This is a genomic window from Gardnerella swidsinskii, assembly GCF_023277705.1.
Lineage (GTDB): Bacteria > Actinomycetota > Actinomycetes > Actinomycetales > Bifidobacteriaceae > Bifidobacterium > Bifidobacterium swidsinskii.
On the sequence record NZ_CP083176.1, the window covers coordinates 115,343 to 346,028 of the forward strand.

General features: G+C 42.0%; 179 protein-coding genes, 9 tRNA genes, 3 pseudogenes, 1 CRISPR repeat array and 4 riboswitches (2 of these 196 cut by a window edge). Of the genes and pseudogenes, 62 read left to right on the forward strand and 129 right to left on the reverse strand.

What is annotated here, in order from left to right; all coding sequences use genetic code 11:
- The 22 genes from K9E37_RS00475 to K9E37_RS00580 all read left to right on the forward strand — a co-directional run.
- Positions 1-1,311, forward strand: partial view of a CRISPR-associated helicase/endonuclease Cas3 gene (locus tag K9E37_RS00475; protein WP_033888432.1) — the end only. It extends 1,545 nt beyond the left edge of the window; the window shows 1,311 of its 2,856 coding nt (coding positions 1,546-2,856); its start codon lies beyond the left edge, outside the window; it ends in the stop codon at positions 1,309-1,311.
- Positions 1,298-2,959, forward strand: a complete 1,662-nt coding sequence (locus K9E37_RS00480; RefSeq protein WP_004109011.1) for a type I-E CRISPR-associated protein Cse1/CasA — start codon at positions 1,298-1,300, stop codon at positions 2,957-2,959. The genes K9E37_RS00475 and K9E37_RS00480 overlap by 14 nt, the downstream gene beginning before the upstream one ends.
- Positions 2,960-2,982: 23 nt before the next feature.
- The gene (gene casB / locus K9E37_RS00485) at positions 2,983-3,603 is read left to right on the forward strand and encodes a type I-E CRISPR-associated protein Cse2/CasB (protein ID WP_004109007.1); all 621 of its coding nucleotides are present in this window, start codon (positions 2,983-2,985) and stop codon (positions 3,601-3,603) included.
- An 88-nt stretch (positions 3,604-3,691) separates the two neighbouring features.
- Positions 3,692-4,780 carry a type I-E CRISPR-associated protein Cas7/Cse4/CasC gene (cas7e, locus tag K9E37_RS00490; protein WP_248893358.1) on the forward strand — a complete coding sequence of 363 codons (1,089 nt, stop codon included), beginning with the start codon at positions 3,692-3,694 and terminating at the stop codon, positions 4,778-4,780.
- A gap of 57 nt (positions 4,781-4,837) precedes the next feature.
- The gene (gene cas5e / locus K9E37_RS00495; RefSeq protein ID WP_004109000.1) at positions 4,838-5,713 is read left to right on the forward strand and encodes a type I-E CRISPR-associated protein Cas5/CasD; all 876 of its coding nucleotides are present in this window, start codon (positions 4,838-4,840) and stop codon (positions 5,711-5,713) included.
- Positions 5,714-6,361, forward strand: coding sequence for a type I-E CRISPR-associated protein Cas6/Cse3/CasE (gene cas6e / locus K9E37_RS00500; RefSeq protein WP_004108997.1), 648 nt, complete (start codon positions 5,714-5,716; stop codon positions 6,359-6,361). It abuts the gene before it with no gap.
- A 36-nt stretch (positions 6,362-6,397) separates the two neighbouring features.
- Positions 6,398-7,339, forward strand: a complete 942-nt coding sequence (cas1e, locus tag K9E37_RS00505) for a type I-E CRISPR-associated endonuclease Cas1e (protein ID WP_004106692.1) — start codon at positions 6,398-6,400, stop codon at positions 7,337-7,339.
- Position 7,340: 1 nt separating this feature from the next.
- A complete protein-coding gene (gene cas2e / locus K9E37_RS00510; protein WP_033888433.1) occupies positions 7,341-8,420 on the forward strand; it encodes a type I-E CRISPR-associated endoribonuclease Cas2e in 1,080 nt (359 codons plus the stop codon).
- A 107-nt stretch (positions 8,421-8,527) separates the two neighbouring features.
- Positions 8,528-9,079: direct repeats of the CRISPR family, unit length 28 nt; unit sequence GTCTTTCCCGCATACGCGGGGGTGATCC.
- A gap of 425 nt (positions 9,080-9,504) precedes the next feature.
- A tRNA-Gly gene (locus K9E37_RS00515) sits at positions 9,505-9,577 on the forward strand.
- A 28-nt stretch (positions 9,578-9,605) separates the two neighbouring features.
- A tRNA-Cys gene (locus tag K9E37_RS00520) sits at positions 9,606-9,676 on the forward strand.
- Positions 9,677-9,706: 30 nt separating this feature from the next.
- Positions 9,707-9,778: transfer RNA gene (locus tag K9E37_RS00525), tRNA-Val, on the forward strand.
- Positions 9,779-9,818: 40 nt separating this feature from the next.
- Positions 9,819-9,891: transfer RNA gene (locus K9E37_RS00530), tRNA-Val, on the forward strand.
- A gap of 242 nt (positions 9,892-10,133) precedes the next feature.
- Positions 10,134-10,223: riboswitch (TPP riboswitch) on the forward strand.
- 194 nt (positions 10,224-10,417) lie between these two features.
- Entirely contained in the window at positions 10,418-11,659 is a 1,242-nt protein-coding gene (locus K9E37_RS00535; RefSeq protein ID WP_004108971.1) for a hydantoinase/carbamoylase family amidase, read from the forward strand.
- Positions 11,660-11,976: 317 nt separating this feature from the next.
- Positions 11,977-13,461: an allantoin permease gene (gene allW, locus K9E37_RS00540; protein ID WP_102155157.1), complete on the forward strand. Its 1,485-nt coding sequence runs from the start codon at positions 11,977-11,979 to the stop codon at positions 13,459-13,461.
- Between the two features lies 1 nt (position 13,462).
- A complete protein-coding gene (gene allB / locus K9E37_RS00545; protein ID WP_248893360.1) occupies positions 13,463-14,839 on the forward strand; it encodes an allantoinase AllB in 1,377 nt (458 codons plus the stop codon).
- A 73-nt stretch (positions 14,840-14,912) separates the two neighbouring features.
- Positions 14,913-15,110, forward strand: coding sequence for a sulfur carrier protein ThiS (thiS, locus tag K9E37_RS00550; RefSeq protein ID WP_248893363.1), 198 nt, complete (start codon positions 14,913-14,915; stop codon positions 15,108-15,110).
- Positions 15,111-15,734: a sulfur carrier protein ThiS adenylyltransferase ThiF gene (gene thiF, locus K9E37_RS00555; protein WP_102155153.1), complete on the forward strand. Its 624-nt coding sequence runs from the start codon at positions 15,111-15,113 to the stop codon at positions 15,732-15,734.
- Positions 15,724-16,491 carry a thiazole synthase gene (locus tag K9E37_RS00560; RefSeq protein ID WP_004108959.1) on the forward strand — a complete coding sequence of 256 codons (768 nt, stop codon included), beginning with the start codon at positions 15,724-15,726 and terminating at the stop codon, positions 16,489-16,491. The genes thiF and K9E37_RS00560 overlap by 11 nt, the downstream gene beginning before the upstream one ends.
- A gap of 143 nt (positions 16,492-16,634) precedes the next feature.
- A tRNA-Gly gene (locus K9E37_RS00565) sits at positions 16,635-16,710 on the forward strand.
- A gap of 201 nt (positions 16,711-16,911) precedes the next feature.
- A complete protein-coding gene (locus K9E37_RS00570) occupies positions 16,912-20,355 on the forward strand; it encodes a tetratricopeptide repeat protein (protein ID WP_248893365.1) in 3,444 nt (1,147 codons plus the stop codon).
- A 133-nt stretch (positions 20,356-20,488) separates the two neighbouring features.
- On the forward strand, positions 20,489-23,377 hold the full coding sequence (gene ligA, locus K9E37_RS00575; RefSeq protein ID WP_102155152.1) for an NAD-dependent DNA ligase LigA: 2,889 nt from the start codon (positions 20,489-20,491) through the stop codon (positions 23,375-23,377).
- 3 nt (positions 23,378-23,380) lie between these two features.
- Entirely contained in the window at positions 23,381-24,508 is a 1,128-nt protein-coding gene (locus K9E37_RS00580) for an Mrp/NBP35 family ATP-binding protein (protein WP_064621697.1), read from the forward strand.
- Between the two features lie 93 nt (positions 24,509-24,601).
- On the opposite strand, the gene K9E37_RS00585 is transcribed toward K9E37_RS00580, so the two are convergent.
- Positions 24,602-25,972 carry a DUF349 domain-containing protein gene (locus tag K9E37_RS00585; RefSeq protein WP_064621586.1) on the reverse strand — a complete coding sequence of 457 codons (1,371 nt, stop codon included), beginning with the start codon at positions 25,970-25,972 and terminating at the stop codon, positions 24,602-24,604.
- A gap of 96 nt (positions 25,973-26,068) precedes the next feature.
- On the opposite strand from K9E37_RS00585, the gene hisS reads away from it, so the two are divergent.
- The 12 genes from hisS to K9E37_RS00645 all read left to right on the forward strand — a co-directional run bounded on the left by hisS (position 26,069) and on the right by K9E37_RS00645 (position 41,039).
- On the forward strand, positions 26,069-27,469 hold the full coding sequence (gene hisS / locus K9E37_RS00590) for a histidine--tRNA ligase (RefSeq protein WP_248893577.1): 1,401 nt from the start codon (positions 26,069-26,071) through the stop codon (positions 27,467-27,469).
- Positions 27,470-27,559: 90 nt separating this feature from the next.
- Positions 27,560-29,356 (forward strand): aspartate--tRNA ligase, encoded by a 1,797-nt coding sequence (gene aspS, locus K9E37_RS00595; protein WP_116431675.1) that lies wholly within the window; start codon positions 27,560-27,562, stop codon positions 29,354-29,356.
- A 146-nt stretch (positions 29,357-29,502) separates the two neighbouring features.
- Positions 29,503-30,315 (forward strand): amino acid ABC transporter ATP-binding protein, encoded by an 813-nt coding sequence (locus tag K9E37_RS00600; RefSeq protein ID WP_012914189.1) that lies wholly within the window; start codon positions 29,503-29,505, stop codon positions 30,313-30,315.
- 70 nt (positions 30,316-30,385) lie between these two features.
- The gene (locus K9E37_RS00605; RefSeq protein ID WP_033888434.1) at positions 30,386-31,219 is read left to right on the forward strand and encodes a glutamate ABC transporter substrate-binding protein; all 834 of its coding nucleotides are present in this window, start codon (positions 30,386-30,388) and stop codon (positions 31,217-31,219) included.
- A gap of 1 nt (position 31,220) precedes the next feature.
- Entirely contained in the window at positions 31,221-31,898 is a 678-nt protein-coding gene (locus K9E37_RS00610) for an ABC transporter permease subunit (RefSeq protein ID WP_004108938.1), read from the forward strand.
- Positions 31,899-31,903: 5 nt separating this feature from the next.
- A complete protein-coding gene (locus tag K9E37_RS00615; protein ID WP_004108936.1) occupies positions 31,904-32,989 on the forward strand; it encodes an amino acid ABC transporter permease in 1,086 nt (361 codons plus the stop codon).
- Between the two features lie 209 nt (positions 32,990-33,198).
- A complete protein-coding gene (locus tag K9E37_RS00620) occupies positions 33,199-34,638 on the forward strand; it encodes a UTP--glucose-1-phosphate uridylyltransferase (RefSeq protein WP_064621583.1) in 1,440 nt (479 codons plus the stop codon).
- Positions 34,639-34,930: 292 nt separating this feature from the next.
- Positions 34,931-36,850, forward strand: a complete 1,920-nt coding sequence (locus tag K9E37_RS00625) for a helix-turn-helix transcriptional regulator (RefSeq protein ID WP_248893367.1) — start codon at positions 34,931-34,933, stop codon at positions 36,848-36,850.
- A 2-nt stretch (positions 36,851-36,852) separates the two neighbouring features.
- Positions 36,853-37,194 carry a hypothetical protein gene (locus K9E37_RS00630; protein ID WP_064622067.1) on the forward strand — a complete coding sequence of 114 codons (342 nt, stop codon included), beginning with the start codon at positions 36,853-36,855 and terminating at the stop codon, positions 37,192-37,194.
- A 27-nt stretch (positions 37,195-37,221) separates the two neighbouring features.
- Positions 37,222-39,855 (forward strand): DEAD/DEAH box helicase, encoded by a 2,634-nt coding sequence (locus tag K9E37_RS00635; RefSeq protein ID WP_076002880.1) that lies wholly within the window; start codon positions 37,222-37,224, stop codon positions 39,853-39,855.
- Between the two features lie 109 nt (positions 39,856-39,964).
- Positions 39,965-40,312, forward strand: coding sequence for an RNA polymerase-binding protein RbpA (locus K9E37_RS00640; RefSeq protein ID WP_004106625.1), 348 nt, complete (start codon positions 39,965-39,967; stop codon positions 40,310-40,312).
- Entirely contained in the window at positions 40,305-41,039 is a 735-nt protein-coding gene (locus tag K9E37_RS00645) for an HAD hydrolase-like protein (protein WP_012914194.1), read from the forward strand. The genes K9E37_RS00640 and K9E37_RS00645 overlap by 8 nt, the downstream gene beginning before the upstream one ends.
- Before the next feature lie 257 nt (positions 41,040-41,296).
- Here the strand turns inward: K9E37_RS00645 and K9E37_RS00650 are convergent, their stop codons facing one another.
- From K9E37_RS00650 to uvrA, 20 genes are all read right to left on the reverse strand, one after another.
- Positions 41,297-41,566 carry a hypothetical protein gene (locus K9E37_RS00650; protein ID WP_231130938.1) on the reverse strand — a complete coding sequence of 90 codons (270 nt, stop codon included), beginning with the start codon at positions 41,564-41,566 and terminating at the stop codon, positions 41,297-41,299.
- A 118-nt stretch (positions 41,567-41,684) separates the two neighbouring features.
- Positions 41,685-42,290, reverse strand: coding sequence for a MerR family transcriptional regulator (locus K9E37_RS00655; RefSeq protein ID WP_033888435.1), 606 nt, complete (start codon positions 42,288-42,290; stop codon positions 41,685-41,687).
- Positions 42,268-42,708 (reverse strand): FHA domain-containing protein, encoded by a 441-nt coding sequence (locus K9E37_RS00660; protein WP_004108920.1) that lies wholly within the window; start codon positions 42,706-42,708, stop codon positions 42,268-42,270. Before K9E37_RS00660 ends, K9E37_RS00655 begins: the two co-directional genes overlap by 23 nt.
- Positions 42,709-42,726: 18 nt before the next feature.
- Complete coding sequence (locus K9E37_RS00665) at positions 42,727-43,563, reverse strand: DUF881 domain-containing protein (RefSeq protein ID WP_004108919.1); 837 nt, start codon at positions 43,561-43,563, stop codon at positions 42,727-42,729.
- A 3-nt stretch (positions 43,564-43,566) separates the two neighbouring features.
- Positions 43,567-43,899, reverse strand: coding sequence for a small basic family protein (locus K9E37_RS00670; protein WP_004106615.1), 333 nt, complete (start codon positions 43,897-43,899; stop codon positions 43,567-43,569).
- Positions 43,900-43,901: 2 nt separating this feature from the next.
- The gene (locus K9E37_RS00675; RefSeq protein ID WP_081378935.1) at positions 43,902-44,951 is read right to left on the reverse strand and encodes a DUF881 domain-containing protein; all 1,050 of its coding nucleotides are present in this window, start codon (positions 44,949-44,951) and stop codon (positions 43,902-43,904) included.
- A 15-nt stretch (positions 44,952-44,966) separates the two neighbouring features.
- On the reverse strand, positions 44,967-45,575 hold the full coding sequence (locus tag K9E37_RS00680; protein ID WP_248893369.1) for a CDP-alcohol phosphatidyltransferase family protein: 609 nt from the start codon (positions 45,573-45,575) through the stop codon (positions 44,967-44,969).
- A gap of 124 nt (positions 45,576-45,699) precedes the next feature.
- Entirely contained in the window at positions 45,700-46,365 is a 666-nt protein-coding gene (gene rpe, locus K9E37_RS00685; protein WP_004108916.1) for a ribulose-phosphate 3-epimerase, read from the reverse strand.
- A 79-nt stretch (positions 46,366-46,444) separates the two neighbouring features.
- Positions 46,445-47,362, reverse strand: a complete 918-nt coding sequence (lgt, locus tag K9E37_RS00690; RefSeq protein ID WP_076002883.1) for a prolipoprotein diacylglyceryl transferase — start codon at positions 47,360-47,362, stop codon at positions 46,445-46,447.
- A gap of 42 nt (positions 47,363-47,404) precedes the next feature.
- The gene (locus K9E37_RS00695; RefSeq protein WP_082915460.1) at positions 47,405-48,436 is read right to left on the reverse strand and encodes a phosphatidate cytidylyltransferase; all 1,032 of its coding nucleotides are present in this window, start codon (positions 48,434-48,436) and stop codon (positions 47,405-47,407) included.
- A 33-nt stretch (positions 48,437-48,469) separates the two neighbouring features.
- On the reverse strand, positions 48,470-49,024 hold the full coding sequence (gene frr, locus K9E37_RS00700) for a ribosome recycling factor (RefSeq protein ID WP_004106603.1): 555 nt from the start codon (positions 49,022-49,024) through the stop codon (positions 48,470-48,472).
- A 19-nt stretch (positions 49,025-49,043) separates the two neighbouring features.
- On the reverse strand, positions 49,044-49,793 hold the full coding sequence (gene pyrH / locus K9E37_RS00705; protein WP_004108906.1) for a UMP kinase: 750 nt from the start codon (positions 49,791-49,793) through the stop codon (positions 49,044-49,046).
- 174 nt (positions 49,794-49,967) lie between these two features.
- On the reverse strand, positions 49,968-50,819 hold the full coding sequence (tsf, locus tag K9E37_RS00710) for a translation elongation factor Ts (protein WP_004106601.1): 852 nt from the start codon (positions 50,817-50,819) through the stop codon (positions 49,968-49,970).
- Positions 50,820-50,919: 100 nt separating this feature from the next.
- Positions 50,920-51,738 carry a 30S ribosomal protein S2 gene (rpsB, locus tag K9E37_RS00715; protein ID WP_032842488.1) on the reverse strand — a complete coding sequence of 273 codons (819 nt, stop codon included), beginning with the start codon at positions 51,736-51,738 and terminating at the stop codon, positions 50,920-50,922.
- Positions 51,739-52,047: 309 nt separating this feature from the next.
- A complete protein-coding gene (locus K9E37_RS00720) occupies positions 52,048-52,536 on the reverse strand; it encodes a peptide deformylase (protein ID WP_004108893.1) in 489 nt (162 codons plus the stop codon).
- A 63-nt stretch (positions 52,537-52,599) separates the two neighbouring features.
- Complete coding sequence (locus tag K9E37_RS00725; protein WP_033888437.1) at positions 52,600-54,639, reverse strand: AMP-dependent synthetase/ligase; 2,040 nt, start codon at positions 54,637-54,639, stop codon at positions 52,600-52,602.
- 287 nt (positions 54,640-54,926) lie between these two features.
- Positions 54,927-55,517, reverse strand: coding sequence for a hypothetical protein (locus tag K9E37_RS00730; protein WP_004108888.1), 591 nt, complete (start codon positions 55,515-55,517; stop codon positions 54,927-54,929).
- Positions 55,518-55,882: 365 nt separating this feature from the next.
- A complete protein-coding gene (locus K9E37_RS00735) occupies positions 55,883-57,013 on the reverse strand; it encodes a GuaB3 family IMP dehydrogenase-related protein (protein ID WP_064622111.1) in 1,131 nt (376 codons plus the stop codon).
- 38 nt (positions 57,014-57,051) lie between these two features.
- The gene (uvrC, locus tag K9E37_RS00740) at positions 57,052-59,391 is read right to left on the reverse strand and encodes an excinuclease ABC subunit UvrC (RefSeq protein WP_102155127.1); all 2,340 of its coding nucleotides are present in this window, start codon (positions 59,389-59,391) and stop codon (positions 57,052-57,054) included.
- A gap of 102 nt (positions 59,392-59,493) precedes the next feature.
- Complete coding sequence (uvrA, locus tag K9E37_RS00745; RefSeq protein ID WP_219705518.1) at positions 59,494-62,385, reverse strand: excinuclease ABC subunit UvrA; 2,892 nt, start codon at positions 62,383-62,385, stop codon at positions 59,494-59,496.
- 285 nt (positions 62,386-62,670) lie between these two features.
- On the opposite strand from uvrA, the gene K9E37_RS00750 reads away from it, so the two are divergent.
- Entirely contained in the window at positions 62,671-64,272 is a 1,602-nt protein-coding gene (locus tag K9E37_RS00750; RefSeq protein WP_004108881.1) for an ABC-F family ATP-binding cassette domain-containing protein, read from the forward strand.
- Positions 64,273-64,318: 46 nt separating this feature from the next.
- A complete protein-coding gene (locus tag K9E37_RS00755; RefSeq protein ID WP_064621656.1) occupies positions 64,319-66,535 on the forward strand; it encodes a hypothetical protein in 2,217 nt (738 codons plus the stop codon).
- Positions 66,536-66,554: 19 nt separating this feature from the next.
- On the opposite strand, the gene K9E37_RS00760 is transcribed toward K9E37_RS00755, so the two are convergent.
- The 3 genes from K9E37_RS00760 to K9E37_RS00770 all read right to left on the reverse strand — a co-directional run bounded on the left by K9E37_RS00760 (position 66,555) and on the right by K9E37_RS00770 (position 69,737).
- The gene (locus tag K9E37_RS00760) at positions 66,555-67,742 is read right to left on the reverse strand and encodes a pyridoxal phosphate-dependent aminotransferase (RefSeq protein ID WP_064621655.1); all 1,188 of its coding nucleotides are present in this window, start codon (positions 67,740-67,742) and stop codon (positions 66,555-66,557) included.
- A 93-nt stretch (positions 67,743-67,835) separates the two neighbouring features.
- Positions 67,836-68,609 (reverse strand): polyphosphate--glucose phosphotransferase, encoded by a 774-nt coding sequence (gene ppgK / locus K9E37_RS00765; protein WP_004108876.1) that lies wholly within the window; start codon positions 68,607-68,609, stop codon positions 67,836-67,838.
- Between the two features lie 93 nt (positions 68,610-68,702).
- Positions 68,703-69,737 (reverse strand): glycosyltransferase family 2 protein, encoded by a 1,035-nt coding sequence (locus tag K9E37_RS00770; RefSeq protein WP_064621409.1) that lies wholly within the window; start codon positions 69,735-69,737, stop codon positions 68,703-68,705.
- 72 nt (positions 69,738-69,809) lie between these two features.
- A riboswitch (FMN riboswitch) is annotated at positions 69,810-69,956 on the forward strand.
- 6 nt (positions 69,957-69,962) lie between these two features.
- Here K9E37_RS00770 and K9E37_RS00775 point away from each other — a divergent pair.
- The 3 genes from K9E37_RS00775 to K9E37_RS00785 all read left to right on the forward strand — a co-directional run bounded on the left by K9E37_RS00775 (position 69,963) and on the right by K9E37_RS00785 (position 73,400).
- A complete protein-coding gene (locus K9E37_RS00775) occupies positions 69,963-70,532 on the forward strand; it encodes an ECF transporter S component (protein ID WP_064621408.1) in 570 nt (189 codons plus the stop codon).
- Between the two features lie 47 nt (positions 70,533-70,579).
- Positions 70,580-72,904, forward strand: coding sequence for an energy-coupling factor transporter ATPase (locus K9E37_RS00780; RefSeq protein WP_119504446.1), 2,325 nt, complete (start codon positions 70,580-70,582; stop codon positions 72,902-72,904).
- Positions 72,905-73,094: 190 nt separating this feature from the next.
- Entirely contained in the window at positions 73,095-73,400 is a 306-nt protein-coding gene (locus K9E37_RS00785) for a YhbY family RNA-binding protein (protein ID WP_004108863.1), read from the forward strand.
- Between the two features lie 13 nt (positions 73,401-73,413).
- On the opposite strand, the gene K9E37_RS00790 is transcribed toward K9E37_RS00785, so the two are convergent.
- From K9E37_RS00790 to K9E37_RS00805, 4 genes are all read right to left on the reverse strand, one after another.
- Entirely contained in the window at positions 73,414-74,802 is a 1,389-nt protein-coding gene (locus K9E37_RS00790; protein ID WP_012914206.1) for a replication-associated recombination protein A, read from the reverse strand.
- Between the two features lie 87 nt (positions 74,803-74,889).
- Positions 74,890-77,418, reverse strand: coding sequence for a DEAD/DEAH box helicase (locus tag K9E37_RS00795; protein WP_012914207.1), 2,529 nt, complete (start codon positions 77,416-77,418; stop codon positions 74,890-74,892).
- Between the two features lie 50 nt (positions 77,419-77,468).
- Positions 77,469-79,673 carry a bifunctional cytidylate kinase/GTPase Der gene (gene der / locus K9E37_RS00800; RefSeq protein ID WP_248893371.1) on the reverse strand — a complete coding sequence of 735 codons (2,205 nt, stop codon included), beginning with the start codon at positions 79,671-79,673 and terminating at the stop codon, positions 77,469-77,471.
- Entirely contained in the window at positions 79,670-80,443 is a 774-nt protein-coding gene (locus K9E37_RS00805) for a pseudouridine synthase (RefSeq protein WP_041160499.1), read from the reverse strand. The genes der and K9E37_RS00805 overlap by 4 nt, the downstream gene beginning before the upstream one ends.
- 246 nt (positions 80,444-80,689) lie before the next feature.
- On the opposite strand from K9E37_RS00805, the gene K9E37_RS00810 reads away from it, so the two are divergent.
- On the forward strand, positions 80,690-81,661 hold the full coding sequence (locus K9E37_RS00810) for an MIP/aquaporin family protein (protein WP_004108851.1): 972 nt from the start codon (positions 80,690-80,692) through the stop codon (positions 81,659-81,661).
- An 8-nt stretch (positions 81,662-81,669) separates the two neighbouring features.
- Here the strand turns inward: K9E37_RS00810 and K9E37_RS00815 are convergent, their stop codons facing one another.
- The 15 genes from K9E37_RS00815 to K9E37_RS00885 form a co-directional block, all read right to left on the reverse strand.
- Positions 81,670-81,987 (reverse strand): hypothetical protein, encoded by a 318-nt coding sequence (locus K9E37_RS00815; RefSeq protein ID WP_012914210.1) that lies wholly within the window; start codon positions 81,985-81,987, stop codon positions 81,670-81,672.
- 141 nt (positions 81,988-82,128) lie between these two features.
- Positions 82,129-83,799 carry a bifunctional phosphoribosylaminoimidazolecarboxamide formyltransferase/IMP cyclohydrolase gene (gene purH, locus K9E37_RS00820; protein WP_248893373.1) on the reverse strand — a complete coding sequence of 557 codons (1,671 nt, stop codon included), beginning with the start codon at positions 83,797-83,799 and terminating at the stop codon, positions 82,129-82,131.
- A 33-nt stretch (positions 83,800-83,832) separates the two neighbouring features.
- On the reverse strand, positions 83,833-85,206 hold the full coding sequence (locus tag K9E37_RS00825) for a cell division protein PerM (protein ID WP_012914212.1): 1,374 nt from the start codon (positions 85,204-85,206) through the stop codon (positions 83,833-83,835).
- Between the two features lie 89 nt (positions 85,207-85,295).
- Positions 85,296-85,877, reverse strand: coding sequence for an adenine phosphoribosyltransferase (locus K9E37_RS00830; protein ID WP_012914213.1), 582 nt, complete (start codon positions 85,875-85,877; stop codon positions 85,296-85,298).
- A gap of 140 nt (positions 85,878-86,017) precedes the next feature.
- A complete protein-coding gene (yajC, locus tag K9E37_RS00835) occupies positions 86,018-86,419 on the reverse strand; it encodes a preprotein translocase subunit YajC (protein WP_064621375.1) in 402 nt (133 codons plus the stop codon).
- Positions 86,420-86,478: 59 nt separating this feature from the next.
- Positions 86,479-87,483: a Holliday junction branch migration DNA helicase RuvB gene (ruvB, locus tag K9E37_RS00840; RefSeq protein ID WP_217431467.1), complete on the reverse strand. Its 1,005-nt coding sequence runs from the start codon at positions 87,481-87,483 to the stop codon at positions 86,479-86,481.
- A gap of 94 nt (positions 87,484-87,577) precedes the next feature.
- Positions 87,578-88,207, reverse strand: a complete 630-nt coding sequence (gene ruvA / locus K9E37_RS00845; RefSeq protein WP_248893375.1) for a Holliday junction branch migration protein RuvA — start codon at positions 88,205-88,207, stop codon at positions 87,578-87,580.
- 87 nt (positions 88,208-88,294) lie between these two features.
- Entirely contained in the window at positions 88,295-88,876 is a 582-nt protein-coding gene (gene ruvC / locus K9E37_RS00850) for a crossover junction endodeoxyribonuclease RuvC (RefSeq protein WP_012914216.1), read from the reverse strand.
- Positions 88,877-88,882: 6 nt separating this feature from the next.
- Positions 88,883-89,641, reverse strand: a complete 759-nt coding sequence (locus K9E37_RS00855) for a YebC/PmpR family DNA-binding transcriptional regulator (protein WP_004106544.1) — start codon at positions 89,639-89,641, stop codon at positions 88,883-88,885.
- A gap of 62 nt (positions 89,642-89,703) precedes the next feature.
- Complete coding sequence (locus K9E37_RS00860; RefSeq protein WP_248893377.1) at positions 89,704-90,360, reverse strand: CDP-alcohol phosphatidyltransferase family protein; 657 nt, start codon at positions 90,358-90,360, stop codon at positions 89,704-89,706.
- A 215-nt stretch (positions 90,361-90,575) separates the two neighbouring features.
- Positions 90,576-92,606 carry a threonine--tRNA ligase gene (thrS, locus tag K9E37_RS00865; RefSeq protein ID WP_102703141.1) on the reverse strand — a complete coding sequence of 677 codons (2,031 nt, stop codon included), beginning with the start codon at positions 92,604-92,606 and terminating at the stop codon, positions 90,576-90,578.
- Between the two features lie 182 nt (positions 92,607-92,788).
- Positions 92,789-93,682: a metal ABC transporter permease gene (locus tag K9E37_RS00870; RefSeq protein WP_248893379.1), complete on the reverse strand. Its 894-nt coding sequence runs from the start codon at positions 93,680-93,682 to the stop codon at positions 92,789-92,791.
- Entirely contained in the window at positions 93,683-94,639 is a 957-nt protein-coding gene (locus K9E37_RS00875) for a metal ABC transporter permease (RefSeq protein ID WP_248893381.1), read from the reverse strand. It lies immediately after the preceding gene.
- A gap of 6 nt (positions 94,640-94,645) precedes the next feature.
- Positions 94,646-95,368, reverse strand: coding sequence for a metal ABC transporter ATP-binding protein (locus K9E37_RS00880; protein ID WP_041160582.1), 723 nt, complete (start codon positions 95,366-95,368; stop codon positions 94,646-94,648).
- Between the two features lie 144 nt (positions 95,369-95,512).
- Complete coding sequence (locus K9E37_RS00885; RefSeq protein WP_004108796.1) at positions 95,513-96,694, reverse strand: metal ABC transporter substrate-binding protein; 1,182 nt, start codon at positions 96,692-96,694, stop codon at positions 95,513-95,515.
- A 472-nt stretch (positions 96,695-97,166) separates the two neighbouring features.
- On the opposite strand from K9E37_RS00885, the gene K9E37_RS00890 reads away from it, so the two are divergent.
- The 4 genes from K9E37_RS00890 (at position 97,167) to K9E37_RS00905 (ending at position 100,833) form a co-directional block, all read left to right on the forward strand.
- Positions 97,167-98,306 carry an ADP-dependent NAD(P)H-hydrate dehydratase gene (locus K9E37_RS00890; protein WP_081378937.1) on the forward strand — a complete coding sequence of 380 codons (1,140 nt, stop codon included), beginning with the start codon at positions 97,167-97,169 and terminating at the stop codon, positions 98,304-98,306.
- A gap of 98 nt (positions 98,307-98,404) precedes the next feature.
- On the forward strand, positions 98,405-99,055 hold the full coding sequence (locus K9E37_RS00895; RefSeq protein ID WP_248893383.1) for an HAD family hydrolase: 651 nt from the start codon (positions 98,405-98,407) through the stop codon (positions 99,053-99,055).
- 180 nt (positions 99,056-99,235) lie between these two features.
- Positions 99,236-100,168 (forward strand): LysR family transcriptional regulator, encoded by a 933-nt coding sequence (locus K9E37_RS00900; RefSeq protein WP_012914223.1) that lies wholly within the window; start codon positions 99,236-99,238, stop codon positions 100,166-100,168.
- 215 nt (positions 100,169-100,383) lie between these two features.
- The gene (locus tag K9E37_RS00905; protein ID WP_004108773.1) at positions 100,384-100,833 is read left to right on the forward strand and encodes a Panacea domain-containing protein; all 450 of its coding nucleotides are present in this window, start codon (positions 100,384-100,386) and stop codon (positions 100,831-100,833) included.
- Between the two features lie 381 nt (positions 100,834-101,214).
- Here the strand turns inward: K9E37_RS00905 and K9E37_RS00910 are convergent, their stop codons facing one another.
- From K9E37_RS00910 to lepA, 3 genes are read right to left on the reverse strand one after another with little or no spacing between them, the layout of a single operon-like run.
- A complete protein-coding gene (locus K9E37_RS00910; protein ID WP_012914225.1) occupies positions 101,215-101,670 on the reverse strand; it encodes a hypothetical protein in 456 nt (151 codons plus the stop codon).
- 57 nt (positions 101,671-101,727) lie between these two features.
- Entirely contained in the window at positions 101,728-103,050 is a 1,323-nt protein-coding gene (hemW, locus tag K9E37_RS00915) for a radical SAM family heme chaperone HemW (RefSeq protein ID WP_004108768.1), read from the reverse strand.
- Entirely contained in the window at positions 103,047-104,927 is a 1,881-nt protein-coding gene (gene lepA / locus K9E37_RS00920) for a translation elongation factor 4 (protein WP_012914227.1), read from the reverse strand. Before lepA ends, hemW begins: the two co-directional genes overlap by 4 nt.
- Positions 104,928-105,189: 262 nt before the next feature.
- On the opposite strand from lepA, the gene rpsT reads away from it, so the two are divergent.
- Positions 105,190-105,450, forward strand: a complete 261-nt coding sequence (gene rpsT, locus K9E37_RS00925; protein ID WP_004106518.1) for a 30S ribosomal protein S20 — start codon at positions 105,190-105,192, stop codon at positions 105,448-105,450.
- A 97-nt stretch (positions 105,451-105,547) separates the two neighbouring features.
- On the opposite strand, the gene K9E37_RS00930 is transcribed toward rpsT, so the two are convergent.
- The 6 genes and pseudogenes from K9E37_RS00930 to K9E37_RS00955 all read right to left on the reverse strand — a co-directional run bounded on the left by K9E37_RS00930 (position 105,548) and on the right by K9E37_RS00955 (position 110,137).
- Positions 105,548-105,826, reverse strand: coding sequence for a hypothetical protein (locus K9E37_RS00930; RefSeq protein ID WP_033888441.1), 279 nt, complete (start codon positions 105,824-105,826; stop codon positions 105,548-105,550).
- 1 nt (position 105,827) lies between these two features.
- A complete protein-coding gene (locus tag K9E37_RS00935) occupies positions 105,828-106,385 on the reverse strand; it encodes a hypothetical protein (RefSeq protein ID WP_012914229.1) in 558 nt (185 codons plus the stop codon).
- A 309-nt stretch (positions 106,386-106,694) separates the two neighbouring features.
- Positions 106,695-107,090, reverse strand: a pseudogene (locus K9E37_RS00940) (transposase-like zinc-binding domain-containing protein); the annotation flags it as partial.
- Between the two features lie 154 nt (positions 107,091-107,244).
- A complete protein-coding gene (locus K9E37_RS00945; RefSeq protein ID WP_041160500.1) occupies positions 107,245-107,958 on the reverse strand; it encodes a trimeric intracellular cation channel family protein in 714 nt (237 codons plus the stop codon).
- 140 nt (positions 107,959-108,098) lie between these two features.
- Entirely contained in the window at positions 108,099-109,268 is a 1,170-nt protein-coding gene (locus K9E37_RS00950) for a branched-chain amino acid aminotransferase (protein ID WP_004108753.1), read from the reverse strand.
- Positions 109,269-109,513: 245 nt separating this feature from the next.
- Positions 109,514-110,137: a 50S ribosomal protein L25/general stress protein Ctc gene (locus K9E37_RS00955; RefSeq protein WP_012914231.1), complete on the reverse strand. Its 624-nt coding sequence runs from the start codon at positions 110,135-110,137 to the stop codon at positions 109,514-109,516.
- 326 nt (positions 110,138-110,463) lie between these two features.
- On the opposite strand from K9E37_RS00955, the gene K9E37_RS00960 reads away from it, so the two are divergent.
- A complete protein-coding gene (locus K9E37_RS00960; protein ID WP_248893385.1) occupies positions 110,464-112,512 on the forward strand; it encodes an AMP-dependent synthetase/ligase in 2,049 nt (682 codons plus the stop codon).
- A 180-nt stretch (positions 112,513-112,692) separates the two neighbouring features.
- Here the strand turns inward: K9E37_RS00960 and era are convergent, their stop codons facing one another.
- From era to K9E37_RS00990, 6 genes are all read right to left on the reverse strand, one after another.
- Positions 112,693-113,688, reverse strand: coding sequence for a GTPase Era (gene era, locus K9E37_RS00965; protein ID WP_248893580.1), 996 nt, complete (start codon positions 113,686-113,688; stop codon positions 112,693-112,695).
- Positions 113,689-113,758: 70 nt separating this feature from the next.
- Entirely contained in the window at positions 113,759-115,258 is a 1,500-nt protein-coding gene (locus K9E37_RS00970; RefSeq protein WP_248893388.1) for a hemolysin family protein, read from the reverse strand.
- A gap of 20 nt (positions 115,259-115,278) precedes the next feature.
- Complete coding sequence (ybeY, locus tag K9E37_RS00975; protein WP_004108739.1) at positions 115,279-115,845, reverse strand: rRNA maturation RNase YbeY; 567 nt, start codon at positions 115,843-115,845, stop codon at positions 115,279-115,281.
- Between the two features lie 3 nt (positions 115,846-115,848).
- Positions 115,849-117,042, reverse strand: a complete 1,194-nt coding sequence (locus K9E37_RS00980; RefSeq protein ID WP_004108736.1) for a PhoH family protein — start codon at positions 117,040-117,042, stop codon at positions 115,849-115,851.
- A 3-nt stretch (positions 117,043-117,045) separates the two neighbouring features.
- Entirely contained in the window at positions 117,046-117,408 is a 363-nt protein-coding gene (locus tag K9E37_RS00985; RefSeq protein WP_004106318.1) for a histidine triad nucleotide-binding protein, read from the reverse strand.
- A 113-nt stretch (positions 117,409-117,521) separates the two neighbouring features.
- A complete protein-coding gene (locus K9E37_RS00990) occupies positions 117,522-118,319 on the reverse strand; it encodes a 16S rRNA (uracil(1498)-N(3))-methyltransferase (RefSeq protein ID WP_076002905.1) in 798 nt (265 codons plus the stop codon).
- A gap of 94 nt (positions 118,320-118,413) precedes the next feature.
- Between K9E37_RS00990 and K9E37_RS00995 the strand changes: the two genes are divergently transcribed.
- The gene (locus K9E37_RS00995) at positions 118,414-119,499 is read left to right on the forward strand and encodes a succinate dehydrogenase/fumarate reductase iron-sulfur subunit (protein WP_248893390.1); all 1,086 of its coding nucleotides are present in this window, start codon (positions 118,414-118,416) and stop codon (positions 119,497-119,499) included.
- A 1-nt stretch (position 119,500) separates the two neighbouring features.
- On the opposite strand, the gene K9E37_RS01000 is transcribed toward K9E37_RS00995, so the two are convergent.
- From K9E37_RS01000 to K9E37_RS01020, 5 genes and pseudogenes are all read right to left on the reverse strand, one after another.
- The gene (locus K9E37_RS01000; RefSeq protein WP_102703147.1) at positions 119,501-120,304 is read right to left on the reverse strand and encodes an LOG family protein; all 804 of its coding nucleotides are present in this window, start codon (positions 120,302-120,304) and stop codon (positions 119,501-119,503) included.
- 73 nt (positions 120,305-120,377) lie between these two features.
- Positions 120,378-121,616 (reverse strand): annotated as a pseudogene (locus tag K9E37_RS01005) (Na+/H+ antiporter NhaA); the annotation flags it as partial.
- Between the two features lie 178 nt (positions 121,617-121,794).
- A tRNA-Arg gene (locus K9E37_RS01010) sits at positions 121,795-121,868 on the reverse strand.
- 152 nt (positions 121,869-122,020) lie between these two features.
- Complete coding sequence (locus K9E37_RS01015; protein WP_004108705.1) at positions 122,021-122,695, reverse strand: ATP-dependent Clp protease proteolytic subunit; 675 nt, start codon at positions 122,693-122,695, stop codon at positions 122,021-122,023.
- Positions 122,696-122,697: 2 nt separating this feature from the next.
- Positions 122,698-123,309 (reverse strand): ATP-dependent Clp protease proteolytic subunit, encoded by a 612-nt coding sequence (locus K9E37_RS01020; RefSeq protein ID WP_004108703.1) that lies wholly within the window; start codon positions 123,307-123,309, stop codon positions 122,698-122,700.
- Positions 123,310-123,523: 214 nt separating this feature from the next.
- Here K9E37_RS01020 and K9E37_RS01025 point away from each other — a divergent pair, with 214 nt between their 5' ends.
- Positions 123,524-124,312 carry a hypothetical protein gene (locus tag K9E37_RS01025; RefSeq protein ID WP_004108702.1) on the forward strand — a complete coding sequence of 263 codons (789 nt, stop codon included), beginning with the start codon at positions 123,524-123,526 and terminating at the stop codon, positions 124,310-124,312.
- Positions 124,313-124,441: 129 nt separating this feature from the next.
- Here the strand turns inward: K9E37_RS01025 and K9E37_RS01030 are convergent, their stop codons facing one another.
- The 7 genes from K9E37_RS01030 to K9E37_RS01060 all read right to left on the reverse strand — a co-directional run bounded on the left by K9E37_RS01030 (position 124,442) and on the right by K9E37_RS01060 (position 134,743).
- The gene (locus K9E37_RS01030) at positions 124,442-125,845 is read right to left on the reverse strand and encodes a chloride channel protein (RefSeq protein WP_102703148.1); all 1,404 of its coding nucleotides are present in this window, start codon (positions 125,843-125,845) and stop codon (positions 124,442-124,444) included.
- Between the two features lie 149 nt (positions 125,846-125,994).
- Positions 125,995-127,344, reverse strand: a complete 1,350-nt coding sequence (tig, locus tag K9E37_RS01035; RefSeq protein ID WP_012914242.1) for a trigger factor — start codon at positions 127,342-127,344, stop codon at positions 125,995-125,997.
- Positions 127,345-127,397: 53 nt separating this feature from the next.
- Entirely contained in the window at positions 127,398-128,828 is a 1,431-nt protein-coding gene (locus K9E37_RS01040; RefSeq protein ID WP_102703149.1) for an HRDC domain-containing protein, read from the reverse strand.
- A 191-nt stretch (positions 128,829-129,019) separates the two neighbouring features.
- A complete protein-coding gene (locus K9E37_RS01045) occupies positions 129,020-129,400 on the reverse strand; it encodes a hypothetical protein (protein ID WP_012914244.1) in 381 nt (126 codons plus the stop codon).
- Between the two features lie 145 nt (positions 129,401-129,545).
- The gene (gene pflA / locus K9E37_RS01050; protein ID WP_004108692.1) at positions 129,546-130,427 is read right to left on the reverse strand and encodes a pyruvate formate-lyase-activating protein; all 882 of its coding nucleotides are present in this window, start codon (positions 130,425-130,427) and stop codon (positions 129,546-129,548) included.
- A gap of 110 nt (positions 130,428-130,537) precedes the next feature.
- Positions 130,538-132,913 (reverse strand): formate C-acetyltransferase, encoded by a 2,376-nt coding sequence (gene pflB, locus K9E37_RS01055; RefSeq protein ID WP_004108690.1) that lies wholly within the window; start codon positions 132,911-132,913, stop codon positions 130,538-130,540.
- 117 nt (positions 132,914-133,030) lie between these two features.
- Entirely contained in the window at positions 133,031-134,743 is a 1,713-nt protein-coding gene (locus K9E37_RS01060) for an NAD+ synthase (RefSeq protein WP_004108689.1), read from the reverse strand.
- Between the two features lie 221 nt (positions 134,744-134,964).
- On the opposite strand from K9E37_RS01060, the gene K9E37_RS01065 reads away from it, so the two are divergent.
- The 4 genes from K9E37_RS01065 (at position 134,965) to thiC (ending at position 140,360) form a co-directional block, all read left to right on the forward strand.
- On the forward strand, positions 134,965-135,798 hold the full coding sequence (locus tag K9E37_RS01065; RefSeq protein ID WP_004106340.1) for a MetQ/NlpA family ABC transporter substrate-binding protein: 834 nt from the start codon (positions 134,965-134,967) through the stop codon (positions 135,796-135,798).
- Between the two features lie 205 nt (positions 135,799-136,003).
- A complete protein-coding gene (locus K9E37_RS01070; protein WP_004108686.1) occupies positions 136,004-136,852 on the forward strand; it encodes a methionine ABC transporter ATP-binding protein in 849 nt (282 codons plus the stop codon).
- A 2-nt stretch (positions 136,853-136,854) separates the two neighbouring features.
- Positions 136,855-137,535, forward strand: coding sequence for a methionine ABC transporter permease (locus tag K9E37_RS01075; RefSeq protein WP_004108684.1), 681 nt, complete (start codon positions 136,855-136,857; stop codon positions 137,533-137,535).
- 64 nt (positions 137,536-137,599) lie between these two features.
- A riboswitch (TPP riboswitch) is annotated at positions 137,600-137,705 on the forward strand.
- Positions 137,703-140,360, forward strand: coding sequence for a phosphomethylpyrimidine synthase ThiC (gene thiC, locus K9E37_RS01080; protein ID WP_248893392.1), 2,658 nt, complete (start codon positions 137,703-137,705; stop codon positions 140,358-140,360). Its footprint overlaps the riboswitch before it by 3 nt.
- 330 nt (positions 140,361-140,690) lie before the next feature.
- On the opposite strand, the gene K9E37_RS01085 is transcribed toward thiC, so the two are convergent.
- From K9E37_RS01085 to hrcA, 8 genes are all read right to left on the reverse strand, one after another.
- Entirely contained in the window at positions 140,691-141,227 is a 537-nt protein-coding gene (locus K9E37_RS01085) for a peptidylprolyl isomerase (protein WP_004108678.1), read from the reverse strand.
- 235 nt (positions 141,228-141,462) lie between these two features.
- Positions 141,463-147,120 carry a MiiA motif-containing surface protein gene (locus K9E37_RS01090; RefSeq protein ID WP_338085948.1) on the reverse strand — a complete coding sequence of 1,886 codons (5,658 nt, stop codon included), beginning with the start codon at positions 147,118-147,120 and terminating at the stop codon, positions 141,463-141,465.
- Complete coding sequence (locus K9E37_RS06455) at positions 147,039-147,221, reverse strand: hypothetical protein (RefSeq protein ID WP_285089559.1); 183 nt, start codon at positions 147,219-147,221, stop codon at positions 147,039-147,041. The genes K9E37_RS01090 and K9E37_RS06455 overlap by 82 nt, the downstream gene beginning before the upstream one ends.
- Positions 147,222-147,684: 463 nt before the next feature.
- Positions 147,685-148,515: an inositol monophosphatase family protein gene (locus K9E37_RS01095; protein WP_004108666.1), complete on the reverse strand. Its 831-nt coding sequence runs from the start codon at positions 148,513-148,515 to the stop codon at positions 147,685-147,687.
- A 226-nt stretch (positions 148,516-148,741) separates the two neighbouring features.
- Positions 148,742-149,416 (reverse strand): phosphoserine phosphatase SerB, encoded by a 675-nt coding sequence (serB, locus tag K9E37_RS01100; RefSeq protein WP_174182566.1) that lies wholly within the window; start codon positions 149,414-149,416, stop codon positions 148,742-148,744.
- 4 nt (positions 149,417-149,420) lie between these two features.
- The gene (gene fmt / locus K9E37_RS01105; protein WP_064621923.1) at positions 149,421-150,404 is read right to left on the reverse strand and encodes a methionyl-tRNA formyltransferase; all 984 of its coding nucleotides are present in this window, start codon (positions 150,402-150,404) and stop codon (positions 149,421-149,423) included.
- 46 nt (positions 150,405-150,450) lie between these two features.
- Entirely contained in the window at positions 150,451-151,602 is a 1,152-nt protein-coding gene (gene dnaJ, locus K9E37_RS01110; RefSeq protein WP_004108655.1) for a molecular chaperone DnaJ, read from the reverse strand.
- 90 nt (positions 151,603-151,692) lie between these two features.
- Positions 151,693-152,709 carry a heat-inducible transcriptional repressor HrcA gene (gene hrcA, locus K9E37_RS01115; protein ID WP_248893582.1) on the reverse strand — a complete coding sequence of 339 codons (1,017 nt, stop codon included), beginning with the start codon at positions 152,707-152,709 and terminating at the stop codon, positions 151,693-151,695.
- A gap of 219 nt (positions 152,710-152,928) precedes the next feature.
- On the opposite strand from hrcA, the gene tkt reads away from it, so the two are divergent.
- Both tkt and tal read left to right on the forward strand, forming a co-directional pair.
- Positions 152,929-155,028, forward strand: coding sequence for a transketolase (tkt, locus tag K9E37_RS01120; RefSeq protein WP_248893393.1), 2,100 nt, complete (start codon positions 152,929-152,931; stop codon positions 155,026-155,028).
- Positions 155,029-155,296: 268 nt separating this feature from the next.
- Entirely contained in the window at positions 155,297-156,400 is a 1,104-nt protein-coding gene (gene tal / locus K9E37_RS01125) for a transaldolase (RefSeq protein WP_012914254.1), read from the forward strand.
- Between the two features lie 259 nt (positions 156,401-156,659).
- Here the strand turns inward: tal and K9E37_RS01130 are convergent, their stop codons facing one another.
- The 17 genes from K9E37_RS01130 to efp all read right to left on the reverse strand — a co-directional run bounded on the left by K9E37_RS01130 (position 156,660) and on the right by efp (position 177,800).
- Positions 156,660-158,291, reverse strand: a complete 1,632-nt coding sequence (locus K9E37_RS01130; protein WP_012914255.1) for an RNA-binding domain-containing protein — start codon at positions 158,289-158,291, stop codon at positions 156,660-156,662.
- Positions 158,292-158,551: 260 nt separating this feature from the next.
- Complete coding sequence (locus K9E37_RS01135; RefSeq protein ID WP_076002913.1) at positions 158,552-159,379, reverse strand: HAD hydrolase family protein; 828 nt, start codon at positions 159,377-159,379, stop codon at positions 158,552-158,554.
- A gap of 147 nt (positions 159,380-159,526) precedes the next feature.
- On the reverse strand, positions 159,527-159,775 hold the full coding sequence (gene secG / locus K9E37_RS01140; RefSeq protein ID WP_004119067.1) for a preprotein translocase subunit SecG: 249 nt from the start codon (positions 159,773-159,775) through the stop codon (positions 159,527-159,529).
- Positions 159,776-159,836: 61 nt separating this feature from the next.
- Positions 159,837-160,643 (reverse strand): triose-phosphate isomerase, encoded by an 807-nt coding sequence (gene tpiA / locus K9E37_RS01145; protein ID WP_064340411.1) that lies wholly within the window; start codon positions 160,641-160,643, stop codon positions 159,837-159,839.
- Between the two features lie 163 nt (positions 160,644-160,806).
- Positions 160,807-162,012 carry a phosphoglycerate kinase gene (locus tag K9E37_RS01150; RefSeq protein ID WP_248893395.1) on the reverse strand — a complete coding sequence of 402 codons (1,206 nt, stop codon included), beginning with the start codon at positions 162,010-162,012 and terminating at the stop codon, positions 160,807-160,809.
- A gap of 683 nt (positions 162,013-162,695) precedes the next feature.
- Positions 162,696-163,643 (reverse strand): DNA-binding protein WhiA, encoded by a 948-nt coding sequence (gene whiA, locus K9E37_RS01155; protein ID WP_012914259.1) that lies wholly within the window; start codon positions 163,641-163,643, stop codon positions 162,696-162,698.
- Between the two features lie 289 nt (positions 163,644-163,932).
- Entirely contained in the window at positions 163,933-164,808 is an 876-nt protein-coding gene (gene rapZ, locus K9E37_RS01160) for an RNase adapter RapZ (RefSeq protein ID WP_100066708.1), read from the reverse strand.
- 80 nt (positions 164,809-164,888) lie between these two features.
- The gene (locus K9E37_RS01165) at positions 164,889-166,082 is read right to left on the reverse strand and encodes a shikimate dehydrogenase family protein (protein WP_076002916.1); all 1,194 of its coding nucleotides are present in this window, start codon (positions 166,080-166,082) and stop codon (positions 164,889-164,891) included.
- A 22-nt stretch (positions 166,083-166,104) separates the two neighbouring features.
- On the reverse strand, positions 166,105-168,525 hold the full coding sequence (locus tag K9E37_RS01170; protein ID WP_116440456.1) for a primosomal protein N': 2,421 nt from the start codon (positions 168,523-168,525) through the stop codon (positions 166,105-166,107).
- A 72-nt stretch (positions 168,526-168,597) separates the two neighbouring features.
- Positions 168,598-169,815, reverse strand: a complete 1,218-nt coding sequence (gene metK, locus K9E37_RS01175; protein WP_012914262.1) for a methionine adenosyltransferase — start codon at positions 169,813-169,815, stop codon at positions 168,598-168,600.
- A gap of 138 nt (positions 169,816-169,953) precedes the next feature.
- On the reverse strand, positions 169,954-170,238 hold the full coding sequence (gene rpoZ, locus K9E37_RS01180; protein WP_004108619.1) for a DNA-directed RNA polymerase subunit omega: 285 nt from the start codon (positions 170,236-170,238) through the stop codon (positions 169,954-169,956).
- Positions 170,239-170,320: 82 nt separating this feature from the next.
- Entirely contained in the window at positions 170,321-170,929 is a 609-nt protein-coding gene (gene gmk / locus K9E37_RS01185; protein WP_012914263.1) for a guanylate kinase, read from the reverse strand.
- A 15-nt stretch (positions 170,930-170,944) separates the two neighbouring features.
- Positions 170,945-171,856, reverse strand: coding sequence for an orotidine-5'-phosphate decarboxylase (gene pyrF / locus K9E37_RS01190; RefSeq protein ID WP_004106386.1), 912 nt, complete (start codon positions 171,854-171,856; stop codon positions 170,945-170,947).
- Between the two features lie 3 nt (positions 171,857-171,859).
- Positions 171,860-175,255, reverse strand: coding sequence for a carbamoyl-phosphate synthase large subunit (carB, locus tag K9E37_RS01195; RefSeq protein ID WP_076002918.1), 3,396 nt, complete (start codon positions 175,253-175,255; stop codon positions 171,860-171,862).
- Between the two features lie 32 nt (positions 175,256-175,287).
- Entirely contained in the window at positions 175,288-176,499 is a 1,212-nt protein-coding gene (gene carA / locus K9E37_RS01200; protein WP_004108613.1) for a glutamine-hydrolyzing carbamoyl-phosphate synthase small subunit, read from the reverse strand.
- 86 nt (positions 176,500-176,585) lie between these two features.
- Positions 176,586-177,068 (reverse strand): transcription antitermination factor NusB, encoded by a 483-nt coding sequence (gene nusB / locus K9E37_RS01205; protein ID WP_004106395.1) that lies wholly within the window; start codon positions 177,066-177,068, stop codon positions 176,586-176,588.
- A gap of 168 nt (positions 177,069-177,236) precedes the next feature.
- Positions 177,237-177,800, reverse strand: a complete 564-nt coding sequence (gene efp, locus K9E37_RS01210; RefSeq protein ID WP_116440461.1) for an elongation factor P — start codon at positions 177,798-177,800, stop codon at positions 177,237-177,239.
- Between the two features lie 129 nt (positions 177,801-177,929).
- On the opposite strand from efp, the gene K9E37_RS01215 reads away from it, so the two are divergent.
- Positions 177,930-178,319, forward strand: a complete 390-nt coding sequence (locus K9E37_RS01215; RefSeq protein WP_248893397.1) for a YccF domain-containing protein — start codon at positions 177,930-177,932, stop codon at positions 178,317-178,319.
- On the opposite strand, the gene pyrE is transcribed toward K9E37_RS01215, so the two are convergent.
- From pyrE to leuS, 22 genes and pseudogenes are all read right to left on the reverse strand, one after another.
- Positions 178,295-178,987 (reverse strand): orotate phosphoribosyltransferase, encoded by a 693-nt coding sequence (pyrE, locus tag K9E37_RS01220; RefSeq protein ID WP_116440463.1) that lies wholly within the window; start codon positions 178,985-178,987, stop codon positions 178,295-178,297. The two genes, K9E37_RS01215 and pyrE, sit on opposite strands and share 25 nt — an antisense overlap.
- Before the next feature lie 62 nt (positions 178,988-179,049).
- Positions 179,050-180,051, reverse strand: a complete 1,002-nt coding sequence (locus K9E37_RS01225) for a dihydroorotate dehydrogenase (RefSeq protein ID WP_119522732.1) — start codon at positions 180,049-180,051, stop codon at positions 179,050-179,052.
- A 5-nt stretch (positions 180,052-180,056) separates the two neighbouring features.
- Positions 180,057-180,953 carry a dihydroorotate dehydrogenase electron transfer subunit gene (locus tag K9E37_RS01230; RefSeq protein ID WP_248893399.1) on the reverse strand — a complete coding sequence of 299 codons (897 nt, stop codon included), beginning with the start codon at positions 180,951-180,953 and terminating at the stop codon, positions 180,057-180,059.
- A gap of 94 nt (positions 180,954-181,047) precedes the next feature.
- Positions 181,048-182,091 (reverse strand): orotidine-5'-phosphate decarboxylase, encoded by a 1,044-nt coding sequence (gene pyrF / locus K9E37_RS01235; RefSeq protein ID WP_004108594.1) that lies wholly within the window; start codon positions 182,089-182,091, stop codon positions 181,048-181,050.
- A gap of 34 nt (positions 182,092-182,125) precedes the next feature.
- Positions 182,126-183,538 carry a dihydroorotase gene (locus tag K9E37_RS01240; RefSeq protein ID WP_116440465.1) on the reverse strand — a complete coding sequence of 471 codons (1,413 nt, stop codon included), beginning with the start codon at positions 183,536-183,538 and terminating at the stop codon, positions 182,126-182,128.
- Positions 183,539-183,593: 55 nt separating this feature from the next.
- Entirely contained in the window at positions 183,594-184,829 is a 1,236-nt protein-coding gene (pyrB, locus tag K9E37_RS01245) for an aspartate carbamoyltransferase (protein WP_116994676.1), read from the reverse strand.
- Between the two features lie 144 nt (positions 184,830-184,973).
- A complete protein-coding gene (locus K9E37_RS01250) occupies positions 184,974-185,201 on the reverse strand; it encodes a type II toxin-antitoxin system RelE/ParE family toxin (RefSeq protein ID WP_318255951.1) in 228 nt (75 codons plus the stop codon).
- A gap of 105 nt (positions 185,202-185,306) precedes the next feature.
- A complete protein-coding gene (locus K9E37_RS01255) occupies positions 185,307-185,540 on the reverse strand; it encodes a hypothetical protein (protein WP_004108587.1) in 234 nt (77 codons plus the stop codon).
- An 80-nt stretch (positions 185,541-185,620) separates the two neighbouring features.
- Positions 185,621-188,809: a bifunctional [glutamine synthetase] adenylyltransferase/[glutamine synthetase]-adenylyl-L-tyrosine phosphorylase gene (locus tag K9E37_RS01260; protein ID WP_102703165.1), complete on the reverse strand. Its 3,189-nt coding sequence runs from the start codon at positions 188,807-188,809 to the stop codon at positions 185,621-185,623.
- Between the two features lie 724 nt (positions 188,810-189,533).
- Positions 189,534-196,455 (reverse strand): annotated as a pseudogene (locus tag K9E37_RS01265) (peptidase).
- Positions 196,456-197,324: 869 nt separating this feature from the next.
- The gene (gene metF, locus K9E37_RS01270) at positions 197,325-198,179 is read right to left on the reverse strand and encodes a methylenetetrahydrofolate reductase [NAD(P)H] (protein WP_004108239.1); all 855 of its coding nucleotides are present in this window, start codon (positions 198,177-198,179) and stop codon (positions 197,325-197,327) included.
- A 3-nt stretch (positions 198,180-198,182) separates the two neighbouring features.
- Complete coding sequence (gene metE / locus K9E37_RS01275) at positions 198,183-200,537, reverse strand: 5-methyltetrahydropteroyltriglutamate--homocysteine S-methyltransferase (RefSeq protein ID WP_248893401.1); 2,355 nt, start codon at positions 200,535-200,537, stop codon at positions 198,183-198,185.
- A 457-nt stretch (positions 200,538-200,994) separates the two neighbouring features.
- Positions 200,995-201,552 (reverse strand): SixA phosphatase family protein, encoded by a 558-nt coding sequence (locus tag K9E37_RS01280; RefSeq protein ID WP_004108244.1) that lies wholly within the window; start codon positions 201,550-201,552, stop codon positions 200,995-200,997.
- Between the two features lie 9 nt (positions 201,553-201,561).
- A complete protein-coding gene (locus K9E37_RS01285; RefSeq protein ID WP_248893403.1) occupies positions 201,562-202,698 on the reverse strand; it encodes a tRNA (adenine-N1)-methyltransferase in 1,137 nt (378 codons plus the stop codon).
- A 60-nt stretch (positions 202,699-202,758) separates the two neighbouring features.
- Positions 202,759-203,802: a tRNA (adenosine(37)-N6)-threonylcarbamoyltransferase complex transferase subunit TsaD gene (gene tsaD / locus K9E37_RS01290; RefSeq protein ID WP_076002926.1), complete on the reverse strand. Its 1,044-nt coding sequence runs from the start codon at positions 203,800-203,802 to the stop codon at positions 202,759-202,761.
- Positions 203,803-203,823: 21 nt separating this feature from the next.
- The gene (rimI, locus tag K9E37_RS01295; RefSeq protein WP_248893404.1) at positions 203,824-204,354 is read right to left on the reverse strand and encodes a ribosomal protein S18-alanine N-acetyltransferase; all 531 of its coding nucleotides are present in this window, start codon (positions 204,352-204,354) and stop codon (positions 203,824-203,826) included.
- A 25-nt stretch (positions 204,355-204,379) separates the two neighbouring features.
- Positions 204,380-205,207: a tRNA (adenosine(37)-N6)-threonylcarbamoyltransferase complex dimerization subunit type 1 TsaB gene (gene tsaB, locus K9E37_RS01300; protein ID WP_012914281.1), complete on the reverse strand. Its 828-nt coding sequence runs from the start codon at positions 205,205-205,207 to the stop codon at positions 204,380-204,382.
- Positions 205,208-205,320: 113 nt separating this feature from the next.
- Positions 205,321-205,893, reverse strand: a complete 573-nt coding sequence (tsaE, locus tag K9E37_RS01305; RefSeq protein ID WP_248893406.1) for a tRNA (adenosine(37)-N6)-threonylcarbamoyltransferase complex ATPase subunit type 1 TsaE — start codon at positions 205,891-205,893, stop codon at positions 205,321-205,323.
- A gap of 111 nt (positions 205,894-206,004) precedes the next feature.
- Positions 206,005-207,003, reverse strand: a complete 999-nt coding sequence (holA, locus tag K9E37_RS01310) for a DNA polymerase III subunit delta (RefSeq protein ID WP_248893407.1) — start codon at positions 207,001-207,003, stop codon at positions 206,005-206,007.
- Positions 207,004-207,069: 66 nt separating this feature from the next.
- On the reverse strand, positions 207,070-208,761 hold the full coding sequence (locus K9E37_RS01315) for a ComEC/Rec2 family competence protein (RefSeq protein ID WP_248893409.1): 1,692 nt from the start codon (positions 208,759-208,761) through the stop codon (positions 207,070-207,072).
- Between the two features lie 7 nt (positions 208,762-208,768).
- Entirely contained in the window at positions 208,769-209,584 is an 816-nt protein-coding gene (locus K9E37_RS01320; protein ID WP_248893411.1) for a ComEA family DNA-binding protein, read from the reverse strand.
- Positions 209,585-210,278: 694 nt separating this feature from the next.
- Positions 210,279-213,263 (reverse strand): leucine--tRNA ligase, encoded by a 2,985-nt coding sequence (gene leuS, locus K9E37_RS01325; protein ID WP_248893413.1) that lies wholly within the window; start codon positions 213,261-213,263, stop codon positions 210,279-210,281.
- Between the two features lie 209 nt (positions 213,264-213,472).
- On the opposite strand from leuS, the gene K9E37_RS01330 reads away from it, so the two are divergent.
- The 4 genes from K9E37_RS01330 to K9E37_RS01345 all read left to right on the forward strand — a co-directional run bounded on the left by K9E37_RS01330 (position 213,473) and on the right by K9E37_RS01345 (position 217,162).
- A complete protein-coding gene (locus K9E37_RS01330) occupies positions 213,473-213,913 on the forward strand; it encodes a hypothetical protein (RefSeq protein ID WP_004108264.1) in 441 nt (146 codons plus the stop codon).
- A gap of 74 nt (positions 213,914-213,987) precedes the next feature.
- Positions 213,988-214,431, forward strand: coding sequence for a DUF2871 domain-containing protein (locus K9E37_RS01335; protein ID WP_080551015.1), 444 nt, complete (start codon positions 213,988-213,990; stop codon positions 214,429-214,431).
- 82 nt (positions 214,432-214,513) lie between these two features.
- Entirely contained in the window at positions 214,514-215,329 is an 816-nt protein-coding gene (locus K9E37_RS01340) for a fructosamine kinase family protein (protein WP_116431622.1), read from the forward strand.
- A 123-nt stretch (positions 215,330-215,452) separates the two neighbouring features.
- The gene (locus K9E37_RS01345) at positions 215,453-217,162 is read left to right on the forward strand and encodes a substrate-binding domain-containing protein (protein WP_248893415.1); all 1,710 of its coding nucleotides are present in this window, start codon (positions 215,453-215,455) and stop codon (positions 217,160-217,162) included.
- A gap of 113 nt (positions 217,163-217,275) precedes the next feature.
- Here K9E37_RS01345 and K9E37_RS01350 read toward each other — a convergent pair whose 3' ends face one another.
- Positions 217,276-219,087: an AMP-dependent synthetase/ligase gene (locus K9E37_RS01350; protein WP_116994664.1), complete on the reverse strand. Its 1,812-nt coding sequence runs from the start codon at positions 219,085-219,087 to the stop codon at positions 217,276-217,278.
- A gap of 142 nt (positions 219,088-219,229) precedes the next feature.
- The gene (locus K9E37_RS01355; RefSeq protein WP_012914292.1) at positions 219,230-219,847 is read right to left on the reverse strand and encodes a M23 family metallopeptidase; all 618 of its coding nucleotides are present in this window, start codon (positions 219,845-219,847) and stop codon (positions 219,230-219,232) included.
- A 206-nt stretch (positions 219,848-220,053) separates the two neighbouring features.
- Between K9E37_RS01355 and K9E37_RS01360 the strand changes: the two genes are divergently transcribed.
- Together K9E37_RS01360 and K9E37_RS01365 are read left to right on the forward strand one after the other, a co-directional pair.
- Positions 220,054-220,129: transfer RNA gene (locus K9E37_RS01360), tRNA-Asn, on the forward strand.
- A gap of 181 nt (positions 220,130-220,310) precedes the next feature.
- Positions 220,311-221,156 (forward strand): flagellar basal body-associated FliL family protein, encoded by an 846-nt coding sequence (locus K9E37_RS01365; RefSeq protein WP_248893417.1) that lies wholly within the window; start codon positions 220,311-220,313, stop codon positions 221,154-221,156.
- 115 nt (positions 221,157-221,271) lie between these two features.
- Here K9E37_RS01365 and K9E37_RS01370 read toward each other — a convergent pair whose 3' ends face one another.
- The 4 genes from K9E37_RS01370 to K9E37_RS01385 all read right to left on the reverse strand — a co-directional run bounded on the left by K9E37_RS01370 (position 221,272) and on the right by K9E37_RS01385 (position 225,627).
- Positions 221,272-222,663, reverse strand: coding sequence for an amino acid permease (locus tag K9E37_RS01370; protein ID WP_162861137.1), 1,392 nt, complete (start codon positions 222,661-222,663; stop codon positions 221,272-221,274).
- Positions 222,664-222,812: 149 nt separating this feature from the next.
- A riboswitch (Lysine riboswitch) is annotated at positions 222,813-222,999 on the reverse strand.
- A 114-nt stretch (positions 223,000-223,113) separates the two neighbouring features.
- A tRNA-Ala gene (locus K9E37_RS01375) sits at positions 223,114-223,186 on the reverse strand.
- Positions 223,187-223,352: 166 nt separating this feature from the next.
- Positions 223,353-224,429, reverse strand: coding sequence for an ATPase (locus K9E37_RS01380; RefSeq protein ID WP_248893419.1), 1,077 nt, complete (start codon positions 224,427-224,429; stop codon positions 223,353-223,355).
- 190 nt (positions 224,430-224,619) lie between these two features.
- Positions 224,620-225,627, reverse strand: a complete 1,008-nt coding sequence (locus K9E37_RS01385; protein ID WP_004108292.1) for a DMT family transporter — start codon at positions 225,625-225,627, stop codon at positions 224,620-224,622.
- A 345-nt stretch (positions 225,628-225,972) separates the two neighbouring features.
- Here K9E37_RS01385 and K9E37_RS01390 point away from each other — a divergent pair, with 345 nt between their 5' ends.
- On the forward strand, positions 225,973-226,377 hold the full coding sequence (locus K9E37_RS01390) for a pyridoxamine 5'-phosphate oxidase family protein (protein WP_004106472.1): 405 nt from the start codon (positions 225,973-225,975) through the stop codon (positions 226,375-226,377).
- A gap of 314 nt (positions 226,378-226,691) precedes the next feature.
- On the opposite strand, the gene K9E37_RS01395 is transcribed toward K9E37_RS01390, so the two are convergent.
- From K9E37_RS01395 to K9E37_RS01420, 6 genes are all read right to left on the reverse strand, one after another.
- Positions 226,692-227,141, reverse strand: coding sequence for a DUF3021 family protein (locus K9E37_RS01395; RefSeq protein WP_004108296.1), 450 nt, complete (start codon positions 227,139-227,141; stop codon positions 226,692-226,694).
- A gap of 76 nt (positions 227,142-227,217) precedes the next feature.
- On the reverse strand, positions 227,218-227,727 hold the full coding sequence (locus K9E37_RS01400; protein WP_004108298.1) for a LytTR family DNA-binding domain-containing protein: 510 nt from the start codon (positions 227,725-227,727) through the stop codon (positions 227,218-227,220).
- A gap of 149 nt (positions 227,728-227,876) precedes the next feature.
- The gene (locus K9E37_RS01405; protein WP_248893422.1) at positions 227,877-228,695 is read right to left on the reverse strand and encodes a histidine phosphatase family protein; all 819 of its coding nucleotides are present in this window, start codon (positions 228,693-228,695) and stop codon (positions 227,877-227,879) included.
- Between the two features lie 24 nt (positions 228,696-228,719).
- The gene (gene rsfS / locus K9E37_RS01410; protein ID WP_064621532.1) at positions 228,720-229,124 is read right to left on the reverse strand and encodes a ribosome silencing factor; all 405 of its coding nucleotides are present in this window, start codon (positions 229,122-229,124) and stop codon (positions 228,720-228,722) included.
- 36 nt (positions 229,125-229,160) lie between these two features.
- On the reverse strand, positions 229,161-230,570 hold the full coding sequence (gene glmU, locus K9E37_RS01415) for a bifunctional UDP-N-acetylglucosamine diphosphorylase/glucosamine-1-phosphate N-acetyltransferase GlmU (RefSeq protein ID WP_012914347.1): 1,410 nt from the start codon (positions 230,568-230,570) through the stop codon (positions 229,161-229,163).
- 114 nt (positions 230,571-230,684) lie between these two features.
- Positions 230,685-230,686, reverse strand: a tRNA-Gln gene (locus K9E37_RS01420); it runs 69 nt beyond the window's last position.

A 230,686-nucleotide genomic window follows, 5' to 3' on the forward strand; every position in this document is an offset into this window, starting at 1 on the left:
TTGTTTGGGTTTAATTGGAGAGAATGTGATAAATCTAATGTCGATTTTGAAACAAATAATTATCCTTTAATTACGTACAGTGATAAAAACTGTGTAAAACAAAAATTTATTGAAAATGATACTAGTGAGAATAAATCTATTTCTGTAAGAAAAATAACAGACGATAACTTACATGAATCACTTGTTAATGAGCTTAAATCTTTGTTGAATAATGGTGGTATTGCTGGAATTATAGTAAACACCGTTAAAAGAGCTCAGGAAATTTATAATGTATGCGTTGGTGAGTTTACTGACGAAGAAGTTATAGTTATTCATTCGCAATTTATTGCTACAGATAGAGTTAGAAAAGAACAACAAATTTGCAATATGATAGGCAAGAATGCTCATAGACCTGCTCGTGCAATAATTATCGGTACGCAAGTATTAGAGCAGTCGCTTGATATTGATTTTGATGTTTTGTTTACTGATCTTGCTCCTATAGATTTATTACTTCAGCGTGCTGGTAGATTACACAGGCATACGATAGAACGCCCGGATGTTCTTAAAAAACCAATTTTATATGTGTTGGGAACCAGTGAGTGTTATGAATTTGATAAAGGTTCAGAGTCTATTTACAGCAAATATTTACTTATGAGAACTCAATACTATTTGCCAGATGTTATAAATATGCCTCAAGATATTTCTCGATTAGTGCAAATAGTTTATGGAGATAATCCTTTAGAGTTACAAGAAGATTTGAGATATGTGTATGTTTCTGCAAAAAGGGAACATGATTCATTAAGAAATAGTAATGAAGCTAAAGCTAAAAAGTATCGCGTTGAAAATCCTGTGACAAGAGTTGGTGAAAAGTCTATTGTTGGATTATTGTATAGTTCAATTACAAATGAATCTGATGAATTTGCATGTGCCCAAGTTCGCAATAGCGGTGAATCTATAGAAGTTATTGCTGTGAAAAAAGTTGGATCTGGTTATGGAACTTTCCATGATTGTGAAGATATATCGCAAAATATTGATGATTCAGAAGTTGCAATGAGACTTGCTCAAGAAACAGTAAGACTGCCTTGGATGTTTGTGTCGAGCAGTAATCGCGTTGAAGAAACAATTAAAGAGTTAGAAAAAATACGCAAGCAAGAACAGTTCCAAAACTGGGATAATCATCCTTGGTTGCGAGGTTCTTTAGTACTTCTGTTTGATGAAAATAATAGTTGCATGATATCAAAATATAGAGTTCTATATTCTGAAAAAAGTGGTATTGTATGTATTAAGAGTTCGGAAGAAGATAGAAAGGAATCAAAAGGTGAGCAGATTTAATTTATTAGATGAGCCTTGGATTTCAGTCATTGTAGGCAAAAAAGGCCACAATAAACTCGTATCAATTACAGATGTGTTTAAGCATGCATCTGAATATAAGGCTCTTGCAGGAGATATGAAAACACAGGATTTTGCATTGCTCCGCATTTTGCTTGCTGTCCTTCATACTGTTTTTTCTAGGTACGATATTCAGGGAAATTCTCGTGAATTTGATTCAGCTGAAGATAATGAATACGATTTCAATAAAGAAACAATGAATATTTGGCGCGAAGTTTGGAATTCAAAAAAGTTTCCAGACGCAGTTTTCAAATATTTAGAACAATGGCATGATCGTTTCTATCTTTTTGATGACAAGTATCCATTTTTCCAAGTACTTAAACAGGATATTTATAGCAAAAAGCTTAGTCATAAAAATCCTACTGAATTATTGGGCAAAAATATTAATCGCTTAATTTCTGAAAGTAAAAATAAAATAGCTATATTTTCTCCAAAATGCGGTGAAAATAAATCTATTCTTAATGAATCACAATTAGCTAGATGGCTTATCGCTTTTCAAGCATATTCCAGTGTTCCAGATAAAACTCAATTTGGTAGTGAAAAATATGATTCTTCTAAAGGATGGCTTTTTAATCTTGGTGGTATTTACATAGAAGGGGAAAATCTATTTGAAACTCTTATGCTCAACTGCGTGCTTGTTGGTGAAATGCAATCTCCTGAGAAGAGGCAAAAACCGTGTTGGGAGTATTCTGGAGCGGAAAATATTGAAAATTCGTTTTATGACACATTTATTGACAATATTTCTCAGCTTTACACTCGTTGGAGTAGAGCAATATATATAAATCCTAGTATTAGGATGGATAAAGGAATATCTATTTATACGGTAATTCTTCTAAAGCTAAATAATGAAGATGCATTTATTGAGCCAATGACAGTTTGGTTGCACAACAAAAAAAATAAAGTCGATGATACATATATACCAAGGAAGCATAGTGCAGAAGAATCTATGTGGAGGTCGTTCGGGTTACTTACATCGCAAGAATCAGATGATGAAAGCGTAAAAAATCACAAACCAGGAATTATGGAATGGTTAAACAAAATTAGTAAAAATATTTCGGGTTCTTTTATTTCATTACACGCTATAAGCATGAAAGGTGATAGTAGTTCATCTGATATTCCTATTGATGAAATATATGATAATTTGTATTTTAATGAGGTAGTTTTTACTGATAATACCAACGACGGTTGGGTGCACAGAATTAATAAAGAAGTTGAGTATACAAGATCTGCCATAGAATTTATTTACAGGCAATTTCTTCTTGACATATGTGAAATACGCAATAGAAATAAAGATGATGCAACTACATATGCTGCTAAGTATGTTAATCATGCTTATTTCTTAGTTGATCAACCGTTTAGGCAATGGTTAGCAAATATTAGGCCAAAAGATTCAATGAATGAACGATGTACTCAATGGAGAAATACTTTGTATAACATACTCATAAATGAGGCAGAAGTCATGTTAAAAAATGCTACGTTACGTGATTTTACAGGTCTTGTTGGTGAAAAAAGTAAAAAAAGTCCTGCAAAAAATATAGTTATAGCCTACAACATTTTTATTAGTCGATTAAAAAAATTATCAGAAAAATAAAATACATGAGAAAGGGGGCTATTATGGCTGAAAATCAAAGCAAATCTGTTGAAGTATCAAATGCTGTTAGCAAAATCATAAATCAATTTTTGAATGGCTCAAATATTGCATCAAGACGAGCTATGCTTGCTCAACTGCGTCACACAATTGGTAAGCCATTAAGTCAGTCAGTAGAAATATGGCCATGGATATTAAGCAATGTGCCAGAAAGCTTCATCAATAAATATGGTGAAGTTAGCTACCAATTGCGATCTGTTATAAACACTTTGCAAATATATGCATTGTATGAACAAGGTGTTGTAGAAAAATCAAGTTATAAGTATTTGAACAAATCTGAAGATTCAGAAAATGAAAAATCTTATAACAATATGGGAACAGCTTTAAGAGCACTAAGAAGCGATGAAGGCGTACGCGGAGCCATGGATAGACGCTTTAGTGTTATGATTACTGCAAGCGATTACGAAAGTTTTTACTATTACCTTCGTCAACTAGTTCGACTACTAAAAAGCAGAACGAAAGAAAATCAACAATCGATTGATTATTCTAAACTAGCTCGCGATTTATATTTACTTCAGTTTGAAGATTCAGAAAAAGTAAGACTTTCTTGGGCACAAGAATATTATCGCTTAAGCAAGCAGAAATAACTTTTTATCAACATCACATATTTTGAAATTACATATTTCAAAAACAACGTTATTAAACAATTAAATAAAATTTAGAAAGGTTAAAACAATGAGCTCTCGTTTATTCTTAGATATTCAAGCAATCCAAAGTGTTCCTCCATGCAATATTAATCGTGATGATGCAGGTAGTCCAAAAACTGCTCAATATGGTGGTGTAACTAGAGCTAGAGTAAGCTCTCAATGTTGGAAGCATTCAATGCGTAAATATTTCAAAGAGCACAGCGGAGATTCTAATGTTGGAATACGAAGCAAAAACATTGTTAAGTACGTTGCAGATAAAGTTATTGCATTAAAACCAGAATTATCTGAGCAAGAAGCATTAGATTTAGCAAATAAAACGTTAAATAATGCTGGTATTAAAACTAAAACAGATAAGGGTAAAATAACTCCTGTAGTAAATGTTCTATTTTTCTTAGGTGAAAATCAAGCGAATTCTCTAGCGCAAGCAGCAGTCAACAATATTAAGGACAAGAAGCAGTTGGAAGAAATTTTGAAAGATAATCCACCTATTGATATTGCGCTATTCGGTCGCATGCTTGCAGACAATCAATCTCTTAATGAAGATGCTTCTTCTCAAGTTGCTCACGCAATTTCCACTCATGCTATTCGAACTGAATTTGATTACTATACTGCTGTTGATGACTTATCTACTGAGGATAATTCTGGAGCTGGAATGCTGGGCACAATAGAATATAATTCTTCAACGCTGTATCGTTATGCAAATGTTGCAATACATGAATTTAGTCATCAGTTGAGTGATAACAAAGAATCTACAATTAATGCTCTTAAACTTTTTATTGAAGCTTTCGCTAATGCTATGCCTACTGGAAAAGCAAATACTTTTGCGAATCAAACTTTGCCGCAAATGCTGGTGGTAACTTTAAGAGATGACAGACCAGTGAATTTAGTGAGCGCATTTGAAGATCCAGTAAAAGCAAAAGACGGATATGTTTCAAAATCTATTGAGAAACTATCTAAAGAATACGAAAAAGTTCAAAAATTCGTCAATAAGCCACTTGCATCATTCTATGTAACAATGGATTCCTCAAATGAGGAGATTAAATTAGGCGTAGAAGAGCAAAGTATGCAGCAATTATTGGATGATTTTTCTTCCAAAGTCTCCGAATTGCTTCAGTAAATTTCTTAATAAAAACACTTATTGGTTGATGTTTAGTGTTTAACAGTTAGGAAGCTTATGAAAAGTTTATTACTGAAGTTTGCTGGACCTTTGCAATCATGGGGTACAGATTCTCATTTTGAAACTCGTCACACAGATTACTATCCATCTAAAAGTGCGGTAATAGGTATGATTTCTGCAGCTTTTGGGTATAGAAGAACTACAGATTGTGATGAAGAGATTGCAAAGCTTAATGATTTAGATTTTGCAGTACGAATAGATCAGCAAGGAAATCTACTTAGAGACTATCATATTGCTGCAAAATACAAGCCTAACGGTGATTTTGAAAAAAATTACGTTACAAATCGTTACTATCTAGAAGATGCTATATTCCTAGTTGCAATAGGATCCAACAATGAGCAACTTATTTACAGTATTAACGATGCGTTGCGCTCGCCATATTTTCAATCTAGTTTAGGCAGAAGGTCATTGCCTCCTACTGCTGACTTCATCCTAGGAGTAGAAGATTGTGGAGTAATTCAGGCTCTATTAACGCATGAGTGGCTTGCAAACAAGTGGTCTAAAAAAAGATTTAATACTTCTAAACTATCTGAAGCATCAGAGTCTTCTAATGAATCATGCAATGAAGTATTTATATCCTTATACGCTGATTCTGTTTTAGTAGATAAAGCTGCATCAGAATTAGTTAAAGACGATAATACTACTTATAAAATTCAGGAATCAGTTCGTAGATTGCGCAAAGATTTCGTTAATTCTTTCTCTAACAAGGAAAGAAAATTCGGATTCCGTTACGAGTCAAAAATGGAGATACCTATTAAGAGAATTCTTCACAATAATTCGGATTTGGAAGGTATTTCATCAGATAGTAAGCATGTGAAATCTACTGGAGATTTTATTGCTGAGCATGATGCTTTTTCTGGATTGGAGGCTTAAATGTCTTATTTGAGTAGAGTTGAAATTGATTATAAAAAACCTAAATCGCAGCTAGATCTTAAATCTGTAGGAGCTTTTCATAACTGGGTTGAACAAAGTTTTCCTGACGAATGGGAAAATCATGAAAGAAGCCGAAAACTATGGAGAGTTGATGTTCTGCATGGAAAGCATTACCTGCTTATCGTAAGTGATTCTGAACCAGATTTGCAACGTCTAGAGATGTATGGTGTTATAGGGACGGCGTCAAGTAAGAATTATGATAAGTTCTTAGGCTCACTGATGAATGGCATGAGAATGCAATTTCGTGTGACGCTTAACCCTGTTGTTTCTATTTCTGATACTGCTGAAACTCGCACTACTAGAGGTAGGGTAGTACCACATGTTACTTATGATCAGCAGATGAATTTTTTGCTTAGTCGCGCACAAAAATTAGGTTTTTCGTTGAACGAAAATGAATTCGCTATTGTTGAACGCGGATATAGCTTATTTACAAAGTCAGAAAAACCTATTCGATTAAGTAAAGCTGTTTACCAAGGTATTTTAACAATTAGTGATGCAGACATCATGCGTAAAACACTGCTAGAAGGAATTGGTAAAAAGAAAGCATATGGCTTTGGAATGATGACAGTAATTCCTTTAAACAATTAAATGAATTACGCTATTTTTATTAAAGGCTGTAACAGTATGAAAAAGAAATTCGGTGCCAAAAAAGCTGAAATACCAGAGCTTCCACGTATAAGCGACAGAGTGAGTTTTATATATGTAGAGCATGCGAAAATTAATCGTCTTGATAGTGCTGTTACAGTCTTTGATGCAAATGGAACTATAAGAGTTCCTGCTGCAATGATTGGCGTTTTACTTTTAGGTCCTGGCACTGAGATTACTCACAGAGCTATGGAATTACTTGGAGATGTTGGCGCAAGCATAGTTTGGGTTGGCGAGCATGGTGTTCGCAATTACGCTCATGGTAGAGCATTGTCAAGAAGCTCAAGATTATTGGAAAAACAAGCAAAACTTGTTACTAATAGTAGATCAAGATTGAACGTTGCGAGAAAAATGTATCAAATGCGTTTCCCTAATGAAAATATATCGTCATATACTATGCAACAATTAAGAGGTAGAGAAGGAGCTCGCGTAAGAAGCATATATAGGGAGATGTCTAATAAATACAATGTCCAATGGAATGGTCGCGATTATAAAGTCGATGATTTTGAAAGTGGCACTGTCGTTAATCAAGCATTGTCTGTAGGTAATGTATGCCTTTACGGTTTAGTACATAGCATAATATCTGCTTTAGGTTTAGCACCTGGATTAGGTTTCGTGCATACCGGACATGATCTTTCTCTTGTATACGATATTGCAGACTTATATAAAGCTGAATTAACTATTCCTGCATCTTTTGAAATTGCTGCTCGGTGTGAATCCGACGATGACATTGAACAGTTAATGCGTTTGAAGATGCGCGATTGCTTCGCAAATTGCAACATAATGTCTCGTATCGTTAATGATATACAAAATCTTCTTGAAATCCCGATTGACAACCAAATTACTGTTGATGTAATACATCTTTGGGACGATAAGGAACATCTAGTAGCTTCTGGCGTAAATTACAGTGAGGTGAATTGATATGCCGTTAACTGTGATTACGATGACGAACTGTCCACTATCTTTAAGAGGTGATTTAACTAAGTGGATGCAAGAAATAGCATCAGGAGTTTACGTCGGCAATTTTAATAGTCGAGTTCGAGAAGAATTATGGAAGCGCATAGAAGACTGTGTTGGCAATGGTGCTGTAACAATGAGCTTTTCTTCTAGAAATGAAATTGGCTACGATTTTAAGACTATACATTCGCATCGTGAGGTGGTTTATTCGGATGGATTACCTCTGGTACGTATTCCAACAGTTGATACATTAGAAAACGATATTAAACATGGATTTAGCGATGCAGCACATTTTCATAATGCAAAGAAATTTTCAAATATAAGGCGTAAAAATATTAATACTCCTTCTAGCACAATTGAAAATAATTTTGCTAATGAAAATATTAGTTATCTAAGTTATGATAATGCTTCTCAAACTGCAAAATTTACTACGGATGATGAAGAGATAACTTGTACCGATTACTGGAAGGATTTTATAGATAAAATAGATAAAAATTTTGTTGTAATAGATTGCGAAACTACAGGTTTAAATAGCAAAGTTGATAAAATTATCGAAATTGGAGCCGTTAAGTTCATTGATGGGAAAATTGAAGAATTCCAGAAATTAATAAATATTAATTGCGATAGCGTTAGTAATTTTAACAAAAATAATTTTATTCTTAATGAAATTATTGAGCTAACTGGTATTACATCCAGCATGCTTGAATCTTATGGTGTCAGATTAGATTTAGCATTAAAAGAATTTATTGATTTTGTCGAAAAATTACCTGTACTTGGATATAACGTACAATTTGATATGTCATTTTTAAATTCTGCTTTATCTTCATTAGATGAAAGATTTGATCATTCTCTTTCAATTAACAAAATTTTTGATATTTCTCGTTTTGTAAAGAAAGAAAAGAAATTTTTAAAAAACTACCAATTAAAAACAGTGCTGCACGAATACAACATTGCTGAATCTGTTCCACATAGAGCTCTTCTGGATGCTAGACTAACAGCGCATCTTGTTTTTAATTTGAAAGGATTGCTAAAATTTATTTCATAAAAATAAAATACTGATGTACTACTCTCTGTGATAGGTTGAATCTGAAAAGTAAATGGAATTTGACTATTGCTGTTATAAAAATGGCCATTTTATTGGGATTTTTAAGCGTCTTTCCCGCATACGCGGGGGTGATCCCAAACTGCGGACTGTGGATAGCGCAATACCCTAAGTCTTTCCCGCATACGCGGGGGTGATCCCCTTACTGGCGTGCGTCCTCTTCTTTACGGTAGGTCTTTCCCGCATACGCGGGGGTGATCCTAAGAGGTGATGGTTGAGGACGACCCATAGGCTGTCTTTCCCGCATACGCGGGGGTGATCCCAGTCATAACAGTCTCCTAGTCCGCAAACCAAAGTCTTTCCCGCATACGCGGGGGTGATCCCGTAGCTTATGATCCCAACAACAAGCAATACTAGTCTTTCCCGCATACGCGGGGGTGATCCCTGTGAAGCGTTTACAATGCGTGCTTCTATGAGGTCTTTCCCGCATACGCGGGGGTGATCCCTCTGGAATTACAACCGTACGATATGAAACCTTGTCTTTCCCGCATACGCGGGGGTGATCCTATGAAGATTGACGTCGCATACGCGGGGGTGATCCTTGAAAGCGTACCAACTCCAACAGATGAAGAAAGTCTTTCCCGCATACGCGGGGCTCTGCGACCTGCCTGAGCGCTTAAAGCGTAGCGCGCGAAGGCAGGTCGTCGCACTGCGCTAGTAACGATAAATCGCAATTATTCGTTATTAACGCAGATTAGCTACTGCACCAGTAACATATGACCGTTATTTTCTCAGTCAAGTATCTGAGAAAGTAACGCTAATAAGCAAAACACTGTTAAAAACTCAGTCAAGTATCTGAGAAAGTAACGCAAATAAGCAAAACATCGTTAAAAACTCAGCTAACCAACTGAGAAAGTAACACTTGCGCTCGCAAATGCTCCAATCCATACGCATAACAAACATCCAACCAACACACGCAAACACCACCAAACGACACGCCAAATAGGCGAGGGCTTGCATTTGAGAATATTTCGGGTATAGTAGTTACTCGTGCTTCGGCGCTGACATTGTTCAGTAAAGTTGCATTGCGGACATAGCTTAGTTGGTAAAGCGCAACCTTGCCAAGGTTGAGACCGCGGGTTCGAGTCCCGTTGTCCGCTCTAGGTCCGATGAGTTATTCGACCTTACGGTGGGTTAGCCAAGCGGTTAGGCAGCGGCCTGCAAAGCCGTATAGATGAGTTCGACTCTCGTACCCACCTCGATTAAGCTTCAAGCTTAATAAACAACCTGGGCGGTTGGCGCAGTGGTAGCGCACTTCCCTGACACGGAAGGGGTCACAAGTTCGAACCTTGTATCGCCCACTCGAAAGGATTGCCTTTCACGCATAATTAAAAAAATTTTGGGTGATTGGCGCAGCGGCTAGCGCACTTCCTTCACACGGAAGGGGTCATAGGTTCGATTCCTATATCACCCACAATATGTTCGCAGTGTAGAAGCACTGCGTTTTTTGTTATCTGGCTATTTTTTGTTTCCTAACTTACATATGAAAATTTTTGGCAGCCGAACATACATGCAACCACAAATGGAAGCAATATCTCATATCAACCAGCCAACCAGTCAACCAAGCAAGCAACCAATCATTTCTTCACAGAAACACACATGCAAATGTTCATTTTGAGTTCATTTAATATCGTGCTATACTCATCCGAGTACAAGTGAAAATTGCAGGGGTACTGGAAACAGTTGAGAAACACCCTTTGAACCTGTTTTGTTAAGACATGCGTAGGGAGCAATTACAGTAAGTGATTTCTTTCTATCACGATTTTCGTGATATCTTGCGTTGCCACAAAGTAGTAGCAGTTACACGAGTATCAACTAAACAATTAAAAAGTTTTTTAAAAAAACAACTAAAAAACTAAAAACCAAACACCAAAACCAAAAAATATCCGCCTGAATGTCACTTTTGGGAAAACTTGCACAAGTGAGGAGGAATACTGCACATGATTAATAGCAGCATAAGTGCTGAAACTATAGAATCAGCCATAAGCTGGCTTGCAGGATTCACAGAAAAACCAGGAGAACAAGGAGTTACTCGACCTCTTTACACAAAATCTTGGAAACAGGCTCTTTTTGCTCTTCGTCAACGATTTGAAAAACTCGGTATGACTGTGGAATTCGACCAAGTTGGAAACCTAATTGCAACTGTTGAAGGATGCGAAAAGCCAGAAAGCATAATAGCTTGTGGATCGCATATTGACACAGTTTCAAGAGGAGGTCGTTTTGACGGTCAACTTGGAATAGTTGCAGCCTATTTAGCAATTAAGAATTTACTTACTAGATATGGAAAGCCAAAGAAAAGTCTTCGCATTATCTGCTTAGCAGAAGAGGAAGGCTCACGTTTCCCATACGTATTCTGGGGTTCAAAGAATTTCTTCGGACTAGCCAAAAAAGAGGACGTAGAAAATATTTGCGACAGTGAAGGTGTTCCTTTCGAAACAGCAATGCGTGAAGCTGGGTTCAATTATCAAACAACTCAACCTAAGTTCGCAAATCTTGAAGCCTGGATTGAGCTACACATTGAGCAGGGACCAACGCTTTACAGCAATCACGAAGATTTAGGTATTATCACTAGCATTGCTGGTCAGCATCGTTGGGATATTCATCTTAAAGGCGTACAAAATCACGCTGGCACAACAATGATGTCCTACAGGCACGATGCAGTAGATTGCATGTCTCATATAATCGCCAAGAATCTTGACAAAGCTAAGCAAGCAGGCGACCCACTGGTACTTACTTTCGGTAGAATCAGCGTAGTTCCAAATCAAGTAAATATTGTTCCTGGAGAAGTTACTTTTTCAATGAACTGCCGTCATACAGATAAAGCTTTTCTTGATAAATTCTTGCAGGAACTCGACGAGGACATTCACGAAACTGCCAAGTCTTATGGCATTACAGCGCAGATTGATAAGTGGATGTCTGACGATCCTACACCACTTAGCGACGATATTATTAATCTTTTGAAAGATCAAGCTAATAAGCAAGGTTATGCATACAGGGTCATGCATTCAGGTGCTGGTCAAGATACGCAAATTTTTGCTCCGTTTGTAAAATCCGGAATGATTTTCGTTCCTTCGAAAGATGGTATTAGTCACGCTCCAGAAGAGTACACAGATCCACAAGACGCTGTTCACGGGGTAAAGCTTTTACGAGATGCTCTGCATAGTTTGGCTTATGAGGACTAACGAAAACCAACTAAAAGATAACGAAAACCAAACGAAAACCAAAAAGAAATGGAAATTTAGGAAGGACGCAAAAGGCATATACTATGCAAACTTCACTGCTTAGTTAACCGCAGCGAAGAAAAGTGAATATCGAATGAGAGTACAACGCTTATTCACGAATAAGAGGCTGATACGAAGGGGCGCACCACCACGGGTACGACATCCTTTCGTATCTTTTTTATTTTTGAGCAAAGTTGCGATTATTACTTTCAAAAAACTCAAAACACAAAACACAAAAAAGAATCAAATTTACAAACAAGAAAAGTAAGGAGGTGCGCATGCAAATTAGTAAACTGCTAAAAGATGAGCCAGTAGCTAGTAAAAACTTGGAATGTTACCGCGAGCGCGGCTACACCAACGAAGATTTACTGCCAAAGCCGCAAGAAAAACGCACAATGAGCGCTCTTAATTTCTGCACTTTGTGGATGCAGTCTGTACACAATATTCCTAATTATGCTGCAGTTGGCGCATTCCTTTTAATGGGATACTCTCCAATTTACGTAATGATTGGTATCATGCTTGGCGCAATTCTTACAGCAATTGTCATGGTTGCTAACGGTGTTGTAGGTTCCAAATACGGCATACCGTTTTCTATGCATTTGCGCGCAACATACGGAAAAGCAGGCGCTCAGCTACCAGGATTCCTTAGGGGAGTAGTTGCTGCAATCTGCTGGTATGGCATTCAAACATATATAGGTGCGAAAGCTTTAGAGATTCTAGTTGGCAAAATTTGCCCTGAGTTTCTTACTTTTGGAAACAAAATACCATTCGTAGGTTCGCACATACCTATTATTATTTCCTTCGCAATATTTTGGTTGCTTAACTTGGCGATTGGCTTAGGTGGAGGAAAGACTCTTAATAAGCTAACTGTAGTATTAAGCCCACTTATTTACGTTGTTTTTGGTTGCATGAGCGTATGGGCTATTAGCTGCGCTGGTGGATTATCTGCAATCATGCAGTATCATGCTACTGTTCAAGCGCCAACTAATTATGATCTTGGGCTTTTCATGATGATGGTTGTAAATTCTGTACTGGGCGTTTGGGCTGCTCCTGCCGTTTCTATTGCTGATTTTACGCAAAATGCAAAGTCAACTATGGCTCAACTAAAAGGTCAAATTGCTAGCTTCTTGCTAAGTTACGCGCTTTTTGCCTTTACAAGCGTAGTTATTTTAGTGGGCGGATCGCTTTTTTACCATGAAACTATTACAGATGTTCTTGTTATCATAAACAAGTGGGATAGTCTTCCTGCAATTGCAATAGCTACTGGGTTGCTTCTACTTACTACAGTTTGTACAAATGCTACTGGCAATATTGTTCCTGCAGCATACCAGCTAACTGCTTTAGCTCCGCGATTTGTAAATTATAAGCGTGGCGTAGTTATTGCAGCTCTTGTAAGCACTGTGTTAATGCCGTGGAAGTTTATGGCTAATATTACAGGCTTCTTGAATCTTATTGGTATGCTTTTAGGCCCAATTGCAGGTGTTCTACTTGCTGACTATTACGTAGTAAAGCGCACGCATATTGATCTTGATCAAATTTATTACGATACAAATAGCTCGTCAAAATCTGCTTATTCTGGAACTAACTGGATATCTTACACTTCTACGATACTTGGGCTTTTATTTGCTCTTTCCGGACAGATAATTCCTCTACTTTCACCGCTTACTCAAATCTCATGGATTGTGGGATGCGCTGTAGGTTTCGTGTGTCAAATATTACTATCAAAAGTTTTTCAGCCAACAATGGCTAAAGAAAGGAAATAATATGAACTACGATGTAGTAATCACAAACGGTTTGGTTGTATTCGATAATGAAGCAACTAAAACCGATATAGCAATTAAAGACGGCAAGTTTTCCGCTTTTGGAAGCAACTTTGCAGCAGAAAAAACTATTGACGCGACTGATTTAATAGTTGTTCCTGGAAAAGTTGATTCTCATGTTCATATTAATGCTCCAGGCGGCGGCGTTCGCGACGATTGGGAAGGTTTTGTAACCGCAACTTCTGCCGGCGCAAAAGGCGGTATTACTACAATGCTGCAAATGCCTTGCAATCAAATTCCTGCTACTACTGATGGAAAATCATTTGAGGCAGTTTTAAAAGAGGCTGAAGGAAAACTAAAAGTTGACGTTGGTCAAACTGGTGGTTTGGAGCCACAAAACCTCAATGGCGGAATATGCGAGCAAGATAAGCAAGGTGTTGTTAATTACAAGGCATTCCTTGGAACTACAGGCGACAAGGATTTGCAAGTTGATTTATACAATTGCGACGATTACTCCTTGTACACAGGTATGCAGCAGATTGCAAAAACCGGCAAAATTTTGATTATACATTGCGAAAACGCTCCTATTACAGACCAGCTTGGAAAGAAAGCTCATCAAATGGGAGCTAGAAAGCTTTCTGAGTTCGTAGCAACCAGACCTGTTTTCACTGAAGTTGAAGCTATTGAGCGCGCTTGTCTTTTTGCTAAAGAAACTGGATGCAGAATTCATATTGTTCATGTTTCTTCACCAGAAGGCGCTCAAGCTGTTGCTGACGCTCGTAAGAATGGCGTTGATGTAAGCTGCGAAACTTGCAACCATTACCTGTATTTCGACACTTCTGAGCTTGACGAGATTGGAAATATTGCTAAGTGCACTCCGCCAATTCGTGACAAGGAAAACCAGAATGGCTTGTGGGAAAAGGTTTTTGACGGTTCTATTAACTTCATTGTTTCCGACCATTCGCCAGCTCCTTTGAGTTTGAAGCAAACTGATGATGCTTTCACAGCTTGGGGTGGTATTGGTAGCGTTCAAAACGATGTTGATGTGTTCTTTGATGAAGCTGTGCAAAAGCGCGGAATGTCATTAACTCAATTTGTGGCATTGAATTCTAGCAATTCTGCAAAACGCTTTGATTTGAAAGGAAAAGGCAGCATACGTTTGGGTTATGATGCAGATCTTGCATTCATTAAACCAAATGCTCCTTATGTTCTTAAAGCTGAAGACCTTGAGTATCGCAATAAGTTCAGCCCGTACGTTGGTCGCACTATTGGCTGCCAGGTGGTAAGAACTTTACTTCGCGGTGAAGAAATTTACAGCAAAGAAAATGGCGTTTGCAAAGGCTTCAAGGGCAAGTTTATTCTTCATCCAGCTAAGGATTAGGTAGAATCTTTAAACGTAATATTTAAACGTAATATTCAAAACTTAAAGCATATTCTATAGAAAGGAGGTAAGTGTGCTGAAACTTAATCACGATACTGTGGATTATGTTGAGAACGAGAATTTACTTGAACTACTTAAGCGCGAAGGCTACGACAGTACTTTTGTTGCAATAGAAGTTGATGGTGAATTAGTAAAACGCAAAGATTTTGAAACTTTCATAGTTAAAGATAACGCAAAAATTGAAGTATTTAACATTATGGGAGGAGGATGAATGGAAAGTGACGATATTCGCGCAAAAGTTCTTAAACGTCAGCTAAAGGAAGATAATGATTTGTTTGCTCAACAATCAGTTTCAATACTTGGCTGCGGCGGTTTAGGATCAAATATTGCGTTGATGCTTGCGCGAGCCGGCGTAAAAAAGTTGTACATTTACGATTTTGACAGTATCGAGTATTCGAATTTAAACCGTCAAAATTATACGATTAACGAAATTGGACAACACAAAGTATATGCTACTAAAGCGCGACTTAATGAAACTTTGCCGTACGTTGAAGTAGAAGCTTTCGTACAAAAAGTTACGCCAGAATCGTTAGATGAAATTGCTGAGCGCTCCGACTTGTTTATTGAAGCATTCGACAATCGCGAATCAAAAGCAATGGTTCTTGACTATTTCATGAATCATCCTAACAAATATGTTATTACCGCTTCTGGCTTATCTGGACTAGGAGATATTAAGAACGTAAAAATTAAGCATCTTTCAAACGTGTGCTTAGTAGGTGATTTTAAGTCTTCTCCTGAAGAAGGCTTGTATTTGCCTTATGTTTCGATTATCGCAAGTTTAGAAGCGTTAGAAGCGTTGAAATGGATAAAAAATGGAGGAAATTATGGAGAATGAAGATTATTTAGAATTAGGTGGTAAGAAGTTTACTTCTCGATACATTTTGGGTTCTGGAAAGTATTCTGAGGAGCTTATTGATGCCGCAGTAAATAGTGCTAAAGCTGAAATGATTACTGTAGCAATTCGCTATAGCGAGAAAGCTGCAGGAATTTTAAAGCATATTCCAGAAGGCGTTACCATTTTGCCTAATACTAGCGGATGCGTAACTGTAGAGGAAGCAGTTAACACTGCACATATTGCTCGCGAAATGGGTTGCGGAAACTTCATCAAGCTTGAGATTATTCCTGATCGCAAGTATTTGTTGCCAAACAATGAAGCTACTTTGCAAGCAACAAAGATTTTGGCTGACGAAGGCTTTACTGTTCTTCCTTACATGTATCCAGATTTGTACTTTGCTAAGGCAATGCGCGACGCTGGAGCTGCTGCAATTATGCCTCTCGGCTCTTTGATTGGCTCTAACAAGGGTCTTGAAACTAAGAAGTTTATTCAGCTTATTATCGACGAAATCGATCTTCCTGTTATTGTCGATGCCGGCATTGGCGTTCCAAGCCAGGCTGCTGAAGCAATGGAAATGGGTGCTGCAGCTGTAATGGCAAATACTGGAGTTGCTACTGCAAACGATATTGTGCTTATGGCTAAAGCATTCAAGCTTGGTATTGAAGCAGGCCGCGCAGCTTATCTTGCAGGCCCTGGTCGAGTGCTTGAAAAAGGTGCAACACCATCTTCTCCAAAGCGCGATGACGAAAGCAAGTAAGCAAACAAATAAAATAAGTCTTCAACTTAAAACACTGAAAATCTGAAACAAGTAAGCCTTACAAGTGCAGCCAGTACTTGTAAGGCTTGCGACATACCTAATTTGCACTTTTTATGAAAATGATATAAGGTATTCACTTGTTTGCGGACATAGCTTAGTTGGTAAAGCGCAACCTTGCCAAGGTTGAGACCGCGGGTTCGAGTCCCGTTGTCCGCTCCATTTTTTCTCAATATTCGAAGCCGTCGTATTCTCTTATTAGCAATCTATTGATGAAATAATTTCGATAAATAATGTCGCGCATTTTATAACATGCATAATTTCTTATATACTAAAATAATGTGATTAAACGCCACATTATGTGCGCTAAAAATATAAAACAAAAACTCACATGCCACAAAGCAAAGTGAAAGAATGGGGATTATGACTAACAACATGCAAACTACTGAAAATTCAGAATCTCAGGAAGATAGTATGTTGCAACTACAAGAATCTCTTAACTCGTTGTGGTCAGAAGGCAATCCAATAGATATTTCGTCGCGCGCTAAAAAGTACGTTATTAAAGATTTTCCACAAACAAATATCAACAATCAATTAGGCTGGGTTCAACTTAACAAGAAAAAAGAATACACGTCAATTGGATTATTTAAAGAAGACGGAAGAAAATTCCTTCAACTAGCAGTAGCAGATTCAGAAGGGCGAATATTTCTCGGCAGCAAACTTAGCTACGAAGATATTCAAGACATGAGACCGCAACTTTCATTTGTAGAAAAAAATAATTCTTCACTGAAAGATTTACACCGTTTTTATGGAAAACAATATAAAAAAACAAAAATTACTCTAAAATGTGCATTTTCGGAAGCGTTTGACGAAACATACACCAAACATACAGACTATGATATGGATAATATCGTAGAATCCTATTTAAATGGCGACGCAACCGTAGAAGATTTTCTCGCTTCTTTAGAAAGCAGTAAGTCTAAAAGCGCGTTAAAACCAGAACAACGCTCTAAAACTTTTGCCGGAAAAATAAACCACTTTTCTAAAACTTTTTCAAAAATTAGAAAAGAAAACGTATTTTGCGTATCAAACGGAGACTTAGTTTTACAACTTTCAGAAGATAACGGTTTAATTAAAATCGGTTCGTGGATCTCACACGGGTTCGGAACTAAAAAAACTTATACTCTCGAAGAGTTACGAACTAAACTTCCAGAAAACTTACGATGCAATCTTACATACAGAAATGCAATAACAATAGCATTCTTTGCAGCATTATTCATTCCAGACATGCACAAGTCTTTAACTGGATTTGGTTACAGCAATATACTTCGCAGACTAGAACACGAAGCACCTTTAGGAGCAATACGAAGAAGTGTAGAAGACATAAAAATAGCGAAAAAAGAAAATTTAAGAGTTTCAGGTTTAGAAGAATATTTTGAAAAATTAATGCGCTCAACTGGAGCTTTAGAAACAGAACGCAGCCTGGAAGCAGTGCATGGTGCAGAACGCCTACACATGCAAAAATCTCAGCAAACAGAAGCAAACTACTTACTTTGGGATGATGCTTTGGAACCAAATGCTGCACTCAAAGTACTTAAAATAGAAGGCGCTATTAACCGTTTATATTCAATTTATGATTGTCTGCAAATTAACTCCATTATGGGAGGAAAAACTTGCGAAAATACTATAAAAGAAGAGCAGGCATCACAAATCGACATGGCAATGATTAAAGATGTTGCTTTTGCAGCAAGCGGTTCAATAGGTATGCAATTTTTTGGCAATCCTCTGATGGACGACAAAATAAGACCTATTTTGCACATGTGGAGAAGAGCAAAGCAGGTAAAAAATAACGATAAGTATTTCAATAAGATAGATAACGACAGTGAATGGTCCTATAGGCAGCGTCTTTCTAATCTTATTAGAAGTGTATACTTGCCGTTCCGTTTTGACGCGGAATTCCGATCTAATTTAGAAGATGGTAACGTGGCAATAAACCTTACTACAGCTGGAGCTGCACTTATGCCATCTGTAGCTTACGCTAATGAGGATAAATCTTGGAAAAATCTGAACGACGACGATAAAGAAAAACTAGCTACAAACTACAATCTTCAAGTTGGAATGATAATGTCTACTCTAGCTTTTGGAGCAAGCGGTAAAGTAAAAAATGTTTCTATACGCTTAGATTCAATAGGCTTAGAAGAGATGGTTACAGCACAAAACAATGCTATGAACAATCTTGTAAATCGTACTCTTAATGCGCTTAACGTTATGAATAGTGACGCTGCAAATAATGATTCATCCAAGCCAAAAGGAGATCCAAAAGACGGTGACATTCATGGAGACCCGTCTAAATTGCAAGAAATGCAGCAGACTAATATTAGTAACGCAAACAAGACAAACAATAATGTCATATCAATGCATGCGAGCGCAAGCAGCCAAGAATTAAACTCAGAAACAGACACAAACGCAGATTCTAACGAAAATCAACTGTCCGAAAACAGCATGGATAAGTCTAAAGAAGAAAATTCATTTGCAGCTTTTACTACAGCACCATCCATACGAGCTCTAACTACAGTTACGTTTAGCAGAAACAGATTTATAAAACTTATTCACCAAAACGGATTAAATAATCCTATAAAAACATACGAAAAATTTAATGCCAAATTAAACATTGATTCTCATGGAAAATTAAATACCATCGAACCAGATTTTGATGTTCACAGTAGCCGCTTTTCTCCTCATGGATCACAAGAAGAACCTGAATTTTCTGACAAAATTTTTACAGCAGATCAGGAAAGCATACTGGGAACACAATACGCACAAGGGCTTTCTATACAACGTGAAGATCTTCTGCAACAAGCTGTTGCCGACTTCCATCATATTGCTTCAGAACTTATGCCAACAACTGCACAAAAAGCTCACGAAGCTATGAGTATTATTGAAAGCATTGACGATCCTGAACTTAACGCTCAAGCAGATTCAATAACGCGAGCGCTAATTGACGAAACAGATTTACCTAATCTTTCATTTACTACAGCAAAACGTATAAGAGATATTCGTACAAAAGCTCACGAACAGTTTATGAGTGGGGACCTTAGCGAGGCTTTAAAAGAGTACGAAAATTCTGTAGCACAATTCGATACTATGTTTACTAGCAGCGAAGCTGTACCAAGATACTTTAATTCCTACGCTGAGAGAGTAATTTATAATCATCTATTTGCAACTAAAGAAGAACGAACAAGACTTATTCCTGACGGTCTTTTCTACGCGCATATGGAACTTGCTGATTTACTTTCGCAATTAAACCAACATGACGAAGCTTTACGCCATTTAAATATTATGGTTTCGTACGCTCCTACTTACGCTCTTTCTCATTTAAGATTAGCTGATATACTTGCGCAAAAAGAGGATTGGTCATCTGTTATTGCAGCTTGCATTAACGCTTTGAATGTGTCTCTCGATAGGGATGACGCTGCTTTTGCTTACTATAAGCTCGCTTATGCGGAATGGATGCAGAATAATTTCCTCATTGCTGCATCTTCATATAGAATGGCACAATACTTAGCTCCAGGAAAGATTGAGCCGCTAGAAATGGAACTTGATGAGCTTCTTTCTAGAATGAGATCACAGTGCAAGCTAATACCGAGCAATATACATGAAGCACAGATGGCTCTTCTTTCTGAAGACGTACCAGCTTGGCCTGATATTGAAGCAGAAGAGATTATTGATAAAGCAGCAAAATTAACTGTGAACGATGGAATGTTTGTAATTGCAAGAACTTTATGTGTTGCAAATATTCGAATGACTTCTAACGAAGATCTAAGTAGCACAGTACAAACACAGTTCTTAAGATCTTTAAACGCTTAAGAAATAGAGCAAGCAGTTTTAAAATTTATTAGCTTAATACTCAATACATCATTGAATAGTTTTTACTGTGCTTATACAGTCTTATTAGATACTGTTTATAGGCATTAGTAAAACGTAGCTGAAGGGAATATTCATGAGTGAAAATAGTATTCGCGAAGAGTCAACAGAGAGCGAACAGTTATCGCTTTTTTACGATTTTGACGAGCAAACTATATCTCATGAAGCGCCAAAAAACGAAACTAATAGCATAAGTACAGTTAAAACAGAGACTGTTACTCAGGCTGATAGCAAAACTGATAACAAAACTGACATGCATGAAGCGAATGAGTGGAACTCTACAATAGACACCGAAAAGTGGATTGTAAACTTGAAACCAACAGACACTGATGCGTTGACTCTCGGAAATTTGCAGCCAGCGACGCTTACTATAGAGCAAGCTGCGAAACTTTGGGCGAAATTGGCAGCTTGGGCACAATCTGATCAAATTGCTTATTATGTAGAAGATTCTCCAACTAGTTCAGACGCAGCATACGATGCAAGAATGCGAGCGCTAAGCTCTTTAGAAGCTGCCTTCCCAACTTTAGATACTCCTCAATCTCCAACACATCGCGTAGGTGGAACTTTTTCTAACGATTTTACTTCTGTAAAACATCCGTCTCGAATGATGAGTTTGGATGACGTATTTTCAATTGAAGAATTACATGATTGGTATAACAGCGTAATTCGCGATTTACAATGGGATGAATCTCAACCTCTTCCTATGACTTGCGAAGTAAAAATTGATGGTCTTGCTTTAAATCTTATTTATCGCAACGGTACTCTTGAACAAGGTCTTACTAGAGGCGATGGCGTAACTGGCGAGGATATTACATTAAACGTAAGAACGATTGAAGCAATACCAACACAGCTTCATTCTGACAATACTGACGATATTCCTGAGTTCGTGGAAATTCGTGGCGAAGTTTTTATGAAATGGGAAGACTTTAGAAAATTAAATGATGAACAAGAAAATGCTGGACGAGTTGCTTTTGCAAACCCTCGTAACGCTGCAGCCGGCTCTTTGCGCCAAAAAGATCCACGAATTACAGCCACGCGTCGATTAAGCTTTTTTGCACACGGACTAGGTGAGCTTCGTTGGAAAGAAAATACAAGCCATAACAACAGTGAAACAAAATTTAATCAGTCTGACGCATATAAGTTCTATCAACAGTGGGGAATACCTGTTTCTCCATACACGAGAAAAGTCACAAATTTTTCTGAAATAGAAGAAATGATTGACTATTACAGAGAGCATAGAGCAAATATTTTGCACGCTTTAGACGGCATAGTTGTAAAAGTTGATGACAGAGCATTACAGCATCAACTAGGAGCTACTTCTAGAGCTCCACGATGGGCTATTGCATACAAGTATCCTCCTGAAGAAGTTAATACTTATTTGAAGGATATTATTGTCCAGGTTGGAAGAACTGGAAGAGTAACTCCTGTAGCTGTTCTTGAACCTGTTACTGTAGCAGGATCGACAATTTCGCGTACAACTCTTCATAACGCTTACGAAGTTGAACATAAAGGTGTGCTAATTGGCGATACTGTCGTAGTTCGTAAAGCTGGGGATGTTATTCCGGAATTAGTCGGACCGGTACTTAAAGCTAGGGAAGGGCGAGAAAATGAACTTAGAAAGTTTGTTATGCCAGAATACTGCCCATCTTGTGGAACTAAGCTAGCTCCTGCAAAAGAGGGAGATAAAGATATTCGTTGCCCAAATGTAGAAAACTGTCCAGCTCAACTTACAGAACGAATAATTCACTTGGCTTCCAGACAAGCTTTTGATATTGAAAATTTGGGCGATAACGCTGCGCTAGCTCTCACAAATCCTGAGGATTGCAGGCCTACAACTGCAGAAGTTTACTGCCCAGATATGGATAAAATTATAATTCAGCGAGGCGCAACTCAACAACCATATATACCTTCACCAGATTTAACGCTACCTGAACCACAAACTCCAGTACTTAGAAATGAAGCTGGATTATTTAGTATTACTGCCGACGATTTACAAAATGTAATGGTTTGGAAAGAAATTCCTCTTGTTGAAGAGTGGAAAGAAGTTAGTAAAGACGGTAGCTTTAAAAAGCGTACACGCAAAATAGGCGGATCTGGTCTTTGGCATCAAGTTAGAGCATTTTGGACTCGCACAATCGAAGCAAAGTTATCTACAAATTACGAAGCAGCAGAAACTTCCGAAAAAACTACTTCACTAAACGAACAATGGGATCCTCAATATCCTAAATTCCAGGTTCCAATTGACGCTAAAGTAGTACTTTGGAAAAATAAGCGCATTACTAGAAATGCTAAAACTAGCGACAACACTAAAGAAACAATAAATGTGCCATGGTATACAAGACCTTCTGAAACTACTCGTAGCATGCTTGAAGAAATAGCTCAAAAAGGCAAAAATGCAGCACTGTGGCGAGTTTTGGTTGCTTTATCTATTCGTAGACTAGGTCCACCAACTGCACGTCTTATAGCGGCAAATTTTGGATCTTTAGACAATATTTCCAAAGCATCTATTGAAGAACTTACACAAATTGATGGAGTTGGTCCTGAAATTGCGCAAGCAGTATACAACTGGTTCCAGCAAGCTAAAGACCCTGCTAATTGGCAATTTGAAGTATTAAAATCGTGGCAAGAAGCAGGTGTAGTAGGGAAAGTTGAAACATCATCTTTCGCTCAAACATTAGTAGGTAAAACAATAGTTGTTACAGGATCTTTGCAAGGATTTACACGAGACAGCGCAAAAGAGGCTATAGTCTCAAGAGGCGGCAAAGCATCAGGATCAGTAAGCAAGAACACATATTGCGTTATTCTAGGCGAAAATGCAGGATCCAAGGCAACTAAAGCGCAAGAACTCGGCATTCCTATGCTTAACGAACAACAGTTTAATGCTCTTTTAAAAACTGGGAACTTAGAAGAAATACTACAAATTGCAAATAATACTGTGTCAAATCTCATTGCTGAGGAATCATAACGCATGAATACAAGTGAACTCGAAAAACAAGTTTACGATTTGCTGGGTAGCGTTATTGATCCAGAATTAGGTCGCTCTGTTACCGAATTAAATATGGTAACTGGAGTGCATGTGATAAAAAAAGCTGAAACTATTGATGCAACAAAGTTTGCTTATGATGTAGAAATAAATCTTGAACTTACTGTGCCAAATTGCCCTCTTGCAGAAGTGATTACAGGACGAGTTCAAGAAGTTATATCTAAATATCCTCAAGCAATACTCATACCGCACGTTAACGCTACTGCAATGAGTAAAACTAAATTAGAAAAGTTAGTTGCAGATTTAAAAGCTGAACGCAAAGAAAATCCATTTAATAAAGCTGGCACTCGCACGAGAATTTTTGCTATAGCTTCTGGAAAAGGCGGAGTGGGAAAATCTTCTATAACTGCTAATTTAGCTGCAACTTTTGCAGCATTAGGTTACGATACTGCAGCTATCGACGCCGATATTTACGGCTTTTCTTTACCGCGAATGTTTGGAGTTAATTCTCAACCAACAAATTTAAACGGAATGCTTATGCCTGTAGTTGCTTGGGGAGTAAAGCTTATTTCTATTGGAATGTTTGCTGGAACCGATCGTGCTATTTTGTGGAGAGGACCACGATTACAACGTTCTTTAGAACAGTTTCTTTCCGATGTTTGGTGGGGCAACCCCGATGTTTTACTTCTTGATTTAGCTCCAGGCACAGGAGATATGGCATTAGCTGTAGCACAATCCTTACCAAATGTAGAGCTTGTTGTAGTAACAACTCCACAGCCTAGTGCATCAGATGTGGCAGTTAGATCAGGTCTTATGGCTTTGCAAATTCCTGTAAAAGTTCGCGGAGTTGTTGAGAACATGAGCTGGTTTGAAAATAACGGCGAGCGCTTAGAATTGTTTGGTTCAGGAGGAGGAAAGAGAGTAAGCGAACAACTTTGTAACGCTCTTGACACTAATGTGCCTCTTTTAGCTCAGCTTCCTTTAGATCCTGCGCTTAGAGAAACTGGTGAAGCAGGGCGACCTGCTGTTCTAACCGAAGATGGAAAATTGGCAGATTCTAATTTAGCTAATACTTTTATTCATTTAGCTAAATCTTTAATAAAAAACTCTTAAAAGCAAATAAATCTTAAAATACAGCCGAAAAATAAGTATGGGGTCGCTTGATTTTTAAGCAACCCCATACTTTTAATTAGTTATAAAACTAATTTACTTAACAGCGTTAAGCCACTGCTCTTTAGTAGCCTTTTCAGCTTCCAACTTAGCTTTACGCTTATTATCGGTTTCCTTAGCAATAGCAGCGTTAAGCTCTTCGAGTTGCGCTTCCAACTGTAAAGCAAAACTGGATTTACGAGCATTAGCTTCAGGATCGGCCTCACGCCAAGCAGCGTCTTCAACAGCCTTAATCTTTTTATCAACGTCGTTCAAGCGAGACTCAATACGACGCATATCTTCACGAGGAACGAAACCAATAGCATCCCATTCTTCCTGAATCTGAGACAAAGCCTTACGAGCCTTCTTAGCAGCTTCTTCATTTTCTACTGGCAACAAAGCCTCTGCTTTTACGAGCAAAGCTTCCTTCTTAGCAAGATTTTCGTGTTCTCCAGCATTAACCTTTTCACGGTCATTTTGACGAGCATGATAGAAAGCATCAGCAGCTTCGCGGAACTTAGCCCACAAAGCATCATCGTGCTGACGACCAGCATTGCCAGCTTTCTTCCAACGATCCATCAAAGCATTGAACTTCATAGAAGTTTCACGCCAATCTTTTGAATCTTTTAAGCTTTCAGCTTCTGCAATAATAGCTTCCTTAAGCTGCTTAGCAGTATTACGCACATGCTCACGTTCTTTAACCCAAGAATTGCGAGCCTGAGAGAACGCAGAACGAGCCTTTGAAAAACGCTGCCACAAAGCATCGGCATCAGACTTATTTAAGTGAATAGTAGTACGCTGATGCTCCTGCCATTCGTCAAATAAAGCACGTAACTTATCGTTTAATTCACGCCAGTTTGTAGATTCATTCATTTGTGCTACTAACGATTCTGCACGTTCTACAATATTTGTACGTTCTTTCAAAGCTTTTTCTAGAGCTTCTTTTCGAGCTTTAGAGATTGCTTCCTTCTTTTCATTACCTTTTGCAGCCAATTCGGCGTGTCGCGCACGTAAAGCAGCAATATCGCCTACGGCAGCAGGATTTTCCAATTCAGCTTTCAAAGTATTAAGCGTTTCGTCAATTTCTTTTGCTTTTACATTGGAAGCTTCCAAGCGCTTAGCGAAAAGATCAAGCTTAATCTTCAAATCAAGATAACGATGAATATAGAAAGTCAACGCTTCTTCAGGAGTGCCAGTGGAGTATTGACCAACCTCACGCTCAGCACCGTTTTCAGTAACGTAAACAGTGCCATTTTCATCAACACGGCCAAAGGTTTTTGCGGCTTTAATATCCTCTTCACTATAAGAAATGGTTGGTGCTTGAGCAACAACACGAGTCTTATGCGCGAAGCTTGCTGGAGATGGAGCAACTGGCTTTGGCGCGGTAGTAGTTTTAGTAGTTTCTTCAGGTTTAGTCTGTTCGGTCACGGGACGACTCCTTACAGCAGATGCACGGTAACATTGTTACGAATAAGTATGACGGTAAGCCATGATTTTTCCGCAACACCACCTATTATAGTGGACATGGTACAAGGCTCATCAATATCGGGTTTCCCTGAATGGCTTCCTAGTGAACGCGCTGTTGAACAGCAAGTAATTGACACACTAAGAGAAGTGTTTGAACTCAACGGTTTTATTGGAATTGAAACGCGTGCAGTAGAACAGGGTTCAAGCTTATTAAAAAAAGGCGAAACCAGTAAAGAAATTTATTTATTATCGCGTTTACAAGAAGTTGGTCACGAATCCGACACTCCTGTAGAAGAACGCATTGGCTTACATTTCGATTTAACAGTTCCACTCAGCCGTTACGTCGTTGAGCATACTGGCGATTTGACGTTCCCATTTAAGCGCTGGCAAATGCAAAAAGTTTGGCGAGGGGAGCGTCCACAAGAAGGTCGTTTCCGTGAGTTTGTTCAAGCAGATATCGATGTCGTAGGAAATGGCGAATTACCTTCACACTACGAAGTTGAACTTCCACTTGTTATGGTTGAAGCTCTTGAGCGTTTACGTAAGTTTGGTCTTCCTAAGGCAACTGTTCATGCTAATAATCGAAAGCTTTCTGAAGGTTTTTATCGCGGTATTGGATTAAGCGATATCGAGGGAGTTCTTCGAGAAATCGATAAGCTAGACAAAATTGGCGCTGAAGAAGTATCCAAGCTTTTGGTAAAAGAATGCGGCGCTACGGCTTCTCAAGCTGATGCATGCTTAGAATTAGCTGAACTTACTGCCGAAACAGGAGATGAGTTGAAGTCTCGTTTCAACGAATTATGCGATAAGCATAATATTTCTCGAAGTGATGATAACGAGTCTTACGTTTTAGCTTCTCAAGGTGTTGAAACTCTTGCGATGATTGTAGACGAAGCAGCACGTATTCGCCCAGGCGCTGTTGTTGCTGATTTGAAGATTGCTCGTGGACTTGACTACTATACTGGTTCTGTTTACGAAACTTTCCTTGATAATGCAGCATCTCTTGGTTCAATTTGCTCTGGTGGACGTTACGATAATTTAGTTTCACAGGGCAAGAAGAAGTATCCAGGCGTAGGACTTTCAATTGGCATGTCTCGACTGCTTTCTTATATGCTTCACACTGCAGGAGCTACTGTTTCCCGAGTTTCTCCTGCTGCAGTACTTGTTGCAGTGTGGAATGAAGAAAATCGTCCTGCATGCAATGCTATTGCTAAAACTTTACGAGATCGAGGCATTGCAGCAGATGTTGCTCCTAGCGCAGCAAAGCTTGGTAAGCAAATAAAATATGCTGACAAGCTCGGCATTCCTTATGTGTGGTTCCCTGCTGATAGCACTGAATCAGAGTCATCTCACGATGAAGTAAAAAATATTATTACTGGCGAACAGGAAACCGCGGATGCCACGTCTTGGCAACCGGATACTGTTTATGCCCGGCAGACAGTTTCTTGCGCTAAATAATGTCTTGCAAATTTGCTTGAATATTGTGCGCAAAATCATGTCAATAGAAACAAATGAATATATCAATTAGATTGTAGAGGAAGTGGACTTATGAGCCAGACGGCGTATCGCACACATCATGCCGTTGAAGTGACTGAAGAATTAGTCGGGCAAAAAGTAACCATCGCTGGTTGGGTTGATCGTCGCCGCGATCATGGTGGAGTTGCCTTTGTTGATGTCCGTGATAACACAGGCTTAGTGCAAGTTGTTATTTACGATGAAGAAACTGCACGACCATTGCGTAGTGAATTCGTTGTGCAAGTGACCGGCGAAGTTCGCTTGCGTCCAGATGGCAACGAAAACGATCATTTAGCAACCGGTAAAATTGAGATTGTTGCAGAAACTGTTACTATTCTCGCAAAGTCAGACGCTTTGCCATTCCAGGTTTCAACAGCTTTGGAAAACGAGTCCGAGAACAAGCTTCCAAGCGAAGATGTTCGTTTGAAGTATCGTTACCTTGATTTGCGTCGCCCATCTATGCAGCGCAATTTGAAGCTTCGCTCTGATATGGCTAAGGCTGCCCGCCATGCTTTGGAAGACATGAACTTTACTGAAGTTGAAACACCAACTTTCATTAAGTCAACTCCTGAAGGTGCTCGCGACTTCGTTGTTCCAGCACGATTAGTTCCAGGCTCTTGGTACGCACTTCCACAGTCTCCTCAGCTTCTAAAGCAGTTGCTCATGGTTTCTGGCGTCGAGCGCTACTATCAGCTTGCTCGTTGCTATCGCGACGAAGACTTCCGTGCAGATCGTCAGCCTGAGTTCACTCAGCTTGATATGGAAATGAGCTTTGCAAGCCAGGAAGATGTTATGGCTATGGCAGAGCGCGTTATTGCTGCTATTTGGAAGGAAGCTGGTCACGAGATTACTCTTCCTTTGCCTCGTATTACTTGGCAGGAAGCAATGGATAAGTATGGTTCCGATAAGCCTGATTTGCGTTTTGGAAACCCACTTATTGAGTTGACTGACTACTTTAAGAACACTCCATTCCGCGTGTTCCAAGCTTCATACGTTGGCGCTGTGCTCTTTAAGGGCGGTGCTGCAACTCCTCGTCGCCAATTTGACGCTTGGCAGGATTGGGCTAAGCAGCGTGGAGCTAAGGGATTGGCTTACGTTGTGTTTGGTGAAGATGGCGAGTTAAAGGGTCCTGTTGCTAAGAATCTTAGTGAAGAAGAGCGCGCAGGTCTTAAGGAAGCTGTTGGAGCAGAAGATGGCGATGCAGTGTTCTTCGCAGCAGGTTCTCGCGAGTCTTCGCAGCTTTTGCTCGGCGCAGTGCGCGTTGAACTTGCTAGCCGCGCAGGATTGCTTCACCCAGATGAGTTTGCTTTCACTTGGGTTGTTGACTTCCCACTATTTAAGCGCACTGATGATCCAGATGATGACGACGTCGCCGTTGGCCACTCAAAGTGGACTTCTATGCACCATCCGTTTACAATGCCATCTGCTGATTGGATTGATAAGTTTGATAAAGATCCAGAGCACGCTATGAGCGATTCTTACGATATCGTGTGCAACGGTAATGAAATGGGCGGCGGATCCGTTCGTATCCACCGCGACGATATTCAAGATCGTGTGCTTAATGTTCTTGGAATCGATAAGGCTGAAGCTGACGAAAAGTTCGGCTTCTTGCTTGAAGCTTTCAAGTATGGTGCTCCACCTCACGCCGGTATTGCTTTGGGTTGGGATCGTACTGCTGCAATTTTGGCAGGCGCAAGCTCAATCCGCGACGTAATTGCATTCCCTAAGGCTGGCGGCGGTCGAGATCCTCTAACCGGCGCTCCTGCTCCGATTTCTGACGAGCAGCGTGCTGAAACTGGCGTTGATTACGATCCAGAAGAAAACGAGTAAATAGAAATACTTGTAAAAAATATTATTGATAAGCCGTTGATTGTTGATTTTATAATCACAATCAACGGCTTTTTTGTAACGTAAGAGTTACAAAACGTAACGATAGTGATAAATAGCTGTAACACAGATTAGCTAAACTTCTTGTTATGGATAAGCAAGTATCAAAGTCAAATCCAAACGCCGAGGATATGACTAATCGCACTATTTCAGTGCAAAAAGCGGCAAATCCCCTCGTAGAACTAAGTCATGTCGAAAAGCATTATGGAAAACTTCATGTGCTAAAAGACATCAATCTGACTGTTAACAAAGGCGAAGTACTAGTTATTATCGGTCCATCTGGTTCTGGTAAATCGACAATGTGTCGCACAATTAACCGTCTCGAAACTATTGATTCAGGTGACATACGTATTGACGGTGAGCCACTTCCTCAAGAAGGAAAAGAACTTGCAGCTTTGCGAGCAGAAGTTGGTATGGTATTCCAGTCCTTTAATCTTTTCGCTAACAAGACTATTTTGGAAAATGTTACTCTTGCTCCAATGAAAGTGCGCCATATGGATCAGCAAAGTGCTGAATCTCTTGCTATGGAATTGCTCACTCGAGTCGGAGTTGATAATCAAGCAAACAAAATGCCTTCACAACTTTCCGGCGGCCAGCAGCAGCGTGTTGCAATTGCTCGAGCTCTTGCTATGCAGCCAAAAGTTATGCTTTTTGACGAGCCTACATCTGCACTAGATCCGGAAATGGTTAATGAAGTTCTTGATGTCATGGTTGAGCTTGCAAAAGAAGGCATGACTATGATTTGTGTTACCCACGAAATGGGATTTGCACGCAAGGCAGCTGACAGAATTGTATTTATGGCAGATGGTCAAATTCTTGAACAAGGCACTCCTGAAGAATTCTTTGAACATCCAAAAACTGATCGTGCAAAAGATTTCCTTTCCAAGATTCTTACGCATTAATCTGCTTTTTTGTTTTATCTTTCAGTAAAAATTCTGAAACTTTAAAACAGTTCTTACGAAGGGAAAAGATATGAAAATATTACAAAATCGCATTTTTCGTGCGATACTAGCGATGCTTTGTACCGTATGCTGCGTTATGCCGCTTACAGCTTGCGATCGTAGCGATGGTAAAAAAGTCATACGCATTGGTATTAAATTCGATCAGCCTGGTATGGGTTTCAAAAAATCAGGAACTTACGTTGGATTCGACGTTGATGTTGCTAAGTACGTTGCCAAAAAGCTCGGCTATTCAGAAGATCAAATCGTATGGAAAGAATCACCATCTAAACAGCGTGAAACAATGCTTCAAAACGGTGATGTAGATATGATTGTTGCAACATATTCCATTACTGACGCTCGCAAGAAAATGGTTTCGTTTGCAGGACCTTACTTTATTGCCGGTCAGGATTTGCTAATTCGAAAAGATGAGCATAAAGTAAGCGGTCCAAATGATTTGGACGGAAAGCGTTTATGCTCAGTTTCAGGCTCAACATCTGCAATTGCTATTAAGGAGCGTTACTCTTCAAAGGTACAGCTTATGCAACAGCCTGGTTATGCAGAATGTGCAACTGCATTATTCTCAGGAATTGTAGATGCTGTAACTACCGACGACATTATTCTTGCTGGTTTAGCAACCGCTTCTCGAGGTCGTTTAAAGCTTGTAGGCAAGCCATTTACCGCAGAATATTACGGAATTGGTATTAAAAAAGGAAATACAGGCTTAGCTAAGAAAATTAATGCAGCCTTAAAAGACATGATTCGTAACGGATCATGGAAAAGAGCTCTAGACGACAATTTACGAGGCACTGGCTTTAAGCCGAACGCAAAGTATAATCCGCCAATTCCTCAAGAAGGAGAGAAGTAATATGCAAGATTTTATGCAGCTATTTACCTCCTACAATATTCCAGGAGCATTCTTGGTTAATATTGAAATAACTTTATGGAGTGTACTTTTTTCATCAATTATTGGCGTAATTCTTGTTACTATGCGCATTTGCCCTGTTTCATCATTACGCATGATTGCTACAGTTTATGTTGAATTGTTTAAAAACATGCCACTTACCATCATTATGGTTTTCATGGTTTTAGGCGTTTACGCTCAGCTTAAGATAGGATTCTCCTCAATTTTTGAAGTGAATTTCTTCTGGCTGGCAGTTGCCGGATTGTCGCTTTATACTGCAGCATTTGTTTGCGAATCATTGAGATCTGGTCTTAATACCGTGCCTGTTGGCCAAGCAGAAGCTTGCCGCGCTCTTGGATTAAATTTCTTCCAATCTGCAACACAAGTAATTCTTCCACAAACTTTCTGCGGTTCAGTAGCACCATTAGGTAATACATTTATTGCTTTGCTTAAGAATTCTACAGTTGCTGCTGCTGCATCAGTTGCCACTGAGACTTCAACAATGATGAGCGAAATGATTGAGAAACATGCAGATTTGATTGTTCCAATCTTCTTAATTTTCGCTTGCGGATACATTATGCTCATCATTCCTATCGGCATTTTGACTACTTATTTGTCAAATAAACTTGCTGTGAGAAGGTGATAACAATGGCTAAACAACGTGAACAATCATTATTATTCGATGCTCCAGGTCCAAAAGCTCTTAAGAAAATTCGCATAGCTAATATTATTGCCGGTTGCATTTTTGTTATTTGCATTATTGCTATTCTCGTTCGTTTGAGCAATCCTCCAGAGGGAGAAAACCAACTTTCTTGGACGCTTTGGAATCCTGCACTCGAATCTGAGGCCTGGGTTGATTTTTATCTTCCTGGATTATGGATGACACTAAAAGCATCGTTACTTGCAGTAGTTGGTTCTATTGTATTTGGCTTATTCTTCGGACTTTGCCGTTTACTACCTAATTTTATTATTCGTAGTATTTCCGCAATAGTAGTAGAATTTTGCCGCGCAGTACCAGTATTGATGCTTATGATTTTCTTGTGGAGAGCATTCGCACTTTCTGGTATGAAAGAATCATCATACTGGGCTGTTGTTTTGGCACTGATTATGTATAACGGTTCTGTTGTTGCAGAACTTGTTAGATCAGGTGTTGGCAACTTGCCAAACGGTCAAAGAGAAGCTTCACTTGCATTAGGATTGAGCGAGTACCAATCATTGACACAAATTGAAATGCCTCAAGCAATTATTGCTATGATGCCTGCAGCAGTAACTCAGCTTGTAGTTGTTTTGAAGGATACTGCACTTGGTTCAATTATTATGTACACTGATTTGCTTCAGGAATCGCGCAGACTCGGATCAATGTACTTTAATATTTTGCAAACATTAAGCGTTGCAGCAGTAATATATTTCCTTATTTGCTTGGCATTGTCTTGGTTTGCACAATGGTTGCCATCGCACTTGAAGAATCGAACTGCCGCTCCAACAGAACCAGAGCCTGTTGCTCCAATTGCTATTATGGATCCTTCTAATGTGAACCAAATGGCAGTTGCTAGCGAAGTTAAAGAGCTTCCTTATGGCGGTACTCCACGTAAGTATCACGTACATCATCGCGGTACGAACGCTTCTATTCACCATTGGCGCCACACTCGTTACTTGCAAGGCTACGACGAGCATCATCTAAAAACTGGCGATGAACCGGAAGAAAATGATGACAACAATGCAGAAAATAACTAAATTTCATATTTAGTGGTGTTTAGTAGCAAATTTTCTCATAAGCGCAGTCGGTATTTATTATTGGCTGCGCTTATTATTTTCTATCTTGCAATTTCTAACTTTGGTAGAATCATAATAGTATTTCAAAATAACCGTTAAAAGCAATATTTGCGCAGCAACGCACAAATCGCTAAACTATTAAGGTCACATGCATACGAGGAGGCTTTTACATGGATGACGCGTTTGAGTTGTCCGCTGCAAAGATGCGCGAACAAGGCATGAGCGAAATTGCTATTGAACAATTTAAACACTTATATAATGCTTGGAATTTAGATAAATCAGGGGATAAGTCTGCGGAGTTTATTCGCGAGAGCACGGTTGAGCCTATTAAAAGCGTTCCAACTTTCCACGAAATTTACGAAACTATTGATCACGACAAAGCTGTTAACGCATTCGCAAAAACTGCTTTTATTAAATTAAATGGCGGTTTGGGAACATCTATGGGCTTGTCTTGCGCAAAATCTTTACTACCAGTTCGTAGGCATAAAGCTCGCCAAATGCGCTTTATTGATATTATTATTGGACAAGTTCTTACAGCTCGTCAGCGATTAGGAGTTAATCTTCCGCTTATTTTCATGAATTCTTTCCGCACGTCTCATGATACTTTGCAAGTACTAAAACGCAATCGCAAGTTTGTGCAAGACAATATTCCTGTAGAAATTATTCAACATCAAGAACCAAAATTAGCAGAGGAAACTGGAGAACCGGTTTCTCACAAGGAAGATCGATCTCTTGAATGGTGTCCTCCAGGTCACGGCGATATTTTTTCAACTCTGTGGGAATCTGATTTATTGCATACTCTTAAAGAAAATGGAATTGAGTATTTGTTTATTTCAAATTCTGACAATTTAGGTGCTAGACCGTCGCGCACTCTTGCTCAACATTTTGAAAATACTGGCGCACCTATCATGATTGAGGTTGCGAAGCGAACTCAAGCAGATCGTAAGGGCGGTCACATTGTTAGGGACGCGAAAACAGGAAGACTAATGCTACGAGAAATGACACAGGTTCATCCTGAGGATCGTAGAAGCGCACAAAGCATTAAAAAACATCCATACTTCAACACAAATAATATTTGGGTTCGTGTAGATGCTCTAGAAAAAAAGTTAAAAGAGCACAAAGGGATTTTGCCTTTGCCTGTTATTTTTAATCACAAAACTGTTGACCCAACTGACGAAAGCAGCACTCCGGTAGTGCAATTGGAAACAGCAATGGGAGCAATAGCTTCACTTTTCGATGACGCAATTTGCGTAGAAGTTGATCGCATGCGTTTCTTGCCTGTTAAAACAACCAATGACTTATTTATTATGCGATCAGATAGATTCCATCTTACTGATTCATATGAAATGGAAGATGGTAACTATATATTTCCTGATATTGATTTGGATCCACGTTATTACAAAAACATCAATGATTTCAACGAAAGATTCCCATATTCTGTTCCAGCTTTAGCTGCTGCAAAATCAGTAACTATTAGGGGAGATTGGACATTTGGAAACCAAGTTTCAATGTTTGCTGACGCTGTTTTAGAAGATACAGGAGAACCAAGTTATGTGCCAAATGGAGAATTCGTGGGACCGCAAGGAATTGAACCAGACTCTTGGGTTTAAAGCAGATTTCTTGCAAATATGCGATTTTTATTGATAGTAAATAAAATTATCTATAAAAAATTATATGGCGTGTCGCGAAAAAATGGCGTATTTTCAACGTTGTTGATGTTCGTGTGAATAAAAAATATATAATTATTAGAAGTTTTTTAAAAAAATGTCCACACGTACCGCAAAACACCATTAAAATAGAAAAGGTGTGCGCAATATTGCAACACAAGTTTTGCTGCATTTCGTAGTCGCTTGTATGCAAGGCGCATAAGTAAATTGATACAAACATGATACGTGAGGACTAATGGTAGAAGGAAGCAACGGAAGGCGACGTTTTTCCGACAAATGGGGCAAACACGAGTTAGATGTACTCGCTGTATTGTCTTCCGCATTCCCGCAATGGCTGACTTCGCGTCAAATTGCACAGCGCGTAAAGGCATATGCAGATTCATACGGTGAGCTTGCAGATCAAGCAGCTAAAGCAGCATTCGCAAAACAGTTCCAGCGAGATCGCGCAAAGCTTGCTGCTATGGGTATTGCAATAGAATCTAGGCAGCCAGAATATTCTTCGAAGTCCGAAGGTCAAGACTTTGCGTCTTATCGTTTGCAATTAGGCGATGAGCCTCGCGTACGTTTACGTTTCGACCAATCTGAATTACCAGTTTTAGCTGCAGCAAATTATCTTGCTCGTTCAATGTCTATTTCTTCTCTTGATTCAGGTCAACACGAGCAACAGCGCACTTCTCGCACTGCTCCTAGAGTTCCACAAACTCCTATTCCTGGCTTAGGATTAGATTCAATCGCACCTGGTCTTGGAACACAAATGCTACCTGATTCATTGGTAAAAGTTATTGATTCTCGCAGATTTGCCGCAACTGTGGATGTCGATGGTGAACATTTAAACGTTGCTTATACTGATGCTGACGATTTAGCGATGTTTGTACTAGAACATCCTGGATCTAGCGTAGTAAGCCCTCAAGAAGCAGTTGATGCTTTCCATCGCCGTTTGCACGCAGCAGTTAATTTTGCTCAATATGACGAAAATGAGCAAAAAGATGAAGAAGGTGCTATACAAGAAGCGCAAAATATTGAAGAACAAAATAGCAACACTGATAAATCGCATACCAAAAAAGGCTCTTCATTCCAAACTGGAAGTGAAGTAGATCGTAGGCTTCGATTGATGCTTTTCTTGTCTGCTCATCTTGGAGAGGAATTCCCATTAGACGAGCTTGCTGAGCGTTTTATTGGTAGACCAAAAAGCGATGATGAACTTCGTCGATTTGTTACAATTCTTCACAAGGATATAAATACTCTTACTACTGTTTCTGACGATGGGGAAATGGCCGGAAGCCAATTCTTTGATATAGATTGGACTCTTCTTGAGAACGAGGGAATTGTTTCTGCTACTAACTCTTTAGGATTGGAAAGACTTGCTGGAATTTCACAGCAATATTTGAGCATGCTTACTGCGTCTGCTAATTATTTGGCGCATTCCTTGCTTTTGCCTATTGAACAGCGCACACAAGCTGAATCCTTGTATAAGCGTCTTCGCCGTCATGTTCTTCCTGGTCAAACTCCATGGCTGAGTTTAACAGGTTACGAAATTGAGTCTCGAAATTGTTCTATTGTTCGCAGTGCTATTAACTCTGGATCTTTACTAGATATGGAATACACTGACGGGGCAGGACGTATTCGTCGCAAGATTGTTGCACCGTCGAAGATTTACGTTGATGAAGGCGTTTACTATGTTGCAGTATGGACTGATGTAGAGCAGCAAACACCAGAAGATAAACGTGAATTTGTTGCTAAAGATACGACAATTAATAAAGCGAATGGATTGCCTCGCATTTGGCAAGTTCTTCGCGTAGCACGTATTGAACGTGCAGAAGTTGTAGAGCCTGTATCTCAAGTTAAAATTCCAGATGTGCCAGTTAGTGAACTTCGCAAGTGGAGCTTTGATAACGGAACTGAAACTTGCTTCATTACCGATGAAACAGAATTGAACTTTTTGAAGAATCTTTCTGGAGCCACTATGGAAACTTGTGGCAGCGGAGTAAAAGTCCATCTTACTGTTTCTTCTGATTCATGGTTCGTTGCTTTTTGCATTGCTCACGCACGTCATATTACAGCTGTTGCTCCTGAAACATTGCGCAGTATGATTATTGCTCGCGCTCAACGTGAATTAAGCGTTAATCACGCTGATAATGCGAATACAGAGGAATAACAATGCCTTGGTGGATTTGGCTACTCATAACAGTTTTTATGCTGATAATGGTAGCGCTAGGAGTTGTTATTGTCATTTTAAGCGCAATAAAAATAGCTAAGGTCTGTTTTGGTATTTCCGAAGACGTTTCTTCTAGATTTGAACGTTTGCACGAACCAAATAAAGAAGATAATGAAAATCCTCGAGATCCATTATTTACACTTCCTATTAAAGATGCAACGAATCGATATGAGCGAACGCACACAAAAGTTATTGAGCGTCATCAAAAAATTCGCGAAAATCACCGTAAAATATGGCAGCATTGGGATAAAAAATCTCTTCGCGAAGAAGACATTCAGCTATAGCATATAAGAAAGCGACTAATACTTTTTATGTCTCATTTATCACAGAAAAAAGACTGCAAAAATAAATCAGGCAATCCAACTGACTGCAATGAGAATGATGTAGTATTATCTCCTTCACAACGTTTCGCAGCTTTTAAAAATACAATGAAGCACGAGCGTTCAATGGCATCTAAATTTGAGCGTTCTTTGTCTTTTGAACTTGATGATTTTCAACTTGAAGCTATTGATGCACTAGAAAATGGCAATAATGTTTTAGTTGCTGCTCCTACTGGAGCTGGTAAAACTGTTGTTGCGGATTTTGCTGTATTTCTTGCGCAAAATCGTAATGTAAAAGCTTTTTACACAACGCCTATTAAAGCTTTAAGTAATCAAAAATATCACGATTTCTGCGAACTATACGGCTCAGACAGAGTAGGGTTATTAACTGGAGATACTTCTGTAAATCCTGAAGCAGACATTGTTGTAATGACTACTGAAGTTTTAAGAAATATGCTTTACGAGCATTCGATTACGTTGCAATCCTTAGGTTTTGTCGTTCTTGATGAAATTCATTATCTTGCAGATAAATTCCGCGGAGCTGTGTGGGAGGAAGTTATTATTCACCTTCCGAAATCGGTGAAAATTATTGGGTTGTCTGCAACTGTTTCAAATGTTGAAGATTTTTCTGCATGGCTAGAATCAGTGCGTGGAGAAACTCATTTGATTGTCGACGAACACAGACCTGTGCCTTTAGAAAGACATGTTGTTGTTCAAGAGGATTCTGCAACTGAGCCTGAGTTACTCGATTTATACGACCATGACAATAATGGAAACGTAACTAAGCGCGTTAACCCTGCATTGACTAGGAAACTTAATGAATTTGAGTACCGAGCTCGTCGCCGTAAAGAATCTTACAGCGATAGCAAATACCGTTACAGAAAAGGTAAGAAACACAGAGTTAACGGGGGAGTTGCACAGTTAGATAAATGCGCGAAACGACATACTCCTCGCCGCTGGGCTGTTATTGACGAATTAGATTACCTAGGAATGCTGCCAGGAATTTATTTTATCTTCTCTCGTTCCGGATGCGATCAAGCTGTTCAACAATGTTTAAACGCAGGATTAATACTTACCTCTGATGAAGAAATGTACGAAATACGTAAAATTGTCGACAGTATGGTTGCAAATCAACTTTCTAAAGAAGATTTACACGCTTTAAGCTTTGAACGTTTTCGTTTTGCTCTCGAACAAGGATTTGCAGCACATCATGCCGGTATGATTGCATTATTCCGTCACATTGTTGAAACACTATTTGAACGCGGACTTATTAAAGTTGTTTTTGCAACAGAAACACTTGCTTTAGGCTTAAATATGCCAGCTCGAAGCGTTGTTGTAGAAAAGCTAGTAAAATTTGACGGCACTGGGCATGTACCTCTTACGCCTGGAGAATTTACGCAACTTACAGGTCGTGCTGGAAGACGTGGAATTGACGATATTGGTTACGCAATTCTTGTAGATCATGCTGATTTCGTCCCTCAACAAGCTGCAGCACTTTCTAGTAAACGCGTATACCCGCTACATTCCAGCTTCGTTCCTACGTTTAATATGGCAGTTAATTTGCTGAACTCAAGCGATGCAGACACTGCTAGAACAACACTAGATCGTTCTTTTGCTCAATGGGAAGCTAATGCTTCTGCTGAACGTTTACATAATCGCATGAACGAACTTGAAACAGCTCTTAAAGGCTATGAAGAAGCATTCCACTGCGAACATGGGGATTTTGCTGAATTCTTACAATTACGTATGAAGCTTAAAGAAGCTCAACACGATCAACGCCGTAAACTTAAACATACTTTATTCCGCACAGATGCAGAACGCACAGCAGCGTTTAAAGCGTTGGATGATGTTATTGCAAATCTTAGAGAAGCTGAGCGAACGCATCCGTGTGCAGGTTGTGCAGATATTCAACAACATTTGCGTTGGGGCTACCATTGGATTAGAGAACATAAGGAACTTGATCAAGTACGTGAACGCTACGAATCTCGTACTGGTTCTGTTGCTAGAACTTTTGACCATATTTGTGACGTATTGTACAGTTTGGATTATTTACAATCTGAAGATTCTTCACAAAACCAAATTTTGCACCTTACTGAGCGCGGTCAATTGTTAAGAAGGTTGTATAACGAACTAGACATTGTATTTGCTGAAGCTATTTGCGAAGGAATTTTTAATGATCTTTCGTCGCTTGAATTATTATCGTGCTTGTCTGCATTAGTTTATGAATCTAGAGGACCTGCAGGGGGAGAACCTAGACGATATCCAGGCGGCAAGGATGGCGCGATATTTAATACAGTATTGCGAATGAAAGAATTATTTATGCGTACTAGCGCATTATGCGCAGACGCTCATTTGCCAGCGTTAAGACCGCTTGAATTTGGTGCTGTAGATATTATGTACGATTGGGCTAATGGTGCTGATCTAGCTGAAATTTTGCGCAATACCGACAGCACTGGAGGAGATTTCGTGCGTCAAACTAAACGTCTTATTGATTTACTTACTCAACTTTTTGCAACAGGAGAATATTTACAAGCTATAGATGGCGTAGATAAAAATCTTGCTTCATGCGCTTATGAAGCTGCAAAACTATTAAACCGTGGAGTTGTAGCATACTCAGATGTATAAGTATGAGCATATACAAATAAAACGCATGTATTTTGTATATATAAATCGTTTTTATATATATAGTCCGTGCAATTCGGTAATTTTATAAAGTACTACACAAGGAGATACTATGGCAGAACGCAGTTTACGCGGTATGAGCATTGGTGCGAAATCATTGGAATCTGACGATAATGTAGATTTCGCTGCACGAAATGATGTTGTGTATGTGTGCCCAAAGGGGCATCGCACGATTCTTCCTTTTGCTCAAGGCGCAGAAATTCCTGAAGAGTGGGAATGCCGCTGCGGCACGATTGCACATCGCGAAGGCGACGATGATCGCCCAGATGATGATTTCAACAAGCCGTCTAGGACGCATTGGGATATGCTGCTTGAACGTCGTAGTGAAGAAGAATTAAAAACTTTACTAGACAAGCGTCTAAAAATGCATCATGAGGGCTGGATTCCTGACTATGAGTGAATTCTCAGTGTCTTCAGGATGTACTAGTCGTCACATTATCCTGCTTGATCTTGATGGCACATTAACAAAGTCAGATGCTGGTATTATTACTTGCGCAAAGCTTGCATTGAAAGAGTTGAAACAGCCTATTCCGGACGATGCTGAAATGCACCGTTTTATAGGTCCTTCAATTTTAGAATCTCTTCAACGCAATAATGTGCCTGAATCGCTGCTAGCAAAGGGACTTGCTACGTATCGCAAGTATTATTCTGAAGTAGCAACTTTTGATGATCCTAATAATCCTGGTAAAAAAATTCCAGGATGCCTACTTAACAAAGTATACGATGGAATACTTGAGCAACTTACAAAACTTCGTGAAGCTGGATATTATTTAGCAACCGCATCTTGCAAGCCAGAATATCAAGTAAAGCCTATTTGCGAATATTTTGGTTTGACGAAGTATCTTGACGGAATTTATGGCGCGAGTAAAGATATGTCGCGTATTAGCAAAACTCAAGTTATTCGTTATGTTTTTGATGTGATTGATTACAATCCAGAAAAAGGCGACAGAGCTTTGATGGTTGGAGACCGCTGGACTGATGCTGACGGAGCAAAAGATTGCGGCTTGGATTGCTTGGGATGCGCTTGGGGCTATGCTGAGCCTGGCGAGCTTGAAGCACACGGATCTTACAGAATTATTGATAGCGTAAACGAATTAAACACTGCAATTTGCGAATATTTCGCTTAATCTAATCAGAATTTTTGTCGTAACGGCTTTTTCTTTACACCCTCGTAAAGTTTCGGTCGTTTTTTAGTGAGAAAACGACAGTTTCTTTACAACGCTGCACAGTTTCTGCCGGTTGAGCTTATTATTTGACTAGATTTACTTGATATTTATCCGATAATGTACGTTATGTCAAATTAGAGATAATAATCAAACGCAACCAACAAAGTCTCACACTACTATCAAATAATATCCCTACGATATACTTCTTGCTAAATAATCTAAGACTTGCAACTTCGGTACGCACAAAATAGCATTGCAAAAATATTAGCAAAAATAAGCGCGATAATAATCGCATATGACGCAATCAGCGTTGATCTCATTAATAACCAATAATCATCACAAACAAATCCAAAATCGCGAACAATATGCAAAAGCATGTATGCAAGCATTGCGCAAGGAAGCCCACAACAATGCGTAATAACAATACTCCAAGGCATTAAACCAATAGAACTTCTCTTATCACTATTGCTAATACTATTTGATTTCAAATAAGCATTTTTTCGAAATTTTACTAAAAAACGCACGCAAGCAAATAAACTATATAAAAACAATGATACTGAAGCAAACCAGCAAATAACAGCGATAATAACAACTACGAACATGCCATTATCCCCACGTTTCCTGAACAAGACTCCATGAGTTTGAAGATGTATGAGAAGTAGGTTTTGAATAAGATTTGTGAGTAGACTTACTACTTTTTTCTTCAACTTGCGTAGCATCAACAGAATTTTCAGAAGATAAGTCCTCTTCCACTCTAGAAACAATGCGACCAACAGCAATAGCAAATACTGCTAAACCAGAAGCAAGCATACGACGCATATTATCTTGATTCTCATCGCACTCTTGAACAGATTGACCATCACAAATAATAGTCATACTTCTCAAACGTTCTTCTGAGTATCGATTAAGAAAAATAATAGCCGTAGTAACATTAACTAAATTAACACCAGCATCAAGCAGCCTTTTAGCTACAGCCATAATCGCAATATCTTTAAAAGAATACAAACGACGAGAACCAGAACCGCTAGATGCATGAATTGAAGGCTCTATAATGCTTTTACGAGCCCAATAATCGAGTTGCCGGTAGGTAATACCGGCAACCTTCATAGCGACACTACCACGGTATCCTGAAGCGTGATCAGCAGACAGAGAAAAATTAAAAAGCTCCCCCTGTACTGCATTAATCACATTATCGGACTGTGACTGCGTCATGTGCGAAAAATACCAGTCTGAATTTGCCAATCATAATTTCATCGCCATTATGCAGCACTGATTCATCAACACGTTCACGATTTACATACGTACCATTTAGACTTCCAGAATCTGAAATGCTAAACACGCCATTATGGCGCTTAAACACTGCATGCGCACGCGAAACAGTAGAATCGTCTAACAAAATATCAGCATGCGAATCACGTCCAACTGTTACTAAGTCTTCATCGAGAAGATAGCGAGAACCAGACACTGCTCCCCTAGTTGAAATCAACAACGCAGTACCAGGAAGTAATTTCGCTATAGTATCAAAATCATCCTGTTGCATAGGACGATCTGAAGTTGTATTCATTGGAATATGAATAGCTGGCATACCAATAATGGTGGTTTCGCCAGCTGTAGGAATCGGTTCAGTCATACTTGCTATTCTACCTTGTTACTCGACTGGTTTTGCATATTCGTACTGTTTTGGTTCGCGTGTCGAAGTAATTTCTACTTCATCAGGCACTGAAACCATTACAGAAGAACCAAATTTAATTTTTAAACGCGACCCAACACCGCCTGCAATATTAACAGCATTTTGCAAATTCTGAGGGTCACCAATTGCTTTCACAATATAAGGAGGATCAATTATAATATTGTCGCATATCAGACCATGTTTAGTTTGCGAAATATAGCTTGAAGTAACTATTCTTACATCGTTAATAGACATAACTTCTACGCCAGCATTTCGCAATTCCTCTATTAGCTGAAACATCGTAGCGGCATCAATATTCTCTTTTTCGCCTGCAGTAATGTGAACTACAATACCTTTACCTACTGCCGGCAGACGTCCAGAAATAAGACCATTTGCTTGAGCATTCTGCTGAGCAATACGACGAGCTTCATCTTGTTTATCTACTGCTTCACGCAACGAATTAAGCTGACCTGTTAATTCACTTTTTCGGCTTTCCAAACTCTGAATTTGAGAATGAGTTTCTGTAATAAGACGAGTCAATTCTTCTTCGCTCATTGTTTCATACAAAAGTGAGTTGCTACGATTAACTTGAATCATGTACGCAAAACCTAATAAAGCGCAGAGCAACATCATTAAAAAACCCGTAAATATACGCGCTCGAGTAACGTGACCGCTTAGTGAAGATTTTACTTTACGATGAACTGCTGGGAAAGATCCAGTTTGAGTTTCATCACTTTCACGATCATGCGATTTTTGACGACGCATTTTATGAAGAATATCATCATCTTGTGGAGAATGAGAAAACATTGAAACCATATGCTAACTCCTGAAGATGAAACGACGAATTGCAGAAACGTTAGAGAAAATACGAATTCCTAAAACAACGATAACTGCAGTTTGTAATTGCGCACCTACGCCAAGCTGATTTCCAAGCAAAACAAGCAACGTAGCTGCTATAACATTTGAGAAGAATGAAATAACAAAAACTTTATCCGAAAAGTTTCTTTCAAAATATGCACGTGCAGCACCAAGCAACGCATCTAGTGCTGCAACGACCATAATAGGTAAATAAGGTTGAATGACAATAGGAATATCTGGATGAACAACAACTCCAATTAATACTCCCAAAATTAATCCAAAAATCGCTGCCATGCTTATCTCCTAATTCTCTCATTGGCAAAACTAATATCGCCTGTGTTTGCTGCACTGAGTCGTATAACTCTCGAAGGTGAAACCTGTGGATTAATGCCTGCATTAACTAAAGATGCGTACCATTTCATGCGTTTCATATCATTACATTGTTTAATTAAATCATCAGAATCGCCAATAACTTCAATAACATATGGACTTTGAGTTTGATTAACTCCAATAAGAATAGTTTGACCAGCAACACGAATAGAAGTTTGCGCTCCAAGTCTATGCCCGTTAACAGAAATAGCTTCAGCACCTGCTTCCCACAATAATGACACAAATTGTTGAATATCACGATCTGTAACTAATCGCATTCTTGCGCCATTACTTTCGCGAGGTAAAGAACCGCTATTCACATCGCTCGAAGCAGAAATAGGATTAGCAATAGTCAAAGTAATCCCAGAACCTTCTACAGCATGAGTGCCATTAACCATATCATCTGATTTACTAACTTCATCCTCTTCAGGCGTAGTAATTTTTTGCGACTCATGATCTACGTTATTTCTCAATGACGTTACTTCTTCTACAAGCTTATCGAAACGAGACGTATAGCCAGACAACTCATTAGCTAATGAAGAACGTATTGCTTTTCTAGGATCAGTGTGCAATTTGCGAACAAACTGGCTCCCAACAGTACCAATAGAAACACACAATAAAAATACTATAGCTCTAGTGAACCACAGATTAAACGGTTTAACAGGTTGTTTACTTAATCTTGCATCCATAAACATTGGATCAACTGGACGATTAGTTAAATCATCAATAAGACGCAAAGCATAATCGTCAATATAACGTCTACGATCATGATTGTGAGCAAAACCACTGGAAGACATTACAACATGATGCGTTGAAATACCAGTAAATGAGTGCGAAAATAATGCCCTACGCCTAGTCAGCGACATCCCATCAGGAGCAGCAAAAGACATTGGCATAGTGCTTTTATGAGACGTATGTTTTACATCTAAATCTTTGATACTATCTTTTAAACTAACAAATTCATCTTGCTTAGTCATATGTGCGTACACGCCTTATTTAGTTTTTGTTGACTTAGCAAGTAACAAATAAGCTTGCATATAGTAAAGCAGACCAGCATACCAATATAGAGCAATACCCCACACTCCACATGCAAGTGCAGCAGCATAAAGTACGAGCATAGACTCAGTAGGTACAGCATAAACAATCATTAAAGAAACAATTGAAAGCATAAGAAGTGCTGTGCCAGCTTTACCTACAAAGTTAACAGGCAAAGGACCATAATCTCTTTGCGCAAGTACTATTACAAGTATAGCCATAATAGCATCACGCAATACTACTAATAAAAGTGCCCACCAAGGGATAATCATTGCAACAGCTAAAGCTAACGTACTGCAAAAAATTAATAGACGATCAGCTATAGGATCAAGAATTTGACCCAACTTACTAACTTGATTCAAAGTACGAGCAATATAACCATCAAGACAATCAGAAAACGCAGATATTGCTAAAACAATAAGAGCAAAAGTCATCTGTTGCTGTGTAATAAGCCAAGCAATATAGGGAATTGAACATATGCGCAAAAAACTGATTAGATTAGGTATTGTCAAAACTCGATTCATTGCTTCAGGACTATATTCCTGATTAATAATGAACTTAGTCATAATATCTTCCTCATACGAAATCACACAATTAATCAGCATATATTCGCATCAAAAAAAACTCGCTTGTTGTGCAATACTTAATATGTTGGGGACATATTTCATGCCCCCAACATACATCTAATATTTATTCACGCCAAGCAGCTTTTGCAGTATTGCGAATAGCTTCAATCGCTTCTTTAGGACTTTCTGCTCCATAAACTGCAGAACCTGCAACAAGCACATCAGCACCAGCTTCAGCAACTATTGCTGCAGTTGAAGGGCTAACTCCTCCATCAACCTGAATATGAGTATTGAGACCACGACGAGTAATTTCGTCACGTAAACGGCGAACCTTATTCATTTGATTAGCTAAGAACTTCTGTCCACCGAAACCAGGCTCAACAGTCATAATAAGAACCATATCGAATTCATCAAGAATATCGAAAATAGGTTCAACTGGTTCCGCAGGGCGCACAGCAAAGCAAGCTTTACAACCCATATCGCGAAGCTGACGAGCTAATCTCACTGGAGCATGAGTAGCACCCATATGAAAACTCACAGAAGCAGCTCCAAGTCTAGCATATTCTGGAGCCCAACGATCTGGATCCTCAATCATCAAATGTACGTCAACTGGAAGTTTAGTAACCTCACAAATTCGCTTAACAATTGGTTCACCCAAAGTCAAGTTAGGTACAAAGTGATGATCCATTACATCGACATGAACAAGATCCGCATTAGATATTGCATCGAGGTCACGCTCAAGATTGCAAAAATCTGCGGAAAGAATGCTAGGTGCTATTTGTATATTCATGTGTACTATTCTAGAAAATGCAAGCGACTAGTTTTATAAAAACAAGATTTTTAAAATTGCTTTTTCAAATACTTGAATCTTACTTACTAGAAGTGTTCTGAGACTCACGTTCTCTTTCGTCTGAAGTTATATCTATAAGTCGTTCAACAAGAGACTCACGAGTACTAGTACTCTTTTGCAGCAAAGCAAAAACAATAGTTGCACAAATGAATACGATAATAGAAACCCAAACATTAATGCGCACACCTAAGAAAACATGTGAAAAATCAATTCGCAATGCCTCAATCCACACGCGTCCAATTGTGTACCACATAACATAAAGTGCGAATACGGAACCGGCTTTTAACTTCTTAGCTATAACTTTGCCAAAATAAATAAGCAATGCAGCACCGATGAAATTCCAAATCATCTCATATAAAAATGTTGGATGAAATAATGTGCCTTCTGGGCACGTTAACCCATCATAACATCTTTCACTATGACCTATTGCTTGAGTGGTATCATAATTTAACTTCAAACCCCACGGCAAGTTAGTAGGAGCTCCGTAAAGTTCTTGATTAAACCAATTCCCCAATCTTCCTATACCTTGAGCAATAAGCACAGCAGGAGCTGCACAATCAGCTAGTAATCCAATAGGATATTTACGATACTTGCATAATACACAAGCAGCCAATGCGCCTAAGAATATACCGCCCCAAATTCCTAGACCACCATTCCAAATTCTAAAAATTTCTAAAAAATCACCATTAGAGCCAAAAAACTTTTCTGGAGTTGTAATAACGTGATACAAACGCGCGCCAATTATTCCAGCAGGAAGACTGACTAAAACAAGATCAAGTATCTGGTTAAAATCTCCTCCAAGACGCTTCCATCGACGCGTAGTAATCCACATTGCAATCAAAATACCGGCAAGAATACTAAGAGCGTAAAACTTTATGTTTACAAAGCCAAGAGAAAATTGCGAAATACTTGGCGACGGAATAAAACAGACTGTCATGGCGCCGATATTAGTCTAAGCCCACGATTGCGACAGATAAATTCAGAAATGAGCAAGTTGCAAAAGCACAAGCAGCACAGGACCGCACAGCAAAATAGAATCTACTCGGTCAAGAACACCACCATGACCTTTTAGCAAATGTCCCATGTCTTTAATACCAATATCTCTTTTAAGCATAGAAGCACACAAGTCACCAAATGTGCCAATAATTCCAGAAGAAATACCCATGACTAATGGCATCCACCAGAAATTGAACCAAGAGGAACCATAAAAACCTGCAATAATTGCATATGCTCCTATAATTGCAAAAAGCATTGAGCCTATTAAGCCTTCTACAGACTTCTTAGGAGAGATTCGCGGAGAAAGCTTATGTTTGCCCAACCATGCACCAGCAAATAATCCGCCAGTGTCACTTAATGCAGGTAAAAATACCAAAAGCATAGCGTGAGCAACTGCGTATTTTGTATTTGTAAGAGCTAATACGATGCAAGAAGCTAAAAGTGGAATGTACAACACCACGAATAGCGAAACAGACGTATTCGTAAATAAAGTATGTTCGTATGATGAGCGGTTAGAACCATCGAGCTTTTTTTCTACAGCTTGCATCGTTCTATCTGAAATAGTACTGCTAAGAGTCGCACAAATTACTGTAAGAAGCAAAGATGCAGTAATTCCACTAGCCATAGCAACAGCATGCCATTTTGCATAGTATGTTGCAAAAATAGTTACAAGCGAACATATTGATAACGTCACGAAAGGAATACGCAAACCGAGAGTTGCAAAATCAACATGTAATTCCCACAATGCCAGAACCATAAAAATGGCCATAAGCACTATAAAGACATCAATGCTAATAATTAAGCAAGAAACAATTGCAACAACTAGTATTGCGGCGGTAGCAATTGCCTGAGGCATATTCCTGCCTGTGCGACGATTAATATCACTTAAAGTTTCATGGGTGCCATGTGTAGCAGTATCTGCTTTGTCAGAAGACAATCCTACTTCTGATGCAGTTTTTTCAGCATTTGCTTTACTGACTTCATTGACAAAATTATGCTGTTTTATTTGACTCATACGGCACCCATTCAGTTTGAAACTACAAAAATCTCAGACTTCCATAATTTCTTTTTGCTTACCTTCAAGCAAAACGTCTAAAGAATCAGTAACTTGCTTAGTTACTTTATCAAGCTCTTTTTGTAAACGATCGCCTTCATCTTCGCCAAGTTCACCATCTTTAACAGACTTGTCAATAGATTCCTTAGCTTTGCGACGAATATTGCGAACTGCAACTTTGCCTTCTTCTGCTTTATTCTTAGCAAGCTTGACGTATTCCTTGCGACGCTCTTCCGTGAGCTCTGGCATAGTAACACGAATAACATTGCCATCACGATTAGGGCTTACACCTAAATCAGAATCGCGAATAGCCTTTTCAACAGCATTCGCTTGAGAAGCGTCAAAAGGCGTAACTGAAAGAGTTCTAGGCTCTGGAACACCAATAGATGCAACAGCTTTAATTGGAGTTGGAGCACCATAATAATCAACCATAATTCCGTTTAGCAAAGCAGGATTAGCACGACCGGTGCGAATACCCATAAAATTCTCTTTAGTAGCTTCAACAGACTTATTCATCTGTTCACGGGCTTGATCAATTATTGCTGACATGTGTTCTCCTTTATAATATTTAAGCAAATGTTGGCTCTGCATTAGACACTAATGTGCCAATAGATTCTCCAACAAGAGCACTAGTTACGTTACCTTCGCCCTCAAGACCAAACACACGAATTTTTTGATTATTATCGCGAGCCATAGAAAGCGCAGACGCATCCATAACAGCTAAACCATCAACGATAGCGCGCTTGTAGTTTAATGTTAGGAACTTACGAGCAGTAGAATCTTTACGAGGATCAGCACTATATACGCCATCCACACCATTCTTGCCCATAAGAACTTCATCGCAATGAATTTCCAATGAACGTTGAATAGAAACAGTATCAGTAGAAAAATATGGCATTCCGGCACCAGCACCAAAAATAACCACACGACCCTTTTCAAGGTGACGAATTGCTTTCAACGGAATATAAGGTTCTGCAACCTGACCCATTGTAATAGCAGTTTGTACGCGAGTTGCTTGCCCTGCTTGCTCAAGAAAATCCTGAAGAGCCAAGCAGTTCATTACAGTGCCCAACATACCCATATAATCACCACGGCTACGATCAATACCTGCTTGCTGCAGTTCTGCTCCCCTAAAGAAGTTACCGCCGCCGACAACAATAGCAACCTGAACGCCTTGATTCACTGCAGCTACTATTTCGCCAGCAATCCTACGAATGACATGAGTATCAATACCAACAGCACCACCACCGAATGCTTCTCCAGAAAGCTTTAATAAAACCCTACGGGACTTTCCTTCATCCGTTTGTGCAATAGCCATACAGATTCCTCCAGTCATAACGGCGAATGAGGTATATCTTTGTCAGTTTATCTATCAATAACGACACTCAAAACGCACGTTAAGCTGGACAATGAATATAAAAATGGGTTGCGCACAACTTGTGCACGCAACCCTATATACAAGAACAAAAATAAATTCTCATATAATTAGTGCTTATTCAGCAGCACCTTTGCCAACCTCAACGCGAGCAAAGGCAAGAGCGGTGCCGCCAACTTCCTTGAACAAGTCACCAACGCTCTTGGATGGATCCTTAACGTATGCCTGCTCGAGAAGTACAGTTTCCTTGAAGAAGGCGTTCATACGTCCTTCAACAATCTTTGGAACAATCTTCTCTGGCTTGCCTTCAGCTAAGGACTTCTCGGTTGCAACGCGACGCTCAGATTCCAAAACTTCTTCTGGAACATCTTCACGGCGAAGCCACTGCGCACCCATAGCGGAAATCTGCAAAGCAGCTTCGTGAGCAACCTTTGCACCAGCTTCGTCAGTAGCAATCATGGAAACGATGCTTGGAGGCAATTCCACAGACTTCTTGTGAGCGTAAATCTCAACGTGTGGACCGCTTACCTTAGCAACCTGACCAACCTTGACATGCTCGCCGAACAAAGCTGCTGCTTCTTCAACAGATTCCTTAACAGTTGCACCATCAGCTGGGGCTGCAAGTACTTCTTCAGCAGTAGAAGCATTAGCTTCAACAGCATGGTCAAGAACAGTGTTTGAGAATTCCACAAACTTTGGTGTCTTTGCCACAAAGTCAGTTTCAGAATTCAACTCAACTGCGTAACCAGTTTCGCCTTCAGCAGACTTAACAACCTTAGAAGCGATGGTACCTTCCTGAGCCTTACGACCTTCACGCTTACCAGCTGCCTGAATACCCTTAGCACGGATGATTTCCTTAGCGCGGGCAACGTCGCCTTCAGCTTCAGTAAGAGCCTTTTTAACGTCCATCATGCCGGCGCCAGTTTCTTCGCGCACCTGCTTAATCAACGCTGCAGTAATTGCTGCCATTTTGTTCTCCTCGTATCAATATGATTCTTAAAAGCTGCAAAAAGCAAAATCAATTGGATTTTGCAGCTTCTAAATAAGAATCTGGTTGCAAATTAGCTTATCAGGCGTTTGCCTCAGTATTTTCTTCCTTGGCAGGCTTAGCTTCAGCTTCGCCTTCCTTGGTGAGCAATTCCTTCTCCCAAGCTGCCATTGGCTGAGCATCATTACCTTCAGACTTAGCGCCCTTACCGGCATGCTCAAGCAAACCTTCAGCTACAGCATCAGCCATCAAGCTAGTCAATAACTCAATGCCACGAATAGCATCGTCGTTGGCAGGAATTGGATACTCAACAGCCTCAGGATCAGTGTTGGTATCAACAATTGCTACAACTGGGATACCAAGCTTATGAGCTTCTTCAACAGCCAAAGCTTCCTTGTTAATATCAACAACGAACATGGCGGATGGAGTGCGGTTCATGTTGCGAATACCACCGAGCTGCTTGGAAAGCTTGTCCTTCTCGCGCTCGAGAAGCAAAAGTTCCTTCTTAGTCAAGCCGGATCCACGAACATCGCTGAAGTCCATTTCCTCAAGTTCCTTCAAGCGCTTTACGCGAGTAGAAACAGTCTGGAAATTAGTCAACATACCGCCAAGCCAACGCTCGCAAACATAAGGCATGTTTACGCGAGTTGCCTGATTCTGTACAGCTTCCTGAGCCTGCTTCTTAGTGCCCACGAAGAGAACAGTGCCGTTGTGAGCAACAGTCTGCTTGATGAAGTCATAAGCCTTGTCGATCATGTCGAGAGACTTGAACAAATTGATGATATGAATACCATTGCGCTGGGTAAGAATGAACTGCTTCATCTTTGGGTTCCAGCGACGAGTCTGATGACCGAAGTGCAAACCAGCCTTCAGCATTTCGCTCATGGTAATCTGTGCCATATCTATATACCTTTCTTGTCGGTTATTTCCTGGCCATGTCTGTTCGCATGCAACTTGGTTAACACATGTCTAAATCCAAGCCGACCGACACGAACGGACGCGTACATGGCGCGTATTTGCGAATCCGTGTAGACAATAAAAAGCGAGCAATCATACAACGCGGCAATACTCATGCTCAAAATGGACACGCAAAGAGCGATTATATCAGATGCTCAATACTAAAAATCGGCATTCTTGTAGCAATAAAAGCAACAAAAACGCCGATAATTTTTAAAAAATTATTTACACATAAAGCATAAAAACTAAAACTTAGTTACGCATATTATTGCGCAACTCACGCAACGCTTGACGGCGCACGTCCTTTTCAAGTCTATCTAAATAAATATGACCATCTAAATGATCACACTCATGCTGAATCATTCTAGCCATAAGACCTTCACCTTCAAGCACTACAGTCTTACCATCTAAATCAATTCCACAAGCTCTAGCATAATTTGCACGCCTAGTTTTGTACCATAATCCCGGAACAGAAAGGCAACCCTCGTCGTCGTACTGTTCACCTTTTAGCTCTTCAATTACGGGATTTAAAATATAGCCGATTCGACCATTTATATTGTAAGAAAAAGCTCTAAAACTTACACCAATCTGATTAGCAGACAACCCAGCTCTACCTGGGTCATTTACCGTTTCCAATAAATCATCAACTAAATGTTTCACAGCTGGCGTAATTTCACGAATCTCATCACAAGGAGTTCGCAATACGGGATCCGGAACAATACGAATTTTTCTAATAGACACTCGATTACTCTTTCTTTTATGTAAGTAGGAATAACGAAAAACAACTACAAATGTGTAAGCTTTTTACTCGACATGTTCATTATGATCACTATGCGATGTCGAAGAGGAATCTGATGAAGATTCTTCACCAAAACGCTTCAAATGATTCGCAGCTTGATCGATAGCTTGACGTACTCGAGGAGTTACAGCTTCCTGAGCTTGCTTAACAGTCTCCTGTGCTTGCTTAACAGTCTCAGTAGTTTTATCGAGAATCTTTACAGTTGCTGGCAAAGGACGAGTATTAGGCTTTGGAGCATACAATTGCGTTTCGATAATATCAGCATAGCGAGCAAGAATCTTCGGACGAACAATCTTCATACTTGGAGTCAAGGTTCCAGCATCTTGAGTAAATTCATCTTGCAAAATAACAAACTTACGAACAGACTCAGCGCGAGAAACAGTACTATTAGCTTGGTCAATAAATTGCTGAATTACTGAACGCACTGCTTCGTTAGTAGCAATCTCACTCATAGTAAGGTTAACATCCATACCCTTATTCTTTAGCCAAGAACGAACCATATCTGAATCAAGCTCAATTAAAGCAGAAACGAATGGCTTACCATCGCCCACTACTACAGCATGAGAAACTAATGGGCATTGAGCAATAATACCTTCCATAGGAGCAGGACTTATATTCTTGCCACCGGCAGTAATAATAATATCTTTTTTGCGACCAGTAATAGACAAGAATCCTTCATCATCTATTGAGCCAAGATCGCCTGAATGCAACCATCCATCTTCGTCAATAACTTCTGCAGTAAGCTCAGGCTTATTGAAATATCCCATAAATACGTTAGGACCTTTAATAAGCACTTCATCGTCGTCAGCAAGACGGATAGCTATACCAGGACCAGGTCGACCTACAGATCCAACTTGATTTGCATGCTCAAAATTAACTACACAAGGAGCGGCAGTTTCAGTCATTCCATAGCCTTGAATAAAAGTAATGCCATCAAGACCATTAAAGAAATGAGCCAAATCAGCATCCATTGGAGCTCCACCGCAGGCCAACCATGAAAGATTAGGGCCTAAAGCTGAGCGAATAGACGAGCCAACTGTTTTCATATACATCGCATGATTCATGCGTGCAGCAAGAGAATGAGTTTTACCTTCAACATTGTCGCGAGACCATTGAATGAAATGTTTTACAGCTTTAGCAAAGATACGACCCTTTATACCAGCACCAGCTTTTTGTGACGCAGCATTATAAACTTTTTCAAAAACTCTAGGCACGCCAAGTAAATACGTAGGCTTAAAACTACGCAAATCAGCCAAAAGATGCTTAGCATTAGGCACATATCCAATAACACCGTGAGCACCAATAGCAACATATTGAATGTACCGAGCAAAACAATGCGCCAATGGAAGGAATAAAAGCAAACGATTTGGCTTGCATAACATATCGTTAAGAACATCATAACCAGCAAAAACAATATGCGTAAAATTACGATTTGAAAGCATTGCGCCTTTAGGTCTACCAGTCGAACCAGAAGTGTAAACAATAGTAGCTAAATCATCTGCCTTAACAGCATCAACAGCTTTATTAAGCTCATCATCAGTAGTAGATTTACCAAAATCAACAACGGCTTCCAAGCCACCAGCTTTGAAATTAAATACGGTTTTCAAAGTTATATGTTTATGATCCTGACGAACACGCTCTAAGCATTGAGCATGCGCATCGTCTCCAGCAAAAGCAATAACTGGCTTAACTTCATCGATAATGTCAGCTGCCTGCAATGCTGAATCTGTTTCATAAATAGGAATGCTTACAGCACCAATACATGCACAAGCAAAATCGACAACACCCCACTCATAGCATGTAGCAGAGTAAATAACAACTTTGGAGCCATGCTGAACTCCGAGCGCTATTAAGCCTCGAGCTACTGCACGAACTTTCGCGAGCATTTCAGATGAAGTAACATCATGCCAACGACGAGTTTCATCGTCTTGCCATTGAGCAACCAAGTCTTGTGGGCTACGCATAGCACGATTGGCGAGTAAGGAATAAATGGTATCACCGTCTTGAGTTGGGTGAATGGCTTCTACAGCAAATTCTCGGAGCATATTATTTATTGTACTTGATAACAGAATCGACACGACTGCACGAAGTACAAAAAATAATACTTAATATTGTCATTTACAAACAAACACTGGGAAAAAACTTAGATTCTACAAGTCGTACAAGTTAGAATGTTTAATCTTACAAAAGTGAACCCCTTTATTGCTAAAATTGTTGAAAAATCAGCAAATCAAGCAATAAGGGGCTCATATTTATTTGAATATATGTACATAAGTCTTCAAACGCATTATCATAGATGTCTTATTTCAGCTACCTACTATAAGCGACGATTTTATCCTAGATCTGCATACGTGCAAATCCAACGATTATTTTTCAATTCCAAAGATAACGACGCCCAGTATTTCACAGGTCCTGCACAAATGCGCACAACACCTTCAAAATGATTCGGGCTGACTAACATTCCATTAAACAAACTCGGAACTGCAGGAAAACTACGCACAGCAGAGCGAGTTTCCGAATCGTTATTATCAGTGAAATACTCATCCATCAGTTTCCACATGTTAGTTAATTTAGTAATACAACTTTTTGTTAGAAGCTGCGACATTGCTGGAGAAATAGGCCTACCTCTCGAAATATCTGCAGCTATACAAGCAATTTGACAAGTTTTTAAAGCTAAATTAACAAAAGCCTGCTCATCTCTACTGTCGAAATAACACATTCCAACATGGTATTTCAAGCATTCACGAGAAAAACCAACACTAACTTCACCCTCATATACAGGCAAGCTAATACGAGGTCTACAGAAAACATGTGGAGGATCCTCGTCATTGTTTTTCTTAGTCTTTGAGGACTTATCTTTCAGCTCATCATCACTGTAATCGTTATCATCCATGCCATAGGCATCAGCAAAATCTATCTTCATATTTCTCTCCTGTTTTAACAATTATTTAAAACTGTTGTTATTTAAAACTTGTTAAGTTTATATTTCTACAAACTAAACGAGTTTAGATAAAAGCTTACAACGTAATTTTTCTCTAACTGCGTAATTAATAAAAATGTGGATAAATTACAAAATATTCGTCATTTTTATTGAAAATAAACGATTTTATGCGTGTTGAATTATACACATTACGGTTTAAGAGAATAGCAAATATAGCTAAAAATCATATTTATGCATAAATCAATAGAATGTTCATATAGATATAACAATTTTGAAAACAAAAATGGCGGCTCAGAACAAATTACTGAACCGCCATATTTTATGCAATAAGCATCATACTTATAACACTAACGAATATCCTGATGGAATGGGTTAAATACTACGCTACAACGCTGGAAGCTCTTAACATCAACATAACCTGTAGAAGCCATTGTTCTGCGCAATGCACCAACAAAGTTTGTAGTACCATCTGCTTCATGACTTGGGCCAAAAAGAATATTCTCTAACGGAGCCACAGTGCCAACATTTGAACGCATCCCGCGAGGAAGTGATGAATGACGAGCCTCAGCACCCCAATGAGTGCCATGACCAGGAGCCTCAGTTGCGCGAGCTAATGGAGTACCAAGCATAACTGCGTCAGCTCCAACTGCAAGAGCCTTAATAAAGCTGCCGGAATTACCCATTCCTCCATCAGCAATAATTTGCACGTAACGGCCGCCGGATTCATCCATATAATCCCTACGAGCTTCAGCAACATCCGCAATAGCAGTAGCCATAGGTGCTTGCACACCTAAAGTATTCATGGTTGCGGATACTGCTCCGCCGCCAAATCCAACTAAAATACCTGCAGCTCCAGTTCTCATCAAATGAAGAGCAGAAGTATAATCTGCGCAACCTCCAACAATAACAGGAACATCGAGATCGTAAATAAACTTCTTTAAATCAAGAGGTTCATGATCTTTAGAAACATGTTCCGCAGATACTGCTGTTCCGCGAATCACGAATAAATCAACACCAGCTTCTAGAACAGTGTTATATAATTCTTGCGTGCGTTGTGGAGAAAGAGCTCCTGCTACTGTCACTCCAGCATCTCTGATTGTATGCAAACGCTTTGCAATCAATTCTGGTTTGATCGGCTCAGTATAAATCTCCTGAATGCGGCGGGTTGCAATGTTTGACGGCAACTCAGCTATTTCTTTTAACAAAGGTTCTGGATTCTCATATCGAGTCCATAAACCTTCTAGATCAAGAACTCCAAGACCACCCATTTGACCAATTGCAATCGCAGTATCCGGGCTAGTAACCGAATCCATCGGAGCAGCAATAATTGGGATATCAAACGTATAAGCATCTACTTGCCATGCAGTAGATACAGCTTGAGGATCACGCGAGCGACGCGAAGGAACAATAGCAATATCGTCAAGCGAATATGCAACTCGGGCTTTTTTGCCCAAACCAATTTCAATTTCCTGAGACATACTTCTTAGGCTAGTGCCCTATGCTGACGAGTTGCGACTCATAGTAATTCATCATTATTTTTACGCAAAGCACTGTATATAGCTTTTGCTTTATTCTCACCAATTCCAGGCACTTTTTGCAAATCTTCTAATGAAGCATTTTTCAAAGATTTTATTGAACCAAAAAATGCAAGCAAACGTTTACGATACACTGATCCAATTCCAGGAATAGCATCAAAAGTAGAATGCAATGAACCTTTTCTTCGCAATTTACGATGATACGAAATAGCAAAACGATGAGACTCATCTCTAGCGCGCTGCAATAAATACAATCCTTCTGAGCTTCTCTTAAAAATGATTGGATAATCTTCGTCAGGAAGCCACACTTCTTCAAGCTTCTTAGCTAAACCACAAACAGTAATATCACTTACGCCAGCATCTTCCATAGCTCTTTTAGCAGCTTTTGCTTGTTCTTTTCCTCCATCGACAATAATTAATTGAGGCTTATAAGCAAAATGCCGCGCACTAGTCAACGAATTACCTGAAAAATGCTTATTAGAAATACTGTTGGAATCACAAATATTAATGTCAGATGAGTCAGATGTATCTGATGCATCTAATGTATCAAGCTTATCTTCTGCATAAACATCTTTATGCTTAAACCTTCGCAATAATGTTTCATAAACAGCACTTAAATCATCTGTTTTACCATCACCGTGTTCACCTCGAACCGCAAAATGACGGTACTCACTAGGACGAGCAACACCATCTTCAAAAACAACCATAGAAGCAACTTGATAACTGCCATCAACTGTATTTGAGATATCATAACATTCAATTCGCAAAGGAGATTTACTCATTCCAAGCGCTTTTGCTATTTCATTCATAGCTTCTGTTCTCATATCTATGCTGTTAATACGGCTAGATTTTATGCGTTTCAATTCCTGACTAGCATTATCGTTTGCACGATCCATAAGAGCACGTTTTTCTCCGCGCTCTGCAACTCTAATACTTACTTGAGAACCACGAATATTGCTAAGCCACAATTCAAGCTCTTGCTTACGTTCTTCAGAAATTTTAATTGGAACTATAATCTCACGAGGAACAGGCGAAATAGGAGCAAGTAAATCCTCACGACCTGTTCTCTCTTGACGTTCACGACGAGTTTTAGTAGCTTGTGCTCGCAATATTACATCAGTTGCAGTAGCTTGTTGCGTAGAGCTAACAGCGTCGCGAACTTTCTTAATGCTAATAGTATCTTCATGGTTTTGTGTGTAATTTTGCTCATATTCTGCGTATACGCGAGTTAATAAATCAGCTATAAGATCACTGTCACTGATATGCTCATTTCGTTCTACTGACCAATTTTTCTCTCCACGAATCATTCCAGCTCTGACAAAAAATACATGAATTGACGCTTCAAGCTCATCTCCGCAGAATCCAAAAACATCTGCTTCTACATCATTGTCAAACACAACTGCATTTTGTTGCAAAATAGTGTTCAAAACAGCAATCTCGTCACGCAATTTAGCTGCACGCTCAAATTCTAGCTCTTCACTTGCTTCTTTCATCTCGTTCTTAATTTGTGAAATATAAGACTCTCCAACACTGCCTGTAAGTATGCCAACTACATGTTCTACCATCTTGCGATGTTCGCTAGGATCTATGTTTCCTATACAAGGAGCTGAACATTTACCAATCGAAGCAAATAAGCAAGGCCTACCAGTCCTATGAGCTTTGTTAAAAACAGAGGATGAGCATGTGCGAATAGGAAAAGTTTTAAGTAAAGAATCTAAACTATGACGAAGAGGCCACACTTTTGCATACGGACCAAAATATCTAGCATGCCGCGCACTACGATTTCTAGTAATCCATACTCTTGGAAAAGTTTCTTCTAGCGAAACTGCAACATAAGGATATGTTTTATCGTCACGAAAAACTACATTAAACCTAGGATTAAAAGCTTTAATCCAAGTATATTCAAGTGTAAGAGCCTCAAATTCAGTGCTTACAACAGTCCATTCCAAACTGCGAGCTGTAAGAACCATAGATTGAGTTCTAGGATGAAGTTGGTAAAGAGGTTGAAAATAATTCGCTAAACGATTGCGTAAATTTTTTGCTTTTCCAACGTAAATAACTCGCCCCTCGCCATCACGCCACTTGTATACTCCAGGTTGCGCTGGAATATCACGAGAAGCTGGACGGAATAAATCACGAGTATCACCAAGCAATGGAGCTCCTAATGCATTTACTCTTTCATCATCAAATGATGAATCTTTCGAAAACTGTTCATCTATTATTGCTTGCGTTTTACGCCATTTTTCACTATCTCTCATCCTATTTTCTTCTTGCAAATCATATGCTTTATAAGAATTTTTATTAAGATTATTATCTTTCATTTTCACCTCCTTTCCTAAACAAGATTTATGCAACTATTCATAAGATTTGTCGAGTAAATTTCTCAGTTCAGCAAATTACAGATCGGTAACTTTTTTGAACTTTTAATGTAACATTTGCTTAAGGAATTTACCTGTCCAACTCTCGCCATTACGCGCTACGCTCTCAGGACTACCTTCTGCAACTAAGGTTCCGCCTTTATCTCCTCCTTCTGGACCTAAATCAATAATCCAATCTGCAGATTTCACAACATCAAGATTATGTTCAATTACAATAACACTGTTGCCTTTATCTACAAGAGATTGCAAAACCGCTAGAAGTTTCCTAACATCTTCAAAATGCAGTCCAGTAGTAGGTTCATCGAGAATATAAACTGTTTTACCAGTAGATCTTCTCTGCAGCTCTGTAGCAAGCTTTACTCGTTGAGACTCACCGCCAGAAAGTGTTGTTGCGCTTTGACCAAGACGAATATAGCCCAAGCCAACTTTTACTAAAGTATCTAAATATCGAGAAATAGAAGGATATGCTTTGAAAAATATTACAGCTTCACAAATAGGCATATTAAGAACATCTGCAACAGACTTTCCGTTATATGTAACTTCCAAAGTTTCACGGTTGTAACGTTTACCATGACAAACTTCACACTCTACGTATACGTCAGGCAAAAAGTTCATTTCTATTTTTAAAGTACCGTCGCCATGACATGCTTCACATCTGCCTCCTTTAACATTAAACGAGAAGCGACCAGGACCATAGCCACGAACTTTTGCTTCTGGAGTCTGAGCAAACAATGAACGTATTTTATCCCAAACACCAGTGTAAGTTGCTGGATTAGAACGAGGAGTTCTTCCTATAGGATTCTGATCGACATGCACTACTTTGTCACAAAGCTCAATACCATCAATACGTTTGTGCTTTCCTGGAACAATTCGAGCACCATTTAGTTTGTCTGCAAGAACAGGATACAAAATTGAGTTTATAAGTGTTGATTTACCAGATCCAGATACACCCGTTATGCATGTGAATACTCCCAAAGGTATGCTTATATCAATATTTTTTAAATTATGCTCATGGGCATTAATTATATGAAGCATACGATTTTCGTCTACACTACGACGTTGTTTTGGCACATCTATTGAGCGTCTGTGAGCAATATAATCTCCAGTAATTGAACGCTGAGCTTTAATAATTCCATCAGACGGACCTGAATATACTACTTCTCCTCCGTGCTCGCCAGCTTCTGGACCAATATCAACAAGCCAATCGGACTGACGAATAGTATCTTCATCATGCTCGACAACAATAAGCGTATTACCAAGATTTCGCAGATGATGCAATGTTGCAATCAAACGCTCATTATCTCTTTGATGCAATCCAATAGACGGCTCATCAAGCACGTACATAACACCAACTAAACCTGATCCAATTTGAGTAGCTAAACGAATACGTTGAGCCTCTCCACCAGACAAAGTTTTTGCAGCTCTTGAAAGAGTAAGATAGCTTAAACCCACATCGTTCAAAAAACCAAGTCGAGCACGAATCTCTTTTAATATTTCTGTTGCAATTACTGCTTGAGAACCATCCAAATGCAAAGCATTTACCCACGCTAGACTTCGCTCTACTGGCATATCGCAAACTTCAGCTATGGAAGTATTAGATACTGTAACCGCAAGAACTTCTGGGCGTAAACGCTTTCCATTACATTTTTGGCATGGAACTTCACGCATATACGACTCATAATATTGACGCATTTGATCAGAATCAGTTTCGTCATGTTTGCGCATAAGCGTACGAACTACACCTTCAAAGCCAGTAGAATATTCACGCTGACGCCCCCACCTATTTGTGTAGGAAACTTGAACTGTGAAATCATGACCATACATGATGTCATGTTTAACGTCTTCCGCTAGATCCTTCCACGGAGTATTCATATCAAAATGCAAATCTTTAGCAAGTCCTGAAAGTATGTGCTGATAATACATTCCAGCTGACTTATTCATTGCCCACGGCTCAATAGCTCCTTGCGCAAGAGATTTGTCTGGGTCTGGGATAACAAGTTCAGGATCAATTTCGAGATTGTATCCAATGCCGGAACATTCAGAGCAAGCACCATAAGGAGCATTGAATGAAAATGTTCTAGGCTCAATCTCATCAAGCTCTAATTGATGATTGTTTGGACATGCACGATGTTCCGAAAATGATTTACGACGCGTTTGTGAGTCTTCTGGTTCGTCAACAAAATCAGCAATTACTACTCCCTTAGATAGTTTTAATGCTGTTTCAATCGAATCAGTTAATCGAACACGAATGCCATCTTTAATAACTAAACGATCTACTACTACTTCAATTGTATGTTTCTTCTGTTTAGTAAGAGTAATATCTTCAGAAAGCTCATGCATTTGTCCGTCAATAATCGCACGAGCATAACCATCTGAGCGCAAAAGCTCAAGCGTGTCTTTAAATTCTCCTTTACGACCACGAACTACTGGAGCAAGAATTTGCAATCTCGTACGTTCTGGCATAGCAAGCAATGAATCAGTCATTTGCTGAGGAGTTTGAGAACTTACTATTTGACCGCATTCAGGACAGTGAGGCACACCAATCCTTGCAAACAATAATCGCAAATAATCATATATTTCTGTAATAGTTCCAACAGTAGAACGAGGATTACGATTCGTAGTTTTTTGATCAATAGAAACAGCAGGACTTAGGCCCTCAATAAAATCAACATCAGGCTTATCCATACGTCCTAAAAATTGGCGAGCATAAGCACTAAGCGACTCAACATAGCGTCGCTGACCTTCTGCAAAAAGCGTATCAAACGCAAGCGAGGACTTACCAGATCCAGAAAGACCAGTAAAAACAACCATACGATTCCTAGGAATCGATAAACTTACATTTTTTAGATTATGCTCTCTAGCACCCTGGATAGTTATTTTCCATTCAGAAGGAATACTAGATAAATCAGCTATAAAAGTACCGCTGTTAGCGCTCATAGGAGCATTATCAAGCAATTCTTGCAACGAGTCATTTTGTTCATTCGCCTGTTTTGACACAATTACCTCCACACTTCCCCATAATCACTTGAATATTCCCAACCAATACCCAATTTTATTACCAACAAGAAAATTATAGAACAAGTGTTCGAAAAAGTAAAGTATTTGACTATCAACCACATGCTGTATTCGTTACCAGTAAGCAGTATAATAGTGAGTTTGGTTATGACTTTTTATAAGTAATAAATACTAACAGCCTAAATTTTGGGGAACGGAACAGACATTATGCCTATTGACGCACAAGCTTTAACCATTCAGATTGGTGCGCGAACGCTGTTAAATCCTACCGATTTTCACGTCACAAAAGGAGATAAGATCGGTTTAGTCGGCAGAAACGGCGCAGGCAAAACTACGCTTACTCGCGTTATTACAGGAGACATGCTGCCAGCAGGAGGCTCGGTTAGAGTTAGTGGAGGTTTAGGCTACTTACCTCAAGACACGCACGCAGCAGACCCAGAGCAAAGTGTTATAGATCGCATTATGAGCGCTCGAGATATTGCTTCTATCGTTTTGCGTATTCGCAAAGCGGAAAAAGAAATGACAGATCCAGATCCAGACATAATGACTAAAGCTATGAACCGCTACGACAAAGCAATGCAAGATTTTGAAAAAGCAGGCGGTTATTCAGTGCAATCTGAAGCAATATCGATGGCAACCAGCCTGGGACTTCCACAAGAAGTTATGCAACAAGCTTTAGGCACACTTTCAGGTGGTCAACGTCGCCGCATAGAACTTGCTAGAATTCTGTTTTCTGACGCAGACACATTAATTCTCGATGAGCCTACAAACCACTTAGACGCAGACTCAATAATATGGTTGCGCAATTATCTTAAACGATTTGAAGGTGGATTCCTAGTAATTTCTCACTCCACAGAATTACTAGACGAAGTAGTCAACAAAGTATGGCATTTAGATGCTCAACTTGCAAAAATAGACATGTACTCAATGGGTTGGAAAGCATACTTGCATCAGCGCGTAGTAGACGAAGAAAGACGTCGTCGCGAACGAGAAGTTGCAGAAAAGAAAGCTGAACGTCTTATGAAACAAGGCATTCGCTTGCATGCTAAAGCTACAAAAGCAGTTGCTGCTCAAAACATGATGCGAAGAGCTGAACGCTTATTAAGCGAAACAAGTGAAGCTCAAAAACAAGAAAAAGTTGCAGATATTCGTTTTCCAGAACCAGCTGCATGCGGAAAAACTCCAATTATGGCAAAAGATATTTCCAAAGCGTATGGTTCTAATATTGTTTTCGCTGGAATTAACCTTGCTATAGACAAAGGTTCACGCGTTGTCATTCTAGGCTATAACGGTGCTGGAAAAACAACAACATTACGCATTTTGGCAGGAGAAGAAACAGCAGATACTGGTGAAGTTCAATACGGACACGGATGCAAAATAGGTTATTTTGCACAGGAACACGATACATTAGACTTGGATTCTACAGTTTTGGAAAACCTTCAGCACGTTGCACCAAACCTGGATGACACGCAAGCACGTTCTATGCTTGGCAGCTTCCTGTTTTCCGGCGACGACGCAATGAAGCCTGCAAGAGTGCTTTCAGGCGGCGAAAAAACGCGTCTAGCACTTGCAACACTAGTAACTTCCAAAGCCAATGTGCTACTACTAGACGAACCTACTAACAACTTAGACCCAGCATCTCGAGATGAAATACTTAAAGCTATTGCAAAGTATGAGGGAGCAATTGTTCTTGTTACACACGATGAAGGTGCAGTTCAAGCCTTACAACCTGAGCGAGTGCTACTCATGCCTGATGGCGACGAAGATTTGTGGAATGACGAATATCTCGATTTAGTTGCCGAAGAGTAAAATGTTGAACTGAATTACTTGAATTGTGCAATAGAATGGTTAAGCAGTGATTTCAACATACGCGTCTAAGACTTTGCCAAATACGGCGAATAGTGCCAACAGTCGTATAAGCAATCAAATTGACAATCATTGCATAAAACGTGCGCTACATTTTTTGCGAATACCATTCATCGTAATAATTCTTATAACCTTATTTGAATGTTCTATTGGAAATCTGCCATTTTGGAGTAGTGTTACAGGAAGTACAGATAGCATTTCTGCGCACAACGATATAGGTTCTGGAATTAGACGCTTAGATTCCGGCGGCATTCTTATAACGGATCCTTCAGAAGCATATTTAGAAGTAACATCCGACGGAAGTTCGCCTTATATTCGCTTAGAGCCTGCGATTATTAAAAAGAAAAGCAAAAATAATAATCTTATTTCAAACATCAATGTTTTAGTTGAAGCAAACAAATACTTAAGCAAACCTCAAAGCACAAACACTGCTTCTCTAAACCCATCTTTGCTTAAACTTCCAAAACAAGCAGTAGGAAAATCTTGCATTGTTAGGGTGTGGCTGCAACATCCAATAGGATCAATATTAAATATTGAAGACTCAAGAGCAAACGTTCGAGTGCCTTTTAGGTGGTCATGGGGTCGCGTATTAATACTTGCTATTTTTGCATTTTTTGTTACGCTTTGGAATCCTTGGTCCAAGCTTTGGAAAATTAAACTCAACACTCATAGTCTTATTCAACGTTGCTGCTTTGCTGCTTCTCTTCTTCCATTTATTGCTGTTGGTTTAATAACTATTTTTTGGAATTTACGAAACGCAACTCCTATGCATTTTTACACAAACGGTAATTATGCATATGATTTTGATCAATATGCTCACACTGCAGACGCATTGTTAAAAGGTCAAGTGCATTTAAATCTCCCTGTTCCTAATGAATTAGAACACTTGCAAAATCCTTACGATCCTACGGCTAGAAATAATTTGTTAAACCACTCAGTACAACATATGTATTGGGATTACGCATACTACAAAGGTCACTGGTATTCCTACTTCGGAGTTCTTCCAGCAATATTGCTATTTTTGCCTTATCGCATTATTTCAAGACTATGGACTCCAGAAGGCTCTATGCTTCCAACAACAGTAGCTACGATAATATTCTTAATTGGTTTTCTTATCGCAGGCTCCCTATTGGTTATTCGAATTATTGAGCAGACTTCAAAAAAAGTATCTTTAGGAACGACATCCATTGTTCTTGCTTTATTCTTCATTACTTCAAATACAGTGTATTTGTGGTTTAGAACGTCATTTTATTCCGTACCTATGGCAGCCTCACTTTTCTTCACATCTCTTGGATTGTGGTGCTACCTAGGTTTTAATAAAACACACTCTTTGCTAAATATTGTTTTAGGTTCTTTCTTTATCGCATTAAATCTAGGATGTAGACCTACTTTTTCTATAGCCGTTCTTTTTGCACTTCCTGCAATTTATTCGCATATAGAAAAAGATTTACCAAATATTTTGCGCAACTGGAAACAAGTTTCTTCATGGCATAAGCCTTTTAAATATTTTGCAGCTTGGATACTGCCATGCGTAATTACTGCAATTCCATTTGGCATTTATAATCTTTTGCGCTTTGGCTCACCGTTAAATTTTGGCAATGAGTATCAAATAACTATTACTGACATGACGACTATGCGTTTGCCGTCACAAAATATTTTGCCGTCTATTTTCAGCTATATTGCGCTACCTTTGCGTTTTATTCCAACTTTTCCTTGGATTGGTATTCAGCCTATCGCATTTGACCGTTGGCAATACGCAGAGCCTATGATTGGCGGAATGTTTACACTTTCACCATTGGCATTAGTTGGCATAATATGCGTATTTATTATGAAAAAACGCTGCCGCACGCATATTGCTTGGCGCACAAGCGTAATAGCTATAATAGTTGGGCTTGTTCTTATTGTTTTTGACAGCTTAAAAGCTGGTATCGGATGGAGATATATTGCTGATTTTGCGTGGTCTTTTGCTATAGCTGCCGCAATTGGAATTAGCTTGCTTTTAGAATATGCATCCACCTTGCAATCAGAAAATTCTTTACATAAAAAAACTATTGCTTACACAATACGCTTACTTGTAGCAGTATTGCTATTTGCTTCTATTGCTATCGCTGTACTCAGTTGGTTTGTTACAGGACGTGAAGACAGCACGCTTCGTTTTAATCCAAACTTATGGTTCGCGTTTAGAAGTTGGATGACATTGTTTTAAATAATTATTTATATAATTACTATTCTTCTAACAATGCATCTACAGTTCGAAGAAGCGCATGCAATCCGCTAATAAACTGCTGCGGCTCTGGCAATAATGACAATGCTAAATACCCATTAACTGGCATATCGAAATAATATCCAGGTTGAGAAACTAGATTGTAATCTTTCATCAATCTCAAAGCTAATACATCATCGTCAATGCAAGATGGTACACGCAATAAAATATTCCATCCGCCTTCTGCACGCAACGCGCTAACACAGCATTTAGGCGTGGATGCCAACGTTTCTCGAAGCGTATGCAGATTATTAATAACACGATTTCGTACAATAGCGCTTTGAGAAGATGCATATTGCAATAATTCTGGTATTCGCTCAGAAACAGTATTACCAATAGGCAAAAAATCATCCGCTATAACGTCAAGTCTTTTTTGTGCTTCATAAACATCATCTTTAGGACCTGAAACTTCAATCCAACCAACTTTTGCGTGAGGAGCAGCAAGCATTTTGGAGAATCCATCAAGCGCAAAAACTAAAGTGGAAGATTCTCCAGCAAGACGAGCATTTCCAGCAAAAGGCTCAAGTGAATATTCATAAAATACTTCGTCTGCAATAATCGCAACACCATTATCACGACATAATTGCAATAGTATTTCACGTTCTTCAGGCTTGACATATGAGCCTGTAGGATTATTTGGATTAATAAGCACAAGAGCTTTAATACGCAAAGACACATCTTCTAAAAGTTCTCTAACACGCGCAATATCAATAGTCCAAGAACCATCATAGTGCAAAGGATACGGTATTGCATTCACGCATTGCAAGCGAGCAATAGACTCTATAAGAGGGTATCCAGGAGTTGGTCCCATAACGGCATCCCCTGCATCACATAAAAGCATCATAAGCCATGCGTAAGCTTGAGAAGTTGAAGAAAGCACATAAAGCTGATCTGGATTAAGCTTTGATGAAACAGACTTTTCAGTGCGGTTATCTCGCTTATTGATGAAGTTTGAAAGAATATCGCGAATTTCCTTAGGACCCCTAGGGTCTGCTGTGTAACGTCCACTTAAACATTGAGGAGCTAAGCCGTGAGACGTTGGATTGGAATCATTTAATTTAGTAAGCTTTACGCCATTAAAAATAGCTTTTCGCTGAGCTAAAATAATAGGATTTGGCTCACTCACATCTACTCTAGAAGAAAATCGCACGAAACTACCCTAACACTTGGCATAACAAAAGCTGGGCTGCAGTATAAACTGCTCACCCAGCTCAATAGATAATAAATAATATTTAGTTATTTTTTAGTTTTGCTGCATTTTTTGCATTGCATAGTAAGCTGCACCAATAATTCCAGCCTCATTATGCAATGTTGCAACAACAATAGGAGTTTTAATATCGATATGCGGCAAGAACTTTTCGCTTACGCGGCTAACGCCACCACCGACAACAAACAAATCTGGGTTGAAATACTTTTCCATCAAGCCGTAGTACTTAGTCAAACGCTTAGCCCACTTCTTATAGCCCATATCCAACTTTTCACGAACAGAAGAAGCAGCGTACTTTTCAGCATCGCCCTTACCTTTTTCAAGCTGAATATGACCAAGCTCAGTGTTTGGAATAAGCACACCGTTGTAAATCAAAGCCGTGCCGATACCAGTGCCAAGAGTAGTAGCAATAACCAAGCCATCCTTGTCTTTTGCCGCACCAAAACGCTGCTCAGCTAAACCAGCAGCATCAGCATCGTTAACTACTGTTACAGGACGACCACACGCCTCACTAAAGACTTCAGTAACATCAACACCAATCCAAGACTGGTCAAGATTTGCCATAAAATCGAGCTTCTTACCAGGCTTAATTGGAGCAGGGAACGCAATTCCAACAGGAACATCTGCAGGTACTTCAAAATGTTCAAGCTGCTGACGAACAATATCTGCAACTGCTTGAGGCGTAGAAACCGCAGGAGTGAGAATTTTGTATCGAGGTTCTGCGAACTCTCCCTTTTCCAAATTTACTGGAGCAGCCTTAATACCGGATCCACCAATATCGACGCCAAATGCTTGTGCAGTGTCAATCATTTCACTAACACTCCCCTCTGAATGTGTGCTGTATGGACAATTACCAGTATTCTATCGTATATTTGATACGACACGCTTACTGTTTACTAACTTCTACTTCAACGAAGGCATAGGTTTCCAGTCTTGATCGTGCAAAATTTTTCGAGAATCAATCCAGCCGGTAAACAATTTACCAATACCCGAAATAATATGCTCACGATCGACAGCAATCAAACGAATAATCTCTTTAGCAGCTGTTAAAGCAGTTCCAAGCGCAAACATAAACGGACGAAAATCGCCATGAACCATAAAGTAGCGAGCCATAAAGCCTCTATTTCGCATAATATGATAACGATTCATGTCAGATGTTGAATTTAGCTGACGCACTCCTGCAATATCCCAATTAGGAATATCACGAGTGCGACGAAGAATAATATCCGGAACAACAATAGGGTTCGTAACCTTACTCGCAAGATACCCGTAAGTAGTATCATCCCAGTAAATAAAGTAGCGCGAATCCGGGAAGCCGATTTTTTCAACTATATCTCGACGAATCAAGCCGCCCTCAAAACACATCGTATTCATAACTTTGTATCCAGCTCTGCCGAAAGCAGCAGGAGCAATAGGATTTGGAATACCAAGCGGAACCAAAAAATCATACTGCCAGTAGAAATTACCGCCGTCGTAATCTAAACGACTTCCTTGAACAACAGCGTGACGCTTAGTCCAAGGAGCAAGACGCTCAATAGATTCAGGCACTGTTTCAACATCGTCATCCATAACCCAGAACCACTTAGCTCCAAGTTCATAAGCTTTTTTAACACCAGCACTAAAACCGCCAGCACCACCAAGATTTTCATCTTGCGGAGCATACACAACATGAAGTTCATTGCCTTCACAATCTTTTTGAGCTTTACCCCAACGATTAGTTAAAGAAGCTTCAAGACGAGCAACCATTTCGCCGGTTGTGTCACTGCACTCATTGTCAACAACGACAATACGCCAAGGGCATTCTTTTAAACATTCAAACGAATGAAATAAATTCTCCAAAAGCTCTTGACGCTTATAAGTGACAACAACAATAGCTAATTTATCAATGCTAGTTGCGTTATTAGTACTAATTTTTTTTGATGCACTCGTATTGCTCATACTTGTATTCTCGCACCTACCCTCGCCACACAATTATCACAACAATGTTCTTAGCATGAGATACAAAAGAATAGTTAGTTTCAGGGAAGGTGAAAATCCTTACTGGCGGTAACAAAATACGTGTTTCATGCGTTTTTGAAGCCCGCGAGCAGCTTACAAGCTGCTGATTCGGTTAAATTCCGAAGCCAACGGTTACAGTCCGGATGAAAGAAACGGAGACCCATCATGGGCATTTCTAATACAAATAATCACCAAACTTATGCAAAGAACTCTAACTGGTCTAGCGAAAAAATAGCAAAATACGCTCTATTCGTGGCACTTTCAATGGCTGTAAGTTTCATAGAATTTCCACTTATTCCAGACCTCAGCTATCTTAAATACGATCCTTCTGGAATCGTGTGTCTCGTAGCAGGATTCGCGTATGGTCCTGCAGCTGCAGCAATCGTAAGCATACTCGGCTTTGCACCACACTTATTTACCAATCCACTCGGCACAGTTATGGCAGTGCTAGTATCTTTAGGAGCTAGCGTTACAGCAGCAATCGTATACAAAAAAATGCATACCAAAAAAGGCGCAATCATTGCACTTTTGGCAGGCTCGATTGCTGCTATTGCTCTTGCAATAGGTGGAAATCTTGTTATTACTCCTCTTTACGCTCACATAACTGTTTCGCAGGTTGCGGCTCTTATTCTTCCAGCATTACTGCCATTTAATATTATTAAACTTGCTTTGCACGTAGTAGTAACTTTGCTTATTTACAAACCAATTTCTAACCTGCTACACGAAAATAAATAATTATCCCAAACGGAATAGTTATGCATAATATCAGCACAAGTAATAGCATGAACGAAGCTAAGAAGCACATGATTGAAAACAATGCGCAAGTAGTGTTGCGAAATATTTGCTTTAGCTACGATGATGGAAAAACTTGGACGCTTAATAATTTAAGTCTTACAATTAATCCTGGCGAACGCGTGGCAATTGTGGGATTAAACGGTTCTGGTAAATCAACCTTAGCAAAAATTATTGCAGGTTTAACAGCTCCAGATAGCGGTTATGTTACATTGTGCGGCGAAAAAGTTTTTGAAAATACTACTGCTTGTGCTGAATCATATAAAAATGCACGAAAATATATTGGTGCACTTTTCCAAAGTCCTGAAGACCAGATTATTACCACAATTACTGAAGAAGATGTTGCTTTTGGACTAGAAAATTTGCAATTCCCTCAAAAAGCAATGTATGAGCGTATCAGTGAAGCTTTAAAAACTGTTCATATGGAAGATAAACGTTACGCTGACCCTAGCACTATGAGCGGCGGACAGCAGCAACGAGTAGCTTTAGCAAGTGCTATTGCTATGAATTCTAAACTGCTTGTTCTTGACGAACCTACTTCTATGCTCGACTCGTTCGCACGTAAAGACGTTGATGCTTTATTTGATAATTTGCACAAAAATGGCACTACTATCGTTCAAATTACACATAATTTTGAGGAATGCAAACGCGCAAATCGCATACTTTTACTAGAAAATGGTAACCTGAAAGAAATAAGCTTTAATGGTTTAAAAACTTACTTTTCTAATATTGAATTAGCAAATAATCATGTAACTAAAATTAGCGACAACAAGAACTTAACAGATAGCAGATTCAAAGAAAATAAGTCAGATATCGCTGTAGAAATTTCCGGACTAACTGTTCAATATGATAAAACTTCTCCAGCTGTTATTGACGATTATTCACTAACTGTTAAAAGCGGCGAAACAGTTGCAATAATGGGCGAAAACGGCTGCGGTAAATCAACTCTTGCTAAAACAATGTGTGGATTGTTAAAAGCCAATTCAGGAAATATAACAGTACATGGCATATCTGTTAAAGGTAAAACATCTAGAATAATACGACAAAAACTACATCAAACAATTGGCTACGTTATGCAACTGCCAGAACAACAGCTTTTTGCTGATACAGTACGGAACGATGTCGCTTATGGGCCAAAAAATTTTGGGCTAAAAGACAGTGCTCTTAAAGAACGTGTGGATGAAACACTACGCTTACTGAACCTTGAGAATTTGGCTGAAAAATCACCTTTTGCGCTTTCTGGAGGTCAGCAGCGTCTTGTTGCAATAGCTGGCGTTTTAGCTTGCAAGCCACGCGTACTCGTACTGGATGAGCCAACAGCTGGATTAGATTTTGAAGCTGCGTTACGTATCCGAAAAATTCTTGGAATGCTACATAATCAAGGCGTAACCATAATACTTATTACGCATAATCTTCAAGAAGCAGAAAATTTAGGCGCAAGACTAGTAACATTAAAAACAAGGAATAAAGCAAGCAATAAAGAATGCAGCACAGCAAAAAATATTGAAAATACCAAAAACAAAGAAAGTTCCACAAAAGCAAAAACAACTTCACTACTTAAATCTTTTGACCCACGCGCGACGCTTCTATCATGCTTTATTCTTATGCTAAGTGCTTTTAGTATTACTAACTACATACAGTTAGCTATTCTTGCTTTTGTAACATTTACTCTAACTGTTGCTGCAAAAATACCATTCGTTAAACTTATTGCTTCGCTGCACATGATTATTGCAATATTTGTTTTCTCCGGACTACTGAACATTCTCGCAGTGCGAACCGGCACAGTGCTAGCAAATATTGCAACTATTCCTATTACAACCGATGGAATTAACTATGCAATACTTTTTGCAACACGATTCTCGCTTGTTATTATCATTGGAGCAGTTCTAGTATTAACAATGAGTCAGACAACGCTTAACGAATCTTGCACACGATTACTATCACCACTTCGACATATTGGAATACCAACGCAAGAAATAGCACTTATTATGAGCCTAGCGCTACGGTTCTTGCCAACACTTAGTGCAGAAGCGCACTCTGTGGCACTAGCGCAAATCGCTCGAGGAAGTAGCATTCGAGATGGTTCTTTTAAACAACGAGTACACGCCATAACAGCTTTAATTGTGCCAGGTTTTGCAGGAGTAATTCGCCATGCTGACATTCTTGCGCTCGCATTAGATGCACGCTGCTACGCGCCTGGAGCTGAAAGAACTCACTTGCACTCATGGAAAATGCATATAAAAGATGTACTGCTATTAGTAGTTACTCTTTGTGTTGTAAGCGCGATTATTGTGTGCAAAATGCTACCTTTGTAATAAAAAATTTTGAAAATATTTCACCTTTTGCAGCAAGCGCAATAAATACGGAATAACTACGGAATAAATGCGCAATAAATAAATTTGTATTATCACATGCAACAATTCGCAATATACTGTATAATCCGTTAAGCACTATGTAATTTATGTAATATTTGCGTTATAAAACTTGCATTTGAAAGGACTCCTTATGGCATTGACAAAGAAGCAGATTAAGCAGCTTCGCGCGCTCGCTAATACGCTTAGCCCACTTTTATACGTTGGCAAGAACGATATTACTGATGCAGCTGTGAAGCAAGCAGACGAAACCATGCAGTACCACGAGCTCATGAAGTGTGCTGTGCAAGATGGTTCCGGATTAAGCGCCAAAGAAGCTGCTGATGCACTTGCTCAAAAGCTCGGTGCCGAAGTCGTGCAAGTAATCGGCAATCGTTTTGTTTTGTTCCGCGTATCCCCATTAGACAGCGTTGAACACATTATGCTTGTGCGTGAATAAATGAATAAAACATTTACGAATTAGTTTTATTATTTTTATTTTCAGAATTGTGAAGAATGGCACGGATTTGAGATAAGCGTTGAGTAAGCTCATGCTCGTAGCCACGATTCGACGGCTGATAGTATTCGCGACCAACTAGCTCATCTGGCATATACTGTTGCGATGCCACAGCACCCGGATAATCGTGAGCATACTTGTACCCGTCATGGTTTCCCCAACTTTTCATCAAAGCAGTCGGGGCGTTGCGTAAATGAAGAGGCACTTGACCAATATTTCCAGCATCAACGTCTTGCAAAGCCTTATTAATAGCGTTATAGCTTGCGTTTGATTTAGGAGCAGTTGCTACAGCAATCACAGCTTCAGAAAGAATAATGCGCGCTTCCGGCATTCCGATTAAAGCAACAGCTTGAGCTGCAGCAACAGTTACTTGCAAAATTTGCGGAGCTGCCATACCAACTTCTTCTGCAGCAGCAATCATAATTCGCCTTGCAATAAAACGCGGATCTTCACCAGCTCTAAGCATTCGCGCTAAGTAATGCAAAGAAGCGTCAACATCACTTCCGCGCATCGACTTAATAAAAGCAGAAATCACATCGTAATGATCGTCGCCATCTTTGTCGTAACGAACTGTAGTAGTATCCATTACGTTAGAAACAATATCATCAGTAATTACAGGCTTCTTTTTGCCATGCTGCAACGCAACATCTCCTGTTACTGCCCCTGCAGCCGCCTCTAAAATAGTGAGAGTTTTGCGAGCGTCCCCCCCGCTTAAGCGAATAATAGAATCTATTGCGTCATCGTCGATTTTAAGCTGATTATTAAGACCGTTTTCGCTAGTTAGCGCACGTTCAATAAGCGTATGCAAATCTTCAACGCTAAGCGACGCAAGTTTAACAACTACTGATCTGCTAAGTAACGGCTTAATGATTGAAAAGCTCGGGTTTTCGGTAGTAGCACCAATAAAAGTTACGTCGCGATTTTCAACGCTTGGAAGCAAAGCATCCTGCTGAGATTTAGAAAAACGGTGAACTTCGTCAATAAATAAAACTGTTTCTTGACCATTACTCACTAAACGCTCATGCGCGCGATCAAGTACCGCACGAACGTCTTTAACTCCGGACGTTACAGCAGAAAGCTCTTCAAACACTCGACCAGACTGACGAGCAACAATATAAGCGAGCGTAGTCTTACCGACTCCCGGAGGACCAAACAACACAACAGAACTTGGAGCAGTAAGAGAACCTTTAGATTGCGGATTTGCAAGCCTACGCAAAGGCGAACCTTCTTTTAGAGCATGCGACTGCCCTAGCACGTCTTCAATACTGCTCGGGCGCATACGCACTGCCAACGGACGAGTTACATTACTCGGCGCGCTGCTTGCTGCAAATAAATCCTGCTCCATAAATACCAGCTTACACTACATATAGAACAAACGTTCGATTGCATTTTGCGTCTTGCATTTCGCATTCTGTTAGCACATTTTTAAAAATCACACGTGCGAAACTTGGTAATCGAAGAACACAACTTCACCTTCATCTTGCGTTGTATCTAAATCGACAACGCCAGTAATAGCCCAATTATGATCCCCGTCTGAATCGTCGATTATCTGCCGAACTTTCCACGAATGTTCACTCTTCTCAAGCGAATCATCCAAAATAAACAAGTCGCCACTTCGAGCCTTGGCATCTATTCCAACATACTCGTGCTCGTCGTAGTAATCGTCAAGAACATCATTCCACTCGTGAACTCCGTAACCCCAAGCCTTGTCAAGCTCTCCTAAAGTATCCGCATCTTCCAAATCCATAAGCTGCACGCGACGAAACATTGCGTTTCTAATCAACACAATAAGTCCACGACGATCCTCAACTACAGACTCAGAAGTTGAAGGCGCAGCCGTAGTTACAGCGCTAGCTTCAGCATCCGATCCTCCAGCACTCTCCCACTCGTCAACAAGACTAGAATCAATAGAGCGCACAACAAGACGAAGCCACGAAATAATGTCACGCAATTCTTCGTTAAACATATCTTCTGGCACAGTGCGAGCAAGCGAACGGTAAGCGTCCGAAAGATAGCGAAGAAGCGTTCCCTCACTTCTAGCAATGCCATAGCGCGAAATATATCCAGTAAAATCGGAAGCAGTTTCAACCATGTCTCGAAGCACAGATTTAGGCTTAATCCAGTAGTCGTTTGCCCAAGGAACATCCTTGCGATATTGCGCAAAAGCAGGCTCAAGCAAATCTTCAAGAGGCTTAGGGTAACTGACTTCCGCCAAGCGTTCCATGCGCTCCTCGTAGTCAACGCCATCGTCTTTCATTCCAGCCATTGCAGCATCGCGAGCCTTACGCTCCTGCGCGCGAAGAACAGGCTTAGGGTCATCTAAAGTTGCTTCAACCATAGAAATTACGTCAAGCGCATAGCTTTGAGATTCTGGGTCAAGAAGTTCCAAAGCTGCGAGCAAGAACGGAGAAAGCGGCTGATCCAGCGCAAAGCCTTCAGGCATTGCAACATCAAGCTCATAATTGCAAGAACCGTTCGCGCGCTTTTTAGATTCAATAACTTGAGTATCGAGCAGAGTTTGGAAAATATCGTTGCAACGCTCAAGCAATTTCTCTTTATCTTGCGGCTTTTGCGCACTATCTTCAATAAGTTTTTCAACGCGTGCTCTAGCGTCTCCGCCTTGCGTAACTTCGTTCAAAATCATTGAATGCGTTACAACCATATGAGGATTCAAAGTTTCTGGAGCACTTTCAATAAGCTTAGTAAACGTTGGTTCGCCCCAAACAACAAAGCCCTCTGGAGCCTTCTTACGCTTAACTTTTTTAAGCTTCTTAGGGTCATTGCCAGCTTTTGCAACAGCGCGCGCGTTTTCAATCTCGAACTCTGGAGCCTCTGCAACTACTAAGCCCTCTGTATCAAACCCCATTCTGCCTGCACGACCTGCAATTTGATGAAACTCGCGAGCGCGAAGCTTGCGACTACGATTCCCATCAAACTTTGTTAGCGCTGTAAGCACAACAGAGTGAATTGGCACGTTAATACCAACGCCAAGAGTGTCTGTGCCGCAAATAACGGGCAACAATCCTTGCTGAGCTAGCTGTTCAACAAGCCTGCGGTAGCGCGGAAGCATGCCAGCGTGATGTACGCCAACGCCTGTGCGCAGTAGCCTTTGCAAAATTTTGCCGAAGCCTGTAGTAAATTTAGTGCCTTTAATCGCTTGAGCAATTTTGTCTCGCTGCTCTTTGCTAGAAACTCCCGTACTAGCTAGCGCTTGAGCTGTTTCTAGAGCTGCGTCTTGCGAAAAATGAACTACGTAGATTGGCGTTAAACCCTTGTTAAATAAGAGTTCTACAGTTGTGGCAAGTGGCTTATCTGTGTACTCATATTCGAGTGGGATTGGTCTTGGAGCGTCTGCAATAATATCGACGTTTCTTTTTGTTGATTTTTCTAAGCGTTCCGCAATATCCGTTACGTCTCCAAGAGTTGCACTCATAAGTAAGAATTGCGTATTTGGAAGTGTAAGCAGCGGAACTTGCCAAGCCCATCCACGCTCTGGATCACCATAGTAGTGGAATTCGTCCATTGCAACGCAATCAACTTCAGCATTTACGCCTTCACGTAAAGCTTGATTTGCTAAGATTTCCGCCGTGCAGCAGATTATTGGAGCATCCGCATTAATATGCGAGTCGCCTGTAATCATACCAACGTTGTCACGCCCAAAAATAGCTACTAAATCGAAGAATTTTTCGGATACGAGAGCTTTAATTGGCGCAGTATAGTAGGAGCGTCTGCCGGTGGCGAGTGCTGTGAAATGCATGCCGAGTGCTACTAGAGATTTTCCAGAACCTGTTGGAGTGTTTAAAATAACGTGGTCTCCTGCAAGCAAATCCATGATGGATTCTTCTTGATGCGGCCACAAATCTACATGTTTGTTATCTTTAACCCAATCAACAAATGCTTGAAAAATCTCATCTTCGCTAGCATGATGCAAATCGAAAGCTAACTCGCTCAAACCAGCCATATACGCTCCTACTTTACTTAACACCAACTTACTTGTGACTTAATCGCGCTTTATTTGCGCTTCTTCTTATCTCGTACTTTTACGGAGATTTGAATAGGAGTTCCCTCGAATCCAAATTCTTCTCGAAGTGATCGCTCAATAAAGCGACGGTATCCGTGCTCTAAGAAGCCAGTTGTAAATATTACAAAACGCGGTGGGCGCGTAGAAGCTTGCGTGGCAAACAAGATTCTCGCTTGCTTTCCGCCTCGCAAAGGATGCGGATGAGCAGACTGAATACGCCCTAAGAAAGCGTTGAGCTTGCCTGTAGGAATGCGCTTATCCCAGCTGTCTAAAGCTGTTCGCATAGCGCGCGCAAGACGATTCGTATGCCATCCTGTTTTTGCAGAAAGATTTACGCGCTCAGCCCAAGTTACGCGCTCAAACTCAGTTTTCCATAAGCGTTCCATGCGCTGTCTGGAAAATTCGTCCATCAAATCCCACTTGTTAAACACAAGTACGATTGCGCGACCTGCATCCACAGCCTGGCTCATAACTTTCAAATCCTGCTCTGCAATAGGCTGGGAAGAATCGAAAAGAATCAAAGCAAGTTCCGAGCGTTCAATCGCAGCTTGCGTACGAAGTGAAGAATAGTATTCAGCACCCGTAAGCTTGTGCTGCCTGCGCTTAATACCAGCAGTGTCAATAAACAGCCAATCCTCGCCGTCAACTCGCACAACCTCATCAACAGGGTCACGAGTAGTTCCAGCCAAATCGTTTACAACAGATCGCTCTTCATGAGCTAAATGATTCAAAAGCGAAGACTTACCAACGTTTGGACGACCCACTAAAGCAACTCTGCGAAGTCCTTCTGGAGTTAAGAATCCTGAAGTTTTATTCGCTTTCTTCAAAGAATTGAGAGCTGCATCAAGCAAATCTCCAACGCCTCTGCCGTGCATTGCAGAAATTCCGTAAGGCTCACCCATTCCGAGCTTCCAAAACTCTGCAGTCAAATACTCGCTTCTAGCATCGTCAACCTTGTTAACTGCCAGAGTAATAGGCTTACCTGCAGCACGAAGCATTGAAACAATACGCTCGTCTGTAGCTGTTAAACCAACTTGACCATCTACTAGGAAAATCACAGCATCGCTTAAACGCACTGCTATTTGCGCTTGTTGAGCAATAGAAGAATCAATGCCTTCAACATCTGCTTCCCAGCCGCCAGTGTCAACCAGCTTAAAGTTAGTTCCAGCCCACTCAGCGTCGTAGCTTACGCGATCTCTCGTAACACCTGGAGTATCTTCTACAACAGCTACACGATGGCCCAAAATACGATTGACAAGCGTTGATTTTCCAACGTTTGGTCGACCTATAATGGCGATTACTCCAACAGCTTTAGAGTCTTTTGCATCGTCTTGACTTACTTCGTCGCCTCGAAGAAGCGCACGGTCTTCATCGTCAAGATCGTAGCCTTCAAGATTAGCAGCATAGCGGTCGTACTCATCTTGCTCGATAGCAGCGTCAACCATTTCAACAAGAGCATCAAGAGTCTGCTCAAAAGTCAAATCAGAATTATCTAGCGTTGTAACACCGTCTGCTGCTTGAAGAAAATGCGTAACTTTAGCATCTTTAGCGTCACGAGCGTGAATATCGTCTTCTTCAGATTCATTATTTTTAGATTCATTATTTTGCAAATTTTCTTGCGCAATATTCTGCTTGTTTCTGCGAGCTTGACGCACTTCTTCGCGTGCAGTAAGAAGCACTCGAACTTGAGCATTAGAAGCAACAACAGTAGTAATATCGCGTCCTTCTGCAACTATTCCCTCTCCGCCTGAGAAAGAATCTTCATCTGACTCTGAAGCAATATACGCTCGCTGAGCAGCAATAAGCATACGGCGAACTGCAGGAATCGAAGATACAGTAGACACATGCGAAGAAACTTCGCTGGAACGCAATTCTTCGCTAATATCCTCACCTTCGACAGTCACTACAGGATTCTTAGGATTAACACTAAAGTCAGCGTCACTTTCAGTAAATAAGGCTCCAACAGCTTCAATAATTTGATTAAAACGTTCAGTATCCGCTGGATTTACAGGATTTCCTTCTTCATCCAATTCAAGCTTCGTGCTTAAATCAATACCTTGTTTCAAGCACCACCAAGCAGCAGCTCTATACATTGCACCCGTATCTAAATACGCAAAACCGTAGTATTGTGCTAAAGCACGAGAAGTAGAAGACTTACCTACTCCTGCTGGTCCATCAATTGCTACACAAATCACAGGCCAACCTCCTTAGAAAGCGAACGCACTTCTGTTTGAGAAAGCACGCGATACGATCCAGCTTTTAAGTCACCCAATTTAATAGGGCCAATTTGCGTACGAACAAGACGCTTTACAGGGAAACCAACGGCTCCAAAAATCCTGCGAACAATACGATTTTTGCCAGAATGCAACACAATTTTTACCATGGTTGTGTCGTGATTCTGGTCGATTATTGCGCAACGGTCGAGCTTAATCCAACCATCTTCAAGATTCACGCCTTGCGAAACCAAGCGGCGGCAAACCATACCGTTGATTTTGCCTTCAACAGTTGCAATATAAGTTTTCTCAACCTCATACTTTGGGTGCATTACGTGCTGGCTTAGCTCGCCATCGTTGGTCATTAAAATAAGACCTTCAGAATCGTAATCCAAGCGTCCCATGTGGAAAATTCGCTCGTACTTGTCTCCAACAATATCTCTTAAAGTAAAGCGACCTTTTGGATCGTCCATTGCGCTAAGAACTCGCTTAGGCTTATGCAATGCGAGCGTTACTAGCTTTGTGTTGAACTTTACGCGAGATCCATCAACGCGCACTTTTTGACGTTTTGGATCTACTCGAGTACCAAGTGTTGTAACCAATTCGTCGTCTACTTCAACACGCCCGTCAAGAATAATCTCTTCACACTTGCGTCTTGAACCAAATCCCGCTTCAGCAAGCAGCTTCTGCAGTCGAATGGCGTTGTTGTCATCTGAATGCGCCTGATTGGCGCGGGAATATGCGTTTGGCATCGTTCTCCCAACGTGACCTAAAGAATTACATACATACTTGCGCCAGAATTTACTTAAGAATACGCAGTATAAGCAATTCATTACTCATTAACTTACTAATTTATGTGGCAATTTATTAAATTTGCAATAAATCAAAAAACACCACGTCTTCCTATGTTACCGTATGGCATAGCCGTGATAGTATAGCCTAGGTTTCATTGTGTTGCAATCATTAACAAAGCGGCACAACTAAAATTAAGGAAAGTTATGATTAAAACTACAGATACACCGTGCAGCACAACTAAAACTGCTGCGCCACTTATTGTTCGTATTGGTACTGAATTTATTGCTACAGCTTTAGCGATGTTCGTTGTTTACACTTTTTATTCTCTTACTACTGTAATGTACGGAATCAACGTTTTAATGATTGCCGCCGGCACTGGTATCGCTTATGCTGCAGCGACATATATTGCATCTAAAGTTTCTGGAGGGCACCTTAACCCTGCAGTAACAGTTGCTTCGATGCTTACTGGACGCACTTCATACACTGCAGGATTATGCTACATTGTTGCCCAAGTTCTTGGTGCTATTGCAGCTGCAGGATTGTTTATTCTTATTATTCCTCAGCAGAATTCAAGCATTAATCCATCACAAGTTGGCCAAGGCTCAGGTTTTGACAAAAAGTATTGGTTTGTTTCAATAGTAAACGGATTCGAAAAGGCATCTCTTTCTGCACGTCAACTAAAAGAAATAAACTTGTCTTTCGGAATAGTATCTGCGTTATTAGTTGAAGTTATTGCTGTTATTTTGATTGTTGCCACTGCATTGCGCAGCACAGACCATGAAGGTAATACTAAATGCGGTTATGCAACACACATCGGTATTGCATACGCAGCTGGTGCTTTCATTACATATCAAATTACAGGAGCTGGTTTGAATCCTGCTCGCTCTACCGGCATTGCATTATTCGCAAACTCTCATGATTTGGAAGTTAAACCACTAAGTCAATTGTGGGTATTCTGGATTGCTCCAATTTTTGCTGCAGCGCTTGTTAGCCTAGTTTTGCTATTAACAAAGCTTCTTTCAAACTCAGCACAAAAACCTGCTGTATCAAATGAAACAAATCCTGCACCAATACAAAACTTTGCAGACACAAAAGCAGATGCTCCTGTAGCACCAGATATGAGCTATGAATACGTTCAAAACGTATCTGACAATAACGTTGCGAACAATCTTTAAGAATAAAATTATAGCAAAAATATAATTGAAGCGTATGTTATAAGCAAACCTATGCCGAGCGTAATACTGATGAAAGAATCAAAGCCAACTGAGCGAACTTTCCAAGGGCTACGCTGACGCATAATTAAGCGCATAACTCCTAGAAGTACAGCCGTCACAGAAATAACAACTGTGGCGGCTTTTACATATCCTATAAATGCCAATAATGCGCAAAGTCCAATAATAATTGCTACAATCCATTCAGCATAAGGTTTACCCTCACGTTTTTCCGACACGTACGGATGTTCCGTTTTAGTGCTTCTAGTCTGATGCTCACTATCTGTCATACTTGTATCATACCTGCTCCGCGATAAGAAAACATGAGTTGTTTTAGGTACCAACACAAAGATGCAGCGCTTGAAGTACACAAACGCTGCATCCATAATATTGATTAATTTATTTGTCTATGAATCTTAGCTAAAGCAATTTTAGTGGAAGAAGTGACGAGTACCGGTAGTGTACATCGTTACACCAGCTTTGCGCGCAGCTTCGAACACTTCTTCGTCGCGAATAGAGCCACCAGGCTGCACGATTGCGCGAACGCCAGCTTCAATCAAAATTTGCGGACCGTCAGCGAATGGGAAGAAAGCATCCGAAGCCGCAACAGCTCCACGAGCACGTTCAGCACCATCAGCCAAAGTATTCGCACGTTCAACAGCCAAATGGCACGAATCCACGCGATTAACCTGCCCCATACCAATGCCAACAGTAGCATTATCATGCGCAAGTAGGATTGCGTTAGACTTTACACAACGAAGCGAACGCCAAGCAAATTGCAAATCGCGCAAAGTATCAGCATCAGCAGGATCTCCAGAAACAAGCGTCCAGTTTTCAGGATTATCACCAACTGCATCAATCTTATCTGCAGACTGAACTAAAGCACCGCCGTCAATAGGATGAACTTGCAAACCTAAAACTGGCGGAGTTGCAACCTTCAAAATGCGGAGGTTCTTTTTTTTAGTGCGAAGCAATTCCAAAGCTTCAGGCTCATAGTCTGGAGCCACAATAACCTCTGTGAAAATTGGACGCACACTTTCTGCCATTTCTAAAGTGACTGTAGTATTTGAAGCAATCACACCACCATAAGCACTTACAGGATCGCAAGCGTGAGCTTTCTTGTGAGCTTCAGCTGCATTAGTTCCAATAGCTAAACCGCATGGATTATTATGCTTGCAAACAGCAACTGCAATTTGTGGAGCAAAATCCCAAACCGCACGCCAAGCAGCATCCGCATCCACATAATTGTTGTAGCTCATAGGTTTTCCGCCAAGAAGCTCAGCTTGAGCTAAACCGCCCTTATGCAGAGGATCTAAATACAATCCTGCTTGCTGATGAGGGTTCTCGCCATATCGAAGCGTATGCTCTAAGCTCCAAGTGCGCGTGTAGTTTGCAGGAAGCTTCACAGATTCAGCATTTTTACTATCTTCTTCATCATTTGTGTTCAAACTTTCAGGCTTCTGCCATGCTTTACTTGTCCACTCAGATATAGAAGCATCGTAAGCTGCTGTATGAGCAAATGCTTTACCAGCCAAATATTCGCGCTCTTGCAAATTAAAGCCTTCACCTGAAACGATTCTATTAGCTAAAAGCTGGTAATCTGCAGGATCTGTAATAACGACAACAGACTTATGATTCTTTGCTGCAGCACGAATCATAGAAGGTCCACCAATATCAATTTTCTCAATAATTGCGTCACTATCAGCACCGCTCATTACAGTGTCTACGAACGGATACAAATTAACTACTACAGCATCAAACGGCTTTATGTTTAGCTTTTCAAGTTGCTTTACATGATCAGCATTACTCATATCTGCAAGAATTCCAGCGTGAATATGCGGATCTAAAGTCTTCACTCTTCCATCAAGACTTTCTGGGAAACCAGTAATGTCAGAAACTTCAGTAACATGAACGCCAAGTTCCGCCAATTTAGCAGCAGTAGAGCCGGTTGAAACTACTTCAGTATCAGCCTTTCTAAATGCTTCAGCTAATATTTCAAGTCCTTCTTTATGAAAAACTGAAACAAGAACTCTACGAATTTGCTTTTCACCTGTGGTTATCAGCACATTTGCGTTTGATTCTTTGCTCTGTGTCTGTTGCACGGCGGCCTTCCTTCCCAAAATAGTAGTGAGGAATTATTTTCTTTTAGCCTTCGATGAAACCGTCCTAGGAGCGGCTTTTTTCAAAGGCAAAGGTTGATTATTTTTATTACTAGCCTTATTTTCGATTAATTCTGCAAATTTTACAGGTTTATTCGACTTACTAGCAGCAATAAGATTTAAGCAATATCTCGCACCACAAATAAGTAGAATACTAAAAATTGAAATAACCAATGCTACAGCAGAAGCGTATAGAGTAAGATGACCAACAGCTCTAGTACTTTCAATAATGTCAACTCCAATATAAGAAAGTCGACATTCCCCTAATGAACCATTTGCTATTGAAAAAACAACAGTCCACATAATTGTAATTAAAGCGGATACGCCAACACTATCAGTTGCAGCTTCTATAGCGTTCAACATAAAAGACTCACGCTCAGTTTTATCAATAATATTTTTTAGGCGCAAGCCACAGCCGCTTTTATGCAATAAAGCTACAAACATTACAATAAAGCATAAAGTTGGAACTATAGAGTAAAAAACAGTGCGATGCACAACGTCAATAACAGCATCAGGAAATATTCCAAAAACCGGAATAGGCGGCAAAGATTTACGTTGAGAAACTGTTAAAGTAAATTGTGCAACAGATCCAATATTAAATCCAGATCCACAAATCCAAGATAATGCCCAAATAGCAACATTAGGCAACCAAACTAAGCAAGCAATAGTTGTAAGAATACGCGAACCATTTTGCATGCCTAGTTTATTGAAATATGAATTAACATAACCAAAATTTGTACAAGCCCAAACCACAACAGTTATTAACGCAACAAACGCATATAAACCGAACAAAATTACCGCAGTTCGCTTAGTAATACGAATATTTTTTTGAATATACTCAGGACATATTTGCTTATAACGCTGCTTAGCAGATACAAACAGCGAGCTTCTTGGGAAAACCGCTATAAGTAACGAAATTAAATAAACACAAGAAGATTTACAAGCAACAATAAAAGTAGAATCAAGTAAAGTAACATGCGTATTTTGAGAAAGTATCGCATTAATAGCAGCCCAGACTACAAGCCCAGTAAAATATGCTATATTCCCACCTTTAATACGACGAATTAAGCATACAAGCGTTGAAATAAGTAGAAAAGTAAGGCCTAAAGGAATAATCGTAAGAATGCAATTTCCAAAAGTAAGACCCACGCCTTGAGCAAACATAAACACAGCCCAAGTCATAGACATTGCAGATTCAGAAAGATTACCTGTTCCTTCTTCGATAGAAACCACAAGAAGTGTGAGAGATAAGAAAAGACCTATCGTAAGAGAAAAAATAAAAATAACAATAACAGGAGTTATTACACCTTTAGACATGTTTATTAAGGATGACTTAAGCTTTTCAACCATGCCTTTTCCTTTCAATTCTTTTAGGTGCAAAACCAATATATTGTTTTAAATAGGATATTACTTTAATAATAAGCGATAATAATAAACTTTTAAGCTGGCATAGTAATTAAACTACTGCAAGGATAATCGCATAACTCACTCATTCCACTAATACCAGTAAGTTCAATAACAAAACTAAAACCTGCAACTATTCCTTGAGCGCGCTTGACAATATTTGCAGCAGCTTTTGCAGTGCCTCCAGTTGCAATAAGATCGTCAACAATAAGCACACGTTGACCTGGCTTAATAGCGTCGCTTTCAATTTCAATACTTGCCTGACCATACTCAAGCATGTATGACTCAGTAATAACTGGAGGAGGTAGCTTACCAGCTTTACGAATAGCAAGAAAACCTTTGCCTAACCGAGATGCCAACAATGGTCCAAAAAGAAAACCTCGAGCTTCAAGCCCAGCAATCAAATCAATTGAATCAGCTGGCACAGGCAAGGCATCAATTAAAGAATCAATAAGAATTCGCGAAGAGCGCGCATTTGAAAATATAGGAAGAAAATCACGGAATATAATACTAGGATTGGGGAATCCTGGAACGGTACGAATCAAAGAAGCAAGATAAGCGGCATCATCGTTGCTTACTGTTTTCAACGTTTTCACTGTAATATCCGTTGCTGTCATAATCCTAACGTTCTTTTCTTCACAAGACTTGTTATTGGAATATGGAAAGAATGTCACATATTCGCGTGATGCGTGAGACATGTGCTGACTCACACATCACGACTTAAGTATTAAATTATAAATTTATGAGATAAAAGTTATTACTTTTCAGATTCTGCAGATTCTGATACTGGCTCGTTATCTTCGCTTACAGATTTATTTGCATCATCTTGCTTAGCTTCTTCAGCTTGTGCAGCTTCTTCTGCTTCTTCATCGCTAATAAACGCTGGACGCACATACAATCTGTTCACAGCGCGGAAAGATACTCGCATCAAACTACCTTCTGAATCGATAACAATCTCTTCATATTGAGTATCTACGCTTACAATCTTGCCGATAATGCCGCCGATTGTAATAATTTCAGTACCTGGTTCCAAAGATTCATGGAAGGAACGCATTTCAGCTTGACGCTTCTTAGCATTGCGAGTCTGGAACATCATCATGCAAACCATTGCTACAACGAGAATAATAAGCATGCCATACTGCTGGAAAAATTGAGGCAAAGTAAACTCCTTAAGTATCCAACCCTAAGACGGTCGAAATGCCGTCCAAGTTAATTATTTTAAGCTAGCTCACTGACATTACTAGGCTCTTTAAAGCCCAAATGTTTCCAAGCTTTACTAGTTGCAACACGACCTTTAGGAGTGCGAATTAAGAATCCTTCACGCACTAAATATGGTTCACATACTGTTTCAACAGTTTCAGCTTCTTCACCAACCATTGCAGCTAGATTATTAAGACCAACCGGTCCACCGTTAAACTGACAAACCATAGCCTTCAAAACTGCAATATCAAGTCGATCAAGACCTTGTGTATCAATCTGGTATAAAGCTAACGCTTCAACAACAGCTTCATGATTTACTTCTGACAAATCATGCACAATAGCCCAATCTCTGACACGTCTCAACAAGCGATTCGCTATACGAGGAGTGCCACGAGAGCGTAACGATAGCTCTTTAGCAGCTTGATCTATAAGGCGAATTCCTAAGACTTTAGCAGATCGCTCAATAAGTTTTTCAAGCTCTTCGTGAGGATAAAAATCAAGGTGAGCAGTAAAACCAAAACGAGCGCGCAATGGAGAAGGCAACATTCCTTCCCTAGTGGTAGCTCCAACTACAGTAAAACGAGGAAGGGTTAGCGGTATTGATGAGGCACCAGGACCTTTACCGACCATAACGTCAACGCGAAAATCTTCCATAGCAATATAAAGCAACTCTTCTGCAGCACGAGGCAAACGATGGATTTCGTCAATAAACAACACCTCACCTGCGTCAAGCGCGCTTAGTATAGAAGCTAAATCTCCAGCATGCTGGATAGCAGGACCTGAAGTAATTCGAATAGGAACTTGCAATTCATTAGCAACAATCATTGCTAATGTAGTTTTTCCCAATCCAGGAGGGCCAGCCAATAACATATGGTCAGGCGCAACATCACGCTTTTTAGCAGCATCTAAAAACAGTTGCAATTGCGCTTTTAAAACTGGTTGACCAATAAAACCTTCTAATGCGCGAGGACGAAGTTCCTCATCACTGAGTTGCTCATTTCCTAAAGGCGTTGAAGAAACCATGCGTAAGGATTCTTCAGCAACACCAGTATTTAGCGCAGAAGTATACTCTTCACTCACTTCAACTCCCCCAATACTAGATTCTTTACAAACATGATTACCTACCCCTATCAAGTGAAGCTAATGCCATTCGTAAAACATTAGGCAAATCTGCATCAGATATAGGAGTAGAAATATTATTATCTGCACAAACTTGCTCAACTGCTCTTTGAGCGTCAACTTGTCTCCAACCCAATGAAACAAGACCCTCTATTACACATTGCACGCTAGAATCAATAATCTGCTTATTAAATTGAGCCGAATCATTAGAACTATCTGCCAGTATCGAAGGATCAAGAGAACCCTTCAATTCCAAAATAATCTTCTGCGCACCCTTTTTCCCTAAACCAGGAGCAGAAGAAAGAGAAGTTACATCTCCCTCAGAAATAGCTTGTAAAAGACGATCAACATTCAAAGTTGAAAGCATAGAAAGAGCAACTTTAGGACCAATTCCACTAACTTTTTGCACTTGCAAAAACATTCGTTTAGCAGCTTGAGTTGTAAAACCATAAAGAGTTAAAGCATCTTGCGAAACTTGAAGCGACGTATAAACGCGAACTTCCTGGCCTTCATGCAAAGAAGACAAATCTTGAGAAGGCATATAAGTCTCATAGCCAACTCCAGAAACAACAATAAGAGCAGAACGAGCATCAATTGACGCAACTTGTCCAACAAGCATTCCAATCATAAACTCACTCCCACTTAACAAAAACTCATAGCTTAAAGCACATAAAGTCAAATACAATTATAATAGAACATCTGTTCTATTAATATCCTACATGCCTCGAACGACAGAAGAAGATTTACGCGCCTGAGCTTGAGCTAAAGCCCACTGTTTCTGCGCAGCAGTTAGATGCTGCTCGCGCTCGCCACCTTGTAAAGCACCAGAAGGACGAAGAGCATGACAAATAGCTTGAGCTAAAGCGTCGGCAGCATCAGCAGGAGTAGGCAAAACATTAAGTCCAAGTAGTCGCGCGACCATACGCTCTACTTGAGGTTTTTGAGCTTTTCCGTTTCCAGCTACAGCAAGTTTAACTTCAGTAGGAGTGTGTAAAGCAACAGGAATATTGCGCTGAGCTGCAGCAAGCATTGCAATACCTGCAACCTGTGCAGTGCCAAGAACAGTATTTCGATTTTCTTGCGCAAAAACACGTTCAATAGACACAGTATCAGGCGAAAAACGCTCAATTTTTTCAACTAATCCATTATAAATCTTTAAAAGTCGCAAATCTTGCGAAAGATCAGGCTCAGACCTCAACACATCGACGTGAATAAAAGAAAGCCGACGCGAGACGCCGGCTTCAATCACGCCGACCCCGCAGCGAGTAAGCCCGGGGTCAACGCCCAAAATCATCATAGGAGACTATTCATCTTCCTCAAGCTGAGCCATAACTTCATCTGAAGCGGTCCAGTTGCTGTAAATATTCTGAACATCGTCCAAGTCATCGAGATTATCGATTAAGCGAGAAACCTTTTGAGCATCTTCGAAGCTCAATTCAACCTCATTATTTGGATGCATAATGATATCTGCAGAATCATAGTCGAAACCAGCTTCCTGCAAAGCCTTACGCACAGTTACCAAATCACTGGAATTGGTGTAAACAGAATAAACATCGCCATCATCAGCAACATCTTCAGCTCCAGCTTCAGCTGCAACTTCGAAAAGCTTATCGTAGTCAACACCTTCGGATGGAACTTCAATCAAACCTTTACGTTCGAAGTTGAAGCTCACGGAACCGCTTGTTGCCAAAGAACCGTTGCCCTTAGTAAGAGTTGAACGCACATCAGCAGCAGCACGATTACGGTTATCAGTAAGGCATTCAATAATCAATCCAACACCTGCAGGAGCGTAACCTTCGTAAACAATCTCTTCATAGTTTGCGCCGCCAGCTTCTTCACCAGAACCACGCTTTACAGCGCGCTTGATGTTGTCAGCAGGCATGGAAGCCTTTTTAGCTTTAACGATGGCATCGTACAGCGTAGGGTTACCATCAGGATCGCCACCACCCAAACGTGCAGCAATTTCAATGTTCTTAATAAGCTTGGCAAAAAGCTTGCCACGCTTTGCGTCGATAGCGGCCTTCTTGTGCTTTGTAGTCGCCCACTTGGAATGACCTGACATGATACTCCTAAAACGTACAGTTAATCAAACGAAACGATTTTATTGCGCTTTCGCGACAAATTTTATTTATCTTTTATATCAAGCCCATGCTTTACTTCAAAAATACGCTGGAAAACTGTAATAATACCGCCAATAGCAAGCAGAATCATAGCAAAACTTAACCAAAAAAGTTGATTTGTAAGACCAACAAGCCCCATAGCAACAAGAATCACAGCAACTCTATCTGCACGAGTTATTAAACCTTTTTTAGGATCTACATTTATTGACTGACCGCGAGCGCGAGTGTATGAAGTTACGAAAGCTGCCATAAGAGCAACCAAACAGCTTAATAATCCTACACACTTTATTGCATTGCCATTCAAAGTTGAAATCCAAGTGCACATATCTTTTTCGTGAGCTTCATACAAACAAATGCATACAGAGGAAAATAATGACCAGTCTGCAATGCGATCGAGAGTTGAGTCAAGAAATGCACCAAATTTTGTGCCGCCTGTTGTCAAAGCAGCAACAGAACCATCTAAACTGTCTGCAAGCACAAAAATAGTTAAAAATATAGTGCCAACAACAAACTGTTTAGTAAAAGCAGTAACAAAAGCAATAATAACTACAGCTATTGTGCCGACAATTGTTACAAAGTTAGCACTTATGCCTAATCGGACTAGCAATTTTGCAATTGGAGAAATAGTGCGCTTAAACCCGCTGCGTAATGATTCCAACATTGAATGCAACCTTCCTAGCGTAATCAAGCAAATAAAACTTGGGTTCAATAAACAATCTCATATTAGTCAATCGGCTGTAATACACACAAAAGCCCACACAACTTTAAGAAGTGTGGACTTTTGCTTATTTCGTTTATTTATTGCAATTTAGTTTTCAAGCGAAACTGTGCTGCTTAAGTAACGTTATTTAAGTTACATAACTTAAATAGCTTATGCTACTTAGTGTAGCGCTCGAAATCTTCTGCAGTATTGACCTGAACGCGCTGCTTAATGATGGACAAAATCCACTCTTTAGCTTGCGAAACAGGAACGCCATTCAATTGGCTGCCATCGCGGAAGCGGAAGCTCACAGCATTGTTGTTCACATCCTCTTCGCCAGCAATCAAAGTGAATGGCACCTTAGACTTAGAAGCGTTACGAATCTTCTTGCCGAAGCGATCGTCAGAGTTGTCCATTTCGCAACGAACCATATTCTCTTCCAAATCGCTAATCAATTTTTGCAAGTGTGGAGCGAACTCGTCTGCAACAGGAACGCCAGTTACCTGAACTGGAGCCAACCATGCTGGGAACGCGCCCGCGTAATGCTCGAGCAAAATAGCGAAGAAACGCTCAATAGAGCCAAAGAGTGCGCGGTGAATCATCACAGGACGCTGGTGGCTACCGTCAGCCGCAATGTACTCCAACTTAAAGCGCTCAGGCAAGTTGAAGTCGAGCTGAATAGTAGAAACCTGCCAAGTGCGACCGATTGCGTCTCGAGCTTGCACGGAAATCTTCGGGCCGTAGAATGCAGCTCCACCTGGATCGTCCACGAGTTCCAAACCAGACTCTTTAGCAACCTCTGCCAAAGTATTAGTTGCTTCTTCCCAAATCTCGTCGGAACCGACGAACTTATGCTCATCCTTAGTGGAAAGCTCCAAGTAGAAGTCGTTCAAACCGAAGTCTTTAAGAAGACCAAGCACAAAGTTAAGCAAGCTCTTCAACTCATCGCGCATCTGCTCGCGAGTGCAGTAAATGTGCGAATCATCCTGAGTCAATCCACGAACACGAGTTAAACCATGCACAACGCCAGACTTTTCGTAGCGATACACGGTACCAAACTCAAACAAGCGCAAAGGAAGCTCGCGATAAGAACGCTGGCGAGACTTGAAGATCAAGTTATGCATTGGGCAATTCATTGGCTTCAAGTAGTAGTCAGCACCTTGGCGAGTTACGTTACCATTTTCGTCGCGCTCTTCGTCAAGCTTCATTGGAGGATACATGCCATCCTTGTACCACTGCAAGTGGCCGGAAGTCTCATATAAGCCACCCTTAGTAATGTGCGGAGTTTGTACGAAGCTGTAGTGATGCTTTCTGTGCTGCTCGCGCGAATAATCTTCCATTGCGTTAATAATTGCAGCACCCTTTGGATGGAACACTGCTAAGCCTGGGCCAATCTCGTCTGGGAAGGAGAACAAATCCATCTCTTGACCAAGCTTGCGGTGATCGCGCTTAGCAGCTTCTTCCATGCGAGTTGTGTAAGCTTTAAGCTCTTCCTTGCTAGGCCAAGCAGTGCCGTAAATGCGCTGAAGCATAGGATTCTGCTCCGAGCCACGCCAGTAAGCTGCAGCCACACGCTCAAGCTTAAAAGCCTTAATGTAACGCGTGTTTGGAAGGTGAGGTCCGCGGCACAAATCGCTCCAAACCTTGTTTCCTTCGCGATCTACATTGTCGTACATGCTAAGCTCATGCTTGCTGATTTCGCCAGAGGCAGCAGGATCAAGAGCTGCTTCCTTATCCCCAATCAACTCCAACTTATAAGGTTGATTTGCTTCTTCTTCGCGCGCTTCGTCCTCTGTTACAACGCGACGACGGAAGCTTTGAGACTCTTTAATAATGCGCTGCATATGCTTTTCGATTTGCTTCAAATCGTCTGGCGTAAATGGAGTATCAACATCGAAATCGTAGTAGAAGCCGTCTTTAATTACAGGACCTACGCCCAACTTTGCGTCTGGTCGAATTTCTTGAACAGCTTGAGCCATCACGTGAGTAGCGGAATGACGCATGATTGCGATGCCATCTTCACTATCAAGGGCCACTGATTCCACGGTATCGCCGTCATGAAGAGACGTGTACAAATCACGCAACTCGCCATTTAAACGCACAGCAATAATATTCTTATCTTCCGCGAAAAGTTGGGCGCCAGTGAAGCTTGCATCCACCTCCTTGCGTTCCTCGTTTACGGTGATGGAGATGGTATTTTCAGCCATAATTGTCCTTTTCTATCGGGGTCTTGCGTTACTAATGTGCAGACCTGGACTTGTGTGGCGTCGATAAACTTACGCGATTAAACAATCAACAAAACGCGCAAAAACGACGTCAATCGCGCGCATTTTTCACGCGCAATTCGTTGACATTCTAGGACAACAGAGCGACTTTTAAAACTCTTTTGCTAAATAGCGTTTTCGGCTACTTTTTCTCGCCTTGCATGCAATCTTGATGAAAAATCATTAATTTTTATAAAAATGCTTTCGCCAATCTTGACTATTAAGAAGAAAGCTCCAGCGCAAATAGCAATAGTGCCACCGGCAGAAAGCTTCAGTATTACAGCTAAAGCTAGTCCAATTAAAGCAATTGAAACAGCAGTAATTACGTATGCAAGTACGAATTTATTTATAGAAGCAATTCTTCCCTTTAATGCTGCAGCAGGAGCAGCAATAAGAGATACTGAAACAACTGTACCAACTGCTGGAATAATAACGGAAACAGTAATAATAATCAAAGCAAGAACCATGCCCTGTATAAAACCTGATCTTCCGCCTGCAGCACGGTAATTAATAGGGTCAAACGAGCAATGCACAAGATTAGCAGAATTAAAAATCCATAATCCCAAAACAAGCAAGAAAGCAACAGAGGCTGAAATTACGTCTGCAGGAGTGCAATTAAGCAATGATCCAGTTAAAAATCCCTCAATACGCAATGGCAATGGAGCAAACCACTTATTTAAAAAGTATCCACTAGCAAAGCCAACAGTTAAAGTAATACCAGCTGCAGCTTGCGAAGAAATGCCCTTAAGATGCGAAAGTGCATACATTACTAAGGAAAGTACAACGCACGCAACAGCAGCACCGACAAAAAGCCCAAGCGACAAAATATTTTGATCTATTGTATAAGCAGAAGTTAAAACTACACCTAATACTGCTCCAGGAAAAGCTGCATGAGTAATAGATTCAGTAAAGAATATTCGCTGGTTAAGAAGCGCAAGAGAGCCAACGAAACCGCATAGAGCACCTACAACAATTGCTTCAACTATAGGTAGAGCGATAATTTGCCAAATACTTACCATCTATTCCCTACCTTTATAAGATTTTGCTAAAACTTTTATATCGCTACCGCCTGTATGAGTTTTATGCGCAAAAACTATAGATGAAATAACTTGGAACAGCCAGCGCACAATAAGCACAACTACGAACATTGCACACATGCTTAATGCAATTGCTGCTTGAGGAGAAATAGGATGATCAAGCTCCAAATTCATAACGTACATACCAAGAACAACTCCAGCAATACCAACAAAGATACCAACTGCAACCATACGCCCAACTGTTCTAGACACTAAACGAGCACTAGCTCCTGGAATAATAAGGTACCCGATCACAAGAAGAACACCAACAGCTGAAGATGCAGAAACAACAACCGCAGCAATGCCAACGTTAAGAACAATATCGACAAAAAGAGTATGCACTCCCATTAATGGAGCACTTGCCCGATCGAAAGCAACAATAATCTGCTGTTTCCAAGTTGCCAAAAGCACAATAATTGCAAACAAGCAAATCCACATTGCTTGAGTCATTCGCTCATCAGTGACATCAAGCAGCCTACCAAACATCAATGCCTCGAGCTGACCTGACATATCACCTTTTTTTAGTGAAATTACTACACCAAGAGCAAAGAAAGTAGTTAAAACAGTTGCGATAATCGATTCATTTATGCGAGTTGAACGAGAAGCCCACACTAATGCAGCAACTAAAAATACTGAACAAATTGCAGCACCAGGAATAATTTGATCTATGCCACCGTATAAAGCGCCTACAACAATTCCAGGAAATATGCCATGCACAATAGCTTCCGCATTAAATTCAGCACATCTCAAGTTCACAAATACACCAACGATTCCGCTAGCTATAGATAGAACTATAAGTAAGCAGAACGGGCGAAAAATATAAGGAGCAGAAGCAATAAAATCAAAACCAGGAATTGGTTCCAGAACTTTTCTTAATGACTCAACTAATTGGGCAAGCATTGAAAATCAGCCTTCCGCAATTTCCGAAAAAGTAAGACCTGCAGAAGCAGCAGGCATGCTTCCACCATATGCACGAGTAATATTTTCTTTAGTCATTACTTCTTTAAGCGCGCCAAAAGCAATCTGCTTGCCAGCTAAAAGTAGCGCTTTTTCACAAATAGCATCTGCAATAACTAAATCGTGCGTAGATACAACAAAAGCAATACCTTCTTGCTTTGCTGATTTCATAATATTAAGAAGTTCTCGGCGATTCGGTTCATCAAGACCATTAAAAGGTTCGTCGAGCAAAATAAGCGTTGGCTTTGCAACAATCGCGCGCGCAAGAAGAATGCGCTGGCGCTGACCGCCAGAAAGGTCACCAAATCGCACATCTGCGCGATTGAATAAACCAACATGATTAAGAGCATCCTCAACAGCTTTTTTCTGATCTTTTTTAAGCAATCCAAGAAAACCTGTCTGTCTACTTAAGCCCATTGCAACAACTTGCCGTGCAGTAATCGGGAACGTTAAATCCAAATCAACCTGCTGTGGAACATATCCAATAGACAAAGCCTTAGGCATTTTCAGTTCACCGCGACTTACGCGCACGATACCAATAATAGCCTGCAAAAACGTTGTTTTCCCAGAACCATTTGGACCTATTAAAGCCAAAGCTTCCCCGGCTTGCACACTGCCATTAATACCAGTCACTACAGTTTTATAACCGTATGCCAGGTCGCAATTTTTCATTGCAAGGACGCTCTTATTCACTATATTTCCAGTCTTTTCAGTTTATTAATAAGTATTCGTAACAGTAACTTCTTGCTTTCGCTATTAAACTTTCGCTATTAAAGTTACTGTTACGATACTATTATTTTTACTGTTATTTATATGTTACTTCTTCAATGCAGTCTTAACTGAATCTGGAAGTTCAGGAACATTACCATTCCAAGCTTTCACCAATGTTTCAACATTGTGAACAATGGAACCGATGTAAGTTTCGCCTGCAGATCCGACTGGTCCAAGCGAATCTCCATAAAGCGCGTCGTCGCCAATAACAGCCTTTACTCCTGCTGCTGCAGCAACAGCCTTGATAGACTTGGAATTGTTAGAATTCTCAGCAAAAATCGCAACAGCTCCGGACTTCTTGACATCTTCTGCAGCTTTCTGAATATGATCTGCAGTAGCATCCTGCTGGCTGTTGAAATCAGAAAGTGCTGCACCAATGAACTTCACATTGTAGTCACGAGAGAAGTAACCGAATGCATCGTGAGAAGTGAAGAGAACACGATGCTTTTGTGGCACACTATTCAAAGCTTTAGTTGCCCAAGCATCCAAATCAGTCAAAGACTTAACGAACTTTTCAACATGCTCATCGAAAATAGATTTGCTCTTAGGAAGAGCTTTTCCGAGGAAATAACCGATATTCTTAACCTGAATCATCGTGTTCTTCGTGCTGGTCCAAATATGTGGATCGTACTGGAATTCAGGCTCCTTCTCGCCTTCTTCTGGAGGGAATGGCCACTTTTCAGCATGCACCTTAGCGATACCGCGATCAACCTTGTATGGAAGATCCTTTTCCTTAGCAGTCTCAGCCTTTGGATCCTTGATTTCGTCAGCAGTGAGAATACCGGAAGTTACACCCATAGTGCCCTTAAAACCGGTAGCTTTCACAGCTTGATCCAAGAAGTGCTCGAGATCTACACCAGAAACAAGCATCAAATCAGCCTTAGAAAGAGCTTTAGATTGAGCTGGAGTCATTTCATGCTCATGAGCAGAAGCGTTTGGCGCAAGCAAGCAGGTCAAATTAATTGTTGACTTTGCTTTGTCTTGAGGAGCTCCGATTACAGACTTCTTGCCCTGAGAATCAGTCTTATTGAGGCTCAATCCAGATTTTGCGTCAGCAGTTGAAGCGATTTGAGTTACGTAATCGCAAATTTGAGTTGTAGTTGCCACTACATTTACTTGATTGCCCTTCGCCTTATTTTCGGCATTTTTTGCGGAGCCGCAAGCACCCATAGAAGTTGCTAATAATGCAACCGCAGCTGCAGTTGCGAAAATTCGTGAAGTTTTCACACTCGTTCCTTTCGGGAATCTTTAACTGTTATTGCATGGGTTGATTGTGAGAGGTACTCATGAAAGCTATTCATGAAAAAAATAATCATTCGCAATAACGCTTATAGCATAAGAAAAATATACGTGACGGTCAATAAAAAATGTGAAAAAATATAATTATTTTTGCAAAAATGCGTTTCGTGAATTTTTCATCTGCTATAATGCAAAATTTCAAAAAAGACCATGCTGCTTTCTGCTTTATCTTGCATTAAAAAACGTTAATATACCAACGAAAAAATAAATGTGATTATAACATTTGGACAAATTTATTAATCAGGCATTTTTGTTTATTTTTTACGCAAAACTAGTAGCGACACGCCATAATATTCACGACACGCAGAATAACAAAAAAATTACAAATATTTTCAAAATGTTTACAAATTGTAACAATACATAAGTTTAGACAGTAATACACATGTTTAGCCAACTCTGCATGTGCTTAATGACGATTACACTTAATACTATGTTTGGCAATACAGATGGTATGAATTACATTGCAAAACCTGACAGTTCGCACACTGACGCTAAAAACTCTGCAAATAATGAAATATCAGTAGATATTCATCTTGCTTCCACACCATTGCGCACGCCTCATGCAAGCGATAATAAATATTCAAGAGGCGTTCTAGGCGTAATTACCGGTTCAAACGACTATCCCGGAGCAGCAGTGTTAAGCACAAGCGCTGCAATACATGCAAATATTGGAATGGTCCGTTATTCAGGTCCTCTTCGTGCACAAAATTTAGTATTGCAAGCATCACCTGAAGTAGTAGCATACGAACAATTAAACGGAAAAATCGACGCAATAACAGTTGGATGCGGCATACCAGACGAAAGCCATTGCAACGACGAAACGGCTTTATCTCAAAGAAAATACATTGCTAGCATACTTGCAAAATACTCCAACGAAAACGAAAACGACAACAAAAACGACAACGCTGAAACGCAATTAAATAACAATCTTCCGCCAATATGCGTAGATGCTGGAGCATTAGACTTACTACCAAAACAAGTTTGCGAAAAAGTAGTTCTCACACCTCACGCAGGAGAATTAAGCTCGCTTTTTACTAGATACGATTTAGAAGTAAGCGCACAACAAATAGCCAGCAACCCAACACACTACGCTCAAAAAGCAGCCGATCTTACTGGAGCAACTGTGTTAGTTAAAGGCGCAACAACAGCAGTTGCATCACCATCAAAATTGCACTCTCCTATTTATATTGCACAATACGCTCCATCCTGGCTAGCAACTGCAGGCTCAGGAGATGTGCTAGCAGGAATTTTAGGAGCATTGCTGGCTCAGCACGAAAAAGATAACGAAAACAACGCGAACAACAACGAGAAAAACAATGCGAACAACAAAAATTACGCACTTATTGCAGCGAGCGCAGCTGTGATTCATGGAGTTTGCGCAGTATTTGCGTCACGCAGTAGCGGAGGAAACAATTACACTCAACTAGTGCAAGACATAGTGAAATCAAAGCGTGCTTTAACTTTGGAACATCCAATTGTGGCAAGCGACATTATAAATGCATTACCGCATGTTCTTGGGATTCTTATTAATATAAAGTAGCGCGCGGAATAATATCAGCAGTGTACAAAATTAACGCATGAAACAAAATACGCGAATGTAAAATAACGTATGAAACAAAATAGAAGGAGTAGAAATAAATGACTAACGCACAAAATATTGAGATCCATGACGTCATGTTTGATTATTGCAAAGTTCTACTCGAATGGAATTGCCGAAACTGTTTGCAAAACCAGTTCCCGAATTTAGCTGATACTATTTGCCCTAATGGAAGCTTTGGAAAGAACGATTTAGCCGGGTTCTATGAATTTGAGGACCGCATGGATGGCGGCGAGCTTTTGAAAGATCTTATGCCTGAATACGAACGTCGCTTTGGAAGCGAACTTGCTGAAGCTTTCCGTTGGTATTGCGCTCATTATGACCAAGTTTTGACACGAATGATGCCTGGAATGGTTGATTTATTGCATGATTTACGTAAAGCTGGATACGGCGTATGGGGCTTAACAAATTGGTCTAAAGAAACTTTCCCACTTGCGTTACGCAAATTCCCAGAACTTTCTACTCTTTTGCAAGGAACCATTATTTCCGGTGTTGAGCATTTGCATAAGCCAGAACCGGAAATTTTTGAACTTGCTATAAGTAGATTTGGATTAAATCCGCAAACAACTGTTTTCTTCGACGATAAGCCAGCAAATATTGATGGAGCTCATAGAGTTGGCATGCATGGATTTGTTTTTACAACTGCAGAGCAAGCGCGTAAGGATTTAGCTTCAGTAGGAGTAAATCTTTAATAATTGCTTAAATATTTAGCTTATACTACTAAGATTATATATAAAACTATGGTTATGTGGAACTATGGTTATGACAACTAAGAATTAGGTTATGCCTATACCTTTTGCTAGATTCGTTAGCGGCTCATTTATGTGATTTTTGATGATTATCGTAACTTTTAGCTCACGAAAGAAGCTCGTATGACTTTGCTACAACTGAAGTATATTGTAAAAATCGTTGACTGCGGTTCAATGAATGAAGCAGCACGAGCACTATATATTTCACAACCAGCATTGAGCTCTTCTGTAAAAGAGCTTGAAAGAGAACTTAACATTGAAATTTTCACTAGATCCACTCAAGGAATTGCATTAACAGCTGATGGAGCTGAGTTTTTGACGTACGCTCGACAAGTAATTGAGCAGGCGGATCTTCTTGAAGAACGATACAAAAGTACGAAGCCTCGCCCACAATTATGCAGCGTTGCAACACAACACTACATGTTTGCTGTTGAAGCATTCGTCGATATGATTCGCAGTATTCATTCTAACGAATACGAGTTTTCAATTCGCGAGACGCGCACAAAAAATATCATTAAGCAAGTAAGCGATATGCGCGCAGACCTTGGAATTCTTTATCTTTCTGACTACAACAAGGATGTAATCGGCAAGCTGCTTCGTGAAAAACATTTGGAATTCCACCCGCTTTTCCGAGCAAAATTGCATGTTTTTCTTTCTAGAAATAATCCGCTTGCAGTGCGAAAAAGCTTGAGTTTGGAAGATTTGAAACCGTATCCTTTTATTCAATACGAACAGGGAGAAGAAGGAAGTTTCTTCTTCGCAGAAGAAGCGGTTTGGCCTACTCGCCCACCGAAAAAGATCAACGTTTCTGACCGCGCTACCATTTTAAACTTTATTATTGGGTTGAATGGTTACACTGTTTGCACTGGAATAGATAACGGCGATTTAAACAATGAAAAAATTGTCACTATTCCGCTTGAATGTGATGACACTATGCTTGTTGGCTGGATTACCAACGAGCGCACGAAGCTTTCAAGAGCTTCACTCGCTTATCTTACGCAACTTAAATCTGTGCTTGTAAGACATGGTTACGCGCTTATAGATTCACGAAATTAGTTTATTAACTTACTCGCTTATTAACTTATTGCATGTTGAACTATTAAATGATTAGTTCGCAAAACAACAATCAAATAAGTTGAACTTGCAAAATAACACAAACTAAAAAATAACTCATAATACAAGTTGTCCACATTTCTTTAATCGAATTGACGCTCACTTTTTCCATTCATAAAATCGCTATTAATTTGTTGCAAAGAAAAAGGAGATGCGTGATGGGCATTATTAATGTAGCGGCAAAAATATTGGAAATTATGGGACCAATGACAACTATGAAGCTGCAGAAGCTTGTGTATTATTCTCAAGCGCACAGCTTAGCTACAACTGGATTGTCACTATTTCCGGAAGATTTTGAAGCTTGGACGAACGGTCCGGTTTCATTGGAACTATTTAACAGGCATCGAGGAAGATTCACAATTCGCAAAGAAGAACTACTGATTTCTCTTCCAGAAAGATGCGCAACTTTAGAATATGAGCAGGTCAAGATTATAGAGGAAGTGTGCGCAAAACTTGGAAATCTTACAGGAAATCAGCTCAGCGAAAGAACGCATAAAGAAGATCCGTGGATTCGCGCGAGAATCGGCATATCTGCAAATCAAGGCAGCGAGGAAATAATTTCCAAGAAGTCAATGCACGACTACTACATTAAGCATCCTATTGTGTAAATGCGCGAATGTCCGAAGAGCGCCAACTAGAGACCGTAACGCAGTATGCGCTCGCGCGCTTTGGCCGAGCTTGAAATCAACAGGATTTCAAGCTCTTTCAAAGCGTGATTTGGCTCAATTGTGAAGCACGGTGTGCTTCACATGCCAAATCAGCCGAACGGCTACCAATAGCCGTGAGGAATAAGCGCTCGCTTACGAAACTCGCGTTGGAAGTCCACTGGACTTCCAACTTAAGCGAGTTTCCGCTCCGAGTTGCTTTCGCGCGCTACGCTCTAAGCGCGAAAGCAGGTCGGAGCGCACACAAACAATTAAGGCGAGCACGTTGTTATTAGCAAGTGCCCACCTTAATCATTAAAAAACATTCTTATTTTATAAGTACATCTAAATCGCAGTGCCGTGCTCGTCAAGGCGCGGATTCTGCCTAGAATTACTAAAGCTAAAGAACAAGCCAAACACGCCTAATGCAAACAAAACGGAAACTACCACAACAAGCACAATAGGCTGGCTAGGAAGCCACATAATCACCAAGAAAGCAAGCGCGGAAAGCAAAATCACAGCCCAGGAAAACACTCCGACAACTTTACGAACAACATTCCAAGTATCATCGCCCAACTGAGATCGCTTAACATTGCGAGCCAGTCTCTCCTCCTCAGCTGTCACGTTAGAAGTTGGCTTCCAAGGACCAGTTCCCCTCTCTTGAAGTCTTCTAGAGCGTTCTTGTAAATTGTATTCGTCAATCATGCCTCCGCGAGCGCGACCTTTTGTTTCATCATATTGAGAAGGAATCCCCTTGCGGCTCTGCCTTTCCTTCGCGCGACGCTCTTTGCGGTTTGCCATGATTGTTCCTTTCTACATTGAATTTTCGTATATCAAGCATTTATGACACAATACGCACTATTTTAGCACGGTAAGGCCTTCTTCACACGCGTCGACAATTCTTTCTATTAATAAATCGTTGAGCAGCCTACCTTTGCGTGTTGCGATAATGCGATTTTCGTGCAACACTGCCAAATCTTCCTTACACACTTCGCGTAACACTTTTTGCAAATGCGAATCATCGAACACCTTATTAGTTTCGCGCATCTTTTCGCACAATTGCAAAATATTAAGACCTTCTTTAATGCGAAGCCCAAGCATTACTTCTTCAATAAGCGCATCTTCAGCATTTATACACTCGTAGTTTTGCCACGGCACATTTCCAAGATTTATAGCATGCGCCCATCGTTTTGGGTGCAAAATATCCCATGAGCGAAGGTTATAAAACTCGTTTGGATTAGCTAAAGAAGCACTATCATCCATGCTTTGTTTACTAATACGATTGGCAGCATTGTAGTGCGAATGTGCTCCAGGACCAATTCCAGCCCAATCAATATTTCGCCAGTAGCCAAGATTATGTTGAGATTCAAAACCCGGACGCGCCCAATTAGAAATCTCGTACCATTGTAATCCAGCAGAGTTAAAAAGTTCGTCTGCCAACTCGTATTTTTGAGCTTCATCATCGTCGTTTGGCGCTTGAATAGTGCCAGCAGCGATTTGACGACCCATTTTTGTGCGCGGCTCTACCGTTAGCGCATATGCAGAAATATGGTTAACACCTAGGCTTAAAGCCATTTCTACTGACTCTCGCCAATCGTCTAGACTCTCTCCCGGAGCGCCATAAATCAAGTCAACACTTGAACGCAAACCACATGCGTTTGCTGCTTTTACACCGCGAGTTACGTTTTCTGGAGTATGCGTGCGGTCAAGAGTTTTAAGAACATGCGGCACTGCTGATTGCATTCCGAAAGATATTCGCGTAAATCCGCCTTCTGCAAGCGTTTCAATATACTTTTCGTCTGCAGTATCCGGATTTGCTTCAGTAGTTATTTCCGCGTCTTTATTAAACCCCCACAAGTTGCGTATTTCTTGCAAAATTCGCACTAAATCTTGCGCTTTAAGAACTGTTGGAGTGCCTCCACCGAAGAAAACAGATTGCGCTTTAGGTTCGAAAATTCCGTGATATTCCTGCCATTTTTTTACAAGACGCATCTCTTGAATCGCAACATCCGCATAACCTTCGCGACTTGCACCTTCACCCAAATCGCGAGCAGTATACGTGTTAAAATCGCAATAACCGCAGCGGCGCAAGCAAAACGGCACGTGCACGTACACTTCAAAAGGCATACTTTCAGTTTGCATAGCTGATTTATTTAATTCAGCATCCAACTCTAAACTCATCCTTCAGACTTTTGCGCTGCGCGAATCTTATCTTTAGTATCGCGATCGTTTGCGCTCTCGTCTGTAGCCAAAGCCGCAACGAATGCTTCCTGCGGAACTTCAACATGTCCGAGCATCTTCATGCGCTTCTTACCAGCCTTCTGCTTTTCAAGAAGCTTACGTTTACGCGTAATATCGCCGCCGTAGCATTTAGCGAGCACGTCTTTTCGAAGAGCGCTAATAGTTTCACGAGCAATAATTCTAGAGCCAATTGCAGCCTGAATTGGAATTTCAAACTGCTGACGAGGAATAAGTCCACGAAGCTTCTTAGTCATCATAACGCCGTAAGAATAAGCCTTATCTCGGTGCACAATCGCACTAAAAGCGTCAACCTTATCTCCCTGAATAAGAATATCAACTTTCACTAAATCGGCAGCTTGCTCGCCATCTTCGTGGTAGTCAAGAGAAGCATAGCCTTTTGTGCGGCTTTTAAGCTGATCAAAGAAGTCAAAAACGATTTCTGCAAGAGGAATCCTGTAATGCATTTCCACGCGGTCTGCACTAATGTATTCCATTGTGCCCATTTCTCCGCGATGATCCTGGCACAAATCCATTACAGCACCAATAAATTCTTTCGGCGTAATAATATCTGCAGCAACCATTGGCTCAATAATGCGCTTAATCTTGCCTTCTGGAAACTCGCTAGGATTTGTTACGTGATGTTCTTTACCATCTTCGCTAGTGACGTCATAAGTTACGTTAGGAGCAGTGGAAATAAGATCCAAGCCAAACTCGCGGCTTAAGCGCTCTGAAACAATCTCCATGTGTAGAAGACCTAAGAATCCACAACGGAAACCAAAGCCCAACGCAACAGACGTTTCTGGCTCGTAAATAAGAGCTGCATCATTAAGTTTTAGCTTGTCGAGAGCATCTCGAAGATCTGGGAATTGAGCGTTATCAATTGGGAAAAGACCTGCGTAAACCATAGGTTTAGGGTCGCGGTAGCCATCCAAAGGCTCAGATGCAGGATTTACGGCGCTAGTAATAGTGTCGCCGACTTTAGATTGACTCACGTCTTTTGCGCCTGTAATTACGTAACCTACTTCCCCAGCTCCAAGCGCCTTTGTTGGAGTCATATCTGGGCTAATAACGCCGATTTCAATAGGATCGTGCGTCATGCCGATTCCCATCATATGCAATTTTTCGCGCGACTTAAGTTCGCCATCAACCATACGAATATAGGTGACAATTCCGCGATACGAATCATATACTGAATCAAAAATGAGCGCGCGAGCAGGAGAATCAGGATTTCCGCTTGGGGCTGGAACTTCCAGCACAATTTGATCAAGTAAGTCTTTAACACCTTCGCCGGTTTTACCAGAAACGCGCAACACGTCCTCCGGCTTGCAACCAATTAATCCAGCTATTTCTTCAGCATGCTTGTCTGGCTCTGCGCTTGGCAAGTCGATTTTGTTAAGCACAGGAATAATCGTCAAATTGTGGTCGATTGCCATATAAAGATTAGAAAGCGTTTGCGCTTCAATGCCCTGAGTTGCGTCAACAAGCAGCACCGCACCTTCGCATGCTGCCAGCGCGCGTGAAACCTCGTAAGTAAAATCGACGTGACCAGGAGTATCAATCATGCCAAGCGAATACTCTTTGCCTTCAAAAGTCCACGGCACTCGAACAGCCTGAGATTTAATAGTAATACCGCGCTCTTGCTCAATATCCATGCGATCCAAGAAACGGTCTCGCATTTCACGCTCTGGCACGATTCCTGAAAGTTGTAAAATGCGGTCAGCTACAGTAGACTTGCCGTGATCGATATGCGCAATAATGCAGAAATTGCGTATCAACGATTGATCCGTAAATCCTGGCTGGTTATGCGGTGTAATCAAGGCAAATATCTCCTTTTAAGAATGCGAATACATGAAAACATGCAAACATAAATCAAGCACTATAACTAATCAATATTAGCAAATCTACTACCTTAGCGTAAAGTGCAAAATACGAAAGTTATTTATTAAATAGCATATTCAATAAGTTTTTAATTAAACCAACAATAACAAATTAATTATATAAACTACTATATTTATCTAATAAGCATGATACACTTATCATTTGTATGTCCTTATATAGCAAACGTCGTTTGGAGTAACAGTGGCAAACATTAAGTCGCAGAAAAAGCGTGTTCTCACTAACGAGAAAGCACATAAGCGTAACGTAGCAGTAAAGTCTGCTTTGAAGACTGCTATTCGTGCTACTCGTGAAGCCATCACCGCTGGTGATAAGGCTGCAGCGCAGGCCGCTTTCGCAGTAGCCGCTAAGAAGCTTGACAAGGCTGCAGGTCGTGGCGTGATTCATAAGAATCAGGCTGCAAACCGCAAGTCTGGTCTTGCTGTAGCGATTAACGCTCTGTGAAGTTTGTGCAGGTAACTGCATAACACAGCATGTAAGGAAAATCCCCAGTACCAATCGGTGCTGGGGATTATTTATATCACTCTATCGGCAACGTAATTTAGACGATATACGCCAATACGAGTACCACTACGAGTATAACTGCCACGGCAGCAGCAAACACCACGTAATCCATCGGCTTCACATGGTGATGCTGCAACAATGCATGGCATACAAACGCTGCGATCAGCAAGATTACCCCTGAAATAGCATTGGCATACCAAGGTAAATGATTGATGCACGAGAAAACAACACTCGTCAGCCAAATGGTAGCAAACGAAGCAAGCCATGACCGATGCCCTGTTGTGGCATGCTTCTTCGAAATAGTTGCATCATCCATATTAACACCCCAATGCTGCTGTCAAAGTGCCACCTGCAGCGCTACAAGCTATATCAGCCGAAACACCAGCAATTGGTGACGCCAATCCAGAAATACCAAGTGATAATGGAGTACAAACTGTTGCATCCCATAAAACATTCCATCCCACACCAATCCATTTAGGAATACAATGATGTTTCTTTCCACCACGTTCTAAAGCTGTCTCTAAGGAAACAGTAGGAGCAATCCTATGAAGAACTTTGCTATAACCAAAATCAACATGCTGCCCGTCATGAACTGTTAAATTGATAGTTGCTATAGTATGATTTGTTGCATCTCTCCAAGTAGCTATATTATTCTTTACTACGATAGTATCACCAGCTAGCGTATGCACATTCAATCCTTGTCCAGATACTGGAACAATTGAACGTCGACCATCTGGAGAACGCAATCCTCTCATTTCAGACTTAAAATTCCCATATTGTGATGTTGATTGAACTGCAAAAGATGGAGTTGCAAACACCATACTTCCAAGTAATGATGCTGCAGCTATTAACAATGAACTAACTTTCTTCATCATAAGATGACCTCTCTAATATTGGCCTTATCAATTAGTGAGTAAGCGTATTCCAGTAAACAGCATGTTGGCCAAACATGTGGTGAGCGATTCACGTTGTTATGCTCACAAGGCGATAATATAATACTTGATTGATAGAAACGCCGTCATAATCAGGTAAGCGGCAAAAGTGTGTCTGTAAACGTGTTTATTCAGGCGTGTCGTTAGTGTAGTGTTCCTTTTCTAATTGATATATCTGGGTAGTAATCTGCCCTACATAAGTCAAAGCTTGTATCGAAACCCGAAGACCCAATTGATTGCTGGTCATCAATAATTTTCTTTGTTACACCATTGCAAAGCAATAACTTTACCCTTGCTTGCCGCGGTTAATAAACACCACCCGTATGGAAGGTATGTTCCATCGATTTGAACATAGTCATAAATTTCGCCTGTCTCGGGTAATTCTGGTTTAACATTCCAATACCATTCAATCCGATATCGCCATGTTCTATCAGAACCACTAGGACAGGCTTCACATTGAGTCTGGTTTCCCATAATCCAATGAATGAATTTATCAAATTGTGCTACATGTGTAATATCTTCACGTTTCCTTGTAAAAGACATTCCACATGCAGTACATCTCCAACGGATAGCACCTTTACGTGTTCTACCATTTCTCTTCATTGAATGAGAGCATATTGGGCAGCGTTTACTACTTAATCTAGGCATGTATTAAGCACATCGCACGCCTTATACCTCTATTTGTTTTCAATGTCAAGTAATACTAAATGTTAAGCTTTTTAGCTTAATGACAGCGAGCTTCCCTTGGTATTTCAACGAAAACTCGGGTTTTTAGACACACTTTTTTGCCGCTTACCCAATATTAACGATGACGACGATTATTAATACGACGAATACGAGGACGTCTAACCTTAATAGGTTCCGTGCGGTTCATTGCTCCAAATAAAGTTAAATCTAGTTTCACAGACAACAAACGCATTGCAACAACAAGAGCAACAATAAGGACATCAAGCAATATTTCAACAGTTAAACCAAAATAACCTGCATGCCTTGCTTTTACAACAAAAACGGTTAGTACACATCCCACTGAAGCAGGGAAAGCGTACCAATGCTTATCCCGCACAATAACAGGAACTTGGTTCAAAATCATGTCGCGAATCAAACCGCCTCCTAAAGCAGTTGCCATTCCTAAAAATACTGAAGCCATACCAGACATGTGGAAATCCAAGCCTTTTGCTGTGCCATTCACCGCAAACAAACCCAATGCCAAAGCATCAAGCGTAAGCATAAGCCAACGCCATTTATCAATCTCAGGGTGAGCAACAGCCACAATAACACCAGAAAGCAAACCTGTAATAACAAAACCACGATCAGCAATACCAACAGGCGGCAATGCTCCAAGCAACACATCACGAACAATACCGCCACCCAATGCAGTTATCCAAGACGTAGTAATAATCGCAAAAACATCATAATTCTTACGAATAGCCCACATGCCGCCAACCATGCCACAACATCCCATAGCAACATACTCAACTATAAGAAAAAAGATGTTATCCCCTAACGCACCTTCCAAAGCATTTCCCTTCAAATAAATTCACCAAAACACTGCGCGCATAACAAACAAACGCGTTGTACTCTATACGATATCTAAATATAGAGTACAACGCGCCATAAGCAACATTAGATTAGATAATATTAACTAACTTATATAAATCAGTCGCAAACTTTCCACATCCAGTTATGCTTATCTTCGACATCACCGAGTTGAATGCCAAGTAACTCATCGCGCAAAGCCTGAGTCAACTCACCAACACCACCATCGGCAACCTTAAGATCGAATTCATCGGACTTAAAGCGACCAATTGGCGTAATGATTGCAGCAGTACCGCAAGCAAAGACTTCAGTAACCTCGCCAGAACGAATGTCGTCAAGCAACCCTTGAAGAGGAATCATGGTTTCAACAACCTTATGTCCTGCTTCCTCAGCAAGCTGAATCAAAGAACGACGCGTAACGCCAGGAAGAATACTGCCAGTAAGAGATGGAGTTTCCAAATGGCCATCCTTGTGGAGTGCGAACATATTCATGCCACCAAGCTCTTCCAAATAAGTCTTAGTTGCAGCATCGACGAAGCACACCTGCTCGCAACCGTGCTCAATACCCTTGTATTCACCAAGCAAGGAAGCAGCGTAATTTCCACCGCACTTAGCAAAACCAGTACCACCAGGACCAGTACGGAACCACTGATCTTCAACCCAAATGCTAACAGGCTTCAAACCACCCTTGAAGTATGGGCCGGATGGAGAAGCGATAACACAGTATTCAACTTCGTGAGCTTCGCGCACACCGAGGAACGGCTCGGAAGCAAACATGAATGGACGCATGTAAAGCGTATACTCTCGACGGCTCGGAACCCATTGCTTATCTCGCTTTACCAAGGCTGCAACCGATCCAATAAAATCATCAATAGAGAGTTCCGGCAAATACAAACGCTTAGCAGAATTTTGGAAACGAGCAGCATTAATATCTGGGCGGAAAAGCCAAATAGAGCCGTCGGCGCGCTTATAAGCCTTCAAACCTTCAAAGCACTCCTGAGCATAGTGCAACACAGATGCACCTGGATCCATTTTCAATGGACCATAAGGCTCTACACGACGATCAGACCATCCTTCGCCTTTAGTCCAAGACATATGAACCATATTGTCGGAGAAAATCTGACCGAAAGCAGGCTTATCAATAAGTTCGTTGCGCTTTGCGTCCGAAACTGGATTATCATTCGGCAGAACTTCAAAGTTGCCAGCCAATTTGTTCAACAGAGTTGTATCGCTATGATCATAAGACTCATAAGCGTCAGAAAACTCTGGAGCTACTTCTAAATCAGCCATTATGTCTCTTTTCTATGTGGATTATTTCTACTTGCCTTTTACCGCAATTAACGTATAGAATAATACGATTCTTGTTTTTCGCAAAACTTACACGCCAAAATTTTTCAAAAAATATTTCAAGAAATACGCTTTAAACTAAAATTTATTTAGCAAATTCATTGATTTATACAAAAAGCCGCATAAGAACTGACTTATGCGGCTTAAAATTTTAAACTATTTTATAAGTTATAAGTGAATACGTTAACTTACTTTTCTTCTGCAGCAGGAGCAGCAGCTGGAGCGGCGGCAGCAGCATCTGCAGCAGGAGCAGCAGCTTCGGCTGTAGCAGCATCTTCAGGAACAGTGACGCTCACAACGGATTCTTCGCCATCCATATCGAGCTCAACACCCTCAGGAAGCTTGACATCCTTAGCAAACACCTTGATGCCGTCGGTCAAACCATCAACGTTAACAACCAAACGCTCTGGCAAGTTAGCAACGTCTGCGCGAACCTTGAGCTCCTGGACATCCACGAATGCAACTGCAGCACCCTTTGGAGTGCCTTCAACGAAGACTGGAACTTCAACGTCAATCTTTTCGCCAGCCTTAACTTCGTAGAAGTCAATGTGTTCTACAATGCGCTTAACAGGGTTACGCTGAACATCCTTAACAACTGCAATGCGAGATTCCTTGCCAAACTTAATAGTGAACAAAGCATTAGCGTGACGCAAAGCCAAAGTGGTTTCGCGCATTGGAAGAGTAACATGCACTGGTTCAGCACCGCCAGCATAAAGGCTTGCTGGAATCAGCTTAGCTACGCGCAAACGACGAGCAACACCCTTACCAAACTCAGTGCGCAATTCGCCTTCAAGAGTAATTTTTGTAGCCATATCGGTCTCCTTATGGTCTGGATAGTTTAGTTTGTTAATCCAGCTTCAGGCGCACCGACGCGCCGAAAACCATAAGAGGCTATCAGCCCAGTCGATAACGGAACTCTGCCACAAAGCTAGCGGCATATTCCCTCGCCAAAGCAACTTTGCTATTCTAACGACAGGCTACGACTTATGGCAAATACAAAATTATTACTAATCAAATCGAATATAACTGCTACTTGAGCATACGAACGATTATTATAGTTAATAGTATGCAAGTGCATAGCATGATACTATGATGTGCGCTTAATCCGCAAGCCGTTTGGCATAATGAAGGAGCAAATGTGTCCGTTTTTAATGCACTCCAACAGCAAGCGTTTAATCTTGCCCGTAAAGCATTGCGTATTGGCAGTAACTTCGCGCACCCAGTCAGCGATGACCGTGCAGGCGAACCAGACTACCTTAATACGGATCAAGAAAACACAAATACTTTACTTTCACAAAAGCAACGCCTTCCACACGTAGAAGAGTGGGGCGCGCAAATGCCAACAACGACGTTTATCGATCCGGAAACAGGCTTGCTGACCACAAAAACCGAAAGCGCAGCACCTCTTGACGAAGGCACAAGCATTTATGACTTATATGCAGATCGCGCAGCACGTATGGGTGACGATCCGCTTTACACTTATAAAGAAAACGATAAGTGGGTCACAAAAACAGCTAATCAGTTCCTTCAAGAAGTACGCGATGCTGCAAAAGGTTTGATGCACTACGGATTGCGCAAAGGCGACGCCGTTGCCCTTATGTGCAAAACATCATATGAGTGGGACGTCACCGACGCAGCAGTTATGGCTTGTGGTGGTGTTCTTGCAACTATTTATGACACGGATTCAGCTGAGCAAATTCGCAATATTGTGAATAATTCCGACTCGCGTTTCCTTATTGTTGAAACAACTGACATGCGAGATAAAGCTGATGGAGCTATTGAAGAATGCCCAAGCTTGGAACACATTATTTGCATTGAAACAGGCGGTTTAGCAGAACTTCAAGCTTTCGGATACGCTGTTAGCGATGAGGAACTAGATGCTCGCATTGATTCTGTAAAGAAAACAGACTTGTGCTCTATTGTTTACACTTCTGGTTCCACAGCTGCACCTAAAGGCGTGGAAATGACTCACGAACACTATTGCACTACAGCGTTGAATTTGCCTGTTTACTTGCCAAATTTGCTTAGCGAAAAAGACGGTTCTGTGCTTTTGTTCCTTCCTCAAGCACACTCTTTTGCAAGAGCAATTAACTATATTGTTGTTGCAAGTACGTTGCGCATTTATATTGCTCAAGGTATTCCTACTTTGATTTCTGATTTGCAAGTTGCAAAACCTACGGTTATGATCGTTGTCCCTCGAGTTCTTGAGAAGGTTTATAACGCAGCTTCGCAGAAGGCTGGTCACGGTGCTAAAGGCTTGGCTTTCCAGGGTGCTGTTGTGACGGCTCAACAGTATATGAAGGAAGTTCAGGAATTTGGTGATGCTAAAGCTCTTACTAAAGCTCGCCGCACTGCTTACGATCCGCTTGTTTATCGTCCACTTCGCCAAGCTCTTGGCGGTCGCGCACGCTGGATTGTTGCAGGTGGAGCTCCTCTAGATCCTGAATTGCTTTCATTCTTCCGCGGAGCAGGAGTTCCTGTCTACGAAGGTTATGGTCTTACAGAAACTACTGCACCATGCGCGTTTACTCCTATTGGAGTTCCATTCCGAGAAGGTTCTGTTGGCATTGCATTCCCAGCTTTTACTTTGCGAATCGCATCCGACGGCGAAGTTCAAATTAAAGGCACTTGCGTATTCCATAAGTATCACAAAAACGATGAAGCAACAGAAACTTCATTTACTAAAGATGGATGGTATGCAACAGGCGATTTGGGACGAATTGACGACGATGGCATGCTTTATATTACCGGACGTAAGAAGGATTTGATCATTACTGCTGGCGGTAAGAATGTTGCTCCTGGACCTATTGAAGAGATGATTAAGAGATGCGAACTTGTGTCTCAAGCTCTCGTTCTTGGAGATAAGCGTCCGTTTATTTCTGCACTTGTTACTTTAGACGAAGAAACTTTACGAAATTGGCTTAAACTCAAGGGTCTTGACGCTACTATGAGCATGGAAGAGGCTGCTAATAATGCTGTCGTTCGTGCTGAAGTGCAAAAATTTATAGATCTTGCCAACGAAGGCGTGTCACGCGCAGAATCTGTGCGAAAGTTCATTATTTTGCCAGAAGAGTTTACGCAAGAAAACGGCTTAATGACTGCGTCTATGAAGATTATTCGTCCACGAGTTATTAAGCGCTACACTACTTTACTTAATACACAAATGTATACGACGCGCAAAAAGTAGTTTGTTTAAATTAACTTAACTAAGTGCATATCGCAAAACCGCGGCTTAACTTGTTTTATTCAACTTGCTCGCCGCGGCTTTGCATTAATTTACGACAATTTTGTGCAAACACATTAGGCTTAAGGCACAATAAAATTAAGTAATTGTCCAATAATATCGAAATAAGCAAAATATGCTCTACTAGAACCCTAAACGCTCAAGCTTCTTAGGGTCGCTCTGCCATCCTTTTGCAACTTTCACATGCAATTCAAGCACAGCTTTTGTTCCAGTAATACGATTTACCGCCGTGCGCAAACGCTTCTTTATGCGCACTAAATGCTCCGCACGATGACCAATAATAATCGGCTTTTGAGAATCACGCTCAACATAAACAGATACAAGCACATGCGCTTTATTGTCATCATATTGAGTATCTTCGCCATCCCCCGGATACACAATATCGTCAACTACAACAGCTAAAGAATGAGGCAACTCGTCGTCCAACTCTTCCAAAAATGCGCCGCGAATAAGCTCCGAAATCATGCTTTCTGGGCTTTCCTCACTAAGCTGATCCGCCGGATACATTTGCGGACCTTCCGGCAAGTTCTGAATCAAAACATTCTTAACTTCGTCAACATTGTCGCGTTCCAACGCACTCACAGGCACAATATCCGTAAAATCGGCAAACTGCTGAATTTGAAGCAAATGCGCAACTAACTCGCTGCGGCTAAGCGTATCGATTTTCGTAACAATACCGATAAGCGGAACTTTCCAAGTCCAATTGCCCTTCTCATCTTTTTTAGCAAAATCAGAACGAAGTCGACTCAGAATTCGCCTATCCCCAGGACCAATCTCCTGGTCTGCTGGAAGCAAAAATGCAATCGCGTCAACATCTGCAAGCGACTCGTCAACAATATCGTTCAAACGCTGACCAAGAAGCGTACGAGGACGGTGAATACCAGGAGTATCAACCAACACCATTTGTGCATTATCGGTAGTAACAATCCCTCGAATAGCTTTACGCGTAGTTTCCGGACGAGACGACGCAATAGCAATTTGCGTACCAATAAGAGCATTCATAAGCGTAGACTTACCAACGTTTGGTCTACCAACTACAGCTACGAAACCGGAACGATAACCGTGAAAATCAGGAGTAGAAATCGTTGCGCAAGTTGAAGCGTCTAGATTTGCAAACATCTCGTCGTCAAAGTCATCAGTATCGTCAAAGTTGTTAATATTATTCACGTTATTCTTACCGTCCAGTTCTTTATTTCAGCATATTCGTTTGTTTCATAGTACTAGCTTGCTTCAAAGCATTGGTTTGTTTGCTTTCAGCAGATTTTTCGGAAGAGCTAATGTCATTTTGATTATCCTTAGACTCTTCCAAAACTTGCGCATCTCGTTCTACTAAAATAGTAGATACTTTCTTTCGCCTACCAGCTGAATCTACAGCAGTTAATTTTAGTCCTCTTGTAACAGCACTGGAACCAACAATCGGCACATTACCAATCAACTTCGTAAGCAAACCAAACACAGTATCCACATCGTCTTCGTCAATATGAACTTCAAAAATATCTTCCAAATCTGCGATTGACGTTCGAGCAGGCATCTTCCACACGCCGTCACGTATTTCTTCCGGATCTGCATGCTGAGTGCGATCGTGCTCATCTTCCAACTCGCCAACAATTTGCTCAATAGCATCCTCAATAGTAACCAAGCCTGCAATACCGCCGTATTCGTCAACCACTACCGCCACATGCTGGCGAATTCGTTGCATTTCATGGAATAAATCGTCAACCGGCTTCGACTCAGGAACAAGCATAGGGTCTCGGCTAATTGTTTCAACTGCTCTAGAAGATGCTGCAGGATTAAACACAGTAGCGCGTACAGCATCCTTCAAATAAGCAACACCTACTAAATCATCTACAGAATCTCCAATGACGGGAACTCGAGAAAATCCTGAGCGAGAGCATAATTTAAGGAAATTTTCCAGCGTTTCGTCGCTTTTTACGCAAATCATATCGGTTCTAGGTACCATTATTTCGCGAGTCAAAGTATCTGAAAGCGTGAGCACATTGCGCATCATTTCCGAAACTTCCGGATCGAAATCATTCGCTTCAACAAGTCGGTCAATACTAGCCTTTGCTTGATCCAGCTGAATATCTTCCAAAGCTTCATCATCTGACGGATCAACATGCTTTTTCCTAGAAGTGACGTCAACATCGCTAGCAATATGCACTAAAGGATTAATCGCAATAGCAATAGACACAATGCGAGAAAGCCGCATCAACTTTGCTACAGGTTGAGCCGCACCAACCGAACGTGGGCGAACAAGAATAGAAATCACAGCTACAACTACTGAAACAACAACACCAATAATAAGAGTTACCCATAAAGGCGAGCCGAAAAATGCAGCTAAAGAAGCAAACAAAACTCCATCTAAAACGTTACATAGCACACGCACAAAAGCGCATGCTCCAGAAGTTGTATAACGGTCAGCAATCAGTTTTTTTACACGATGGATTCTAGCAATTCGACGCATACGCACTATGGCACTAGTTTCATCATCATGCGTTTGCGCTTCAATCATAAGATTATTTAAGCTTGCACGAGTAACTCTAGGCACTGCACCTTCTGCAGCAGCCATCGCAAGCGAAAGCCATACAAGCAGCATTGCCAGCACAAGCAATGCGGCTAAACCAATCCAGACATGCAACGGCAATTGCGGAACTGATATGCTAGAAAATATTCGTTTAATATATTCCATAATTATGCTCTTAATGCGCTTTAATGCTGTTTTTTATTTTTATTTTTATTTTTGACGCTACTCGCTTCATGCTCAGCATCGTAACGCTCAAGCTCGTTTATTGCACCTTCCGGCAACGTAGCATCATACAATTCTCCAGATCGAGCAGCGAAAAAAGTAAGCATTAGTTGACGTTGCAAACCAAACATTTGCTTTTCTTCTTCCGGAGTAGTGTGATCATAGCCAAGCAAATGCAAAATACCGTGAATAGTTAGCAACAACATTTCTTCCATAGTACTGTGCCCAGCTGCGAGCGCCTGCTGTTGAGCAACCCACGGGCAAATCACCAAGTCTCCAAGCATTCCTTCAGAAACTTTTTCATCGCTTCCAGGAGTAAGCTCGTCCATTGGAAAACTCATAACATCCGTTGGGCCTTCTAGGTTCATCCAACGTTCATGCAAACAGGCAATTGGCTCTGGATCAACAAAAGTAATCGATAAATCCGAATGCGTACTTACTTTCATTTGTTGAAGAACCCACATTCCAAGATCTGAGAAGATTTTAGCGTCAATATTCCACACTGTTTCATTCATGACTTCAATGCTCATGATTTATCTGTTATTCCTCTCAGTAGATTCTTTAGTACGTTCACGTTTTTTACGCTCAAGCATTGCATCGTAATTTTCGTATGCTTCCACAATACGACCAACCAAAGCATGACGCACAACGTCTTCTGCTTGCAAATGCACAAAAGCAATATCTTTAACTTCGCCCAAAATCTTCTCAATAGAAACAAGACCAGAACGCACAACTGCTAAATCAACCTGCGTACTATCTCCTGTAATCACCATGGTTGTATTAAAACCGAGTCGAGTTAGGAACATTTTTAATTGCTGAACAGTCGCATTTTGCGCTTCATCAAGAATAACAAAAGCATCGTTTAATGTGCGACCTCGCATATAAGCAAGAGGAGCAACTTCAACAACATTCTCGTCAAGATAGCGTTTTAATTGTGCAGATCCAAGCATATCAGAAAGTGCATCATAGAGTGGACGCAAATATGGATCAACCTTATCGTTTAAAGTACCAGGCAAGAATCCTAAGTTTTCGCCAGCTTCAACAGCAGGACGAGTAAGAACAATTCTGCGGACTCTTCCATCTTCCAATGCACGAACAGCTTTAGCAACTGCTAAATACGTTTTTCCAGTACCAGCAGGACCAATTCCAAACGTTACAATATTGCAATCCATTGCTTGCACATACGCTGTTTGACCAGCAGTTTTTGCGCGAACAGGATTTCCTCCAGCAAACGTAATCACGCCTTTACTCATTCGAGCTCTTCTGCTCATAGCACGGCGATGAGCTTCTTCACTAGAAGGCAACAGCTCACTTGAATCTCTTGAAAACTCATTTTCAGCGCGCGAAACAGAATTATTAATTGCATACGACGAAGAAATAATACTATTCCCAAGCACTCCACCATCATGACCGATACGGTTTATACGCACATTGTGTTCATCGTTATGCAAAATATCACGCTCAAGCATGCGTCTTACTTCGTACGCATCCATAGGTTGCTCGTAAGCTGCATCAATCATGCGCCTAAACGCATACTCAGCTTTAGCTGCATCTTCATCTGCTCTAGCTGAACGAGCAACAATTTGAACATCTTTGCCTCGCACAGTAATATCTGCTTCTGGAAAAGCATGTTCTACTTCACGCAAACCAGCATCTGCAGCACCTAAAACTGCAACCGAGCTTAATTCGCTAGGAATTTGCACAAAACGCGTAGTACTTTTCGTCACGGTTTACAAGCTACCTTCTACAAGTTTTTCGCCAGTCAATACGTGAGCATGAACATGAAACACTGTTTGACCAGCATCAATACCAGTATTAAATACGAGTCGATAATCACCGTTGAATTCATCATCAGCAATTTTTTGCGCAACACCAGCAATATGAGCCAAAGTTTCAGGAGCCTTACTAGCAAGCTCAGCAACATTCTTATAGTGATTGCGCGGCACAATCAGCACATGCACTTTTGCTTGCGGATTAATATCTTTAAAAGCAACTACCGAATCGTCTTCATAAACTCTGCTGCTCGGTATTTCTCCAGCAACAATTTTACAAAAAATGCAATCAGCATCAGTATTGTAAGTGATATCACTCATGGTTTCTCCCCTATTTGCTACTAAATGAAATCAACGCCAAAAGCCAAAAAGCAATCGACATGCTTCTTACTATTTTACACAATTATGAGCACTTTTAGATACAATTTATGCGATTATTCGTAACGTCCTAAAGCGCGCGAAAGAAGAGAAAGAGCTACAGGACCTGCAGTAGATGCGCGAAGAATATTGCTACCTAAAACACAGCTTTTAGCACCAGCATCAATAAACATTGACACTTCGTCATCACTAATACCACCTTCTGGCCCAACTAAAACGTAAACAGTGCGCTCTTTACCATCCTCCAAACAGCGCTCGCTAAGAGTATTTACTGCTTGCTCTATTTGATTCCAGCAATCAGTTGCGTCTTGATGCAATACAATTACGAGATTTCCGTAAACGCACGCACGCCTACATATTGCAACTATTTGCTTGCTTGAAACACATTCTTGAAGTTCAGGCATCCATGCTCGGCGCGATTGCTCTGTAGCAGACTGTAAAACTTGGCTCCAACGCTTATCTGTGCGACCAGGTTTCCACTTTGCAATTGAACGATCCGCACACCAAGGGATTACTTCATCCACGCCAATTTGCGTAGCCATATCAATTGCTTGCTCATCGTGCCCTGTTTTTGCCAAAGCTTGAACAAGCGCAAGTCTAGTCGTGCGAGGAGCTTCCCTAGTAAATGCTTCTACACGGACTAAGCCGTTTTCGGCATCCGTCACCTTTGCGTGAATGCGCAAGCCTTTGCCGTCAGAAAGTTGCAAAGCATCGCCTTCTGATAACCGCATGGCGGATATAGCGTGACGTTTTACTTGAGATGGAAGCGCAATCGTCCACCCTTCTTCGATTCCTTCTGCAAGCACAGGAGCATTATCGTGATTAGTATCAAGCAAAAATAAAGCGTCAGTCATAGTTCAAGCCTAACGTGAGGATGCGCCAAGTACTAAAAAATGTTTCTGTGCAAGTATTGTGGCAAACTAGAACAGTACGTATTGGAGGTTTGCAATGAGTAATGAGCTTGGTGATAACACTGCGCTTGTTACTTTGCGTATTTCACGTTTTACTCCATTTGATAAATCTGAAGATGATTCAAACAGTAAACAGACAGAGCGCAAGCGCAGAGAAAGTCCTTTTGCGCGCAGAAAGCGCAGTAACCCTTTCGCAAAACTAGATTCTTCAAAAAATAACATAAATAATTCTTCCGAATCTAGTGAATCCAGAATATCTAGTGAATCCGGTGAACCTTACAAATCTTCTCCAAAACGAATTCAAGGTAAGCATTGGGTTCAAGATTACAGTTTACGCGTTCATTCTACTGACACTATTCTTGACTGTTTACTGACTATTAAACGCACAATCGACCCAACTTTAGCTTTCCGCTACTCATGCGGTCACGGCGTTTGCGGTTCCGACGCTGCAAACGTAAATGGCATGCCAACATTACTATGCAGTGCAACTATTGGTGCAAACGCACGTCCTGAAAGCACAAATAGCGTGCAATCTCGAGGCTTTAGAAAAACTGGCACTACTAGCAGCTCCTCACAGTCGACAAAATCGCCAACTCTACAGCAAAAATCTAAAGAGACTACCACTTTGCAAAATGGCACTTTTGGTGTTATTGAGCTTGCTCCACTTTCAGGATTTGCAGTTCAGCGAGATCTTATTTGCGATATTTCGCCTATGATTTCGCAAATAAAACGCTTAGAACCTTATTTGCAAGCATCTAACGTTTCTACGAGAAATATTGAAGGGAAACTCCAGCTTATTGAGTTTTTGCAACATCCTGAGGAACTTAAAAAATTTGAGCTTTTGAGCAATTGCATTATGTGCGGTGCTTGCGAAGGAATTTGCCCAATTTATGCAGGCGGAGAAGCCTTTATTGGGCCTGCAGCATTGGTTAACGCGGCTCGTTTTATTTACGATTCCAGAGACAACGCAACAGAGCATCGCCTTGATCTAATAGACAGCAGTGACGGTATTAACGCATGCCAGTCAGTTAGAGCATGTTCAAGACAGTGCCCTCGCGGAATTGATATTGGCGAAGAAATTTGGCAGCTTACAACGCTTGTAAACGAGCGCAAAAACTCTTAGATTATTCAATTCCAGATGCTATGCGCACCGCCTCTATTGGGTCGTCTGTAACAGCAAACAAGTGCGGATCGAGTGAAGAAATAAAACCTCGTTGAGTTACTGTAGACTTCAGCCAGTCAATCAAACCATTCCAGTACGAAGTACCGAAAAGAACAACAGGCACGCGCGCAACCTTATGCGTTTGCACTAAAGTCAAAGCTTCAAACATTTCATCCATTGTGCCAAAACCGCCAGGGCACACAATAATTCCAGAAGAATACTTCATAAACATTGTTTTACGCACGAAAAAATACCGAAATTGCATGCCAAGATTAATCCATTTATTCAAACCCTGCTCATGAGGAAGCTCAATCCCCAATCCTACAGACGTACCACCAGCTTCTGCAGCACCACGGTTTGCAGCTTCCATAATTCCAGGACCGCCACCTGTAATAACAGCAAAACCACGTATTGCAAGCTCTGAACCCATAGTACGAGCTAAAGAATACTCAGAATCATCTTCTTTTATTCGAGCAGAACCAAAAATACTAACAGCTTTACCTAACGATGCAAGCGCGTCAAAACCATCAACAAACTCAGCTTGAATACGAAGCGCACGCCACGGATCCGCACTACGCCAATCCCATCTTTTATCTACTTCTACACCAACTCCAGAAACAAGCTGCTGATTGTTATCGTTACGAAGAAGCGTCTCTGTAGTGCTCTCCTTAGGAATCATAGAACCGCGCATCACAACAGAACCACGATGATACGTGTTATTCCAAGGTGAAACATCTACTGAAAAATCCTCTTTACTATTAGACATAATTACTCCATTAGAAACTTACTTGCAAAGATGTTAAGAATAATAATTGAAATTAGTCTTCAACTTCATCTAATTCTTCTTCCATATGCTTTGATTGCATAGAAAGTAAGAATCCAGAAACTCCTGCAGCAATAATAGAAGCAACAAGAACACCAAAACGTGCTTCAGCAGACAAATCTGCGTCAGAATACGCAAGAGAAGCAATAAGAAGAGAAACAGTGAAACCAATTCCACAGGCACATGCTGTAGGCATTAAGTCTACTACTCGAAGACCATCAGGAACTTTCAAGCCCAGAACACGCTTTGATATCCAAGCAGTTACCATAATTCCAACAGGTTTACCAACAACAAGAGCAATAGTGATAGCAATCAAAATTGGCGAGAAGAACAACTCCCAAGTCAATGTTTCAAAATGCACTCCTGTAGCAAAAAGAGCGAAAATTGGAAGAGCCAGCAGCGCAGAAACAGGCTGAATTTTTTCACGATAGCGTTCAGCACGAAGCGTTTGTTCACCATGAACTAAATGCGCCGGAGTTAGCAAACCCACCATTACTCCAGCTAAAGTTGGATGCACACCAGCTTCATACATCATAATCCATGCCATAATTCCTACTATTACAACCAACGGCCACGGAACACGCTTTAAACGCACTAAAGTAGTCCAAACCAAACCACAAGCAACTACTCCAGCAAACCAATACCATGCGTTAAGAGACGAGAAGAACACAGCAATAAGTGCTATTCCAAGCAAATCGTCTACTGTAGCAAGAGTCATAAGAAATGCGCGCAAAGCATGTGGCAAAGTTTTTGCAAATAAAGCAAGAACAGCAAGAGAGAAAGCTATATCCGTTGCCGTAGGTATTGCCCACCCGTCACGAACCATATCAAGCGAAGGTAAAGCGCCAGAAGTAAGACGCATAATCTCCTGCCCGGCATGCAATTCAGAAAATACAGTTACTGTAGCAACAAACAGTAAAGGAGGCACAATCATTCCACCAACAGCACAAATCATTGGCATTGCAGCTGCACGAGGATCAGAAAGCGAACCAGCAATAAGTTCGTGTTTTAAATCTAAACCAACTGACAGGAAGAAAATAGTAAGCACGCCGTCTTGCACCCAATGGCCAATTGACATATGTATATTCGTCCACGGAATGCCTACATGAGTATGCGATATAGCTTCAAATATTGGCGCTGTTAAAGGAATGTTTGCAAGCAATAAGCCAGTAAGAGCAAAACCAAGCATAATTAATCCAGAAATTCGCTCATTATTTGCAATATTGCAAGCTATTCTCCAACTGCGTCGTATCATATTGTAAATATTTCCTCCACTAAATGCATTTATAGCATTTATAGCGTTTATACGTTTATAACGTTTTATAGTGCAAAATATGTGATTCGCACTTTTAAGTATAACTGAGAGGCATAAACCGAGCGAGTTGCATACGAATTAAAAAAAAACGCGGAGCAAAAGCTTCGCGTTTCATTTGTGCGCCAGACAGGATTCGAACCTGCAACCTTCTGATCCGTAGTCAGATGCTCTAATCCGTTGGGCTACTGGCGCATGTTTCCAGTCTCAAAAACCATGTCCTTGTTTCCGGCAACTTGACTAATATACAACTATCCGCACTAAAACACAAACCCCGGCGTGTCGACCAGGGTTTGTTGTTAAAAATACTGATATTGATAAATATCCGCTAAGTTGTAAAGATTGAATTATGCTCTACGCTCAAGCACTTCGTCAACCATTCCATAAGCTTTGGCTTCTGAAGCAGTCAAAATAGTATCAACTTCAATATCTTTACGAATACGCTCAATATCTTGACCAGTATGTTTTGCAAGAGTTGATTCTAACCAAGAACGCAAACGCAACATTTCCTTAGCCTGAAGCTCAATTTCAGTAGCTTTACCAAAATCTTGGCCCATTGCAGGCTGATGAATAAGCACACGCGCATTTGGTAAAATCATGCGCTTACCAGCAGCTCCAGCAGCAAGAATAATAGCAGCAGCAGAAGCAGCCTGACCCAAGCAAACAGTTTGAACATCTGGATTAATGTACTGCATGGTGTCATAAATCGCAGTCATAGCAGTCATCGAACCACCAGGTGAATTAATGTACATCATCACATCGCGATCAGAATCCATGCTCTCCAAAACAAGCAACTGAGCCATAATGTCATCAGCAGAAGTGTCATCTACTTGCACACCCATGAAAATAATGCGATCTTCAAACAGCTTAGTGTAAGGATCCTGAGTTTTCATGCCGTATGGAGTTTGCTCGCCAAACTGAGGCAATACGTAACGATTAGTAATGCGCTGAGCAGAAGTAACACCGCCAAAACCAGCTAAACGCTCGGCACGCGCAACAAACTTTGCTTCTTCACTTGCCATAATTACTCCTCACCGCGCATAGAAGCAGGAGTGGTCACAATCTTATCTACGAAACCATACTCCAAAGCTTGCTGAGCTGTAAACCAGTGATCGTATTCATTATCTCGGTAAATTTCCTCTACCGTATGACCAGTCTGCTTTGCAGTCAATTCAGAAAGCGTTTTTTTCATATCCATAATAAGCTCTGCATTAATTCGTACATCTGTAGCAGTACCACCGACACCGCCAGAAGGTTGATGCATAAGCACACGCGCATGCGAGGTAATATAACGCTTACCAGGAGTGCCAGAACTAAGCAAGAACTGACCCATAGATGCAGCCATGCCAACAGCAATAGTCGCAACATCTGGCTCAATTAATTGCATAGTATCGTAAATTGCCATACCAGCAGTAATTGAACCTCCAGGCGAATTAATATACAGCCAAATATCCTTCTTAGGATCTTCCGCAGCAAGCATTAACATTTGTGCGCAAATAACATTGGCATTCTCGTCTTTTACTTCAGATCCCAACCAAATAATGCGATCTTTTAGCAATCGATTAAAAATAGAATCAGTTGATGTAGACGCTTCAGCCTGTTCCATCACAGGAGAAGCTGTAAAAAGCTCAGTCACTATATCTCCTTGTTACCACGTAATTATTTCTACATTACCTTGTGCGCATGACCACATAGAAAATATTGCGAATATGATTTGAATTGAATGTTTTACACCAAATTTCTAGAATTTTATTCATATCAACAGATGTAATTTTTACTTATTATCCTACACTAGTATGCATTATTGAGTATATTTTTATCGGATTATCAATTCATTATAAGGAGTAATTATGGATTCTAACCAATTGCCAGATAACAACTACTCGCCTGCTCCGATGCCAAATAACGAGTATCCAAATAATGGTTACCAAAATAATACATACCCAAATAATGTAAATCCAAATAACGGATACCCAAACAATGGTTATGAAAACAATGAGTATCAAAACAACGTATACCCAAATAACGGATACCAGAACAACAATTACCCTAATAATGTAAATCTAAATAATGGTTACCAACCAAACGTATATCAGAATAATCAACAACCAGTCAACAACTATCCTGCAAACGCTTATCCAAATGCAACAAATACAAGTGCTCATAAGTCAAAATACACTTGGCTTATTGTTGTCATAGTAGTAGCAATAGTTGCAGTAGGTGGCTACGTAATTTCAAAACCACATTACAATTCAACTAATCTTAAGCCACATTACAATTGCTCTGCACCTAAAAGCGCAAATATTGAAGAATACGTACATTGCCATTCAGAAGAAGCTAAAAAACTCACTAATGGATTTAATGATGCCACTAGCAGCTCACCATTCAACATAACGTTTGCCACTAAAGGTGATCAGCTCAATATAAATGCAAAGTTCAAAAAGCACCTATCTGATTTAGAAATTACAGCGTTAAAGACTGGAATGCAAACATACGGCGATAGCCTCTCGAACTTGATGCCACAATCAGCATCGGATGAAATGAAAGAAAAAATTATTGCACCAGTGCGCATACATTTCTCCTTCTCAAACGATGATGGAACTTTTATTGCAGATAAAGAATTCAGTTCTAATAATTAATTAAAAAATAACTAAAATAACCAACATAACTAAAAAAATATTTACTAATAACAAATGCGCCTTTGCTAATACTGAACTAGCATAGGCGCATTTATTTTGCATATATTGTATTTTCTATACTAAAAAAATTTAAACATTATTTGCGGCTAAAAATTTTGGTATCATCGTTATGCTTCTAGATACAGCACAAGAAACAACCATTGGAATAATCATAATCATAGGCAAATTCACTAATTGTGCTACCAAAAAAAGCGCAAACCACAATGACTTTCGACTTGCAGTTAGCATACTTGCAGCACCAAAAATAGCAGCTATTACCAATATTTTGGGCTGACTTGATAACATGCCACCAACAACTGGAATGTTCATACTTATAAAACCTATAATCAGCCCTACGCAAGCTCCAGACGACATACTCGGCTGAAGCACACCACCACTTGCGCCAGCTCGAAGAGTGCAACTTGTTAAAATTATTTTTGCAACAACCAGTAGAAGCAAAGTTACCAAAGAGTTTTTGTCAATTGCAATACTTGTTTTTGCAATGTTATATGCGTATTGCGCTAAAGCTCGACCATTGCCCATAATGGCTGGATTCCATGATGCAACTAATCCTGTTACTAAGCCCATTAATGGCAAAAAATATAAAATTTGGTAATTGCGAGCACACTTAGAGCGAGCCCAACGAATCATCTTATGGAAAAGAGTGCCAACAATACCACAAGGAATGCCAACTATAATTGCAAGCAGCAACACAGTCGTATTGACAATATGGATGTCATCAAGACTTGACAAACAATAGTAAGGCTCATACCCAAGCACAAAAATAGTAGTCAATGATGCAATTTCACTTATACATAACGCAATAGCAAAAATACTAAATTTTTGTATAAGCCAATACCATTTCAAACGCTTTAAAGAAGATTTCGAGTCATGAGAAAAACGTGGAATTGCAACCAAACCTAGCGTCATAATCGCACCCGCTATTGGAGCGCGATAAACTCCAGCTAAACCAGCACCAGCAGCACTTGCAACCAAAACGCGAGCTTGAAATTCACTGACTCGGATAAAGCAGAGTAACTTCTGAGTAAGCATTGCAGCCAATTCTCGAGGCGCAACTTCCCTACCTAAACTTGCGCCAGAAGCAACTATAAAAATTTGTAAACATACATGGATAATCGTTGTATGCCATGGCATTGATTGACCACGAACAGCATGAGCTATATCGACAATACGATTAGAAGATTTTGTCCATAACCACATCCAAATAATTGCAGCAACAGACATGACAATTAATACAACAGCAACGTAGTGCAATACTGGCAATCCAACTGGCGAAGGTTTAAGAGCAGATTCTGAAAATCCGAACATTACATTTTGCACAGCATGTAGTAACAGAGTTAATAATATTGCACCAACCCCAGCCATAACTGCAACAAAAAAAGCAATAAGACTTAATCGTAAACATGTAAAAACATAGCTCAAACACTTACTAGGTTTTTTACTGCCTACTATTTGCAAATTGCGTTTTTCCATTAGCGGCAGCCTTCCTTATGTTATTTGTTTTTCATTTTATTTGTTTTTCACTTTCTTTAAAGTATAACAACAACACAAAAACCCAGAGCAAAAGCCCTGGGTTTTTAGCGAATATGAGAAAGTATAAACTTTTTCTTGTTTGAAAAATACTACTTAGAAAGTTCGTCAGCAACTTCTGCAGCAGCAGAAGCAGCCTTCACGCTTTCGTCTTCGTCATCATCCTCAGACAAGAATGCACTCAAGTCAAGAGCTTCTCCGCCAGAAACGAACTTTACAGCACGCATACCAGCAAGCAAGCCCTTAGAGCGAGCAACTTCCTGCACAGCAGAACCAAGCTGACCGTTGTTAACGATTGCGTTAATGAACTGGTTTGGATCCATACCGTACTGCTGAGCAACAGAAACCAAGAAGTTGGTGACATCAGCCTGGGAAACAGTCACATCCATCTGTTCAGCTAAAGCGTCAAGAACCATTTGGTCGCGAAGTTCCTTCTCAGCAGCCTGCTGCGCTTCGTCCTTCTGCTTCTTGGTAGCTTTTTCAGGATCAGGGGTCATGCCCTTCAAATGCTCTGAAACAGCCTTATCCAAAACACCCTTTGGTACAGGAATTTCAACTTCTTCTTGAAGCTTAACAAGGAATGCGTCACGGGCATTAGTTGCCTGACGACCTTCAGCAGCCTGCTCGCAAGCCTTGCGAATATCTGCCTTCAAATCCTTCAAAGTATCAAACTCGGAAGCTTCCTGAGCAAAATCATCATCAAGCTCTGGCAATTCCTGAGTCTTTACGGAATTAACCTTAACCTTGATTTGAGCCTTCTCGCCCTTATGCTTGCCGGACTCGAGAGTACCTTCAAAGGTGGTTTCTTCGCCGGCAGAAAGGCTATCCAAAGCCTCATCCAAACCGTCAAGCAACACACCGGAACCGATTTCGTAGCTTACGCCCTCTTGTGCATCAACTACTTCGTCATCGATACGAGCTTCCAAATCAATGTTAGTGTAATCACCCTTAGCTGCAGGACGGTCAACACCAACCAAAGTAGCAAAACGCTGACGGAGACTTTCCAAGCGCTCCTTGACATCCTTGTCGGAAACCTTTGGCTTCTCAACTTCAATCTCAACGCCCTTGAACTTGTTCAACTTGAAATCTGGACGACGCTCAACTGTTGCTACAAACTTAAGACTTGCATCTGCATCAGTCGACGTTGGAACTTCCTGAACGTCAAATTCTGGCTGATCCATTGGGCGAATCTTCTTTTCTTCCAAAGCCTTGGAATAAAGCTCTGGTACAGCGGAATTTACGGCTTCGCCGGCAACAGCTGCGAAACCGACGCGCTGATCTACAATCTTGCCTGGCACATGTCCCTTACGGAAACCTGGCACGTTAATTTGCTTAGCAATCTCCTTACGAGCTTCTTCCAAGAATGGCTTGAAGTCTTCGAGATCTGCGGTAATGGTGAGCTTAACTTTAGTTGGCTCAAGATTCCTGACGCTGATTTTCACGCTTGCGCTCCTGAAATTACGTTTTTTCTAGCTTCTGCCGTATGGCACAACCGTTACATGATAGCGCGAGTTACGGACTCAGCTACCAATCGGGTTTGCCATTCGCGAGCACCATGCTCACTTAAGAATGTTTTAACATCAATATCTTGCGCATCATCATGCCAGCAAAGATTACGAATAATCTGTGGTTTGATAATAATTTCTGCAGGAGTATGAGTGTATTCAGAAATTTGATTTAACTCAGCTTTTACTCTTTGTAAACGCTCGTAACGCTTAGGGTGATGTTCTCGCCAATATTTCATAGATCTAGGAGCGCTTTGGAAATCTTGCATATCCTGCAAGTACTGCGAATCCGATAAATCATGGCAATCCTGACAATCATTAGAACCTTGCGACTCGTCAGTATCTGTTGACTTAAGTACGTTCGTTTTACGAGATTCGCGCGAATTAAGTTGAATAGCTCCATTCGGTAATACTTGATGCACATCATCCATAGCCGTTTCACCAGATTTAGCGCGCAAAATAGCATTCTCTATAACGTTTTTCCAAATAGATGGTTTAACTTTGCGCTGAATTGGAGCGTAACGCTCGAACATTTTGTCTTGCTCACTGCCAGTGTGCATTCGCACTCGCTCATTCAAAGAACGAATAGCACGAAACGCACGCGCATTACTAGGTTTACGCTTACCAGCTTCAATAATTGCAGCGTCAGAAAGTAGCAGAGTTGGCGCAATATCATATTCACGCGCTAAAGCATCTCGCTTTTGCCACAATGCTTTCGCAATAACTAAACCAACACGATCGTGCATAAGTACGCTAATATGCGATATTTTAAGCCATGGACGTGGATGCGGAGCTTTCTTTTGTGCACCCTTACTAAGTAAGTGTTTAAATTCTTCTTCCGCCCAAGAAAGTTTACCTTGCTTTTTAAGTTCGACGCGCATTACTTCTTCTAGCTCAATAAGTAATTCAACATCTAAAGCTGCGTAATTTCGCCAATCTCTAGGAAGTGGGCGGTAAGACCAATCTGCTGCAGAATGTTCTTTTGCAAGAGTAAGACCCAAATAATATTCAGTTACAGAGCTTAAACCAAAGCGCTTTCTGCCAAGTAATTTAGCTGCGATTTCGGTATCAAATAATGCAAGTGGGCGCAAACCAATATTGAAAAATCCTGGCAAATCTTGCATCGAATCGTGAATAATCCAAGGCACATCCCCTACTGCCTTGTTAAATTCGTTCCAATCAGCTCCAAGTTTTGTAAGTTCTATAGGATCTAATAATCCAATTCCTGCACCCTTACGTTTGAACTGAATCAACCAATCTTCATGACTGTAGCGGAAACCGGAAGCTCGCTCAGCGTCTGCAGCTAAAGGACCGGAGCCTGCCGCCAACAAGCTGCAATAATCTTTATATGCTTCAAGCGTATCAATGACTTCTGGAACTCCTTCTCTAGGCTCTTTTAAAAGCTTTGGTTCCTCGTTCAAGTACGCCTCCCGATTGCATGCTTTACCCAAATTCTTACGCTTTTTGCAACTTATTCTGTACTTTTTGCAAAATATCCGTAAAAAATATTTAAGCCGTGTTACAGATTATGCATCTTTAACACGGCTTCAACTTTCGCACACAACTACGACTATTCAAAAATAAAAAATCAAATAAATAATCAATTAAATAATCAATCTGTTTTATTGTTTGCTACTTCGTCATTTATGCGCTTAACAAGCCTAGTTTTAAGGAATCTAGTAAGAGTAAATGCGACTGCCGAAGCTAAAACTGTTGGAACAACGTAGCCAGCATGTAAACCTAAATCCGAAAAGTTGACTATTGGAAAAGTGACAAGTTCTGTAACAACAGCTATAACAATAGATATTATTGGCACTTCAATAAGAAGTTTCTTATCGAAAGATGCAACAATGTTTATTGGCAATAAAATTATTGGCAAAATAACGAAAATAGTAAGCGCTGTAGCAAAACCAAACTGATCGTTACACCGCACAAAAACAGCTAACGCTAATGTAAAAGCTAATGCAATCCAACAACCTATTCTGCGCTTCATTGCGTATCCTTTCTCTAAAAAAGAGTATTTGTATAATTATACAAAAATCCTTCAAAAAAAACAATACGATACGCAAAGATTGCCTAAATTACAGTTACATTTTTGACGCAATTTAAATGCAGTCTAAATGCAATCTAAACGCAGTCTAGTACACAACAAAACCGTGATCTTTGAACTGGTTTACAACTCGTTCTTTAAGTGCTCTAGAAGGCCCTTTTTGATTCTCAAGAGGGTACGGAATCCTAAGCTCATGCCACTTTGGACGTCCTAGTTGATGGAATCCAAGCACGTCAATATGCTCAACAGCATCACCAAACGAATCGCAAATCTCGGCAACTTTTTCAACGTTTTCTTCACTGGAAGTCAAACCTGGAACAAGCACAAAACGCACCCAAATCTTCTTACCAGCCTTCGCCAAGCGCTGACCAAAGTCAATAGTTGGCTGAAGCAAGCCGCCGGTTACTTTTTTATACGTTTCTTCAGTTCCTGATTTAACGTCAAGCAAGCAAAGATCAATGTCGTCAATCATTTCATCTGTATAATTGCGATTCAAAAAGCCCGAAGTATCTAAGCAAGTATGAACGCCCATCTCTTTTGCAGCGCGAAATACTCTAGATACAAAAGCTGGCTGCATCATGGACTCGCCGCCAGAAAATGTGATTCCTCCACCTGTTGCTTTAAAAAGACTTTGATAGCGGTCAACTTTTTTAATCATTGCATCCAAATAGACTGGCTTGCCGTCACGCATTTTCCAAGTATCAGGATTTTGGCAATACTGGCAACGAAGTGGGCAACCGCTCATAAACACCGTCATACGAGTTCCAGGACCATCAACAGAAGTATTGATATCCCACGAATGCACAAATCCAATATCGCCAGTTTTAAGAGCAACTAAGCGATCTTTACGATCCAGCCCAATTGGCGACTCAAATCCAGAAAGTCCACCCATTAAAGTTTGGCGAGCATACTCTTTTGACTCCTTCAACATATGCTGAGTTGTGGTACGAAACGCTGTGTTTTCAGCCATCTAACTACCCTCCAAACTATTTATAAATAAATAATAAATAATATACGCAATTAACAAAAGCCGGGAGCGAAACTAGCCTCGCTCCCGGCGGTGTTTACTAATCAACCAAATCAGTCAGTAACTGAACCCTGGTGGAATGTACGAGAAATAACGTCGAGCTGCTGCTCCTTAGTGAGCTTTACAAAGTTCACTGCGTAGCCGGAAACTCGAACCGTCAAATGCGGATACTTTTCTGGGTGCTCAACAGCATCTTCAAGCTGTTCCTTACGCAACACGTTGATGTTTGCGTGGTACAAGCCGTGACCGTTGCCAGCATCCAAAATGCCAACCAAGTTGCTGATGCGCTCGTCTTCGTCACGACCCAAACCGTCAGGAGTAATGGTGTTCGTAAGCGAAATGCCGTCAAGAGCATCATCGTAATCAATCTTTCCAACGGAGAACATCGAAGGAAGCATACCGTGCGAATCCATGCCGTTTTCTGGGTTTGCGCCTGGAGCGTACGGAGTACCCTTCTTGTGACCGGATGGGAAGGAACCAGTGTTCTTGCCATACTCAACGTTAGAAGTAATAGTCAAGATGGACTGAGTTGGAACAGCATTACGGTACACAGGCAAACGCTTTACCTGACCCATAACAGTGCTTACAACCCACTTTGCTAAGTCGTCTGCACGATCGTCGTCGTTACCGTAAACTGGGAACTCGCCAACAGTCTTGTAGCCAACGATTAAGTCGTCGTCGCCGCCCTCGATGTACTCGTACTCGTGGCCTTCAGTGGTCTTAGCATCCTTGTTGTAGATTGGGTAAACCTTTGCATACTTCAAAGCAGCCAAGGAATCTGCAGCAATAGACAAGCCGGACATGCCGCAACCAAGCGTACGGTAGACTTCCCTATCATGCAAAGCCATTTCGATGGACTCGTAAGCGTACTTATCGTGCATGTAGTGGATGATATTCAAAGCCTCAATATAAGTCTCGGAAAGCCATTCCAAAGCCTTCTCGTAGTTAGCCTTAACCTTCTCGTAGTCGAGAGTGCCGTCAGCTTCTGGCTTGATTGGGTCAATAACACCCTTATCGATAACTTGCATGCCGGTCATTTCATCGCGGCCGCCGTTAATAGCGTAAAGCAAAGCTTTTGCAGAGTTCACGCGAGCTGCGAAGAACTGCATTTGCTTACCGACGCGCATTGGAGAAACGCAGCAAGCAATAGCAGCGTCGTCACCCCAGTGCTCACGAATGTCTTTATCGGACTCGTACTGGATTGCAGAAGTGTCGATAGAAATTCGTGCGCAGAAACGCTTATAAGCTTCTGGAAGCTTTGGATCCCAGAAAATAGTGATATTTGGCTCAGGACCAGGTCCCAAATGCTCAAGAGTCAAAGTGTTGAGCAAACGGAACGAAGTCTTGGTTACGAAAGTGCGGCCATCCTCGCTGAAGCCTGCATCGGACCAAGTTGCCCAGTAAGGATCACCAGAGAAGATTGCGTCGTAATCCTTAGTACGCAAGAAGCGCACAATACGAAGCTTCATAACAAGAGCGTCAATAATTTCCTGAGCGTCGGTTTCGTTAATTAAACCTGCCTTCAAATCGCGCTCAAAGTAGCAATCGAAGAATGCGGAAACGCGACCGAAGCTCATTGCAGCGCCATCCTGGCTCTTAACAGAAGCAAGATAGCCCATGTAAGTCCACTGAACAGCTTCCTTAGCGGTCTTAGCTGGACGAGTCAAATCCAAACCGTACTCGTTACCCAAGTTAATAAGCTGCTTCAAAGCCTTAATCTGCTCGTCATGCTCTTCGCGGAAGCGAATCCAATGCTCAATTTCGGTCTCGGTAAAATCGTTACGGTATGGAATCGAATCCTTGTCGCGCTTCTTAAACTCAATAAGCATGTTCACGCCGTAAAGAGCAACACGACGATAATCGCCAATAATACGACCGCGGCCGTAAGCATCTGGCAAACCGGTCAAAATCTTGTTGTGGCGAGCAATCTTAATATTCTTGGTGTAAACGCCAAACACGCCATCGTTATGAGTCTTACGGTAGACGGTGAAAATCTTCTTGATTTGAGGATCTACTTCCTTGCCAGCTTCTTTAATAGCTTGCTCAACCATGCGCCAACCGCCGTTTGGCATCATAGCGCGCTTGCAAGGCTCATCAGTTTGCAAACCGACGATTACGTTATCTACTTCTGGGCTTTCAATGTAGCCTGCTGGCATTGCGTCAATACCTGCTGGGATATGAGTTTCAACATCATAAACACGACGCTCACGTTCAACAGCTAAGTAGTTGTCGTCGAGATACTTCCACATGTGCTTCGTTTTTTCAGTGGCATTTGCCAAGAAACTTTCGTCACCTTCATATGGCGTATAGTTCTTTATTATAAAGTCGCGTACGTCAATGTCTTTCTTCCAATTGCCGTCAGTAAAACCATTCCACGCTTCGGTACGAAGATCCTCTTCACTGAGAACTGGCGCATCAACTGATGTCATGTTTAGACTCCTTTTGTACCCGCAACGCATCTTCACGCTGCCTTAATAACAATGTTAGAGCATAAGTAAACGCATACACGAGTAGTTTTGCAAAAAATCTAGTGAAATATATCACATTTATTCACGAAAAGCTGTGGTAACAGGCATTCTGCGATCCCTGCCAAAAGCAATAGCACTTACTTTTGGTCCAAGCGGATACTGCCTGCGCTTCCATTCTGCGCGATCAACTAAACGCATAACCGTGTCAACAGTATGCTCGTCAAAACCATCTTCAAGCAAATCCGCTCTACCATGAGCAAGCTCAATATGAGCCTCTAAAACACGATCAAGCAAATCGTACTCAGGTAAAGAATCAGAATCCTTTTGCCCTGGACGCAACTCTGCACTCGGAGGCTTAATAATAGAATTAACCGGAATAAGCACACCATCTTGCGGAGCTTTCGCTTTCGTAACTTCTGTTTGCTCAGAATCCTCATATCCAACAATTGGCAGCATACCAATGCCTACTCCAGCATTCGCAGCGCGATTCCTCCAACGAGAAAGTGCCCAAACGCGCGTCTTAAACAAATCCTTAATAGGAGCATACCCTCCTACCGCATCGCCATAGATAGTAGAATATCCGCAAGCAAGCTCCGATTTATTACCAGTTGCGAGCGCCAAAACACCGCGCGAATTCGAGTAAGCCATTACGATTACGCCACGAACGCGAGCTTGCAAGTTTTCTGCTGCAACACCTTCTAATGAAAGTTGCGATTGGAAAGCTTTAAAAAGCGGTTCAATTGGTTGCACATCATAGTGAGCGCCAATTCGCTCTGCTAAATCGCGCGCATCGTCTTTAGAACCGTCCGAAGAGTACATGCTTGGCATAGAAATGCCATACACATTTGCTCCACCGCAAGCATCGGCAGCCATAGTAGCTACTAAAGCAGAATCAATTCCTCCAGAAAGTCCTAAGCACACACCCTTAAAACCATTCTTACGCATGTAATCTCTAAGACCTACAACACACGCACAATACACTTCTTCGTCTGCGTCAAGTTTTGGAGCAATGCTTGAAACTTTCTGCTTTTTCAGCGAGTTATCAAAATCAACAAACGACAAATCTTCATCAAACATTGCCGAGCGTTCAAGTAAAGTTCCGTCAGCATCAACAACAAAACTTCCACCGTCAAAAACCAAATCATCTTGGCCGCCGACTTGGTTCACATATACGACTGGCGCATTGACTTCAACAGCGCGCTTTTGAGCCAAACTCAAGCGCACATGAGTTTTACCTTCCTCATATGGAGAACCGTTCATAGTTATTAGCGCATCGATACCAAGTTTTGCCAAACGCGCAACAGGACCGCCGTCTTGCCAAATATCTTCGCAAATAGCAAAACCTAGACGCATTCCATCTACTTCCAGCAGCTCACACTTATTGCCAGAAGAGAAAATACGAAACTCGTCAAAAACACCATAATTTGGCAAGAAATGCTTGTCGTATTGCAACACAGATTTACCTTCATGCAATACGAGAAGCCTGTTTCGAGGCTTTCCAGCAGACTCGTCAAAGCCAACAGTTCCAACTACTACGTAAAGCTCCCCCAAGCCTTCTTCCGCAAGTTTTGTTGCAAGCAAGTCTGCAGCTTTTTGTGCAGTTGTGCGGAACGTGGCACGCAAGGCGAGGTCTTCAATAGGATACCCAGTCAAAGTCATCTCAGGAAACACAACCATGCGAGCACCCGACTGCTTTGCGCGCGCAGCATACTTCAAAACTTTTTCAACGTTGCTATCAATGTTCCCAACGCAGGTATCTATCTGCGCTAACGCCAATCGCAAAAAACTCATACATTACAGTCTAGTAGATAGCTTCATTGCAAGTAAGCGACGTGTTGAAAAACTTATTTTTTCTCTTTCCACACTGCAAGTATGCGAATTATTAACACGTCATAAATAATACTAATAAGCAAAGTGTAGAATTATTGATTTTTCTCGCCTATATTGATAATTCGTTACTCGCGAAGGGGATTTAACTTTAAACAAATTTCACCGAACAAGGAGCAGGAAATATGCGAAAAATTAAAGTTATTGCATCAATTACAGCACTGGCAGCATTAGCGACTTTCACTTTAAGTGGCTGCGGTAGCTCAAAAGCAGGCGCAAAGGATGACAAGACCATTACTGTTGCAGCTTCACCTACCCCGCATTCTGAAATCTTAAATAAAGTTGTAAAGCCAATCTTGCAAAAAGAAGGCTACAAGCTAGTAGTAAAGGAATTTACTGACTACGTGCAGCCAAATACAGCTACTGAAGAAGGCGAAGTTGACGCAAACTACTATCAGCATTTGCCTTATCTTGACAACTTTAATAAGGAAAAGGGAACTCACCTTGTTTCAGTAGGTGGAATTCATTTTGAACCATTTGGATTGTATCCAGGAAAAACCAAGACGATTAAAGCATTAGCAAACGGAGCAACTGTTGCAGTTCCAAATGATCCTACTAATGAGGCTCGCGCATTGCTTCTTTTGCAAGATGCCGGATTGATTAAGTTGAAGAATCCAAAGGATATTAACGCTACTACAAAAGATATTACTGAGAATCCTAAGAATTTGAAGTTTAAAGAACTTGAAGCGGCAACAGTTCCTACTGCCATTAAGGATGTGGATCTTGCTGCCATGAACGGCAATTACGCTATTCAAGCTGGTTTTAACCCAACTAAAGACCCACTTACTTCAGAAAAAGTTGGAGGCATTGCGGCTAAAACTTATGAAAATATTATTGTAGTAAAGAAGGGCTCTGAAAAGTTTGCAAAAATCAAAGCCTTACTCAAAGCTTTGAAGACAAGCGAAGTGCGCGACTATATTACTAAAACTTACAAAGGCGCTGTGCTCCCTGTTTTCTAAAAAATACTCACAATGTAGCCACCTAATGCCGCATGTGTATGCTTCGTGTATGCTTTGCGGCATTATTTTATAAGCGTGTAATATACGTAATGTGCGTGCTGGTTAATAATCTAGTTAATGACGCTAGTTAGTAACTCTAGTTAGTAACTCTAGTTAGTAACGAAGTATATTTCACACAGAAAGCAATAATCTGTTAAGGAAAAGCATGATTCAGATCGAACATCTTCACAAAAGCTACGGCAAAGGTAGCAAAGCGAACGAAGCATTACACGACATTAATCTGACTATTGAATCGGGAGAAGTATTCGGAATCCTTGGTTCTTCTGGTGCAGGAAAGTCTTCGCTAGTTCGTTGCATGAATCTGCTTGAGCGACCAACTTCCGGCAAAATTATTATTGACGGAAATGATATTAGCGAAGTAAAAGATAAAGAACTTGCAAAAGTACGCACTAATATTGGCATGATTTTCCAGAATTTTAGCCTTTTCCAGCAGCGTACAGTATTGCGAAACGTCACTTTCCCATTAGAGCTGAATCACACTGCAAAAAAGGAACGAGAAGAACGCGCAAACTACTTACTTGACTTAGTTGGTTTACAAGATTTTGCAAACCGCTACCCTAGCCAGCTTTCAGGCGGACAGCAGCAGCGCGTAGCAATTGCACGAGCATTGGCGAATAATCCGTCGATTATGCTTTGCGACGAAGCAACAAGCGCACTTGACTCCACAACTACTGCGCAAATCCTTGATTTATTGAGCCGAATTAACCGCGAACTCAACGTAACGCTTGTTATTATTACGCATTCGCTGGCTGTAGCACGAAATATTTGCGACCGAGTTGCAATGATTGATGGCGGACGCATTGTGGAATTAGGTGACACTGATACGCTTTTTGCAAATCCACAAAGCGATATTTTGCGAACTCTTATTGCAGATGAAAAACAGGAAAATCATCGCGCTAAAATTACAAGCACGATTGCAAGCGAGCTTAACAATAAGCCAGAAAACGCACAAACAGACGAACAAACAAACGCGCTTACCAACGAGGTGAAATAACAATGTTAGAAGCTGCTACACAATTTTTTAACGACTACGGCAACTTACTTATTGAAGGCGTGCAAGACACACTCGTAATGACATCAGTTGCAACACTTTTTGCATACCTTATTGGACTTCCAGTTGGCGTACTTCTCATTACATCAAACAAAAAAGGCATTTGCCCCAACGCGCCAATTAACGCAGTTCTAGGCTGGATTGTTAACATCGTGCGTTCTGTGCCGTTTATTATTTTATTAGTTGCAATAATTCCTTTCACTCGTCTCATAGTTGGCACTTCTTTGGGAGTTCCTGGGGCTATTGTGCCTCTGGTGATTACGGCTGCACCATTCGTTGCTAGAGTAGTTGAACAATCTTTAGCCGAAGTTGACGGAAGCTTAATTGAAGCAGCACAAAGCTTTGGAGCAAGCAAATTGCAAATTGTTTGCAAAGTGTTGCTGTGGGAAGCTTTACCTTCGCTAATTCGCGGAGCTGCGCTTACATTTATTACGCTTTTTGGATTCTCCGCAATGGCTGGAACAGTTGGCGCAGGCGGACTCGGAGACATTGCAATACGATACGGATACCAGCGTTATCAATACGATGTGATGACAGTTGCTGTTATCCTTTGTATTATTCTCGTGCAGATTGTGCAAAGCTTGGGAGATTTTATTTCACGCGCAATCAATCATCACGAACGCTAAAGAAATTCGCAACATACCCACCACCAATTAAATGCACATAATCGTGTAAACTTGCTGGTAATTCGACATTTTGCAGGGGTGCTTTCGAAAGAAGGCTGAGATGGTATTAGTTTGCCTAACCCTTCGAACCTGTTAGTTAATACAACGTAGGGAGCAACGATTTTAGTATGACATCGAATTATCCGTACGCATCAATGCGTAATCAATTTAATCTAAGCGCCTGCTTTATTGCAGACCCACAAGCTTGTAATAATCGTCCGCTTACCGATATTGTCGATGATGCTTTGCGCGCTGGAGCGACTTTTATTCGTCTTCATTGCAACAATGAAAACGCTAAAGAAATCACTACTATTGCACGCGATATTGCACAAATCATCGAAGACAATAACAAATGCGATTCTGTAACTTTTGTTATCGACGAGCGTGTTGATGTCGTTTGGCAAGCTCGCAATCAAAGCATCAAAGTTGACGGAGTGCATTTAGCACAAAGCGACATGGAGCCTAGAGAGGCTCGCGCTCTTCTTGGCGAAGATGCTGTAATCGGCTTATCTGTTGAAACCGAAAGCTTAGTTAAAGTAATAAACGAACTTCCAGATGGATGCATTGATTACATTTGCGTAACAGCAATGCGCAATCCTGAAGAAGGATGCGAAAGCACTACTGCCGCTTACGAATTGGAAGCAAATCACACAACGCTGGACGAAGCGAAAATTAATACGATTTGTTCCGCAAGTGATTTTCCAGTTCTAGTTGGCGGAAGAACTGCACTCGACGATATCGATACAATCGCTCACACCAAGGCTGCAGGATGGTTCGTTTCTGAAGCATTGTATTCTTCAGAAACACCAGAATCAACTATGCGTGAATTTGTTGAACATTGGAAAGCTGTGCGAGGTGAAGAAAAGCACGGCTACGCTAAGCGAGTGATAGTTGCAGAAAATTCTGAATCAAAATCTTCAGAAACTCAAGAAAAGAAGCCAACTTTTATTAATGCGAAAGAAGCAAAGGATGCTGCGAAATTAGCTAAACAACAGCGAGTTGACGTTGCAGCTCGCGGATGCACTCAGCGCGATAAAGCTCATATTCGCAAAACAACTCCAGTTCATTTTGAGTATGAATATGGTTCTTATGATTTGGAAGTTCCTTATACGGAAATTAAGCTTTCGGATACTCCTGGCGTAGGTCCTAACCCGCCTTTTAAGGATTACAATACAGAAGGTCCAAAGTGCGATCCGAAGGAAGGTTTGGCTCCGCTTCGCCTTGACTGGATTCGCGACCGCGGTGACGTTGTGGAATATGAGGGTCGCAGGCGCAATCTTCAAGACGACGGCAAGCGCGCAATTAAGCGTGGTAAGGCTTCTAAGGAATGGCGTGGACGCACGCATAAGCCAATGAAGGGCGCGGATCATCCGATTACACAAATGTGGTACGCTCGCCACGGAATCACTACTCCGGAAATGCAATATGTTGCAACGCGCGAAAATTGCGATGTAGAGCTGGTTCGCGAAGAAGTTGCAGCCGGACGTGCTGTAATTCCTTGCAATATTAACCATCCTGAAGCTGAACCTATGATTATTGGCTCGCGCTTCTTGACTAAGCTCAACGCAAACATGGGTAATTCTGCTGTTACGTCATCTATCGACGAAGAAGTAGAAAAGCTTACGTGGGCCACGAAGTGGGGTGCGGATACCGTTATGGATCTTTCCACCGGTAACGATATTCACACAACGCGCGAATGGATTTTGCGCAACTCCCCTGTGCCAATTGGAACAGTGCCAATGTATCAGGCTTTGGAAAAGGTTGAGGATGATGCTTCTAAGCTCAGCTGGGAGCTTTTCCGCGACACTGTTATTGAGCAGTGCGAGCAGGGCGTTGACTACATGACTATTCACGCTGGCGTGCTTCTTCGCTACGTGCCGCTTACTGCAAACCGCGTAACCGGTATTGTTTCTCGTGGTGGCTCAATTATGGCTGAATGGTGCTTGCAACATCATCAAGAGAGCTTCTTGTATACGCACTTTGAAGAATTATGCGAGATTTTCGCAAAGTACGATGTTGCATTCTCTTTGGGTGATGGTTTGCGTCCAGGTAGCTTGGCTGATGCTAACGATGCGGCTCAGCTTTCCGAGCTTATGACGCTTGGCGAGCTTACGAAGATCGCTTGGAAGCATGACGTACAGGTGATGATTGAAGGTCCTGGTCACGTGCCATTCGACACTGTGCGTATGAATATTGAGATGGAAAAGGCAATTTGCCAGAATGCTCCATTCTATACGCTTGGTCCTTTGACTACGGATACCGCACCTGGCTATGACCACATTACTTCCGCAATTGGTGGCGTGGAGATTGCGCGATACGGCACCGCAATGCTTTGCTATGTGACTCCTAAGGAACATTTGGGGTTGCCTAACAAGGATGACGTGAAGCAAGGCGTGATTGCGTATAAGATCGCTTGCCACGCAGCTGATCTTGCTAAGCATCATCCACATGCTATGGATCGCGACAACGCAATCAGTAAGGCTCGCTTTGAGTTCCGCTGGTTGGATCAGTTCAACTTAAGCTATGATCCAGATACCGCAATCGCCTTCCACGACGAAACACTTCCTGCAGAACCGGCAAAAATGGCGCACTTCTGCTCGATGTGCGGACCAAAGTTCTGCTCGATGGCTATTTCGCAAAATATTCGTAAGCGTTTTGGCGGAGCAGCTCAGCAGGAGCAGCTCGTTGAAGAAGCACGCAGTCAGGCAATTGCCGATGGTATGAAAGAGATGAGCAAAAAGTTCCAAGAATCCGGCTCATCGTTGTATCAAAGCGTGAAAGCATAAAATGATGAGGTACGGAAGTGCGGAAGCAAAAACTGAATTGCAAGTGCTTCAATAACAATACTTACAACGAATAATAATAGAAGAAGGTTGATATGAACCAAAGCGAGTTTTATAGTGAGCTATTATGCTTGCTATAAGACTCGCTTTCTTTATATCCGCATTTAAATTCTATTAATACAACCTTTCCGTTGCATGCGTTGTAAAGTTTCTGCCGCCTTACAGCAAAAATCCGACATTTTCTGTACACAAGCGTATAGAAAATGTCGGATTAGCAATTAAGAACTTTAGTATTAAAGAATATTAAAGAGTATTAAATCAAATAACGTTTAATCACAAAACTTCAATAGAAATAATACCTACAGGCTCAAGAGGAGCATCAGATCGATCCGTTGCGACAGCCTCGAGCTTATCGACAACCGCCTTCGATTCATCGTCAGCAACTTCGCCGAAAATTGTATGGTGGCCATCAAGCCATGGAGTTGGCACAGTTGTAATGAAGAACTGCGAACCGTTAGTGCCATGCAAACGACCGTCACGACCGCGACGCTTTCCAGCATTTGCCATAGCGAGCAAATAAGGCTTATCGAACTTCAAGGATGCGTCAATTTCATCGTCAAACTCGTATCCAGGACCGCCAGTTCCATTGCCGAGTGGGCAGCCACCCTGAATCATGAAATCCTTAATGATGCGGTGGAAAGTTAAACCATCGTAGAATGGCTCATGCGAAGGTTTTCCACTGAATGAGTCAAGCCACTCGCGCTCACCAGTAGCTAAGCCAACAAAATTTTTGACGGTTTCAGGCGCTTTACTGTCAAACAAATTGATTTTTATATCGCCTTCAGAAGTATGCATAATAACTGTAGTCATGTGGTAATTCTCCCATATTTTCACGACTGTTTCAATTCGTGTTAGATAAAAATATTCGCATACAAAAATGCCTCACTTTGCGTAGTAAAGAAAGACGCAAAGTGAGGCACTTTTACATTAACTTCATTATGCTAATTAACTCAATACTCAGCAAACTTACTGAATACAATTAAGCAAACATTAAGCAGCTCTAAAACTAGCTGATCTGCAATAACCAGATCAGCTAGCAAATATTCTACTTATTACTGTGGCGAGAAGTACCACGACGCTTAGCTGAGAAAAGCGCAGCACCAGCAGCACTAAGAGTTGCAGCAAACAAGCCAAACACAGACACGTCACTACCAGTCTTACTAAGCTGAGCAACACTACCACTCTTCAACACCTGAGCGCGCACAGAAGCACGAACATCAGCCGCATGAGCCTTAGCAGACGCCAAAGCCTTACGAGCAGCAGAAAGCTTCTTAGCCGCAGCATCAACCTGAGCCTGAGTTGCGTTAGGATCAGCAGCAACCTTCTTAGCCTCAGCCAAAGCAGCATCCAAAGCCGCCTGAGCCTTAGAAACTTGAGCATCAGCCTGCTTCACAGCCGGATTGCTTTCAACCGCAGCGTTCACAGCAGCAGAACTTGCGCCATTAGCATTATTAGCGTTAGCGTTGGCAGCATTGGTGTTAGCAGCGTTACCTGCATTACCCGAGTTTACGCCAGCACCAGCGTTACCATTACCAGCATTTCCAGGCTGTGAATCAGACTCAGCACCCTGAATCTGAACATTCAACTCACCCTTATCCACAGTAGTAGGCGCATTATCATTCACACCATAACCAGCTTCAGAACCAGAACCAGGAGTTGGTTTCTTACCGTCAAGAGCCTCTTCAGCTGCCTTAAGCTTTGCAAGAGCAGCGTCAACAAGCTTCTGCTTTTCAGCTTGAGTCTTAGTTGTTACATCTTCCTCGCCTGCAGCAGCCTTCTTCGTACCAGTTAGCTTATCGATAAGATCCTTAGCATCTTGAAGAGCCTGATCAAACGCAGTCTTCTTTTCCGTCGTAGTAGAATACGTATACCTATCTGAGTTCTTAACGTTGCTATCCTTATCAATCTCTTCTTGCAACGGCTTGGTGTTAACACCATCCAAAGCAAGGCGAGCCTTAACGAGCTTGTCAAGAGCGTCGTCAACAGCCTTCTGCTTTTGAGCTTCCTGCTCAGGAGTAAGAGGAGTCGAGTTAGGATTCTTCGCGTTCTCATTCTCTTCGTTAGCAGTCTTCAAAGCAGCTTCAGCCTCAGTCAAAGCCGCGTCAAACGCATCCTTCTTATCTTTAGAAGCGGTGGTATAAACCGAATCACCCTTAGTTGCAGGAGTTGCCGTAGCGTCTGGCTTAAGAGCCTTATCGTTATCAACTTCCGCCTGAAGATTAGCGGTATTAACACCAACGCCCTTAACTGTGTTGTCAAGATCCTGCATTGCCTTAAGAAGATCCTTATACAGCTCATTAACCTGATCCGCATCCTTAGGATCGCCATTAGCTTTGTCTAGCACGGCTCCAGCAGCAGTAGCAGCATCGTCAAACGCTTTCTTTTGCTCATTGCCTTCTTGCAGACCCTTATACTTGTCGCCCTTAGCGAACTTATCAGCGATCTCTTTCAGCTTTTCAAGACGAGCCATGGCAGTATCGGTTGCAGTAGCATTGGCAAGCGCGTCGTCGATGTCGTCAGAAGTTGTACCGTCAGCGTTCTTGTGATCAGAAGCATCAGTATCTTCAATAATCTTCTTGAAAGCTTCCTTCTGCGCATTGTTCAAATGATCAAGCGCAGCAATCTGCTTCTTAGCATCCTCTATCTTCTTAGCCTTCAAAGCGCGATTAGCAATAGCAGTTGGGTCGCCAATCTTCTTTGCATCATTGATGTCATCAATAGCCTTCTGCTTTTCAGCATCTGGAAGATCACTATCTTGAATGCGTTTCTTCTGATCTTCCTTTTCTTTATTAAGTACAGACTGATCATCGTATGTGTTCTGAGAAGTATCGCGCTTGCCCTTAGCATCTTCGATTGCCTTGTTTGCGTCATCAAACGAAGTTTTCACGCCATCAACAGCATTCTTGATGTCAGAAGGCTTTGTTGCACTGTTAACAGTGTTCTTGGCATCATCGATTGCCTTAGTGGCAGCTTCATACTTATCTTTAGCTTTTGCTTTCTGCTCATCATTCAACGCCTTGTATGCTGCATCAAGTTCTGCCTTCTTAGCATCAAGCTTGGCAATACCAGCATTCTTAGCATTCTGCTCGTTAATTGCGTTCTGGCGCTTGGCTGCGTCAAGATCATTCTTAATCTCTTCTGCAGTAGCAGCAGGATCCTTCTTTGCAAGAGCATCTTCCAAAGCAGTGAGTGCTGCATCCTTCTTGCTTGGATCAGAACCAATTAACTCCTTAAGAGCCTTATCGTCCTCGCTACTAGAATTGCCGTGGCTTAGGAACGGAAGCGCGCCAGCACTAACATCCTTGTGCGCTTCATTAAGATTATTAGCTTCATCTAAAATCTGCTGAACTTCTTCAGGAGTCTTAGCACCAGGCTTGGTAGCATCCCCACTCTTTCCATTCAGCTTTTCCTTGAGCTTATCCTTTTCATCTTGAGTCAGATTGCCAAGACCATCAATTGCATCAGAAGCTTTCTTTTTCTTATCCTGTAGCTCTTGCTTCTTCTGGTCCTCCTGCTTTTTATCTTCCTCTTTTTTCTGCTCTTTTTCCTTATTTTCTTTGTCTTTCTTTTCTTTTTCCTTTAACTGTTCAGGAGTTACATTATTCTTGCCAGCCTGCTCGTTGGCCTTCTTAAGAATATTCTGAATATCATCAGCACCTTTAGCATTATCAATCTCATTCTTATACTGGGTTTTTTGCTCCTCAGTAAGCTTTGGATTGCGGTCGATAAGCTTCTTCGCATCATCCTTCATCTGCTGGAGTTGACCAGCATCAGGCGTTGGCGCAGGGGTTCCCGCCTTCTTATAAGTTACCTTAACGGAGAACAAATCATTATTAGCAGAATCCTGGAACACAAGTGTTGTAAAATCACTATTCTTATATGTAACCTTTGCAATGCCATTAGCATTAGAAGTTGAGCTAAGCTCCATCTTAACTGTATCTGTTTTTGGCGTGAGACTCGTAGGAACGTTATACGGCGCCTTATCTTCTGCTAGTGAATCCGTGCCATCGTAATTGGCTTTCAAGAATGCTTCCGCAGCTTTCTTGAAATCAGCTTCAGACAGATTTTCTGGGTCGGTAACTTCAATCTCAGGAATTGGATTGTACTTGCGCTCAGCCTTCTTGGCATCGGTGAGCTTGCGAATAAGATCGCGCAGGTCCTTCTCGGCTGTTTGACCTTGAGCCATGCTATCGATCTTGGAATCATCCAACTGATCAGGATTGTCGATGCCAGCGCGCTTCAAATCTTCGTTAGTGAGATTGTCAGGAGCACCTTTGCGCTTCTTCAGCAAATCCTTAGCTTGCTGCTTTAGATTGTCAATCGTATTATCTTTTTGAGGTTGAGAGCTGTTCTTTTTAACATACAAATCGTTAGCTTGGATGGTAATCAATTCGGTTTGCGAGGCAGAATCCCAATCTCCCCCATCATCGTTGTCAGCCCATGGACGACCAATAACCTTGATACCCTTATCATCGCGTAAACTGATACTAAGCATCGGTCCACCATTCTTACCAGATACACCGTAAGGACCCATATTCTTAGTACCGGCTTTTGGAGTCCAAGTTTTTTTAACCTCAACGCTGTCTGCAACAGTAGCTAAATCATCTTCAGTTACATTATCGTAATTGTCTTTTACAAACTGCTTTAATGCCTTCACAGCTTCTGGAACAGTTGGTGTATTACCCTCAATCTCAGTCTTTGTAACTTTATAAGTAAAGGTATTCCCTGGATTGTCTTTGTCAGTTTCCGTCTTAGTTTCCGTAGAAGGTGTCTGAGGCGTTTGCTTATTTGCCATTTGCTTAAGGAATACGCTCATTGGGTATGTAGCATCTTTGTAGTTGTCAGCATGGAATACTACTACGCCCTTACCCTCTACTATCTTAAATTCAACACCTTTGATTGTTACAGACGTATCAGGATTCTTAGCATCCTTAGCTTTAAGCTTCTTCATAAATTGAGAGACAATAGCATCAAGCTGCGTCTTATTATCATTTACGTCTTTTTGTGTAGCGTTAAAGGGATCGAAATTAACCCTTGATTGTTGTTCAGGACGTTCAACGATGAACTCTTTTTCAGCAGCAGGAGTTGGAGCAGGCGGCTTTGGAGTTGGATTTTCCTCAGCAGCCTTTTGCTTTAAGAATTGCCAAGAAGGAATCTCTGTTGTTGAACCGTCTGCCCAAGTGATGATGGCGTTCTTGAAGTCTTTATCGAAGCTTACAGGAGTTTTGCCATCCTTCTTGGCTGCATTATAAACATCCAAGTCAGCGTTTGCTTTATCAAAAGCATCGGTTACTTGCTTTTGCTCTTCTGTAGTCAAGCTAGAAAGATTCCCAACCTCAATTGGATCAGGTACCACGTAAGGCGCCCAATCGGAGATTTTTGGCCCTTGGAACACAAGCTCAGACGCAGGAATCGTAGCTTTTGAGCCATCTTCGTAAGTCACAACAAGGTTCTTGCCGTCTTTATCGAAAGCAATAGCATTATCCTTGGCAAGATGCTTGCTAAATTCGCTGCTATCAGGGTTCGCCTTCTTGAACGCATCAATAACAGCCTTTTTATCATCATCACTTAACGAATCAGGCTTTACAACAGGTATGCGATCTGGCATAACTGGCTTATATCTGTCGCTGTCGGATTCATCTTGTGCAACAAGAAGGCTTGCAGGAATCGTGCGAGTCGTCTTGTCTTTGAAAGTGATAGTTGCAGAGCCATCCTTATTTACCACAACACCATTATCAGCAACTAATTCCTTGAAGTACTTGGTGTTTTCATTCGCTTTTTCAATTTTTTCTTTAATAGCCTTTTGCTCGGCTTCACTTAAAGCGTTAGTCTTCTTAACCTTTGTAACCTCTGGATACGCAAGCTTCAAATAATCCGCAATCTTTGGCGTATTGTGCTTTTGACCAACCGCATAGTGCCAGTTACCTGCAAAACGGTAAACGCCAGCGGCAAAACGAAGCGGATTGGTGTCACGCTCTTTCCATGCATTGTCTTCCATCTCGGAAACGTAAGTCATGTCATACCAACGCTGACCAGCAGACTCCCAGTCTACGAAAATACCCTTAAGGCCTTGAGTTTGCTTTTGGTATTCTTCCCATTGTTGTGCGGTATTGCCCGCATTATCGTAGCCTTTATTGTCTTTGGTACCCAAGCCCATAAGCTGTTTCCAGCCTTTGCTGGCAAGAATATTTTCGTCACTAAAATAATAATTAGAAATATTAGTCCATTCCTTAGGACTATTAAAATGTTTGTCAGAAACAACGCCATAACCGTTTGCGTCGGTTGTAATATATTGCGAAGAACCAGCAGGTTTAACCTGCTCCTTGCCATTTTTTGTTAACTTTTCAATACGCTTAAATTGAATATCTTGAGGATCTTTCAAACCAGCAGGAACACCAAACCACCACATTGGACGGAATCGCCAATCGTCAGCTGTAGCATTGTTGTGGCAATTAGAAAGATAATGAACGCGAACAAATTTACCAAGAGGGTCTATGCCTTCAGTACCGCCAGCTTTGGCGTGCTCAAAGGTATCGTAATATTCAACGTCAATGTTGAAATGAGCCTCGGCATATTTTGCATCAGTTTTGAAACCGTAATAAACATTGTTGCCAGTGCCGTCTACATAACCGTCAGCATAGGCAGGCGAGGAAACGAATACCCCCCCCCGAGCACCATAGCACCTGCGAGCATAGCTGCGCACACGCTCTTAGAAAGTGGCGCGTAAATAACGCTGTTACTCGACTTTTGCATAGACTTTTGCAAATCGGCAAGATGCTTCGCACTCATAATCTTCTTCGTCATTATTCCTCATTTCAATAATGTGTCTTCTTTATGTTTCTGCTTATGCATAACTTGTAATATGCAATAATGCAGCAGCCAAACAAATTAGCATTCGCCTCTTTGTTTCATACCAATTTGCTATTTACACAACGCTTCATACTCTCTTAATACGTTTCAAGCATGCATAAAAATGTGCAAACTGACATTCGTACAAGTTATATGGTACTCAACTATTCATACATTGCAAACCTTTTCATGCAATAATTTGTGTAGCGTAAATCACATAATTCGCAAATCACGCATGAATACGTATAAATTACATGTTAAGACGTCATAATATTTATGAAAAAAAAATTACGATACGCCGCAAGATAATTGAATGCTTACGCAAGGCTACGAGTTACTTGCGTAATGTTATTGACTGCTTACGTAAGACTATTAACTACTTACGCAAGAATATTAGTTACTTACGCAAGAATATTGCTTATTTAAGATACGGCTTTAACTCGTTAATAAGCAAACCGTTAGAAGCAACTACGTCATTTTCGCGTCGCCAATGAATAGGGTTTCCATCCCACTGGCAAACCTGACCCTGCGCTTCTAGCACAACCACGGCACCAGCAGAAACAGCTGGAATATCCCAATGATGCAAGTGAGGCTCAAAATAAGCGTCATAAGTGCCATCTGCCACCTTGCACAAGTCGAGCGACGCAGGTCCAATACGCTTAATATCCGCAGGGCAGCCCTCTTCAACAGAAGCGACTACGTCAAGCGCGCGCTTAGATTCACCAGGTATATAAGACATTCCATAACAAACCACAGATCCTTGCAAAGTAGAAGTTGTGGAAGGCGTAATCTTCTCACGCTTCTCTCCTTGCGGAGTTCTACGAATACGAATAGCACCCTGACCCTTTGCAGCCAAATAAGTCAATCCCAACGCAGGAGCGTGCACAACGCCAAGAACCGGACGAGCGGAGCCTTCATCGTTAAACTCAAAAAGCGAAACCGTAAGAGTCCACTCAGCCATATCGCGATTAAAATTAATAGCACCGTCAACGTTTCCAACGCACCAAAAACGTTCTCCTGGATTGCACTGCTCCGGCTTAGTTTGCCAAAAACCTTGGAAAGGATTCACATAAGTCAAACGATTTTGAATAAAACGCACGAGCTTATCGCCAAAACCAGATTCAGATTTATTAGGATCACCCAACGCAATCGACGTCATATCTTGAGGGCTTAATTGATCCTGATACGCATGTTTACCAACATCTTCCAAAATACGCGCAACTTCAAGCGCAACTTCTCGTAAATTCAACTTACACTCCCTACCCTAAATGCATAAATTCCCGTATTTATGCACACTCTCTCTCCCATAAATTAACTTTATTTTACTCAACAATAGAAAGATTCACCAACACATTTAAGCTCTGCGGTTAAAAGATACAGAACTTTCACAAAAAATTTAATCATTAATCTTTAATCATCATTCGCAATTTTACATTGCCTACGTACATTACTCAACTTTTACTTTTAAAAACGTATTAATTCGCATTCAAAAAACGTAAGACAGCGCTTAAATCGCGAGTAAGAATGCAGTAAGGAGTAGCCGCTTGAACTGTTGGTTTTGCGCAAAAAGCTACGCCTAATCCAGCGAATTTAATCATTGAAATATCGTTCGCTCCATCCCCCACTACAACAGTTTGTTCGCGATCAATTCCAAGATTAGTTGCCCAAGTTCTAAGCGCTTCAACTTTTGCATTAGCATTAACAATATTTCCAAGTACGTTGCCAGTAAGCTTGCCGTCAATAGACTCTAAATGGTGAGCCGCCCAAAAATCAATATTCAAACTCGGCAAAAATTCGTCCAAAATCTCATGAAAACCGCCAGAAACTGCGCCAACTTTCCATCCGTGCGCATGAAGCGTGTCAATTAAAACATTCGCGCCTTTAGTTACATGAATTTTAGAAATAATACGCTTTTTGCACTCGTCAATATTCAAATCGCGAAGCATACTCACGCGCGAACGCAAGGAAGTATCGAAAGTAATTTCGCCACGCATTGCTCGCGCTGTAATCGCAGAAAGCTCATCGCCGCATCCAGCTTCTGCACCGAGCAAATCGATAACTTCTTCCTCAATAAGCGTTGCATCAACATCCATAACCAAAAGCCCTGGTTTAGACAAAGTTGGCAACACCGAAGAAAAGTTCATAATCATAATTTTATGCGCAGTAAGCTGCTGCCGAAAGCCTAGCTCCGCGCGCCCAGTCTGCCGCTTTCATAGCTTTCTTACCTTGCGCTTTTACTTCCAAAAGCTCAAGTGCGCCGCTTAAAGTACCGACCCAAACTTGCTTCTTACCAGCAAGCAATTTTCCAGGATCAAGCTGATTAAAATCTTGAGCATGCGGATCGTTAGCATCTGCCGGAACTGCGCGTAAAACATGCAAAGTAATCGGATCCGCATTATGTTCATCGTCCGCATGAAGCTCGCACCACGCGCCCGGATTTGGCGTACAAGCGCGAATTTGACGATCGACTGCAAAAGCTGGCGCATGAAAATCAATATGAGCATCTTCAACAGTGATTTTTTGCGCAACTTCTTGAGGAGTTTGATCTTGCTCAACCGGCACAATTTCACCAGTTTCCATGCCACGAAGAGATGCTGCAAGAAGCGGCGCGCCGTCGTTTGCAAGTCGTGCAAGAAGATCGCCAGAATTTTCGTGAGACTCAATTTTTGTAGTAAACTGCGCCAAAATAGGCCCACAATCCATGCCGCGCGTAATGCGAAAAACCGTAGCACCTGTAATATCATCCCCAGCCCAAATTGCGCGCTGCACAGGAGCTGCACCTCGCCATTGCGGAAGAAGCGAAAAATGAAGATTATACCAGCCGAGCGGCAACGCGTCTAAAACATTCTGTCGCAAAATCTTGCCGTATGCTACAACTGCTGCAGCTTTTGCACCGGTTGCCGCAAGCTGTTCAAGAAACACATCTTCATTTTTAGGATCCGACTCAAGCACTGGCAAGCCGAGCTCAAGAGCAGCCTGTTTCACAGGGCTTGGCACAAGCTTTCTACCGCGACCAGTCGGAGCGTCCGGTCGCGTAAGAACAGCGCGAACATCAAAATGCTCACTATCTTTAGTTAACTCGCGAAGAGACGGAACCGCAACTTCCGGAGTTCCAGCAAACAATATTGGTAATGCCATATTTCCCCACTATTTTAAATTAAAGCAGTAAATTAAATCCGTAAAATCAGCCAGCAAAAGCTTCCTTTAATTTACTAAAGAAACCTTTACGCTCACTCGACTGCTCACTTAACGAATGCTGCTGCACTTGCTTCATAGAACTATCATGCAATTTAGCAAATTTTTCAATCAAAGCACGCTCTTCATCATTCAACTTAGAAGGCGTTTGCACTAGCACATGAACCACGATATTTCCGCGATCTTTAGAACGAAGCTTCGTCACACCAAGATTTGGCAAAGTAATAGTGTCTTCATTTTGGCAGCCTGCAGGAATCGTTATTTTCTGAGCACCATCAAAAGTGTCGATTTCAAGACTACGACCAAGAACAGCCCAGCTCATAGGAACTGTAATCCAACAATGCAAATCATCCTCGTTACGAGTAAATTGCTTATCTGCACGAATATGAATATCAACGTACAAATCGCCGGCAGGACCGCCGCACTCACCAACGCTTCCTTGGGAAGCTAAGCGCAAACGACTACCGTCACGAATTCCAGCCGGCACGTTCACTCCAACTTCACGAATTGAACGCACACGACCATGACCGTGGCAGTTTTGGCAAATATTCTTAATAATCGTGCCATGACCTTCGCAATGCTCACAAGGCATCGAAGACATCATTTGACCGAGCATAGTGCGCACAACTTTTTGGCAGAAGCCAGAACCGTGACACACAGAGCACTGTTCTGGAGCGGAATTGTCGGCAGAACCGGAACCAGAGCAATCCTTGCAAACGCCAAAAGTAGTTAACCGTACGCTAACATTTCCGCCAAAAATAGCGGTTTTCAAATCAATACGAGCCTCAGCTAACGCATCATCGCCAGGCTGCACACGCGAAATTGGTCCTTGCGAATTACCGAAAGAACCGCCAAAGAACTGGCTGAAAATGTCGCCCATGCCCATATCTGCAAAACCAGCACCTGAAGCTCCGGCACTTCCTGCAGAAGGATCGTTAGGATCAACACCCATGTCTACCATTCGACGCTTCTCAGGATTAGAAAGCACGTCGTAGGCAGCATTTACTTCCTTAAACTTTTCTTCAAACTCAGCGCCTGCAATATCAGGATGATATTTGCGGCTCATCTTGCGATAGGCTTTGCGAATTTCGTCGTCGCTAGCATTGTGATCAACGCCTAGAACTTTGTAGTAATCAGTCAATTAATTCCCCTTTTACCTTTTTCTAAAATCATTTTTGCATAAGGCACAGCCAGACATAAGCCGAATAACCAGCCATAAACCAGCCACGTTTTATGAATTTTCGGATATAAACGAATTAAGGTAGCGCGCAACAGCCTTAACAGCAGTCATCGTTGCAGCATAATCCATATGCGTAGGACCAATTGATCCAATAAACGCAGAGTCAGAATCAGCATGGTATCCGTAAGTGCTTGTTACAACAGAAGCGTTAAGCAAACCAGGAGTGTGCGTTTCCGAGCCGATTGCAACACTAACACCACTTGCACAATCGCTTGCTTCCTCACTTAAAGAGGTCATGAGTCGCATAATAACAGCCTGTTCTTCGAGTGCGTCAAAAAGTGAAGCAAAATCAACAATACTTTGTCTATGCGCAAGTTGAGAAGCTCCAGCCATATATAAGTCGTGAGTATGCTCACCGTCATGCATATCTTCTAAAGCGTTAGCAAGTTGACTAATAATTTGCAAAGCTGACGCTAAATCCTTGCGATTTGCGAGCGCATAAACGCGTTGTGAAGCAGATGAAAGAGATAGCCCAATGCAGCACTCATTAACCATATTAGTTAGATGCAATAAGTCATCTGAATTTATAGTAGTTGCTTGAATCATGTGCTGAGCTACGCCTCCAGCATCTGTAATCACAACAACCAAAAGCGTAGAAGACGATACTTGAACAATCTCAATTCTTTTTACTTTTGACTTAGACAATGCTGGAGATGCTACGAGAGCGACTTGACCCGTAATACTTGCAAGAAGACGTGCGGAACGTTGCAAAGTATCTTGCAAACTAACAGATCCGCTTAAAAAGTTACGTATAGCGCGACGCTGCGGTTCAGAAAGCGGAATAACAGAAGCCAAACCGTCAACAAAGTAGCGATAGCCTTTTTCAGTAGGAATACGACCTGCAGAAGTGTGCGGTTGAACAAGGTATCCCTCTTCTTCCAAAGCCGACATATCGTTACGAATAGTAGCTGAACTCACACCAAGCTGATGATGCTTTGCAAGAGCCGCAGAACCAACAGGCTCTTGAGAACGAATATAATCCTCAACAACTGCGCGCAAAATCATCATGCGTCGTGACTGCATTACCACTCCTTACAAACACTCTAAATACTATATTCCTATAGTAGTCTATTTCTTAGCACGCAACAGAACATAAAAGCAAACTTTTGACACACTTTGTAACATATTCGTCGCGCGCGAAAGATAGGATTGAAGGGCAATGAGAGGGTAAAAAGCCAGCGTAAGCTGTGCTTAAAAACCCGGATTATTGGAAGGAAAGTAGATCACATGACCGATTTCAACTGGTCTGCATTAGACGAGCGCGCCGTAAAAATGGCGAAGGTTCTCTCGGCTGATGCTGTTGAGCGAGCAGGACACGGACATCCTGGCTCCCCTGTTTCATTAGCACCGATTGCGTACACATTGTACCAGCATTTCATTAAGCACGATCCAGCTGACCCAAAGTGGGCTGGCCGCGATCGTTTTATTCTTTCTGGCGGTCACGCTTCGCTTACGCAATACGTGCAGTTGTTCTTCTCTGGATACGGCTTGACTCTTGACGATCTCAAGTATTTCCGTGGCGGTGCAGACACGCGTACTCCAGGTCACCCAGAATACGGCTTGACTCCAGGCATCGAAATGACTACTGGCCCACTCGGTCAGGGTCTTGCTTCCGCTGTTGGTTCCGCTTACGGCCAGCGCTTTGAGCGTGGACTTCTCGATCCAGAAGCTCCAGCTGGCACCTCCCCATTCGATCACAAGGTTTGGGTTATCTGCGGCGAAGGCGACGTTGAGGAAGGCGTTTCTTCTGAAGCTGCTTCCTTGGCTGGAAACCAAAAGCTCGGCAATTTGACCGTAATCTTCGATGCAAACCACATTCAGATTGAAGGCGACACTAAGCTCACCTTCTCTGAAGATATTCTTGCTCGTTACCGTGCATACGGTTGGTACACCGATGAAGTGAGCTTCATCCAGCCAGACGGCTCCTATAAGGAAGACGTTCAGGCTTTGGCTGCAGCTATTGAAAAGGCTCAGGAAGTTACCGATAAGCCTCACTTCATTAAGGTTAATACTTTGATTGCTTGGCCAACCCCAGGCAAGACCAACAACGAAGCTTCCCACGGCTCCAAGCTTGGCGAGGAAGCTGTGAAGGGCTTGAAGGAACTTTGCGGTTTCGACCCAGAAGTTTCGTTCCCAATCGACGAAGAAGCTTTGGCTCACGCTCGCAAGGTTGCAGAGCGCGGCTTGGCTGCTCACAAGGCTTGGGACGAAGCTCTTGCAAAGTGGGCTGCCGCCAACCCAGATAAGGCTGCTCTTTACGAGCGTCTTAAGGCTGGCAAGCTTCCTGAAGGCTTCGACAAGGCTATTGACGACTTGGTTGCTGGCTTCGAAGTTGGCTCTAAGGTTGCTACCCGTAAGGCTTCCGGCGCAGTTCTTAACGCAATTGCTGCTGTTATGCCAGAACTTTGGGGCGGTTCCGCTGATTTGGGCGGCTCCAATAACACCAACATTAAGGGCGCTGACTCCTTCGGCCCATCCGAAGACGCAACCCGCACTTGGCCAAACGTTTCCGAGTACGGTCGCCAGCTTCACTTTGGTGTGCGCGAGTTCGCAATGGGTGCTATTACCAACGGCATTTTGCTTGGTTCTGACACTCGACCATTCAATGGTACATTCTTCCAGTTCTCTGACTACGAGCGTCCAGCAGTTCGCTTGGCTGCTTTGATGGAGATTCCAAACCTCTACGTTTGGACTCACGACTCTGTAGCCTTGGGCGAAGATGGTCCAACTCACCAGCCAATCGAACACTTGGCTGCTTTCCGCGCTATTCCTCAGCTTGAGGTTGTGCGCCCTGCAGATGAGTACGAAACTGCTGAAGCTTACCGTTACTTCTTCGAGAAGAAAAACAGCTATCCAACTGCTATGATTTTGACCCGCCAAGGCGTTCCAACCCTCGCTGAGACTGCTGAAAAGGCTCGCGAAGGCGTGAAGCACGGCGCTTACGTTTTGGTTGATTGCGAAGGCACTCCAGACGTAATCATCATGGCAACCGGTTCCGAAGTTCAGTGGGCTGTTGCTGGCGCCAAGACTTTGGCCGCTGAAGGCATTAAGGCTCGCGTTCTTTCCATGCCATCCCTCGAATGGTTCGAAGAGCAGGACGAAGAGTACAAGGAAGCAATCTTGCCAAAGTCCGTCAAAGCTCGCGTTTCCATCGAAGCTGGCTTGGCATTGCCTTGGTACAAGTATCTTGGCGATTGCGGCAAGGCTGTTTCTATCGAACAGTACGGCTTGCAGGGTGACGGCGGTCAGAACATGATCGACTTGGGCATTACTGCTGAGCACGTAGTAGAAGCTGCTAAGGCTTCTATCGAAGAAGCTCGCGCCTAAGCGAAACTTGCTACTAAAAGTAGATTGCTACTAAAAGCAAATCGCAAATAGTAGAGAATCGCAAATAGGTAGCGAATAAAAAGCTTGATGTATCAAAATAAAATTGGTATGTCACAAAACTAGAAGTGCTAACGAAACACTTCACAAGAGACAGCGACGGCGTGTTGATGCCGAGCTACCGTTGGTTCGACATCAACCGCTGTTTCTTGTAAAAACGCCAAAATACCGACGTGCCCCAATTAGTGGAGCACAGTGTTAAGGAGATAACATGACTGAAGCAACGCAGCGCACCAGCGATTCCGGCGTTTCTATTTGGTTGGACGATTTGTCCCGTACCCGCATTGAGTCCGGCTCTTTGCAGGATTTGATTGCTAATAAGAATGTTGTTGGCGTTACCACCAACCCATCCATCTTCCAGAAGGCTTTGAGCCAGGTTGGCCCATACGATGCACAGCTTAAGGAACTCGGCAAGGTCGACGTTGAAACCGCTATCCGCGAGTTGACCACCACCGACGTTCGTAACGCAACCGATATCTTCCGCGAGATCGCTGAAAAGACCGACTTCGTTGACGGCCGCGTCTCCATCGAAGTTGACCCACGCTTGGCTCACGATACTGCTAACACTGAGAAGCAGGCTGAAGAGCTTTGGGCAAAGGTTGATCGTCCAAACGTTATGATTAAGATTCCAGCAACTTTGGAAGGTCTTCCAGCTATCACCGCTACCCTTGCTAAGGGTATTTCTGTGAACGTAACCTTGATCTTCTCCCTCGAGCGCTACGAGCAGGTTATCGACGCCTTCATCGAAGGTATTGCTCAGGCAGATGCTAACGGCCACGACTTGAAGCACATTGGTTCCGTAGCTTCCTTCTTCGTCTCCCGCGTTGATAGCGCTGTTGACAAGCTCCTCGAAGCTAACGGCTCCGATGAAGCTAAGGCTCTTGAAGGCAAGGCTGCTGTTGCTAACGCTCGCTTGGCTTACGAACTCTTCGAAAAGAAGTTCGCAGCTGACCCACGTTGGGCTGCTCTTGAAGCTAAGGGCGCTAAGAAGCAGCGTCCACTTTGGGCTTCTACCGGCACCAAGAACGCAGCTTACTCCGACTGCAAGTACGTTGACGAGTTGGTTGCTGAGCATGTTGTGAACACCATGCCAGAAAAGACTTTGAACGCTCTTGCTGATCACGGCAACGGCGCTGCTTCCGTTAAGGGCACTTACGAAGAGAGCCACGCTGTTATGAACAAGCTTGCTGAGCTTGGCATCAACATTAAGGACGTTACCGACAAGCTTGAGGCCGACGGTGTTGCCGCCTTCATCAAGTCTTGGGATTCCGTGATTGCTGACGTGCAGTCCGGCATCGATCGCGTAAACGCCTGATTTGATTAATCAGTAATAAATAAACATAAACCGCACATGTTCGTGGATTAATTCACACATGTGCGGTTTTTGTTTGCGGAGCACTCCAAACGAGAGGAAAACTCCCTACAATTGGAGCACTCAAGCAGATTAACCAACTGAGAAAATAACGGTGATTACTTGCCAGAAAGAGTTTGCCAGCGAGATTTGGTTAAAACGTTACGATAGCGCACGCGAGTTTCGTGCATAAGCGATTAATTCACACATGTGCGGTTTTTGTTTAACTGCGGTTAAAAACGTAGGTAGTAGCTCGACCTTTTCCACAAACTGAAATATCTCCTCTACTAACTAAATCAGATAACAATTGCTTAGCCTTGGTACTACCCACGTTAAGAATATTTTGCACTTGCTCACGCTTTATTGTTCCATGATTATGTACTGCTTCAATAATCTTTTTATAGCAATCGTCAACGCTCATACGTTTATGCGAGTTATTAGAATCTTGCGAAAGTGAATTTGTAGTAAGTTCTGAATTATAAGTACCGTTCACTAAATTCAATGAATTAGCATTAAGTTCAGTTTTGTTTTTTGAAGAACCAGATACAAAGTTATTCTTATCGCTTACAAAAAATTCAAGAGTAGTACGGTCTGGATTAAAGGACTCACTTAACATTGGATAGCGTATTCCAGCCCAATCACAACCAGCTCTCATAGCATCAAATCCGCTTCCAGCACGTTCAACAACAGAAATCAGCGCGAACATTTTAAGCAGTGCTGGATTCCGAGAATCAGAAAAACCTCCAGCTAAAGCCACTTCTACAGGCATACGTAAGCAACCCGGGTTTGCAAAAGAAAGCTTAAAACCATCATTTGCGCTATTTGTTTCTATAGAAGATTGTGAAGAACCATCAACATCAGTACTCACAGCATCATTATATGTAATAACAGTATTACCTCGCATATAATAATCAGCATGAATCAACGTGTTTGCAAGGGCTTCTCTAACTGCCATATGCAACGGAGTATCATCAACTCGTAATGACTGCGAATTAAGCAAAAATGGTACATCAATTTTACGAGAAAGACGCTGCCATACAATACTCCAAAAATCATAAAGATTTCCACTCCACGAACCATCCGAGCTGACAATCCTATGACTCCACCTACTATCAGCATTGGTAATTTCTCTGTAGTCGAGAAAATAGTACGGAAATTCCGTAATAATGCACCACTCCTGACCAAACATTAAAAGACCCGATCGAGTAGGATGCAATTTATTCGACTCGTCTTTTGCTAACGCTCCGATTCTCATAAGAAATTCATCTGTATCAAGCGTAAGCCAAGGATGTTGAGGACGCACTGCACTTAGCATATTGCGGTAAGAGCGCACAGTCTCCATATCAAAATCGTCAACACTGTGTTGCAACAGTGGAGATTGATCCATAGAATTTACGCTCGAACCATTGTCTCTGACCATCGCTTGATACTCTTCTTGCGAACATTTGTAGTCGCCTTCGAAATTACGACGATACGTACCGCCTATAGGATTTCCATTAATATAAATCGGTTTATCAGAACGATTTGCTCTTGGAACGGTTATGCGAATAATAGATTTGTTATCATCCATCTGTTCAATAGAAATATTTTCTTCAATAAGAATATTCGAACTAATTTTATTCTTATTATTTAGCGTATCCCAAATATCTTTTACCATATGTTCAGGGTTATTTACGCCAACAAGCTGTAAATTATGCTGAGCATCTTCGCCTACACCCAGCAAGATAGTTCCACCATTCGTATTAGCAAAAGCACAATACGTTTCCCACATACTTCTCGGCGTACCGTTTGAAGCCGCTTTCGCTTCTAATTGATTACTCTCTCTTAGTAAAGACAGCGAATTTATATTGAACATTGCAGTCTCGCTTCGTAAGTTAGGTTTGTTGCAATATCGTTTTTAGTTAAGTTTGTATTTATATTTGCATTTAAAATCGGACATTTTAAAGCTTAAAAATATTTTTTGCGTCCGATTTTACATCCTTTTCGTCCGATTCTACTTGTTTTGCGTCCAAAAAACAAGAAAACGTCCGTAAATTTTGCCTAAACGTCCGTATTCTGTAGAACGCGTCCGATTTACTGCTATTTGCGTCCGATTATGATGATTGCAATAAACCGCTAGAGCAATTCGTTTTGAAGCCAGCTGGCAACACCGTCGTCATTGTTGGAATCGCAAACTTCGTCCGCAATCGCAAGCAAACGCGGATTACTATTCGCCACCGCTACCCCATAACCACCGGCACGGAACATATCGATGTCAATAATGTCGTCGCCAAAAACAACAGTACGGCTAGGCTTCACGCCCAAACGATCGCAAATAACGTTCAGTGCATGTCCCTTGTTTGCAAGAGGATTCGTAAGCATCCACAAAACATCTTCGCTAATATGCAAGGAAAAATCATCCGGAATAATACGCTGAAGCTGTTCCTTCTCGCAATCTCGCGGCACAATAATGATTTTGTCTGCTATGCCACTTGGAACATTGGAAAAATCTGTAATAATAAAATCCTGCTCGTTCCAAAGCATACGAACATCAAAATTAGTGTAACGAACGTCGTTCATCACAATACCAAGACGGAGCGTAGGTATTTTATCAAGCAATCGCAGGCAAACATCAGCAGCAAGATTAGAGTCAAAACCAAAGCGAGTAAGAGTATCAATGCTTCGCTGCGAAGTAAGTTCAGAAATAGTGCTGTGAACGCAATCAAAATCAATAAGCGCACCGTTTAGATACGCGCAAACTTGAGCTTTTAAATCGTGAACAAAATCAAAAGCGCTTCCAACAGGACGAGCCGTAATAATAGCAAGCGGAATACCAGATTCGTGCAAACGCTCAGCAGCCTGCACAGTTTCGCTGCTTAAAAAGCGGCCTTCAAAAGTATCGGAATCGTGAAGCATTGTGCCGTCAAGATCAGCAATTACTAAAGAAGGAGAAAAACGAAGCATTATAGTTACCCACTATTTTTAATGTGCATAATGAATTTGTAAATCGCACAAATGCAAGCGCGTACGCAAGATCACACACAAGCCCATAAATTTTGATTTATAAAATAAAAAGCGCGCAATCTTTCGACTACGCGCTTAAAAGAATACTTAGATAAGTGAGAACTTAGTCATAAGGTTCAAGGCAACAATAACAGCCACCCAAATCAACGCTATAATAACCGTCCAACGATTTAAGTTCTTTTCTGCAACACCAGAGCTACCAGCGTTCTTCGTTAAACCGCCGCCGAACATGTCGGAAAGGCCGCCGCCCTTGCCCTTGTGCATCAAAATTAACAATGTGAGCAAAATGCTAGTGAGCACAAGCAACACCTGCAAAATAATCTTCACAGTGGACACAACCAACCTCCTGTTTTACAGTACTCAATTAAGTTTAATAATAACCTTTGACCGCTTAAGCTTATTTAGTCTCTAAACGTGTTTGCGCAGCCGTTAGTCGCACAATATTAGCAAGTTCTTGCGCATCAAGAGAAGCACCACCAATTAAGAATCCATCGACATCTGGCTCCGCGATAAGACTTGAAGCATTAGAAGACGTTACAGATCCGCCGTAAAGAATACGAACAGTATCTGCAACATCGTCACCGAACGTAACGCGCAAGTCTTCACGAATAGCCAATGCAGCTTCCTGAGCTGAATTAGCAGTGGCAACCATACCAGTACCAATTGCCCAAACTGGCTCGTACGCAATAATTAAACGCTTAGCTTGCTTCGCGTCTAAATCGCGCGTTACATCATGCACTTGCCCTACAGCAAAATCGAGCGCAACACCCTGTTGACGTTCTTTAAGACTTTCACCAACGCAAAGAATTGGCTGCATTCCTGCGGCAAGAACAGCTCGAACTTGATCAACTATATTTGCATCATCTTCAGGATGATACTTGCGTCTTTCAGAATGACCAACAATAACCATTGAACATCCAAGACTTGCAAGCATATCTGCAGAAACATCACCAGTAAAAGCACCTTGAGCAGTAACAGAAACAGCTTGAGCTCCGTACAATATTGGCAAATGGTCAGACTCAACAAGAACTTGCACGCTTCTTATTGAAGTAAAAGAAGGCATAAGTGCAATTTCACAATCGTGATAGTCGTAATGCGCGTCACGCAGTAGCCACGCAAATTTTTGTATAAAATGCGTAGCTTCGCGGTGATTGAAATTCATTTTCCAATTACCAGCGACTAACGGCTTTCTTTTGGAAACCATAATCACCCTTAAAAATTTACGATTGAGATTAATAGTATTGCGCAAATTAGTGTTATGCCGACCTCGATTTACAAAGCGGATTCATAAAATCGAAAGTCGGCATAAGCGAAAATATTTAGTTTATACTTGCTCGCGTAAATATTACTTACTCAAGCAATATTACTTACTCAAGCACACTCAAACCTGGAAGAGTCTTGCCTTCCAAGAACTCGAGAGAAGCGCCGCCGCCAGTAGAAATGTGCGAGAAGCCATCTTCTGGGAATCCAAGATTGCGCACTGCAGAAGCAGAATCACCACCGCCGACTATAGTGAAAGTGCCGTTCTTAGTTGCATCGACCAAGCCCTGAGCTACAGCGCGAGTACCGGCTGCAAACTCTGGAACCTCGAACACACCCATAGGACCGTTCCAAACAACAGTCTTGGAGTCAACAATCTTGTCGTGGAAAAGCTTCTGAGAGTCAGGACCAATATCCAAGCCCATCTTGTCTGCAGGAATAGCGTCTGCTGGAACTACTTCTGGAGCAACTGGAGTATCCCCTGCTGGGAAGCCAGCGTTCACAACAATATCGGTTGGAAGCACAAGCTCAACGCCGTTCTTCTTAGCGGTTTCAATGTATCCTTTAACCTTCTCGAGTTGATCCTCTTCAAGCAAAGAAGTACCAACTTCGTTACCCAAAGCCTTGAGGAATGTGAACACCATACCGCCGCCAATAACAAGACGATCAGCCTTAGAAAGCAAGTTTTCAATAACGCCGAGCTTGTCGGAAACTTTAGAGCCGCCGAGAACAACAGTCAAAGGACGCTCTGGGTTTTCAGTTGCGCGAGAAAGTGCCTTAACTTCCTTCTCAACAAGCAAGCCTGCAGCTGCTGGAAGATCGGCAGCAACATCGTAATTTGAACCCTGAGCGCGGTGCACAACACCAAAGCCGTCGGAAACAAATACTTCGCCAAGAGAAGCAATCTTCTTAGCGTAAGCTGCGCGCTCGGAAGCATCCTTGCTGGTTTCTTCCGCGTTGAAGCGCACATTTTCAAGCAAAACAACGTCGCCATTATTCATGGCAGCTACCTTAGCTTGAGCATCTTCGCCGTAAGTGTCTGCAGCCAAAACAACATTTGTGCCGAGCAATTCACCCAAACGCTGCGCAACTGGAGCCAAGGAAAGCTCTGGAACAACCTGACCCTTTGGACGACCAAGGTGAGCCATCAAAATCACCTTAGCACCCTGCTCACGCAAAGCCTTAATGGTTGGTAAAGCAGCACGAATACGACCATCATCAGTAATCGTCATACCCTTGAGAGGAACGTTAAAATCAGCGCGAACCAATACGCGCTTACCACTCAAATCTCCCAAATCTTTCAGTGTCTTCATTGGTATCCTTTCCAAACCATATTGGCTTACCATATTTGACTTACATACTGGCTTACCGTGCCGGCTTACTTCGTTCAACAAAACACAAAATCAGCCTCAAACATCAACACATTGCCGGGTGCAATTATACCGCACATCTTCAACAATCCCTATGAACAACGCAGCTTTGCACCAGTGCTCTGCTGACGTTGCGTCTGTAGCTTTGCAGTAATGCTTCTGCGAAAAGTGGTTTTGTAGCTTTGCAGTTGCGCTTTGCAAACGTTGCGTCTGAAGCTTTGCAGTAATGCTTTGCAAACGTCGACTATATGTTGCTTAGTGAACTTTGACATTAATGCTCTGCAGACGTTGAGTATTTATTGCTTGGCGAACACTAACATCGGTGCTGCTGCACACTCCACACCAATCACTCTTCCTACCACACCAAAAACAACTGCGATTGGAATTAACGAGTGAGGGGTGGGTGTTGCTTGGTCGAGCAATATAAAAGCGGAACGATAGTAATAATCTTGTTGACGAATACTATTTTTGCAGAGAAAGTAAGTAAAAAACTAAACTTAACTACGCAACCGCTAAGTCCAAGTAAGGTATAAGAGCGGAGCGCTGCGAGACAAGTAACACCCGCCGCTCACAGCCACATAAAAAACCCGCCAGCCAATACAGCTACAAACCACGCAAAATCAGCATTAAAGCTGCTGCATACGCGACTTCTCAACCTTCGCTGAAAGCTGCAAAAGTCTACGAATTCGCCCTGCAATCGCATCCTTTGTAATAGGAGGATCAGCCAAGTGACCAAGCTCTTCCAAACTTGCGTCGCTATGCTCAAGACGAAGCTTTCCAGCCATCAACAAATTATCTGGAATATCGTCGCCCAAAATATCGAATGCGTGACGAACCTTTTCGCATGCCTCAGCAGCAGCCTTAGCACTACGACGCATATTCGCATCGTCAAAATTAGCCAAACGGTTTGCTTTTCCGCGAGCTTCACCGTCCGAACGCTTACCGGTCCATTCGCGAGCAGAACGAGGAGCACCAATCAAAATCAACATTCGCTCAATTGCGTCAGAATCGCGCAACGTCACTCGCTCAGAGCTACGAACCTGACGAGCCTTGGCGCTAATGCCAAGTCGCGCCGCCATAGTTTGCAAAGCATTTGCAGCCTCATGAGTTGGGCAAACAACTTCCAAATAGCTAGCTTTGCCAGGGTCGGAAATAGCACCGTGAGCCAAGAAAGCACCACGCCAAGCTGCTTTGATTTGGGCGATACTTCCACCAACAATCTCAGGTGCAAGACCTGCAACAATTCTCATACGTCGATCAAGAAGACCAGATTGCAAAGCCAGTGCTGCAGCACCACGCTCAACTACCACGTCATAGCGAACTACAGTGCCCGTAGGAGTTTGCCGAGAAACTTGAGCAATTGTTGCTTCCCTCTGGAAATAAGTTTTCAATACCTCAACAAGCCACTGAGCTGCGCGCTGAGAATCCAACTGAGCGCGAATAACAGCTTGATTATTTACTGGCCTTAAGCCGCCAGCAAAGCGCATCATTGCTGCAGCTTGAGCCATAATGACAGTCGGGAGCTCATTGTTGTTTGAAACGAGTTCATTTTTGACGTCGTCAAGAAGAGCCAAGGGACAACCTCCTACTTTTGTTCTTCTTAAAATATGAGTGCTGTTGGGTACTTGCATGATGCTGTGGCACACGACATGCCCGGCTTTCTGTGATACAGAATACGTTGGACATTTTACCGGTTTTTGCACATGCTTTACATGCTTTTAGTACAAGATTTTTTATATTTTATATAATTTACACAATTTTTATTTAATTTTTTAATTAATTTTAATTGATTAGTTTCATAATCGCATTTCACTACTTTACTTTTTCACTACTTTACTTTTTGCTACTTTACTTCTCCACTTATTATGATCTTCTCTGTAGCTCTCTTGCAGATACTGTAACTTGCAAACCGTGCAATCTCAAACGTCTAGCAAGCTCAATACTTACGGCAACAGAACGATGCTGACCGCCAGTACATCCTACAGCAATAGTCACGTAATGCTTGTCTTCTTTAGCGAATCCGTCGATAGCTGTAAGAAGCGCATTTTCGTAAGAATCTAAGAATGTAATTGCCGCAGAATTCGATAAAACATAATCTTGCACAGCTTGATCCTTACCTGTAAGCTCCCTTAATTCAGGAACCCAGAAAGGATTCGGCAAAAATCGCATATCGGCAACAAAATCAGCGTCCATTGGCATGCCGTATTTAAATCCAAAGCTGAAAATATGCACAGAAACAGTAGAAGAGCCTTTTCCAAGCAATCCTTCGTAAAGCTTTGTAGAAAGTTGGTGAATACTAAGTGCAGAAGTATCGATAATAATATTTGCGCAATCTTTCAGATGACTGAGCAGCTCTCGCTCTTCTAGAATACCGTCAATAAGTCTGCCACCGCGCTGCAAAGGATGCGGTCTACGCACAGACTCGTAACGCTTGATAAGCACAGCATCTGAAGCATCTAGAAACAGAATTCGCGTTTTTACACCAAGGTCATCAATATGCGCAAGAACTGCAAACAGGTCGTCGAAATATCCTCTAGAACGCACGTCAATAACAGCAGCAAGCTTATGCACTTTAGAACCGGATGAAGTCATCATATCTACTAGCGGTATGAGCAGTTTTGGCGGAAGATTATCGATAACATACCATCCCATATCTTCCAACGCGTTAGCAGCGTGCGAGCGCCCAGCTCCGCTCATGCCTGTAATTAGCATAACTTCAAATCTGTCAGATAGTTGCATACTAGTCGACGCGGAACGTTGCGTAGTATGTTGCGCATCACGTTGCACATCACTTTGCGTAGTATGTTGCGTATTATCGCTCATAATGCCTCCTGTAAGGCTTTTCGCATGAGACTACTTAAGTCATCGTAATATCTAGCCTTGTCAGCACTAGGTTTATAACCAAGCTCAGAACCAGTCTCAGCACAATCCTCAGCGCCAGTCTTAGCACAATTCCCAAAATTTTCTTTAGATTGCCTGTACTCAATCGTCATAAGACTTACTTGTGCTAAAGCTTGTTGCAAAAGCATTTCTTCTCCGCCAATAGCGCAACCGTATTGTTGCCATACACTAAGTAGCATGCTTGGGCGAGGATCGTAAACTACGTCAAGCAATGTTCCTAATTTCGTTTGATTATTCGCACTATCTTGACAGTACGCTTTCAACGCAAGCGCAATTGGATCTGCTACATGCGCTGGAACTGTGCTTATGACTATGTCTGCTTCTGCGATTGCACGAACAGCTTCGAGTGAATTTAAAGATTTCAAAATGAGAGATTTATCACATTCTGACAATTTTTCTGCACTCAATTTTTCTGCGCTATAGTCTGCAAATTTTGAAAATACTTCTTCGCTTATTGTTGGGAACTCAATACCTTGCACAGGCTCATACATAGCGTCATTTTCTTCGCTTTTATTATTTTGACCTATGCTTATTTTATTTGGAAAATCAGCGCAATACTTTTGTATAAGATTATTAAAACGTTCAACGCCTTTTACACTACCGTCATCTTCAGTTCTAGCAACAACTTGCACTTGCTCAAGCTTTGCTACTTGCGCAATTTCAATTAAAGCTGCCAATGCAGAGGACGCAGTGTTGCCACTGCCAATAATAACAGCCTTTTTTACTTCGCATATACGCTCATGTAATGCTTGCATAAATGTTATTAATATGCCACTTACGTCAGTGTTGTATAGCTTTATTTGCGATTGCGAAGCGGTTGCGGGGTTGCTAGTAAAAACTGCAGTATTTGCCACGTTAAGCGCGCGCGACCAGTAGTCGCAAGGTGTACCGAGTTTCATTACGGTTTTTTTAAGCGGCATAGTAAGGCTTAAGCCTTTCCAAGAATCGTCAAGATGCGCAATAAAATCGCGAAGCTCTGTTTCGCTTACTTTTTCCTTACTATATTGCCAATTTGTAAGACCTAAAACCTTATAAGCCGTGTTGTGAAGCACAGGAGACAGCGAATGCGAAATAGGATCTCCCAAAACTGCGCAATGATATGTTTTTAACATTTTTCTCTCCCCTATTAGTAAGTTAGTACGCTAATAAATCTTTTGGATCAACACAAAAACGCAACTCTCCTGCAGCACGTGTTGCTACGTGACGAGCTACTTCCTTGTGCAATCGGTTCACTAATTCTTGTCTTAAATAAAGCGGAACTCTTACTACAGCTTTTACACGGTCGTAAATATCGTCAAAATGCTGGTATCTGTCTGTAACAGGCGGATGCATTGGAACAATTCCTAATAATGGAGAAATTGCTGAAAAATCAGCATCTTGACTACTTTCGCACCCAAGATTTTCTTGCATTGCACCAATGTTTTCAAGCGCACGCATAACCGCATCACGAGCACCCCATACGCATGCTGCAGTTACACAAGGCGGCAATATTGCTTGAGCTCTTTCTGAAAGCTCATTGCAAGAAAGTTGAGTCGTATCCCACAATGTAAGCGCACGCGCAAGAACAGGATACGTTTCGCCAATCAAAAGCACACTTCCTCCGCGCGCTCTAGGAGCACATAAAGCAGAAGCTTTCATCCACGAATTAAGTGTATCTATTCGCGCATCAAGCCCCGAAGCGTACAAACTTACCCACGTATCGAGTATTGCTACAACACCATATTCTCCGTTACAATTTGCGTCTTGCGTTTGTACGCGAGGCTCACATCCAGGAGTTGCAACAACAATTACAGGTTTTTCATCAATACACTGGATAATTCCGTTCGGTTGGTGTTGTGACGAAATAATAATAGGCACGTTGCGAAATAGTTTAGATAATTCTTCTGCAACACCAGCAGCGCCAACTTGTATAACTCGCATATTGCTACTGCCACAATTAGAACAAGACCAATTTATTGCACTAGCACCACACCACGAGCAACGTGCTGTTTGCTGACTATTTGCAACATCGAGAGGCCCGGTACATCGTCTACAGCGCGCTTGACGTTTGCAAGAAGAGCATATAGCCGATTGCGTCACACCATCTTGCGCAATAGAAAGCAGCACAGGCTTACCATCCGAAAGAGCATCATTAATAGCTCTTACTGCGCTATGCGGTATGCGAGCGCCAATACTTGGGTCAGCTAATTTCAATAAAGCTTCACGATTAAGCCAACGAACCCACGGAACTAACTTTTCGCGAGCAAGTTTACTCGCACTTACAGGGATACTAGATCCGCTTATTGTTTCAGCAGTTTTAGCAGATTGAGTAGTTTGAATAACTTTAGTAGTTTGAACAGATTGCTCACCTTGCGCATCTTGCGCATTTGACATATAGCAGTCTACTTCACTTTGACTAAGCGCGCTTCTGGAATACGACATTGACACAAATACGCCGCCATGCCTTTTCGCACGAAGCCGCATAACTCCACGCGCTTGAGCATACGGCATCATGCCATCAGCATATTGGTACGCGCAATCTTCAACAATCGCAAATAAAGCATCTCCCTCAACTGGAGCATACATTGCAGCTCTAGTGCCAAGAACGCAAGGAACTATTCCTGACGCGATTGCACGCCAAGCTCTATATCTATCAGCTGGAGGATCCGCAGCACAAAGTCGAGCTACATCGCCATCAAAACTTCCAGCAGAAAAACCACGATGATTCTCACTGACGCGCTTATATGGCTTTAATCCGTAAACCATTAGCGCGCGCATTACATCATTTACTTCTCTTAGCGTCGGCAAAACTACAACAGCTTGCTTACACGCGCTTAAAGCAGTGACAATCATCCACGCTAAATCTTGTGCAAGTCGGCAAGAACCTGGTAAAGCGTCTACAATAAAAGATTGAGAAGAATTATTTTCTGCTTGCTTGACTAATTGATTTTCTGTTTTATTTTCACTAAAACTTGCGTCAATAGATTTTTTGATTAATGCATTGTATAAAATATTTGCATTTTCGTAATCATAAATCATGCGAGAAGTTGTAGCGTAACCTGGGTTTGTATTGTTATCGTTTTGCAAACGCTTCTTAAGATTTTCACGCCACTGTTTTCTGCGTTGCAAGCGTATGTTGTCAAAAACTTCCTCATGCTCAACACGAGCTACGCGTTGAGGCACAGCAAGACGCAAAATATTTGAGCTAGTTCCACCATAAGCTTTAGCTATGGCGTCAATATCGTCTCGCAAAGATTTAGAAAGCAAAACATCTGAAGGAAACACGCGCTCTAAAAATCTTAAAGCAGTATGAGGGGTGTCTGTATGCGAAGAACGAGACCAAATAACTCCAGTGAGCTTTTGTGCTCCAAAACGAACGCGTACAAACGCCCCAGGCTGAGCAGATTCATCTTGATCTTGCGATATCAAGTAATCAAAAGTACGACCTAAATGTGAAGCTTGAACATCAAGCATCACATGCGCAATAGGGCATTCATTAGCAGGCACTAGAGAAACAGCATTGCGCTTACGTCTTGTTTTACGCGCTAAGCCGTCTAGCGAAGGTTGCTCTGCCATAAATAACCCTTAGTTTTACTTGAATTACATCACATAATTACTGTTATTTTACAGCAAAATTTATCAATAAAACTACTTTTTTAGCGCATCTTTCAATTGCTCAATACGATTCGTTTCTTCCCAAGGGAATTTGACATCCGTACGACCAAAATGACCATAAGCTGCGGTTGGAGCATAAATTGGCTTAAGCAAGTTAAGCTCATCAATAATCGCAGCTGGACGCAAATCAAATACTTCACGCACAGCACGCGCAATATCTGCACGCGTAATACCTTCAGCTTCAGTTCCGAAAGTTTCTACGTTTACGCTTACAGGATCAGCAATACCAATAGCATAAGCAACTTGAACTTCTGCCTTATGAGCTAAACCAGCTGCCACAATATTTTTTGCAACCCAGCGAGCTGCATAAGCTGCAGAACGGTCAACTTTGCTAGGATCCTTACCGGAAAAAGCTCCACCACCATGATGAGCAGCACCACCATAAGTGTCAACAATAATTTTTCGACCAGTTAAGCCCGAATCAGCTGCAGGACCTCCCAAAACGAAGGAGCCAGTAGGGTTTACAAGCATACGGTACGAATCGTGCGCAACTTTTTGAGCAAGAACTTCGTCCAACACAGGATTAACAACATGTTCAACAAGCTGATCTTGTAACCAGTCTCTAGAAACTTCTGGGTCATGCTGAGTAGAAATAAGCACAGTATCCAAACGTTTAGGCAATCCTTTTGAATCATACTCAATCGTTACTTGAGTTTTCCCATCTGGACGCAAATGCGCAACAGTGCCATCTTTACGAACTTTAGCAAGCTTTTGAGCTAAACGATGAGCAAGATAAATCGGCAAAGGCATTAAAGTATCTGTTTCGTCGCTAGCGTAACCAAACATAACACCTTGATCGCCTGCACCTTGAGCAGCGTAGTGCTCCTCACGAGAAGATGCACTCTCGCAAGAAGCATCCAACCTAGCAACACCTTGATTAATTTCTGCACTTTGCTCAGTTAAAGAAACCATAACACCACAAGAATCAGCATCAAGACCAATTGTGGAGCTCGTGTAGCCAACATTACGAACAACTTGACGCACGATTCCCGGAATATCGCTATAAACTTCACCACGCACTTCGCCAAAAACCACAAACTGACCAACGGAAGCACAAACCTCTACAGCAACATGCGCATGAGAATCCTGACGAAGCATATCGTCCAATATAGCGTCAGCAATTTGATCGCATAACTTGTCAGGATGACCTTCAGTTACAGATTCTGCAGAAATTAATTTACGTTCTTCCACATTTCCCCCTTACGTTTATAGTCGATAAGGCTAAATACAGGCTAAATAAAGTGAAAAACGCAGCCGTGCATCCGCTTTATTGAGCACGGATGATACGCGACTGCGAATACCCATAAAGACGTTTATTAGCAAGGCTTATTAATTACCTTCGCTTAAATCGTCCTCACCAAGAGTCTCTTCAAGCAATCCAGCATTAATTTCGCGGAAAGCAATAGCTAAAGGCTTTTCTTGATTTTGATACTCAACTAGTGGGCCAACATTTTGAAGCAAACCTTCATTAAGCTGAGTAAAATAAGCATTAATTTGACGTGCTCGTTTTGCAGCAAATAAGGCAAGCGCATACTTGGAATCCGCATGTTGCATTAAATCATCAATCGGTGGATTCGCAAGACCAGTAGGTGTTGGCTGAGTGCCTAATGCCATAATATTCTCCAAATTCTATGGTGCCACAATAGTTCCAAAAGGCTTATTATATGCTATCGATTGGATATTGCGTAAGTTTTAACTATAAGTCGTATTCGCTTGCAATAACATTCCACAGTTCATCTGCGGCACGCTCAGCATTATCGTTCACAATAACAACATCAAACTCTTTAGCTGCAGCAATCTCAACTTTAGCGGTTTCCAAACGTTTTGCTTGCTGCTCAGGAGTTTCAGTACCACGACCAATAAGACGACGCTTAAGCTCTTCAAAGCTCGGAGGCGCAATGAACACGTACACGACTTCTAATCCAAGACGAGCTGCCTCTTGTTTTACACGCCTAGCTCCTTGCAAATCTATTTCCAACAAAGTAGGAATATCTTGCGTAAGATGATCCAAAACAGGCTGAAGAAGGGTGCCATAATGAGCCATGCCATGAACCAGCGCAGTTTCCAAGAATTCGCCATTACGCTTACGACGCTCAAATTCTTCTTCATCTAAGAACCAATAGTGAATACCATTAAATTCACCAGGTCTAGGCGCACGAGTGGTAGCAGAAACAGATAGCCAAATATGTGGATGCTTCTCACGAAGTATGCCTTCTACTGTGCCTTTACCAGCCGCAGTAGGACCCGTTAATACGATTAATCGACGTCTAGACTGCGAAACTGCAGTCTCATCCGTGGCACCCATTTGTTTACCTCTCGTTTACACACATTCGCCTGAATCAACAAGAGCCTGACGAATATCCAATGCTATGCGTTCAGTTGCAGCCGAAAGTTCACCAATATTTGGACCATGCGACGCAATCGAACGCGAAACAGTTACCAATACATTACCATGTGTACCAGCAAAAACACGCTTTAAATCGTCAGCTTCTGCACCTTGCCACCCATAACCAGGAGAAAGAATTGGACCAGTAAAACTGGTTACGTCAATTCCACCACCGTTCATCCAGTCGCCAATAGTCGCTCCAACAATTAAACCAACAGAACCCATTCCTTTAGTTTTATTGTTAAAACTTTGAGCCGTTTGAGCAATTCCGTGAGCTACAGTAGTTCCGCGGTAAGTTCCGCTTTGCCTAATAGCAGTTTGCAAACTTGCGCCTTCGCGATTAGAAGTTAGAGACGCAATAAAAACACCGCGACCGTTATTAAGAGCTTCGTTAATTAAGCCGCCCATAGAACGTGCACCATAATAAGGAAGCAAAGTAATAGCATCAGCAAGAAGCGGAGCTCCAGGCTTAAAATATGCGTCTGCAAGCGCAGAAATAGTAGTAGACAATCCTCCATGACCGCAATCAACAATAGTAATAATATCCATTTGACGAGCGGCATACAGCACACGCTCAAGCGCTGCGAAACCCTTAGAACCATAGCGCTCAAACATGCTGGATTGGAATTTAACTGCCGCTGCCCTACCATTCATAGCTTGCAGCATGCGCATAGAAAAAAGTTCAGCTCCAAGAGCATCCATGTTGTATCCCCAATTAAGCAGCATTTTGCGATGAGGATCGATTCCAACACACAATGGTCCATATTTTGCCATAGCGTTCTTCAAACGCAAACCAAAATCGGATCGTTGCGCCTGCACTTCTTGATCACGAATGCTCTCGGTCATGTATTAAGCCCGACTTTCTTGACTTTCTGCCTGTTCAATTGCAAACAACTGCTGAGCATGTTCTTGTATGCTCATCACCTGATAATCGTTGTTCTTAACAGCTTCAATAGCCATTAATACTGGTGCGAATTCGGTAATAGTAGTGAATTGCGGAAGATCAGCTGCTACAGCTGCTGCACGAATGGCATAACCATCAGTGCGCGATCCCCTTGAATTCGGCGTATTCAATACCATATCAATCTTACCATTTTCGATAAGCTCTACAACATTCTTACCGATTCTTTCATGTGCTTTCTCACTATTTGGCATATCCTTCGCCGTGTCGCCCTGACTAGAAAGCTTATCGACAATCACGGAATCAATACCATAACGACGAAGCACAGAAGCTGTACCTTCAGTAGCCCAAATCGTAAAACCAAGCTCCACTAATCGCACTGCAAGAAGCGGAAGTTGACGCTTATCTGCATCACTTACAGACACAAACACGTTGCCGCTGGTAGGCAAACCACCCTTGTATGCTGCAAGCTGGCTCTTAGCAAAAGCATGTGGGAAGTCACGATCGAAGCCCATAACTTCGCCGGTAGAACGCATTTCTGGTCCGAGCAAAATATCAACCGTACGACCAACAGGAGTGCGGAAACGCTTGAACGGCAGCACAGAAGCTTTAATAGCAACTTGCTGACCTGGATGAATATCACCACCATCGCCTTGCGGAAGAAGAAGTCCACGCTTGCGCTGCTGTGCAATTGTTTCACCAGCCATAATTCGAGCAGCAGCTTTAGCAAGAGCAACACCAGTAGCTTTAGAAGCAAACGGAACAGTACGAGACGCTCGAGGATTTGCTTCAATTACATACAAAGTGTTTGCCATAAAAGCGTACTGCACGTTAATCAGACCGCGAACTGAGCAGCCGCGCGCAATCGAAAGCGTGCCTTCGCGAAGGCGGCGAATTTGATCGTCCGAAAGCGTGCTTGGAGGAAGAGTACAAGCAGCGTCACCAGAGTGCACGCCAGCTTCCTCAACATGCTCCATAATGCCGCCAATATAAAGCTCGTTGCCGTCGTAAAGCGCGTCAACATCAATTTCAATAGCGTCCTGAAGGAACTTATCAATCAAAAGCGGCGAAGGCAAGCGGCCAGAAACAACAGTGTCTGCTCGAGCTTCATCCAATGCGCGATCAACATACTTTGCAAGCTGAGCGTCGTCGTACACAATCTCCATTCCGCGACCGCCGAGTACGTAGCTTGGACGCACAAGAACTGGGTAGCCGATTGCGTGAGCTGCATCTTTTGCTTCCTCAAGGCTTAAAGCTGTGCCGTATCGAGGAGCGTTCATGCCTTCTTGACGAAGAACTTCGCCGAAAAGCTCACGATTTTCAGCCAAATCGATAGCCTCAGGAGTCGTTCCCAAAATTGGAACTCCTGCAGCTTTAAGACGAGCAGCAAGCGAAAGTGGCGTTTGGCCACCAAGCTGCACAATCACGCCCTTAACAGGTCCAAGCTTCTTTTCTGCTTCGTAAATTTCAAGCACATCTTCGAAAGTAAGAGGCTCAAAGTAAAGGCGGTCAGACATGTCGTAATCTGTAGAAACTGTTTCAGGATTGCAATTAACCATAATGGTGTCGTAATCCTTGCCCAATTCCTGAACAGCGTGAACGCAAGTGTAATCAAACTCAATACCCTGGCCGATTCTGTTTGGACCAGAGCCAAGGATAATCACAGCTTCGCGATCGCGCTTCTTCAACTCGCTTTCGTCAGCGTAGCAAGAATAGTAGTACGGAGTTGCTGCGTCGAACTCAGCTGCGCAAGTGTCAACAGTCTTGTAAACAGGGCGCAAACCGTAAGCCCAACGAAGCTCACGAACCATGTTTTCGCCTTCGTCGCCAAGATTACGCAAATGCGCAATCTGCACGTCCGAAAGACCAGCAAGCTTAGCACGCTTCAAAACTTTAGGAGTTAAGGTTTCAGCTTCACGAACTGCGAGCGCAGTTTCGTTAATTTGAGCCAGCTGCTCTACAAACCAAGGGTCGATTTTTGTTGCTACAAAAATTTGATCTGGCGTTGCTCCACCCCAAAGCGCGCGCTGGATTTGCAAGTAGCGATGCTCGGTTGGAGTATGCATTTCTTCAAGAAGCTTATTAACTTCTTCCTTGCTTGGACGCTCGCCATCCCAGCTAAAGCACGCGTGACGCTTGTCGATTGAGCGCATTGCTTTTCCAAGGGATTCCTGGAAGTTTCCAGCCAAAGCCATTGCTTCGCCAACCGACTTCATAGAAGTTGTAAGCGTGGTGTCTGCTCCTGGGAACTTTTCGAAAGCAAAGCGCGGAATCTTCGTTACAACATAGTCGATTGTTGGCTCGAAGCTTGCAGGAGTTGAACGCGTAATATCGTTTTGAATTTCATCCAAAGTGTAGCCTAAAGCAAGTTTCGTTGCGATTTTTGCGATTGGGAAGCCAGTTGCTTTAGATGCGAGCGCGGAAGAACGAGACACACGCGGGTTCATTTCGATGACGATAATGCGACCAGTTTGAGGGTTGATTGCGAACTGAATATTGCAACCACCGGTGTCAACGCCAACGCCTCGAATAATAGCGATACCAATATCGCGCATCTTCTGATACTCGCGGTCTGTAAGCGTAAAGCAAGGAGCTACTGTAATCGAGTCGCCAGTGTGCACGCCTACAGGATCGACGTTTTCGATTGGGCAAACAACTACGACGTTATCTTTTGCGTCGCGCATAAGTTCAAGCTCAAACTCTTTCCAGCCTTCAATGCCTTCTTCAATAAGCACTTCGTTTGTTGGAGAATAGTGAATGCCGGCTCCTGCAATGCGGTGAAGCTCTTCTTCGTTATGAGCAATACCAGAGCCCAAGCCGCCCATTGTGAAGCTTGGACGTACTACTACCGGGTATCCTAAAGTTTCAACAATTTTGTCTACTTCTTCAATCGAGTGAGCAATAAAGGATTTTGCTGACTCAGCTCCGGCTTTTTCAACGACTTTTTTGAAAAGCTCTCGGTCTTCGCCACGGTCGATTGCTTCCAAAGAAGCGCCAATAAGCTCAACGTTATATTTTTCTAGGATTCCTGCACGACCCAAATCCATTGCAGCATTAAGTGCAGTTTGACCACCAAGCGTTGGAAGAAGCGCATCCGGACGCTCCTTTGCAATAATTCGCTCCAAAATCGAAGTGTCAATTGGCTCAATATATGTTGCGTCCGCAAGTTCCGGGTCGGTCATAATCGTAGCCGGGTTAGAGTTGACCAAAATTACGCGAATGCCTTCTTCGCGAAGAACTCGGCAAGCCTGCGTTCCGGAATAATCAAACTCTGCAGCCTGACCAATAACAATCGGGCCGGAACCAATTACCATAACCGACTTAATATCAGTACGTTTTGGCATAGTAAACTTCTCTTTCCGTAAATCTTAAAATCTTACTTGCTTTTTCGAGTGTTTTCGCGCATCAATTGCACAAAACGGTCAAATAGATAGGAAGCATCGTGCGGGCCTGCTGCAGCTTCCGGATGATATTGCACTGAGAACGCTGGAATATCAAGGCATTGTAAGCCTTCTACAACATTGTCGTTCAAGTCAATATGCGAAACTAGCACGCGACCAAAGTGACCGTTTCCATAAGGAGATTGGACAGGACCGTCAAGAGGAGCGTCCACTGCAAAGCCGTGATTATGAGCTGTAACTTCCACTTTTCCGGTTGTAACGTCTTTTACAGGCTGATTAATACCGCGGTGACCAAACTTCAGCTTGTAAGTGCCAAAGCCGAGCGCGCGACCAAGCAACTGGTTTCCAAAGCAGATACCAAAGAACGGGTATCCTGCATCCAAAACTTTGCGCAAAAGATCAACTTCGCGATTTGCTTGGCCAGGATCTCCAGGACCATTCGAGAAGAATACGCCGTCCACGTTAAGAGCTTGCAGCGATTCGAAGCTTATTGAGGAGCTTACGACATGCACGCGGCAGCCGCGCTCAGCCAAACGGTGAGGAGTCATAGATTTAATACCAAAGTCAACTGCTACAACCGTGTAAAGCGGATCTTTTCCTTCAAAATCACCGCAAGGCTCAATCGTGTATGTCTCTTTAGTACTGACTTCATCCGTTAAGCGCAAGCCCTGCATTTGAGGAGTTTGCTTAATTTCGTCAACGAAAGAAGCAACGGTACGAAAAGCCCCGGTTGACGGATCAACCAGGGCCTTATTAGAAAAAATGCCGGCACGCATAACGCCTACCGAGCGTAAATGACGTACCAGCTTTCGAGTATCAATACCACTAATGCCAACGATACCTTGCTTTTGTAAATCGTCTTCCAAGGAACCTTCAGCTCGCCAATTGCTAACTACTGGGCTCGGCTCCTTAACCACATAACCTGCAACCCAAATGTGGGCAGATTCTGGATCTTCATGATTCATTCCCGTATTACCTATATGTGGGAATGTTTGAACTACGATTTGTTGATCATAACTTGGATCAGTTAATGTTTCTTGATAACCAGTCATGCCCGTGGAGAACACAATCTCAGCGCGCGTAGAACCTTGCGCACCGAAAGGCTTACCAACGTAAACCTGACCATCCTCCAACACCAATACTGCATCATCACTGCCGAATCCGGCAAAGGTGTCGTTGTAATCCACCTTAACCCCCTTATGGCTTTAGGATATTCGTGGTAAGTCTACTCAGGTTGGCGGACGGGCGACGCGCCGGCGATAGTTATTGCTTCTTACTCGGCAGCAGCTTCTTCCGTAGACTCTTCCGTAGCAGCGTCTTCAGGAGAAGATTCGCCGTTAAACTTTGCCAAGCAAGCGTCTTTATCTGCCATAATCGCGCTTAGTAAGCCATGAATAAACGCAATAGCTTCGTCATCGCTATACATTTTTGCGAGCGCAATAGCCTCGTCAATAGCAACTTTATCTGGAATCTCATCATTAAGAAGCATTTCCCACACCGCAATGCGCAAAATATTGCGATCAATAACAGCCATTCTGCCAACTTTCCAGCCAGTCGAATAGCGGTTTAGTGTCTTGTCAATTCTGTTACGTCGCTCTCCTACGCCTCGAACAATCTCAATAGCGTACTCTGGGAGCGGAGTTTGAGCGCCAGGCTCCTTAACTCGCTCCTCAAGCAAAGAAAGAATATGCTGATTCTTCTCATCCGCCTCATACAGCGTATTCAAAGCTCTTTTACGAGCGGTAGAACGTGCCATCGTAACGCCCTTCTGTGTAACGTATAAAAATTACTTAATAAAGTTGTATCAAAAATTACGCGACCCAGCAACGAATAATCGCCACCGGGTCACACTATAAAAAATTATTGAGAAATAAATAGCTAATTTAATTAGATAACTAATTATTTTAATTAGATAATTAATTCTTTAGTTTTCACGACCAAGGTAAGAGCCGTCACGAGTGTCGACCTTCACCTTTTCGCCTTCACCCACGAAGAGCGGAACCTGGATTTCAGCACCGGTTTCCACGGTTGCAGGCTTAGTACCAGCGTTAGAACGATTGCCTTGCAAGCCTGGCTCAGTGTGAGTAACAGTCAAAATCACTGAAGCTGGAAGCTCAACGCTCAAAGGAGTGCCGTCATGGAAGCTTACGATGCAGTCGGTGCCTTCAAGCAAATACTTGCTCTGCTCGCCAACCAAAGCCTTAGGAATATAAACCTGGTCGTAAGTGGTCATATCCATAAAGACGAAGTTGTCGCCATCTTCGTATGAATATTGCAACGTGCGGTTATCAACGGTCTCGAACTCCATCTTCATGCCGGCATTAAAAGTCTTGTCGACAATCTTGCCCGAGAGCACGTTCTTAATGGTGGTACGCACAAAAGCAGGACCCTTGCCTGGCTTCACGTGCTGGAACTTAACGACGGTCCAAAGCTGACCGTCAAGGTTCAAAACCGATCCATTCTTAATATCATTGGTAGTCTGTGCCACGAGTTACCCGTTTCTTTCGCTAATAGGCTGCAAATTAAGCAGCTAAGAAATAAACCTTGCTTATTATGCCACAAAGTGTCAACTTATGCATTCGTGTACCAATAGCAGCGAAATTATATACTTAATAATATGAAACTTCTTGGCAATATTGTGTGGCTGATATTCGGCGGTCTCTTCATTGCTGCAAGCTGGTTACTTATAAGTTTCCTTCTTTGCATAACCGTTATTGGCGTACCATTCGGTATTCAAGCATTCAAAATGGCAAAGCTCACACTCACGCCATTTGGAAAACACGTTATTTACCGAGGCGGCACTAGCACAATTTGGAACATACTATGGATTGTATTTTTCATTGGACCAATGCTTGCATTAGGCTATATCATTTCAGGATTCATTTGCTGCTGCACAATTGTTGGCATTCCATTTGGCATACAATCTTTCAAAATGGCAAAACTTGCGTTGTGGCCGTTTGGTTCCGAAATTGTAGAAGATAGTTACGCACCATACGTACGCAAGTAATCTGCAGCGCGCGAAGCTAATTCCTCATCCATAACTGGCTTACCGTCAGCATTAACTAAACGCTCTGCTGCAGCGAAAATTTCGCGCACATTTGCAATTGGCAAAACTGGGAAACCAAACTCCTGCTCTACTGCTTTTACTGCAGAAAGTTCACTGTCTTTCGTGCATTCCATTCTGTCTACTGCCAAAATCAAGCCAACAACTTGCACATTTGCTTCCGCTTTAAGCTTCGGCAAAGTTTCGCGAACTGCAGTTCCAGCAGTCATTACGTCGTCAACAAGCAGAACTTTCATGCCGTCTTTTAACGGTTTTCCAACCATAATTCCGCCGTCGCCGTGGTCCTTTCGCTCTTTGCGGTCGAAAGTAAAACCAACAGGCATATTGTGATTATTCGTCAAAGCCATTGCCGTAGAAACTGCCAGCGGAATGCCCTTATAAGCAGGACCGAAAACAGTGTCGATATCTTGCGGAAGTTTGCCGTCTTCGATTGCTGCAACAACGCGCTGAGCATAGTACGCGCCTAAGCTCGCGATTTTCATGCCGTCGTCAAAAGCGCCAGCATTAATAAAATAAGGTGATTGACGACCAGATTTCAGTGTAAAGTCACCAAATTTAAGCGCGCCTGAATCAAGCAAAAACTTTGTAAAACGTTCGTCTAATTCTGCCATAATTAGCTCTCTTTCTTAAAATATTTTTAAATACTTTCTAAATACTTTTTAAATACTTAATTTCAGCGCCAAGTCTTTCCTTCGGCAAGTAAAGACGCAAGCTTTGGACGAGAATCAAGCAAATCATCAAGCTCGCGAGCAATGCGAATAGGAGCAGTAGGATCCACCAAAGCGGCAGCACCAACTTCTACAGCATTAGCGCCAGCATACAAGTATTCCAAAGCTTTTTCGCCGGAATCAATGCCACCAATGCCAATAATTGGAATATCTGGCATAGCTTGACGAACTCTCCACACAAATCCAAGACCAATCGGGAAGATTGCAGGACCGGAAACACCGCCCGTACGGTTTGCAATAATCGGCTCGCCGGTTCGAATATCAATTCGCAAACCAACAAGCGTGTTAATCATGCTAAGAGCATCCGCACCAGCGTCAACAGCAGCTTTGCAAATCGAAACAATATCCGTCACATTTGGCGTCATTTTTACAATCATTGGCTTATCTGTCATTGCGCGAAGTCGCTTAATTAAGCGGTGAAGCGCCACCGGATCCGTGCCAACGCTCATTCCGCCGTGAGTTACGTTTGGGCAGCTTACGTTAATTTCAAGCATGTCTGCAGCAGAATCTGCAAGCTTTTCAACAACTTGCGCATAATCGTCGTCACTGTGCCCTGCAACATTAGTAATAACAAGCGCTCCCATTTTCTTTAGTTTCGGAAGCTCGTCTACTAAGTAGTGGTCAACGCCAGGATTTTGCAATCCAACTGCGTTTACCATTCCAGAAGGAGACTCTGCAGTGCGCGGAGAAGGATTTCCTTCCCACGGAACAGGTGAAACGCCTTTTGTGCAAATTGCGCCAAGTTGGCTTACGTCGTAAAAGCGTCGGCAAGCTGCAAGCTGGAAAGTTCCAGAAGCAGTTCCAACCATGTTTTTCCACTTAACGCCTGCAACTTGAGTTGGATGCTTCCACACGTGGCTTGTGTCAAAGCCAAAAGTTTCAGCGGAATTTGTTGCAGAATTTGCGTTATTTACAGAATTATTTTCGGCATTATTTACAGCACTCATATTTTTTACTCCCAACCCAAACGATTCGCATCAAAAACAGGACCGTCGTTGCAAACTTTCAGCCTGCCTTCCAAAGTGTCAACAACGCAAGCAACGCAAGTTCCGTATCCGCAGCCCATACGCGCTTCTAAACTGAGCTGGCACTCAATATTTCTTTCATGCGCCCAGTGAGCCACAGCTTTCATCATAGGCAACGGTCCGCAAGACAAAATAACAGTTGGCAAATCGTCGTCGAAATCAAAATGCTTAACTTTTTCAAGTTCGTCAAGAAGTGTAATAACAGTTCCTTCAGCATTTGTAATACTGTGTACGTCTGAAATATATTCTTTCATTAAATCATCAGCAAAACGCTTGTTACGGTAGCCAAGCACTGCCGTTACGCTAGAATCTTCACGCTTTGAAAGCGTTTGAGCAGCACACAAAATAGGTGGCACGCCCAAGCCGCCACTGACCAACAGATAATGTGCAGGTTTGGAAATATTAAAGCCAAGTCCTAAAGGTCCAAGAGCGTCAATGCTATCTCCTGGCTTAAGCTCAGCAAACTTAGCAGTGCCTTTGCCAATCACAGCAAAAATCAAAGTAAAAGTATCGCCTTCTACGCTTGCAACTCCAAAAGGACGCGGAAGCATAGCAGTTGGATCAGGGGAATACAAGTTCACAAATTGCGCAGGAGCAGCTTTTTTAGCAATCTCAGAATCTCGCAAAGTCAAACGGTACACGCCTTCGTCTAGCTTCTCATTATTGAGTACTTCTACAGCTCTACGCCCCCAAAGGCGCGAATATTTTGCATTATTGCTTTCGTCTGCAGAACTTGAGCCGGAAGAATCAAAAGCGTCTTCACGTAACGTAATTATGGCGTTTCCAGAGGCTTTTCGCGTTGGAATAAACATGCCATCACTCATGTGGTTTCCCCTACCCTTGTATGTGTTTTGTACCGTTGCGTTTTATTTTTAATTTTAATTATATTTTTAGTTATATTTATTTTAGTTATACATACTAGCGATACACTGCATTGCGCAAGTCGTCACGCATATTTTTCGCAGCAACAGTTGCAGAATCACGCACAATATCAAGAATGTCATCGAGAGACATATGACCTTGATTTTTAGCGTAATCTTCAGACTTTTTCCAAGCACCAATAATACCGCGAGAAGAATTGACAATAGCACCTTCAGAGTTTGCATCAAACATTCCAGCAACATCTTGAGCAGTACCGCCTTGAGCACCATAGCCTGGAACCAAGAAGAAAGTGTGCGGCATAATCTCGCGCAAATGCTTGCCCTCCTGCGGATGCGTGGCACCTACAACTGCACCAACTCTTGAATAACCGTGCTTACCAATGCCTGAAGCACCCCAGTTCTCAATCAAATCAGCCATATGCTCATACACTGGCTTGCCATCTTGCAAAATAAGCTCCTGCAGCTCTTTGCTAGAAGGATTCGAAGTGCGAAGCAGCACAAAAATGCTTTTATCGTGCGCTACCGCTTCATCGATAAAAGGCTTCACGCCATCCGAACCCATATAAGGGTTTACTGTAAGCGAATCTTCATGCCAAACGTCAAGATTTTTAGAGCTTTTTAGAAGATTTTTAAGAGATTGAGGAAGCGCGTTACCAGTAGCATTTTCGTCTTCAAAATATGAAGAAAGATTAGCGAAACCGCTTAAATGAGCAGCATACTGACCAGCTGTAGAGCCAATATCTCCGCGCTTTGCGTCACCTATTACAACTAATCCTTGCGATTTTGCGTATTCGCAAGTCATTGCGTACGTGTCCATTCCAGCGGAACCTAGTGCTTCGTACATCGCAATTTGCGGCTTTACAGCCGGCACAAAATCTGCAACCGCGTCGATAATAGCGCGATTAAACTCAAAATAAGCTGTAGCTAAAAGCGTTGGCAGCGCATCCTCGCCTTCTACTTCTTGCAAAACTTCGTCCGCAAGAGAGCTAATAATTTCGGCTGGTACAATACCTGGCTTAGGGTCCAAGCCCACAACACTAGGATTTTGCTTGGCTGCAATCGCTTCAATAAGTTCGTCCATAATTTACTACCATTCCAAATTTATATTTAATCAATCACATTCTCGAGAAAGCAATTTCTGAACCAATAATCGTCGCAACAGGTCTGCCTGTAAGTTGCCATCCATCAAAAGGAGTGTTTCGAGCTTTTGAATGGAACGAATTTGCGTCAACCGCCCAATTTTCGCGCATATTAATCAGCACTAAATCAACGTTTTCAGGGTGCTCAGTAATACTTAAACGCAGCGTTCGCTTGTTTGCGCATCGCGAAGAAACGTTAAGCAAAGCCGCAATATCAGTAGGTCTTCTGCTCATCAATTGCATTGGATTTACTGCCATCAATTCGATTAAATGCTTATCGTCCGTATATCCTGCATCAACAAGCACTTTGTGGCACACACCATACGCGCACTCAAGCCCAATAATTCCGTTAGGAGTGCTTGCAAAATCTCCTGACTTTTCTTCCGCAGTGTGAGGCGCGTGATCTGTTGCAATCATGTCAATTGTGCCATCCGCAATAGCAGCGAGCGTTGCTTGCCTGTCCGCTTTTGAACGAAGAGGAGGATTCATCTTAGCCATAGCACCATATCGCAAAACATCCTCATCACACAAAGCTAAATAGTGAGGCGCAGTTTCGCAAGTAATCGGCAAACCCTCTTTCTTTGCCTTACGAATAGCTTCAAACGCAGCAGCAGTGCTCACATGCTGGAAATGCACATGTACGCCAGTTTCTCGGGAAGCATCAATATCTCGCTGAACAATTGCAAGCTCAGTAGAAGCTGGAATTCCACCAACACCAAGCATTTTTGCAATCGGACCCTCGTTCACAGCTCCCGTATCATGATGCTCACAATGCTCCACGAATGGCAAACCAGTTTGTTTTGCCATAGCTAACACATCTCGCAAAATCGGTTCAGGTACTGCAGCACCGTCGTCGCTTATAGCAGTAATCGGGTGCTTTTTCATAGGAGAAGTTTTTTCGTCGTCGTCGATTCCAGCAACATACTTTTTCCAAAGCTCAATATTGCTTGGTTTTAAGCCTTTACGCCCCAATGATGCGCACACGCTCAAATCGTAGCGAACTGGCAATTTTACGCCGTAAATGCAACCATAACGCTGCAAATAGTCAACTACATTTTCTACATCAAATGGAGCATCTTCCCAAGGCTCACCGTCTACCGCAGGAACAGTATTTGGCATAATCAAAACTTGCGTATAACCGCCAGCCGCAGCAGCCTCACTGCCTGTCATCATTGTTTCTTTTGCTGTTTGACCTGGATCTCTAAAATGTACATGCGGATCTGCAAAACCAGGAGCAACAACCCAATCGCTTGCGTCAATGTCGCCAGTAACGCGCGCATTCTGCTCTATAAGGGCATCCTGACGAACGCCATCAACAATAAGATCAATACGTTCGCCAGTATCCCACACAGAGATATTGCGCAAAGTTAAGGTGCCTGATTCGTTCATTTCACTCCTGGTTTTGCGTAATTTTTACAGTTATACAATAATATTATTAAATTTTTTATTTAGTTTCTGCTTCTTCGTCGCAATACATGCAGCGATACTCGTGCCTTACGGAATCAGCCTTGTAGAACTTGCGTTTAAGAGTTAGCTCACTGTTTGTTATGCAACGAGGATTCGGGCAAGTAAGATCTTCAGGCACATTCACGTCCGTTACGTGCACGCGAGGATCCGCCAAAGAAATTCCGTGTGCGTCAACTGCTCGCAATTCGTCTTCTGGCACGTTTACAAAATCAGTTGGCTCGTAGCCGCAAAGCTCGTCTCCAAGAACGGAACTTTCCAAAGCCATGCGCATAAGCATACCGTTTTTAACCTGCTCAAAGTATGCTGCGCGAGGATCATCATCAACGTCAACAGCAATCTCGTTAATTCGAGGAAGCGGATGCAGCACAGGCATATGCGACTTTGCTTTTTGCAATTTTTCTTCAGTCAAAATGTACGTGTCACGAAGTCGCAAGTATTGCTCGCGATCCGTAAAACGTTCTTCTTGCACGCGAGTCATGTAAAGCACGTCAAGCTTGCCAATAACTTCCATCAAGTCGCGAGTTTCTTCATAAGTGCACGAAGGAGTGTCAATAATACGGTCGATTACGTACTGCGGAGTTTTAAGCTCATCCGGGCTAATCAGCACAAAATGAACGTTTCCAAAGCGGCACAAAGTTTCAATAAGCGAGTGAACTGTGCGTCCATAAGTTAAGTCGCCGCACAAACCGACAGTGAGATTATTAAGGCGACCAAAACGCGCGAGAATAGTTGCCAAGTCTGCAAGAGTTTGAGTTGGGTGCATGTGGCCGCCGTCACCTGCGTTAATAATAGGCGTGCTCACAGCTTGCGTTGCAACAAAAGCAGCACCCTCCTTTGGGTGACGCATTGCAACAACATCAACATAGTTAGACACGACTTTCAAAGTATCGTTTACAGTTTCACCCTTGCTTGCACTAGAAAGTTGCGCACCTGCAAAACCGATTACCTTTCCACCTAAACGCAGCATTGCTGTTTCGAAGCTTAAGCGAGTGCGCGTGCTCGGCTCATAAAAAAGAGTGGCCAACACTCTGCCATCGCAAGTGTGAGCCACTTCTTTACGGTGCGAATCAATGTATCGCGCTTTGTCTAAGAGCATTCGTATTTGCGCAGTTGAAATATCATCTAATGTAACAACACTTTTGCCAGCTAGAGAATTTGCAATTGTGCTGCGAGAAAAAGTTTGATGCAAAGAACTAGAAATTGCGTTCGTCATAATAAGTACCGCTCACCTTCCGTCAATTGGCAAGACGGTCGCAACCACACGCGACCTACGTAATTCTACTGATTAGCGTTGACGAATCCCCCACCCCCGGAGTGGCGGAGAACTATAACTTATTATGCAACATTTAATAAGTACTTAATCCAATAAATCTATTTGTTCCAATACAGTTTGTTGATTACGTTTACCATAAGTAACCTTCAAAATATAAACTGTATTTTCTTCTAAAACAACTCTGTAATAAACAAGAAAATTCTTTACAATAATACGACGCACACCAAGTGAATTCCAAGGCTCATACTTAACTACAGGTGCAAACTGAGGAAAAAGAGACAGTCTTTCGATACTAGATTTAATAAAATTAATAAATTCTTACGGAAGTTTTCTTAGAGATATTAGATGCAATATAGTCTCTTATATTTTTTAAATCGTTTTCTGCATCTTGAGTAACAAGAATATCAAAGGAACTCATTACAAGCCCTTTTCTAACTCAGCAAAAACATCCGCATACGGACGCACTAAACCAGAAACTGACTGCTTATAACTATGCATAAGTTTTGCAGCAAAACCAGTAGATAATAATTCGTCATTTTCTTCTAAATTTTCACCACTGACTGCTTGTTTTATAGGCGCAGAAACATCAGCATAAAAAACTGAAGTGTTGGCTCTTTCTTTTACATTATTACTCATTACTGCATTTTTCATTAAAATCACCTCCCGTCCTGCAATTATAACCTAAAGAAGAGAATGCAACAATAAATGTGAAGCGACTAAAGATTGAGAAATTAGCGAGCGTAGAAAAGACGAGACATGATTTCACGGCACTGACGCATAGTTGCTAAAAGATCGTTTTCAAAAACGCGGCCCTGGTTCGGCTCGTAGCCAAGGTAAGTTGCAATTCCGCCCAAAGAATACGAGTCAGTTGGAATAATATCTGCGCGAGCCATTGAGCCAGACCACAAGAAGTTTGCGTTGCGCACCGCGGAACACATATGCCAGCAGCGGCTTAAAACTTCAGCATCCTCGTCGCTTATAAAATGCTCAGATTGCAATGCTTTCAACGCTTGCATAGTTCCAACTACTCGTAAAGACTCATGCTTTGAAGCATATTGCAATTGCATCAATTGCACAGTCCACTCAACATCGCTTAAACCGCCACGACCAAGCTTCAAATGCCTGTCCCTACTCACACCTCGAGGCAAACGCTCCGCTTCCATGCGAGCTTTAAGCTTACGAATTTCAGCAAGCTGAGATTCACTAAGAGGATTTGCAGCGTAACGCAATTCGTTTACAACTCCGTTAAGCAAAGCATCCGCCAACTCCTTAGAACCTGCAGCAAAACGCGCTCGCAACAACGCTTGATGCTCCCAAGTGCTAGCCCATTGACGATAATACTTTTCGCAAGATTCTAGCGAGCGAACAAGCGGACCGTCTTTTCCTTCCGGACGCAAATCCAAATCGACCATGATTTTTGGTTCAAGTGTAAGAGGACCTTGCAAAATATTACGCAAAATATCTACAGTTTTTTGCGCAAAGCGGTGAGCTGCGTTTAAATCGCAATCTTCACCAACCGGCTTGTAAATTACCATAATATCTGCGTCAGAACAGAAGTTTACTTCTTTACCACCGTAGCGACCTAAAGCAATAATAGCAATTTCAGCTTGAGGAGCATTCAAATTCATGACTGACACAGCTTCACGCATGGACCATTGCAAAGTCGCATCTAAAATAGCATCAAACACATCACTCATTGCAAGCATAGAAGTATCGTCATCAATTAGACCACACATCCAAGCTAAAGCAACTCGCTCAATTTCCTGCCGGCGAAGCGCGCGCAAAGACTGCGCAAAATCCTCAATATTACTTGCATAACGCGCAACCATAGCACTAGTTTGCATGTCGAGACTTGCCCTATCGCGAGCAGATAACGCTTCGTCGTCACCAAGCCAAGTAATAGACTGCATCGACTGCATCATAGCGTCGCCAAGATAGCGCGAATCCGCCAAAACGTGGCAAAGACGCTGAGCTGCAGAAGGAGAATCACGCAAAAAACCAAGATACGTGTTCTTTCCGCCAAAACGCTCAGCAAGACGCCGCCACGCAAGCAAACCCATATCTGGATTCTGCCCATCGCCAAGCCACTTCAACACTGCTGGAAGCAAAATTCTGTGAATTTTAGCAGCCCTAGAAAGCCCCTCCGTAAGCGCTTCAACATGCAACTGTGCTGCACGAGCATCCGCAAAACCAATAGAAGCAAAGCGCGCGCGAGCAGCCTCCGGCGAAAGCACAATAGGATCCGCATCCGTTTGAGCGTTAATAGGAAGCATCGGACGGTAGTAAATATCCTTATGCAAGTGCCGAATTTCACGACGAGCTTTATCAAAACGCGCAACTAACTCTTCCGGACGAAGCCGCACAGCACGAGCAAGACGGCAAATCTGCTCATTATTATTAAGCTGCTCTGTAGAAATTGTGCGCGCACGATCCAAGCCGCCGTTTCCTTGCGCACCCAAATCTGGGAACAAATGCGTGCGATGCATACTCCACATTTGCTGACGATGCTCAAGAACACGCTCAAAACGGTAGTGTTCTGCCAAAAGCGCCGCCTGAGACCTAGAGACGTAGCCACCTTGAGCCAACGTTTGCAAAGCGGAAATAGTATCCCTTACTCGAAGCAACTCATCCTCACTTCCGTGCACAAGCTGCAACATTTGCACAGTAAACTCCACGTCACGCAAGCCGCCGCGACCAAGCTTCATATCCAAATCGCGTTGAGAAGCCGGAATAAGCGACTCCACACGCTGACGCATATGCTGACAGTCAGCTACAAAATGCTCACGACCAGAAGCCTTCCAAATAAACGGCTCGACCATATCGCGATAAGCTTTTCCAAGATCCGCATCCCCTGCTGCAGGGCGCGACTTCAAAAGCGCTTGAAACTCCCAGCTACTCGCCCACTTCTCATAATATTCCCTATGAGAATCAAGCCTACGAACAAGAGGGCCATCCTTACCTTCCGGGCGAAGCGCAGTATCAATCTGCCAAAGTGGAGGCTCCACAGAGCCCATAACCACCGACTGGCATACTTTTTGCAAAACCATCGCCATAGAAGCACCAACACGCAAAGCAGCATCCTGGTTCTGCTTGTTGCTTAAATCCGCAGGCTCCACAACGTAAATCAAATCAATATCGGAAACGTAGTTAATTTCTTGCGCGCCAAGCTTACCCATAGCAATAATCGCAAATCTGCATGCGGAAGAACCAGTAACCTGTCCGCGCGAAATAGACAACGCTGCCTCTAAAACAGCATCGGCAGCGTCGGAAAGCTTACGACTAATATCTGGCTGCACTTCAACAGGGTCAGTGCTCGCTAAATCAGCTGCCATAATTGCAGCAACATGCTCACGGTAGCGCGCACGAAGCGCAGAAACTGCTTGCGCAAAGCCGAGTGATGTTAAGTAAATTGTGTTGGAATTGCTGCTTTCAGAAGAAACAACTGTTGCAGTATACGCTTGTATTGCCTCGAGTAAGTCTTTTACACGCTCTTCCCTAGTCATTGCAAAAAGATGATTCGGGTCGTTTGCAGCGGCTTTTATAAGATTAGGTCTTGTGCGCATAAGCATTGCCAACGCGTTAGACGCACCTAATACTTGCATTAGGCTTGTTAATGAGTCAGATACTTGCGAATTTGAAGTTGAAATATTATTTATTATTTCGGGGTATGCTTCACTTAAATCTTGCAATGAAAGCAATGCAGAATCTGGATCTTCAACTGTAAGCGCGCTTCTTAGTAGTGTTTCAAAAGATATTTTATTGCAGTTTTTGCATATTGCTATCATTGCGCAACGTGCGGCATCCGGGCGAGAAAAACCGGCTTTAATAAGGCTTCTTGAGGTGAGTGCGGAAGAGTTTGTGCAGCTTTCGTTGCAGTTGGTTTCAGTAGTTGCACTATCTGTTATGTTCGCACTTTCCATACCGCAACTTTACATTGTGGTGGTGTACAAGGCTGCGAAACTACCTGCTTTCGCGCTCATAGCGTGGCGAGTTTTAGGCATCATTCTTAACGTGGCGCAAGTTTTGGGGGATTTCTCTCCTCGCACGTCCCGTCCTTCAGTCGCTTTGGCTGTTAAAGACTCTCATGCATACTTTGTTCTCTACGAACGTTGCTCCATCAGTCCTCTTTTAGTGCTCGTAAAGAAATCCCCCAAACTCTGCGTATTTAATCGTTAATAACCGTGTCTATCGCAGAGATTTTTCGATTTTTCTTCTTCGCTTGGCGAATCAGCAGCCTGCGGCTCTGACGTTCGCCGCGCTCAGTGCGAAAAATCTCAAATCTCACCACGCTAATATTCCTGCAACTAAGCTGATGCGGAGTGTGTAGTATGAGTGCCTGGCGTGATGTGTGCGACGACCTGCTTTCGCGCTGCGATTTAGCGCGCGAAGGCAACTCGGAGCGGAAACTCGCTTAAGTTGGAAGTCCAGTGGACTTCCAACGCGAGTTTCGTAGCGAGCGCGTTACCCGCGCGAGCATGTCTTCGCTCAGCACGGACGCTAGTGTTCTTTAAGCAACAAATAGTCACCGTTTGCAAAGCACTGGCGCAAAGCTACAGGAACAGCATGTGCAGCAGCATGAAGAAACAAAAATCCCTCGCGGATTATCGGAAGATAACCTGCGAGGGATTTTAGTTACGCGATAGACTACTCGTTAGAGTGCTTACGACGGCGAGAAGCTACGCCAGCAGCACCAAGACCGGAGAAGATTGCAGCAAGACTTGCAAACAAGCCAGTTGCAGCACCCGTCTTAGCAAGACCACTAGCATTAGCAGAAGCATTACGCCACGCAGCCTTAGCGTTCTTAAGATTCCTCAAAGCGGCATCAACCTGAGTCTGAGTAGCATTCTTATCAGCAAGCACACGCTTAGCCTCAGCCAAAGCACTCACATAAGCTCTAGCAGCAGCAGTATTCGCCTTAGACGCAGCAGAAGAATCTGCTTCAGAATTATTAACCTCAACTCTCAAAGCAGTCTTATCAACCGAAGCACTCTGAGAATCACTAGCATCAGCATCATAGCCGCTACCGCTTCCAACACCACTGCCTATGCCAAACGGGTGATTAATCTTATACTTAGCCGCCTGAAGCTTCTTCAAAGCCGCGTCAACCTCAGCCTGAGTAGCATTCGGATCCTTAAGCACACTGTTAGCCTCAGCCAAAGCCTTGTTATAGGCGTCAATATCCTCAGTCATTCCAATCATAAAGAATACAGAATCACGGAACTTAGCATCAGCATCTGCTTCTGTTTTCAGCTTGGAAGAATCAGTCTTGTAATCATCGGCAATCTTCTTCTTGGCGGCTTGGAGATCCTTTAGAGCATCGTCAAGTTGCTTTTGAGTTGGGACTTTAGTACCATCTGGAAGATCAGTCTTTGGCTTTCCAGTAGTGCGATCAAACTTATCAAGAAGATCCTTGGCAGCCTTGAGCTTCTTGTTATAGTCGTCAAGAGCTTTCTTAGCAGCGTCATCACCCTTAGCAGTCGCATTCTTGAACTCTGGAGTATTCTCGAACACGTCGGTTCTGGTGTCAGTATCTCCGCCCTTCGACTTATCAACTTCTTCTTGCAAGTCATGCGGGCTGGTGACGTAGTTCTTAGTAATCTTATCCTTAATTTCCTTCAGATTCTTAAGAGCCTCGTCAACTTCTTGCTGAGTTGGGAGTTGCTTTCCAGCTGGAATGTTGGCTTTTGGATTGCCACTCTCGTCGAATAGATCAAGAAGTTCATTGGCTTTCGCTAAAGCGTCATTGTACGCTTGTATGTCTGCGTTATCCTTGCTGTCAGCACCCTTCTTGGCAAGAGCATTCTGGTACTCGGTAGACTTTTCGAACTTCTCGGTGTCTGGCTTAGCTCCGCCGTCGTCCTTAAGCTCTTTCGTTTCTTTCTTAAGAGCGTCGACTTTGGTCTTGAAGTTGTCGTCGATATCCTTCTTGGCCTTCTTCAAAGCCGCAAGAGCATCATCAACCTGCTTCTGAGTTGGACGATCTTCTGGCTTTGCGTTTGGATCAGGATTCTTGACCTTTTCAATAAGCTCGTTTGCTTTAGCAAGCTTCTCGGCATAAGCTTTAAGCTTTTCCGTTGCAGTAGCGTCACCAGCGTTCTTCTTTTCAAGCGCATTCTTGTACTCAACCGACGCCTCGAATGGAGGTGTTACAGGTTGACCCTGTGCGTCCTTATCGCCGACTTCGTTTTCAAGAAGCTTTGCATCAGTCTTGTAGTTGTTAGCAATCTTGTCTTGAGCTGCTTGCAGTTTCTTTAGCAAGTTGTTTACAGACTTCTGAGTTGCTGTCTTCTTCCAGTTATCATCATTAAGCTTCTGCTTGATTTGATTGAGAACATTCTCGAAGCCAGTGTCTTTGCCAGTTTCACCCAAGTCATTTGTAGCACCTGGATCACCAGCAGTCTTCTTAGCAAGAGCATTCTTGTACTCAGGCGTCTTCTTGAAGCCATCATCTGCAAAGTCTTTGGCAGAAGTCAACGCTTCAAAATTCGTCTTGTAGTTGTCAGTAATTTGCTTCTTAGCTGCAGTAAGAGCATCGAACGCATCGTTAATCTGCTGTTGCGTTGGACGTTCGCTGTTCTTCTTGTTTGTATCCTTTGCATCACTTACTAACTTGCGAGCATTTGCAAGAGCATTCTTGTAAGCAGTAACGTCTGCATTTTCATTACCATCGCTTGTCTTAGCTTGAGCATTCTTGAACTCTGGAGTAGCTTCAAAGTCGCCTTCAGTAACAGCAGGAGCATGTTCAGCAGTAGACTTGTTAATTTCTGTCTCAAGACCAGTAGTAACAGTCTTATAGTTATCCTCAAGCTTCTTGCGAGCTTCGTCAAGAGTCTTCAGTGCGTCGTCGATTTCTTTTTGAGTTGGCTGCGCGTCTAGTGGCGTGTCTTTATCATCATGCTTCTTCAAAAGCTCCTGAGCTTTTGTTAAAGCTTCATCATACTCCTTCTTAGCCGCTTTGGCATCATCATTTTTCTTAGTATCAGGCTTGCCATCAGCAGTTAAGAAGTGAGGATCAGACGCATTGCGATACGCATCAGAAGTTTGCGTGCCTTCCGTAGGCGCAGGACCCTCTGTAGAACCGTGCTTTTTTACGCTTTCCGCAAGCTTGGTGGTGTCGGTGTTGTACTTGTCAAGCTCTTTGCGAGCGTCGTCAAGCTTCTTCAACGCATCATTGACTTCCTTTTGCGTAGCATCAGGCTTCTTGAGCAAGTCTTTGGCTTCGTTGAGTGCTTTGCCGTAGGCATCTGCTGCCGCTTTAGCAGCAGCGTTCTTGGCATCATCCGGTCCCGAGCCATCAGGCTTTTGGAAGCTTGGCTGCGACGCGTTCTTAAACGCAGGGCTTGGATGAGTGGTTGCGTCCTCGTTAATCGACTTAATCAGCTCGTCGGTCTTAGTCGCAAACTTATCCAGCGCCTTCGCTGCTTCGTTCATTTCCTTAAGGATTGTGTCAACATCCCTGTTCAGCGGCTCACCGTTTTTGTGCGCCTGAATGTCTTTCAGGTAGTCCTTATCGTTAGGGTCGCCATCTTCCTTTGGGATAATGTTATCAGGAATATCATGACCATTTGCTTGATCCTTCGGAAGCGTGTTAGTAAGCGCAGCTGTTAGTTTCGCTGCTGCCTTTTCATACGCTTCCTTAGCCTTTTTAGCAGCTTCTACCTTAGCTTTTTCTTCTTCACTAGGATTTTGCTTTTCGGCAAGTTCTTTCAAATTCGCGTAGGCTGGGCTGTGTTGTATTGCAAAGTCATTAAGCGCAGCAGCCGAAAGTCTGCTGGTGTCGGTTGCGTAGGTGTCAATAATCTTGCGAGCAGCGATTAGCTGCTCTTTAACCGCATCAACCTTTTTCTGATCTACGGTGCTCCCAGGCTTATTTAATTCATCCATCAAGTCTTTTGCAGCGTGATAAGCGTCGTTATAGGCTTTGAAGTCTTTCTTAGCCTGCTCGTCGCCTGCTTGCGCTTTATCAAACGCGTTGAAGTAGGCTGGCATCAAATAACCGCTGAAGTTGTCCGCAATAGCTTTACCAAGATCGGTTTTATCGGTAGAGTATTTGTCGGCATGAAGTGCTGCTTCAGCGTCTTCAAGCGCTTTCTTAGCGTCCTCAACGTCTTTCTTGGTAGCGTTTTTGTCTGCGAGGACGTCTTTAGCTTTCTTTAGCGCGTTGTCATAATTTGTGACAGCTTGCTGAGCAGCAGAATCGTTAGTCTTAGCCTTAGCGTTCTTGTAGAACACACTTTGCTTGGTAGCATCGTTTGGATCAGGATTATCGAAGCTCTTTTGCACCGCAGCGGCAAGAGGAGCCTTGTCGGTTGCGTTGGCATCAAGCGCTGCCTTAGCTTTCTTAAGATCATCAATAGCCTTGTTTACTTCTTTTTGAGAAGCGTTTGGATCCTTGGAGACCTTATCTGCTTCTGCTACAGCGTCGTCGTAGGCTTTGCGCTCTGTCTCGTTAGAGTTCTGGTAAGTTGGGTCGGCGGTCTTAAGCTTCTCGTCGCCTCGCTTAGACGCATCGCCCGTGTTCACCTTACCATGCTGAGCGATGGCATTATTCAACTCATCCTTGTTGGTGGTAAAGTCGTTAAGCTTTTCGCGCGCAGCATCAAGCTTTAGCCTTAGCGTCGTCAACAGCCTTCTGCGTGGCGTTCTTGTCTTCCTTTACCTTATTAGCTTCCTCAAGAGCCTTGTCGTAATCTGTCTTTGCCTTCTTAGCAGCTTCGTTTCTGTCCTTATCATCAGAACCGTCTGCCTTCTTGAAGTCAGGGTCGCTTACGTTCTTGAACTGGTTCGTTGCTTGTGTACCAGTTGCGGCAGTACTACCTTCAGCGGCCTTGCCGTTGGCTTCAATCGAGGCGTTCAGCCCGTCCTTGTTGGTGTCAGGACCATCAAGCTCGGCGCGTGCCTTATTAAGGTTAATCGTAGCGTTATCGATTTGCGCCTTCTGCTCTTCGGTAAGGTCTTTTTCTTGCTTGTCCTTAACAGTTGCAAGCAAGTCTGTTGCAGTCTTTAATGCCTTTTCATATGCCTCTTTCTTATCAGCAGACGCGTTGTAATACTTCGACTGTGTTGGAACATCCTTGCCCTCAACGTTTTCGGTCTTGTGCTCGCCAATCGAATCCGAAAGGTCTTTCGTCTTATGATTCGTCTGCGGCACAAAGATAACGTTAATTGCTTTTGCTGTATTGCCTGGATTGCGGCCTTGCTCCAGATAAACATGCTTATAGTATGTCATTGCATACGGCTCAACAAACAGACGCGCCTTGAAAATCTTGTCCTTTTTGCCAGCTACCGTTACAGAGCCAGCCTCTGTATCCCATGAATACGAACCAGCTATTGATAAATTATCACCGAGGTCTACGTCAGAATTAGAAACTTTCTGATTCCCAGACCAATAAGCGCCACCCATATTGCCAAGCGTAAGCTCGCCCGTTGGCTCGCCATCTTTATTAAGCGCATAGTTCATGTGCGACTTGCGCGAATGAGTACTTGTACCTTCATAGGCAAGCGTCTCGCCGCCTGTAAGGTCGCGCAAACCAGACTTTGGATCCTTTGGTTTAGCTTTCAGCAAACCAAGAATCTTTGTTGTATCAAATTCTTCTGCTTTAGTTGGATCGTAACGGTAGATAATAGTGGTCTTCTGATCATTACTCCAAGAAATACCTTCGTCGGTATCGCGACCATCAATCTTGGTTTTAGTCCAAGTAACGTCGTAATCCTTGCGGATGTCTGGAAGCTTGGTGAGCTTGCTCTCTTTTACATTAGATGTAAACTCAGCAACTGACTTGTCAGTCTTGATCTTAACGGTAATCTTGTTTTCCGCCTGACCATTAGAGATACCCTTATTAGCATCACCAGATGCAGTAAGATCGCCAGTAAGGTACGAAAGCGAAATCTGATCTGTGCTGGTAAGACCAAGCTCTTTATTGCCTTTATTAGCTTCAAAAATAGCTGTTTTAATTCGGTCAAGTTCGGCATTGGAGTAGCCAAGTGGATTAGCAACAAAGACTGCCTTATCGCCAGTTGGAACAGTAACATCCTTTTCTTCAAGCTTCTTCAACACAAGGTCACGCAAAGCAATCTTAGGAACGTCCTTTTCATCAACACCATCAAAGTGGATTACAGCTTCGCCTTTGTCGTTGATACTTACCTTGTCTTGGGCAACATTGTTAAGCGCCGCAAGTTTTTTGATGATGTCGGTTTTTACTTCTTGCGAAACGTTAGTTGGATCTTCAACAGTTGGCTTGTCGATACGCGTGTCGTAGCGCGCAACCGTAAGCGGAATAGCTTGCGACTTAAAGCCCAAATCCGTAACCATATAGGTGTTAAGCGTCTTCGCGCCAGCTACGTAAGTCTTATCCGTTGCGCCTTGAGCTGAGGTTTCCTTATTAATAGCCTCAAATGCAGTCTTGTCGTAAGCACCATCAGCTTTTACGTTAATATTTTCTGTAAATTTATCAGAAAGCTGATTATTTACAGACTTCTTATCACTACGCGCTGTCTCAATATTGCCAGCGGCAGTAATTGCTGATTGAACCTTTTCAGGAGTAAGCTGCTCGTTATACTTAAGCACCACAGAGCCGGAAGTTTTTGGCGGCACAAGCGTTACAGCACGGAATACGTTTGTTTTATAAGCAACAGTTTCGTTATTATCTTTAGTTACGTACACGAAAATAGAGCGACTGGCTGTATACTTCTCAGCGCCTCCATTAAGGTTACCATCCCTAAAAAGAGTTATCATCTTAAGGTCAGCAGAACCATCATTATTCGCAGTAAACTCATATTCGCCAGAATAAGCTTGGTGTTTACCTGAATTTTTCGAGTAAAAATCAATACCTCTCTCACTTTTCTCATTATTGAAACCATTCGTCTTAGCAGGGAAAATAGCGATACTGGTAATATTGCCATCTTTTGGCTTTGCAAAATGGAAAGTAATAGTATGCTTTTCACCATCTACGCTGTATGTATTGTCTGAGCTTCCCCAGCCATACACGTTCGGCATAGTGTCAGCGTTATTCTCGTCAATATCAATCTTGGTATTAGAGGTATCCGTTGTGTCTGGATTAATTTTATTAGGATCTTGACCTGCTGAACCATCAGAAGCGCGATCTTGATTTTCAGTTGCAGTCTCGTCGGTTGGCTGAGCATCAGGCAACGAGCGCTTACCACGAATCTTTACAACAGTCGATTTATTTTCAGTACCATCAGTATTTACAGTATTCTCGGATTTCTGCTCAGCCTGCTTATTGGTATTCTCAGCCTTATACCCAGCCTCTTTATTAGCTTCAGTCTGATTCTTATCGCCAGCTTCAGCCTTCTTACCAGTCCCAGCATTCTCACCAGCAGTCACAGGCGTCTGAGCTACATCCGGCTTAGTATCAGGAGTACCACTCACCTCCGCCGCCATTGCCGGAGTTGCACCAAAAGCGAACGACGCACCAGCTAACACGCCTGCAGCGCCAACCGTAAACGCCGCCACCTTGCGAGCATCCACAGCCTTCGCAATCGCGTTACTTACTGCAGCATCCAATGTAACCTTGCGTGCGTGCTTTCCGGAATTTGAATTTATCATAATGATATCTCCTTAATATCGATTCTCTCTGAATAAGTCTTTATGAATTTATTAGTGAAGAGCTTTATGTAGTAATCAAACGCTGATTGAACTACAATCAGATACATATAAAACTTCCACTCAGCTTTCAAAAGCACGAATCCCTTGTTGAGATTTATGTTCAATAATACCTAATATATGAATATTTTGCAATGTATCTGTTATGATGCATAGCCTACTAACCCCCCCCCGCGAGACTTTATTTCAACGTTTTCGGCAGGTTTTTGCGGTCAAAATTAATATAGCAAATGTAAGCTAGATTACATTTTTAACGTCGATTCTAAACACATGTTTAGAATAAATTGCATTTATTTTGTGCATATATACATAGATATACATTTATATACACTCACACACTCTATGTTAAATTTCAATACTCACTGCCCTTCAGTCGTGTGGATATTAGCGTGGTAGAGATTTGAGATTTTTCGCACTGAGCGAGGACGCATGCACGTTTATGAAGTTTTGCAGTTGCGCTCTGTGCAGACGCTGATTCCTGTTGATTAGTGAACACTAACATCCGTGCTACTGCATGTGCCACTCCAAGCACTCTTCCCACCACAACAAAAACAATTGTGAGTGAATTAACGTGTGAGTGATAGGAATTGCTTAGTCGAGCAATATAAAAGCGGAACGATAGTAATAATATTATTGACGAATACTATTTTTGCAGAAAAAGTAAGTAAAAAACTAAACTTAACTACACAACCGCTAAGTCCAAATAAGGTATAAGAGCGTAGCGCTGCGAGACAAGTAATTCCTATCACTCACCTTTGCATAAAATAAAACCGCAAATAAAGAAATCCCCCAAAACTCGCAAACGCTACCACCTACCCAATCTTCGTAAAAAGCGGCTTCACATTCGCCCAAATCCTTCGCGCAATACCCGGATGATTCATGGTATACAAGTGAATACCATCCACACCTTCAGCAATTAAATCGTTAATCTGCTGAGAAGCAAAAATACTGCCAGCATCGCGCAAGCAATCAGCATTACTCCCCCAACGATCCATCATTGCGGAAACTTGCGAAGTAATGCGAGACGCACACAAACTCGTCATGCGCTTAACTTGCGAAGCGTTCGCAACAGGCATCACTCCAGCCTCAATCGGCACATTAATGCCTGCCGCACGCGCCAAATCACGGAAGCGCAAAAAATCCTCGTTATCGTAAAAAAGTTGCGAAATTAAATGCGTAACACCCGCATCAACCTTGCGCTTCAAATTATCAATATCCGCTTGCAAACTTTCCGCTTCCGGATGCTTCTCCGGGTAGCAAGCACCCAAAATCGGCAAATCCGGGTGCTTTGAACGAATATAATAAACCAAGTCACTAGCGTGCTCAAAAACGCCTGCCGATTCCTGGCCCGCAATCACGTCGCCGCGCAAAGCCAAAACCCCGGAAACACCAGCATTATCAAACATTTCCAAAGCTTCATCAACAGCATCATAATCAAGGTATCGAGCAGTCAAATGAGCAACCGCGTCAATACCATATTCGGAGCGAATCGTATTCGCAATACGCGCAGTAGCAGTACGATCCTGCAGCTTTCCAGTGCCGTAAGTAACCGAAATAAAATCCGGGTCAAGGCCTTTCAACCCATCCAAAGTATCATAAATCGTACCGATAGGAGATGTGCGCTTAGGTGGGAAAACTTCCAGCGAAAACTTTGGTTTATATGGCATAACTCACCCCTTGCACTGAGAATTGCACTGCTGATTGCTTAGCTTGTTAGCTTGCAATTGCGCGCGAACCTCTTTAGCTGCAGAAACAAGATTCTCCAAGCTTGGCCAAGTTTCAGCGTCACCTCGAGTTTTAAGACCGCAATCCGGGTTAATCCACAGCTTCTCGGCAGGCATCTTGCGCAAAATCTCGTGAATACGCTCCACAAGCTCCGTCTTACCAGGCACGCGAGGAGAATGGATGTCGTAAACGCCAGGGCCAGCCTCAGTCTCAAAATGCGCGTCGTGAATAGCGTCAAGCACAACCAAGTCACCGCGAGAAGCCTCAAAAGAAATCACATCCGCATCCATAGCGTCAATGTCACGAATAATGTCATTAAACTCCGAATAGCACATATGCGTGTGAATTTGCGTAGTCGCAGCCACAGCAGAATGAACAAGGCGGAAAGCAGCAATAGCCCAATCCAAATACTTCTTATGCCAATCAGAACGACGAAGCGGCAACTTTTCACGCAAAGCAGCCTCATCAATCTGAATCACACGAATACCAGCTCGCTCCAAATCCAACACCTCATCGCGAATAGCAAGAGCCAACTGCTGAGTCTGCTCCTCGTGCGTAATATCCTCGCGAGGCCAAGACCAGTTAAGAATCGTCACAGGACCTGTAAGCATGCCCTTAACAATATGCTTCGTGCAGCTTTGAGCATAAGCGCTCCACGACACAGTAATTGCAGACTCGCGAGAAACATCCGACCACACGATTGGAGGCTTCACGCAGCGAGTGCCATAAGACTGCACCCAAGCGTTCTTCGTAAACTTAAAGCCGCGCAAATGCTGGCCAAAATATTCAACCATGTCGTTTCGCTCAAACTCGCCGTGAACAAGCACATCCAAGCCGATTTGCTCCTGATGCTCAATGCACTGAGCAATGCGATTGCGCATAAACTCGTCGTAAGCTTCGCGAGTAATTTCGCCCTTACGAAGATCAGCACGAGCGTTACGAATATCCTTAGTTTGTGGGAAGGATCCAATAGTTGTCGTTGGCAAATCCGGCAAGCCAAGAGCTTCTTTTTGCAAACGCTGACGCTCCACCCTCTTAGGCAATCGCACAAAATCAGAATCCTTAAGATTCGCAAGACGATTAGCAACAGCAACATCCGCTTTCACGCGTGAACCGTCAAACAAAGCCTGATTTTTAGCCAAAACGTTACTAGATTTGCGGCTTTCGTCGCCTTCTGTAGCAAGATTGGCAATATCGCGAATCTCCTGCAACTTTTCAACAGCAAAAGCAAAATGTTGCAAAACATCCGCACCCAAAGCATCCTCACCAACAGTGCTAAAAGGCACGTGAAGAAGCGAGCAAGCAGTAGAAACAGCCACGCGATCCGTAATATTCTCGCGCAAAGCGTCAACCAAACCAAGGCTTACAGCATAATCGTTGCGCCAAATATTGCGACCGTTCACAACGCCTGCAAAAAGCGTAGTTTTTTCGTTCACACCATAATGCTCAATGGCTGCAAGATTTTCTTCCTTGCCTTCCACCAAATCAACGCCAACGCCGTCAAAACCAAGATCATTCACAGTTTCGTAAGCGTCAGCAATATTGCCAAAATACGTGTTAAGAAGAAGCTTAACTTCCGCACTCCTGGCTTCAAGCAAAGGCTTATACAAAGCTTCAAAAAGCTCCAAATCGCCTTCCTCTTTATCCAACGCCAAATAAGGCTCATCAAATTGCAACCAAGTTGCGTGAAGCTCGCCAAAACGCTTAACAATACTCGCATAAGCAAAAGCCAGAGCCGAAATCACAGACTCTGTTACTTCCAACTCCTGAGCTTCAGGAGTACGAGCCAACTTCAAAAAAGTGTACGGACCAATCAGCACAGGCTTAGTTTCCAAACCCTGCGCGCGAGCCTCCAAAAACTCATCAAAAGGCTTAGTTCCAGCCAAATGCAAGGCTTCCGGATTCTCAACTTCCGGCACAATATAGTGGTAGTTCGTAGTAAACCACTTCTTCATAGGCAAAGCCGTCACATCGCCGCGCTCACCCTGGTAGCCGCGAGCAATAGCAAACAAAGTATCCTCAGCATGCTCAAAATTCAAAGCATTGTAACGCTCAGGCACAGCACCAAGCAAAATAGCAGTATCGAGCATTTGATCATAGTAGCTAAAATCGTTACTTGGAATTAAATCAATCCCAGCTTCAGCTTGCAAACGCCAATGCTTAGCTCGCAAAGATTGAGCAACCTCACGCACTTCGTCCAAAGAAGCATCCTGCTTCCAGTAACGTTCAATAATCTTCTTCAACTCACGATTGGCACCAATACGTGGAAAACCGGAAACAGAAGTAAAAACCGCAGACATACATCCTCCAAAAAATTTCTTTGACTCGCTTTAGCCTAGCAAAGAAATGCTTGAATGCGGTCATTCAAGAACTTGGGGTGTCGTTATAAGATTAATTTATATGCTTAATTTCGTGCGCGTTTCTTTTCCTTGGCGAAATGTGAGCAATGGAAATTACTTGTCTCGCAGCGCTACGCTCTTATACCTTATTTAGACTTAAAGGTTGCATAGTTAAGTTTAGTTTTTTACTTACTTTCTTTCAAAAATAGTTATTTATCAAAAAGATATTACTATCGCTCCGCTTTTATATTGCTCGACCAAGCAATTTCCATTGCTCACAACAAACCAATCAAAATAACATAAACTATGCAATTAAGCTACGGGTGGGTGCGCAGCGGGGGGATTATTTTTTGGCGTGGTGTGGGCGGCAGCACTGATGCTAGTGTGCCTTGAACAACAGAAATCAGCGCATTCTTAGCTAGGCAAAGGATTTGGGCGTAAGGATTGCGAGAGCAGTAGCACCGCGCAATCCGCAAGTCGCGAATGGACGATCAGACACAAGCACCACAACCGACGCATTAGCAAGCCCCAAACGCATCGCCCCAAGCACATCCGGATCCGAATCAGGCGAAGAAAGCCACTGCGCAGCCATCGACATCGTCGGCTCATGCCCAACAATCATCGTCGTATGAACATCGCCTCGAATCGCTTGCAACTCGTCCATAACAGATTGCATGCCGCCATCATAAAGACTTTTGCGCGACTCAACCACAGGAGAGTCGCCAAAACGCTTCAACATGCGTTTCAAAGTTTGCTCAGTGCGATTCGCACTAGAACACACAATATAATTCGGCACAAGCTTCAAAGATTCCAAGCCTTTTGCCATAATTTTCGCCTGCTTCAAGCCCTTATCAGTAAGACCACGACCCCAGTCGTCGCCCATTTCAGGAGCTTCAGCCTTCGCATGACGCATCAGCAACAAAACGTACTTACTATGATGTGCTTTCTTCATAAGCTTTTTCATTGGTGATGCCATAATGCTCTCCTACTTAGCTTGATTATGCGCTGATTGTTGTGCAGACTGCGAATCTTGCAAATCTTGCGACTGCGAATCTTCCGGCAATTGCGCAAGCTGCACGTCTAAATCACGTAAAACTTTACGCAATTTACGATCCGAAATATCGCGCAAAGACAAGTCTTCCAACTGTTCAGCGCGCTCTTCTGCTGTCATATCGTCAATATCGCTCACAGTATCTTTAGTACCGTGTTCACGCTTCTTCAAAGCACTAAAACCTTCAGCCATTGCGCGTGAAACAATCAAAAATCCAGTGTGACCAATCATCGCGTGATCCGGGCGCACAGCCAAACCTTGAGCTTTCCAAGTGCGCTCCAATGTTTCTTGAATTTCTGGCTCAGTCCACATGCCACTTTCTCGCAAAGCTTCAGCCATGCGAGACATTTGCGTAGTAGTCGTAACATACGCAATAAGCACGCCTCCAGGCACAATAACGCGATGTGCTTGTTCAAGGCGATTCCAAGGGTCAAGCATGTCTAGCATAATGCGATCCACGCTGTGCGCATCTAAGGTTTTTGCAACAGAATCAAAATCGCCAGTAAGCAAATTCCACCATTCTGGTCGCTTTCCGTAGTACAAAGTTGCGTTAGATTCAGCAATTCGTGCAAAATCCGGGCGAAGCTCAATCGTAGTAAGCTTTCCGCACTCCCCAACTGCGTCCAAAAGGCTTAAGCTCATCGCGCCAGAGCCTGCCCCCGACTCCAAAACGCGCATGCCAGAACGAATATCTCCTAAAGCGATTACTTGCGCAATATCTTTCGGATACATAATTTGCGCACCCCTAGGCATAGAAAGCACGTAGTCAACCATGCGCGGCCGCATAACTACATAATCCCAGCCACCAATAGCGCGCGCCGCCTTCCAAGGTTTGTTGGACAATTTAGAAGGATCAACAATAGTTTGTTGCGTTTCGCGCTTTGCGCTAACAGTAGTAATTACAACGCCTTCGCTTTGACCAATCACGTCGTCGTGACAAATAAGACCGTGCTCAGTTTGCGTAACCCCGCCTGCAACAAGCTGTGCAGTAATTCGCTTACCTTTACGATCGGTGAACTGAATCTTCTCACCTACTCGTAACACTCCACTACGCGAATTAACTGACTGCACAAAACACCTCACTTATTTTTAGAGCACGATTTCTTAGCGCGACTTTTATTATTTCTACTATTATAAGCTCACCGTCGTAAGCGGCATAGCAGAATCGATTGCAAAATCAGGAGCAGAAGGACGAACCCCTGCTTCTACCAAATTCACGCCTAGCATTGCAACCATCGCACCGTTATCCGTGCAAAGCTTAAGCTCTGGCAAACGCACTTCAATTCCATGCTCCTTGCCGCAAGCCAACAAATGCTCGCGAAGCTGCGAATTAGCGGAGAATCCGCCACCAATCATAAGCGTTTTAGAACCGTACTGCTCGCAGCCCATCATAGCTTTTCTAGAAAGCACTTCCGCCACAGAATTAGCCAAAGAAGCACACACGTCATCAACTGGAATTTCAAGACCCTGAGCTTCACGCGCTTCAACCCAACGAGCAACAGCAGTTTTTACACCCGAGAAGCTGAAATCGTACGGATGCTCTTTGCCGGAACGACCTTGCGTTAAACCTTGCGGAACTTTCAAAGTATTCGGATTTCCAAGCCTTCCATGCCTATCAATATGAGGACCACCCGGGTATGGGAATCCAAGCAATCGCGCAACCTTATCAAAGCACTCGCCGGCAGCATCGTCCAAAGTTGTGCCAACAACGTCAATACTTTTAGCAATATCGTTCACGTGAAGAAGCGAAGTGTGACCGCCGGAAACAATTAAAGCAAGTACATCTTCCGGCACATCGCCGAATTGCAATTGCGTTACTGCAATATGCCCAATTACATGATTAATACCATAAATCGGCTTATTTGCAGCCCAAGCTAATGCTTTAGCTCCCGAAACTCCCACAGCTAAGCAGCCAGCAAGACCGGGACCTGCGCTTACTGCAATCGCGTCAACATCGCTTAAATCCATGTTTGCGTCTGCTAAAGCTTTAGAAACAACCGGCACAAAAGCTTCAGCGTGCGCACGAGAAGCAATTTCTGGAATCACACCGCCGTAGCGCGCATGCTCTTGCATTGAAGATGCCACCACATTTGACACCAGCGTGCGTCCGCGCACAATAGCTGCGGCAGTTTCGTCACAAGTTGATTCAATTCCCAATACGATTGCTTCGCTCATTTTATTCCTCGTTATTCCTCGTTATTCCTCAGTTCCGTTATTTTTTGCGGTTAGATCAGCGCACATTGTGTACGCATCCACACCTTCCGGCTGATAGTAACGTTTTCGCAAACCCATTTTCTTAAAACCAAAACGTTCATACAACGCGAGCGCAGGAACATTGTCAACTCGCACTTCTAGCAGCATGCGTTTAGCACCAATTTGTTTTGCAGTTTTAATCATTGTCAACAAAAGCTTAGAGGCTATGCTTTTTCGTTGATATTGTTTTGCAACGCCAATTGTCATTATTTGCGCGTCATCGCCGTCAAACCAGTAGCCAGCATACCCGCATAATGTATGCGTATTTTCGTCGATTTGAGCGTAATACGCGCGCATAGGAGCTTGTAATTCTTGCGAAATCATGCTCTCATTCCATGAGCCTTTGCCAAACAAGTCAGCTTCAATAGGCGCTATTTTTTGCGCTAACTCATCGCAAGTAAAATCGCACTTTGGAACTATATTGCAATTCTCGACTACTGCTGGAAATTGAGAACGCGTTATATCAACAATCATAATTACTCAAATCGTTAAAACGCTTCTATTTTTCTTTTGCCTTATTCGCTTCGCCAGAGCCAAGCACATGCTTAAGCGGATTTGGCACAGACACGTCCGGACGGCGCAAATAAAGCGGTTCAACAGCTTTTACGTGCTCATCTTTATTTGCACATTCCAAAGAGCATTGCTCGAAAATTTGCAAGCCTTGCACACCCAAGTCAAGCGCGCAAACTTCTGCAATAACGCCAACATGCGCAATATTTCGCCAGTCTTCAACGTATTTTTTAGCACCGTGTCCGAGCACATCCACGCAATAATTTTCGTTAGTTTGTCTTGCTAAATACTCGTTTACGCGAGATACAACATTTTGCGGATAGTCAATATCCATATCTATTAGCGCATTTCCTTCGTCGTCGTACAAGGACATGTACACTTGACGACGGCGTGCATCATTTAGTGAAAGCACGTAGTGACGAATATTAGAGTCGCAAGAATCAGCATCATTCGGAAGATTTAGTAGAAAACCCTTCTCTATACTGCCATTTTTGCGAGCTTCTTCGAACGCGCCAGAACGCATCATCAAACTTTGAGGAAGAAGACTATCACACCCCAAAATTTCAGCATTATTTGCAAACGCAATCGCTTTTGCTGCAACTAATCCTGCGCGAAGTCCTGTAAAAGGAGCAGGACCTACTCCCACAACCACGCGTTTAATATCGGAAGGCTTAAACCCAGCGTCCTCCACAACTTTTGCAATATTTACTTGTAAACGCTCCACGTGAGTGCGAGAGTCGGTTTCAACAATCGGCTCATGGTCCACAATTCCAACAGTAGAGCCAAATGATGTGTCAATAATCAGCGTATTACTCATGTTCATTCCTCGAAGTCACGTACCAGACTAGCTTACTCGCTTAGCACAACTTGCGTTATTTACTGCGTTATTTACTTATGTATTACTCGCGTATTACTCTGCCTATTTCTTAATTACAATTTTGCAAGTCGATTAAGCCAATCCTTGCCAGCAGCTTTCAAAGTTACGATTCGCTCGCCATCGCTAGTAAAATCGTCTACTTGCGAAGAGTCAATAGGTCTTGCAATATGAACTTCTAAGCGCTCAGCAGCAAGCACTCCTGCCATTTGCTCACCCCACTCCATAAGCACAACAGTGCCGTCTCCTGGCTCTTCCAAAGCTTCGTCAAGCCCCAAAGATTCAAGCTCGTCAAGCAAACGCGAAACAGTATCTTGCCCCGGAGCAAAATCTTCGCCACCCAAACGGTAAGCGTCGACGTGAATTAACGTCGCAGGCTTACCATCCGCAAAAGTGCCGTGCAATTCGCGCGCAATCGTAAAAGTTGGAGACACAATCGGCTCACTAATTGAAAGCCCTGCACCAAAACCTTGAGCGAACGTTGTTTTACCAGCTCCAAGAGGGCCAGAAAGCAGCAGAACGTCGCCTTCTTTAACTAGTTTTGCCACAGCTTTGCCAAGCTCACGCATATCAGCATCCGTAGGCACAGTACAAACTTTTTGCTGTTCTGACACCGTTTCTTCTTTCATACTTAACACAATCTTTCTAATTTGCAGTTATTAATTTACGATTTTTAATTTACGTTTCCTATTTACGATTCCTATTTGCGATTCTTAATTACGATTCTTAATTTACGCTTTCTAATTTCCTCGAGCCGCAATGAGCATAATACATTTTTCAAGCGCATAATTCGCGTCACTAGATCCGCCTTTGCACTGCTCATCCGCCCAAGCTAAAGATTGCAAACATTGAGAAACACCTGCACTATTCCATCCAGCAAGCTGACGCATTGCTATTTTAAGCGCCCACGGGTTTACTTTCGCTTCAGCACTAGAAATCGTGCCGTTGCGAATTGCCATTGCGAGCGCAATTACGCGTACTTTTGCAGCCAAAGCACCTATTAATGCTATGGCGTCAACTCCTTGAGCAATTGCAGTTCTTGCTGCAAGCACAGCAGAACCTGCATGACCTGCAACAGCTTTATCCGCAACAAAAAAGCCGGTAACTTGCGGATCTGCAATCAAGTATCGATCGACAATATCAAGCGTTATTGGATTATCGTCATAATCGAAGCATAATTGCGAGCATAATGCTGCAAGCTCTCCTGTTTTACTTCCCAAAACTGACACAAGACGTTGTGCTGCTTGAGGCTCAACGCTTCGATTGTGACGCTCAAATATGCTCATAACAAAGTTGAGTTTTGCATCGTCTTTTTTAAGATCCGGCACTGTAATTGTGTTTGCGCCAGCTTTCGTAAGGCGCGTAATAATAGACTTTCCTTTAAGCCCACCTTCGTGACGTGCAATAACCCAAGTTGCAGAAGAGCCTACAAAATTATTTTCACTATTTTGCGCTTGTTTGCAGAAATTTTCGATTGCGTCTACTAAAGACTCGTCTGCTTGTTGCAAATTATTTATTATTACAATCGTTCCGTCACCGAAAAGCGAAGGACCTACAGCTTCGTCAAATGCGTACTGATCCGCAGTTGACGCATCGAGTTCAATAATTTCAGCATCCGGAGCACTTTCTTGAACTTTTTCACGCACAGTTCGAGCATTAAGCTCGTTTAAGTAAGCGTCACCTCCAACTACCAGCGTAACTGGCATAACGCGTTGCGCGCGCTTATTATTTGCTGCCATAATGCTCCTTAAACCAACCAACTCTTAACCATCATAATATTGCATTCGAATATGCGTGCGTGTTTGCTACTCTTCGAAAATTTTCTCTGCTTCTCGTAGCGTCCGCTTTGCAGAAGCAGACCACAGTTGACCAATTATGTTAGCTCTTTGAACATAATACTTATTGCGAAAAGCTCGCAAAGTTAGCATAAACAAAGCCAATATCACAAATTCCGCGCACAACATTGCCCACGCTCCTGCAGCACCTTTTATCCATGGAAACACGCCAAAAGATACTTCATCGCACCAACACGCACACTTTTGCATAAAGCTTGTTCCAATTGATGAAGCTTTCGCAAAAATAAGCGATAATCCATCGTTAAAGCTCGCACAAACTAGCGAAATTAAGCCGAACACTGTTGCCCAATCCATAAGAGGCGCAACTATTAAGTTAGCTGGCACAGACATAAAAGACACTTCCGGTTGCATAAGAATTTGCACTGGCATAGTCCAAAATTGTGCAGAAAGCGTTATAGCTAGCGCAGAAGCAACACAAGATGGCATATATTTTGCAAACGTTTTAGAAATCGGCACTCCCATAACAACAATTCCCAAAGTTGCTGCGGAAGAAAGAGCAAAAGCATAGTCCCAAGCGTATGAGGGATTTACCACAAGCACGCCTATAACAGTCCAACTTAAAGCACTAGCTGACTGGTATGGTCGTTTACAACACCATGCAACAGCGGATATTATTCCCATAATTAACGCTCGAAGCACAGATGCAGAAGGGTAAACTATTGCAGCCAAAGCAATTTGCAACGTAATTTGTATTAAAGATGTAGACCAACGAGGCAACAGTAATCGTGCGCAAAACTTGCGAATAATCATACTAAGTAGCAAAAAGTGTCCGCCTGAAACTGCCATAACATGCATGATTCCAGCATGTTGAAAATGTTGACGCGTCATATTCGCATAAGTTTCGTCGACCGGCTCAAGTGAACTTGCATCCTCTACTGGCACATATTCTTGCCCAAGCATGCCAACAGTTACTCCAGGAACCAACATTCTGCCTTGCATATCGAGCTTATTTGTTACGTCATAAAACGATTTCCACAAATTACTAACGGCTTTGTGCCAAAAGTCTGAGTCTTGTACAACATGCAAGTTTCGTTGAGTTTTTTCTACATGCAATTCAGGCTTACTACTATCAAATCTCGAAGCTTTCACGCTAACAGGAACGCTTAGGCTCGAACCATAGCTAAGTTGCTTGCATATTGGCGAATACGCATACAGTCGCGCTTGAACATAACTTTTTTGCGCATCAAACTTATGCACTTGAACATTCGCTTGGCAATCTCCTTTAAAACTTCTAGACGAGCGCACAGGAGCAACTACTGTAAATTCTGCAAAATGCGCGTGCTCGGCATTATTTCCTTGAAAATACAGTGCTTTAGTAGGATTATTGCCGCGTATTTCTCGCATAATAACGTCACCAGATATCACATATTGAGTTATGTACGAAAGCATGCACGCAGCTACAAAAACGTTTATTGCTACTAAAACTGTTCTGCGCCATATAAAAAACTTAAATTTTTTGCAAAATATAAAAATCGAAACTATAGTTGCATTGAATAAAACTATTGAAATGCAATAAATTATAGTAAAATTGCATAAGAATTTTCCAATTAAGCACCCAGCCCAGCACGCTGCAGCAACAGGAATCATACGAAAATCACGACTTCCAGAAACGTTTTCTACTTTTTCTACGTTTTCTCGCATAATTCACCTATTTGACGTCAACATTCCCACGGAATTTATTCAAGGTTTTAGGCCCAATTCCTTTAATTTGCATCAAATCTTCTAAACTGCGAAAATAACCAACTCTTTTACGCTGAGCAATAATGCGCGCAGCAGTTTTGGGTCCGATTCCTTTTAAGGTTTGTAGCTGATCAAGCGTTGCAGTGTTTATATTGATTCTGCCAGTGTTACTTTGATGAGAAGCAGTATTCTCGTTGCTTCTGTCGCTTTTGTTATTACTGTCACCTTTGTCGCTTTTGTTATTACTGTCACCTTTGTTGCTTTTGTTGTTGCTTTTACTTCCGTTATTGCCTTTACTTACATCATCTCCGTCACTTACATCACTTCCGCTGTTTTCGTCGCTTTCATTACTTACGCTTTTTTCTTCATCATCATTTTTATTCTTATCTTTTACATTATTAAAAGAAGGCTTTTCGCGACTAGTATCGTCGTTTTCTATTGCAAACGCGCCTGCTTTTTCGTTCTGAACTCGTTGATATGTTAAGGATTGAGAAATGAGCATTGTCAGGCTTGCACAAAGAGCTGCAACTAGTATCAGCATTAAAGCAAGCGTATGTACAGGCTTCATGTGAAATCTAGGAGAAGTTTTGCTACTTATAATTTCTTCATCAAAAGAATTACAAGCTTTTTCGCAATAGTCGTCACTAAAATTTTTACCAAAATTACTGTTAGAAAATTCTTCTAAAGACGTTGCAATTCGTCTCCGAGGCAAATCAGACGCAGGCTTATTAAACCTAAAATTATGCGCATAATTCTGCCCAAAATTCTGCCCAAAGTCTTCCATAAATCCCCCAACTCTTAAAGTTCTTAACTTAACTATTGGGCAACTTACTAACACTTCGCAACAAAAATACGCGCCTGTGGTTAAAACCTTTAACAGCCAAAGCGACTGAAGGAACGCTCGCGCGGTTAACGCGCTCGCTACGAAACTCGCGTTGGAAGTCCACTGGACTTCCAACTTAAGCGAGTTTCCGCATTGAAATGCCTACGCGCGCTACGCTTTGAGCGCTCCGGCAAGTCAATGCGCAGCTTAATTAAGCGACTTTAGTGTACGAATACCAACGTGGTGAGATTTGAGATTTTTCGCACTGAGCGAGACGAACGTCAGAGCCGAAGGCTGCTGATTCGTCGAGCGAAGAAGAAAAATCGAAAAATCTCTGCGATGTGCACGGTTATTAACGATTAAACATGCAGAGTTTGGGGGATTTCTCTACGAGCACTAAAAGAGGACTGAGGAAGCTACGTTCTTGTAAGAACAAAGCAGACAGTAAAGTCTCTAACAGCTAGAGCGACGAAGGACGGGACGTGCGAGGAGAGAAATCCCCCAAAACTCGCGCCACATTAAGGAGTATTCCCCGAAACTCGCGTTGGAAGTCCACTGGACTTCCAACTTAAGCGAGCTTCCGCGTTGAAATGCCTACGCGCGCTACGCTTTGAGCGCTCCGGCAAGTCAATGCGCAGCTTAATTAAGCCGAATTTTACCTCTCGTCAGGCACAATAGACACAATCTTTGGAGCCTTCACAATCACCTTGCGTGGAGCCTTACCGCCCAAGCGATCAGCTACAGCTTCTAGCGCAAGCTTTTCAAGCTCAGAAGCATCAATATTTGGATCAACTTCAAGCTTTGCACGAACCTTGCCCTTGATTTGCACAACGGCAGTAACACTATCCTCACCAACGTAGCGAGAATCCGCAACAGGCCAATCTGCGTGAGCAATCGACTTTGTGTGTCCAAGCTTGCTCCACATTTCTTCGCAAATATGCGGCGCAATTGGAGCCAGCATAAGAACCAGCGGCTCAACAGCTGCTCTCGGCACGTGAGGAAGCGAAGTCAAGTGGTTGTTAAGCACAATCAGCTTAGCAATTGCAGTATTTGGACGCATTGCTTCCATTTCCACAGTCACTTCTGCAATTGTGTTGTTAAGAATCTTCAACGTCTTCTCATCCAAAGCGTCGTCAGTTACCACGCAAGCTCCGGTTTCTTCGTTCACAACGTTACGCCACAAGCGCTGCAAGAATCGCATGCCACCAACAACGTTACGCGTGTTCCACGGACGAGACTCAGAAAGCGGACCCATGCTCATTTCGTACAAGCGGAACGTATCTGCACCGTAGTTTTCGTACATGTAGTCTGGGGTCACAATATTCTTTAAGCTCTTGCCCATTTTGCCGAACTCGCGGTTCACAGTTTCGCCATGCCACGTAAAGGTTGGCTCGCCAGTGCCGTTTGAAGCACCTTCTTCAACCTCGTCAGCAGGAACGTACTGTCCGCGCTCATCCGTATAAGCGTAAGCCTGAATCATGCCCTGGTTAAACAAGCGGTGGAATGGCTCAGCAGAATCCACGTAACCCAAGTCGTAAAGCGCCTTATGCCAGAATCTGGAGTAAAGCAAGTGCAAAACTGCGTGCTCTACACCACCAACATAAAGGTCAACGCCGCCAGAAACATGCTCTTTGCCTGGACGGTTTGTGCCCATCCAGTAGTCATATTCATCGCTGTCAACCATATGCTCAGCGTCGTTTGGATCCAAGTAGCGCATGTAATACCAGCAAGAACCAGCCCAGTTTGGCATAGTGTTGGTGTCGCGATAGTAGGTTTTTACGCCGTCACCAAGGTCGAGCTGAACTTTTACCCAATCCTCGTTTCGGCTCAAAGGTGCTTCAGGCTCAGAATTTGCGTCGTCTGGAGCGTAAGTTTTTGGCTGATAATCAGGAACGTCCGGCAATGCAATTGGAAGCTCGCTATCTGGCACTAAGTGAGCAACACCGTCCTCATCGTAAACGATTGGGAATGGTTCACCCCAGTAGCGCTGACGAGAGAACAGCCAGTCGCGAAGTCGGTAAGAAACTCTACCTTTTCCTACGCCTGCAGCTTCAAGCCAAGTCGTCACCTTTTTAATAGCTTCATCTACACGCAAACCGTTAATAGACAAAGCATCGCCAAGCTTATGAGTATGTTCTACTGCTGAATTAATAACAATTCCGTCGTGAGAAACAAACGGAGCTTTACCCTCGTAATCCTCCAACTTTTCTTCGGAATCAGGCAAAGGCTCAACAGTGTAAATTACTGGCAAACCGAATGCTTTTGCGAAATCATAATCGCGCTGGTCGCCGCCAGGAACTGCCATAATTGCACCTGTGCCGTAGCCCATAAGCACGTAGTCAGCAGCAAACAGTGGAAGCTTTGCTCCAGTTACAGGATTAATTGCATAAAGACCCGTAAACAAGCCTGTTTTTGCTCCTGCGTCTTCCGTGCGATCTTTAGCAGTCTTCGCGCGAGCTTGAGCTTGATACTCTGCCAAGCCTTCTTTAAGACTTGCGTAACCGCCCTTCCAGCCTTCTGGAACGTCCGCACCCCAAGCTTCTGGAACATGCTCAAGAATTGGGTGATCCACAGAAACAACAGCAAAAGTTGTGCCAAAAAGCGTGTCTGGACGAGTAGTGTACACTTCCAAATCGCGCGTTTCGTCATCCGCACATGGCACTTCAAAGTGCACAGATGCACCGTGAGATTCGCCAATCCAGTTTCGCTGCATAAGCTTAACTTTTTCTGGCCAATCAATAGTGTTCAAATCTTCCACCAAGCGGTGTCCATAATCGGTAATTCGCATGGACCACTGGCGAAGGTTGCGCTGGAATACTGGGAAGTTTCCGCGTTCAGACTTACCTTCTGCAGTAACTTCTTCGTTTGCGAGCACAGTTCCCAAGCCTGGGCACCAATTTACAGGAGATTTAGAAATATAAGCAATACGGAAATTGTTTAATACATCCGCTTGCTCTACTTTATTAAGCTCTTCCCACTTTTTGCCTGCAAAACCAGGAATTTCGCGCTTTCCGCTCTTAAACTCATCAACAAGCTCAGCAATTGGTCGAGCAGAACCTTTTCCGCCGTCTTTGCGCACAAAATCAGGGTTGTACCAAGCGTCATAAAGCTTGGAGAAAATCCACTGCGTCCAACGCACATAATTCGTATCAATAGTTGCAAAAGACCTACGATCATCAAAGCTCAAGCCCATGCGGTGCAGCTGCCTGCGCATATTAGCAATATTCGCCTCAGTGGTGATGCGCGGATGCTGACCAGTTTGCACAGCGTACTGTTCAGCCGGCAAACCAAAAGCGTCATAACCCATTGCATGAAGAACATTCTCACCCTTCATGCGATGGTAGCGGCTTACAACATCCGTTGCCAAATATCCAAGAGGATGTCCAACGTGTAAGCCTTTGCCGGAAGGATACGGGAACATATCCATTGCAAAGAAAGAAGGACGACCGTCAGCATTCCTGCCTTCGCCATCCTTCAAATTGCCCTTAACATTAGCGGCCCAAAATGTGCCCTGCTCGTCCCAGGTTTTTTGCCAGCGCTGCTCAATATCTTGTGCGAGCTGCGCGTTGTAACGAAAAGCTGGCTCAGCAATAGTAGCTTTGTTGTCAGCTGTTGCATACTGTTGATCGTTGTCGTTCATACCCTAGGACTATAGCGTCTAATATCGTCATTACGCAACACTTTTTACAAGTTTTGTTAAGAAAAATATGCTTTTTACGAAAGTTTTACTGTTTAATGCAATAAATTTATGCAAACAAGCTTTTTCATAAAATCCATTATTACAATAGTAAACAAAACAATAGTAAACAAATTATTATTAAATAACTTTTTAATACAAGAGGTTAAGAATTGAAAGTACCGAAGAATACACTACTACTTATTGCTTGTTTAGTTTGGGCAGCAGCAGGCTTTAATATTCTCAATATTGGGTTGTTAGCATACCAAAATTATTTGCAACCACTTAATTATGCTTTGTCTATTCTTGTTTTTGGCATATTCCAATTCCTAATTTTTGGCAAACTTGTAAAAAAGCATACTCAAAGAATTAACGGCTATGCTGAAGAAAAGCAGTTTTTCCTTAAATTCTTTGACGTAAAATCCTTCATAATTATGGCTTTTATGATGACAGGCGGAATTGCTTTGCGCGCAACTAACGCAGCTCCAGAACAGTTTATTGCAGTGTTCTACACAGGCTTAGGAACTGCACTATTTTTAGCAGGATTGCTTTTTGGATATCAATTTGTTAAAACTGTATGTCCGCATTACAAAAACACTCATACTATGCAATAGTGCTTACAAACACTTGTAACACCAGCAACATTACTAAGGAATATTTGACTATCACTCTACGTAAGGAAGTTACTATGAATCATGTTATGAAACGTTATATTAATACGTCTTTGTTGTATGCTGTCCTCGCCATGATTGGCGGTGTCTTTTATCGCGAATTTACAAAATTTAATGCTTTCCATGCAAAAAGTATGCTTGCTGTAGTTCACACACACTACTTTATGCTTGGCATGGTTGTTTTTCTGTTACTTATATTAGTTGAGAAAAACTTCAGTTTTAGTAACGAAAAAACTACACGAATCTTAGTAACTTATCATATTGGACTCAACCTCACAGCACTAATGATGGTTACTCGTGGAATTGCACAAGTACTACGTCTACATCTCAGTCCATCTATAGATTTTGCCATAACTGGTTTAGCAGGAATCGGACACATCCTACTTGGCGTAAGTATTGTACTAATCTTATTGCAAATTAAACGCAGCATCGCTCATTGTGCTAATACTTCAGTAAAATAGTGAGTTTGGGAATAAATTAATAAATATTTTATTAAGTATGTAGCACATGTTTCGTATGCGCTACTACGCTAAGAAGGCTTCTATGAACAACGCTGTATATAAGAAAAGTAGATTATACGCTCCTGAGCGTTTCTTTGAATGCGAAGGTAAAGGCTTAAAATGGCTTTCTGAAGCTCACAAATACGGCGGCCCTAGAGTGGCTGAAGTATTTGATTGGGGAAACGGTTACCTTAATATTGAGCGCATTGACACTCACTCAGCAACACCACTTGCTGCATTTGAGTTTGGTGCAGCGCTCGCTCATATGCACGATTACGGTGCAAAATATTTTGGTGAAGCACCAGCAGATTACGATGGCACATGCTATTTTGGACCTTTAAGTGATCCAGTTGAAATGCCAACTGGCACTTGGAGTAACGTTATTGACTACCTTGCGGACGGACGATTGCGTCCTATGGTTGAGCTTGGTATTGCTCGCGGAGAGCTTACTCAAAGCGATTTAGATCTTACAAACGAAGTTATTGATGCGCTGCCTGATTTATTAGGAAAAGCTGCAGAAGATAAGCCTGCTCGAGTTCACGGAGACTTGTGGAGCGGAAACGTGTTATGGACTAAAAGTTCAGACGGCGAACACACTGAAGCTGTTCTTATCGACCCTGCAGCACATGGTGGGCACCGCGAAGAAGATTTAGCTATGCTTCATCTGTTTGGAATCAGCTATTTTAGGCAGATTTTAGACGGCTATCAGTCTGTTCATCCACTTAAAGCAGGTTTTGAGCAGCGCATGATTATTTGGCAGCTCTACCCTATTGCAGGACATTGCGTGTTCTTTGGCGGAGGCTACGTGAGCGAATACCGTAATATGTGCGAAAGTCTTATAAAAAGTTCTATAAGATAATTTTGCTCACTAAAATAGCAATGTAAGTATTTAGCACATGGCTATATACAATGTTAGAAGATAGTTACAAGTAGATCACATATAGACAGCAACAGATAGACCACGAAACGAGAGGTCACTACTATGATTCGTTTGTGCAACAGAACTATGCATCGTTCTTTAGTTATGCTGGCAGCATTAGTTACGATGCTTTTTGTTGTTAGCTCGTGCGCAAGTTCAACAAAAACTTCTTTAAAATCTGAAAATAAAGAACAAGCGAATCACGGTAACGTTATTGTTTTTACTCCATCAGACGGATTAGCAATAACACGCAATAAGCCTCTAAGCACGTGGGACATATTGGTTCCAGAATTAATAAAATCGTTAAAAGATAAGGGATTTGACGATAATTCTATTACTACTAAAACTTCTTCTAGCCTTTCAGAACAAAGCCGCGATGTGCAAGATTATGTAGTAAATTTGCTAAGCTCATTGAACAATGCAAAACAGAATAATTCAGGAAAGCACAATTCTGTTTCTGAAAATTCAAAAATCAAAAAACAATTAAGTAAAACGACAATTGTTATAGCTCCATGGACTAGCAAAAACGGCAATAATAACTATGGAGATTATGCAACGTTGCCTGCGTCTAATTCTGAAAATACACAAAAATCAAATACTCAGGACTTAAATTTACAAAACGACGATAACTCTCAATCATCTAAAGATGAGCTTAATGCAGAAAAACGATTGGCATCCTCACTTCGCCTAGCAAAAAAGGCGGGAATCCACGTTGTTATGCTCTCACGACGTGTTAGCGGTTTCAAACCTGATGTGATGTTCCATTTATCTGACGCAAGAACCATTGGCGAAATTCAAGCAACAACTCTGATACAAAAAATCGCTCTAGATCGTGCAACTAAAGAAAATCCACGCTATATTGAAGTTCTTTTGCCATGTCACAATCAAAAAAATATTAATGCAAACAATAATAATCAACAAAATAACAGCGACGAAGCAAGCGAAGATGATGATTCTAACAACAATACGCATGCAAATAGCGAAACAGCATTCCATGATGATTTTGCTGAAGAAGCATTCGCTGGCATTTGGAAAGTTTTGAGACCATATTTTGCTTCTGGGACATTAATAAGCACTTCTGGAAGATTGAATGTGAATAGTAGCGAAAAAGACTGGACCAATGTTGCTTTCGACGCAGATGTAGCTGACTCTGTGAAAAATGAGTTAACAAAACGAATTACGAAAAGTACAAGTCTTTTTTCACACTCAAAGCATCGCGTTGATGGAATTATTGCGCTCGATGATCAAATTGCTTTACAAGCCGTACAAGTACTAAACAATCTCGGTTATGAAGGAAGCGCAGCAGATATAAACCCATCTTTCAATTTGCCGGACGTTATCGGAAACTTCATAGGGAAACGAGATCTTAATAAAAGACCAGTTCCTGCTCCAAAAGATTCTGCAAAGAAATCCGAAAAAGAATTACAACAACAGCAGAAAAAAGATGAGGAAGAAGAATCAGAAGCAAAGAAATGGCCAGTAATAACTGGTTATGGCGCGTACAAAAATATTATGCCAAACATTGTGAGCGGAAAGCAATGGATGACAACTATAGAAAATCATAAGCAGATTGTTCAAGATCTTACTGCTACTTGTTATTCTTTGAACAGAAACGGTAAACTTGACAAAAAAATCGCTACAGTGCAAATAAAAATTGAACACGGGGAAACTGTACCTACTGTTAACGAGCAATTAGTGGCAGTAAGCGCAACAAATCTAAAGTCACGTTTAATTGACCCAGGTTACGTATCATTAGCAGACGCAGGCTTGTAAATACAATTTTTGAACGCAAGTTATGGAACGCAAGTTGTGAAATATAAGTTGTGGAACGCAATCTGCAGCTTCAAGCTAACTTCAAGCTATATTCCCCACGAATTTACACACAGCTAACGTTTGCGTGGAGCATAAATAACGTGTTCGATAAGGTCGTTATAACGCTCTACAACAACTTGACGACGCGCCTTTAAACTTGGCGTAATCAAACCGTTTGCTTGAGTAAACTCATCTGGAACTATTTCGAACTTGCGAATAGACTCAGCTCTAGAAACTAGCTCATTTGCTTTGCTAACAGCACGTTCAACTTCTGCTCGCACAATACCGTTATGTGAAGCTTCTTTTAAAGACCGTACGGGGCATGCACCACGCGAAGAAAGCCAAGTATTTACTTCTGATAAATCGAGCGCAATAATTGCTGAAACAAACGGCTTCCTGTCTCCGATAACAACAGCTTGAGAAATAATAGGTGAAGACATTAATGAAGCTTCTAACGCATTTGGAGATAAGTTCTTACCGCCAGCAGTAATAATAAGATCTTTCTTTCTGCCTGTAATACGCACAAAACCGTCATCGTCTAAAGATCCAAAATCTCCAGTATGCAACCAGCCATTTACAATCTGCTGTTTGGTAAGCTCAGGATTATTATGGTAGCCTCTGCACACTGCAGGACTTTTAATACACAATTCACCATCATCAGCAATAGCAACAGATACACCCTTTACAGGCAAACCAACGGTACCAATGCGATAACCTGTCGTAGGATTCACCATAGAAGGAGCACAAGTTTCTGTCATTCCATAGCCTTCTAGAAGAGGCAAACCAATGCCATTAAAGAAGTGTGCAATCGACAAATCTAAAGGAGCACCGCCCGAAATAGCGTATGAAACAGAGCCTCCAAATACGTGTAGTAGTGGAGCATACACTAATTTTTTACATATTGAATGGCTAAGAGCGAGCATTGGAGGAACCATTGAACTAGACTGTTGAGCGCGAGACCATTCGCGAGCAACCTTAGATGCATAAGCAAAAATAAAACCTTTTACTCCTCTGCCTGCTTTTTGAGAAGCAGCATTGTAAATCTTCTCAAAAATGCGTGGAACCCCAAGAATAAATGTTGGTTTAAAAGTTTGAAAATCAGACAATACAGTTTTCAAATTACTCGTCAAACCAAGAGTTATATTTCCAGCAAAGCAGAACAATTGCATAAACCTAGCAAAAACGTGCGCAAGAGGCAAGAACAGCAAAAGACGCGGGCTGCCTTTTAACGCAATGTCTGGCATAGAAATAACACCTGATTTAGCAATAAAGACAAAATTGCTATGAGTAAGTTCAATTCCTTTTGGCTCACCAGTTGAACCTGAAGTGTACACAATTGTTGCTATGTCACTTCCATTAACAGCGTGCACTCGCTCATAAAATTCAGCATCAGTTACTGCTTTACCGTATTCAATGCACGCGTCGATAGCACCACGATTCATCACATATACGTCGTGAAGAGTAGGACATTCTTCTTGAACAGCCTCTACTTTCGGCAACATTTCAGGAGACTCCACAAATATTGAACATACTTGAGAATCTTGAACAATATGTTGTATTTGCAACGAAGAGCTTGTTTCATAAATTGGCACTGTCAATGCGCCTATAGACATAATAGCCATATCAAGAATTGTCCATTGCCATGAAGTGTGAGCAATAATTGACACAGCGTCACCAGGCATTACCCCTCTAGCAATAAAGCCTTTAGCGACAGCTATTACTTTATCTCTAAATTCTTGAGCAGTATATGACTTCCAAACGCCGTCAGCTCCAACGTATTCAACCAAAGAACCATTAGGATTGCGCTCTGCTCGCTCTTCTAGCAGTGAGAAAACATTAACATCTGTATCAATAGACTCATCAAGTGGACGAGAATATTCTTGCATATTAGCTCCTCTATCTGCTGAATTGATGTATATCTTTACTATACGCGATTTGCAAGCCCTCGCATATGCGAATATCTACAAGATTGTAATAAATTTTGTTCATTTATCTACAAATATCTACGATACAAATATAGTATTTTGCTTATTCCACAGGCTTAAGCACAATGCGACGCTTAACAGTCATTCTTTCAGGATTAGCATATGTACGATTTTTACGTTTTAAACCCCACTGCACACAAGTTGTGCCGCAATGGTCCGAACCTCCTTCGACATGTGCAAAATTCTGGCCTCTTTTCACAAAAACACCAACGCTAAACTTTGTTACAGCAGGCTCAAAAGTGGATGTCAGTTCACCATGCCTAATAGTCACAACTGATTTACCAGCGACTTTACCAGCAAAACTAATAACGCCATCTGCAGGCGCAAATAAAGGAGTCCCTGTGCTTGCAGCTAAATCTACGCCGCGATGCCCAGCCATCCAAGGTTTAGGCGGAGGATTAAAAGCTTTTACTATTCGTGCAGGTTTTACAGGCCATTGCATAGCTGACTTGCATGTTTTTTCGCTATAAGAGCCTTTAGAAAGAGCACACTTGTGGCAACATGTCACAGCAGATTCTACAACATAATATTTAAGATGATGACTATTTTGCGAAATTTCGGGTTGTAAAAACAGCGTATCTAATAAAATAACTGAGATTATAAAAATCCCCAAACAGGCAGATATTTTGTAATATAATTCATAATTTTTGCGAATACACATATATTCCCCATCCATATTTTTATAAAACGACTTTTATAAAAGTTTTGCAGCTAATTTGCAAAAATCATAAGCTTTTAAAGCATTGTGGATAAAACATATGCTTATAATCACTGTTTCGACACGCCAAAACACGCCATATTTGCATCTTTGAAAATTACGTGTAATATAAATGTCTTGTGCACAGCGCTTAGTTGAGTACAAGATATTCCTGCGTAGCTCAGTTGGCAGAGCGTTCGACTGTTAATCGAATGGTCGCTGGTTCAAGCCCAGCCGCAGGAGCCATGAAGCCACTGGTTTTCCAGTGGCTTTTTGCGTTAAATATTACGACTTGTATCCACAAGCAAAATCTTGATTGTTTAGTGCTCATGAGCGTGGCTAACATAAACATTTTGGCGTATTATATAAACAAGTTGCGTATTTAAATGCGCTAATGTTGAGCAGCAATAGATAACAGAGGACAAATATGAATCAACATAGCTCCGATAGTGTTGAAAAGAGTCAAAAGAAAAAGCTCATTATTCTCATTGTGGGAATTGTTGTGCTAGCTTTAGCTCTTGGCGCAGTTGGCACACTTTGGTATATGAAGCAGACTGAACGCACTAAAGCAGCTCGCAAACAGTGCGAAATAAAAGTTGCACAAGTTTCTAAAGCCAAAGCCGTATGGAAAAGTTTAGTACACAACAGCATAATAACAGATCTCACAAAAGGTGACTCTGATAACGCAAAAGAACTTGCTAAAATCATGAGCGAAAAGGTTCCTGACGCAGTATCTTGCACAGCAAACTCTCCTGAAGAACTTGGTTCCCAAAGCGTAGAAGCTTTAGCTGCTTCTGAATGGTATGCAGTCAAAGCAAAAAGAGTGCGCGAGTTGGCTGTTACATTAATCGATGAAAATAACAAAAAAGATAAAGACAAAGACAAGCAAGACGAAGAAACAAAGAAGCAAGAGATAAATGAATCAACTGGAATTGTAATTCAGCGTTCAAATGTTGTCCCACCAAAGCCAAAGCCAACACCAGCGCCGAAGACAAATACTCAAGACACTAAGAAACAGAAAACTGAGAAGAATAAGAATAAAGACAAAGACAAGAACAAAGACAAGGAAAAAGACAAGAAGAAGGAGCAGGAACAGGAAAAGAACAAAGAAAAAGATAAGGATCCAAAAGGCAGCGAAGACGGATTTGGCGACGGAAACCCTAAAGGAAATAGTGGTCAAGAAGATCCGAATGATACAGCAAAAAAGGGCGACCAAGATTCCTCTGATAAAAAACCAGCCCCGGACATAATAGCAGGTTCACAACAACCATAAAACATATTGCTCTGTTATCTGACTCAATGTAAAAGCCCCCAGCGTATATCACTGGGAGCTTTTACATTATCTAACTCTACATCGTAAACGATGTTGAACTTTACAAACTATTCGTTCATTTTGCTACTCGAACATGAGTTAAATCGACTTCTTCAAGAGGAATTACTCGAGTATGATTTTTAATCTTGTAGCCAATGTATAGAACGATAAATAGCGGCACGGACATGTACGTGATTCCAATAGCCTGCCAGTTAAGCGTTGCAAATGAATGCAAATCCTGACCAACAATAACAAGAATACATAAGAAGAACGCAACAATAGGACCAAACGGATACCACTTTGCTCGATAAACTAATTCATCTAAGGAATGACCTTGAGCCAAGTATGCTTTACGGAAGCGATAATGAGCTGCAGCAATACCAGCCCAAGCAATAAAACCAGTCAAACCACTTGCAGCAACCAGGAACATGTAAATTTGCGAACCAAAAATACTCATAAAGAAAGTAAATAAAGCAACTACAAATGTAGCAATCAACGCAGGAACAGGAATACCACGAAGACTTACCTTGCCAAATACTTTTGGAGCATTATCTTCTTTTGCGAGCGAATAAAGCATTCTTGTTGAAGCATACATGCCGGAATTTGCTGCAGAAATAACAGAAGTCAGAATCACTGCATTCATAACTGCCGCTGCAGCTGCAAGCCCTGCACGTTGGAACACAAGCGTAAACGGACTAATAGCAATATCAGTTACATCAGAACCAAGTAAGTTCTTGTCAGTATAAGGAATAATGCAAGCAATAACGAAAATTGCAAGAATGTAGAAGAGAAGAATACGCCAGAACACTTGCTTTACAGCTTTTGGAATACTCTTTTCAGGAGTTGCAGACTCTCCAGCAGTAATACCAATAAGCTCAGTTCCTTGGAAAGAGAAGCCTGCAATAGCGAACGCACACAACACTGCAGGAACACCGCCTGCAAATGGAGCGTCCTTATGAGTGAAGTTTTGCAAGAATGGCGCTTTGCCGCCAACAATGCCAACAATCGTAAGCGAACCGATAACAAGGAATACGATTACTGCCAACACTTTAATAATAGAAAGCCAATACTCAGTTTCTCCAAAGCACTTAACTGTAAGCACATTGATAACCAAAATAAGCATAAGAACCGACAGTGAGAAAATCCATATTGGCACTGTTGGGAACCAATATTGCAGAACTATTGCTGCAGTACTAACGTCCACCGCAACCGTAATAGCCCAATTAAACCAATAGTTCCAGCCCATTGCGAAACCTAGTGCAGGATCAATAAAACGTCCAGAATACGATGCAAACGATCCACTAATAGGCATAAATGTTGCCATTTCACCAAGGGAAGTCATAAGGAAGTACACCATAATGCCAATCGCACCATAAGCAAGCAAAGCACCACCAGGACCAGCCATATGGATTGTTGCACCACTAGCAACGAATAAGCCGGTACCAATGCTGCCACCTAAAGCAATCATGGAAATATGTCGGGTTTTTAATCCTCGATGAACATCGTTATTTTGCTGAGTATTCTGCTGAGTATTCTGTGCAGCAGTAGATGATAATGAGCTACTCATTTTTCCTCCTTTCATGACAATCAGAGGCAAAACAAGCAAGCAAAAGCAAGCGTGTCGATAGCTCTCCGCAGCGAATGCCGACTCGCTGCGACAGTCCTTGGTATATTAAGCCAAGTCCCAGCTCACTACTTTTGGGATTAAGCAGTAAACTTCGGCGCTCTCCCCTTTTGTAAGCAATTAACGCTTTCCCTGGCTCATGCTTACTACTCTTGTCGAGCGCGACCTCTGGTCGATGGTGTTCATTATTAGTACGACTTGCAGACAAACAGTAAAAAATACGGCGTGGCGCATAAAAATTAAAAAATAATAACAAAAAACGCCACCCCAAAAAGAGGTGACGTTTAAAATTTGTGGAGCTAGGGGGATTCGAACCCCCGACCCCCTCCATGCCATGGAGATGCGCTACCAGCTGCGCCATAGCCCCGTTTTTACTTATGCCGTTCAAACGAACCTTTGATAGGTTACAACAAATAGCCGTTCTATCCAAATGCGGCGTGTCGAATTCAACTTACAAATTCCAAAAATCCTGCGAATTCTACTAACAATTTAGTCGCCAATTCGGCAAACCAATTCAAGAACCAATTCGAAAATTAGTTACCATTGACACTCCCAGATTGATCACCATTACCAGGAGAAGTTACATTGTTTGAAGAACCAGTAGATCCCGAAGATCCAGCAGATCCAGCACCTGCATCAGAACTATCAGCACCCGATCCACTATTCCCACTAGCAGCATCACCTGAATTCGTTCCTGAATCATTGTTAGTGTCACTACCTAAATCATTATCGGAATGACCACCTGTCGAACTATCTGCATTTTCATTGCCATGCTCATCATTTTCATCTTCATTACCATCTTTACTATTAGAATCATCATGAGATTTCTTATGGTCTTGATTAGTATTCGTATTAAGACGTTGCTTAGGTTGTGGTTGATTTTGCTGTTGCTCATGACTAATTTCTTTAGGCTTATCAATATTGTCTGTGCCTTTTCCTTGTGTAAACAAAAGAACAGCACCTGCAGTAACAATAACAGCTATAAGAGCACTTATAACAGCAACAACAATTGTTGTACGATGATCGTTTCTATTTTGGTAAGATTCAGAAGAGTAACCGTAGTTTTCACTAACAACCTTAGATAACGGCACCGGCTCTGGAATTGTGCCTTCCGACAGTTTCATGTCTTCTTCATGCTGTTCACGTAATTTCGACAATTCCAAAATACGCGTATTTTCTAATTCTGGATTACGGACTTGCGAACTAACAGTGCGTCCAAATCTTGCATCTTGAACAGCCATATTTTTGTCATCTGAAGGATCAGTATTACATTGCAACGAATTTGATGAATATTGCATATGAATATCATCTCCAATTCTTTTAGAATCAACATTCTCTAAACTATTTGAACGCACGCTAGAATCTGACACATTACTAAAATTAGACTGTTCTGTAGAAGTATTCGGATTTACTTCCGAAAGTTTACGCGATGAAGCGTGAATAACATTCTGATACAACTGTGATGCTACTGCTGAGACAATAGAACCAATAGCTACGCCAATAACTGAACCAGCAATACCAATTTTCGAAGCAAGTAAAAACGAAGTCACTGCAGCGAGCGATCCAGCTAATACTTGCGTAAACGATATGCCTTTGAAGAAATTCTTCACTTATGCACCTTAACTATTTATGCGAATATAATGCCAAAATGCATGGCAAATATGCAAATTCCACTACCAACATCATTACAACAATGATGGTATCACTCCACGCAAAAATTGCACAGTATTGCCAGAGCATTCTTACAACAAAATCACAAGTCTTATATACATAAAACTTAGCTACACAAAACTGAAATGCCTAAGACTTAGCAACCTCAAAATCTCTATCTTTGTAAGAAAGCTCACAATTCGCTTTTTTATCACAATAATGCTCACCTAAGCTTGCAGTAATAATTGCAGCAAATATTAAAGCAAATCCCACAAAAGCCATATTAGAAACATGCTCATGAAAAAGAACAGTAGAGAATAAAAGCGTGAACAAACTTTCAGTGCACATAATCACAGAAGCGTTTGCAGTAGAAAGATTCACCAAACTATAGTTTTGCATAATTTGTGCAACTACTGTTACTACTACTGTAAGGTAGAACATATTAGCAAAAATAGAGAAATGATCAGCAGCGTTAAAGTTTGGCAAAGGCTCACAAATAAGCGCACCAGCTACAAAAAGTACGCCTGAAACAACAAATTGCCCAAAAGTTAACGTAACTGGATTATATTTACGAGAATAATACGCAAGGAACGTAAGATTAAAAGCAAAAATTGCAGCACATAATAGAGTAAGAAAATCTCCATAAGACAATGTGAGCACAAGCATTCCAGGTTTTAATGCCACAAAACCTACTCCAGCAACGCACATAACTGCAGCTACTAATCCTAAAAGAGTTGGCTTTTTCTTGACGATTAACCAAGCAGAAAATGGCGTAATTACGCAATATGCTGCTGTCAAAAACGCGCTACGACCTGGATCAATTGAACGTAACCCTTCAGTTTGCAAAATTAAAGTAGCATAATACGTAATTCCAGTTAGCAAAGAAGGAACAATAAGCTTTTTTGTAAAAGTTTTACGAAGCGTACCGAAAAAAATAACAGCCATAATTGTGCAAGCTCCAACCATACGAACGCCCATAAGCCATTGCACAGGAAACACTTCAAGAGCATATTTTGAAGAAACATAGCTGCCACCCCAAATAGCAGCACAAATCAACAACATAATCTGAGCAGTATGAACACTTTTGCCTTGAGGCATGCCCGATTTATCCGAAAGCGGTTCAGCTATAGATTTAGCTGTTTCATATTTCACCTTCATAATGTTTCCCCTTCAACTATAAAAGTTGATTCTTTAAAATTTTTCTTTTATAAAGCGTTTTAGCTTATAAAATAGACAGAATAGCCGTAAAATCGTGAAAAGTACAACTTTCTGGCGTTCCTTCGTAAAATTTCCGATATACGCTTCAGAAAACAGTGGCAATCAAGTATTTTGCTGTATAAATTTCGCCCACGAAACTATTGAAGAATTGGGTGATTTATATCACAACTTACAATTTTTTTACGCTACACACTCGTATACACTTTTAAATCAGCGTAATGTAGCAATGTAGGCTTATAAATTGCGTACGAAGAAAGTGCGCAATCTTGTTAGGAAAGGAATATTATGGCAACTCTTAGCGCAGATATGAAAGAATTTATTGCGAATAATTTGGCTTGGATTGCAACAGTAAGCAAAGATGGCGAGCTTGATTTGGGACCAAAAATGTCTATGTTCGTACTCGACGACAACCACCTTGCCTACCACGAGCGCACTGCAGGTCAGCATTATAAGAACTTGCAAGACGGCAGCCAGCTGGTTGTAGCAGTTGCTAATTTGGCAGAAAAGAAAGGTTATCGCTTCCGCGGAACCGTCACCCTTCACACCGATGACGCGATTTACGAAGAACAGGTACGTGTGGCCGAAGAAAAAGGTACGAAGAAGCCAGCTGCAGTTCCAGTTATGGAAATCACTGAGATTCAGGACTTGACTTCTGGAGCTACTGCCGGCAAAACTATTGCAAAAGATTAATGCGTCGTCATTCAGTCGTGTGGATATTAGTGCGGTAGAGATTTGAGATTTTTCGCACTGAGCGCGGACGCTCGCGCGGGTAACGCGCTCACTACGAAACTCGCGTTGGAAGTCCACTGGACTTCCAACTTAAGCGAGTTTCCGCTCCGAGTTGCCTTCGCGCGCTACGCTTTAAACGCTCAGGCAGGTCGTCGCGCAAAACGCCGAATTAGTACGTCTATAGTAGGCGTCATACAATATCGAGTGGCGTTCGTCCTCAACGGCGAAGATGAACACCACTCAATTCTTTACTTGATTATTTAGTTGTAACTATTTTACTTGCTTTCTTTACGCAATGCTTGCAGTCTAGTGTTCATTTCTTCCGCTTTCTTCTTCTCGAAGTAATAAATTATTGCAGCAATCGCAATCGGGAAAATAACAGTGAACGCAATCCATCCGCAAATCACAGCTGGCTCATCTTTGAACGAAATCCACCCAACAATCACCGATACAATAAATTGAATAGCAATTGGTGGTACTAGTGCAAAAACGAACTTTGCAAGATTTGACATACGCTCATTCGACCAAAAAATAGCGAATACTCCATAGCTTATGCCTATAACAAACGTTGCTACAGCATAAGATGCAATTCTGTTTCCAACCGCAGTATTTGCTAACAAGCTCGACACAAAACTGATTGCAGTAAAAATAGTGCACCCTATGCCAATGCCATTAACAATGTTTTTTACCATTGTTTTACCAAAAGTTGTAACTTGCTTTTCCATAATAATCGTTTCCTTTTTAAGTATTAAAATCTTGTATTAAAAATTTTGATAGTTTTATATTCGACTACGCTTAAAATTACATTCCTAAGCGCTTTTTGAACCCTGCTAAGCATCTGCGACTAATCCACTCAACGCTTCCGTCGTCCATTTTTACGCTCATACTTCCGCCGAATCCTGGATCGACTCGAACAATGCGATTCAAGTTCACGATTGCGGATTTAGATATGCGCACAAACGACGCGAATTGCGGATTGTCGAAATCCATTAGGCGCTTGTAAGAAACGCACTCACCTTTATCACTGTGAATGATTACGCGCGAATTTTCAACGCAAATCATAATCACATCCGGCTCGTGCATAACAATAATCGAATCGTTAATATAACCGTATATGAATGGATTATTATTGCTTAATTTATCTGAAGTATTAATTTCAGTATTATTTTCAGCACTTCTTACATTTGCATCATTTGAGTCAATGCTTTGTAACTGAGCGATAATGCGCTTAAGCTCATCGTCAATATTGTGAATTGACAACTGAACTGACTGCTCTTCCTCAGGCGGAACAATAGCAATAGTTACTTTCATCAAGCCTCCTTTCCGTGCACTACTGTTAGCGTTTGTTAGCTTTTTGTTTTGTAATTTTGACTATACGGCACTGTAAATAGTCTGTCTTTACAAAATCGCTAAACGGTAGCTTTCGGTAATTAAGCGGTAAAAAGGAGATATTACGCAGATTAAGCCGCCCCCCAAATGCGAATAAGACGCTGGCTTGTAGGGTCAGCTGCAGGACCTTGATCATAAGCATCCAAACGCCAATGAATCGAACCATCCGCGTTAAGACTTGGAATTAAGCGCGCCCAGCGACCATTTCCCATGCCACCAATCGTTTTGTAAGAAGGATCTACTTTATCTAATCCAAGCAGCTTATGAACAGTTTGCGAAAGGCAAGAGCCATGCGAAAACACTAGCAAATCGCGGTCTGCGCCAGTTTTGCGAGTCCAATCTTCTACTGCAGTAGCAGCGCGCTCTCCTACTTCCTGCTTAACTTCAGCACCATGACGAAGCTCCCCGCCTTTACCTTCGACCCAAGCTTTGAAATCTTCCGGCCACTGTTCGCTAATCTGCTGGCGATTCAAACCTTCCCACTCGCCAAAGAAACGCTCGCGCACACCATTTTCAACTTGCACATGAAGCCCAATCTTATCTGCAAAAGCATGAGCTGTCTGCTGCGCGCGAATAAGCGGAGAAGCAATCGCCACAAAGCTCGCGTCCGCTTCTTCCGCTGTAATGCGCACATGCTCAGCGCTGTTCGGATCCTTTGGATCTTCTAAGTCAGAAGCACCAAAAAGCACGCGCAAAGCTTTTCCAGAGCGAGTTACCTGATCCATTCCAGACTCATCCAAAGCAATATCAATCATGCCTTGCAAACGGAACTGTGCATTATACGGAGTTTGACCGTGGCGAATAAGCATAACAGAACGAGCAATTCCTTCATGCGCACTATTAATGGAATTATTTACGTTACTCGCAACATTTTCTACGAAATCAACCATGGTTTGTACCGTACTTTCTTCTTATTATTCAGTTTTGCTAGAATCTTCAGTTTCGCTAGCATGCTCTGGCAGCTGCAAATCGATTGCCGGGCAATCATTCCACAGGCGTTCCAAGCGGTAGAATGCTCGTGCTTCCTCATGCATTACATGAACTACAAAATCGCCAAAATCAAGCAAAATCCACTGTGCTAATTCCAAGCCTTCACGAGATAAAGCCTTGCGTTTGTTGTCTTTCAAGTACAAGTCTTTTTCGATTTCTTCTGCAACACCCAATACTTGACGCTCGTTTGAAGCAGAAACAACTAACATAGCATCCGTAATACCAAGCAAATCGCTTACATCAAAAGCCTGCTCGTTCGTTGCTTTCAAACGGTCTGCAGCAGCGGCAGCAATACGAATTGCACTAATTGAGCTTTCTAAAGCTGTCATAACGTTACTACTCCTTAATTCTCCAACAAACGCTTTTTAGCGTTCCCAAGCTGGCTTCCAATTTTCGACTACATGCTGAGTATTTTCAGAGTACACCATAGAATCAGCCGGAACATCGTGACGTACCACCGATCCAGCGCCGGTAGTAACATCATCTCCCACAGTAACCGGTGCTACAAACAGGTTTCCTGCACCAACGTGAGCACCAGAACCAATCGTAGTATGATTCTTATGCACTCCGTCATAATTTGCAGTAATCGTACCGCCACCAATATTCGTATGCTCACCCAAATCAGCATCGCCAATATAGCTTAAATGAGGTACTTTAGTGCCATTTCCAATATGAGCTTTCTTCATTTCTACGAAAGCTCCTGCTTTACTTTCCTCACCAAGTACGTTTCCTGCACGCAAATACGTCCAAGGACCAATGTTTGCAGCCCTACAAATATGCGATTCCTGTACACGCGAACGTTCAACCACAGCATCCTCATCAATTTGCGCATCAATAAGAGTCGTGTAAGGGCCAACTACAGCACCACTTGCAACCGTAGTACAACCTTGAAGGAAGCACCCAGGAAGCACAGTAACATCTTGTGCGAGCGTAACACTATCTTCAATCCAAGTAGTATCAGGGTCAAGAATAGTTACACCTTCAAGCATCCATTTTTCGCACACGCGCTTATTATGTGCTTTTGCGAGCGCAGCTAATTGCACACGATTATTTACGCCCTCTACAGTAAGCGGATCTGGAGCAGACATTGCACCAACATGACCAAACTTTCGGGCATGTTCCAAAGCATCAGTCAAATAGAACTCACCTTGGGCATTTTGAGAGTTAAGATCTGCAATTGCGTCACATAATACAGTAGCATCGAATACATATACAGAAGTGTTCACTTCATGAATAGCAAGCTCTCCAGCATTTGCATCCTTATGCTCAACAATACGCAAAACGTCACCGTTTGCTTCGCGCACAATACGACCGTATCCAGTTGCATCGTCTAATACTGCTGTAAGAACTGTTGCCACATTGTTATTATTATTGTGAAAATCAACTAAAGACTGCAAAGTTTGCGTATCAAGTAGCGGCATATCGCTTGCGGCAATCAGCACAGCTCCTTTTAATGCTTCACCAGTTTCGTTTTTAGCAATTTCGTTAAGATCTTTAATAGCACATTGCACTGCTCTGCCGGTTCCAGGAGTTTCGTCCTGATTTACAATATGCACATTTTCGTTATAGCTAATAGCAGCAGCAGCTACGCGTTCAGCTTGAGCATGCACAACTACAGCTAGTTTTTTAGGATTTACGCCATTCATGGCATCCATAACACGATTGAGAAATGTTTTACCAGCAAATGGATGTAGTACTTTCGGAGTTTCTGAACGCATACGCGTCCCATCGCCTGCTGCCAAAATTATTGCCGCAGTTACATCATGCTTTTCCACGCATACGCTCCTTATACTATTTTAATAAATTTCGCTGTATGTAATTCTATTACTTATTAGCAGCGTTCAAAACAAAAAACGCCACTCGATTCAACGAGTAGCGCTTCAAGTAAGCT

Bases quoted from the DNA above. Each gene is read 5' to 3' on its own strand.
- serB (WP_174182566.1), bottom strand. From the start codon at position 149,416: ATGATTATGAACTTTTCTTCGGTGTTGCCAACTTTGTCTAAACCAGGG.
- K9E37_RS00635 (WP_076002880.1), top strand. From the start codon at position 37,222: ATGTCTCATTTATCACAGAAAAAAGACTGCAAAAATAAATCAGGCAAT.
- K9E37_RS00660 (WP_004108920.1), bottom strand. From the start codon at position 42,708: ATGACTGAACCGATTCCTACAGCTGGCGAAACCACCATTATTGGTATG.
- K9E37_RS00535 (WP_004108971.1), top strand. From the start codon at position 10,418: ATGATTAATAGCAGCATAAGTGCTGAAACTATAGAATCAGCCATAAGC.
- tsaB (WP_012914281.1), bottom strand. From the start codon at position 205,207: ATGAGTAATACGCTGATTATTGACACATCATTTGGCTCTACTGTTGGA.
- K9E37_RS01070 (WP_004108686.1), top strand. From the start codon at position 136,004: ATGATTCAGATCGAACATCTTCACAAAAGCTACGGCAAAGGTAGCAAA.
- K9E37_RS00645 (WP_012914194.1), top strand. From the start codon at position 40,305: ATGAGTGAATTCTCAGTGTCTTCAGGATGTACTAGTCGTCACATTATC.
- K9E37_RS01355 (WP_012914292.1), bottom strand. From the start codon at position 219,847: ATGTGTATTCGCAAAAATTATGAATTATATTACAAAATATCTGCCTGT.
- casB (WP_004109007.1), top strand. From the start codon at position 2,983: ATGGCTGAAAATCAAAGCAAATCTGTTGAAGTATCAAATGCTGTTAGC.
- K9E37_RS00785 (WP_004108863.1), top strand. From the start codon at position 73,095: ATGGCATTGACAAAGAAGCAGATTAAGCAGCTTCGCGCGCTCGCTAAT.
- cas2e (WP_033888433.1), top strand. From the start codon at position 7,341: ATGCCGTTAACTGTGATTACGATGACGAACTGTCCACTATCTTTAAGA.
- pyrF (WP_004106386.1), bottom strand. From the start codon at position 171,856: ATGACCGAGAGCATTCGTGATCAAGAAGTGCAGGCGCAACGATCCGAT.
- K9E37_RS00810 (WP_004108851.1), top strand. From the start codon at position 80,690: ATGATTAAAACTACAGATACACCGTGCAGCACAACTAAAACTGCTGCG.
- K9E37_RS00985 (WP_004106318.1), bottom strand. From the start codon at position 117,408: ATGAGTGATATCACTTACAATACTGATGCTGATTGCATTTTTTGTAAA.
- K9E37_RS00870 (WP_248893379.1), bottom strand. From the start codon at position 93,682: ATGGTAAGTATTTGGCAAATTATCGCTCTACCTATAGTTGAAGCAATT.
- uvrC (WP_102155127.1), bottom strand. From the start codon at position 59,391: ATGAAAGATAATAATCTTAATAAAAATTCTTATAAAGCATATGATTTG.
- rimI (WP_248893404.1), bottom strand. From the start codon at position 204,354: ATGATTGTTGATATAACGCGTTCTCAATTTCCAGCAGTAGTCGAGAAT.
- rpe (WP_004108916.1), bottom strand. From the start codon at position 46,365: ATGAATATACAAATAGCACCTAGCATTCTTTCCGCAGATTTTTGCAAT.
- K9E37_RS01350 (WP_116994664.1), bottom strand. From the start codon at position 219,087: ATGCAAGAATATTCTCGTCCACTTGATGAGTCTATTGATACAGATGTT.
- K9E37_RS01405 (WP_248893422.1), bottom strand. From the start codon at position 228,695: ATGGTTGATTTCGTAGAAAATGTTGCGAGTAACGTAAATAATTCCATT.
- K9E37_RS00670 (WP_004106615.1), bottom strand. From the start codon at position 43,899: ATGGCAGCGATTTTTGGATTAATTTTGGGAGTATTAATTGGAGTTGTT.
- tal (WP_012914254.1), top strand. From the start codon at position 155,297: ATGACTGAAGCAACGCAGCGCACCAGCGATTCCGGCGTTTCTATTTGG.
- K9E37_RS00735 (WP_064622111.1), bottom strand. From the start codon at position 57,013: ATGTCTCAGGAAATTGAAATTGGTTTGGGCAAAAAAGCCCGAGTTGCA.
- K9E37_RS01130 (WP_012914255.1), bottom strand. From the start codon at position 158,291: ATGTTCAATATAAATTCGCTGTCTTTACTAAGAGAGAGTAATCAATTA.
- tsf (WP_004106601.1), bottom strand. From the start codon at position 50,819: ATGGCAGCAATTACTGCAGCGTTGATTAAGCAGGTGCGCGAAGAAACT.
- K9E37_RS01075 (WP_004108684.1), top strand. From the start codon at position 136,855: ATGTTAGAAGCTGCTACACAATTTTTTAACGACTACGGCAACTTACTT.
- K9E37_RS01280 (WP_004108244.1), bottom strand. From the start codon at position 201,552: ATGGCATCACCAATGAAAAAGCTTATGAAGAAAGCACATCATAGTAAG.
- pyrB (WP_116994676.1), bottom strand. From the start codon at position 184,829: ATGACGAACGCAATTTCTAGTTCTTTGCATCAAACTTTTTCTCGCAGC.
- K9E37_RS01085 (WP_004108678.1), bottom strand. From the start codon at position 141,227: ATGACTACAGTTATTATGCATACTTCTGAAGGCGATATAAAAATCAAT.
- K9E37_RS00995 (WP_248893390.1), top strand. From the start codon at position 118,414: ATGAGTAATGAGCTTGGTGATAACACTGCGCTTGTTACTTTGCGTATT.
- K9E37_RS01150 (WP_248893395.1), bottom strand. From the start codon at position 162,012: ATGAAGACACTGAAAGATTTGGGAGATTTGAGTGGTAAGCGCGTATTG.
- K9E37_RS00825 (WP_012914212.1), bottom strand. From the start codon at position 85,206: ATGGTTGAAAAGCTTAAGTCATCCTTAATAAACATGTCTAAAGGTGTA.
- K9E37_RS01315 (WP_248893409.1), bottom strand. From the start codon at position 208,761: ATGCGAGAAAACGTAGAAAAAGTAGAAAACGTTTCTGGAAGTCGTGAT.
- K9E37_RS01215 (WP_248893397.1), top strand. From the start codon at position 177,930: ATGAAACTTCTTGGCAATATTGTGTGGCTGATATTCGGCGGTCTCTTC.
- K9E37_RS00580 (WP_064621697.1), top strand. From the start codon at position 23,381: ATGAATACAAGTGAACTCGAAAAACAAGTTTACGATTTGCTGGGTAGC.
- tsaE (WP_248893406.1), bottom strand. From the start codon at position 205,893: ATGAAAGAAGAAACGGTGTCAGAACAGCAAAAAGTTTGTACTGTGCCT.
- K9E37_RS00830 (WP_012914213.1), bottom strand. From the start codon at position 85,877: ATGACAGCAACGGATATTACAGTGAAAACGTTGAAAACAGTAAGCAAC.
- K9E37_RS00640 (WP_004106625.1), top strand. From the start codon at position 39,965: ATGGCAGAACGCAGTTTACGCGGTATGAGCATTGGTGCGAAATCATTG.
- K9E37_RS00990 (WP_076002905.1), bottom strand. From the start codon at position 118,319: ATGACTGACGCTTTATTTTTGCTTGATACTAATCACGATAATGCTCCT.
- K9E37_RS00610 (WP_004108938.1), top strand. From the start codon at position 31,221: ATGCAAGATTTTATGCAGCTATTTACCTCCTACAATATTCCAGGAGCA.
- K9E37_RS00890 (WP_081378937.1), top strand. From the start codon at position 97,167: ATGTGCTTAATGACGATTACACTTAATACTATGTTTGGCAATACAGAT.
- nusB (WP_004106395.1), bottom strand. From the start codon at position 177,068: ATGGCACGTTCTACCGCTCGTAAAAGAGCTTTGAATACGCTGTATGAG.
- K9E37_RS00775 (WP_064621408.1), top strand. From the start codon at position 69,963: ATGGGCATTTCTAATACAAATAATCACCAAACTTATGCAAAGAACTCT.
- K9E37_RS00935 (WP_012914229.1), bottom strand. From the start codon at position 106,385: ATGATGAAGAAAGTTAGTTCATTGTTAATAGCTGCAGCATCATTACTT.
- K9E37_RS01170 (WP_116440456.1), bottom strand. From the start codon at position 168,525: ATGGCAGAGCAACCTTCGCTAGACGGCTTAGCGCGTAAAACAAGACGT.
- K9E37_RS00615 (WP_004108936.1), top strand. From the start codon at position 31,904: ATGGCTAAACAACGTGAACAATCATTATTATTCGATGCTCCAGGTCCA.
- K9E37_RS01340 (WP_116431622.1), top strand. From the start codon at position 214,514: ATGAACAACGCTGTATATAAGAAAAGTAGATTATACGCTCCTGAGCGT.
- K9E37_RS01225 (WP_119522732.1), bottom strand. From the start codon at position 180,051: ATGAGTGCTGTAAATAATGCCGAAAATAATTCTGTAAATAACGCAAAT.
- metE (WP_248893401.1), bottom strand. From the start codon at position 200,537: ATGTCTGCGGTTTTTACTTCTGTTTCCGGTTTTCCACGTATTGGTGCC.
- K9E37_RS00675 (WP_081378935.1), bottom strand. From the start codon at position 44,951: ATGACTAAGCAAGATGAATTTGTTAGTTTAAAAGATAGTATCAAAGAT.
- lgt (WP_076002883.1), bottom strand. From the start codon at position 47,362: ATGACAGTCTGTTTTATTCCGTCGCCAAGTATTTCGCAATTTTCTCTT.
- pflB (WP_004108690.1), bottom strand. From the start codon at position 132,913: ATGACATCAGTTGATGCGCCAGTTCTCAGTGAAGAGGATCTTCGTACC.
- K9E37_RS01240 (WP_116440465.1), bottom strand. From the start codon at position 183,538: ATGAACGAATCAGGCACCTTAACTTTGCGCAATATCTCTGTGTGGGAT.
- rpsB (WP_032842488.1), bottom strand. From the start codon at position 51,738: ATGGCACAGATTACCATGAGCGAAATGCTGAAGGCTGGTTTGCACTTC.
- K9E37_RS00805 (WP_041160499.1), bottom strand. From the start codon at position 80,443: ATGCCAAACGCATATTCCCGCGCCAATCAGGCGCATTCAGATGACAAC.
- K9E37_RS01015 (WP_004108705.1), bottom strand. From the start codon at position 122,695: ATGGCAAGTGAAGAAGCAAAGTTTGTTGCGCGTGCCGAGCGTTTAGCT.
- K9E37_RS00695 (WP_082915460.1), bottom strand. From the start codon at position 48,436: ATGAGTCAAATAAAACAGCATAATTTTGTCAATGAAGTCAGTAAAGCA.
- K9E37_RS00630 (WP_064622067.1), top strand. From the start codon at position 36,853: ATGCCTTGGTGGATTTGGCTACTCATAACAGTTTTTATGCTGATAATG.
- K9E37_RS01345 (WP_248893415.1), top strand. From the start codon at position 215,453: ATGATTCGTTTGTGCAACAGAACTATGCATCGTTCTTTAGTTATGCTG.
- K9E37_RS00655 (WP_033888435.1), bottom strand. From the start codon at position 42,290: ATGACGCAGTCACAGTCCGATAATGTGATTAATGCAGTACAGGGGGAG.
- K9E37_RS01400 (WP_004108298.1), bottom strand. From the start codon at position 227,727: ATGAAAGTAACTATTGCTATTGTTCCGCCTGAGGAAGAGCAGTCAGTT.
- tkt (WP_248893393.1), top strand. From the start codon at position 152,929: ATGACCGATTTCAACTGGTCTGCATTAGACGAGCGCGCCGTAAAAATG.
- K9E37_RS01030 (WP_102703148.1), bottom strand. From the start codon at position 125,845: ATGGAAAAACGCAATTTGCAAATAGTAGGCAGTAAAAAACCTAGTAAG.
- era (WP_248893580.1), bottom strand. From the start codon at position 113,688: ATGTTTGCAAATCTAGACGCTTCAACTTGCGCAACGATTTCTACTCCT.
- K9E37_RS01370 (WP_162861137.1), bottom strand. From the start codon at position 222,663: ATGATTGCTTTAGGTGGCAGCATTGGTACCGGCTTATTCGTTGCTAGT.
- uvrA (WP_219705518.1), bottom strand. From the start codon at position 62,385: ATGAGCGCTAACAGCGGTACTTTTATAGCTGATTTATCTAGTATTCCT.
- K9E37_RS00620 (WP_064621583.1), top strand. From the start codon at position 33,199: ATGGATGACGCGTTTGAGTTGTCCGCTGCAAAGATGCGCGAACAAGGC.
- carB (WP_076002918.1), bottom strand. From the start codon at position 175,255: ATGCCAAAACGTACTGATATTAAGTCGGTTATGGTAATTGGTTCCGGC.
- K9E37_RS00900 (WP_012914223.1), top strand. From the start codon at position 99,236: ATGACTTTGCTACAACTGAAGTATATTGTAAAAATCGTTGACTGCGGT.
- K9E37_RS00790 (WP_012914206.1), bottom strand. From the start codon at position 74,802: ATGGAGCAGGATTTATTTGCAGCAAGCAGCGCGCCGAGTAATGTAACT.
- K9E37_RS01335 (WP_080551015.1), top strand. From the start codon at position 213,988: ATGAATCATGTTATGAAACGTTATATTAATACGTCTTTGTTGTATGCT.
- K9E37_RS01320 (WP_248893411.1), bottom strand. From the start codon at position 209,584: ATGGAAGACTTTGGGCAGAATTTTGGGCAGAATTATGCGCATAATTTT.
- K9E37_RS00950 (WP_004108753.1), bottom strand. From the start codon at position 109,268: ATGGCTGATTTAGAAGTAGCTCCAGAGTTTTCTGACGCTTATGAGTCT.
- K9E37_RS01000 (WP_102703147.1), bottom strand. From the start codon at position 120,304: ATGTCTAATAGTAAAGAGGATTTTTCAGTAGATGTTTCACCTTGGAAT.
- hemW (WP_004108768.1), bottom strand. From the start codon at position 103,050: ATGAGTTTAGAGTTGGATGCTGAATTAAATAAATCAGCTATGCAAACT.
- allB (WP_248893360.1), top strand. From the start codon at position 13,463: ATGAACTACGATGTAGTAATCACAAACGGTTTGGTTGTATTCGATAAT.
- K9E37_RS01390 (WP_004106472.1), top strand. From the start codon at position 225,973: ATGGCAACTCTTAGCGCAGATATGAAAGAATTTATTGCGAATAATTTG.
- thrS (WP_102703141.1), bottom strand. From the start codon at position 92,606: ATGGCTGAAAATACCATCTCCATCACCGTAAACGAGGAACGCAAGGAG.
- fmt (WP_064621923.1), bottom strand. From the start codon at position 150,404: ATGGCATTACCAATATTGTTTGCTGGAACTCCGGAAGTTGCGGTTCCG.
- cas7e (WP_248893358.1), top strand. From the start codon at position 3,692: ATGAGCTCTCGTTTATTCTTAGATATTCAAGCAATCCAAAGTGTTCCT.
- ruvA (WP_248893375.1), bottom strand. From the start codon at position 88,207: ATGATTGGAATGCTTGTTGGACAAGTTGCGTCAATTGATGCTCGTTCT.
- ruvB (WP_217431467.1), bottom strand. From the start codon at position 87,483: ATGGTTTCTTCAACGCCTTTAGGAAATGAGCAACTCAGTGATGAGGAA.
- K9E37_RS00570 (WP_248893365.1), top strand. From the start codon at position 16,912: ATGACTAACAACATGCAAACTACTGAAAATTCAGAATCTCAGGAAGAT.
- K9E37_RS00665 (WP_004108919.1), bottom strand. From the start codon at position 43,563: ATGGTTTCAATGTTTTCTCATTCTCCACAAGATGATGATATTCTTCAT.
- holA (WP_248893407.1), bottom strand. From the start codon at position 207,003: ATGGCAGCAAATAATAAGCGCGCGCAACGCGTTATGCCAGTTACGCTG.
- cas5e (WP_004109000.1), top strand. From the start codon at position 4,838: ATGAAAAGTTTATTACTGAAGTTTGCTGGACCTTTGCAATCATGGGGT.
- hrcA (WP_248893582.1), bottom strand. From the start codon at position 152,709: ATGATGATTTTGCGCGCAGTTGTTGAGGATTATATTCGTTCTCAAGAG.
- thiC (WP_248893392.1), top strand. From the start codon at position 137,703: ATGACATCGAATTATCCGTACGCATCAATGCGTAATCAATTTAATCTA.
- K9E37_RS01365 (WP_248893417.1), top strand. From the start codon at position 220,311: ATGAATCAACATAGCTCCGATAGTGTTGAAAAGAGTCAAAAGAAAAAG.
- cas6e (WP_004108997.1), top strand. From the start codon at position 5,714: ATGTCTTATTTGAGTAGAGTTGAAATTGATTATAAAAAACCTAAATCG.
- aspS (WP_116431675.1), top strand. From the start codon at position 27,560: ATGAGCCAGACGGCGTATCGCACACATCATGCCGTTGAAGTGACTGAA.
- gmk (WP_012914263.1), bottom strand. From the start codon at position 170,929: ATGGGTGCCACGGATGAGACTGCAGTTTCGCAGTCTAGACGTCGATTA.
- rapZ (WP_100066708.1), bottom strand. From the start codon at position 164,808: ATGCAACTATCTGACAGATTTGAAGTTATGCTAATTACAGGCATGAGC.
- K9E37_RS00750 (WP_004108881.1), top strand. From the start codon at position 62,671: ATGCCTATTGACGCACAAGCTTTAACCATTCAGATTGGTGCGCGAACG.
- tsaD (WP_076002926.1), bottom strand. From the start codon at position 203,802: ATGAGCGAAGCAATCGTATTGGGAATTGAATCAACTTGTGACGAAACT.
- pyrH (WP_004108906.1), bottom strand. From the start codon at position 49,793: ATGGCTATTGCACAAACGGATGAAGGAAAGTCCCGTAGGGTTTTATTA.
- K9E37_RS01045 (WP_012914244.1), bottom strand. From the start codon at position 129,400: ATGAAGCGCAGAATAGGTTGTTGGATTGCATTAGCTTTTACATTAGCG.
- allW (WP_102155157.1), top strand. From the start codon at position 11,977: ATGCAAATTAGTAAACTGCTAAAAGATGAGCCAGTAGCTAGTAAAAAC.
- K9E37_RS00730 (WP_004108888.1), bottom strand. From the start codon at position 55,517: ATGAAGATAGATTTTGCTGATGCCTATGGCATGGATGATAACGATTAC.
- metF (WP_004108239.1), bottom strand. From the start codon at position 198,179: ATGCCATATAAACCAAAGTTTTCGCTGGAAGTTTTCCCACCTAAGCGC.
- rpoZ (WP_004108619.1), bottom strand. From the start codon at position 170,238: ATGGCATTAGGCACTCAGCCAACACCTACTGGTCTTGCGAATCCACCG.
- K9E37_RS01165 (WP_076002916.1), bottom strand. From the start codon at position 166,082: ATGTTAAAAACATATCATTGCGCAGTTTTGGGAGATCCTATTTCGCAT.
- ybeY (WP_004108739.1), bottom strand. From the start codon at position 115,845: ATGAGCATTGAAGTCATGAATGAAACAGTGTGGAATATTGACGCTAAA.
- K9E37_RS00795 (WP_012914207.1), bottom strand. From the start codon at position 77,418: ATGGCTGGTTTGAGCGAGTTAGCTTTCGATTTGCATCATGCTAGCGAA.
- K9E37_RS00855 (WP_004106544.1), bottom strand. From the start codon at position 89,641: ATGTCAGGTCATTCCAAGTGGGCGACTACAAAGCACAAGAAGGCCGCT.
- thiF (WP_102155153.1), top strand. From the start codon at position 15,111: ATGGAAAGTGACGATATTCGCGCAAAAGTTCTTAAACGTCAGCTAAAG.
- K9E37_RS00780 (WP_119504446.1), top strand. From the start codon at position 70,580: ATGAACGAAGCTAAGAAGCACATGATTGAAAACAATGCGCAAGTAGTG.
- cas1e (WP_004106692.1), top strand. From the start codon at position 6,398: ATGAAAAAGAAATTCGGTGCCAAAAAAGCTGAAATACCAGAGCTTCCA.
- tpiA (WP_064340411.1), bottom strand. From the start codon at position 160,643: ATGGTTTCCAAAAGAAAGCCGTTAGTCGCTGGTAATTGGAAAATGAAT.
- rsfS (WP_064621532.1), bottom strand. From the start codon at position 229,124: ATGACAGCTTTAGAAAGCTCAATTAGTGCAATTCGTATTGCTGCCGCT.
- K9E37_RS01260 (WP_102703165.1), bottom strand. From the start codon at position 188,809: ATGGAAAGTGCGAACATAACAGATAGTGCAACTACTGAAACCAACTGC.
- K9E37_RS01255 (WP_004108587.1), bottom strand. From the start codon at position 185,540: ATGAAAAATGCAGTAATGAGTAATAATGTAAAAGAAAGAGCCAACACT.
- ligA (WP_102155152.1), top strand. From the start codon at position 20,489: ATGAGTGAAAATAGTATTCGCGAAGAGTCAACAGAGAGCGAACAGTTA.
- K9E37_RS00905 (WP_004108773.1), top strand. From the start codon at position 100,384: ATGGGCATTATTAATGTAGCGGCAAAAATATTGGAAATTATGGGACCA.
- K9E37_RS00815 (WP_012914210.1), bottom strand. From the start codon at position 81,987: ATGACAGATAGTGAGCATCAGACTAGAAGCACTAAAACGGAACATCCG.
- ruvC (WP_012914216.1), bottom strand. From the start codon at position 88,876: ATGATGATTTTGGGCGTTGACCCCGGGCTTACTCGCTGCGGGGTCGGC.
- hisS (WP_248893577.1), top strand. From the start codon at position 26,069: ATGGTACAAGGCTCATCAATATCGGGTTTCCCTGAATGGCTTCCTAGT.
- K9E37_RS01385 (WP_004108292.1), bottom strand. From the start codon at position 225,627: ATGAAGGTGAAATATGAAACAGCTAAATCTATAGCTGAACCGCTTTCG.
- pyrE (WP_116440463.1), bottom strand. From the start codon at position 178,987: ATGGCAGAATTAGACGAACGTTTTACAAAGTTTTTGCTTGATTCAGGC.
- K9E37_RS00625 (WP_248893367.1), top strand. From the start codon at position 34,931: ATGGTAGAAGGAAGCAACGGAAGGCGACGTTTTTCCGACAAATGGGGC.
- K9E37_RS00770 (WP_064621409.1), bottom strand. From the start codon at position 69,737: ATGAGCAATACGAGTGCATCAAAAAAAATTAGTACTAATAACGCAACT.
- pyrF (WP_004108594.1), bottom strand. From the start codon at position 182,091: ATGGACGAACTTATTGAAGCGATTGCAGCCAAGCAAAATCCTAGTGTT.
- K9E37_RS06455 (WP_285089559.1), bottom strand. From the start codon at position 147,221: ATGACGAAGAAGATTATGAGTGCGAAGCATCTTGCCGATTTGCAAAAG.
- K9E37_RS00600 (WP_012914189.1), top strand. From the start codon at position 29,503: ATGGATAAGCAAGTATCAAAGTCAAATCCAAACGCCGAGGATATGACT.
- K9E37_RS00560 (WP_004108959.1), top strand. From the start codon at position 15,724: ATGGAGAATGAAGATTATTTAGAATTAGGTGGTAAGAAGTTTACTTCT.
- K9E37_RS01065 (WP_004106340.1), top strand. From the start codon at position 134,965: ATGCGAAAAATTAAAGTTATTGCATCAATTACAGCACTGGCAGCATTA.
- K9E37_RS00680 (WP_248893369.1), bottom strand. From the start codon at position 45,575: ATGACTAAGTTCATTATTAATCAGGAATATAGTCCTGAAGCAATGAAT.
- K9E37_RS01135 (WP_076002913.1), bottom strand. From the start codon at position 159,379: ATGCTTCGTTTTTCTCCTTCTTTAGTAATTGCTGATCTTGACGGCACA.
- K9E37_RS01025 (WP_004108702.1), top strand. From the start codon at position 123,524: ATGGATTCTAACCAATTGCCAGATAACAACTACTCGCCTGCTCCGATG.
- leuS (WP_248893413.1), bottom strand. From the start codon at position 213,263: ATGAACGACAACGATCAACAGTATGCAACAGCTGACAACAAAGCTACT.
- ppgK (WP_004108876.1), bottom strand. From the start codon at position 68,609: ATGATTGACACTGCACAAGCATTTGGCGTCGATATTGGTGGATCCGGT.
- K9E37_RS00955 (WP_012914231.1), bottom strand. From the start codon at position 110,137: ATGGCTACAAAAATTACTCTTGAAGGCGAATTGCGCACTGAGTTTGGT.
- frr (WP_004106603.1), bottom strand. From the start codon at position 49,024: ATGTCAGCAATAATTGATCAAGCCCGTGAACAGATGAATAAGTCTGTT.
- K9E37_RS00910 (WP_012914225.1), bottom strand. From the start codon at position 101,670: ATGGCAAACCGCAAAGAGCGTCGCGCGAAGGAAAGGCAGAGCCGCAAG.
- K9E37_RS00970 (WP_248893388.1), bottom strand. From the start codon at position 115,258: ATGGAATATATTAAACGAATATTTTCTAGCATATCAGTTCCGCAATTG.
- K9E37_RS01395 (WP_004108296.1), bottom strand. From the start codon at position 227,141: ATGGAAAAGCAAGTTACAACTTTTGGTAAAACAATGGTAAAAAACATT.
- K9E37_RS00725 (WP_033888437.1), bottom strand. From the start codon at position 54,639: ATGCTCCGAGAATTTGCTGTAGAAGCCATTCACCCAACTCAAGACGGT.
- K9E37_RS00875 (WP_248893381.1), bottom strand. From the start codon at position 94,639: ATGCTTGCCCAATTAGTTGAGTCATTAAGAAAAGTTCTGGAACCAATT.
- K9E37_RS00895 (WP_248893383.1), top strand. From the start codon at position 98,405: ATGACTAACGCACAAAATATTGAGATCCATGACGTCATGTTTGATTAT.
- K9E37_RS00860 (WP_248893377.1), bottom strand. From the start codon at position 90,360: ATGTTGGAATCATTACGCAGCGGGTTTAAGCGCACTATTTCTCCAATT.
- pflA (WP_004108692.1), bottom strand. From the start codon at position 130,427: ATGGCTGAAAACACAGCGTTTCGTACCACAACTCAGCATATGTTGAAG.
- K9E37_RS00930 (WP_033888441.1), bottom strand. From the start codon at position 105,826: ATGGATGATGCAACTATTTCGAAGAAGCATGCCACAACAGGGCATCGG.
- K9E37_RS00880 (WP_041160582.1), bottom strand. From the start codon at position 95,368: ATGAAAAATTGCGACCTGGCATACGGTTATAAAACTGTAGTGACTGGT.
- K9E37_RS01230 (WP_248893399.1), bottom strand. From the start codon at position 180,953: ATGAGTGATGGCATGTTTATTCCAACGCGAAAAGCCTCTGGAAACGCC.
- K9E37_RS00605 (WP_033888434.1), top strand. From the start codon at position 30,386: ATGAAAATATTACAAAATCGCATTTTTCGTGCGATACTAGCGATGCTT.
- K9E37_RS01060 (WP_004108689.1), bottom strand. From the start codon at position 134,743: ATGAGTTTTTTGCGATTGGCGTTAGCGCAGATAGATACCTGCGTTGGG.